The sequence below is a fragment of the Sphingobacterium sp. CZ-2 genome (assembly GCF_004526235.1).
Lineage (GTDB): Bacteria > Bacteroidota > Bacteroidia > Sphingobacteriales > Sphingobacteriaceae > Sphingobacterium > Sphingobacterium tenebrionis.
The window spans coordinates 2,191,519-2,422,204 of sequence record NZ_CP038159.1; the positions used below are offsets into that span (position 1 = coordinate 2,191,519).

The 230,686-nt window shown below is 40.7% G+C and carries 206 protein-coding genes, 2 tRNA genes and 2 pseudogenes (2 of these 210 running past the window's edge); 114 read left to right on the forward strand and 96 right to left on the reverse strand.

Annotation, left to right across the window (positions count from 1 at the left end):
* The 3 genes from atpA to E3D81_RS09710 form a co-directional block, all read left to right on the forward strand.
* Positions 1-490: the final stretch of a F0F1 ATP synthase subunit alpha gene (gene atpA / locus E3D81_RS09700; protein ID WP_099367596.1), read on the forward strand. The gene continues 1,085 nt to the left of window position 1, outside the view; only the last 490 of its 1,575 coding nucleotides appear in the window; its start codon lies beyond the left edge, outside the window; the stop codon is at positions 488-490.
* 117 nt (positions 491-607) lie between these two features.
* Positions 608-1,486, forward strand: a complete 879-nt coding sequence (gene atpG / locus E3D81_RS09705) for an ATP synthase F1 subunit gamma (RefSeq protein ID WP_099367597.1) — start codon at positions 608-610, stop codon at positions 1,484-1,486.
* 258 nt (positions 1,487-1,744) lie between these two features.
* On the forward strand, positions 1,745-2,377 hold the full coding sequence (locus tag E3D81_RS09710; RefSeq protein WP_245153187.1) for a sterol desaturase family protein: 633 nt from the start codon (positions 1,745-1,747) through the stop codon (positions 2,375-2,377).
* Positions 2,378-2,572: 195 nt separating this feature from the next.
* On the opposite strand, the gene E3D81_RS09715 is transcribed toward E3D81_RS09710, so the two are convergent.
* Complete coding sequence (locus E3D81_RS09715; RefSeq protein ID WP_099367598.1) at positions 2,573-3,619, reverse strand: 3-oxoacyl-ACP synthase III family protein; 1,047 nt, start codon at positions 3,617-3,619, stop codon at positions 2,573-2,575.
* 68 nt (positions 3,620-3,687) lie between these two features.
* Between E3D81_RS09715 and E3D81_RS09720 the strand changes: the two genes are divergently transcribed.
* The 4 genes from E3D81_RS09720 (at position 3,688) to E3D81_RS09735 (ending at position 8,552) form a co-directional block, all read left to right on the forward strand.
* On the forward strand, positions 3,688-3,969 hold the full coding sequence (locus E3D81_RS09720) for an ATP-dependent Clp protease adaptor ClpS (RefSeq protein WP_099367599.1): 282 nt from the start codon (positions 3,688-3,690) through the stop codon (positions 3,967-3,969).
* 109 nt (positions 3,970-4,078) lie between these two features.
* Entirely contained in the window at positions 4,079-6,568 is a 2,490-nt protein-coding gene (locus E3D81_RS09725) for an outer membrane beta-barrel family protein (RefSeq protein ID WP_099367600.1), read from the forward strand.
* Between the two features lie 59 nt (positions 6,569-6,627).
* Positions 6,628-7,443, forward strand: coding sequence for a DUF1080 domain-containing protein (locus tag E3D81_RS09730; RefSeq protein ID WP_099367601.1), 816 nt, complete (start codon positions 6,628-6,630; stop codon positions 7,441-7,443).
* A 65-nt stretch (positions 7,444-7,508) separates the two neighbouring features.
* The gene (locus E3D81_RS09735) at positions 7,509-8,552 is read left to right on the forward strand and encodes an SGNH/GDSL hydrolase family protein (RefSeq protein WP_167554270.1); all 1,044 of its coding nucleotides are present in this window, start codon (positions 7,509-7,511) and stop codon (positions 8,550-8,552) included.
* Positions 8,553-8,831: 279 nt separating this feature from the next.
* On the opposite strand, the gene E3D81_RS09740 is transcribed toward E3D81_RS09735, so the two are convergent.
* Complete coding sequence (locus tag E3D81_RS09740) at positions 8,832-9,533, reverse strand: YjjG family noncanonical pyrimidine nucleotidase (protein ID WP_134777284.1); 702 nt, start codon at positions 9,531-9,533, stop codon at positions 8,832-8,834.
* Between the two features lie 119 nt (positions 9,534-9,652).
* Here E3D81_RS09740 and E3D81_RS09745 point away from each other — a divergent pair, with 119 nt between their 5' ends.
* From E3D81_RS09745 to E3D81_RS09770, 6 genes are all read left to right on the forward strand, one after another.
* Positions 9,653-10,528 (forward strand): sensor histidine kinase, encoded by an 876-nt coding sequence (locus E3D81_RS09745; protein WP_134777285.1) that lies wholly within the window; start codon positions 9,653-9,655, stop codon positions 10,526-10,528.
* A complete protein-coding gene (locus tag E3D81_RS09750) occupies positions 10,518-11,225 on the forward strand; it encodes a response regulator transcription factor (protein ID WP_099366312.1) in 708 nt (235 codons plus the stop codon). The genes E3D81_RS09745 and E3D81_RS09750 overlap by 11 nt, the downstream gene beginning before the upstream one ends.
* 8 nt (positions 11,226-11,233) lie before the next feature.
* Positions 11,234-11,749 (forward strand): hypothetical protein, encoded by a 516-nt coding sequence (locus tag E3D81_RS09755; RefSeq protein ID WP_099366313.1) that lies wholly within the window; start codon positions 11,234-11,236, stop codon positions 11,747-11,749.
* Positions 11,749-12,786, forward strand: a complete 1,038-nt coding sequence (gene hemE, locus E3D81_RS09760; RefSeq protein ID WP_134777286.1) for a uroporphyrinogen decarboxylase — start codon at positions 11,749-11,751, stop codon at positions 12,784-12,786. Before E3D81_RS09755 ends, hemE begins: the two co-directional genes overlap by 1 nt.
* A 362-nt stretch (positions 12,787-13,148) precedes the next feature.
* Complete coding sequence (hemJ, locus tag E3D81_RS09765) at positions 13,149-13,700, forward strand: protoporphyrinogen oxidase HemJ (RefSeq protein WP_134777287.1); 552 nt, start codon at positions 13,149-13,151, stop codon at positions 13,698-13,700.
* Between the two features lie 70 nt (positions 13,701-13,770).
* Positions 13,771-14,280 (forward strand): hypothetical protein, encoded by a 510-nt coding sequence (locus tag E3D81_RS09770; RefSeq protein ID WP_134777288.1) that lies wholly within the window; start codon positions 13,771-13,773, stop codon positions 14,278-14,280.
* A gap of 82 nt (positions 14,281-14,362) precedes the next feature.
* Here the strand turns inward: E3D81_RS09770 and E3D81_RS09775 are convergent, their stop codons facing one another.
* The 3 genes from E3D81_RS09775 to E3D81_RS09785 form a co-directional block, all read right to left on the reverse strand.
* Positions 14,363-15,793 carry an NAD-dependent succinate-semialdehyde dehydrogenase gene (locus tag E3D81_RS09775; protein ID WP_134777289.1) on the reverse strand — a complete coding sequence of 477 codons (1,431 nt, stop codon included), beginning with the start codon at positions 15,791-15,793 and terminating at the stop codon, positions 14,363-14,365.
* A gap of 490 nt (positions 15,794-16,283) precedes the next feature.
* Positions 16,284-17,495: a bifunctional 3,4-dihydroxy-2-butanone-4-phosphate synthase/GTP cyclohydrolase II gene (locus E3D81_RS09780; RefSeq protein ID WP_099366320.1), complete on the reverse strand. Its 1,212-nt coding sequence runs from the start codon at positions 17,493-17,495 to the stop codon at positions 16,284-16,286.
* Between the two features lie 34 nt (positions 17,496-17,529).
* Positions 17,530-17,871 carry a helix-turn-helix transcriptional regulator gene (locus E3D81_RS09785; protein WP_167554271.1) on the reverse strand — a complete coding sequence of 114 codons (342 nt, stop codon included), beginning with the start codon at positions 17,869-17,871 and terminating at the stop codon, positions 17,530-17,532.
* A gap of 271 nt (positions 17,872-18,142) precedes the next feature.
* On the opposite strand from E3D81_RS09785, the gene E3D81_RS09790 reads away from it, so the two are divergent.
* Positions 18,143-20,479 carry an outer membrane beta-barrel family protein gene (locus E3D81_RS09790; RefSeq protein WP_262708806.1) on the forward strand — a complete coding sequence of 779 codons (2,337 nt, stop codon included), beginning with the start codon at positions 18,143-18,145 and terminating at the stop codon, positions 20,477-20,479.
* Positions 20,480-20,508: 29 nt separating this feature from the next.
* Here E3D81_RS09790 and E3D81_RS09795 read toward each other — a convergent pair whose 3' ends face one another.
* Positions 20,509-21,972 (reverse strand): LptF/LptG family permease, encoded by a 1,464-nt coding sequence (locus E3D81_RS09795; protein WP_134777291.1) that lies wholly within the window; start codon positions 21,970-21,972, stop codon positions 20,509-20,511.
* A 168-nt stretch (positions 21,973-22,140) separates the two neighbouring features.
* The gene (locus tag E3D81_RS09800) at positions 22,141-22,518 is read right to left on the reverse strand and encodes an START-like domain-containing protein (protein WP_099366324.1); all 378 of its coding nucleotides are present in this window, start codon (positions 22,516-22,518) and stop codon (positions 22,141-22,143) included.
* A 332-nt stretch (positions 22,519-22,850) separates the two neighbouring features.
* Here E3D81_RS09800 and E3D81_RS09805 point away from each other — a divergent pair.
* Positions 22,851-22,924, forward strand: a tRNA-Met gene (locus tag E3D81_RS09805).
* Between the two features lie 61 nt (positions 22,925-22,985).
* Here E3D81_RS09805 and E3D81_RS09810 read toward each other — a convergent pair.
* Both E3D81_RS09810 and E3D81_RS09815 read right to left on the reverse strand, forming a co-directional pair.
* The gene (locus tag E3D81_RS09810; protein WP_134777292.1) at positions 22,986-24,098 is read right to left on the reverse strand and encodes a Fic family protein; all 1,113 of its coding nucleotides are present in this window, start codon (positions 24,096-24,098) and stop codon (positions 22,986-22,988) included.
* 166 nt (positions 24,099-24,264) lie between these two features.
* Complete coding sequence (locus E3D81_RS09815) at positions 24,265-25,029, reverse strand: DUF3667 domain-containing protein (protein WP_134777293.1); 765 nt, start codon at positions 25,027-25,029, stop codon at positions 24,265-24,267.
* Positions 25,030-25,320: 291 nt separating this feature from the next.
* Between E3D81_RS09815 and E3D81_RS09820 the strand changes: the two genes are divergently transcribed.
* Together E3D81_RS09820 and E3D81_RS09825 are read left to right on the forward strand one after the other, a co-directional pair.
* The gene (locus tag E3D81_RS09820; RefSeq protein ID WP_134777294.1) at positions 25,321-25,671 is read left to right on the forward strand and encodes a helix-turn-helix domain-containing protein; all 351 of its coding nucleotides are present in this window, start codon (positions 25,321-25,323) and stop codon (positions 25,669-25,671) included.
* Positions 25,672-25,754: 83 nt separating this feature from the next.
* A complete protein-coding gene (locus E3D81_RS09825) occupies positions 25,755-26,045 on the forward strand; it encodes a GNAT family N-acetyltransferase (protein ID WP_134777295.1) in 291 nt (96 codons plus the stop codon).
* A 20-nt stretch (positions 26,046-26,065) separates the two neighbouring features.
* Here the strand turns inward: E3D81_RS09825 and E3D81_RS09830 are convergent, their stop codons facing one another.
* The 9 genes from E3D81_RS09830 to rplM all read right to left on the reverse strand — a co-directional run bounded on the left by E3D81_RS09830 (position 26,066) and on the right by rplM (position 34,991).
* Positions 26,066-27,691 (reverse strand): ABC-F family ATP-binding cassette domain-containing protein, encoded by a 1,626-nt coding sequence (locus tag E3D81_RS09830; protein ID WP_134777296.1) that lies wholly within the window; start codon positions 27,689-27,691, stop codon positions 26,066-26,068.
* Between the two features lie 1,041 nt (positions 27,692-28,732).
* A complete protein-coding gene (locus E3D81_RS09835; protein WP_134777297.1) occupies positions 28,733-29,335 on the reverse strand; it encodes an alpha-ketoglutarate-dependent dioxygenase AlkB family protein in 603 nt (200 codons plus the stop codon).
* A gap of 3 nt (positions 29,336-29,338) precedes the next feature.
* A complete protein-coding gene (locus tag E3D81_RS09840) occupies positions 29,339-30,202 on the reverse strand; it encodes a methylated-DNA--[protein]-cysteine S-methyltransferase (protein ID WP_134777298.1) in 864 nt (287 codons plus the stop codon).
* A gap of 65 nt (positions 30,203-30,267) precedes the next feature.
* A complete protein-coding gene (locus tag E3D81_RS09845; RefSeq protein ID WP_099366333.1) occupies positions 30,268-31,011 on the reverse strand; it encodes an SDR family NAD(P)-dependent oxidoreductase in 744 nt (247 codons plus the stop codon).
* Positions 31,012-31,127: 116 nt separating this feature from the next.
* Positions 31,128-32,207: an AI-2E family transporter gene (locus E3D81_RS09850; RefSeq protein WP_134777299.1), complete on the reverse strand. Its 1,080-nt coding sequence runs from the start codon at positions 32,205-32,207 to the stop codon at positions 31,128-31,130.
* 119 nt (positions 32,208-32,326) lie between these two features.
* The gene (tsf, locus tag E3D81_RS09855) at positions 32,327-33,163 is read right to left on the reverse strand and encodes a translation elongation factor Ts (RefSeq protein ID WP_099366335.1); all 837 of its coding nucleotides are present in this window, start codon (positions 33,161-33,163) and stop codon (positions 32,327-32,329) included.
* Between the two features lie 161 nt (positions 33,164-33,324).
* On the reverse strand, positions 33,325-34,131 hold the full coding sequence (gene rpsB / locus E3D81_RS09860; RefSeq protein WP_099366336.1) for a 30S ribosomal protein S2: 807 nt from the start codon (positions 34,129-34,131) through the stop codon (positions 33,325-33,327).
* Between the two features lie 18 nt (positions 34,132-34,149).
* Complete coding sequence (gene rpsI / locus E3D81_RS09865) at positions 34,150-34,536, reverse strand: 30S ribosomal protein S9 (RefSeq protein WP_099366337.1); 387 nt, start codon at positions 34,534-34,536, stop codon at positions 34,150-34,152.
* Positions 34,537-34,547: 11 nt separating this feature from the next.
* Positions 34,548-34,991 (reverse strand): 50S ribosomal protein L13, encoded by a 444-nt coding sequence (rplM, locus tag E3D81_RS09870; protein WP_094255220.1) that lies wholly within the window; start codon positions 34,989-34,991, stop codon positions 34,548-34,550.
* A gap of 162 nt (positions 34,992-35,153) precedes the next feature.
* Between rplM and E3D81_RS09875 the strand changes: the two genes are divergently transcribed.
* The 5 genes from E3D81_RS09875 (at position 35,154) to E3D81_RS09895 (ending at position 40,709) form a co-directional block, all read left to right on the forward strand.
* Complete coding sequence (locus E3D81_RS09875; RefSeq protein ID WP_134777300.1) at positions 35,154-36,860, forward strand: tetratricopeptide repeat protein; 1,707 nt, start codon at positions 35,154-35,156, stop codon at positions 36,858-36,860.
* Positions 36,838-37,623 (forward strand): DUF4292 domain-containing protein, encoded by a 786-nt coding sequence (locus E3D81_RS09880; protein WP_245153189.1) that lies wholly within the window; start codon positions 36,838-36,840, stop codon positions 37,621-37,623. The genes E3D81_RS09875 and E3D81_RS09880 overlap by 23 nt, the downstream gene beginning before the upstream one ends.
* 108 nt (positions 37,624-37,731) lie before the next feature.
* Entirely contained in the window at positions 37,732-39,009 is a 1,278-nt protein-coding gene (locus E3D81_RS09885; RefSeq protein WP_134777301.1) for a murein hydrolase activator EnvC family protein, read from the forward strand.
* Between the two features lie 75 nt (positions 39,010-39,084).
* The gene (locus E3D81_RS09890; protein ID WP_099366340.1) at positions 39,085-39,294 is read left to right on the forward strand and encodes a twin-arginine translocase TatA/TatE family subunit; all 210 of its coding nucleotides are present in this window, start codon (positions 39,085-39,087) and stop codon (positions 39,292-39,294) included.
* 113 nt (positions 39,295-39,407) lie between these two features.
* Positions 39,408-40,709 carry a lytic transglycosylase domain-containing protein gene (locus tag E3D81_RS09895; RefSeq protein WP_134777302.1) on the forward strand — a complete coding sequence of 434 codons (1,302 nt, stop codon included), beginning with the start codon at positions 39,408-39,410 and terminating at the stop codon, positions 40,707-40,709.
* A 160-nt stretch (positions 40,710-40,869) separates the two neighbouring features.
* Here the strand turns inward: E3D81_RS09895 and E3D81_RS09900 are convergent, their stop codons facing one another.
* Together E3D81_RS09900 and E3D81_RS09905 are read right to left on the reverse strand one after the other, a co-directional pair.
* Positions 40,870-41,385, reverse strand: a complete 516-nt coding sequence (locus E3D81_RS09900) for a phosphoribosyltransferase family protein (RefSeq protein WP_099366342.1) — start codon at positions 41,383-41,385, stop codon at positions 40,870-40,872.
* Between the two features lie 475 nt (positions 41,386-41,860).
* Positions 41,861-42,433 (reverse strand): C40 family peptidase, encoded by a 573-nt coding sequence (locus E3D81_RS09905; RefSeq protein ID WP_099366343.1) that lies wholly within the window; start codon positions 42,431-42,433, stop codon positions 41,861-41,863.
* A gap of 478 nt (positions 42,434-42,911) precedes the next feature.
* On the opposite strand from E3D81_RS09905, the gene thrA reads away from it, so the two are divergent.
* The 3 genes from thrA to thrC are packed head-to-tail and all read left to right on the forward strand — an operon-like array spanning position 42,912 to position 47,686.
* Positions 42,912-45,359, forward strand: coding sequence for a bifunctional aspartate kinase/homoserine dehydrogenase I (gene thrA / locus E3D81_RS09910; RefSeq protein WP_134777303.1), 2,448 nt, complete (start codon positions 42,912-42,914; stop codon positions 45,357-45,359).
* Between the two features lie 24 nt (positions 45,360-45,383).
* Positions 45,384-46,340: a homoserine kinase gene (locus E3D81_RS09915; protein WP_134777304.1), complete on the forward strand. Its 957-nt coding sequence runs from the start codon at positions 45,384-45,386 to the stop codon at positions 46,338-46,340.
* Between the two features lie 11 nt (positions 46,341-46,351).
* A complete protein-coding gene (thrC, locus tag E3D81_RS09920; RefSeq protein WP_134777305.1) occupies positions 46,352-47,686 on the forward strand; it encodes a threonine synthase in 1,335 nt (444 codons plus the stop codon).
* Between the two features lie 222 nt (positions 47,687-47,908).
* On the opposite strand, the gene E3D81_RS09925 is transcribed toward thrC, so the two are convergent.
* Both E3D81_RS09925 and E3D81_RS09930 read right to left on the reverse strand, forming a co-directional pair.
* Positions 47,909-48,496, reverse strand: coding sequence for a TlpA family protein disulfide reductase (locus E3D81_RS09925; RefSeq protein WP_134777306.1), 588 nt, complete (start codon positions 48,494-48,496; stop codon positions 47,909-47,911).
* Positions 48,497-48,537: 41 nt separating this feature from the next.
* Complete coding sequence (locus tag E3D81_RS09930) at positions 48,538-50,046, reverse strand: TlpA family protein disulfide reductase (RefSeq protein WP_167554272.1); 1,509 nt, start codon at positions 50,044-50,046, stop codon at positions 48,538-48,540.
* A 172-nt stretch (positions 50,047-50,218) separates the two neighbouring features.
* On the opposite strand from E3D81_RS09930, the gene E3D81_RS09935 reads away from it, so the two are divergent.
* Positions 50,219-51,403 (forward strand): class I SAM-dependent rRNA methyltransferase, encoded by a 1,185-nt coding sequence (locus tag E3D81_RS09935; RefSeq protein ID WP_134777308.1) that lies wholly within the window; start codon positions 50,219-50,221, stop codon positions 51,401-51,403.
* A gap of 7 nt (positions 51,404-51,410) precedes the next feature.
* On the opposite strand, the gene E3D81_RS09940 is transcribed toward E3D81_RS09935, so the two are convergent.
* The 11 genes from E3D81_RS09940 to E3D81_RS09990 form a co-directional block, all read right to left on the reverse strand.
* Positions 51,411-52,163, reverse strand: a complete 753-nt coding sequence (locus E3D81_RS09940) for an SGNH/GDSL hydrolase family protein (RefSeq protein WP_134777309.1) — start codon at positions 52,161-52,163, stop codon at positions 51,411-51,413.
* A gap of 43 nt (positions 52,164-52,206) precedes the next feature.
* The gene (locus tag E3D81_RS09945; protein ID WP_209023050.1) at positions 52,207-53,394 is read right to left on the reverse strand and encodes an aspartate aminotransferase family protein; all 1,188 of its coding nucleotides are present in this window, start codon (positions 53,392-53,394) and stop codon (positions 52,207-52,209) included.
* A 45-nt stretch (positions 53,395-53,439) separates the two neighbouring features.
* Complete coding sequence (locus E3D81_RS09950; protein ID WP_245153190.1) at positions 53,440-53,883, reverse strand: hypothetical protein; 444 nt, start codon at positions 53,881-53,883, stop codon at positions 53,440-53,442.
* The gene (locus tag E3D81_RS09955; RefSeq protein ID WP_134777311.1) at positions 53,883-54,812 is read right to left on the reverse strand and encodes a hypothetical protein; all 930 of its coding nucleotides are present in this window, start codon (positions 54,810-54,812) and stop codon (positions 53,883-53,885) included. Before E3D81_RS09955 ends, E3D81_RS09950 begins: the two co-directional genes overlap by 1 nt.
* Positions 54,813-54,846: 34 nt before the next feature.
* On the reverse strand, positions 54,847-55,392 hold the full coding sequence (locus tag E3D81_RS09960; RefSeq protein ID WP_099367206.1) for an RNA polymerase sigma factor: 546 nt from the start codon (positions 55,390-55,392) through the stop codon (positions 54,847-54,849).
* 6 nt (positions 55,393-55,398) lie between these two features.
* Entirely contained in the window at positions 55,399-56,352 is a 954-nt protein-coding gene (locus E3D81_RS09965; protein WP_099367207.1) for a transketolase family protein, read from the reverse strand.
* A 19-nt stretch (positions 56,353-56,371) separates the two neighbouring features.
* Positions 56,372-57,220 carry a transketolase gene (locus tag E3D81_RS09970; protein ID WP_134777312.1) on the reverse strand — a complete coding sequence of 283 codons (849 nt, stop codon included), beginning with the start codon at positions 57,218-57,220 and terminating at the stop codon, positions 56,372-56,374.
* A gap of 146 nt (positions 57,221-57,366) precedes the next feature.
* On the reverse strand, positions 57,367-57,597 hold the full coding sequence (locus tag E3D81_RS09975) for a hypothetical protein (RefSeq protein ID WP_134777313.1): 231 nt from the start codon (positions 57,595-57,597) through the stop codon (positions 57,367-57,369).
* A gap of 135 nt (positions 57,598-57,732) precedes the next feature.
* Positions 57,733-58,287, reverse strand: a complete 555-nt coding sequence (locus tag E3D81_RS09980; protein WP_099367210.1) for a NifU family protein — start codon at positions 58,285-58,287, stop codon at positions 57,733-57,735.
* Between the two features lie 72 nt (positions 58,288-58,359).
* Positions 58,360-59,709 carry an adenylosuccinate lyase gene (gene purB / locus E3D81_RS09985; protein ID WP_134777314.1) on the reverse strand — a complete coding sequence of 450 codons (1,350 nt, stop codon included), beginning with the start codon at positions 59,707-59,709 and terminating at the stop codon, positions 58,360-58,362.
* A 97-nt stretch (positions 59,710-59,806) separates the two neighbouring features.
* Entirely contained in the window at positions 59,807-60,037 is a 231-nt protein-coding gene (locus tag E3D81_RS09990; protein ID WP_134777315.1) for a hypothetical protein, read from the reverse strand.
* Positions 60,038-60,273: 236 nt separating this feature from the next.
* Here E3D81_RS09990 and E3D81_RS09995 point away from each other — a divergent pair, with 236 nt between their 5' ends.
* Entirely contained in the window at positions 60,274-61,623 is a 1,350-nt protein-coding gene (locus tag E3D81_RS09995) for an acyl-CoA dehydrogenase family protein (protein ID WP_134777316.1), read from the forward strand.
* Between the two features lie 103 nt (positions 61,624-61,726).
* The gene (locus tag E3D81_RS10000) at positions 61,727-62,215 is read left to right on the forward strand and encodes a hypothetical protein (RefSeq protein ID WP_134777317.1); all 489 of its coding nucleotides are present in this window, start codon (positions 61,727-61,729) and stop codon (positions 62,213-62,215) included.
* A gap of 68 nt (positions 62,216-62,283) precedes the next feature.
* Here the strand turns inward: E3D81_RS10000 and yidC are convergent, their stop codons facing one another.
* Positions 62,284-64,110, reverse strand: coding sequence for a membrane protein insertase YidC (yidC, locus tag E3D81_RS10005; RefSeq protein ID WP_134777318.1), 1,827 nt, complete (start codon positions 64,108-64,110; stop codon positions 62,284-62,286).
* Between the two features lie 36 nt (positions 64,111-64,146).
* On the reverse strand, positions 64,147-65,757 hold the full coding sequence (locus E3D81_RS10010) for a CTP synthase (RefSeq protein WP_134777319.1): 1,611 nt from the start codon (positions 65,755-65,757) through the stop codon (positions 64,147-64,149).
* Between the two features lie 135 nt (positions 65,758-65,892).
* Here E3D81_RS10010 and E3D81_RS10015 point away from each other — a divergent pair, with 135 nt between their 5' ends.
* The gene (locus E3D81_RS10015; RefSeq protein WP_134777320.1) at positions 65,893-66,882 is read left to right on the forward strand and encodes a potassium channel beta subunit family protein; all 990 of its coding nucleotides are present in this window, start codon (positions 65,893-65,895) and stop codon (positions 66,880-66,882) included.
* A 97-nt stretch (positions 66,883-66,979) separates the two neighbouring features.
* Here E3D81_RS10015 and rplS read toward each other — a convergent pair whose 3' ends face one another.
* On the reverse strand, positions 66,980-67,324 hold the full coding sequence (rplS, locus tag E3D81_RS10020) for a 50S ribosomal protein L19 (protein ID WP_099367218.1): 345 nt from the start codon (positions 67,322-67,324) through the stop codon (positions 66,980-66,982).
* A 305-nt stretch (positions 67,325-67,629) separates the two neighbouring features.
* Here rplS and E3D81_RS10025 point away from each other — a divergent pair.
* A tRNA-Pro gene (locus E3D81_RS10025) sits at positions 67,630-67,703 on the forward strand.
* Positions 67,704-67,835: 132 nt separating this feature from the next.
* Here the strand turns inward: E3D81_RS10025 and E3D81_RS10030 are convergent.
* Positions 67,836-68,675 carry a tyrosine-type recombinase/integrase gene (locus E3D81_RS10030; protein ID WP_134777321.1) on the reverse strand — a complete coding sequence of 280 codons (840 nt, stop codon included), beginning with the start codon at positions 68,673-68,675 and terminating at the stop codon, positions 67,836-67,838.
* A 225-nt stretch (positions 68,676-68,900) separates the two neighbouring features.
* Here E3D81_RS10030 and E3D81_RS10035 point away from each other — a divergent pair, with 225 nt between their 5' ends.
* Entirely contained in the window at positions 68,901-69,590 is a 690-nt protein-coding gene (locus tag E3D81_RS10035) for a TlpA family protein disulfide reductase (protein ID WP_167554273.1), read from the forward strand.
* A gap of 249 nt (positions 69,591-69,839) precedes the next feature.
* On the opposite strand, the gene E3D81_RS10040 is transcribed toward E3D81_RS10035, so the two are convergent.
* Both E3D81_RS10040 and E3D81_RS10045 read right to left on the reverse strand, forming a co-directional pair.
* Positions 69,840-70,937: an IS91 family transposase gene (locus E3D81_RS10040; RefSeq protein WP_134777323.1), complete on the reverse strand. Its 1,098-nt coding sequence runs from the start codon at positions 70,935-70,937 to the stop codon at positions 69,840-69,842.
* Positions 70,916-71,776, reverse strand: a complete 861-nt coding sequence (locus E3D81_RS10045; protein WP_207895682.1) for a tyrosine-type recombinase/integrase — start codon at positions 71,774-71,776, stop codon at positions 70,916-70,918. Before E3D81_RS10045 ends, E3D81_RS10040 begins: the two co-directional genes overlap by 22 nt.
* A gap of 375 nt (positions 71,777-72,151) precedes the next feature.
* Here E3D81_RS10045 and E3D81_RS10050 point away from each other — a divergent pair, with 375 nt between their 5' ends.
* The 4 genes from E3D81_RS10050 (at position 72,152) to E3D81_RS10060 (ending at position 76,597) form a co-directional block, all read left to right on the forward strand.
* A complete protein-coding gene (locus tag E3D81_RS10050; protein ID WP_134777324.1) occupies positions 72,152-73,807 on the forward strand; it encodes an ATP-dependent nuclease in 1,656 nt (551 codons plus the stop codon).
* 266 nt (positions 73,808-74,073) lie between these two features.
* A complete protein-coding gene (locus tag E3D81_RS17385; RefSeq protein WP_185218669.1) occupies positions 74,074-74,340 on the forward strand; it encodes a transposase in 267 nt (88 codons plus the stop codon).
* A 20-nt stretch (positions 74,341-74,360) separates the two neighbouring features.
* Entirely contained in the window at positions 74,361-75,164 is an 804-nt protein-coding gene (locus E3D81_RS10055) for an IS3 family transposase (RefSeq protein ID WP_209023051.1), read from the forward strand.
* Positions 75,165-75,211: 47 nt separating this feature from the next.
* Positions 75,212-76,597, forward strand: a complete 1,386-nt coding sequence (locus E3D81_RS10060) for a hypothetical protein (RefSeq protein WP_245153191.1) — start codon at positions 75,212-75,214, stop codon at positions 76,595-76,597.
* A gap of 59 nt (positions 76,598-76,656) precedes the next feature.
* Here E3D81_RS10060 and E3D81_RS10065 read toward each other — a convergent pair whose 3' ends face one another.
* The 13 genes from E3D81_RS10065 to E3D81_RS10125 all read right to left on the reverse strand — a co-directional run bounded on the left by E3D81_RS10065 (position 76,657) and on the right by E3D81_RS10125 (position 86,551).
* On the reverse strand, positions 76,657-76,938 hold the full coding sequence (locus tag E3D81_RS10065; protein ID WP_099372366.1) for a molybdenum ABC transporter permease: 282 nt from the start codon (positions 76,936-76,938) through the stop codon (positions 76,657-76,659).
* 121 nt (positions 76,939-77,059) lie between these two features.
* Positions 77,060-77,509 carry a DUF3872 domain-containing protein gene (locus E3D81_RS10070; protein WP_002993167.1) on the reverse strand — a complete coding sequence of 150 codons (450 nt, stop codon included), beginning with the start codon at positions 77,507-77,509 and terminating at the stop codon, positions 77,060-77,062.
* Between the two features lie 11 nt (positions 77,510-77,520).
* Positions 77,521-78,081, reverse strand: coding sequence for a conjugal transfer protein TraO (locus E3D81_RS10075; RefSeq protein WP_002993168.1), 561 nt, complete (start codon positions 78,079-78,081; stop codon positions 77,521-77,523).
* A gap of 27 nt (positions 78,082-78,108) precedes the next feature.
* Complete coding sequence (gene traN, locus E3D81_RS10080) at positions 78,109-79,002, reverse strand: conjugative transposon protein TraN (protein WP_002993169.1); 894 nt, start codon at positions 79,000-79,002, stop codon at positions 78,109-78,111.
* A gap of 24 nt (positions 79,003-79,026) precedes the next feature.
* Positions 79,027-80,373: a conjugative transposon protein TraM gene (traM, locus tag E3D81_RS10085; RefSeq protein WP_002993170.1), complete on the reverse strand. Its 1,347-nt coding sequence runs from the start codon at positions 80,371-80,373 to the stop codon at positions 79,027-79,029.
* Entirely contained in the window at positions 80,360-80,644 is a 285-nt protein-coding gene (locus tag E3D81_RS10090) for a hypothetical protein (RefSeq protein WP_002993171.1), read from the reverse strand. Before E3D81_RS10090 ends, traM begins: the two co-directional genes overlap by 14 nt.
* A gap of 17 nt (positions 80,645-80,661) precedes the next feature.
* Positions 80,662-81,090, reverse strand: a complete 429-nt coding sequence (locus E3D81_RS10095) for a hypothetical protein (RefSeq protein ID WP_094280382.1) — start codon at positions 81,088-81,090, stop codon at positions 80,662-80,664.
* Between the two features lie 10 nt (positions 81,091-81,100).
* Entirely contained in the window at positions 81,101-81,724 is a 624-nt protein-coding gene (gene traK / locus E3D81_RS10100) for a conjugative transposon protein TraK (RefSeq protein WP_002993173.1), read from the reverse strand.
* A 20-nt stretch (positions 81,725-81,744) separates the two neighbouring features.
* The gene (traJ, locus tag E3D81_RS10105) at positions 81,745-82,740 is read right to left on the reverse strand and encodes a conjugative transposon protein TraJ (RefSeq protein WP_002993175.1); all 996 of its coding nucleotides are present in this window, start codon (positions 82,738-82,740) and stop codon (positions 81,745-81,747) included.
* Between the two features lie 3 nt (positions 82,741-82,743).
* Complete coding sequence (locus tag E3D81_RS10110) at positions 82,744-83,376, reverse strand: DUF4141 domain-containing protein (protein ID WP_002993177.1); 633 nt, start codon at positions 83,374-83,376, stop codon at positions 82,744-82,746.
* A gap of 27 nt (positions 83,377-83,403) precedes the next feature.
* The gene (locus E3D81_RS10115; protein ID WP_002993178.1) at positions 83,404-85,905 is read right to left on the reverse strand and encodes a TraG family conjugative transposon ATPase; all 2,502 of its coding nucleotides are present in this window, start codon (positions 85,903-85,905) and stop codon (positions 83,404-83,406) included.
* Complete coding sequence (locus E3D81_RS10120; protein ID WP_002993179.1) at positions 85,902-86,234, reverse strand: DUF4133 domain-containing protein; 333 nt, start codon at positions 86,232-86,234, stop codon at positions 85,902-85,904. The genes E3D81_RS10115 and E3D81_RS10120 overlap by 4 nt, the downstream gene beginning before the upstream one ends.
* 11 nt (positions 86,235-86,245) lie before the next feature.
* Complete coding sequence (locus tag E3D81_RS10125; protein ID WP_002993181.1) at positions 86,246-86,551, reverse strand: DUF4134 domain-containing protein; 306 nt, start codon at positions 86,549-86,551, stop codon at positions 86,246-86,248.
* A 587-nt stretch (positions 86,552-87,138) separates the two neighbouring features.
* Here E3D81_RS10125 and E3D81_RS10135 point away from each other — a divergent pair.
* A complete protein-coding gene (locus tag E3D81_RS10135) occupies positions 87,139-89,310 on the forward strand; it encodes a TonB-dependent receptor plug domain-containing protein (RefSeq protein ID WP_134777325.1) in 2,172 nt (723 codons plus the stop codon).
* Positions 89,311-89,315: 5 nt separating this feature from the next.
* Entirely contained in the window at positions 89,316-90,110 is a 795-nt protein-coding gene (locus E3D81_RS10140; protein WP_094280386.1) for a cation transporter, read from the forward strand.
* A 60-nt stretch (positions 90,111-90,170) separates the two neighbouring features.
* On the opposite strand, the gene E3D81_RS10145 is transcribed toward E3D81_RS10140, so the two are convergent.
* Genes E3D81_RS10145 through E3D81_RS10155 form a run of 3 tightly spaced genes read right to left on the reverse strand, consistent with a single transcriptional unit; the run spans position 90,171 to position 91,986 of the window.
* Positions 90,171-90,806, reverse strand: a complete 636-nt coding sequence (locus E3D81_RS10145; RefSeq protein WP_002993186.1) for a hypothetical protein — start codon at positions 90,804-90,806, stop codon at positions 90,171-90,173.
* A 2-nt stretch (positions 90,807-90,808) separates the two neighbouring features.
* Positions 90,809-91,207 carry a DUF3408 domain-containing protein gene (locus E3D81_RS10150; protein WP_002993187.1) on the reverse strand — a complete coding sequence of 133 codons (399 nt, stop codon included), beginning with the start codon at positions 91,205-91,207 and terminating at the stop codon, positions 90,809-90,811.
* A gap of 11 nt (positions 91,208-91,218) precedes the next feature.
* Positions 91,219-91,986 carry a ParA family protein gene (locus E3D81_RS10155; protein ID WP_002993188.1) on the reverse strand — a complete coding sequence of 256 codons (768 nt, stop codon included), beginning with the start codon at positions 91,984-91,986 and terminating at the stop codon, positions 91,219-91,221.
* A gap of 688 nt (positions 91,987-92,674) precedes the next feature.
* Between E3D81_RS10155 and mobA the strand changes: the two genes are divergently transcribed.
* From mobA to E3D81_RS10270, 22 genes and pseudogenes are all read left to right on the forward strand, one after another.
* On the forward strand, positions 92,675-93,106 hold the full coding sequence (gene mobA, locus E3D81_RS10160; RefSeq protein ID WP_002993194.1) for a conjugal transfer protein MobA: 432 nt from the start codon (positions 92,675-92,677) through the stop codon (positions 93,104-93,106).
* Between the two features lie 8 nt (positions 93,107-93,114).
* Complete coding sequence (gene mobB / locus E3D81_RS10165) at positions 93,115-94,395, forward strand: conjugal transfer protein MobB (protein WP_134777326.1); 1,281 nt, start codon at positions 93,115-93,117, stop codon at positions 94,393-94,395.
* A 96-nt stretch (positions 94,396-94,491) separates the two neighbouring features.
* A complete protein-coding gene (locus tag E3D81_RS10170) occupies positions 94,492-94,866 on the forward strand; it encodes an ArsR/SmtB family transcription factor (protein ID WP_002993197.1) in 375 nt (124 codons plus the stop codon).
* Positions 94,863-95,456 carry a mercuric transport protein MerTP gene (merTP, locus tag E3D81_RS10175; RefSeq protein ID WP_002993200.1) on the forward strand — a complete coding sequence of 198 codons (594 nt, stop codon included), beginning with the start codon at positions 94,863-94,865 and terminating at the stop codon, positions 95,454-95,456. The genes E3D81_RS10170 and merTP overlap by 4 nt, the downstream gene beginning before the upstream one ends.
* Before the next feature lie 7 nt (positions 95,457-95,463).
* The gene (locus E3D81_RS17605; protein ID WP_002993202.1) at positions 95,464-95,670 is read left to right on the forward strand and encodes a GDCCVxC domain-containing (seleno)protein; all 207 of its coding nucleotides are present in this window, start codon (positions 95,464-95,466) and stop codon (positions 95,668-95,670) included.
* A gap of 197 nt (positions 95,671-95,867) precedes the next feature.
* On the forward strand, positions 95,868-97,871 hold the full coding sequence (gene mobC, locus E3D81_RS10185) for a conjugal transfer protein MobC (protein WP_209023135.1): 2,004 nt from the start codon (positions 95,868-95,870) through the stop codon (positions 97,869-97,871).
* A gap of 205 nt (positions 97,872-98,076) precedes the next feature.
* Complete coding sequence (locus tag E3D81_RS10190) at positions 98,077-98,412, forward strand: DUF6660 family protein (RefSeq protein WP_209023052.1); 336 nt, start codon at positions 98,077-98,079, stop codon at positions 98,410-98,412.
* Positions 98,413-98,595: 183 nt separating this feature from the next.
* Complete coding sequence (locus E3D81_RS10195) at positions 98,596-102,900, forward strand: CusA/CzcA family heavy metal efflux RND transporter (protein ID WP_237235625.1); 4,305 nt, start codon at positions 98,596-98,598, stop codon at positions 102,898-102,900.
* Positions 102,901-102,908: 8 nt separating this feature from the next.
* Positions 102,909-104,168 (forward strand): efflux RND transporter periplasmic adaptor subunit, encoded by a 1,260-nt coding sequence (locus E3D81_RS10200; protein ID WP_094258247.1) that lies wholly within the window; start codon positions 102,909-102,911, stop codon positions 104,166-104,168.
* An 11-nt stretch (positions 104,169-104,179) separates the two neighbouring features.
* Positions 104,180-104,602: a Fur family transcriptional regulator gene (locus E3D81_RS10205; protein ID WP_094258248.1), complete on the forward strand. Its 423-nt coding sequence runs from the start codon at positions 104,180-104,182 to the stop codon at positions 104,600-104,602.
* 47 nt (positions 104,603-104,649) lie between these two features.
* The gene (locus tag E3D81_RS10210) at positions 104,650-105,369 is read left to right on the forward strand and encodes a transglutaminase-like domain-containing protein (RefSeq protein WP_094258315.1); all 720 of its coding nucleotides are present in this window, start codon (positions 104,650-104,652) and stop codon (positions 105,367-105,369) included.
* Positions 105,370-105,374: 5 nt separating this feature from the next.
* The gene (locus E3D81_RS10215; protein ID WP_094258249.1) at positions 105,375-107,408 is read left to right on the forward strand and encodes a heavy metal translocating P-type ATPase; all 2,034 of its coding nucleotides are present in this window, start codon (positions 105,375-105,377) and stop codon (positions 107,406-107,408) included.
* Between the two features lie 925 nt (positions 107,409-108,333).
* The gene (locus tag E3D81_RS10225) at positions 108,334-108,900 is read left to right on the forward strand and encodes a DUF3347 domain-containing protein (protein ID WP_232046363.1); all 567 of its coding nucleotides are present in this window, start codon (positions 108,334-108,336) and stop codon (positions 108,898-108,900) included.
* A gap of 87 nt (positions 108,901-108,987) precedes the next feature.
* Positions 108,988-109,335, forward strand: coding sequence for a hypothetical protein (locus tag E3D81_RS10230; RefSeq protein ID WP_245153192.1), 348 nt, complete (start codon positions 108,988-108,990; stop codon positions 109,333-109,335).
* Positions 109,336-109,359: 24 nt separating this feature from the next.
* Positions 109,360-109,932, forward strand: a complete 573-nt coding sequence (locus tag E3D81_RS10235; RefSeq protein ID WP_227694340.1) for a DUF3347 domain-containing protein — start codon at positions 109,360-109,362, stop codon at positions 109,930-109,932.
* Between the two features lie 153 nt (positions 109,933-110,085).
* Positions 110,086-113,877 (forward strand): efflux RND transporter permease subunit, encoded by a 3,792-nt coding sequence (locus tag E3D81_RS10240; protein WP_245153193.1) that lies wholly within the window; start codon positions 110,086-110,088, stop codon positions 113,875-113,877.
* Positions 113,864-115,330 carry a TolC family protein gene (locus tag E3D81_RS10245; protein ID WP_002993217.1) on the forward strand — a complete coding sequence of 489 codons (1,467 nt, stop codon included), beginning with the start codon at positions 113,864-113,866 and terminating at the stop codon, positions 115,328-115,330. The genes E3D81_RS10240 and E3D81_RS10245 overlap by 14 nt, the downstream gene beginning before the upstream one ends.
* Before the next feature lie 25 nt (positions 115,331-115,355).
* Entirely contained in the window at positions 115,356-116,939 is a 1,584-nt protein-coding gene (locus tag E3D81_RS10250; RefSeq protein ID WP_002993218.1) for an efflux RND transporter periplasmic adaptor subunit, read from the forward strand.
* Positions 116,940-116,962: 23 nt separating this feature from the next.
* Positions 116,963-117,451: a heme-binding domain-containing protein gene (locus tag E3D81_RS10255; RefSeq protein WP_134777327.1), complete on the forward strand. Its 489-nt coding sequence runs from the start codon at positions 116,963-116,965 to the stop codon at positions 117,449-117,451.
* 126 nt (positions 117,452-117,577) lie between these two features.
* Positions 117,578-118,447, forward strand: a complete 870-nt coding sequence (locus E3D81_RS10260; RefSeq protein WP_134777328.1) for a thymidine phosphorylase — start codon at positions 117,578-117,580, stop codon at positions 118,445-118,447.
* Positions 118,448-118,598: 151 nt separating this feature from the next.
* Positions 118,599-119,426, forward strand: coding sequence for an RteC domain-containing protein (locus E3D81_RS10265; protein ID WP_134777329.1), 828 nt, complete (start codon positions 118,599-118,601; stop codon positions 119,424-119,426).
* Between the two features lie 124 nt (positions 119,427-119,550).
* Positions 119,551-120,631, forward strand: a pseudogene (locus E3D81_RS10270) (IS256 family transposase).
* Between the two features lie 204 nt (positions 120,632-120,835).
* Here E3D81_RS10270 and E3D81_RS17610 read toward each other — a convergent pair.
* The 4 genes from E3D81_RS17610 to E3D81_RS10290 form a co-directional block, all read right to left on the reverse strand.
* A complete protein-coding gene (locus E3D81_RS17610) occupies positions 120,836-121,171 on the reverse strand; it encodes a four-helix bundle copper-binding protein (protein ID WP_002993225.1) in 336 nt (111 codons plus the stop codon).
* 28 nt (positions 121,172-121,199) lie between these two features.
* The gene (locus tag E3D81_RS10280; protein ID WP_002993226.1) at positions 121,200-121,820 is read right to left on the reverse strand and encodes a DUF305 domain-containing protein; all 621 of its coding nucleotides are present in this window, start codon (positions 121,818-121,820) and stop codon (positions 121,200-121,202) included.
* Positions 121,821-122,104: 284 nt separating this feature from the next.
* The gene (locus tag E3D81_RS10285; RefSeq protein ID WP_094280390.1) at positions 122,105-127,537 is read right to left on the reverse strand and encodes an N-6 DNA methylase; all 5,433 of its coding nucleotides are present in this window, start codon (positions 127,535-127,537) and stop codon (positions 122,105-122,107) included.
* The gene (locus E3D81_RS10290) at positions 127,524-127,961 is read right to left on the reverse strand and encodes a DUF1896 domain-containing protein (protein ID WP_002993229.1); all 438 of its coding nucleotides are present in this window, start codon (positions 127,959-127,961) and stop codon (positions 127,524-127,526) included. Before E3D81_RS10290 ends, E3D81_RS10285 begins: the two co-directional genes overlap by 14 nt.
* 612 nt (positions 127,962-128,573) lie before the next feature.
* On the opposite strand from E3D81_RS10290, the gene E3D81_RS10300 reads away from it, so the two are divergent.
* From E3D81_RS10300 to arsB, 4 genes are all read left to right on the forward strand, one after another.
* Entirely contained in the window at positions 128,574-128,903 is a 330-nt protein-coding gene (locus tag E3D81_RS10300; RefSeq protein WP_002993233.1) for an ArsR/SmtB family transcription factor, read from the forward strand.
* Between the two features lie 75 nt (positions 128,904-128,978).
* Positions 128,979-129,443 (forward strand): DUF6428 family protein, encoded by a 465-nt coding sequence (locus E3D81_RS10305; RefSeq protein ID WP_002993236.1) that lies wholly within the window; start codon positions 128,979-128,981, stop codon positions 129,441-129,443.
* Between the two features lie 19 nt (positions 129,444-129,462).
* On the forward strand, positions 129,463-130,077 hold the full coding sequence (locus tag E3D81_RS10310; RefSeq protein ID WP_002993237.1) for a hypothetical protein: 615 nt from the start codon (positions 129,463-129,465) through the stop codon (positions 130,075-130,077).
* A gap of 3 nt (positions 130,078-130,080) precedes the next feature.
* A complete protein-coding gene (gene arsB / locus E3D81_RS10315; RefSeq protein ID WP_002993239.1) occupies positions 130,081-131,109 on the forward strand; it encodes an ACR3 family arsenite efflux transporter in 1,029 nt (342 codons plus the stop codon).
* Between the two features lie 73 nt (positions 131,110-131,182).
* On the opposite strand, the pseudogene E3D81_RS10320 reads toward arsB, so the two are convergent.
* Positions 131,183-131,467: pseudogene (locus tag E3D81_RS10320) on the reverse strand (ORF6N domain-containing protein); the annotation flags it as partial.
* Between the two features lie 19 nt (positions 131,468-131,486).
* Between E3D81_RS10320 and E3D81_RS10325 the strand changes: the two are divergent.
* The 17 genes from E3D81_RS10325 to E3D81_RS10410 all read left to right on the forward strand — a co-directional run bounded on the left by E3D81_RS10325 (position 131,487) and on the right by E3D81_RS10410 (position 148,688).
* Positions 131,487-132,065: an efflux RND transporter permease subunit gene (locus tag E3D81_RS10325; protein WP_002993243.1), complete on the forward strand. Its 579-nt coding sequence runs from the start codon at positions 131,487-131,489 to the stop codon at positions 132,063-132,065.
* Positions 132,062-133,246 (forward strand): TolC family protein, encoded by a 1,185-nt coding sequence (locus E3D81_RS10330; protein WP_002993245.1) that lies wholly within the window; start codon positions 132,062-132,064, stop codon positions 133,244-133,246. Before E3D81_RS10325 ends, E3D81_RS10330 begins: the two co-directional genes overlap by 4 nt.
* A gap of 262 nt (positions 133,247-133,508) precedes the next feature.
* Positions 133,509-134,072, forward strand: a complete 564-nt coding sequence (locus E3D81_RS10335; RefSeq protein ID WP_002993247.1) for a helix-turn-helix domain-containing protein — start codon at positions 133,509-133,511, stop codon at positions 134,070-134,072.
* Positions 134,073-134,447: 375 nt separating this feature from the next.
* Positions 134,448-135,545, forward strand: coding sequence for a TonB-dependent receptor (locus tag E3D81_RS10345; protein ID WP_094258254.1), 1,098 nt, complete (start codon positions 134,448-134,450; stop codon positions 135,543-135,545).
* A 35-nt stretch (positions 135,546-135,580) separates the two neighbouring features.
* Positions 135,581-136,144 carry a hypothetical protein gene (locus E3D81_RS10350; protein WP_002993254.1) on the forward strand — a complete coding sequence of 188 codons (564 nt, stop codon included), beginning with the start codon at positions 135,581-135,583 and terminating at the stop codon, positions 136,142-136,144.
* A 264-nt stretch (positions 136,145-136,408) separates the two neighbouring features.
* Positions 136,409-138,820 (forward strand): heavy metal translocating P-type ATPase, encoded by a 2,412-nt coding sequence (locus E3D81_RS10355; protein ID WP_002993255.1) that lies wholly within the window; start codon positions 136,409-136,411, stop codon positions 138,818-138,820.
* Between the two features lie 99 nt (positions 138,821-138,919).
* Positions 138,920-139,141 carry a heavy-metal-associated domain-containing protein gene (locus E3D81_RS10360; RefSeq protein ID WP_002993257.1) on the forward strand — a complete coding sequence of 74 codons (222 nt, stop codon included), beginning with the start codon at positions 138,920-138,922 and terminating at the stop codon, positions 139,139-139,141.
* A 261-nt stretch (positions 139,142-139,402) separates the two neighbouring features.
* Positions 139,403-139,582, forward strand: coding sequence for a hypothetical protein (locus tag E3D81_RS10365; protein ID WP_002993259.1), 180 nt, complete (start codon positions 139,403-139,405; stop codon positions 139,580-139,582).
* 384 nt (positions 139,583-139,966) lie between these two features.
* Positions 139,967-140,731, forward strand: a complete 765-nt coding sequence (locus E3D81_RS10370) for a DUF3347 domain-containing protein (RefSeq protein WP_245153195.1) — start codon at positions 139,967-139,969, stop codon at positions 140,729-140,731.
* Positions 140,732-140,745: 14 nt separating this feature from the next.
* The gene (locus E3D81_RS10375; RefSeq protein ID WP_002993263.1) at positions 140,746-141,051 is read left to right on the forward strand and encodes a hypothetical protein; all 306 of its coding nucleotides are present in this window, start codon (positions 140,746-140,748) and stop codon (positions 141,049-141,051) included.
* Between the two features lie 18 nt (positions 141,052-141,069).
* Positions 141,070-143,190: a heavy metal translocating P-type ATPase gene (locus E3D81_RS10380; RefSeq protein WP_002993264.1), complete on the forward strand. Its 2,121-nt coding sequence runs from the start codon at positions 141,070-141,072 to the stop codon at positions 143,188-143,190.
* A 6-nt stretch (positions 143,191-143,196) separates the two neighbouring features.
* Positions 143,197-143,862, forward strand: coding sequence for a DUF3347 domain-containing protein (locus E3D81_RS10385; protein WP_002993266.1), 666 nt, complete (start codon positions 143,197-143,199; stop codon positions 143,860-143,862).
* Between the two features lie 11 nt (positions 143,863-143,873).
* Positions 143,874-144,398, forward strand: coding sequence for a DUF305 domain-containing protein (locus E3D81_RS10390; RefSeq protein ID WP_002993268.1), 525 nt, complete (start codon positions 143,874-143,876; stop codon positions 144,396-144,398).
* A 26-nt stretch (positions 144,399-144,424) separates the two neighbouring features.
* The gene (locus E3D81_RS10395; protein WP_002993270.1) at positions 144,425-144,844 is read left to right on the forward strand and encodes a hypothetical protein; all 420 of its coding nucleotides are present in this window, start codon (positions 144,425-144,427) and stop codon (positions 144,842-144,844) included.
* Between the two features lie 32 nt (positions 144,845-144,876).
* Positions 144,877-145,332 carry a heme-binding domain-containing protein gene (locus tag E3D81_RS10400; protein WP_002993272.1) on the forward strand — a complete coding sequence of 152 codons (456 nt, stop codon included), beginning with the start codon at positions 144,877-144,879 and terminating at the stop codon, positions 145,330-145,332.
* A 61-nt stretch (positions 145,333-145,393) separates the two neighbouring features.
* A complete protein-coding gene (locus E3D81_RS10405) occupies positions 145,394-147,619 on the forward strand; it encodes a multicopper oxidase family protein (RefSeq protein ID WP_245153196.1) in 2,226 nt (741 codons plus the stop codon).
* A gap of 235 nt (positions 147,620-147,854) precedes the next feature.
* Complete coding sequence (locus E3D81_RS10410) at positions 147,855-148,688, forward strand: RteC domain-containing protein (protein ID WP_037459503.1); 834 nt, start codon at positions 147,855-147,857, stop codon at positions 148,686-148,688.
* A 118-nt stretch (positions 148,689-148,806) separates the two neighbouring features.
* Here the strand turns inward: E3D81_RS10410 and E3D81_RS10415 are convergent, their stop codons facing one another.
* On the reverse strand, positions 148,807-149,223 hold the full coding sequence (locus E3D81_RS10415; RefSeq protein ID WP_002993276.1) for a helix-turn-helix domain-containing protein: 417 nt from the start codon (positions 149,221-149,223) through the stop codon (positions 148,807-148,809).
* A 7-nt stretch (positions 149,224-149,230) separates the two neighbouring features.
* Complete coding sequence (locus E3D81_RS10420) at positions 149,231-149,641, reverse strand: helix-turn-helix domain-containing protein (protein ID WP_002993277.1); 411 nt, start codon at positions 149,639-149,641, stop codon at positions 149,231-149,233.
* A 308-nt stretch (positions 149,642-149,949) separates the two neighbouring features.
* Between E3D81_RS10420 and E3D81_RS10425 the strand changes: the two genes are divergently transcribed.
* From E3D81_RS10425 to E3D81_RS10435, 3 genes are read left to right on the forward strand one after another with little or no spacing between them, the layout of a single operon-like run.
* A complete protein-coding gene (locus tag E3D81_RS10425; RefSeq protein ID WP_094280393.1) occupies positions 149,950-151,278 on the forward strand; it encodes a TlpA family protein disulfide reductase in 1,329 nt (442 codons plus the stop codon).
* A gap of 13 nt (positions 151,279-151,291) precedes the next feature.
* Positions 151,292-154,486 carry a SusC/RagA family TonB-linked outer membrane protein gene (locus tag E3D81_RS10430; protein WP_245153197.1) on the forward strand — a complete coding sequence of 1,065 codons (3,195 nt, stop codon included), beginning with the start codon at positions 151,292-151,294 and terminating at the stop codon, positions 154,484-154,486.
* Positions 154,487-154,498: 12 nt separating this feature from the next.
* Positions 154,499-155,848, forward strand: coding sequence for a RagB/SusD family nutrient uptake outer membrane protein (locus E3D81_RS10435; protein WP_094280395.1), 1,350 nt, complete (start codon positions 154,499-154,501; stop codon positions 155,846-155,848).
* 30 nt (positions 155,849-155,878) lie between these two features.
* Here the strand turns inward: E3D81_RS10435 and E3D81_RS10440 are convergent, their stop codons facing one another.
* The 10 genes from E3D81_RS10440 to E3D81_RS10485 form a co-directional block, all read right to left on the reverse strand.
* Positions 155,879-156,193, reverse strand: a complete 315-nt coding sequence (locus E3D81_RS10440; protein ID WP_002993282.1) for a hypothetical protein — start codon at positions 156,191-156,193, stop codon at positions 155,879-155,881.
* Positions 156,194-156,327: 134 nt separating this feature from the next.
* Complete coding sequence (locus E3D81_RS10445) at positions 156,328-156,642, reverse strand: hypothetical protein (RefSeq protein ID WP_003010122.1); 315 nt, start codon at positions 156,640-156,642, stop codon at positions 156,328-156,330.
* A 4-nt stretch (positions 156,643-156,646) separates the two neighbouring features.
* Entirely contained in the window at positions 156,647-157,174 is a 528-nt protein-coding gene (locus E3D81_RS10450) for a MauE/DoxX family redox-associated membrane protein (protein ID WP_002993285.1), read from the reverse strand.
* 144 nt (positions 157,175-157,318) lie between these two features.
* Positions 157,319-158,263 carry an AraC family transcriptional regulator gene (locus tag E3D81_RS10455; protein WP_099372376.1) on the reverse strand — a complete coding sequence of 315 codons (945 nt, stop codon included), beginning with the start codon at positions 158,261-158,263 and terminating at the stop codon, positions 157,319-157,321.
* A gap of 335 nt (positions 158,264-158,598) precedes the next feature.
* A complete protein-coding gene (locus E3D81_RS10460) occupies positions 158,599-159,492 on the reverse strand; it encodes an ORF6N domain-containing protein (protein WP_002993291.1) in 894 nt (297 codons plus the stop codon).
* A complete protein-coding gene (locus E3D81_RS10465) occupies positions 159,489-161,573 on the reverse strand; it encodes a type IA DNA topoisomerase (protein ID WP_134777331.1) in 2,085 nt (694 codons plus the stop codon). The genes E3D81_RS10460 and E3D81_RS10465 overlap by 4 nt, the downstream gene beginning before the upstream one ends.
* Positions 161,574-161,575: 2 nt before the next feature.
* Entirely contained in the window at positions 161,576-163,042 is a 1,467-nt protein-coding gene (locus tag E3D81_RS10470) for a DUF3945 domain-containing protein (protein WP_099372377.1), read from the reverse strand.
* A 100-nt stretch (positions 163,043-163,142) separates the two neighbouring features.
* On the reverse strand, positions 163,143-163,424 hold the full coding sequence (locus E3D81_RS10475; protein ID WP_002993296.1) for a helix-turn-helix domain-containing protein: 282 nt from the start codon (positions 163,422-163,424) through the stop codon (positions 163,143-163,145).
* A gap of 262 nt (positions 163,425-163,686) precedes the next feature.
* Positions 163,687-164,532 (reverse strand): RteC domain-containing protein, encoded by an 846-nt coding sequence (locus E3D81_RS10480; protein WP_002993297.1) that lies wholly within the window; start codon positions 164,530-164,532, stop codon positions 163,687-163,689.
* A 626-nt stretch (positions 164,533-165,158) separates the two neighbouring features.
* Positions 165,159-165,998: a tyrosine-type recombinase/integrase gene (locus E3D81_RS10485; RefSeq protein WP_134777332.1), complete on the reverse strand. Its 840-nt coding sequence runs from the start codon at positions 165,996-165,998 to the stop codon at positions 165,159-165,161.
* Between the two features lie 202 nt (positions 165,999-166,200).
* Between E3D81_RS10485 and E3D81_RS10490 the strand changes: the two genes are divergently transcribed.
* The 5 genes from E3D81_RS10490 to E3D81_RS10500 all read left to right on the forward strand — a co-directional run bounded on the left by E3D81_RS10490 (position 166,201) and on the right by E3D81_RS10500 (position 168,618).
* Positions 166,201-166,527 carry a toll/interleukin-1 receptor domain-containing protein gene (locus tag E3D81_RS10490; protein ID WP_134777333.1) on the forward strand — a complete coding sequence of 109 codons (327 nt, stop codon included), beginning with the start codon at positions 166,201-166,203 and terminating at the stop codon, positions 166,525-166,527.
* 57 nt (positions 166,528-166,584) lie between these two features.
* Positions 166,585-166,851 (forward strand): transposase, encoded by a 267-nt coding sequence (locus E3D81_RS17390; RefSeq protein WP_185218669.1) that lies wholly within the window; start codon positions 166,585-166,587, stop codon positions 166,849-166,851.
* 20 nt (positions 166,852-166,871) lie between these two features.
* On the forward strand, positions 166,872-167,675 hold the full coding sequence (locus tag E3D81_RS10495; RefSeq protein ID WP_209023051.1) for an IS3 family transposase: 804 nt from the start codon (positions 166,872-166,874) through the stop codon (positions 167,673-167,675).
* A 47-nt stretch (positions 167,676-167,722) separates the two neighbouring features.
* Positions 167,723-167,944, forward strand: coding sequence for a hypothetical protein (locus E3D81_RS17225; RefSeq protein ID WP_167554274.1), 222 nt, complete (start codon positions 167,723-167,725; stop codon positions 167,942-167,944).
* 170 nt (positions 167,945-168,114) lie between these two features.
* Positions 168,115-168,618, forward strand: coding sequence for a DUF3298 and DUF4163 domain-containing protein (locus tag E3D81_RS10500; RefSeq protein ID WP_134778430.1), 504 nt, complete (start codon positions 168,115-168,117; stop codon positions 168,616-168,618).
* Positions 168,619-168,851: 233 nt separating this feature from the next.
* On the opposite strand, the gene E3D81_RS10505 is transcribed toward E3D81_RS10500, so the two are convergent.
* Positions 168,852-169,949 carry an IS91 family transposase gene (locus E3D81_RS10505; RefSeq protein WP_134777323.1) on the reverse strand — a complete coding sequence of 366 codons (1,098 nt, stop codon included), beginning with the start codon at positions 169,947-169,949 and terminating at the stop codon, positions 168,852-168,854.
* The gene (locus tag E3D81_RS10510; RefSeq protein ID WP_207895682.1) at positions 169,928-170,788 is read right to left on the reverse strand and encodes a tyrosine-type recombinase/integrase; all 861 of its coding nucleotides are present in this window, start codon (positions 170,786-170,788) and stop codon (positions 169,928-169,930) included. The genes E3D81_RS10505 and E3D81_RS10510 overlap by 22 nt, the downstream gene beginning before the upstream one ends.
* 367 nt (positions 170,789-171,155) lie before the next feature.
* Here E3D81_RS10510 and E3D81_RS10515 point away from each other — a divergent pair, with 367 nt between their 5' ends.
* Complete coding sequence (locus tag E3D81_RS10515) at positions 171,156-173,069, forward strand: hypothetical protein (protein ID WP_134777334.1); 1,914 nt, start codon at positions 171,156-171,158, stop codon at positions 173,067-173,069.
* A gap of 207 nt (positions 173,070-173,276) precedes the next feature.
* On the opposite strand, the gene E3D81_RS10520 is transcribed toward E3D81_RS10515, so the two are convergent.
* Complete coding sequence (locus E3D81_RS10520; RefSeq protein ID WP_245153198.1) at positions 173,277-173,699, reverse strand: hypothetical protein; 423 nt, start codon at positions 173,697-173,699, stop codon at positions 173,277-173,279.
* Positions 173,700-174,363: 664 nt separating this feature from the next.
* On the opposite strand from E3D81_RS10520, the gene E3D81_RS10525 reads away from it, so the two are divergent.
* From E3D81_RS10525 to E3D81_RS10545, 5 genes are all read left to right on the forward strand, one after another.
* The gene (locus E3D81_RS10525) at positions 174,364-176,088 is read left to right on the forward strand and encodes a S41 family peptidase (RefSeq protein ID WP_134777335.1); all 1,725 of its coding nucleotides are present in this window, start codon (positions 174,364-174,366) and stop codon (positions 176,086-176,088) included.
* A gap of 92 nt (positions 176,089-176,180) precedes the next feature.
* On the forward strand, positions 176,181-176,738 hold the full coding sequence (locus tag E3D81_RS10530) for a dihydrofolate reductase family protein (protein WP_134777336.1): 558 nt from the start codon (positions 176,181-176,183) through the stop codon (positions 176,736-176,738).
* Positions 176,739-176,760: 22 nt separating this feature from the next.
* Complete coding sequence (locus tag E3D81_RS10535) at positions 176,761-177,102, forward strand: PadR family transcriptional regulator (RefSeq protein WP_134777337.1); 342 nt, start codon at positions 176,761-176,763, stop codon at positions 177,100-177,102.
* Positions 177,078-178,145: a permease prefix domain 1-containing protein gene (locus tag E3D81_RS10540; RefSeq protein WP_134777338.1), complete on the forward strand. Its 1,068-nt coding sequence runs from the start codon at positions 177,078-177,080 to the stop codon at positions 178,143-178,145. Before E3D81_RS10535 ends, E3D81_RS10540 begins: the two co-directional genes overlap by 25 nt.
* Positions 178,146-178,170: 25 nt before the next feature.
* The gene (locus tag E3D81_RS10545; protein ID WP_134777339.1) at positions 178,171-178,875 is read left to right on the forward strand and encodes an SMUG2 DNA glycosylase family protein; all 705 of its coding nucleotides are present in this window, start codon (positions 178,171-178,173) and stop codon (positions 178,873-178,875) included.
* 9 nt (positions 178,876-178,884) lie between these two features.
* Here E3D81_RS10545 and E3D81_RS10550 read toward each other — a convergent pair whose 3' ends face one another.
* On the reverse strand, positions 178,885-179,493 hold the full coding sequence (locus E3D81_RS10550) for an outer membrane beta-barrel protein (protein WP_134777340.1): 609 nt from the start codon (positions 179,491-179,493) through the stop codon (positions 178,885-178,887).
* A gap of 232 nt (positions 179,494-179,725) precedes the next feature.
* A complete protein-coding gene (locus tag E3D81_RS17395) occupies positions 179,726-181,144 on the reverse strand; it encodes a hypothetical protein (protein WP_209023053.1) in 1,419 nt (472 codons plus the stop codon).
* Positions 181,145-181,327: 183 nt separating this feature from the next.
* Here E3D81_RS17395 and E3D81_RS10560 point away from each other — a divergent pair, with 183 nt between their 5' ends.
* Positions 181,328-184,039, forward strand: coding sequence for a GH116 family glycosyl hydrolase (locus tag E3D81_RS10560; protein WP_134777341.1), 2,712 nt, complete (start codon positions 181,328-181,330; stop codon positions 184,037-184,039).
* A 9-nt stretch (positions 184,040-184,048) separates the two neighbouring features.
* Here E3D81_RS10560 and E3D81_RS10565 read toward each other — a convergent pair whose 3' ends face one another.
* The 3 genes from E3D81_RS10565 to E3D81_RS10575 form a co-directional block, all read right to left on the reverse strand.
* On the reverse strand, positions 184,049-185,566 hold the full coding sequence (locus tag E3D81_RS10565; RefSeq protein ID WP_134777342.1) for a sulfatase family protein: 1,518 nt from the start codon (positions 185,564-185,566) through the stop codon (positions 184,049-184,051).
* 54 nt (positions 185,567-185,620) lie between these two features.
* Entirely contained in the window at positions 185,621-185,848 is a 228-nt protein-coding gene (locus E3D81_RS10570; protein ID WP_134777343.1) for a DUF2892 domain-containing protein, read from the reverse strand.
* An 83-nt stretch (positions 185,849-185,931) separates the two neighbouring features.
* Positions 185,932-186,549, reverse strand: a complete 618-nt coding sequence (locus E3D81_RS10575; RefSeq protein ID WP_134777344.1) for a Crp/Fnr family transcriptional regulator — start codon at positions 186,547-186,549, stop codon at positions 185,932-185,934.
* Between the two features lie 344 nt (positions 186,550-186,893).
* Between E3D81_RS10575 and E3D81_RS10580 the strand changes: the two genes are divergently transcribed.
* From E3D81_RS10580 to E3D81_RS10595, 4 genes are read left to right on the forward strand one after another with little or no spacing between them, the layout of a single operon-like run.
* The gene (locus E3D81_RS10580; protein ID WP_134777345.1) at positions 186,894-187,586 is read left to right on the forward strand and encodes an ATP-binding cassette domain-containing protein; all 693 of its coding nucleotides are present in this window, start codon (positions 186,894-186,896) and stop codon (positions 187,584-187,586) included.
* A 51-nt stretch (positions 187,587-187,637) separates the two neighbouring features.
* Positions 187,638-188,972, forward strand: a complete 1,335-nt coding sequence (locus tag E3D81_RS10585) for a dihydroorotase (RefSeq protein ID WP_134777346.1) — start codon at positions 187,638-187,640, stop codon at positions 188,970-188,972.
* A 2-nt stretch (positions 188,973-188,974) separates the two neighbouring features.
* A complete protein-coding gene (locus tag E3D81_RS10590) occupies positions 188,975-190,021 on the forward strand; it encodes an LD-carboxypeptidase (protein ID WP_134777347.1) in 1,047 nt (348 codons plus the stop codon).
* Position 190,022: 1 nt separating this feature from the next.
* Positions 190,023-191,528 (forward strand): M14 family zinc carboxypeptidase, encoded by a 1,506-nt coding sequence (locus tag E3D81_RS10595; RefSeq protein WP_134777348.1) that lies wholly within the window; start codon positions 190,023-190,025, stop codon positions 191,526-191,528.
* An 18-nt stretch (positions 191,529-191,546) separates the two neighbouring features.
* On the opposite strand, the gene msrA is transcribed toward E3D81_RS10595, so the two are convergent.
* Positions 191,547-192,062 (reverse strand): peptide-methionine (S)-S-oxide reductase MsrA, encoded by a 516-nt coding sequence (gene msrA, locus E3D81_RS10600; RefSeq protein WP_134777349.1) that lies wholly within the window; start codon positions 192,060-192,062, stop codon positions 191,547-191,549.
* Positions 192,063-192,102: 40 nt separating this feature from the next.
* On the reverse strand, positions 192,103-193,146 hold the full coding sequence (locus tag E3D81_RS10605) for a N(4)-(beta-N-acetylglucosaminyl)-L-asparaginase (protein ID WP_134777350.1): 1,044 nt from the start codon (positions 193,144-193,146) through the stop codon (positions 192,103-192,105).
* A gap of 63 nt (positions 193,147-193,209) precedes the next feature.
* Between E3D81_RS10605 and E3D81_RS10610 the strand changes: the two genes are divergently transcribed.
* The 4 genes from E3D81_RS10610 (at position 193,210) to E3D81_RS10625 (ending at position 200,387) form a co-directional block, all read left to right on the forward strand.
* The gene (locus E3D81_RS10610; protein WP_134777351.1) at positions 193,210-194,424 is read left to right on the forward strand and encodes a C40 family peptidase; all 1,215 of its coding nucleotides are present in this window, start codon (positions 193,210-193,212) and stop codon (positions 194,422-194,424) included.
* A gap of 5 nt (positions 194,425-194,429) precedes the next feature.
* Entirely contained in the window at positions 194,430-195,482 is a 1,053-nt protein-coding gene (locus tag E3D81_RS10615) for a dipeptide epimerase (protein WP_134777352.1), read from the forward strand.
* A gap of 241 nt (positions 195,483-195,723) precedes the next feature.
* Positions 195,724-198,942, forward strand: a complete 3,219-nt coding sequence (locus E3D81_RS10620) for a SusC/RagA family TonB-linked outer membrane protein (RefSeq protein ID WP_134777353.1) — start codon at positions 195,724-195,726, stop codon at positions 198,940-198,942.
* Positions 198,943-198,953: 11 nt separating this feature from the next.
* Positions 198,954-200,387, forward strand: coding sequence for a SusD/RagB family nutrient-binding outer membrane lipoprotein (locus E3D81_RS10625; RefSeq protein ID WP_134777354.1), 1,434 nt, complete (start codon positions 198,954-198,956; stop codon positions 200,385-200,387).
* A 182-nt stretch (positions 200,388-200,569) separates the two neighbouring features.
* Here the strand turns inward: E3D81_RS10625 and E3D81_RS10630 are convergent, their stop codons facing one another.
* The gene (locus E3D81_RS10630) at positions 200,570-203,422 is read right to left on the reverse strand and encodes a DNA gyrase/topoisomerase IV subunit A (RefSeq protein WP_134777355.1); all 2,853 of its coding nucleotides are present in this window, start codon (positions 203,420-203,422) and stop codon (positions 200,570-200,572) included.
* Between the two features lie 110 nt (positions 203,423-203,532).
* Here E3D81_RS10630 and E3D81_RS10635 point away from each other — a divergent pair, with 110 nt between their 5' ends.
* On the forward strand, positions 203,533-204,336 hold the full coding sequence (locus E3D81_RS10635; RefSeq protein WP_134777356.1) for an alpha/beta hydrolase: 804 nt from the start codon (positions 203,533-203,535) through the stop codon (positions 204,334-204,336).
* An 87-nt stretch (positions 204,337-204,423) separates the two neighbouring features.
* Positions 204,424-205,617 (forward strand): DNA polymerase IV, encoded by a 1,194-nt coding sequence (gene dinB, locus E3D81_RS10640; protein WP_099366187.1) that lies wholly within the window; start codon positions 204,424-204,426, stop codon positions 205,615-205,617.
* Here dinB and E3D81_RS10645 read toward each other — a convergent pair.
* Genes E3D81_RS10645 through E3D81_RS10655 form a run of 3 tightly spaced genes read right to left on the reverse strand, consistent with a single transcriptional unit; the run spans position 205,571 to position 208,981 of the window.
* Positions 205,571-206,779, reverse strand: coding sequence for a glycosyltransferase family 4 protein (locus tag E3D81_RS10645; protein ID WP_134777357.1), 1,209 nt, complete (start codon positions 206,777-206,779; stop codon positions 205,571-205,573). The two genes, dinB and E3D81_RS10645, sit on opposite strands and share 47 nt — an antisense overlap.
* Complete coding sequence (locus E3D81_RS10650; protein WP_134777358.1) at positions 206,757-207,773, reverse strand: lysylphosphatidylglycerol synthase transmembrane domain-containing protein; 1,017 nt, start codon at positions 207,771-207,773, stop codon at positions 206,757-206,759. Before E3D81_RS10650 ends, E3D81_RS10645 begins: the two co-directional genes overlap by 23 nt.
* A 32-nt stretch (positions 207,774-207,805) precedes the next feature.
* Positions 207,806-208,981 carry a glycosyltransferase family 4 protein gene (locus E3D81_RS10655; protein WP_099366184.1) on the reverse strand — a complete coding sequence of 392 codons (1,176 nt, stop codon included), beginning with the start codon at positions 208,979-208,981 and terminating at the stop codon, positions 207,806-207,808.
* 207 nt (positions 208,982-209,188) lie between these two features.
* On the opposite strand from E3D81_RS10655, the gene E3D81_RS10660 reads away from it, so the two are divergent.
* Complete coding sequence (locus E3D81_RS10660) at positions 209,189-210,157, forward strand: endonuclease/exonuclease/phosphatase family protein (RefSeq protein WP_245153199.1); 969 nt, start codon at positions 209,189-209,191, stop codon at positions 210,155-210,157.
* Here the strand turns inward: E3D81_RS10660 and E3D81_RS10665 are convergent.
* The 5 genes from E3D81_RS10665 to E3D81_RS10685 all read right to left on the reverse strand — a co-directional run bounded on the left by E3D81_RS10665 (position 210,154) and on the right by E3D81_RS10685 (position 217,483).
* Positions 210,154-213,078 (reverse strand): DNA polymerase III subunit alpha, encoded by a 2,925-nt coding sequence (locus E3D81_RS10665; RefSeq protein WP_134777359.1) that lies wholly within the window; start codon positions 213,076-213,078, stop codon positions 210,154-210,156. The genes E3D81_RS10660 and E3D81_RS10665 overlap by 4 nt on opposite strands.
* Positions 213,079-213,188: 110 nt before the next feature.
* The gene (locus E3D81_RS10670; protein WP_134777360.1) at positions 213,189-214,127 is read right to left on the reverse strand and encodes an endonuclease/exonuclease/phosphatase family protein; all 939 of its coding nucleotides are present in this window, start codon (positions 214,125-214,127) and stop codon (positions 213,189-213,191) included.
* A 96-nt stretch (positions 214,128-214,223) separates the two neighbouring features.
* Complete coding sequence (locus E3D81_RS10675) at positions 214,224-215,525, reverse strand: AI-2E family transporter (protein ID WP_099366192.1); 1,302 nt, start codon at positions 215,523-215,525, stop codon at positions 214,224-214,226.
* A 7-nt stretch (positions 215,526-215,532) separates the two neighbouring features.
* On the reverse strand, positions 215,533-216,732 hold the full coding sequence (locus E3D81_RS10680; RefSeq protein WP_245153200.1) for an MFS transporter: 1,200 nt from the start codon (positions 216,730-216,732) through the stop codon (positions 215,533-215,535).
* Position 216,733: 1 nt separating this feature from the next.
* Positions 216,734-217,483, reverse strand: coding sequence for a TrmH family RNA methyltransferase (locus E3D81_RS10685; RefSeq protein WP_134777361.1), 750 nt, complete (start codon positions 217,481-217,483; stop codon positions 216,734-216,736).
* Between the two features lie 7 nt (positions 217,484-217,490).
* On the opposite strand from E3D81_RS10685, the gene E3D81_RS10690 reads away from it, so the two are divergent.
* Complete coding sequence (locus tag E3D81_RS10690) at positions 217,491-219,839, forward strand: BamA/TamA family outer membrane protein (RefSeq protein ID WP_134777362.1); 2,349 nt, start codon at positions 217,491-217,493, stop codon at positions 219,837-219,839.
* Between the two features lie 26 nt (positions 219,840-219,865).
* Here E3D81_RS10690 and E3D81_RS10695 read toward each other — a convergent pair whose 3' ends face one another.
* The gene (locus E3D81_RS10695) at positions 219,866-220,408 is read right to left on the reverse strand and encodes a hypothetical protein (protein ID WP_134777363.1); all 543 of its coding nucleotides are present in this window, start codon (positions 220,406-220,408) and stop codon (positions 219,866-219,868) included.
* 70 nt (positions 220,409-220,478) lie between these two features.
* Between E3D81_RS10695 and serS the strand changes: the two genes are divergently transcribed.
* Complete coding sequence (gene serS / locus E3D81_RS10700; RefSeq protein ID WP_134777364.1) at positions 220,479-221,750, forward strand: serine--tRNA ligase; 1,272 nt, start codon at positions 220,479-220,481, stop codon at positions 221,748-221,750.
* A gap of 172 nt (positions 221,751-221,922) precedes the next feature.
* Here serS and E3D81_RS10705 read toward each other — a convergent pair whose 3' ends face one another.
* The 3 genes from E3D81_RS10705 to E3D81_RS10715 form a co-directional block, all read right to left on the reverse strand.
* Complete coding sequence (locus E3D81_RS10705) at positions 221,923-222,648, reverse strand: class I SAM-dependent methyltransferase (protein ID WP_134777365.1); 726 nt, start codon at positions 222,646-222,648, stop codon at positions 221,923-221,925.
* Positions 222,641-223,819, reverse strand: coding sequence for a nicotinate phosphoribosyltransferase (gene pncB / locus E3D81_RS10710; RefSeq protein ID WP_134777366.1), 1,179 nt, complete (start codon positions 223,817-223,819; stop codon positions 222,641-222,643). The genes E3D81_RS10705 and pncB overlap by 8 nt, the downstream gene beginning before the upstream one ends.
* Positions 223,820-224,144: 325 nt before the next feature.
* A complete protein-coding gene (locus E3D81_RS10715) occupies positions 224,145-225,563 on the reverse strand; it encodes a DUF6600 domain-containing protein (protein WP_134777367.1) in 1,419 nt (472 codons plus the stop codon).
* A gap of 216 nt (positions 225,564-225,779) precedes the next feature.
* Here E3D81_RS10715 and E3D81_RS10720 point away from each other — a divergent pair, with 216 nt between their 5' ends.
* From E3D81_RS10720 to E3D81_RS10740, 5 genes are all read left to right on the forward strand, one after another.
* The gene (locus E3D81_RS10720; RefSeq protein WP_099366174.1) at positions 225,780-226,538 is read left to right on the forward strand and encodes an MlaE family ABC transporter permease; all 759 of its coding nucleotides are present in this window, start codon (positions 225,780-225,782) and stop codon (positions 226,536-226,538) included.
* A gap of 1 nt (position 226,539) precedes the next feature.
* Positions 226,540-227,316 (forward strand): ABC transporter ATP-binding protein, encoded by a 777-nt coding sequence (locus E3D81_RS10725; RefSeq protein WP_099366173.1) that lies wholly within the window; start codon positions 226,540-226,542, stop codon positions 227,314-227,316.
* An 8-nt stretch (positions 227,317-227,324) separates the two neighbouring features.
* Complete coding sequence (locus tag E3D81_RS10730) at positions 227,325-228,320, forward strand: MlaD family protein (protein WP_134777368.1); 996 nt, start codon at positions 227,325-227,327, stop codon at positions 228,318-228,320.
* A 6-nt stretch (positions 228,321-228,326) separates the two neighbouring features.
* Positions 228,327-229,025: an RluA family pseudouridine synthase gene (locus E3D81_RS10735; protein WP_134777369.1), complete on the forward strand. Its 699-nt coding sequence runs from the start codon at positions 228,327-228,329 to the stop codon at positions 229,023-229,025.
* Between the two features lie 79 nt (positions 229,026-229,104).
* Complete coding sequence (locus tag E3D81_RS10740; RefSeq protein ID WP_209023054.1) at positions 229,105-229,392, forward strand: hypothetical protein; 288 nt, start codon at positions 229,105-229,107, stop codon at positions 229,390-229,392.
* 174 nt (positions 229,393-229,566) lie between these two features.
* Here E3D81_RS10740 and E3D81_RS10745 read toward each other — a convergent pair whose 3' ends face one another.
* Positions 229,567-229,860 (reverse strand): DUF4286 family protein, encoded by a 294-nt coding sequence (locus tag E3D81_RS10745; RefSeq protein WP_134777370.1) that lies wholly within the window; start codon positions 229,858-229,860, stop codon positions 229,567-229,569.
* A 136-nt stretch (positions 229,861-229,996) separates the two neighbouring features.
* Here E3D81_RS10745 and E3D81_RS10750 point away from each other — a divergent pair, with 136 nt between their 5' ends.
* Positions 229,997-230,686, forward strand: partial view of an alpha/beta hydrolase family protein gene (locus E3D81_RS10750; RefSeq protein WP_245153201.1) — the start only. Its footprint extends 1,155 nt past the window's final position; 690 of the gene's 1,845 nt are visible here — the first part of the coding sequence; the start codon lies at positions 229,997-229,999; its stop codon lies off the right edge, out of view.

Consider the following 230,686-nt stretch of genomic DNA (forward strand, 5'->3'; position numbering starts at 1 on the left):
TACTGACGGTCAGATCTTCTTGGAATCGAACTTGTTCAACGCAGGTATCCGTCCAGCGATCAACGTAGGTATCTCGGTATCCCGTGTAGGTGGTAACGCGCAGATCAAATCAATGAAGAAAGTTGCTGGTACCTTGAAATTAGATCAAGCACAGTTCCGTGAATTGGAAGCTTTTGCTAAATTCGGTTCTGACCTAGATGCGGCTACAAAAGCAGTATTAGATAAAGGTATCCGTAACGTGGAGATCCTTAAACAAGGTCAATATTCACCAGTATCTGTAGAGAAGCAAGTAGCGATCATCTACGCAGGTACAAAAGGTTTACTACGTAATGTTCCAGTTGCTAAAGTAAGAGAATTCGAAAACGAATACTTGACGCAATTAGAGCAACGTCATCCAGAAGTATTGTCAGCGTTGAAAGCTGGTAAGTTCTCTGATGAGTTAACTGACGTATTAGAAAAAGTAGCTAAGGAATTAGCATCTAAATATTAATTAGTCCTTAAGTGGGATTTAGATAATAGATGATAGATAATAGATGTTAGATTATAGATAAGAGACCTTACATCTAATATCTACCGTCTAATATCTAACATCTACTATAAAACATATATGGCAAATTTAAAAGAAGTTAGAAACCGGATTACCTCCGTATCCTCTACGCAACAGATTACCAAAGCGATGAAAATGGTATCTGCAGCGAAGTTGAAACGTGCGACGAATGCAATCGTTCAATTGCGTCCTTATGCGACTAAATTGAGAGAGATTTTAGCGCAAGTTTCAGCATCTGTAGAGGGCAATAACTCGCCTTTTACCCAAGATCGTATCCCTACGAAGGTGTTGATCATCGTGGTGACTTCCAATAGGGGTTTGGCGGGGGCTTTTAATGCGAATGCTATCAAAACGGCAAACAACTTGATCGCGAATAAATATGCAGATCAATTTGCCAGAGGCGATGTGAGCATTATTGCTATCGGTAAAAGAGGTCATGATTTCTTCACTAGACGTAGCTTCAATGTTATTGGTAACCATAATGAACTTTTCAATAATCTAGATTTTGAAAATGTTTCTAAGGTTACTGAATATGCCATGGAGCAGTTCAAAGAAGGAAATATTGACCGTGTTGAGGTGGTTTATAACCAATTCCGTAATGCTGCTGTTCAGATTTTGACTTCCGAGCAAATCTTACCTCTATTGCCAGAAGAGAAAAATGAAGATGTAGCTGAATTGGATTATATCATCGAGCCATCGAAAGAAAAGATCATTGAAGAGCTTATTCCAAAAGCGATCAAGATCCAGTTGTACAAAGCAGTATTGGATTCGAATGCTTCGGAACATGGTGCGCGTATGACTGCAATGGATAAAGCGACAGAGAATGCGGGTGATTTATTGCGTCAATTGAAATTGTCGTACAACCAAGCACGTCAGGCTGCTATTACAACCGAGTTAACAGAGATTGTTTCCGGTGCTGCAGCGCTATCCAACGGATAATAAAACAATTAAATTCTATAAGGAAAAGCCATGATTTATTCATGGCTTTTTTTATTTCAGAGAAGCATCAAATGCATTTCCGATATTCTCTCCCCTTCTCAATTTCTGACCATTATCCTTCTTTTGTCAAAAAAATAGTTTTTTCTTTTATTTCTAGGCATATTGGCTATTTTTGTTTTTAACTCAAAAGCAAACGAATTCTTTTTTAGTTGGTTCAATGTGATAGACCAGCTTTTTTTAGATTTATTTATTGTTGTTATGGCCAAGAAATTATATGTATCCAATTCTACAGAGTCCAGTCGGATGTTTAAAAATGACTTTCTGGAGTCGCTAACCAAGGTGCATTGGTCGGTTCCTTTGATCTTTTGGATCCCGGTTATTGTGTTCTTTGTTTGGAGGGCTTTGGTACCTGGAGATCTTTCTGTGGGAACTGTAATCGGGTATTACCTGTTTGGATTAGCCTTTTGGACCTTGGCGGAATATGTACTGCACAGGTGGGTTTTTCATTATGAACCGAGTTCTAAATGGGGACAACGGATACATTTTATCTTTCATGGTGTGCATCACGATTTTCCGAAGGATAGGTTGAGGTTGGTAATGCCATTGTCGGCAAGTATTCCAATGGCTGCAATTATTTATTTTCTTTTCAGTTTATTTTTTGGAGAGTATACTTTGGGAGCATTTTTTGGTGGTTTTTTGATGGGGTATTTGATTTATGATGAGTGCCATTATGCCATGCACCATGCGAATTTTAAATCGGGGTTGTTTAAGAAGATTAAAGATCATCATATGTTGCATCATTATGCAGAACCGGATAGGGGATTTGGTGTGAGTTCGATGATTTGGGATGTGATTTTTGGCTCTGGGTTTAAGAGGGGGAGAGGGAAGTAGGGGAACTTTACCCGTCATTGCGAGGAACTTTATCCGTCATTGCGAGGAACGAAGCAATCTTTACACATATCGGAAGGTTGCTTCGTTCCTCGCAATGACGAAGAAAATTTTGCTTCGTTGTGCCTCCTCGCATTAACGATGAAAAGATTGCTTCCTCGTGCCTCCTCGCAATGACGATGGTTCGTCGAGAAACCCTTACCAGCGAATCAACGCCGATCCCCACGTAAAGCCAGCGCCAAAGGCTGCTAAACAAACCAAATCCCCATCCTTTATCTTTCCTTGTTCCCAGGCTTCACATAATGCAATCGGCACAGATGCAGCCGTCGTATTCCCATATTTTTGAATATTATTAAAAACCTGATCATCTCCCAATCCTAACGTCTTCTGTACAAATTGCGAGATCCGCAAATTCGCCTGATGCGGGATCAACATATCAATATCCGTAGATTTCAAATTATTCTTTGCCAAAGCCTCGCCAATCACCTCCGGAAACTTCACTACCGCCTTTTTGAAAACCGCCTGACCATCCATATAAGGAAATGCAGATCCATCCTCCAACATCTCTTTGGTCATCAACATCTCTCCCAATTCCACATCCGGCCATTTCGGCATCTCCTCTAAATAATAACCTGCGGATGCTCCTGGAAAGTACATCGCCAATTTCTCGGCATCAGCACCATCCGAATGCAGGTGGGTACTCAAAATTCCTTTCCCTTCCTCCGTTGTTGGCTGTAGCACCACAGCACCGGCACCATCACCAAAGATGACCGAAACGGCTCTTCCTCGTGTCGAGAAATCCAACGCAAAGGAATGTTTCTCCGATCCCACTACCAGGATGTTCTTATACATTCCGGTTTTAATGAACTGATCGGCGATAGAAAGAGCATAGACAAAACCCGAACATTGATTCCTAACATCCAAAGCGCCAATTTCTTTCATCCCCATTTCCCGTTGCAACAACACCCCACATCCCGGAAAGTAATAATCCGGCGATAAGGTCGCAAAAATCACGAAATCGATCTCTTCTGCTGTAGTATTCGCACGTTCAATGGCAATCTTGGAGGCTTCCACAGCCATGCTGGTTGTTGTTTCACCAATACGATCCGCATAACGGCGTTCCTTTATCCCGGTACGCTCTTGGATCCACTCATCACTAGTTTCCATAAATCTAGTGAGATCATTATTTGTATATACGTTTTTTGGGACGTAGTATCCCAAACCAGCAATCTTTGACTGAAACATAGGGTTATTTTAAGTAAACAATTCAGCTAAAATAAAGAATTATTTGAAAAATAAGCTATTTTTGCCTTATGAGCGTAGAGGTTGAACAGGAAACATTTACTCTAGAAGAGATATTGGCCGGAACCAAGGAATCCAATAAACTGATCCTTTGGAACGATGACATCAATACTTTTGATCATGTCATTTATTGTCTGATGCATTATTTGCAGTACTCTGAAGAGGAAAGTGCCCGGATTGCCTGGACCGTTCATACCAAAGGAAAATGTGCCATTCTGGAAGGTTCCTACACCGAGATGGAAGTTTACCGAAAAGTCCTTAAATCTGAAGGATTGACTGTGTCGATTGAATAGAAAACAGCGTAATCTTGTATAGAAAGCAGCGTAATAATGCAGTTACGATAGGCTTGGTTCATATTATAATATGCATTTTTGCGGATGTAAATCACAACGTTACATCTATATGCTATTTAGAAAACTTTCTATTTCGATCCTTTTTTTATTTCCCGTAATCTTATTCGCACAACAAGTTACCATCCAGGGTTCTGTAGTCAAACAGGATAGTGTAAGTCCGGCGGTTGGGGCAAGCGTAAGCTTATTATCCACCGTAAATCGTGCTTATATCCGTGGACAACAAGCTGGCGAAAACGGTAGATTCAGTATCCAACAGGTCGATCCAGGGACCTATCATCTCCAGATTACCTTTCAAGGGTACCAAACTTATACCCGTGAGAACTTCGTGGTAAAAGCCAATGAAGATATCAACTTGGGTAAGATATCCCTACAAGAACAAGGTGAATTGATCTCCGAAGTCGTTGTACAGGGAAGGACACCCGATCTACAGATCGGAATCGATAAAAAAGTATTTGATGTTTCCCAGAGTATGGTCAGTGTAGGAGGTTCTGCACAAGATCTATTGGGCAATGTGCCTACTTTACAGGTGCAATCCGATGGATCCATCAGTTTAAGAGGCTCATCCAATGTTCGTATCCTGGTGGATGGTAAGGAATCTGCCATGGCCGGTTCTGATATCAATGCCTTCTTGCAATCTTTACCTGCAGATGCGATCTCCAAGGTAGAGATCATGACGAACCCATCTGCGAAACACGATGCGGAAGGGCAATCCGGAATTGTAAACATCATCCTAAAGAAAAATATCCGCACAGGTTTGAACGGTTCGGTTAATGCTTCCATTGGATCCTACGAGAATGCCAATGCGGGTCTTACCCTGAATTACAGACCTGGAAAAGTAAATTATTTCGGAAGCTATAATTTTAGCCGTAGAAACATGGTCGGTGGAGGATATACCGATAACACCGATTATATCAACGGACAGATCACAGATGCAAGTCCGAGGACCTATTCAACGGATGAAAGTAAACGATTGGGCTATAATCATACCGTACGTTTAGGAACAGATTATTATGCGTCGGATAAAACAACCTTAAGTTTAGCAGGAAACCTGAGTTTCCGTGATAATGATAGGACACAAGATATTAATTATACCTACTGGAATATTCCAGACTATGGTTCCAGCAGTTTCCGTAAATCTGCACAGGCAGAAAAGGATTTTGGTGTAGACCTGATGTTTGATTTTAAACAGGAATTCAAACGTGAGGGCGAGGAATTGTTGGCAAATATATCCTTTGGTAATGATGAGGAGGATGGTACGAACGATTTCCATCAGACATATGCCAGCAATAGAAAAGACCTGGTCCGCCAGAATACCACCTCCGAAAGAGGACAGAACTGGAACTTCCAATTGGATTATACATTGCCATTTGCTGAAGACCATAAACTGGAAGCTGGTTACCGCTCGATTATCCGTACCTCTCAAGACCACCAGTATTCGGAGTTGATGGATACCCTGAGCAATAGCTTCCTGCCGGACTATAACGTAAGCAATGATTTTGACATGAACAGTACCGTTCATGCCTTATACGCCAATTATCAAAAGAAATTAACCTCCAAATTTGGTGCACAGATCGGTTTAAGGGCAGAACAAGCCTATTTAAACTCTACCTATTATTCTTTGGATCCATCTATTCCAGAAAATCAACGAGCTACTGATGGGAAGCTGGATTACTTCCGTCTTTACCCAAGCTTGTTCTTGAGTTATGATGTGGGTGAAGGAAACAGCGATAAAGTACAATTGAGCTATACACGTAGGGTAGAGCGTCCTCGTGGCTGGCAAGTGAATCCTTTTCTGGATATCTCTGATGAGCAGAACTATCGCCAAGGTAACCCGAATCTAATGCCACAGGATATCCATGCGGTAGAATTGAGTTTCTCAAAATTCTATGATAACTGGAACTTTGTTTCATCGGCCTATTACCGTCGAGTAAACGATATGTTCCAACCTTTCATCTATCCAGATTCCTTGATCCAGGACATTGTTGGTGATCGTAGTAACATCACCTATTCAAAATGGGAAAATGTAGCGAACAATAATTCCATGGGATTCGAGTTGATCTCCAAGATCAATGTATTCAAATGGTGGGATCTTACGGCCAATGCCAACTTATTCTACATGAATATAGAGCCGAAATCAGGATTTGATGTTCGTTCGTCCTCTAGTTTCAACTACCATGGTAACCTGACGACCAATGTGAAATTCACACCGACATTCTCGGCTCAGGTGCGTGGAGATTATCGTAGTGGAATGAAAACCCTTCAGGGAGAAATGAAGCCAATGACCGGCGTTGATGTGGCATTACGCAAGGATTTATTCAACAACAAAGCGAATATCATGTTCAATGTAAGGGACGTGTTCAACAGCCGTCGTTTTGAAATGGAGAACTACCTTCCGGATAAAAAAATCAACTTTTCACACCGTTGGATGCGTAGAATGTTCACCCTATCTTTCTCCTACCGTTTCGGAATTCAGGACATGAGCAAAAAGAAGCGTGAAGAAAATGGGGATATGGATGATATGGGCGGACAACAATTTTAATTCTTGTTTTTACGATTTGTTTAATTAAATTTAGTCCTTCAAATAAATCAACTATAACTATGAAGAGAAACTTTGTGTTCATTTTGATAGGCGCGATTGGGCTTACCTTTGCTGCCTGTGCAAGCAAAAGTTCAACAGTAACAAACCAAACAGGACCAGCGTATGAATTAGAGAATCTTCCAAAAGTAAACATCAAGGATTTCAAAAAGAACTCCGCAGGTGCTTATGTTTTGTTTGATGGATCTTCTTTAAATGGCTGGAGAGGTTACAACAAGAATCATGTCCCTAATAAATGGGGTATTGAGGATGGTACCTTAAAATTCTCGAAAACTCCAAAAGGGGTTGATAAGGCTGAAGGTGGAGATATTATCTTTGCCCACGACTTTAAAAACTTCGAATTGGAATTTGAATGGAAAATTTCTCATGCTGGAAACTCGGGCGTATTTTTCCTAGCAAAAGAAGTGAAAGGACAACCAATCTATGTATCGAGTCCGGAATACCAATTGTTGGATAACCAAAACCATCCTGATGCGAAGCAGGGGGTTGATGGCAACCGTAAATCGGCTTCCTTATACGATATGATCCCTGCAAAACCTCAGAATTCATTCCCTGCGGGCGAATGGAACCGAGCGAAAATTGTAGTGAACAAAGGAAAAGTAACACATTTTCAAAATGACGAGAAGGTCGTTGAATATACGTTATGGACTCCAGAATGGACAGCATTGTTGCAAGCGAGTAAGTTTTCGCAGGCAAAATGGCCATTGGCGTTCGAATTGTTAAATAATGTAGGTGGCAAAACGAAATCAGGTGTGATCGGATTCCAAGATCATGGCGATGATATCTGGTTGAAAAATGTTACCGTAAAAGTATTGTAATGTTGAAGAAATTCAAGTTTATGAAAGAGAGCCTATTAAGCTCTCTTTTTTGTATAGGAATTTTTATGCTTCAGGCGCAAGAGCTGACCTGGCGAAATCCATTGACAGAAAAGGTGATCCAGGGGAGATCGAAAGAAGTGTTGGAATCGGATGGTTTTGCACGTCTGCCTTTGGCTTTGAAGGAGTCGGTAAGAGAACCAGTCTGGAATTTGGGTAATCAATCTGCAGGGGTTTATATTGATTTTAAAACTGCCGCGGAAGAGATTACGGTGAAGTATCAGGTTAAGGGAGCATTGAACATGCCGCATATGCCGAGTACGGGGGTGAGTGGATTGGATTTGTATGCGAAGGATCCTCAGGATAATTCCTGGAAATGGGCGCATGGGGGCTATAGTTTTAAGGATACGATTACTTATACTTTTAAGAACTTAGGTTCGCATCCTAGTTATGAGTATCGATTGTACCTGCCTATGTACAATAAGGTGGAATGGATGGAAATAGGAACTTCAAGTGCAGAGCCGATTTCTTTTTTGAAATCGGAGGGTAAGCCTATTGTGGTTTATGGGACCAGTATTGCACAAGGTGCTTGTGCGACCAGGCCAGGATTGGGCTGGACGAATATATTGGGAAGGAATTTTGAGCAGGAAGTGATCAATCTGGCTTTTTCAGGAAATGGAAGGTTGGAGCAACCTATTCTTGATCTGATCAATAAGGTGGATGCATCCGTTTATATTTTGGATTGTATTCCGAATTTGGGATTGACGAAGGATAGGGATGCGGCGAAGTTAAAGGCTTTGATTGAGCATGCCGTGGAGTTTTTGCGGAAAGATCATCCCACTACGCCGATCATTATGGCGGAGCATAGTTCGAGCGAGGTGCCGGGGATCTTGAACGGGAAGCCCAATGATAATTTTAAGGAGAGCTCGAGGATTGGTAGAGAGACGATAGATGGTTTGAAGAAAAAAGGGGTGAAGAATTTGTATTGGTTGAGTAGTGAGGATATTGGGCTGGATATTGATAATACGGTTGATTATGCGCATCCGAATGATATTGGGATGGAGAAGATCGCTAAGGCTTATAAGGAGTTGTTGAGGAAGGTTTTGAGATAATGGTTTTGAATTAATGTGACAGGTATTAGTCCGCCCTGCGTCATTGCGAGGATTTTTACGTCATTGGGCCGCCTTGCGTCATTGGGCGGCCCTTCGTCATTGCGAGGAGGCACGACGAAGCAATCTTTAGCTTGTCATCCTGAGCGTAGTCGAAGGATCTGTACGCATATATCCGAACAGATGCTTCGACTACGCTCAGCATGACATTTGGAAAGATTGCTTCGTTCCTCGCAATGACGGGCAACCTCGCAATGACGCCCCCGCGCTATGCTGCCACCCCTAAAAAATATCCTGCAATTCCTTCAGATCCACAATCATATACTCCACATCCTCCGGCTTATCCTTATCCCCTGGATTAAAAAATATCGCTTCCAAACCAGCGTTCTTCGCTCCGCGAACATCCGCATCCAAATTATCCCCGATCATTACCGCATGTTCCTTCTCCGCTTTCCCATTATCCAAAGCATGCTTAAAAATCCTAGGATCCGGCTTATTAATCCCAACAATCTCCGAAATCACGATCGTCTCAAAATAAGGGTACAACTTACTATGCTCCAATTTCTTTTCACAGGCCTCTTTAAAACCATTTGAAATCAGATGCAACCGATACTTTCCCTGCAAATAAGCAAGAGTTTCATGCGCATGGGGAAATAAATTCGTCTTGGTCGGGCAAATCGCCAAATACTCCTCCTCAAAAGCCACAGGAAACAACCCAGGATCCACACCCAACTGACTAAACGTATCAGCAAACCTCAATTTTCTTAAGGTCGCCTTATCGATCTTGCCATGATGGTACAGGTCCCATAACCGATGGTTATTCACGGTATACGTCTCAATAAATTCATCCGAATTCTGTCGCTGAAAAAGATCGTGGAAATTAAATTTATAATAGAGATCATGTAAGGTCTCTTCGGCGTTTCTATCAAAATCCCAGATAGTATGATCCAGGTCGAAAAACAGATGCTTTTTATCTTTGAACATGTACAAATATACAGGCTTTCCAAAGGGCAGTCAAACCTGTTTCTAAGCCTACTGTCATATTCTTTTGCGCGTTTTCGATTACATCCGTATTTAAGTACCTTTGCGGTTGGAATTTCATTATGAGGAAGGCATTATTTCTTTTTTATTTCTTGTTTTTTTATGCGATCACGCAATTGCTTTGGTGGGGATTCATCTTGATCAAATTTGAACCAGACCGGAAGGGTATGATCATTGGTGAAGGCTTGATCTTCTTTTTGATCTTTATCTGGGGTGCTTTTCGCCTCAAAAAACATGTTAGAAGAGAACATGAAAATAACCAACAGCAGCAGAACTTCCTTTTGGCCATTACCCATGAGCTGAAATCGCCTTTGGCATCTGTAAAACTCTACATCCAAACCATTCTAAAACGCGATCTGGACAGGGAACAGCAAAAGGTTTTCCTCTCTAACTCTTTAAAAGATATCGAACGTTTGGACGACTTAGTGGAGAATGTGTTACTTACCACCAAGTTGGAGAATAGGGCTTACCAATTGCCAAAAGAAGTGTTCAACATGACGGAGTTGGTCGAGCAGGTGATCGATCGATTGCAGAAGAATGCCTGTAAATCCCAGGTCATCAAAGCAGAATTGGATGAGGATATTGAAATCAAAGCGGATAAATTTGCGATTACGAACGTAATCACCAACCTGGTGGAGAACGCGGTGAAATATTCACCACCCTGCGCCACGGTCTCCGTCAATCTGAATAAACAAGGACAAAACCTGTTATTTTCTGTTGCCGATCATGGGGAAGGAATTCCCGATGACGAAAAAAAACTTATATTTAATAAGTTTTATCGCGTCGGCAGCGAAGCTACCCGCAAAACCAAAGGAACCGGTTTGGGGTTATATATCGTAAAAACAGTATTACAAAAACACAATGCTTCCATTCGGGTAAAGGACAATAAACCCTCAGGAAGTATTTTTGAAGTAACATTTGAAAACTATGCAAGCTAAACAACGTATACTTCTGGTTGAAGACGAAGAACATTTATTGGAAGCTATCAAATTGAACCTGGAGCTGGAAGGCTATCGGGTGACTACAGCTACGGACGGTAAAAAGGCCTTGAAACTATTTAAGGAAGAACGCTTCAATTTGATCATATTGGATGTGATGATTCCAGAGATCGATGGATTTCAGGTTGCTGAAACCATTCGTCTGCAAAACTCTGAAGTTCCAATCATGTTCTTGACCGCCAAGAACAGTTCCGAAGATCGGATCACCGGTTTGAAAAAAGGAGCTGATGATTATTTGGTGAAGCCTTTCAACCTGGAAGAACTTATTCTACGTGTTTCCAACCTGATCCGTCGTGGAATGAAAGGGGATGACCTGAAAGAACTTAATTCCTACACCATTGGTGATAAGACCATCTATTTCAATTCCTTCGAATTGCACCATGCAGATGGCAGCATCTCTTCCTTGACCAAAAAGGAAACGATGTTGTTGAAATTATTGATCGAACGCAGGAATGAGGCTGTTTCACGTGAACAGATCCTGGAAACTGTCTGGAACTATGATGTTTATCCATCTACACGTACCATCGACAATTTCATCCTGACTTTCCGTAAATATTTTGAACCTGATCAGAAACATCCTATTTATTTCCATTCCATCCGTGGTGTGGGCTATAAATTCACGGACAACCAGAATTAAATTAGCAGATGACCAATAATGCACGTAAAATAGTAATCGCTATTGCGGTTGCTTTTCTATTGTATGCCATATATGCCAAGCATTATAATATTGCGGTTTACATATTTGGTGGGATCGCCTACCTGACCTGGAGTTATTTTAAGGAAGGTACGGTCTATTTAGCTACTCAAGCATTCCATAAACAGGATTACGAACGAACCAAAGCTTTATTGGCGGAGATCAAGAATCCCGATCAATTGCGCAAAGGTCGTCGTAATTTCTATGAATTCATGATGGGAAACATCGCTTTGAAAGAGGAGCGGGTAGATGAGGCGGAATACCACTTCCAAATGGCATCCCGTTTGCCATGGCGAAAAGATAATGAAAAGGGCATGGTATTGATCAATCTGGCAAATATCAACCTGAGAAAAAAAGAATACGAACGGGTGACTACCTATTTGGACCTGGCCGAAAAGCTTAAGCTAACGGCGCGCCAGGTTTCCATCATAGAAAAAATCAGAAACGAAGTAAATAAACATATATAGTGAACAACAATTTAAAGAATGATCTATTGATCCGTACTGCCTTATCGCAGCCTACGGAACGACCTCCTGTATGGATGATGCGTCAAGCAGGACGGTTCATGAAGGAATATTGGGAAATTAAGAACAAATATTCTTTCTTGGAGATGTGCAAAACTCCAGAGATTGCGGCGGATGTAACGATGTTGCCGATCGATCTATTGGGGGTTGATGCTGCCATTTTGTTTTCGGATATTTTGGTTACGCCAGAGGCTATGGGAGGTGACCTTTCCTTCGAGCAGGGTGTAGGGCCGCGTTTCTCAAACCCGGTTAGAAACCTTCAAGATGCAGAAAACCTGAATGTAGATTGTTTGGACAAATTGCAATATGTGGCTGATGCGATCAAGGTGATCCAACAACGTTTGGATGGAAAAGTGCCTTTGATCGGATTTGCAGGTGCACCTTTTACGATCTTGAGTTATTTGGTAGAGGGCGCTTCGTCCAAGGATTTTAAACGTACGAAGACTTTACTGAATAATGAGCCGGAATTGGCGCATTATATCCTTCAAAAAATTGCTGATGTGACGATAGGTTATTTGAACATGCAGGTGGAGGCGGGTGTAAATGCCCTTCAATTGTTCGATAGCTGGGCATTGGCGCTTTCTTGGAACGATTACCAAGAGTTTGGCCATAAATACAATAAATATATTTTGGATAATATTAATCGTAAGGATATTCCAGTGATCTCTTTCTGTAAAGGAAGTTCGGTATTTGCGCCTATTATGGCAGAAGCAAAGCCGGACGTGGTTTCGGTGGATTGGAATGCGGATCTGTTGAATATCAAGAAATCTTTACCTGCTGGAATGGCGGTACAAGGAAACTTGGATCCTTTTGTATTGTATGCGGATAAACCGGTGATCAAGAAGAAGATCTTGGATCTTTTTGAAAGGATGAGAGGGGAAGATGGTTTTATTTTTAACCTCGGGCATGGTATTATGCCGGATATCCCTTTTGATAACGTGAAATACGCGGTAGAGGTTATCAAGGATTTTAGGTATTAGGCTTTCTCCTCGGGAGATTAATTGACATTGCGAGGAGGTTTACTCCGTCATTGCGAGTAGGTTTTCCCGTCATTGCGAGGAAGCTTTCCCGTCATTGCGAGGAGGTACGACGAAGCAATCTTTAGCCATGTATGTCGTCCTGAGCGTAGTCGAAGGATCTGTACGGTAGTATACGAACAGATGGTTCGACTACGCTCACCATGACATGGTTAAAGATTGCTTCGTTCCTCGCAATGACGTGTGAGGTTGCTCGCAATGACGTGTGAGGTTCCTCGCAATGACGTTGTGTTCCTCACAATGACGGATAACGTCCCTCATTATGAAGTTTTTTCTTTTCGTACCTTTGTAATAAATACTTAAAAATGCTTTATCTATACGCCAAGTCTATTCATATCATTTTTGTAGTTTGCTGGATGGCGGGCCTGTTCTACATGCCACGCCTTTTTGTTTACCACACCGAAGCAAAACAAAAATCAGATATCGAATACCAAGTGCTTCATAAGCAATTTAACATCATGGAAAGCCGGTTATGGTGGGTAATTACAACTCCCTCCATGTACTTAGTAATCGCCTCGGCCCTCGTCATGTTATATGTCAACCCCGGATTATTATCCATGGGTTGGATGCATATGAAACTGGCCTTTGTACTCGGATTAGTAATCTACCATTTTATTTCTCAAAGGATCATGTTTAAGCTGAGGGATGGGAATTCAACCTGGACATCAACCCAGTTGCGTCTTTGGAATGAAGTTTCTACCATTATCTTATTTGCGATTGTATTTTTGGTGGTATTGAAATCAACGATAGGTTGGGTATTTGGAGTAACAGGAATTATCGGATTAGGTGTTTTGTTGATGGTGCTGGTAAAGCTTTATAAGCGCTATCGAAAATCTAAAGGAGAAAACGTAGATTAGGACTATAAAACGTAGGCTAGAACTCTGCACCAAAGACTAAAATTATACAAAAGAGACTAAAATTATAATTATGAAAAAGCTATTGACCATATTATTTTGTGGGGTATTATTTATTGGAAGCAGTCAGGCACAGGAGCATAAATGGGCTTTTGGATTTTATGGCGATGTGCAGATGGAAAGTCCAACTTATGATGGGAGTTTTGGTGTGCAAGGAAAGTATGATCTGACAAATTATCAAGCTTTACAGGCCCAGGTTTATGGTAGAGGTGGATATATTGCCGTAGGTGCAGATTATTTGGTGAATGTGTTTAACAAGGAAAAATCTAATTTCAATATTTTTTTAGGTCCGGGGATTAGTCAGGATTTTTATACCTATGATTTTACGATCGATGGGGATGTGGAAGGACCTATTAGAAGAAAAGAGAATTATACGAATGCGATTGGACAAGTGGGTGTGAGTTATTATTTTCCCTCAGTTGATTTATCGATTTATACAGGGTATAAGTTGAAGTATCAATTTGCTTCGGAAGCGATAGATCCCAATTATGTGATGATAGGGGTGAGGTATCATATTTGGTAACGTCATTGCGAGGAGGTACGACGAAGCAATCTTTACACTAACCGAAAGATTGCTTCGTTCCTCGCAATGACGGGGAAAGTTCCTACTCTCCGAAACACAAATACTTAATTTCCATATACTCCTCCAACCCATATTTCGAGCCTTCCCTTCCCAATCCACTCTGTTTCACCCCGCCAAAAGGAGCCGAAGCATTCGAAATCAAGCCTGCATTAATTCCTACCATCCCAGCTTCCAATTGCTCCGCAACCCTAAAACATTGCTTCACATTTTCACTGTAAAAATAAGATGCCAAACCAAAAGGCGTATCATTTGCCATTTTTACCCCCTCATCTTCCGTTTTAAATTTAAATAGCGCACATACAGGACCAAAGGTTTCCTCACTTGCAATCAAGCTTTCCGGACTTACATTAGAAAGCACGGTAGGTTCATAAAACAAATCCTTGATCACTTTTCCACCGGTTTCAATCTTCGCCCCTTTGGCCAACGCATCCGCCACATGATGCTCCACTTTTTCCAACCCAGACTTATTGATCAATGGACCAACCTGCGTCGTTTTCTTCAATCCATTTCCAACCACCAAATTCTTAACCGCGGCTGTCAACTTCTTGCAAAATTCTCCATAAACATCCTCCTGCACATAAAACCTATTTATGGAAACACAGGTCTGCCCCGTATTACGAAACTTCCCAGCTATAGCTCCCTTAACCGCCAGATCAATATCCGCATCATTAAAAACCAAGAATGGCGCATTCCCTCCCAATTCCAAAGAGATTCTTTTGATGGTGCTCGCAGCCTGCTCCATCAAAGTCCGACCAACCTCCGTAGATCCCGTAAAAGATATTTTTCTTACCAATTCACTAGTCGCCAATTCTTTTCCAATCCCTTTACTATCCTTCGAAGTGATCACATTGAGCACACCTTTTGGAAATCCTGCCATATCCGCCAGCTTAGCCAAAGCAATGGCCGAAAAAGGGGTTTGAGATGCCGGTTTAAGAACCACAGTACATCCTGCCACCAATGCCGGAGCCACTTTCCTCGTAATCATAGCAAGCGGAAAGTTCCAAGGCGTAATGGCGGCCACCACACCAATACCCTGTTTGATCGTCTGAAGCCTGGTATTACCAGCTAGGGAAGGAATAGTTTCCCCGTAAGCACGTTTCCCTTCCTCAGCAAACCATTCCATAAAAGAATTGGCATAATCCACTTCTGTTTGAGATTCATTGATGGGCTTTCCACTTTCCAAGGTCATGATTTCCGCTATCTCATCCCGATGTTCATTGATCAATTCAAAAAGCCTTCTAACCAACTTTGATCTTTCGCCTACAGGCGTTGATTTCCAGCTTTTCCAAGCCTTGTCTGCTGTTTTAATGAATTTCTGACAGTCTTTTACCGTAAGATCCGGCAACGAGCCGATGGGTTTTAAAGTTGCTGGATTGATTACTTCAAATGTCTTTTCGGAAGATAAAAAGGAACCGTTATGATAAGCTTTTTCGATAAAAAGTGAATTCTTCATGATGCTTTGTTTTATGAATTCTTGCTGAAAATTATAAATAACCCTATAATTTCTGGATTCTTGGTATGATTTATGGAACAGTGAAGGTAAAGTTTTGTTTCGACCTACATGTTGCAAAAAAGTAATATTATAGATCAATTACAAACGATGTGAAGGAAACTTTTTATTATAGTTCGCTTCGGAGTTAAACCATACTGAAAGTATACCTAAAGTATGTAAAATGTATGCTTTACCTACTTTCCGCCTACTTTAACCCTGCTTTAAACCTACTTAAACTACGATTCTTACCCAAATTCAAACATATTTTGAAGTCATAGGTTAGAAACAACCTCGAGAAAATGGATAATAAACGTAAAAAAGGAGGGCGTATAAATTTGTTAATCAACAAATTATACGCCCTCCTTAGACATTAGATAATAGATTATAGATAATAGACAACTGTAAGGCGCCCAAGGTCTAACATCTATTATCTAACATCTATCATCTAAAATTACAGATTACTCAACGTATGACCCATACGGTCTCTTTTTGTTTTCAGGTATTCCGTATTATAAGGATTCGGTTCGATTTCGATCGGCACATTATCCACAATCTCCAAACCATAGCCAATCAATCCGGCACGTTTGGTAGGATTATTAGACATTAAACGCATTTTGGTTACTCCCATATAACGCAATATCTGTGCACCAACTCCATAATCCCTAAGATCAGCTTTAAAACCTAACTGCAGGTTTGCATCCACCGTATCCACGCCTTCTTCTTGAAGTTTATAGGCGTGCAGCTTATTGATCAGGCCGATTCCTCTACCTTCCTGGTTCATATAAACAATAATTCCCTTACCTTCTTTTTGGATCATCTCCATGGATTTGTGAAGTTGTGGTCCACAATCGCAACGGCAAGAACCGAAGATATCCCCAGTAACACAAGAGCTATGAACACGAACCAAGATCGGTTCATCTTCTGCCCATTCGCCTTTATAAAGAGCTAAGTGCTGCTCACCAGTATTCTTCTGAGTAAAGGCCTTCATTTTGAAATCCCCCCATTCGGTTGGCATCTCAACAGAAACCTCTTCCTGGATTAACGTATCATGTTTTAAACGATATTCGATCAGATCCTCAATCGAGATGATCTTCAGGTCAAAACGCTCCGCTACTTTGATCAAATCAGGTAGCCTTGCCATTTCGCCATCATCCTTTAGGATTTCAACCAATACCCCTGCAGGTTCAAAACCAGCTAAACGCGCTAAATCCACGGAAGCTTCGGTATGACCAGTTCTACGCAATACACCGCCATCCTTCGCGATCAGCGGGAAGATATGGCCTGGACGACCTAATTCTTCCGGACGAATATTAGGATCGATCAATGCTTTTATGGTTTTCGAACGGTCGGATGCAGAGATACCTGTCGTACAGCCGTAACCTTGAAGATCCACAGAAACCGTAAAGTTGGTTTCATAAACGGCAGTATTTTGGTTAACCATTAAACCCAGATTAAGCTCACGACAACGTTCTTCGGTTAAAGGTGCACATACCAATCCTCTACCATGGGTAGCCATAAAATTGATCACTTCAGGGGTAGCATTGCGTGCAGCAGTAACAAAATCGCCTTCATTCTCACGGTCTTCATCGTCTACTACGATAATGACTTTTCCAGCTCTGATATCCTCGATTGCTTCTTCAATCGTGTTTAATTTAATATCCATTAGTTTTAAATAAGTGTACAAAGGTAACGGTTAATTAGGACTTATTTATAAGTAAGTTGTCATAAATATGCCCTCGGGCGTCTTTCGGGAGTACATGGAAATGGGCCTGATAAACCTTACTGAAATGATGGGCATATTTGAAACCTATGAGGAAAGCGATTTCCTTGATCTCCAAATCCGTATTCACCAACATATCCTGCGCACGATCCATCCGGCATTTGCGTAAATAGCGCATCACGGTTATGCCATAAACCTGTTTGAAAATCGTTTTAAGTTTGAATTCATTGATCCCAAATTGACGAACAAGAGTAACAATATGTATATCTTCATGGCTATTTTCCTCTAAGTATGTTTTTATTTCTTTGATTATTTTCAAATCGATGTTTGAACATTTCAAATTCCTGGTATCCTTACTTGCCTCCATCCGTATTATTATCCCTTTTTTGTTATTGATGGGTAAACAAATCTAATACTTTTGTGGTGTTATTTATAATTATTCTAAATAATTTTCTGAAAATTACATCACCTTGGGGAATAGAAATTTTATTATGCTAATACGTATCAATATGTAATTAAATTTAAAATTAACAAGCTTTCTGATTTTCTTCACGCTGTTCTCGAATGCTCAGACTGGTATCAAAGGTGTAATTTCTGATAAGGAAGGACAACCCTTAAGCCAAGTGAGCATCTTGTTCAAAAATGCTTTGCAACAGCTAGAAAAGGAAAGTTACAGTACAGAAAACGGAAGTTTTTCACAAACCATCGGTCCTGGAAAATACCATTTACAGATAAGCCATCAGGGGTATGAAACTTTATATATTGACCAAGTGCTAGTTGAGAAAGGCTTTGTAGACCTTGATACCTTATTTCTATTTTCCGCATCCCAGAAAATAGAAGCCATCACCTTAAAGGCTAGCCCCAGATTTATAGAACAACGTGCTGATCGAATGGTAATGAACATCGAGAACTCCGTACTATCTGATGGAATGACGGCCTTGGAAATATTGGAAAGAGCTCCTGGAGTAAAAGTGAGTGATGATGGGGAGATCCAGATGCGGGGTAAGAAAGATGTCGCGGTGATGATCAATGGAAAGTTATCCTATTTATCCCAAAAGGAATTGACTAGCCTATTGAGAGGAACTTCCTCTTCTTCCGTTAAAAGCATAGAGTTGATCACCAATCCTTCGGCAAAATTTGATGCGCAAGGAATGGGCGGATTGATCAATATCGTTATGAAAAATCAACGTAAGAAAGGGTTCAATGCTACGATCAATGCCTTTGCTGGTGCTGGAAGAAAATTAAGGAATGGCAGTGGGATTAACCTGAATGTTCAACGGGATAAATGGAACCTGTATTCGGCCTATGATTATGCCTTTCGTGGGGAGGAAGAGTATAGGCAATTTGACCGGTTCTTTGAGAAGCTTCCTGCTGAGATTCAAGCAAGGGTATCCAAGCAATATTCCGTGACGGAAGAACCGCTGAATACCCACAACGCTAAGTTTGGGGTGGATTATATTCCTTCATCTAGCCAACTCATCAGTTTGAACTGGACTGGAAATTTTGGAACTTATAAGAACCTGAACCAGGGATATAACAACATTTTATTTGAAAATGGGGAATTGATTTCTAATTCTTTGACGGATAATTCAAACATCAGTACCTGGAACAATCATAATGTGAGTTTGGGTTATGTACATCGGATAGGAGAAAGGGGACATGAAATAACGGCTGATCTTGATTTTCTCCATGCAGCCTATGATGCCGATCAATTATTGATTTCTGATTTTCAACGGACCACATTTCAACAACCCTTTATCTCCAAACGGAAAAACCAAACGCCTTCTGTTACCAAGCTTGCTGTAGCCAAGGTCGATTATCTTCACCAATTAACCGTAAACCAGAAGGTAGAGATAGGATGGAAGAGTAGCGTGATGGAAGCAGACAATAATGCGATCAATGATACATTAAAAGGAGCATCTTGGATCAGGGATCTGGGTACCAGTAATCATTTCCTGTACAAGGAACAGATCCATGCCGGATATCTGAACTACCAGTGGAAGAAGGAGGGATGGAGTTTGCAGGCCGGTCTTCGAGCTGAAAAAACCTTGGCTGATGGCTTGTTATTAACTACTTCTGTGCAACATAAGCGGTCTTACCTGAACTGGTTTCCAAGCGCGACATTAGCAAGGCAATGGAGTGCCCTACATCAAACCCAACTATCGTATAGCAGAAGGATCAATAGGCCCGATTATTATGACCTCAATCCATTTCGATATTATGTAGATGCTTTTGTTTTTTATGAAGGAAATCCATTGTTGCAACCCGAAAAAGCACATGCATTTGAACTGAATTATGGCTATGGTCGTAATCTAAATATTTCCTTTTTTTATACCGATGTAGCAGAGGTGATGACTTCGGTGCTGACACAAATCCCTGAAAAGAATATGACCATCCGTTCGGTTGCTAATATTGAAGGCTTCCGTAATATAGGCACGAATATCAATCATAGTTATCAACCATTGAACTTCTGGACCAGCATCAATAATGTGCTGATCTATCAAAACCATTATTTTGGAGCGTTCAATAAGGAAGTTATCGATAATAAAGGCTGGTCTTTAAATTATCAATCCAACAATTCCTTTAAATTGCCGAAAGCTTGGCAATTAGAGATCAATGGGCAATATTTATCGCCCGAATCGGACGGAGTTTATAGAAGAAAGTCGATGGGATCCGTATCCATAGGCGTTCAGAAGAAGTTGTTGCGCGAAAATCTGACCTTAAAATTGAGCGGAAATGACGTTTTCAAAACGATGCGGTACAGGACAACTTCAGAGGTTGGGGCTGTTCGCATGAATCAGCACTTTAATCTGGATTCCAGGACTTTTATTCTTTCCGCAACATTTAAGATCGGAAAAGATTTTACAAAGGAACGAAGATCAGGGTCGGAAACCGGTGAGATGAAAAGGGTAATAGGGGGAAGTTAAGGTGTTTTTATTTTACAAAAGCGACCTTCCTAAGAGGAAAGGGTCGCTTTGTCTTTCTTTTTATTAAAGAGGCCTACAACTTTTTTCCAGATGGCCTCCGCTTTGTTCTTATATTGTTCCGCATCGAACAAGGCCGAATCGGAGGTGGATTTATACGTTAGGAATATAGCCAATGGCGTAAGGACGATGATGGCCATCCACATGCCCCACATTGGGGTCAGGCTGGCATCTTTCGCTGCTTTCTCTGATATGGTTGCAATAACGTGATAGATCAGGAAGAAAATAATCGCCATGACTACAGGCAATCCAAGACCACCTTTTCGGATGATGGCACCCAATGGTGCTCCAATACCAAATAACAGTAAACAGGACACGGCCAAAGTGAATTTTCGGTGCCATTCGATATCGTATCGGATATCCTTCTCGGCAAAGAACTGGTAGTCATTCATCCTTAGATCAGCATTCTCTTTGATCTGTCTCGCTTGCGACAGGGCATTGCTGATGGCCGAACGACGCATGTTCTCCTGTTCAATATCTGCTAATTTTATCTTGGTATTGATCGTTTTCGGTTTATTTTCCTGATAGTAATTGGCAAAGAAGTTAATGTACCGTTTGCTTTCCACGGAGTTAATCTTCGCCACACTATCCAAGGATACCCTGTTGGAATCCGAATAATGCCTCAATTGTCTGAGGTTAAGCATCTGATGATGATCCTTGAAGAGTTCTTTATCCGTATTCCCCATCTGGAAACTTTCCATATCGAATTTTTGGGTCGTTTCCTTGAATCTGAATCGGGTAAATTGCTGACGGGGGTCGTATCGTTTCGCGTCTTTTACATTGCTGTCTTCATAACGAACACCATCTTTCAATTCCAATAACATGTATTTATTGTCGGCAGAATTCTGTATATAGCCTTCTTTCGCGAAGATCACATTATTGGCCGAACCACCTGTGGCGTGTTCATAGATCATGAGGTCGTAAAGGACGGTACCTTCCTCATTTTTACTTTTTGCGCGAATGGAATAACCAGGGATCGTATTGTTGAATACGCCCGGTTTGATCAGGAAATCGGCTTTTTTCTTACGGACATCGTACAGTAGGGAACCCATTTTTAGGTTGACCACGGGAAGGATGTAATCGGAGAAGATAAAAGAGCCGGCGCTGAAAAGTCCTACTACAATGAATAGTGGGGTCATGGCTTTGCGGAGAGAAACCCCAGCAGCTTTGATAGCCACCAATTCGTAACTTTCGCCCAGATTTCCAAAGGTCATGATCGAGGATAACAACATGGAAAGTGGGAGTGCCATGGTTAACTGCACGGCCGCCTGATAACTTAATAGTTCAAGGATTACATACCATTGGAAACCTTTTCCGATCAGGTCATCGATGTACTTAAAAAGAAACAGCATCAATAGTACAAACATCACAATGAAGAAAGTAACCATAAATGGTTTGATGAATGCTTGTAATATGAGGGAGTGAATCTTCTTCATGTTGCTAATAATCCTTGATATGGGGCATCTTTGCTAAGTCTGACCCATGGATTTCTGCAAAGATACATTTTTTATGAACGTATTTTTGTTAGGAAAAAGTTAATAGGGATAAGATATGAAAAAGCCTGAAAGGAATAGGTTTTCATTTCAGGCTTTGTTTGGATATAGTTATGCGCCGATGACGCTTTGTAGATAACCAATGGAATTGTTCCAGATTTGTTTTCTGTCTTCCATATTGTCTTCTTTTACGTAGTCCGTAACTGCGATAGCTACATCATTGGTCAATTCGTCCTGTATGATTTCGATTTCGAAGAAATAAGGTTCGTCATCCAACCATTTAAATTTTACGCTTTTGTTTTCTTTGACGGATACCAGTTTCGCACGGTGGGATTCATTATCCCAAACGAACTCGTAAATTCCATCGTGGTAGTTTACATCATCAGCAAACCATTGTGCCAGTTCATTCGGCTCCTGTAGATATGGGAATAGAATTCTAGGTGATGAATTCAACACATATTCAAGGTGTAGTTTAGTTTTTTCTGACATAATTTGTTCTCAGTAGTTCGTTTTATAAATGTTGTTAGTAAAAAAAGTAGGCCCCCAATGCTATCCTACTTTTTGTAAGTATAATCAATTAATCGCTTATTAAAAAAATAGTGCACATCTTTTTTTTAACAGTAAGTGGCTTTTCAACAATTATGCCTAAAGTAATAAGGGGGTAATGTGGGTTTAAGAGTAGGGGAGGTGGATTTTTGCTATCTTTTTGATTATAAAGAGGTTTAGAGTTTTAGGGGGTTGAAAGTTTATTTTTAGGGATAATTTTATTGAAATTTTCTTTGAAAGTTGTTGCTTATTACTATCTTTGCATACCGAAAAACGGCGGGGTAGCTCAGATGGTTAGAGCGCAGGATTCATAACCCTGAGGTCGGCAGTTCGATCCTGCTCCCCGCTACAAGATAAAGGAAAGTCCAAAAGGCTTTCCTTTTTTTGTTGGGGTGCTTTTCGGCAGGTCATTATTGACCTTCTAAAATATGTATCAAATCATTATTGATATAAAAAACTTCTCGTCCTTCTTTTGACGGAGTGAGTATTCTCGCTCCAACAAGTTCATTGACATATTTTGTCAAAGTTGTTCTGGAGGATACCTGGAGTATGTCGCCGATCAACTTTGGTTTGATATATGGTTGACTAAACAGCAGTTCATTTACTTCTTTATTATACCATTTGATATTCGATTTGCCGTATTCCAATGTAGTTTCCATCTGATCCAGTATACCGTTGATGAGTTGATTGGTTAAAAGTGCAGTTTTTTCTACAGCATCCAGCATAAAGAGTACCCATGGTTTCCAGCTCCCACGCTGAGTTACGGCACCTAAATTATAATAATAATCATCTTTATGGACAATAATGTACTTAGAAAGATACAGTACAGGTTGCTCCAATAAACCTTTATTGACCAAGTAAAGTAAATTTAAAATCCGGCCAGTACGACCGTTTCCGGCTGGAAATGGGTGTATGGCTTCAAATTGATAGTGTGCAATACACATTTTAAGTAATGGATCCGTGTCGGACAGCTTTTCATCATTCAGGTAGTCCAATAGATTTCCCATTAGTTGTTCTACAAGGCCGACACCTCTTGGAGGAGTGTATATAATCTCTCCTGATCTAAATTCGCTTTGTCCACGTTGAATGACCGTTAGGGAATGTGCTGGGCGTATGCTGCCAGATGTATTTTTGATTTGTTGGAAAATAGCAATTATACTTTCAAGATCGATATTGTTTTTTTTCTTTACACGTTGATATCCCTCCCAAAGCGCTTCCCTATACCTCAAAACTTCTTTTGTAGCAGGGTTCGCATTTTTTTCCTGGACGGTATCCGATACTGCTTTATAAAGTTCGTCTTCTGTTGTAAAGATATTTTCTATAGCAGATGATGCTTTGGCCTCTTGGAGGGCAATCGTATTGACCAGCATATAGGGATTGGGCAGCCGTTGTACATTACTATTTACGCTTGCCAATGCTCGAGATGCCGTGACCAGTTTTTTCAGAATATCTACGTCATCAGCAATGTTCTGCGGAGGCAGGAGCGGAAGATCATTGAAAGGTTTTGTTCTATCGTATGCCATATATGTTCAATTTTAGACTGATACTGGACACATGTACAAAATAAAGAAATAAAATGGACATATTATTATGATATGTCCATTTTTAATAAAAAAATGGACGCATTTTAATTAAGTGTTCATTTGGATGATTGTAAAACATCGTCAGCTATTAGCAAAAGTAGTTGACTTATAGATTGATGATATCAAAATAATTCATGAGGGAGATATACAGGGATGCCAGCACAAAATTCATCCCAATAATCTTGGCGATTACAATCCACAATCTGGACCGTTTCTCATGCATCATTAGAAAACCGAAGATGCTGCCAAATAAAAATAAAAAGGGGATCATAAAAAATGTAAGAAACAGATTGACCCCATCCTTAGAAAAGTTAATTTGGAAAACCACCATGAATAGGTTCAATACATTTATCAACAAGAGGATAATATTGAGTTGCGCAGCGATATAGGTGTTGGCAAGGAAATGTTCCCAATAATTGTATTTATGTTTATAAAAAGTAATCCAGGTTATCAGACTGGTAATGGGAATCATAAGAAAAATGAGAACACTAAAATATTTCCCTAGGAATCCGTGTCCGATGAGTTGATCAGCATGCGCAGCAGGTTGAATTTTATCGATCCATAAGTGTATACCTTTAATGATCAAGGAACAAATGGTCGTCATGATCAAGACAAATGCGAATGGCCGAAAATAGGGTACACGTTTTCCATCAAGGTAATCCTTAATCATTACGCCCGGCTTTGTGAAAAGGCACTTTAAAGTATAGAAAAAGCCTTTATCCACATGGAAAACGGAATGCGGGATATCATGTAGGAAATAATGCGCATCGATTCGGTGTTCATGTGCGGATTGTCCACAATGGGGGCAATAATTTCCTTTGAAATTAAATTGGCAATTTAGGCATACGGCATTTTCCTCTCGATATGGCATAAGGTTTATTTAGTTAGTTAACTAAATATAAAAAAATCAAGTAAGAAAGAAGTTTTTTCCTTTCGGAAAAAATAGATAAAATTCATTTCTCTTAAATCGAACATCTCTTAGACCTGGCATTAGTTAATTATTAAGGATTTCGTGTTCAGAACTATGACTGCTGAATTTTTTACAGCATATCGATATAATCATTTAATAAATTAATAAACAATATATTATAATTCTTTTAAAGATAAATTAATTCAAAATAAGTAATATTGGGTAATTAAATACGGACTTAATATTTGAATTGTGAAATATCTGGAATTAAACGAGCAGATTATAGCCCACTTGATACAAGAGAAACCATACTTAGATATGGATTTTACATTGACAAAATTAGCAGATAGCCTGGATACCTCCCTTTATCATTTAGAAAAGGCCTTGAAACTACATTTTCAAGGTTCGATTTATGAATATATTAACCAGCTTCGGATAGAATACTTTATTTCTCAAATTGACCGGATAAATGCAGGTGAATTAAATATTATGGCTTTAGCTTACGAATCTGGATTTAGATCAAAATCCTCATTTCGTAATAATTTTAGACAAATACAGGGAATCTCACCCACAGCCTATATTCTCAAGCATATAAAAATTTAATATGCTAGTGCATTTTAAAATTTAACAACCAATTTACTGTTGAGTTGTTAAATTTTTGGTAATATTATTAAAAACCAAATGCTATGGAAATAATAAACAATGAAACTAACCTACAATTCGAATATAGGGAAGGTGGTGAGATCGCACGATTGGAATATCGCTTTTATAAAAAAGATATTGCTTTGATGCATACGGTAGTTCCGGATAGCATGAAGGGAAAAGGAGTAGCTTCTGCCTTGGCAGAGCAAGCATTTGCATTTGCCAAGGCGAGGGGTAAAAAAGTCATGGTGTATTGTCCCTTTGTTGCGAAGTATGTCCAAAAGCATCCAGAACTAAAAGATCAAATTGATAGAGATTACCATCCGAATCTATAAGGTCAATCTATTAGCTCATTTTATAAGATCAATTCCCTTTCAATTCCTATCTCTTGCAAAAACACCTCATCATGTGAAACCAGTAGTAAAGTTCCCTGAAATTGCTTAATGGCTTCTGTAAGGATAAGGATATTCTGAAGATCTATGTTGTTGGTTGGTTCATCCAAGACCATGATATCTGGTGCTTGATTGGAAATATTCAGACAGCACAATAACAATCGCATCCTTTCGCCTCCACTTAAGGACAGGCAGGATTTCTCCCAAGTTTCCTTATCAAAAAGAAAACGATTCAACCTAATTTTCACCTCATGTTCCTGAAGGCCAGCATGATTAAATCGTTGTGCCATTTCGTAGATGGATTGATTGGCCCTGATAAGAGAATATTCCTGGTCTACATAGACGTATCTTTTACTATTGGAAAGGAGCTTTCCCTTGGATGGTTCCAAAATACCTAACAAAATCTTGATCAAGGTAGTTTTACCGGAGCCATTTAATCCTTTAATAGCAATTCTTTCACCATGCCGGATCTGAAAAGAAAGATCTTCCTTCCAAAGAAATCTTCCGCTGTTACTGGCTTCAGAATCATTTATTGCATCAATTGAAGGAATCTTATAATTAATTTCCTGGGCTTCTAAAAGTAATTTACCACGATAACTATCAGAGTTTTCAAACCCGAATTGCATTTGATCTATTTCAGGGAGAATACTTCTTAAACTGGTTAATTGGCTTTGGATACCCGATATTTTTTCTTCATGTACCGATTTCAGTTTCGAGGAACTGCCTTCAGCTTTATTGCGAAGGGTATTCATCATGATCTTTGGCATTCCAGCACCTTCCTGTTTCTTTTTGCCCCGTGCATTCAATTTATTCTGCCTTTCTATCGCTTCTTTTTCTTTTTCCTTAGCCTTGCGGAGTTCCTTTTGTTGTGATTGTACCTGATGGTTCAGCGCATCCAATGCAATTCCCTTTTGCTCGGCAAAAAAACTGTAATTGCCGCCGTATAAGCGGATTCCATCACGGCTTAACTCTGCTATTTGTGGGATCAATTCCAATAATTGCCTATCATGGCTGACGATCAAAAGGGTTTTGTTGGTTTTTTCGACAAAATCATAGAGTAATTTGCGGCCATCTTGATCTAAATGATTACTTGGCTCATCCATCAGAATAAATTCCGGCTCCTGGATTTCTATACCCGCCAAAAAAACCTTGGTCTTTTGGCCTCCGCTCAGACTGGCTAATTTTCGCTCAAGATCCAGTCCAGATAACCCCCATTTTTCTAAAGCTTGTTCACAGCGATCTTCCAAAGTCCAATCATCTTGAAGAAGTTCCATGTTTTCCGCTGTCGCCTCTCCCTGCAGGATAGCATGTAAAGCGCGCAATTTACCAGAAATACCCAATGCCTCAGCAATACTTAGTTCATGGTATTCATCATGGGTCTGCGGAATGTAGTACGGTTTTGAAGAACAGCTTATCATTCCTGAGGACAAGGGAAGTTTACCAGCAATAATCTTTAGGATACTGGATTTTCCTGCACCATTGTTCCCGATAAGGGCAATCTTATCATTTTTATTGATAATGAAATTGATGTTCTCGAACAGAACATCTTTATTTGGATGTATATAAGTTGCTTGTTGTAATATAAACATAAATCTTTTCGCTAAGGGGTGAAATAATGAAATGAGAGCTCGCTAAAGAGCTAACGGAATCAAATGCGGAAAGATTTATTTATTACATATGGAATTATTTCGTGTGCTACAAAGGTAGCTATTTAATTTAAAATCTGAAAACCCTCAGATTTAGGCGTTATCAATCATCCCGAAGGTCCAAGCATTCTCTATCGTTCGGAAAGTCAAGTTTATCCGAGGAACATGCTGGGCAAATGAAAACCCAACTACAGAAAAAGCACGATACCAAGAATAGAAACTGCGACGAGGTTATAGAAGAAAGTCCAAAATTAATAGTCGTAGTATATTAGGATGAGAACTAATAAAATGTAATATAAAAATATATGGATGTTTTTTATACTTAAATATTAATAAATTTATAACCAATAAATTATGAGAAGATATAAAATTACTCTAACATCATTATTAGTAGTCTAAAATATTGAGGGATGCTGTTATTTCAGGGATAATATTTGTTTAGTGCATGAAATAGTTTGTGTATGTTGCGATTATTGGTATTGCTTATGGGGTTGTAAAAAGGAGGATTTTTGCAATAAATAATAAAAACTAAGTATCTATTAATAATGAAAAAAATATCTCCATTTATTGTTTCTTATGTTGCAATTCTGCTTAACGTATGCTACTTAGGCTTATGGATTTATGCGTTTAATAAATATGATTTATATGAGGATTAAGTTAGTTTTTTTAAAAAATTTATTCCTTTTTCTTATTTCGAATTGGTTTTGATAGCCTTATCTGTATTTTCAATAATTGTTTTTGCAAGAAGTAAGGTGCCAATAAACAATGTTTTGTTAATTGTGCAAATAGGATTAACAATTTTATTTATATGGCAATTTCTTTAAAATGTTGAGTCCCTATATTTAATAGAAAACACTTTGACATTGTATATTTTTGACTAATGGACTATTTTTATTTACATACATGTTAAGGAATCTGTAAGAGCGACTGGTAAAAGCGGAATCAGTAACCTTCAGAATATCAGTTTTCCATCGTCCTGAATGTCTATAAGTTCTCTATCGTTCGGAAAGTCAAGTTTATCCGAGGACCATGCGGAACTTTGGTAGGAGGGAGCCGATGTAACCAATGAGTCTGCGTCTGGTCTTTCATGATCAATAAACTGCCATTTTCAAGGTTGATATCAATTTTTTCCTTGCTTTCTTTATGCTTGAAGCAGAACTTCCTTTCCGCCCCAAAAGTAAGGGAAGCAATAGCACCATTTTTTTTGAGATCTTTTTCGCCATCACTATGCCAAGCCATACCTTCCGATCCATCGTGATAGAGATTCAAAAGACAAGAATTAAAAGTCTCTCCTGATGCTTTTTCAACCAGCTGCTTAAGGTCCAATAAAACATCATTCCAAGGCAGGGCAACTTTTTGAATGCCTGAATAGGTATATTCAAAGCGCCGATCTCCATACCAGGCAACCTTTCTTTTCGTTTCGATATGCTTTCCAAAAATCACCGCCTGATCAGGCTTCCAAGCAATTTCATGCCATAACGCATCATAAAAATAGCGCTGTTTATCTGTAATAACGCCATAATAATGCACCGTACCTTCATAGGGCAACAAATTCTTCTCAGGATCTGCGAAATTGAATAACATCATATCTTAAACCGAAGGTTGATTTTCTGGATATAATTGCGCTTGTTCCCATCCAATGATGGCAGATTTCCGGATCGGTTCCCATCGATATCCACCCAACTTACCAGAACCTTGGATCACCCGATGACAGGGGATCAGAAATGCTATCGGATTTTGTCCAATGGCTGTTCCTACTGCTCTCGATGCTTTTGGATGGTTGATCTTATCGGCAATAGACTGATAGGTCCTTAACTCCCCAGAAGGGATCTCCAATAACGCTTGCCAAACCTTTAATTGGAAAGGAGTGCCTTTCAGATGCAATTTGATGTTGGAAAGCGAAGCTTCCTCACCATTGAAAATCTGCATCGCATCGCTGTGGAAGGATGTTTCCATTTCCTTGAAATCCGCCTGCTTAAATCTCGATTTAAGCTCTAGCAAACCATCTTCACCTTCCGATACAAAGGCCATATAGCAAAGCCCTTTTTCGGTTGAACCCAACAGGCACATCCCAAATGGACTAGGCTGGTAGCTGTACTTGATCAGCAATCCTTGGCCATCGTTCTTGAAAGTAGCCGGACTCATACCTTCAATCTGTACAAAAAGATCGTGTAACCGACTGGTACTGCTTACACCGGTTAGGATATGGGTGTCAAAAAGATTGTGTTCTTTTCCTCGCAATAATTTTTTAGCATAATCCAATTGTAAGTATTGAAGGAATTTTTTCGGACTTGTGCCTGCCCATTCACTAAAAAGCCGCTGAAAATGATAGGGACTTAAATGTACATGTTCGGCCAGATCCTCCAAACTGGGTTTCTGTTGGAAATTATCTTGTAAATATTGGATAGCTTTTGCAATCCGATTATAATTAATCTCTTGTTGTGTTCTTTCCATACTCAAATTTCCAACCTTTCCCACAATTATAAAATCCGATTCTTGCTAAATGTTTAGCTAAAAACTTATTTAGCCAAGTATCCACCATCCACTGGGTAGTAAGATGCTGTAACAAAGGATGATTTTTCTGATGCCAACCATAAGGTCAACTCGGCTACTTCCTCTGGTTTACCTAAGCGTTGGAAGGCATGTTGGGTTTCTAAAAATTTCAAACTAGCCTCATCCATCGCATTATCAACCAATGGGGTAGAAATAAATCCAGGGCCTATGGCATTGATACGAACCCCTTTGGTGGCATATTCCCATCCTGCGGCCTTGGTCAATCCAACAACACCATGCTTTGCAGCTACATAGGCCGAAGAGTTGGCAAAGCCAACAGATCCTAAAATGGATGCCATATTGATAATGCTACCACCTACTTTTTCAATTTCAGGAATCTGATAATGCATACCGTAGAATACACCATTCAGGTTGATGTCGATAACTTTTTTCCAACCTTCAATCGATAGGTCAGCAACTGCTGCGGCATCTCCACCGATTCCTGCATTGTTCACTGCGATATGTAATGCGCCAAAATTTTCGATGGCAGCTTCCACAATTTTCTTATTGTCTTCCGGAGAGGCAGAATCTGCTTTGATGAAGATCACATTTCCTTCTCCTAAATTGTTGATCAGTTCATTGCCCAATTTATCATTGAGATCCGATATCACCACTTTGGCACCTTCTTTAACAAATAATTCTACAATGGCTTTTCCAATACCTGAGGCTCCCCCAGTTACGATGGCTACTTTGTTTTCAAGTTGTTTCATAAGTATTGCTTTCTTTATATTCCTAATTTAAGCAACTAATATTTAGGAAACTGTGATCAAAATCACTACGAAGAATGATTATGACTTTCCAAGGAAGAATACCAAACAAGCTTACATTAATTTGATAAATCCTTTCGCGGAAAATCTGTTGAACCGTCATCCAGAATAATAGCCGACCCTCTTCCATATTCATTGCTATAAACCTTGATCAAAACACCTACCGAAGAAAGGATCAAAGGACCAAAAATCAAACCCAACATGCCGAACATTTTTAATCCCAATAACACCCCAAATACAGTTATCAATGGAGGAACATTGCCTAAGGTCTTCAGGATGGTAAATCGGAGGATATTATCGATACTTCCAATTAGGATTAGACCATAAAGTAATATACCAATGCCATTTCCAGTCTGTCCAGAAGCCAGAGTAATGATGCCTAAAGGAATATAGATGGTCATGGTACCTAATACCGGTACAATGGATGCTACTCCTGTTAAGATGCCCATCAAAATGAAATTATCCACATCAAAGATCCAATACCCCAGCATAGCAACTACCCCTTGACATGCCCCTAGGATTGGAATACCGATCGCATTCGATCTCACCATGGAATCTACCTCATGCCAGATCTCATCCTTACTCCTTGGAGAAAAGGGAATAGCTTTAATGATATATTCTTCCATCTTGCGACCATGGACCTGCATAAAATACAGTACAAAGAAGGTCACCAATATATTAACACCAACCTCAGCCACGGAATTCAATATGCTGGGCACATATTTCGTAAACCGTTGCAACATGGCCAATAAAGCCTCATCAGACATGTCTATATCCTTTAGAAAAGGCTTGTCTGCCATGTATTCTTTCAACAGGTTGAATTGAGAAACGATCTGGTCCGTATTCCCTAAAAAAGACGTGATCTGAGGAATCAGGTAATCTACGATCGCCCATATCGGCAAAACAATAAAAACAATGGATAAGAGAATGAACATAATGCTGGTCAGCGTTTTGTTGCCTCTCCGAACTTCCGTTAGGTAAAAAAAGTTCTTTCTAAATAAAATATATAAGGTGATGGCACCAAGAAATCCTGGCAAGTAGTAAAAAAGGTTCTTGAAAATAATGATACCGATCAGGATAATAATCAATATTAACATGATCTGGTTGATGGAATTGTTGTTGATTTGCTTGATTCTCATATTGCGCGATTTCCTAAGCAATTTAAGCAAATCTTAAGGAATTCTTGCCAAGAAGAATCTTTTGTATAAAAAAAGAGCTCCATCTCAAAAAGATGGAGCTCTTCTGTATAAGATTAAGCTTATGCGCCTAATTGAACGCGTTTGAAAGCTGTAACTGTTAATCCTTTAGCTACGGTATCTAAGAATTGAGCAATATTTTTAGAAGAATCTTTTACGAACTCTTGGTTCAATAAAGTAGAATCTTTGTAGAATTTGTTCAATTTACCTGCAGCGATTTTCTCAACCATTTCTTCTGGTTTACCTTCCGCACGGATTTGATCTTTAGCGATCTCTAATTCACGCTCGATAGTTTTTGAATCAACACCATCTTTATCGATAGCAACTGGGTTCATAGCAGCGATTTGCATAGCTACGTCTTTTCCAGCCTCTTCAACACCATCAGCATCAGCAGAAAGTCCTACCAATACACCTAAACGGTAGTTACCGTGGATATAAGCAACAACTTTCTCAGCATTTACAGCTTCGTATTTAGATACTTCGATTTTCTCTCCGATTTTACCAGTTTGGTCGATCAATAAATCAGCGATTTTAGTTCCACCGATTTCTAATGCTTTTAGGTCTTCCAATGAAGCAGGTGCGTTGTTTAATGCAACATCAGCAATTGATTCAGCGAAAGCGATGAAGTCAGCATTTTTAGCTACGAAGTCAGTCTCACAGTTTACTTCAACAACGATACCTGATTTACCATCAGCTGCTGCTTTAGCAATGATTACTCCTTCGTTAGAGTCACGGTCTTGACGGCTAGCTGCAACTTTAGCACCTTTTTTACGAAGGTAATCTACTGCTGCTTCGAAGTCTCCATTTGCTTCGATCAAAGCTTTTTTACAATCCATCATACCAGCGCCAGTTTGTTGACGCAATTTGTTTACATCTGATGCAGAAATTTGTACTGACATAGTATATTTTTTTTTAAAATTACGATTGAAGTGTTAACATTCCGTTCTTGAAAGAATAACAGTATGTTAATTTAAAAAAAACCGGACAGACAGGGGAGGTAAAAGGAAGCTCATCTTCCAGAAACCAACACTTGTCTATCCGGCTTATCTAATAGAATATATTATTCTACGTCTTTTGCTTTACGAGTGCGTTTTCCTGGAGTAGCTTCTGTAGCTTCACCATTGTCAACTGCTGCTTTTGATGCTGCAGCTTCTTTTTCCGCGTCCTCTTCTTTATCGCGCTTGCGCTCTTCTAAACCTTCTGTGATTGCTTTTCCGATTACACTAGCGATTAAGCTGATGGATTTTGTCGCATCATCATTCGCAGGAATTGGGAAGTCAATGTTGGTAGGGTCAGAGTTTGTATCAACCATTGCAAAAGTAGGGATGTTCAATTTCATCGCTTCAGCAACAGCAATATGCTCTTTCTTAACGTCGATGATGAACAAAGCTGCTGGCAAACGGTTCAAGTCTGCGATACCTCCTAAAAGGTTCTCTAACTTGATACGCTCACGTTGAATCATCAATTTCTCTTTTTTAGACAATACATCGTAAGTGCCATCTTTTTGCATCTTATCAATGTTTGACATTTTCTTGATTGATTTACGTACTGTCGCGAAGTTTGTAAGCATACCACCTAACCAACGTTCTGTTACGAAAGGCATGTTAACTGCTTTTGCTTGCTCAGCGATAATTTCTTTTGCTTGTTTCTTTGTTGCTACAAATAATACTTTACGACCTGATTTTACGATTTGTTTGATAGCTGAAGCAGCCTCATCCAATTTCGTAAGAGTTTTGTTCAAGTCAATAATGTGGATACCGTTGCGTTCCATGAAAATGTACTTAGCCATTTTCGGATCCCACTTACGAGTAAGGTGACCAAAGTGAACACCTGCATCCAATAATTCTTGATATGTTGTTCTTGCCATTTTTTGATCCTCCTGATATTAACGTTTACTGAATTGGAATCTTCTACGTGCTTTACGACGTCCTGGTTTCTTACGCTCAACCATACGGTCATCACGTGTCATCAAACCTTTAGCGCGTAATGCAGGTTTTACTTCTGGGTTAAGCTCTACTAACGCTTTAGCAATTGCTAAACGTACAGCTTCTGCTTGACCTTTAACTCCACCACCTTGAACATTAACGTTGATGTCAAAATTTGCAAGAGACTCTGCTACCAATAAAGATTGGGTAACAATGTACTGCAATGGTAATGTTGGGAAATATACTTTGTAATCTTTACCGTTTACAGTGATATTCCCGTTGCCAGCTGTTAAGTAGATGCGGGCAACAGCAGTTTTTCTTCTTCCTGAAGTGTTAGTTGTTGACATAGTCGTTCTCCTTAAAATTTAACTGGTTTTGGATTCTGTGCCTCATGCTTGTGCTCAGTTCCAGCATAAACATAAAGATTCTTGAATAATTGACGTCCTAAACGATTCTTAGGTAACATCCCGCGTACCGCTTTCTCGATGATGCGCTCAGGGTGTTTTGCCATTAACTCTTTTGGAGAAACGAAACGTTGACCACCTGGGTAGCCTGTGTAGCGAACATATACTTTGTCGCCCAACTTGTTTCCAGTCAATCTAATTTTGTCTGCATTGATAACAATCACGTTATCTCCACAGTCTACGTGTGGGGTGAATGAAGGCTTGTGTTTTCCACGGATCACTTTCGCGATCTCGCTTGCCAAGCGCCCCAAAATCTCGCCTTCAGCGTCAACAACGATCCACTCTTTGTTAACGGTGTTCTTGTTAGCAGAGACAGTTTTGTAACTTAACGTATTCACTTGCTTTTATTTAATTAATTAATATTTTTCTAATCCTTCTGTAATCACTACAATAAGGTCTGCAAAGGTAAGATATTTGTTTTCAATTTCCAAAATAAATTCCTACCTTGTTTTTGGTAGTTTTGTCTTTTATAAGCTGAAACCCTTAATGGAATATAACTAATGGAGAAAATATTTTTGCGCAGGCTTTGGATGGTGGGTATCATGTTGTTGCTGGGGACATTCGTGTTTGCTCAAGATTTGAAAGATAATAAAGAATACAAAGAAAAGCTTCAAGCCATTGAAGCTAAATTAAAGAGTGGTGATATCCCCGCAGCTTTGGCCGGAATTGAAGAGGTTCTTCAGAAATACCCTAAAGGTGCGGAGATGTTCTATGCCAAATCATTATTGTATGCCCAGGCTAGGAATTTTGATGTGGCCATTCCTGCTGCTCAACAGGCCGTGAACAACGATCCAGAAAATCTCATTTATAGAAATCACCTGTTAGAACTGTACAAAAGTAGTGGGGATCTGGATTCCGCTGTTGGATTGATAGACGAAGTTCTTGAAAATAACGATAAGTCCTCTGCCATTTACAGGGAAAAAGTGATGCTATTGCATGCCGCAAAACGATCAGATGAAGCCTTGGAGGTTATTGAACTGAGCAATGCTAAATTCGGAGAATCGGATACCCTGGATGTATTAAAAGCGGAGATTCTGATGGATATGGATAAAGATGGGGAAGCAGCAACGCTCTTGGGAAAATGGAGGCAGAAGAAATCCCCCATTAGACAAGTTTATAGTGCATTAAGTTTTCTGAACCTAGAAAATAATAAACCAAATGAATCTGTTAAGATCCTGATGGAAGGCTTGGAAAATACAAAGGATGATCTGCTTTACTTTGATCTTGCCGACGCCTATGTAGATCTAAAAAAGGAAAAACTTGCCTATGACGCCCTCAAAACAGGTTTTCAATCAAGTTCCATCGGTTATTTTGATAAACATCGGGTGATGTACAATGTCATGTCCATCAACCAAAACCTCAATCTGGATCAAAAGCAAGAATTGGCCAATATCCTGGTGCTAAAGCATCCACGCGTAGCAGATACCCACATGTTCAAAGGGGATGTGTTATGGCAAAAGGGAGAGCTGGACCAGGCGAAATCCCTATACCTTACCGCAGTCTCCATGCAACCGCAGTTAATAGACGCATGGCGAAAGTTGGTGGAATTGAATATTTCTTCGGGAGATACGGATCAAGCCATCCGAGATGGACAAGAAGGTCTTAAATTAAATCCAGGAAATGTCATGCTGACCTACTATATTGGTGTCGCTAATCTGGTGAAGAAGGATTTTGAGAATGCAAGAAAATATTTAGAAACGGCTTTGAACCAGAGCGAAAATGAAAACGCCTTTATACAGTCTACCATCTACACATCCCTAGGTGATCTTTACCACGAATTGAAAATGACCTCAGCCTCGGATGTCGCTTATGAGGAAGCAATCAAATTGGATTCTACCAACGTAGGAGCTATGAATAACTATGCTTATTACTTAGCACTCCGTAAATCCAACTTGGATGTTGCGGCTAAACATGCTGCCAAAGCCAATGACCTCAACCAAAAATCAGGCACTTTCCAGGATACCTATGCATGGGTGTTGTTCCAGCAGGAAAAATTCAAGGAAGCCTTGTACTGGATAGAGCAGGCGGTTAAGAATTCCGAAGGATCTGCCGTTCTGTTCGAACACTATGGGGATATCCTCATGAAACTAGGCCGTAATAAGGAAGCAATAAAACAATGGGAAAAAGCGTTGACCATGAGCGACAATAGTTCCGTAGATAAAGAAAAAATAAAACAGAAGATTAGTGAGAAGAAATATATTGAATAAAATCAGCCTCCTTTTGGTATTGGCGGTGCTGATGAATGCCTGTGGAAGCAAGAAACAAACGGTAAAAACAGACCCTACCTTGCCAAAGGCAAGCAATAATGAAGAATTGCTCCGAAATTTTGAATTGAGTAATCTTGATTTCCACACCTTCAACGGTCGTGCAAAAGCAAAAGTCGTGATGGGCAAAGAAGATCAAAATGTGACCTTGAATATTCGGATCGATAGGGGTAAAGCCATATGGATTTCTGTTACGGCCTTATTAGGCATCGAGGCTGCCCGGGTGATGATCACACCAGATAGCGTTAAGATCATGAATAAATTGCAAGGGGAGTATATTAAGAAACCATTCTCCTATATCTATAAATACACCAACCCAGGGATCTCCTACAGGATGTTGGAAGATATACTCGTGGGTAATATATCGGTGGAGATGTTGAGGACCGATCAATTGCAGGTTGCAACTTCTACGGATGATATACAGATCATCGGTGTGAAAGAAGGATTGACTTTCCATTATGGGGTAAATGCGCAGAATCGACCATTTAATTTTAATTTAATGGAATTGGGGAAGACAAATAAACTGGAAGCCAATTATTCAGACTATGCCATGATCGGAGCCTACAATTTTCCGCAGCGTTTCACGTTAAATGTGGAGGGATCTGGTGCAAAGGTTTCAGCAGATATGGCTTATAATAGGGCTGAATTCAATATTGCGAACGAAATGCCCTTTAACGTACCATCAAAATATAAGGTTATCAATTAATTATAAACCTCATTTAATAAAGAAATTATAGTTTTTTTTGTTTTCGTATTGTGTATATCCTTATTTTTGGAAGTTTTAACAAAACGACAAGATAGAATTTAGCGGTTCATGGATTTTAAAAAGATTGTATTAAGCATATTTTCCCTGTTTTTTTTAATTAGCCTTTCCTACGGTCAAAGTAGTGTGGAGTTGAAGAAACAGCGGGAAAGAATAGACAGAGAGATTGCCCAACTTCAGAAAGTATTGACAGCCAAAACTGCCGAAAAGTTACTTTCACAACGTGAAGTTGCCGCGCTAAGTAAACAATTGGACCTTCGCGAAAATAAAATCGGAACCATCAATAGTGAACTTCGAATCATCAACAATAATATTGCATCCAATAATAAGATCGTTGATAAACTGAAAGAAGAGCTCGAGAAAATGAGGCAGGATTATGAAAAGATGATCTTGTTCGCTTTCAGAAATAAGAACGGATACAATAAGATGATGTTCATATTCGCATCAAAAGATTTTAACCAAGCTTTTAAACGTATTAAGTACCTTCAACAATTTACCGATGCCCGGAAGATTAAAGTGTCAGAAATCGAAGGACATAAAAAGGAGATTGAGTTAAAGTTGGCGCAACTTCAGCGTGATAAACAGACCCAACAGAACCTATTAAAGGAACAACAAAAGGAAAGAGATATTATCGCGAAGGATAGGGCAGCCCATTCTTCAGAGTTGAACAAATTGGCACGCGAAGAACGTGGTTTCCGCGGACAGCTGACCAAAAAGCAACAAGAAAGAAAACGTATTGATGCAGCCATGAAGGCAGCGATCGCCCGTGAGGTTGAAGCCGCTCGTAAATTGGAAGAGGAGCGTCGTAGAAGAGCCGCAGAAGCAGAAGCTAAGAAATCCGGTACAACGGTAGCAGAAGCCGAAAAGAAAATCGAAAAGAAAACAGGATCGTCAGTCTTGAACAATACGCCAGAAGCAGCTAAATTATCTGCTGGATTCTCTTCGAACAGAGGTAGACTTCCTTGGCCAGTTTCACAAGGTAATATTGTTCGTAATTATGGAAATGTAGTGGTAGAACGGAACGTTCATGACTTCTATGATTATATCCGTATCCGAACATCAGAAGGAGCTCCGGTTAAGGCCGTTTTTGAAGGAACCGTTATCCAGGTGTTGAATATGGGTGGAACCGCGGTTGTCATCCAACATGGTGAGTATTTTACCGCATACTCCAACCTAAAATCAGCATCTGTTCGTAAAGGACAGAAGGTTTCTACAGGTACGGTAATTGGTTCCGCGGATTCAGATCCAGACGAAGGTTATTCCTTCATGGATTTGAGTATTTACAAGGGACAAACCCCTGTAAATCCGTCACAATGGATAGCAAGATAGTTACAGGGATTTTGTGATTTTATCGCTATATTTGTTAGATTTACATTAAGGAAGAATTAGTTAATTATTAAAAATATGTACACATCAGGATTATTATTTTTAGGTACAAACGAGATTATCATCATCGTGGTCGTAGTGTTATTGTTATTTGGGGGGAAGAAAATTCCTGAGTTGATGCGTGGATTGGGTCGTGGCGTGAAAGAATTCAAAGATGGCCAAAAGGAAAATCCAAACGCTAAAGATGAAGAATCAACAGAAAATAATACCAACAAAACACAAGCTTAATTGTGCTAGTTGACCACATGTAATAAAGGTTCTATAAAACAGAAATTGTTTTATAGAACCTTTTTGTTTTTAAACGAAGAACTAAAATTAAGTTTAACAGTACTTTACTGCGTATGAACAAAAAGATTAGTTTCCTAGTCACTTTAGGCCTAGGTGTTTTTCTAAATCTAGGCCAAGCCCAAGAAATAACCACAGAAGGATCTGCATTTTCGGATAATATTCAACAGGCATTTATTGTCCAGGTTGAAAAGGGAAAAGAGGAAATCATGCAACAGCTGGATTCCATTAAATCCGTAAATGGACATGCCATCGAGTTCAGTAATGAGGATATACTCATCGCACAGCGCATTCAGCGCATCCAGAAAACAATTCCCTTGGAATACAATGAACGGGTGAAGGCTTATCTGGATAAATATATCTCCAGAAATTATAAGCCTTATATGGAGAAGCTATTGGGTTTAGGCCAATATTACTTCCCGATATATGATAAGATCTTTGAAGAGCAGGGGATACCTGAAGAGGTGAAGTATCTTTCCGTTGTGGAATCTTCCCTGAATCCACATACCGTTTCTACTTCTGGTGCAGTTGGTCCTTGGCAGTTTATCTATGGAACAGCCAAGATCTATAACTTAGCCATGGATGGTAGTTATGATGAACGAAAGGACGTTTATTCTTCGTCCTATGCTGTTACAACTTATCTAAAGGAAGCTTACGACGAATTTAATGATTGGTTGTTGGCATTAGCCTCCTATAATTGTGGTAGGGGCTGTGTAAGGCGTGCTATACAAAGGTCGGGACTCTCCAGTCCGAGCTATTGGGAATTATCTCCATTCTTACCTAAGGAGACCCAAAATTACATTCCTAAATATGTGGCCATGACTTATGTTTTGAACCATGCAGAATTATATGGTTTGCAGCCGCAGAAGACAAATCTGTTAGCGGATAATAAGGTGATGATGTTGAACAAATCCATCAGCTTGGATAAGCTTGCTGGGAGTTTGGGCTTGTCTTTGGAGGTGTTGAAGGAGTTTAATCCTGCTTATAAGAAAGGAACAGTGTATGCTTCTAATGAAAAACCAAGAAGATTGGTTTTACCTTATCAGGCAAACTTTTCTGATTCATTGATATATGCTGCATTGAATAACCAGATTGTAGTTCCGGAAATAAAACAAGAATATGCGGTTGATGCTAAATTCTCTAAAAATATTGCTGCAGCGAAGAAGTCGAATGTTAAGACAAAACCGAATACGGTATTAAGTTATGTTACTCATACGGTTAGGAAGGGGGATACGTTGTCGGATATCGCACAGAAGTATCGCGGGGCAACGGTAAGTAGATTGAAGTCGGATAATAACCTTAGAGGCTCTAATTTAAGGATTGGCCAGAAGCTGAAGGTTTATAAAGGAAATAGTTAAATTTAAGAGGATTTTTCGCGTCATTGCGACCCTTTAATCGTCATTGCGAGGAACGAAGCAATCTTTCGATTAGTTCAAAGATTGCTTCGTCGTACCTCCTCGCAATGACGAATGTACCTCCTCGCAATGACGAATATATCTCCTCGCAATAACCTAAGTATTACGACAAATAAGCCGCATCCTCCGTATTATCATATTCCTCCAATTGAACTTCCACATGCTCCTTAAGAATAGTAGAAAGTTTCAATCCATAATAATCACTAAAAACAGGGAACTGATGATGACTGCGGTCAATTAAAACAGCAGTACGCATTCTTTTCAACGGAACATTAATAAACACTCCCAAGCCATACGCCAAAGTCCTACCACTATTCAAAACATCATCAATAAGAATAACCACCTTATTTTTCGCAGTTTCCAAAGGAACATCCGTAGTCGACTCCAAAGAACGTTTGGTCTTCTGTATATTCACCTTGATCAACTCAATGGATTTATCCGGAGCAATCTCCAACAATAGCTTCTGAAGACGCTGAGCAAAAACATACCCACGATCTGCAATACCCACTAAAACAATGGCAGGTTCATCAAAGTTGTCTTCGATGATCTGATAAGCGATACGTTTAGACTTCTGAAGGATTTGATCTTTGTTTAAAATAAGTGTTTTCTTAGACGACATGCTACCTTTTTTGTTCAGCGGTAAATTTAATAAAACTTTATAGAAATCCCCATCATCTCTAATGTAATGTTGTTATTTTGGGATATTGAAACTTCTAGGTCGTATATTGGGGGACCAGAAATAAATTTGTAAAGGATGTTTTATGGTTGGCTTCGCAGTAAAACCATACTGAAAGGATACTGAAAGTATGTAAAATGTATGCTTTACATACTTTCTTGTTGGTTTAACCCTGCTTTAACCCTACTTAAACCACGATTCTAACCTTAAATAAAACATATTTTGAAGACCTAGCTTGGAAGCCGTTGCAAGAAAATGGATAATAAAGGTTAAGATTAAGGCGGGAAGATTGCTTCGTCGTGCCTCCTCGCAATGACGGAGAAAGAATGAAATTATCTATTAGCTATATAAAAAAATAAAGTCCGAAAGTAAACACCTTCGGACTTTATTTTTTAAATATTATATATTAAAAATGGAACTAATTCAAATTTCCTTTTTCGTTGTTATTAGCATCAGCAGTCATCATTCTAGCGTTATCCAATTTCGGACGACCACCGTTGTAATAATAGCGTTTCCAATAAGCTTCATTTAGATTACTCACCATTACGCCTTTCGAAGAAGAGGCATGCGCGAATTTATCGTCTCCTAAATAAACACCTACATGCGTTATATTTCTACTTCTGATCTTGAAGAATACCAAGTCTCCTGCCTGTAATTCATTCTTACGGATAGGCGTTACATTATCGTATTGATTACGGCTATTGTAGCCAATGGTCGTGTTGAATACATTTTCATACACCGCCAAAGAGAATTTAGAACAATCGATACCTCTTTTGGAATCACCTCCAAGACGGTAAGGAGTGCCTAACCACTCGTAAACAAATTGATAAAGTTTGGTATTTGTCGTCGCGTTTACCGCAACACCCATGATTTGGGAGAAGTATTCTTTTGCTAGATTATCCGGGTCTGAGGATCTTTGGTTAGTTTGAGCCTGCGAGAATAGACATAAGCCTATGAAGAGCATCACTGCCACTAGTTTCTTTGTTTTCATTAAATCGCTTTTATATACAACCTTTTAGCTCCTCGAATCGTCCAAAATTGTTGACATTTTTCAAACGAGCTGAAGCAAATGTAAGACATACTGTATAGAATTCAAAACATTTTTTGATTCTTTTAACAAAGTTTTAACATATTTAACACTTCCTCTTTGTGGATAACTTTTGACAAAATCAAATTTATTTAGGCAGGTTTGAATAAAATCATCTCTCAATTGTTTAAACCAGTATTTTAAAAATATTTTAACAAATCCTCTTGTATGTAATAATATTTATAATATATTTGAAAAAACAAACAATAAATTGATGTATAACAGCACTATTATTATTACAATTATTATTACCACCGGGAGAAATCTAGCGGAGGAATGATTCTATTGTATAGTAATTAGTACAGATATAAGAAGCCTTCCTCATCCAGGAAGGCTTTTTTGTTGTGTATCAATGCTAAACAGTAAAAATAAACCCAAAAGAATGAAAGTTTTAAAATTTGGCGGAACATCCGTAGGTTCCGTAGAAAGTATTCAAGCCGTACTTCAGATCGTAAAGAAATCTTATGATGCTGGCGAAAAGCCTTTAGTTGTATTATCGGCCATGTCAGGGATCACTAATCTATTGACCAAAATGGCTGAAGATGCGGCAGAAGGGAAACCTTTTCAAGACGATCTTAAACTAATGGAAGACCGTCATTTTGAAGTCGTCAAAAAATTGATCGCTGTAAAATACCAAAACCCGGTCCTCACCAAACTTAAGCTCTTGATCAATGAACTGGAAGATCTTCTCCAGGGTATTGCTGTATTAAAAGAGTTGAGTGATCAAAGTAAGGATCTCATTGTTTCCTTTGGCGAACGTTGCAGCAATTTTCTGGTGGCCAAGATCATGGAACAAGAAATACCGGTTTCCACGTATATCAATGCTTCCCATTACATAAAAACAGATGATAATTTTGGAAATGCACATTTGAATGAAGCATTGAGCCATCAGCTCATCCAAGCTTTAGCATTAACCCACGCTGATAAATTGTTGTTTGTAACTGGTTTTATCGGTTCCAACGACAAAGGTAGGATCACTACTTTAGGTCGAGGTGGTTCAGACTATACCGCTGCCATTTTCGGATCGGTGTTGAACGCTACGGCCATCGAAATCTGGACCGATGTAAATGGTATGCTAACAGCAGACCCAAGAATTGTAAAAAAGGCCTTCTCCTTACCGATTCTCTCTTATACAGAGGCTATGGAACTTTCTTATTTTGGGGCGAAGGTAATCTATCCACCTACCATGGTGCCTGCCTTTATGAAAAAGATACCCATCGTTATCCGCAATACTTTTCAACCGGAATTTCCAGGCACGGTCATTCAATTTGAAAGTGGAAAGTCCAATTTTCCTATAAAGGGAATTTCCTCTATTGCTGATGTATCCGTGATCAATCTAACCGGGAGTGGAATGGTAGGGAAATCCGGATTCAGTGGGCGTTTATTTACGCTGTTGGCAAGAGAACAGATCAATGTCATTCTGATTACCCAGTCTTCCAGCGAACACAGTATCACTTTTGCGGTCCATCCCAATGATGCAAGAAAGTCTGTTAACCTGATCAAAAACGAATTTGAACTGGAATTAATGGCGAATAAATTGAGTGTCCCGGTACTGGAAGATGGACTTTCCATCCTCGCTATTGTTGGAGAAAACATGAAACGTACGCCTGGCATGTCCGGCCGGCTTTTTCATGCTTTAGGTAGGAACGGGATCAATGTGCGGGCAATCGCCCAGGGTTCTTCCGAATTCAACATCTCGGTAATTATCAATAATGAAGACCTATCCAAGGCTTTAAATGCAGTACATGATGCTTTTTTTGCTGAATTGAAAAAGACCTTGCATGTGTTCAATATTGGAACGGGAAACATTGGTTCCACGCTCTTTAAACAGCTACATGAACAACATGATTTTTTATTGGATCAAAATGATATTGAAATCAAAGTGGTCGGCATTTCCAATTCCAGGAAAATGGGCTTTAATCCGGAAGGGTTTGATTTGGGGAATTGGCAGGAAGAATTGGAAAACCAGGGGGAGGTCGCTGACCTGGGCACATTTATCGGCCAAATGAAAGCCCTTAATTTACCGAACTGTGTTTTTATTGATAATACAGCCAGTAAATTGCCTTCCACTTATTATGAGGAGATCTTCAGATCAAATATTTCCGTTGTCACCTGTAATAAGATTGCAAATTCAGGCGATTATGCCCAATATAGACTATTACATGATACCGCGAGAAAACATGGTGTGGATTTCTTTTACGAAACCAATGTTGGCGCAGGATTGCCGATAGTGCGTGTATTGAAAGATCTTATGATGAGTGGCGACCGCATCATCAAGATTGAAGCGATCCTATCGGGCACCATCTCCTATATTTTCAATAATTTTAAAGGGGATGCTTCTTTTTATGAGGTGGTGAAAAAAGCACAGGAACTGGGCTATACCGAACCGGATCCAAGAGATGACCTGGGTGGAATAGATTTTATGCGGAAAATGCTCATCCTTGCAAGGGATGCAGGTCATGTGATAGAATCGGAATCCGTAAAACTAGGGAATATCCTGCCGGAAAGTTGCCTTCAGGCCAGTTCTGTAGATGAGTTTTATGCGGAGCTATTAAAGGCGGATGAATTTTTCAATAAAATGAAATCGGAAGCTGCCAAGCAGAATAAAGTGATTCGCTATATTGGAACATTGGAAAATGGTGAAGTAGCCATCAATCTGCAGATGTTGGATGATAAGCATCCATTTTATGCGCTTTCTGGATCTGATAATATTATTTCCTTCACTACAGAACGATATAAGGATAGACCTTTGGTCGTAAAAGGCCCTGGGGCAGGAGCAGAAGTAACAGCAGCAGGCGTTTTTGCTGATCTGGTGAATGTTGGTGCGTAATCATTGAAAATTAAAAAGAAAAAAATGTCTCAATTAATAAAAAAAGAAGTTCGTGTTTTTGCACCGGCAACAGTAGCCAATATGATCTGCGGTTATGATATCTTGGGTTTTGCGGTGGATAGTCCTGGAGATGAAGTATTCATGAAAAGAACGGAAAACCCAGGGGTGGTCATCCGATCAATTGAAGGAGATGATGGGCGATTGCCTTTAGATCCAGATAAGAATACGGTTTCGGCCTGCGTAAAAATGTATTTAGCACATCTTGATCTTGAGAAAGAAGTGGGTGTGGAGATCGACCTGATCAAGCATATGCCAATCGGGAGTGGCTTAGGTTCAAGCTCAGCAAGTACGGTGGCTGGATTATTTGCCATCAATACCTTAATGGGGAACCCATTGAGCAAAGAAGAATTGATGCCTTTCTGTATAGAAGGCGAGCGTTTGGCTTGTGGCCATGGGCATGCCGATAATGTAGCGCCAGCATTAATGGGGGGCATTACCCTTATACGCGGTGGGGAGGGATTGGATATCATCAAATTGCCTGTCCCGCAAGAATTGGTGGCGGGAATCGTATTTCCACAGGTCGATGTGCCCACTCGGGATGCCAGGCAACTGATCAAAGAAAAAGTGGCGTTGAAAGATGCCGTAATCCAATGGGGAAATATAGCAGGATTGGTTTCCGGTATTTTCATGTCAGATTATGACTTGATTGCCCGGTCCATGAAGGATGTACTGATCGAACCAACCCGGGCCATTCTGATTCCAGAATTCTATGAAATGAAACGCATCGCGGAGGAAGCAGGCGTTTTGAGTTTCGGTATCTCCGGTTCTGGACCTTCCGTTGTGGCAATTTCCAAAGGCCATGAGGCTGCCCAGAAGGCGGTGGATGCTATTCAGCAACATTTGAATGAACAAGGTATTGAGAGCCTTCAATTTGTTTCCAAAGTGAATGTGGAAGGCCCTAAAGTATTATCCCAATCCTAATTTTATTGAACATGAAATATTACAGTACAAACAATAGCGATTTAAGGGTATCTTTTCAGGATGCTGTTTTCCATTCCTTACCTCAGGATAAAGGCTTATATATGCCAGAGAGTATCCCGCAACTGGATCCCTATTTCATTCGAAATATCCAACAATATTCTTTTCAGGAGATCGCTTTTACGATTGCGAAATCCGTAATAGGTACAGATATTCCAGAGAACGACCTAAAGAGGATTGTTTTCGAGGCTATAAATTTTGATGCTCCTGTTAAATTCTTGAGCCCTGAAGCTGCGGTTTTGGAATTATTCCATGGACCATCCTTTGCTTTCAAGGATTTTGGCGCCAGGTTCATGAGTCGGATCATGGGCTATTTCTCCAAAGAGGGCGATCAATTATTGGATGTGTTGGTGGCAACTTCTGGTGATACGGGTGGCGCGGTTGCATTGGGGTTCTTGGGGGTGGAAGGTACGCGTGTTACTATCCTATATCCGAAAGGGAAGGTTTCTAAGGTGCAGGAAGATCAGTTGACCAAAAACGGAAACAATATTAGGGCATTGGAGGTGAATGGTAGCTTTGACGATTGCCAGGCCTTGGTAAAACAGGCTTTCAATGATCCTTTATTGAATAAGGAGCTGCGGTTGACATCTGCCAATTCCATAAACATTGCTCGATTGTTACCTCAGACCTTCTATTATTTTTGGGCTTATGCACAGTTGCGGGCACAGGGAATGAAGGAGGTGGTATTTGCGGTGCCAAGTGGCAATTTTGGGAATATTGGGGCTGGATTGTTGGCTTATAAGATGGGCTTGCCGGTTCATCATTTTGTAGCAGGAACGAATGTCAATGATACAGTTCCACGTTTTTTGGAGACGGGTGAGTATGATCCGAGATCTTCTAAACAGACCATTTCGAATGCCATGGATGTAGGGGATCCGAGCAATTGGGTTAGGATTTTGGATATGTTTGGGGAAGATAGGGAATCTTTGAAAGAATTGTTGAGTTCCTACGCTTTTGATGATGAGGAAACAAAAGCTGGCATGCAGGAATTGTATGATGAGTTTAAGTATGTGGCCTGTCCGCATACTGCAATTGCGTATCTAGCGGCTAAGGCTTATCGAAAAGAAAAGCCTGGAGAATATGCTTCGGTATTTCTTTCCACTGCGCATCCTTGTAAGTTTCCTGAAGCGATTGCGGAGGAGGTTTATCAGGCGGTGAGATTTCCTAAAGGTGCAGAGGATTGGGCTGGAAAGGAAAAACAGGTAACGGAATTGGATGTTAATTATGAGGATTTTCGGAGTTATTTGTTACACTTGCCCCGTCATTGCGAGGCACGAAGCAATCTTTAGTCATGCTATACCCTGTTCATGTCATACTATAACCTGTTCATGTCATGCTGTACTCTGTTCATGTCATGCTGAGCATCGTCGAAGCATCTGTTCGTGGTACCCATTTACAGATCCTTCGACTTCGCTCAGGATGACATGGGGAAGATTGCTTCCTCGTACCTCCTCGCAATGACGTGTAAAGTTTCTCGCAAGGTTAGGCAAAGTTCCTCGCAATAACGTTTCTTATTCCCCTACAAACTGTTTCAACTGCTCAAATAAAACTTCCTTAGAGCTTGGTCTTTTCGCATCCTTTACCACAATCTCCCCATTTTTAATAATCAAATACCTAGGAATCAACAGGCTTTTCCTTTCCCCCATATTCCTTCCAAACATCTCCACCAATTGCTTTTTCAGTGTATTATTAGGACGCATATGATATCCTTCCAGGTTATGGCTTTTGATCATCTCCTTCCAAGTTCCATCATCTTCCGGTTTATCAATGGATACATACAGTTTCTCAATATGATGCTTATCAGTAAACTCCTTCAACAAATCATTATATTTAAATTGTTGAACACAAGGTCCGCACCAAGTCGCCCAAAAATCTACATAAACCACCTTATCTTTGAAAAACTCCTGAATCTCTTTAATATCATTGATCTTTTCATAAGCAGGAATAAACTTTATTTTCTCTGAAACTTCATGTTTAGCTGAATCTTGTAAGGAAACAAGCGCAGCATAAGCCTCATTCTTTTTTACTGATGTTGATGCATTTCCACTCCACACCATTAACATCGGGAGCAAAATGCCTAGTGATAATACCTTTTTCATAGTTTGTGTATAGATTTTTTTATATCAATTCGAAAATATCCTTAATTCTTAGTTTTAAAACTTTGCAGCTGTTCATATAAACTTTCCTTATTACTCGGTCTTTTTGCATTCATTTGAACAATCTCCCCGTTTTTAATAATTAAATAATAAGGAATTCCAAAACCTCTTCTTCCCCCAAAATCTTGGGAAAACTTTTCCCGAAGTTGATCCGATAACGCTTTAGATGCCCGCATATGATACCCTTCCAAATTATAGTACTTGATCATTTCCTTCCATTTATTATCCGATTCATCAATATCCACAGATATGTACAGTTTTGTAATTCCATTCTTATCCGCAAATGCTTTTAGACCATCATTATAAGCAAACTCTCTTTTACATGGTCCACACCATGTTGCCCAAAGATCTACATAGACCAATTGGTCTTTGAAAAAGGATTCTACCTCACTAAAATTGCTTATCTTACCATAATTATCAACAAATTTTATTTTATCGGAAAAATCCTTTTTGATAGCACTTTGATAATGTTTAATCTTATCGATCTCTGGCTTCAAATAAGGTAAAATAGCACTATTTGGATATTTTGCCGCCAAGGTTTCATACTTTCCGATCAGAAAGGAATCATAATTTTCCTGTATGATGCCCAATTCAATGCCCTGAGCCATAGCATATTCCTCATTAGCAGGATCAGGAACTAAAAGCGCTAGATTGTACTCAATCTCCGCATAAGATCCTGTAATTTTTGGGATGGGTTGTTGTTTGTAGGTGTTTATATCAAAATAATATTTCTCAATGCTAGCCCGAGTCTGTAACAGATCAAAAAACGAATTTCGACTTTTGTTCAAAGGATTATTAAAGTCATAATCCTTTACTAAGTTTTTCCAATTGTCTAAGAAATATTTAACTGTTTGTTCTGCCAAAATCACGCTATCTTCGATGAGTTTCAACCTGTAAATCGAATCTTGTAGAACATAACTGTTTACAGAAAGATAGTAAGTATTTATTTCTGCAGTAATACCATCCTTAAATGCACGATCTATCGCTTTTATTTTAAATAAAGAATCCATTTGGTACAATTCTTTATCCCTCTTTCTGTCTACAGCCTCTTGCGCTGAGGCTATACTTTTGTATTTTTTGAGATAACCTTCTGCAACACTTTGAAAAAAAGGCCTTTTGTAGGTGTCGTAAAGGTTTTGACCGACTTCATTGGACCCCTTCAACATCACTTCTACTGTTGCATCGGGCTTCATCGTATAGGTCAGCCAAACTTCATCACCAGGTTTCAGGTAAAGTATTTTTCCATCGCCGGCATGACCAATGCTATAAAATCCAGGAAATTTCACCGTCTTCTTAAAATCCAGCACACCAGCCTTATTGATGCTCGTATCTATTTTTGCAAAGTGAAAATGTTGGCCATCGACTGGCGGATTGATATAGACTTCTGGGTCACCAAGAATTTCTGATTTTATATGAATGTTTACTTCCTGGGCGTTTCCCTTTAAAATCAAAAAGGAGAAAACACAGATTAATAGTGATAAATAGTTGTTCATGCTGCGGTTCATTAGTGGCCATTGGTTATAGTATACTAATATACAGTTTAATTTTTTAATTCATTATCTGCCATTAGTTTTGTCTTACTTAAATCGGTCTGTTAGTGAGGTGTAAGTGAAAAAACACAAAAAAGAACCCATCGTTCTATCCAATTGTTTTATTTTTGTAGCCATGAAAAAAATAATCCTGAACAAAGGGAAAGATAAGGCAGCTTGGCAGTTACATCCGTGGATATTCTCTGGAGCGATTGCAAGAGCACTTGGAAGTCCTCAAAATGGAGACATCGTTTCTGTTTTCAACCATGATGATGAATTCATTGCTTATGGGATGTATAATGGTAATTCAAGGGTAGCCGTTCGTTTGTTGGAATGGGATCCTCAACAGGAAATCAATGAGCAGTGGTGGAGGAATAGGGTAGCGCGCGCCGTGAAAAACCGTAAAGGATTATTACAGGAAGATAATAACACCCTAAGATTGATCTTCGCTGAAGCGGATTTTATTCCTGGTCTCATAGCAGATAAATATGGGGATTATATTTCCATTCAGGTGCATGCAGCCGGGACGGAAGTGGTGAAACATATAATTGTTGATGAGTTGGTGAATCAATTATCACCAAAAGGGGTGTATGAACGATCTGATCTAAAGGCGAGGGAACATGAAGGTTTGCTGGACCTAAATGGTCTTCTCTATGGTGAGGTTCCACCAACCTTCGTCGATATATTGGAGAATGGTATCCATTACCAGGTGAATATTGTGGAAGGTCAGAAATCAGGATTTTATTGCGATCAACGAGAGAATAGGGCAATTACAGCCCGATACGCTAAAGGCAAAAAGGTATTGGATTGTTTCTGTTATTCGGGAGGGTTTACCTTGAATGCTTTTCGTGAAGGCGCCGTTTCCGTAACATCGGTAGATAGTTCTGCTCTTGCGATAGAAACCTTGAAAAACAATGTCAGGAAGAATGGTTTTGATGAAAATAAGCATCATGCGGTGCAATCGGATGTCAATAAATATTTGAGGGAACTGGGTGAACAGGGGGAGAAATTCGATCTGATTATTTTAGATCCGCCAAAATATGCTCCATCTCGTTCAACGTTGGATAAAGCTTCCCGAGCGTATAAAGACTTAAATAGAAGGGGTTTGATGTTGTTGAACAGTGGCGGGTTATTGGCAACCTATTCCTGCTCCGGAGCCATGGACATCGACACCTTTAAACAGGTGATTGCCTGGGCTGCGCTGGATGCAGGAAAAGAGATCCAATTTATTTATCAATATTGCCAACCGGAAGACCATCCTGTGCGGGCATCCTTTCCTGAAGGAGAGTATTTGAAGGGATTGTTGGTTAGAGTAGTATAAGAAAGAACTACTTCAACAATCCCAACCAAGCTTCTGCCATTAGGTTTGCACCAGCCATCGTGGTGTGAACTCCGTCTGTAGTCCAGTATGCGCCATTATTAGCTTTCAGCCCTTTATCAAAAACCTGCTGAAAGGGTAAGAAAACCGCCTTATATTCCTGGGCTACTTCCCTACATGCCTGTTGGTATTTGGTGAAATCGGGGAACCAAGAGTCATTCACATGTTTCACATTATTTACCGCAAATGGTTCACAGATAATTAATTTTACCCCCGGAAGTTCTTTCATGGTCTTATCCAATAACTGTTTATATTGGGCTTTATATTGTTCTGGGGTATTAGATGCTCCGCTATCCTTTGTACGCCAATAATCATTTACCCCGATCATTATACTCAAGATAGTTGGTTTAAGCGCAATAGCGTCTTGGTCCCAACGTCCGATCAGATCAGGAACCCTATTACCGGATATTCCACGATTATAGATTTTAAGATTTTTTGCAGCATGCTTGCTTAATAAGGTGCTGGCCGCCAACATGGCGTAACCATTTCCGAAAGCATTTCCTTCATTGGCATTGCCGTTGTTCCGATTGCGGCCGGCATCGGTAATGGAATCTCCCTGGAATAAAATAATATCATTTGGGGAAACTCGAATTTTACCTGCTTTAGCTGAAGAAAAATCCTCCGCTTTGACCAAAGAAGACCCTACTGCTGTTGCAGCAATGCCTAACAAACCTTTTCTTAAAAAGTCTCTTCTGTTATTCATGATGTTTGTGATAGGTTGATATTGTTACAGCAATTTAAGCAAACTAACAGAATTTGACAATGGCTTCCCGGATTATTTTACAGGCTTCCTGAATTTCATCCATAGAAATGGTCAAAGGAGGTGCGATACGTAAGGCCGTTTCACAATGTAAATACCAATCGATAATTATCCCTTTTTCGACACAATAGTTACTTACTGCATATACCTGATCGAAGTTTTCCAATTGAAGGCACATCATGAGTCCCAAGCCTCGGATTTCCTTGATCTGTGGTATATCCAATTCAGTACGAAATAGATTGGCCTTTTCTTTTACATGATCTAAAAGGTTTTCCTCTTGAATGACTTTTAGAGAGGCTTTAGCTGCCGCACAACTCACCGGATGTCCACCAAAGGTGGTGATATGACCCAACATGGGATTATCCTTGATCACATCCATCACTTCTTTTGGAGCGATAAAGGCTCCTAAAGGCATTCCTCCACCGATACCTTTCGCCAGCATCAGGATATCAGGAACGATATCAAAATGCTCAAATGCAAACAATTTACCGGTTCTTCCAAAACCCGTTTGAATCTCATCAAAAATCAAAAGAGCGCCCGTTTCATCACATCTTTTTCGCAAGGCTTGCATGTATTCTTTTGATGGTACCCGCACGCCCGCTTCGCCTTGAATGGCTTCCACGATGACCGCTGCGGTACTTTCGCTGATCTTTTCAAGATCGGAAAGATCATTATAATCTATAAAGGAAACCTCCGGAAGTAGGGGAGCATAAGCTGTGCGATAATCCTCATTGCCAATCAAACTTAAAGCGCCTTGGGTGCTACCATGATACGCTTTTTTTGCGGCAATGATTTCTCTTCTGCCTGAATATTTTTTGGCTACTTTCATGGAACCTTCCACCGCCTCCGCTCCAGAATTGGTGAAATAGACCGAACCATATGCTGCTGGTAACACGTCCAATAGGGCTGTTGCCAATTCCACCTGTGGTGCTTGTACAAATTCACCGTAGACCGTTACATGCATGAATTTTTCCAATTGTTGATGGATGGCGGCCAAAACTTTTGGATGTCTATGTCCGATATTGCTTACGTTGAATCCAGAAACCAGATCCATATACCGCTGTCCATCCGGACCATACAGATATATGCCTTCTGCGCGTTCTATTTCTATTAATCGTGGGGAATTGGATGTTTGGGCAGTATTTTTTAAGAATAACTCTCTATTACTAATCATGGGGATAAATATACTAAAAAGTAAAAGCTCCTATGGGGAGGAGCTTTAATCATTTTTATTACGGCTATCAAGTTCTTTGTAGAGTAGCTTGATAAACTCTTGTTCGATGGCAAAAAACCGCGAGGCCCTGGTCTGATCGAGCACCTCTGCAAATTTACCTCGATATTTCTTTTTTATTTCAACTTCTTTGGCGTCATACTCGATGATATCCTGGCCTCCCCTAAAATTATTTGATCTTGGAGAATTTCCAGCATCTGCTGCACGCTTATTTTTCTGCGATTTAACATCCATGATCTCCTTGGTATATTGATTGTACAAAGGGAAGAAGCGCTGTGCTTCTGCTGGAGTTAATTTCAGTTGTTTGGTGATATAGGCTGATTTTTGTTTCTCGATCGCTTCAAAACGTTCCTGACGAGACTGTCCCTGAGCCACAAAGCAAGCAAACCAAATCAGACAAATCGTTGTAATAACCTGTTTTAAACGAACCATTATAATGTATAATTTAAGTATTCTTTCAAATCTTCAGCATCAATTCCACTTCCAACGGTTGTGGATTCATCCTGAGGCTCATAAATATACTCAGCGAATTCACTAATGTCGGATGCATCACTGTAGCTGGAAAGGTAGTTTAAGATTTCCTCTTCCGGGATCTCATTCAAAGCTAAGGAATTCTCCTTGCTTTCGTTATTAGGATCCGCATTAAAGGTATTAACAGCTACAAAAATACTGACACAAGCTGCAGCAACTGCACTTATCCAAGCATATTTTCTAAAACCACCACCTTGGTTCGCATCTTTTTTGGCGGCAGGCATTTGAATGACTTTCGGTTCATTTACCTGATCCAAGATTGCGTTTTCCAATGTATTGAAGTATCCTGCAGGAACTCCAAAGCCATCATCACCAACGGTAGCTTTCAGTTTTTCTACGGCAATGCTGGCCATAATACTGTCTTCTGATTCGGCAAAATAGCCTTCAGGAACAGCAAAGCCATCTTCTTGTTTCGCAATAGGTAATTCCACTTGGTCTACTTTGGCCATAATTCTATCAGCCAAATTTTCAAAATAACCTTGTGGAACTTCGGTCAATCCATCCTGGAGCTGATCGATTTTCACTTGAGCCATCACCTGATCATCTAGCTTATCAAAGTACCCCTGGGGCACTTGGAAGCCTTCACCCTCCCTTAATCCGTCGATTTTAATGTTGCTGATCAGTTGCGATTCCAATGTATCGAAATAACCTTCAGGTGTGCTGAATCCGGCTGTGTCCTTTCCTTTTATTTCTTCCAGTTTTACTTGGAAAAGGATGCGAGATGGAAATTCATTGAAGTAGTTATCAGGTACAATGAAAGGGTTGACACGCAACGAATTAGGTAAGTTGTTGCTTCCCGTGTTTTCGTGATATGTGTTGTTTTCTTTCATGGTACACTAATAGATGGTTTAGAGGCCAAAAGGTTTAATCGTGAGCGGCAAAAAAGTTCTCTATCTTTTTAACTGCAAGATGGTAGGAGGCTTTTAAAGCCCCAACACTGGTTCCCAATACTTCAGATATCTCTTCATACTTCATATCTTCAAAGTATTTCATGTTAAAAACCAGCCTTTGTTTGTCTGGCAAAGTTAAAATGGCTTGTTGTAATTTCAATTGGGCTTTATCGCCATTGAAATAGGATCCATCGGCCAAAGAGTCGGATAAGTAAGCAGAGCTTTCATCATCCAATGAAACACTCTGCTTTTGTTTTTTCTTATTCAGAAAAGTAATACATTCATTGGTCGCAATACGATATAACCAAGTATATAATTGCGAGTCTTCCCTGAACTTCTCCAAGTTGCGCCATACCTTAATAAAAATATCCTGTACAACATCGTCAGCGTCGTCATGGTCAATCACCATCCGTCGAACATGCCAATATATTTTTTGCTGATATTTTTTTAGCAATAATCGGAAAGCCTCTTCACGAGTACTTTCGTCAGCGAACTTTGCTATTATCAGAGAATCTTCCATAGAGTATTATTTTCTGCTGATGACCTTACGCACGGCATTTACGATATGCGCTGCGTCTAATCCATATTTTTCCATTAATTGTGCTGGAGTACCTGATTCGCCGAAGCTATCATTTACAGCAACGTATTCTTGTGGAGTTGGAAGGCGCTGAGCCAATAACTGCGCAACACTATCTCCTAATCCACCTAAACGGTTATGTTCTTCGGCTGTTACCACACATCCAGTTTTTGTTACTGATTTTAGGATAGCATCGTCATCCAATGGTTTAATGGTGTGGATATTGATGATTTCAGCACTGATGCCTAATTTCTCCAACTCTTCACCCGCTTGGATAGCTTCCCAAACCAGATGTCCTGTAGCGATGATGGTCACATCCGTTCCTTCATTCAACATCACTGCTTTACCAATCTCGAAAGTTTGATCGGCAGGAGTGAAATTAGGAACCACAGGACGGCCAAAACGTAAATACGCTGGGCCTTCGTGGTTAACTAACGCTAAAGTAGCTGCTTTTGTTTGGTTAAAATCACAAGGATTGATCACGGTCATTCCTGGCAACATCTTCATCAAACCAATGTCCTCTAGAATTTGGTGGGTTGCACCATCTTCACCTAAGGTCAATCCGGCATGTGAAGCACAGATTTTTACATTTTTACCAGAATAAGCAATAGATTGACGGATCTGGTCATAAACACGTCCGGTAGAGAAATTGGCAAAGGTACCGGTGAAAGGGATTTTACCACCAATAGTTAATCCCGCTGCAATACCCATCATATTTGCTTCAGCGATTCCGATTTGAAAGAAACGCTCTGGGTATGCTTTGATAAAATCGTTCATTTTCAATGAACCGATAAGGTCAGCACAAAGTGCCACTACATTTTCGTTCTGTTTTCCGGCTTCCAGTAATCCGGCGCCAAATCCTGAACGAGTATCTTTAGATTCTGTATAAGTATATTTTTTCATGTTAAGCTACTTCTAACAATTAATAATCACCAATTGTTCTAGGAATTTGGTTCAATGCCGTCTCCAATTGTTCATCATTTGGAGCTACACCGTGCCATTTGTGTGATCCCATCATGAAATCTACACCTTTACCCATTTCAGTATGTAATAAAATGATCACTGGTTTTCCTTTTCCGGTACGAGATTTTGCTTCGTCCAATCCAGCGATTACCTGTGCCATATCATTACCTTGAGCAACTTCTAACACGTCCCATCCGAAAGCTTCCCATTTAGCGCGTAAATTACCTAAGGAAAGTACATCTTCGGTGGAACCATCGATTTGTGCATTGTTATAATCAACTGCAGCGATAATATTATCCATTTTGTTATGAGGAGCATACATCGCAGCTTCCCAAACTTGACCTTCCTGCAATTCTCCATCACCCATTAATACATAAACAAGGCTATTGTCTTTGTTTAATTTCTTGGCTTGAGCTGCACCGATGGCTACAGAAAGCCCTTGACCCAAAGAACCTGACGCTACACGGATACCTGGAAGGTGCTCGTGCGTAGTTGGGTGTCCTTGTAAACGGGAGTTGATTTTTCTGAAAGTAGCCAATTCGCTTATTGGAAAGTATCCAGCTCTTGCTAATGTACTGTAGAAAACTGGAGAAATGTGGCCATTTGATAAGAAGAATAAATCTTCGCCTACACCATCCATGTTAAAAGAAGGGTCATGCTTCATAGCATGGAAGTACAATGCCACAAAATAATCAGTACAACCCAAGGAACCTCCTGGATGACCTGATTGACATGCATGTACCATACGAACGATGTCTCTTCTTACTTGTGAAGCAACTTGTTCAAGTTTGTTTATGTCTGCACTCATCTTAATTATAATATTTCGATAATTTGCGGATAAAGTTAATGATTTTTAATGTAGTGCTCCTTATAAACCTGAATTATTATAAGGTAAATGCAAGAGAAAATAATGATTTTTTTGTTTAGGTCTTCTTTCTAGGCTAAAGTTTAATTTTATTTCAGTTCTTCGATTTCTTTTAAGGTCAAACCCGTTGCTTCGGAAATAACTTCAGGAGTTACTTCCAATTTTTTAAGTTTTTTGGCGATGGTAGTTTTTGTTTCTTTACTTCCTTCTTTACGGCCTTCCTTAAGGCCTTCATTACTTCCTTCCTTACGACCTTCTAGTCGTTCATATTCTTTAACTATATTGGTATCCCAGATGTTTTTAAGTTTTGTATTGAACATTTCTTTTTCCTCCTTAAGAAATAAATATCCTAATTAATATAATAATTCATAAAAATCAATTGGTAATCAAATTGTTAACAAAAAAAAGGATTGCCTTTCGACAATCCTTTTAAGTATTTTTATGATTAAAAAGGTTTACATCGCATTCGCTACTACCTCATTAACTTCAGGAACCATGCGTTTTAATAAACCTTCGATTCCTGCTTTTAAGGTAATGGTTGATGAAGGACATCCAGAACAAGAACCGCGAAGTTCAACCGTTACGATACCATCATCAAATGATTTATATGCAATTGCTCCTCCATCCTGTTCAACCGCTGGGCGAACATAGTCATGAAGGACCTGTTGGATTTTCACTTCCACTTCCGAACCTTCGAAAACCACCTCTTCAGAATGCTCGATCGGTTTTACCGCTAATTCTGATTCCACCGCACCTTTAACAAATTCTTTCAACAAAGCTTCGATATCAGACCATTCCGCATCATCTGTCTTTGTTATGGTTACGAAATTGCTAGCGAAGAAAACACCATTTACAAAATTGAATTTGAACAATTCTTTTGCAAAAGCAGATTCCTGTGCCTTTTCTCTATCAGGATAATCCAAACTTCCATTGATCAACAATTTGTTGACCAAGAATTTCATGGTCGCTGGATTTGGAGTACTTTCTGTATATACGTTTATTGTTGCCATTATTTCTCTTTCTAAAATATTTAACAAAGATATATTTTTCCACCTCAGTGGTGGTCATGTATTCGTCAAAGCTTATAATTGAACTCCTGTATAATTGCTAGGGGAGATGGCTTTGATTTCCGCTTTAACTTCCTCCGAAACCTGTAAACCTTCCACAAATTCAGCAATTGTTTCTTGGGTTACATGAGTATTTGTTCTGGTCAAGTCTTTCAACGCTTCATAAGGTTTTGGATACCCTTCTCGGCGTAAAATGGTTTGGATAGCCTCGGCTACAACTGCCCAGTTATTTTCCAGGTCCTCTTGAAAAGCAGTCTCATTTAAGATCAGTTTTCGCAAACCGCGCAAAGTAGATTTGATGGCGATCATCGTATGCGCAATTGGTACACCTACATTCCGTAAAACTGTAGAATCCGTTAAGTCGCGTTGTAACCTAGAGATCGGTAATTTTGCGGCTAAGTGTTCAAATACAGCATTTGCCAAGCCAAGATTACCTTCTGCGTTTTCAAAATCAATAGGATTGACTTTATGTGGCATAGCAGAAGAACCGATCTGTCCTGCAGTAATCTTCTGTTTGAAATAATCCATGGAAATATAGGTCCAGATATCTCGGCAAAGGTCGATCAAAATAGTATTGATCCGTTTTAAACCATCACAGCTTGCCGCGAAATTATCATAATGCTCAATCTGTGTCGTAGTCTGCGAGCGATCCAATCCCAAAACTTCATTTACGAATTGATTTCCAAAGGTAACCCAGTCCTGATTAGGATAGGCAACATGATGGGCATTGAAATTTCCTGTAGCTCCACCAAATTTGGCTGAAAAAGGAACTTGCTTCAACAATTGGATCTGCTTTTCCAAACGCTCAATGAAAACCTTGATTTCTTTTCCCAAACGAGTAGGGGATGCTGGTTGTCCATGTGTACGGGCAAGCATAGGCACTTTTTCCCAGCTTGATGATAAGCCTTTTAGTTCGGTCAATAATTCCTGGATTGCGGGTTGGTAAACCTCTTCTAATGCTGCTTTCCAAGAATAAGGGATAGCCGTATTATTGATGTCCTGAGAAGTTAATCCAAAATGGATAAATTCCAGGGAATCGTTCAATCCAAGTTTCTCAAATTCATTTTTTAAGAAATATTCTACAGCTTTCACATCATGGTTGGTCACCTTTTCGGTGTCCTTGATCCATTGTGCATTCTCCAGATTAAAATTACGGTAAATGTCACGCAGCTTTTCATTGAGGCTTCCGTCAAAATGACTTAACTGAGGGATACCGGAATTGCATAGGGCAATAAAATATTCAACCTCCACCAATACCCGGTATTTGATCAGCGCAAATTCTGAAAAGTAATTCGAAAGATCTTTTGTGTTATTATGGTACCTGCCATCAATAGGCGTAACTGCGGTTAGAGGGGATAATGTCATGAGATAAATTTATTTTGACGCAAAAATAGGGAATTAGGGCCAAAACAACAAAAGCCCGTTAAAAACGGGCTTTTGAAGTATTTTTGTGTTGTTCGGATTATTGAACGTTTTTAACTGAATCAACAGCTTGGTTAGCAGCTGAATCGATAGCGTTAACAGCTGAATCAGCAGTGTTAGTGATAGAATCAGCAACAGCGTTAGCAGTTGAATCGATAGCGTTAGCAGCTGAATCAGCAGCAGCTTCAGTTTTAGTTTCAGCGTTGTTACAAGAAGCAACAGCTACAGTTAAAGCTAAACCTAAGAATCCGAATTTTAATACATTTTTCATTTTTAATTTTTTATTTAGTTGAAACAAATTTGTTTATTTTATCCTTAATACCAGTAACCTTTAAAAGGTAACCCAAAAAAAATATTTATTTTAAAAGTTTTTCAAATCTGCTGATATACAAGCCATTAATTTGAAGTCTTTTGCTTTGGGCAGCGCAAATATACTACTGTTTTACTGATTTGCAACAATTAATTATAAATTTTGTTAAAATTTTGTTATTTTTTTAAAAACGATATATGTTCAATAAGATAAAAAACGCGATAAAGCTCTTTAAATCAGTGGATTTGGAGCAATTAGAAAAGATTTCTAAAAAGATAGATTTAGCAGAAGTTTTGGGCTCTGTATCAAAAATGGACGAGAATCAGCTCAAAATGGCGATGAAAATGTTGACCGGAAGCAAGAAAAAAAGAGAAGCGCCGCCCATCAATGCCGATTTTTATGATGTATCTGCAAAGTTATCGGAAGAAGATAGGGCGTTGCAGATGAAAGTTCGCCAGTTTTTGGAAACTGAAATCAAACCTATTGTAAACAGATATTGGTTACATGATGAATTTCCATTCGAAGTTATTCCGAAGTTGGCAGAACTTAATGTCTGTGGATATGTCTATGAAGGTTATGGCTGTGCTGGCGGTACTTCGCTCATGGATGGCATCATTGCAAGTGAATTTGGTCGGGTGGATCCATCCATTGCTACATTTTTAGGTGTACAAAGTGGTTTGGCGATGGGATCAATTTATATGTGCGGATCGGAAGAGCAAAAGAATGAATGGCTTCCAGCCATGCAACAATTGAAGAAAATTGGTGCATTTGGATTGACAGAACCGTTGGTAGGGTCTGCTACAGCCGGAGGTTTGACAACCACCTGTAGAAGAGAAGGGGATACCTGGATACTGAACGGACAGAAGAAATGGATCGGAAATTCTACTTTTTCCGATATCACCATCATATGGGCTAGGGATCTCGATGACCAACAAGTAAAGGGATTTATTGTGCGGAAGGAAAACCCTGGCTTCTCGGTCGAGAAAATTCGGGATAAGATGGCTTTGCGTATCGTTCAGAATGGATTGATCACCTTAACCGATTGTCGTGTTCCAGAATCAGACCGGATGCCGTTTGCCAATTCCTTTAAGGATACGGCAAAAGTGCTCCAAATGACTCGCGCAGGTGTGGCTTGGATGGCGGTAGGTTGTGCAAGAGGAGCATACGAGAACGCTTTGGATTATACGATCAAAAGAGAACAGTTTGGAAAGCCAATTGCCTCATTTCAATTGATCCAGAATCATTTGGTGGAAATGTTATCCAATTTAACGGCCATGCAAACATTGGTTTTCCGATTATCGGAATTACAGGATGACGAAAAACTAAGGGATGAACATGCGTCCTTGGCAAAAGTGTTCTGTACGATGCGGATGCGTGATATCGTTTCAAGGGCAAGGGAAGTAATGGGTGGAAATGGTATCTTATTGGAGTATAATGTGGCCAGATTCCTGGCTGATGCCGAGGCGATTTATTCTTATGAAGGAACAAAAGAGATCAATTCCTTAATAGTGGGAAGATCAATCACAGGGTTTAGTGCTTTCGTTTAATTCGTAAATGTTGCGATATCTGTTTTTCGATTTATTTAAAATTATTTTTATTAAATTGGTTTGTTTTCGTGCTCTTTAATTCATCCTATAAACAAACTAAATTATGAAAAGAGAATTAATAATGATATTGTCAATGATTTTATGCATTGCCAATCAGGCACTAAGTCAAAAGATTAATGCAGAAAAGGTTTTATCAGATATGCTTAATTCAAAAATTAAATACGAGGAATCCCTGATTTATGAATTAAATTCAAAAAAGAATGAAAATTTTAAGCGAAAATTTACTGTTAAATACCCTAATGGAATTGTTGAAATAAAAAGCGCCTATATGGAGAATGTTAAATTCATACAAAACAATAGGGAGCATTTTGTTCATTTTTTTCAAGAGAAAAAATGGAAGGATGACGGATCGCGAATGGCCTACAATTATATTGATCCAGTTCTTTCCAATACGGAGAAATTTCTAACAACAAAAACTGAATATTATAAAATTGTTGAAGATTATCTTTTAAAAAACAGTAATGAATTTCTTCCAGCATTTCTGTATAAGATTAAACCTACTGAAAAAATAAATTTCAAAAGCGAAGACTGAAAATTAAAAGTGATAAAAAAAGGCGTTCCAAAGGGAACGCCTTATCTATATAATACCAATAAGTATCCTTATTTCTTGTTTTTATTTTGTTGAGCTGCTTGTTGAGCACGCATCATTTCTTCCATTTTAGTTTGGAAAGATGATTTCTTATCAGAAGCTGGTTTCTTTTTCTTCTCTTCGATTTTAGCTAAGATCTTATCATCATTCACAAATTGACGAATCAATACTTGTGTTAAGAAGGTAAGCACTGCGGATAAGAAATAGTAGTAGTTCAAACCTGCAGGGAAGCTGTTCAATACAAAGAAGAAAATCAACGGCATGAAATATCCAATATATTTCATTTGGTTATTTGCTCCAGCGGTAGTTGCATTATTGTACCAAGTCGTTAATAAGGTAGTGATCGTCATCAATACACACATTAAAGAGATATGGTCGATAAATCCGAACAAAGAAGGGAAGGTGATCGGCGCATCATAAGTAGAAAGGTCTTTCACCCATAGGAAGCTTTCCCCACGCAATTCAAATAAGTTCGGGAAGAAGAAAAAGAAGGCCAAGGTAAATGGCATCTGTAATAACAACGGTAAACATCCACCTAATGGATTAACACCTGCTTGTTTATACAGCTTCATTTGCTCCTGTTGTAATAACATCGGGTTGTCATCACCAACTTTTGCCTTGATCTCGTCCAATTGTGGTTTCAACACACGCATTTTACCCATCGATTGGTAAGATTTGTAGGTCAATGGGAACATGATCAATTTCAAGAATAAGGTCAAGATCAGGATCACGATACCATAGTTCATGTTGAATCCATCCAAGAAATCAAAGATCGGAACGGTAATGAACTTATTGATCCAGCTCATTGGTCCCCATCCCATATTGATGATCTTGTCGAATCCGTTTCCTTCAGCTTTTAAGGTTTTGTATTTGTTCGGTCCGAAGAAGAAACTGAAACCATATTGGGAATCAGCAGCAGTTGCTAATGGTAATTCCGCAGTAGCTTGGTAAGTCTTCACATAGCCATCTTCCGTCATAAAAGTAGATTTCAGATTGGCATTGTTCAAGCCTTCTTTGCTGGTCAATACGGAAGAAAAGAAATGCTGTTTAAAGGCAATCCAGTTCAAGCTTTTTTCCATCTTCTCATCATCATCACTTGTTTCTGACAGATGGTCAACATCACCTTCTACATCCCTATAGTATAACGCTGATTTTTCTCTTTCCGATTTTACGTCCCGTTCTTTCTGTAAAAGTGTGGTCTGCCAGTTCAGCAACATGCTCTGTGATTTCACGTCCATCACATCTTTCATGCCTACCGCTTTTACATCCAATTTCAGGTTGTAATCATTGCCGGCCAAGGTATAGATATAATCAATATACTTGTCGGCAGCATAGTTCAAACGAAGGGTTACCGATTTGGCATCAGAGCCAGCGACTGTAAAGCCTTGCCCTTGCGGTTGGAAATATAAATCGTTTGTTTTTACCGCTTTCCCTGGAACATTGAATTCCAAACCAAAACGGTTGTTGTCTCCATCAAATAAAACCAATTTAGATCCGTCAAAGTTGGTTTCGCCCTTAAGCTCGACCTTCTTTACGCGACCACCTTTTGAACTCAACTGTACGATCAAACGTTCGTTTTCCAAAACGATGTTTTGTTCTGTACCTACAGAGGAAGCTCCGAAAGGTTGGGTTAATAATACAGAATCAGGAACAGTTGGGATAGCTTGAGCGATCTTCAACGAATCGGCAAGTGGTTGTTGACCATTCTTTGCACGACTGATGGAATCCTGAAGCTGTTGCTCCTTTTTGATCTCATCCTGGGAGGGCTTCAGAAAATAGAAGGACCCGGCAAGGATGGCAAAAATTAAGATAAATCCTAGAATGTTATTTCTATCCATTGTTTATTGTTTACTATTCACACTTGGCATCCTGCACTAACTGTTTTTCTTGTGCGCCAAAGCAGCGGCTACAAAGCTAACAAAAAGTGGGTGAGGATTTACAACTGTTGACTTTAATTCTGGGTGAAATTGTCCAGCAACGAAAAAAGGATGGTCTTTCAACTCCACGATTTCCACCAATCCAGACTCTGGATTGAACCCTGAAGCGATCATGCCTGCCTTTTCGTAATCTTTTAGGTATTCGTTGTTGAACTCGTAACGATGACGGTGTCTCTCGGAAATTTTGGTCTTTCCATAGATGCCATACGCTTTTGTTCCTTTTTTGATCTCACAATCATAAGCACCCAAACGCATGGTTCCGCCCATGTTGGTGATGTTTTTCTGCTCTTCCATCAAGTTGATCACCGGATGAGGAGTGCTTTCGTCCATTTCGTAACTGTTCGCCCCCTTCAATCCCAATACGTTTCTTCCAAACTCGATTACGGAACATTGCATTCCCAAACAGATACCAAAGAAAGGGATCTTGTTTTCACGAACGTAACGGATGGTTTCCAATTTTCCTTCCAGCCCGCGTTCGCCGAATCCAGGAGCTACCAAAACACCATCAAGACCTTTCAGTTTTTCGGCTACATTTTCTTGGTTCACGCTTTCTGCAGCGATATATTTTACTTTTACTTTCGTTTCATTGGTTGCGCCAGCGTGGATGAATGCTTCCGCGATGGATTTATAGGCATCAGGTAATTCCACATATTTACCCACCAATCCGATGTTTACCTCGTCGGTTGGGTTTTTAAGTCTTCCTAAAAATGCTTTCCAGTTCTCTAAATCCGGTTCATTTTTGGTCGAAAGTTTCAATTTGGCCAATACCGTTTTGTCCAATTGCTCTTTCAGCATATTCAATGGAACATCGTAAATGGTAGGTGCATCGATGGATTCGATCACCGCATTGATGTTCACATTGCAGAATAAGGCTAATTTCTTGCGGATATCATTATTCAGTTTGTGTTCGGTACGACAAACCAGGATATCCGGTTGAACACCATATTCCAATAAGGTCTTTACAGAATGTTGTGTAGGCTTGGTTTTCAACTCACCAGCTGCTGCCAGATAAGGAACCAAAGTAAGGTGGATTACCAGTGAGTCGTTATTGCCCAACTCCCAACGTAATTGTCTTACCGCTTCGATAAATGGTAATGACTCAATATCACCCACAGTACCTCCAAGTTCGGTGATCACGATATCGTATTCACCAGTTTCACCAAGAAGTAACATCCGACGTTTGATTTCGTCGGTGATGTGTGGAACGACCTGCACGGTTTTACCAAGGTAAGCACCGGCACGTTCTTGCTCGATCACGTGGCTGTAGATACGGCCAGTAGTAACGTTGTTCGCCTGGGAGGTTGGAACGTTCAGGAACCGCTCATAGTGACCTAAGTCAAGGTCAGTCTCAGCCCCATCCTCCGTCACATAGCATTCGCCATGTTCGTATGGATTTAATGTTCCTGGATCGATGTTGATGTACGGGTCAAATTTCTGGATGGTTGCTTTTAAACCACGCGCTTGGAGAAGCTTGGCTAGGGAAGCTGCAATAATACCTTTCCCCAACGACGAAGTTACGCCGCCCGTAACAAAGATGTATTTAGTCATAGCAAAAATGGATTTCTAAAGATTTTCTGACCCTTTTTACGTCGGGTCATCTGCTCTATGTACGGGATACAAAGGTACGAATTTTTTATTATTTTTCACGAGATTTCATTTAACTTTATTTCTCAAATTGTATTTATGGAATATAGAAGAATGGGAAAATCAGGATTGCAATTAAGTGTGCTTTCCTTTGGATCCTGGGTAACTTTTGCCCGACAAACAGATGATGATATCAATGAGCGACTTATGGCGCAAGCTTATGAGGCAGGCGTCAATTTCTTTGATAATGCAGAAGTGTATGCTGCAGGGCAGTCGGAGGAGATGATGGGCAGGGTATTGAAGAAATTGAATTGGGATCGCAGTTCTTATGTGTTGTCCAGTAAAGCTTTTTTTGGATGGAAAGGGGAGGGCAAGAAACCTAACCAACATGGTTTGAGTCGCAAGCACCTGATGGAAGCCTGTGATGAGGCTTTGCAAAGGTTGCAGACGGAATACTTGGACCTTTATTATTGCCACCGTGCAGATCCTACTGTACCTATTGAGGAGGTAGTGCGTACGATGAACACCTTGATCCAGCAGGGAAAGATTTTCTATTGGGGGACCAGTGAATGGACAGCTGCAGAAATTATGGAAGCACATATGGTGGCCAAGGATCTGGGGCTTGAAGGTCCTGCTGTAGAACAACCGGAGTATAATCTATTCAATAGACGAAAAATCGAGGTGGATTATGCGCCTATATTCCGGAATGTGGGAATGGGAACCACCATCTGGAGTCCTTTGGCTTCGGGCATCCTGACCGGTAAATACAATAACGGTATTCCGGAAGGCTCAAGGATGTCACTAAATGATTATGAATGGCTGAAGGATCGGGCGCTGGTCGAAGAGAAAATCGCTAGGGTTCGGGATTTGGAAAAGTTCGCGCAGGAACTGGGTGTTTCCTTGCCAACCCTTTCCATTGCTTGGTGTATTTCTAATCCAAATGTTACCACCGCCATATTGGGAGCAACGAAAGTTGATCAATTGATCGAGAATCTGAAAGCTTTGGAGGTGTTGCCTCTAATGACAGCGGAAGTGAAAGAAAAGATCGATGAGATTATGGGGACCAAACCCATCGTGATCAGGAATTAATCCTGATCAGAAGTTAAACGATCATGCTCAGAAATAAAAAATTAGGGCTTCGCAAATGCCAAGCCCTAAAATATCTTTTTTGAAGAAATTTTCTCGATTATCTTTTTGATTTGATACGAGCAGCTTTTCCAGTCAATCCACGAAGATAGAATAACTTCGCACGACGAACTTTACCAATGCTGTTTACTTCAATTTTTTCAATGTTAGGAGAGTTAACAGGGAAAATACGCTCAACACCCACACCGTTTGAGATTTTACGCACGGTAAATGTTGAATTAACACCTTCACTGTTTAACTGAATTACCACACCTTGGTAAACCTGAACACGCTCTTTATTTCCTTCGCGAATTTTATAATGAACGCTGATGGTATCTCCTGCTTTGAAAGCGGGATTTTCATTTTTTACTACCGCTTGTTCTTCTACAAATTTTACTAAATCCATGATTCTGAGTAATTAATAACGATATTTAACCTGTAAAAATCGGAATGCAATATTACAGCTTTATTTTTATATATGGAAATACTTTTTTAAAATATTTTCCTTTTTATTCAATGGATGCAAAAGTAAGGATTTTTATGGCAATTTTTATAGGTAATTTAAAATAATTGGATGGAGAATTGGAAATTGATCTCCGTTAAAATTAAAAATCAATAAATGAGCTTGTTATAAAAATTTTATAAAAAAGCCTTGACAAGAATAAAAATCCCCGTATATTTGTGCCACACAAAACAAAGGTGATACCTTTTCGGGGTGTAGCGTAGCCCGGTATCGCGCCACATTTGGGATGTGGAGGTCGTAGGTTCGAATCCTGCCACCCCGACAAAAGCCACTGATAATCAGTGGCTTTTGCTATTTTCGGACTTATTTCGGACAGAATATATTTGTTTCTCAGCTCAATATTAAGACAGAATAGGTTGTATAAAATCATGCGTGTCAAGCTTTTTTGGAGAATTTATAAAAAATCAAGTGGACTAGGGGTGCGCTTTTTATCAATATCGGTAATGTGTGTATAGATCATGGTTGTTTTTATGTTTTCATGACCGAGCAGTTCCTGAACAATTCGGACATCAATACCAGATTGAATTAAATGTGTAGCGTACGAATGACGTAATGTATGTACTGTGCCTTCGGTTTTTATTTTCGCGTTAGCTAATGATTTTTTCAATACAAGTTGCACGCTACGTTCACTGTATCGATTTCCTTTTTCTCCTTCAAAAAGGTAGTTTGTAGGCTTATAAACCAAATAATAATCTCTTAAAATATCCAGTAATTTATCTGGTAAGGATACAATCCGGTCTTTGTTGCCTTTGCTTTGGTTGATTCGGATAATCTTTTCAGAAGATCGTATATCTTCTATCTTGAGGTTCAGCAATTCGCTTAGGCGTAAGCCACAGCTATAAATGGTCATTAATATCGCTCTATGCTTAATATTGTTGGTACTATCTATTAATTGTCGAATTTCTTCTTTGGAAAAGAATTTGGGCAGTTTAGAAAACGATCTTTTGGGATATAAGTAATCGAGCTGAACCTTTTGGTTAAGTGTCAATTCGTATAGCTTCTTAATAGCCCCAACTAAACCTTTCTGATAGGAAACACTGATCTGCTCTTTTTGAACTTTTTCATTGATGAAAGATTCTATAGCTCTCACAGGCACATCTTTTAAGGATGGATATTCATTGAGATGCTTCAAAAATAGGCTAGCATAGTCCATATATGACTTAATAGTATTCTTGGCATATCTCTGTGTATTCAATTTTGTTTGAAATGTTTTCAATATAACTTCGCTTTCCATATTTACAATAACTATGAAATAATAAGATTTGTTTCGCTATTTATGATTTTTAAATTAATTAAACGGTTAAATAATAGCGTATTGTATTATATTTAATGCTTGTGACACGCAATTCGTCTATAGAGATGGATTAGCGAATATTTTTGTATATTAGTTTCGTGAAAAAGAAATGTTACCTGCAATCGTATCCAAAAAAACCGCAAAAACAATTATAAATTGATGAATATGAATTATTTAAAATTTTTATTAACTACATTATTAGTTTTGATTTATTCAAAAAATTTTGCTCAAACAAATTATTACAAAATGAAAAATGGCAAAATTTTGACAGAAGAACAATATTCTACTGTAAAACAAAATGCTTCAAAAAATGGAAAGGTTGAGGAAATTATTTTAAAACGCGAAATAAAAAACGACTCCATAATTAACACCACAAGAATAACGATATTAATGCGTGATGATAAAAACAATTATTTTGACCCTTATTCAGAACCAAAGAAATTAATTGGAAAGCATTTCCCAATTGAAAACTTCAAAAATTCCAAACAAAAACAATTTTCTAAAAATTACCTAAAAGGAAAGCCAACATTCATTAATTTTTGGTTCACAAGGTGTTTACCTTGTATTGAAGAAATACCAATGATGAATAACTTAAAAGAAAAGTATGGAGATAAAGTTAACTTTATAGCAATAACATATGAAAATAAAAAATCAGTAGATGATTTTTTGAAGAAAAAAAATATCAATTTCCAACATATAACAAATTCAAAGAAAGAAATTGACAATCTGAAATACTCTTCATACCCAACAAATCTAATTCTAGATAAAAATGGAAATCTAAAATATGTTTACGGAGAAATATCAGATTTTCAAGATGATATAGAATTAATTTTAGATAATTTACTTGAAATATAAATTAACAATAAAAAAACGACTGCAGGTAATAACTAAGCTTTCGTCTTGCCCGTAGGGCTCGAGATGAAAGCCCGTTGAACGGAACCGGTTACTGGATACCTATCTTTATGGAGTTTTCATTTTTAGGTTAGAAGATATTTAAGCAGGTGGAGGCCTGCTTTTTTGTTTTTTATGGTTTTAACTATTAGTAATCAGTTCATTATACTGATTACCATCACTTCTGAACACAAGTTCCCTTACCCATAAAAGCTAATTTACAGGGACAAGTTTATGGTCAAGAAGGTAATCTTTTGGTGGACCTCTCTTTCCAAAAATCAATATCGTAACCAAGTTTCCTTCATGACAACAGCGACATTTAAGATTTTGCATTTTGGCTGCTTTTTCGGGTCTAGTAATTTTTAACGTATCTTGTAATTGCTGAAGCTTACCTCGTTTCCAGCGGCTACTTAAAATACCGTAATGACGAATACGAACAAATCTGCGCGGCAAAATGTGCAAGCTAAATCGTCGGGCAAATTCTTCATGTTTCAACTTCAGTTCCTTGGTTTTACTTCCATCTTTATAGTCTTTGTAGTTAATCGTAACTTCTTGATGGCTTACGCTTTTTATCCGATGATTACTGATAGCTACCTTATGTGTATACCGTCCTAAGTATTCTATCACTTGCTTGGGGCCACCAAATGGTCGTTTAGCATACACTACCCAATTCTTTTCAAACAAACTCTGGTTAATAGCAGAGTTGGTGAGTTTCTCTTTACGCAATAACGCCACATATTTAGCCCGAAAGACTTTACTCAATGCTAGCACTGAAAACATATATTTATCAGCTTTAATTTTACCTCTCCACTTCCCATTTTCATCGATACCTCCACCTGGAACAATACAGTGCAAATGCGGATGTAAACTCAGATTTTGTCCCCAAGTGTGCAGAATGGAAATCATACCCGATTGTAATCCTTTGGTTTTACCAAACTGTGATAAGGTAGACCAAGTGGTTTCAAACAACAGGCGGTAAATGATATGCGGATGTGAGATGGCCAAACCATTAAGCGTATCGGGCAAAGTGAAAACCAAATGATAGTACGAACAAGGCAATAAATCTTGCTCTCGAGCTTGAATCCATTCTTCACGTTTATGACCTTGACATTTCGGACAATGACGATTTCGACAACTGTTGTAACTAATACTTATGTTCCCACAAGAATCACATGCATCAACATGACCTCCCAAAGCGGCTGTTCTACATAATGTTAAAGCTCTTAGTGTTTTCTCTTGGTGAACCGTAAAGTTTTGATGGGATAAATCTACTTTTCCTAGCACATCGGCTACTTCCCAGTGCGGCTGCATAAAGAAAAAACGATATCAAGAGGACTATGGACTTTTTGTTGGGCTAACTGACAAACATGAAGGTATTCCATCGTACTCTCCACCCGTTCATGCCCCAGAAGCTTTTGAACTTGTAGAATATTCACACCATCTTCTAACAAATGCGTAGCATAGCTGTGCCGTAGCGTATGGGTATGTACCTCCTTGAGGATGCCGGCCTTTTTACAAACGGTTTTGACAACCCATTGAACGCCACGCTGGCTATAACGCGAATCAAAACCTTTGCCTTCTTTGCTATTGCCTGTGAATAAAAAGGTAGTAGGATGTTCTGCTGAAATATAACTTTTTAACCCTCTAATAAGGTGCTCAGAAAGTGGAACATAGCGGTCTTTTTTGCCTTTACTTTGAACAATATGAAGGAGCTTACGATCAAAATCAAGATGTTTTAAGGCTAGATTACGTACTTCCATACAACGCAGACCACAGCCATAAATTAATCCAATCAATAAACGATGTTTAAGTAAATCCGCTTGTTGAAGCATACGCCAAATCTCTTCCCGACTCAAGATAACAGGAAGCTTTTTCTCTTTGGAAATAGACGGGAGATGAAGATGGTCGTACGGAAGATTTTCGGTTTTTAATAGAAATCGAAGACCATAGACAGTGTGCTTAAAATACGTTTGAGATGGACTTTTGCTTCTTTGCTGCAAGTGATAAAGGTAGTCTTGAACTTGTTCAGCATCTATCTCAGTGGGAAGACATCCAAAATGTAATGCCATCGCAGCCACATGACGGCTATAGCATTCGAAGGTACGTTTACTACGGCCTAAGACTGAAATATTACGCTCAAATCGTTGCAACAGTGATTCGAATCCTGTAACTTCACGACAGGCGCGATGGAGAAATTTATTGTACCGTAAATCCTCCGGTTCTTTTTTTTGTTACCATAATAGTATATTTAATTCACCTATAAAGCTATGATTTATAGACGATAGAAAGGCTACCGGAGGTTTAGTTCAACATGGGTTTTGCAAGATGCGGGGTTGAATATAATCTCAGAAAATTTGTAGGCAGTACCCGCAAAAAACCATTTCATTTTTTTTTGTAAATTTGAAAAAATGAAAATGGTTTTTGCTAGCATTCGGTCACCTCTTGAAATCTCGGTTGCAGTAGCCCGCACCTCGCAAAGCCCCTTTCCGTTATGTGCAAGCATTTCCCAAAAAACTCATTAACCAATGAAAATAAGTCGAATTAAAATTGAAAACTTTCGTTCAATTAAAGAAACTGAATTCACAACAACAGATTTCAATATTTTTGTAGGACAAAACAATTGTGGTAAAACAAATTTTTTTGAAGCAATAGAATTCTTCTTTAATGGCTTAGGAAGAGGTTCAAACATTAACGAACTTAAGTATAAAAGAAATTCTCACAATGAAATTCTTGTTGAAATAGAATTTATAGAAGCACAAAACGGCGCTTCATTAATGCAAAATCAAGCAAATAAGACAAAAATTGAAAATGCACTAAATGGCTCAGATGTTGTAGTTTTTCAAAGAACAAGCAATATTCCTAATAAAAGAAAGATGTTTGTTAATGGCAATGAGGTACAACCTGGGACAGGATTCGATGCTGCATTAAACGATTTTCTTCCAAAATTTGAGTATATAAGCACCAAACAATATTATGATGCTGTAGCAAAATATTCAAAGACTACACCTATAGGCATTATGCTTTCTGGAGTTTTAAATACTATTCTACAAGGAAATCTACAATATCAAGCATTTCAGGCTAAATTTGCTGAACTATTTGAAGATGATGATTCTGCAATTAAACAAGAATTCGTAAATATCGGTAATAGTGTAAAAATTCATTTAGAAAAGCAATTTCCTGATACAACAAAAGTTAAGTTTGAAGTTACTCCACCTCAATTTGATGATTTACTTAAAAGTTTTTCAACATCAATTGACGATGGTGTAGAAACATCTGCAGAAGAAAAAGGAGATGGAATGCAACGAGCTTTAATGCTTGCTATTATACAAGCTTATGCAGACTATAGAAAACAAAACGAAGATGTTGGAAAGTCATTCCTATTTTTTATAGATGAGGCAGAGTTACATCTTCATCCAACTGCACAAAGAAAACTTAAAAATGTGCTCCACGCTCTTTCACAAGAAACAGACCAAGTTTTTATAAATACACATTCATCTGTTTTTGTAGCGGATAATTATCCAAATCAGTCAATTATGAAAGTTGAGAAAAATAGTGGTGAAACTGAAATTGAAGTCGTAAACGAGTTTGAAAAACCCTATATTATTTTTGAACTGTTAGGAGGAAGTCCATCTGATTTACTTCTACCCAAAAATTTCCTAATTGTTGAAGGATTAACTGAATTTGAATTGTTAACGAGAGTAATTAGAAGATTTTATGCTGATCAACCTGCTATTCAAATTATAAAAGCAAACGGTGACATTGACCAAGCTGAAAGAACAATAAATGCAATTGAAAAATTATTTATTCCATTAGGTTCAAGCATATATCAAAATCGTGTAGTGTTATTATTAGATTGTCCCTCTGCACAAACAGAAGGTGGCGTAAACCATTTTAAACAAACTTATAGACATTTAGTCGAGAATACTCAACTTCATATATTATCACATAGGGATATTGAACAAATTTATCCTGACCAAGTTTGTCCTACATATACAAATTGGAGAAAAACTCAAGCTGATTTAGACGCTACTAATGCAAATGGAGATAAAATAATTACAGGAAAGAAGAAAAAGCAATTAGCGAAACACGTTGGAGAAAACATCACGCAAGAACAATTTGAAACAGATTTACATCTATGTCATCAAGCTTTAATTAGATGTTGGGACTTAGCTCTACAATAATGCAAGCACATAACATGGGTTTGGCGCAATGGCGGGTTAAAGCTAAAATTATAGTTTCGGCATTTTATTCCGCAAAAAGCCAATTATATTGACTTTTTTCTTAAATTTATTCAATTAATTGGCTTTTGCTTACAGTGTCGCTAAATTGAAACTTTTCGGTTCAATTTCCGCCACTGACGCCAAGCCCCGAAACCTTGTGCGTCATGTAACCCTCCCGAAAATTCGGACTGTCTGAAACGCGAAAATTCGTAACTTAGAACAGTACAATGAAAAAGACAAGAATCAGCGAGAGCCAGATTGTTTCTGCGATCAAGCAACATGAATCGGGTAAAAGCACTTCGGACATCTGCAGGGAGTTGGGTGTCCACCAAGCAACCTTTTACACTTGGAAGAAGAAGTATTCCGGGATGGACAGCCAAGAGCTGCGCCGTATGAAGGAACTGGAGGAAGAGAACCGCCGTCTCAAGCAGATGTATGCGGACCTCGCCCTGGACCACAAGATCCTCAAGGACGTACTATCAAAAAAGTTCTAAGGCCCTGCCAGCGCAAGGATATGGCTGCTTATGTTATTTCTATGCACCAGATCAGCATCAGCAGGGCCTGCAAGGTTGTCAACCTGCCGAAGTCGATGTATTATTACAGGAACAGGAAGGACGACAGCGAAACGATAGCGAAGCTCCGAGAGCTGGCCGATCGGTATCCAACCGAAGGACAGGACCTTTACTATTCACGTATTCGACATGAGGGACTGAAGTGGAACTACAAACGAATCCGCAGGGTGTATCAACTCTTGGGGATGAACCGTCGCAGAAAGACCAGGAGACGACTTCCAGCCCGGGTAAAGCAACCGTTATCGATTCCAGAAAGGCCGCTTAAAACATGGTCTCTGGACTTTATGAGCGACGTACTGACCAATAAGCGCAAGTTCAGGACCCTGAACATCATTGATGACTTTAACAGGCGGGCCATCGCTATTGAAGTTGCGCACAGTATGCCAGCAAACAACGTAACCTATCTATTGGATCGCATCATAAAAGAGCAGGGAAAACCTTCACGTTTCCGTACGGATAACGGCCCTGAATTTATCAGTAGGGAATTTCGAGATTGGTGTGCTGGCAAAGAAATAGAGATACAGTACATTCAACCAGGCAGGCCGATGCAAAACGGTTACATTGAACGTTTCAACCGCACATTTCGGGAAAGTATCCTGGATGCCTACCTCTTTGAAGATACACAGCAAGTACAGATACTTGCAGAAGAATGGATTCAGGATTACAACTACAAAAGACCACATGAGTCATTGGGAGGAAAGACACCAATGGAATACGATGCCCTGCCGGCGGCATGTTATCAATAGGTCAACTTTAAAAAAGATTGACCTATTGATAACAACTATTTTTAAATTTGAAAACTCGCCTGGATGCCAGTCCGAAAATAGGGAGGGTTACAGTTCAATTGGCTAATATGGAGGATGAATTTGTATCAAACAAACTTTTGGTGTCTGATTATTTTCATCTTGCCAAAACCCATCCAAATCCTAAAACTGAAGACATAGAAAGGATTTACAGCGAAATCCAAAATGGAGAACTAAGCAAAGTTCTCGACTTGTTGCATTATGCGATAATTGATGAAACGGAAAACGAAGAAAGTGCAAGTATTCTGAATAGCCGTAAAACTACAGATGCAAAAAGAGACGGAAACAACGAGCCCGAAAAGCTGTATGACCTTTCTTCTTACAAACCAATTGAGCATTCTGCGTATGAGAAAAGTCTTTTGCTTTCTTCTCTTTCGCTTCGGGTTTTAGATGTTTTAAAATTCATTCACTCAAAATCTCTGTCCATAAACAGACAGATTGATATTAGCATTGATGAACAGGAAGAAAATTTAGGTAACATTGATGGCAATGAGAAAAACGAAGTAAAAATAGTTCGTAATCTTTCTTTTGCGTTGCTAAAGTCTGAAAAAAGAAAATTGACAAGCTATTTTGATAATCTGTATTATAATCAGCAAGAACTTCTTTATGGTAACAATAGACCCCAAAACTATAAACCCACATTAACAGACTTAACCAAATATTTGATAACGCTTGAGCTGATACTTGAATATGGAGGCAAAACAGAAAAATACGACGAGCAAGAAAAGCAACATTTCTTTAGCTATCTTCCGTTTAGCAACAATTATGACAACAATAATGTGAAAGGTTGTTGTTTAAACTTAATAGGCGACTTTTTAATGTTGGCAAGAACAGGCTTTAAAGAATACGAATTTGATTATACAAAAAAGAAAGTTGAGGAATTAAAAGCCGATGCACTTGTAAACACGATTGTTTGCCTGATAAACAATTATTGGAAAGATGGCGAGATGCATTACTTTTTTTCAATGCTTCTAAACACGCTTCATTATTTAGGGTGGAAAAATATTGATGATTTTGAAAATAATTTTGATGATTTGCAAATTAAAATCAATCTTAGAATTTCTGACCTAAAACAGCGAACCAAAGGACTTGAACAGAATCTGATGGTGTTTTATTACAAAGTTTGTCCAGCATTTAAAAAAGTTATGAAGCAACTTGCAGAAAAAAACTTCGATACACTGGCAGTTCAAGGTCAAATTATTTACAAATCTCCGTGGGGTTACAGCTATGTTCAATCAGTAAATAAAATAAATGACTTTACGCTAGTTAGACCAGGCTTTATGTGGGATGATGTTAAAGAAGATTATATAAAACATAGCCCAGATGAAATATATTTGCCGTTAAGGCTCTCTTCTTTTATTTGTACGGATTTGTAGTCATAAAAAATCGGATAACCTTTTGGGCTATCCGATTTGCTTTTAAAATTCTGTAATAATTATCTGCGTTGGGCAGGTTGTTCGGTTGTTACGTCAGGCTGCTGTTTTTCCTTTTTTTCAAGGGAATAAACCCATAACGACAACAGCCCAAATATAATCAACGCATAAGCTATCCATTTGCCAACCTTTTCAATCAATTTAATGAAAATCGAACTTTCATAAGATGAGAACCCCTCAGTTCCCATAGAGCTGCGCCTGTAAAACTTTCTACGGTTAATCCAGTAACGAAGTACCAAGCCTGCAACCAAAAATATGATACCTATAACGAGTGATGCAACCATAGTTTATTTCCACTATTTGAATTTACAAAAAAATATTTGTTTAGCCCCTGAACGATGCGTATTCAATACAAAAACGGCTTACCAATCCAATAAGCCGTTTTTTATGAATTGACATGCTGTATTAATCACTACTGTTAAACTGAAAAGTTATCTGCTTTTCGTTCCCGAAGTTATCCGAAATCCAAACCTCAAAGGATTGAGATACTGCAGATGCCGAAGTATAGTACAAACGGAACTGCTCGGTTGGTAACTCATACAGATCATTAGGTAGGTACGGCGGCTCATCGTAATACCTAAGTGTGCCCTTTCCGTCAAACTGGAAGTAGCGAAGGAAATATTGCGTGCTGCTATAATTTCCAGTTCGCTGTATTGTAATGCGGATCTCTACCGTCTGGCCGTTGGCAACATATTTAGGCACTGGCATCACTTTGACCTCAAAAGGAAAGTCCTTTTGTATTTCGAGTTCATCATCTTTGCTACAAGATACCAACGTAACCGAAGCTGTGAGGATTGCCAGGAATACATATATCGGCAGTAATCCTATTCTGAAATTATTGAATATTGCTATCATTGTTTTCTGTTTTAAAAGTTAAACCTTAATCCCATACCTACGGACGGTCGGAACTGTTCTAAGTCTTTACCCCAAAGGACTTTTGTACGCCCTTGCAGGACTAATACAAATCGGTCGGACAGGTACGTTTCAAATGTGAGCCGTCCACCAGCTCCGTAGATAAAATTGTCCTCGCTCAGTATCTTCGATCCGTCATACAACATAGCTTCGCCCCGGTTAATGCTTTCATAACCGACTACGCCTGTTATTCCTAAATTCAGCGTGATGTTTTTTCGGGCATCGCCCAACAAGTAGAAACTGTAACCGCCTTCGGCACTATAACTTTCCTGCGGTATGCGCAGGTCTTTATAGTCGTGGTATTGGTGTGTATATTCCAATGCCCAAAGCTGGTAATTGCCGTTTTTACCATTTACAGTCATCGCTACACTGATGTAATAATCATTGCCAATCTTATCATTGGATAATACGCCTGTGCTTATTTCCAAGCCTTTCTGTTTAGGCAGCATTCGTTGTGCCTGTGCCATTGTGATGCCCATTAAAACAAGCATCACGGTATAGATATACTTTTTCATTTTATTGCTATCTTATTTAAAGGGTTATTAAAATTTCAGGTGCATATCGTTAATCAAACGAGCCTTGATTAAATCAGAGTTTTCTATCTGAAGTGTTTGATGCCTGCCACCGTTTTTCTCGAAAATCTCAATCAGTAATACCTTGTCATCAGCAATGGTAAATTGGTCTAACATGAACACGTTTTGCTCGATGGTTTTTCCACCGATCTCGTCCAATGGTTTGTAAGTGCGTAGCGGTATCATCGGACGTTCCTGTACTACGGTACGTTTGGCTACCTTTTTATCCACTACCTTGAAATTCACAAAATCAATCTGAAATGGCACATTGGTACGGTTTCTCAATTCCGTATGCAAATAGTATTTGCCGTTGTGGATGTAAATGCCTTTGAGCATAAACTGAATGCCGAAGCTCTTAGCTCCAATATGCTTTACAATGCGTTTGTCTTTCTTGTAAATGGTTTCCAGTAGCAAGCCTGCCAGCGAGGGCGAATTGTTGCCCAATTCTTCAAAAAGCACATCGTTACCATTGGCTTTATCTACCGCTTTCTGCATCGTGAGCAGGTCATAGCTCATTGCCGCCGGGTAGGAACTGTAATACACGTTGAAGTTGTAAAAACGACCGTCATTCGTGATAACGGAAAAATTGGTTTCAGGCTCAAAGTCCCTTACAGATGCTTTCACACGCAACACGTTTTCTGCATCTTCGGCTTTTCCTGCTATCAGGTATTCGCTGCCCAAGTCCACATAACGAATGGCGGTCGGGAAAATCAAGTGCGAAGTTTTATCGTAAGTTACTTCCATACGGTACGGTTCTATCTTGCCCAGGGCAAGCGGCGTTCTGATGGTGTCCTGTGCGTAAGAGTTTACGGCAAAGCCGAGTATCAGGGCAAAAGCCCAAAAGGTTTTTAAATGATTTTTCATTGTTTTATTTATTTGAGTTCAACATTATTTTTTAGATACAAGAAAGACCTGATAGCCCGCTTTCAGTGTAACCTTTGGCGTTCTTACTTTCTTGGCGAAATAGCCTGAGATACCCTGTACCACGCCACGGCTTAAATCAGCCGCTACCTGCTGTCCGGCATTCTGCGTGAGCATTACGCTTGTTCCCCCTGTCTGGCTCATATTGGCCGCCATTTCGGTAAGTGCATTCATTTCCGGCGAATACGGAACGTACAAGCCTTGCTGCCCGTCCAAATCGTAAATGATTATATCTACCGGAATGATGTTGCCCTCCAGTTCTACGGAGGTAACTTTTAATTGTAGCCTGCCATTCTGAAATTTTGCATTAGCCGTTACAATTGTTCCTTTGGGAATGGTACGTTGCGGGGTTTTAGCAGGCTCTAATAGTCGTAAGCGCACACCCGTTTCGCCAACTACTGTCTGGGCTTCGTTTACACAGGCTTTGATGCTGTTTTTAGGCTGTACTACCTCTTCAGTAGAACCTGCGGTATAGAACCCGCGGCTTTTTGTTTGGCTCCAATCGGCTGCAAAGGCACTGTCCGACGGTTCACGGTACAAGGCTGATACAATGTTCTTTCTTGTTGGTGTGAACGATACAAATTGCTCTTTTTGGTTAGCACCCGCAGCCCCAGTAGTTGCACCGTTGGCAGGAGCAGCATTTCCGGTGTTAGCATTTTGCGGAAGATACTTTGCAGCCATTTCATAGGATTTCTCCATTAATTTGAGTTGGTCGTCAACGGTGGCCACAGGTGGCACATCTTTCTCGGCCAGCTTTTCTTTCATTTCGTCCAGTTGCCTGCGGAGTTCCATTGTTTCAGAATTATTATCCTGATAGAATGAACCCAATGTGCTTTGCATATTTCTGTAGCTGTTCAATCCATGATTACCGTTTCTTCCCGAATTTCTGCCGCCACCGCCAAAGCCGTTGCTTTCTTCATCTTGTTCAGGTAAACCTTCTTCATTGTCAGCAGATGCACTGTCTTCAGTATTCCAATAATCAGAAAGCGTGGTCAGTGCATTGCGCTTTTCCTGCTCTTTGCGTTCGAGCATTTCCTGTTCATACGCCTTGCCTTTATCGGCAGGCATTCCTGCCCCGGTAGCCTGTGGTACGGCATCGTTTAATCCGATGTTCTCCACCGCCTTTTTGTCTTTCGACGGTTTAAATATCAGGTACATACAGCCGAGAAATACCACTCCCATTAAAAGGAATATAAGTGGCTTTTTGAGTTTGTCGGCTTTGTTCTGTGCGCCGTCTTGCAACACATCAGCAGTTTCATTCGGGTTCCCCTCCGTTACCCGAACAACCGATTTTTTGTTCTCATTTTCTTTCATAAATCTGATTTTTTAAAATTGTTGATACACTATCCGGCAACCTTGCAGGATTTCCATTTTTAAGGACAGGGTTCTCAATATGTTTAATGACCATATTGTTACCTGACTTTGAGGTGTCGTACATCACTTTGCCAATGACCACTACGGTGAGCAGTAGGTAAACCACAAAGAAGTACAGCGTATATTGGCGCTGTTTGCGCAAAGGCAACGCCCGCCAACGTTCATCGAGCCGGTCAAAGTACCTGTCCATATTTGCTCTTAATTTTTTCATAGCCTTACTATTTGTTGTTACAGCTTGAAACGCTTAGGACTTTTACCCGCCTGTTGCTTTGGCTCATCGTTGACCAGTGCGACCGCTTCCGTTAATTTGGGTGCAGATATGACGGACAGGTTTGCCAGTTCTGATTTTTTAAGCAACTGCCCGAAGCCGTCTTTCTTGGCTATTTCCATACGGCTAAGCGAAAATTTGCCATTCAGGTATTTTACCCACATACTGCATTCTACACGGGGCTTGTCATCACCCGACCATTGTAGGTAGCCTGTCAGAAATAAATCCTGTTTAGGTAAATTGTCTGCACCTTTTTGGCAGCTTTTGAGGAATTCGCTGATACTGTCTTTCAGCTTTCTGGCATACGCACCCTGCGTATGGAAATAGCCGTTATATCCTTTGTCTGTAAGGATTTTTGCGAACGTTTTTAAATCTGATAATGCTTCCATAAGATTGTTTTTAGCGTTCGATGACTTCGATATCCCTGTTTTCCACGACTGCAAATTTTTCAATATTGAAACCTTGCGGGTTGTTGTCAGAGCGAACGGAGTTAACGAGATAGCAGGAAGTAATCAGGTTACGTCTGGTTACATTGCTTGACCGGATGATGAACTGTTTGGCATAGGTGCGCACTGCATACGGGTAGTTGTCGAAGTTGCACACGACACTATCTACCTCTATGCGTTGTTGCACGTTCCCCGAAATAATCCTGCTGTAATAGCCCTTTTCCGATAAGTCTTTGTAGTAATCAAAAGCACTTTTATCGGCAAGGTTGAATGCCCTGCTCATATTGCTTTCAATAGCATTCTTGTCGGGGGCAAGCGTAAAGAACAGTTCGTGGAAACGTCTGACGTGTTCCCTTGCTTCAACCGGGCGGTTGATGCTTGCATCCTGCGACAAGGCAAGCATCAGGGATTTACCATTATCCAGTACATAGATTTTTTGGCGTTGTTCTTCTGCAAAGCGGTAGGAACGCCATACGGCGTATCCTACCACACTGGTGCAGAGAACCGCAAACACAATGGCATATAACCTTATCTGCCTAAAGCTGTTTTCGATATTTCTTAGCGTTTTAAATTCCATTTTTTAGAATGATTAATTGTTTATTTATTCATCAGTTTACCGCCGATGTTTCCAACTGTCGAACCTGCGCCTGCTCCGGCGATATTTCCGGCTTTCATTGCCGTGGAGTTTACATTGCGGGTAAAGTTCCCTGCGCCTCCGGCTTGGATTACCCAACCTGTTACTGTCGGTATAGTGAAGTACCCGATGATGCCGATAATCATAAAAATGATGTACACGGTATTGCTCGTATCAGGAATGTAGGTGGGGTCGGCAAGCATTGCTATATCCCGTTCTAAAATGAGGGATTGTATTCTTGCCAACATTGAGCTGAACAAATCCGAAACGGGAAGCCACAGGTAAACGCTTACATACCTCGTGAGCCATTGCGTGAGCGTGGACTGAAAGCCGTCCCATACGGAAATAGCAAAGGCTATTGGTCCGAGTATGGAGAGGACTATCAGGAAAAACGTTCGTATGGTATCAATGACCAAAGCCGCCGCCTGAAAGAGTATTTCCAATAGATTGCGAAACCAGTCCTTTATCGCCTTTTCAATCTTGTAGGCTTGCCTGTCCATATACATACCCGCCATTGTACCAATGTCGGACGGCGACCAACCCAGTTCGTCCAGTTTCTTATCAAACTCTTCGTCTGATACCATATAGGCAGTTTCAGGATTTCTGACCATTGCCTCATATTCCAACTGGTCTTTCTGCTGTTGCAGCTTGTTCAGGTCAATCACCTGGTCTTCGAGTATTTGGTGGGTTCCTACAACCACCGGGCTTAACACTGCATTGATGGTTCCCAGTACGATAGTCGGGAAGAACATAATGCACAGCCCCAAAGCGAACGGGCGCAGCAGAGGGAACATATCAATAGGTTCGGCACGGCTTAAAGCCTGCCAAACCTTTAATGCTACATAGAACAATGCTCCCAATCCCGCCAAACCCTTAGCTACTGCCGCCATATCGCCTGCAAGCGGCATCATATCGTCATAAAGCGATCGCAGGAGTTCGTGAAGATTATCCCATTCCATAGTTTACCAGTATTTTTGGTTAGCAGTTCCGTAGAGTTCAAGCACTCTTTGGGCATCGTTTTTCTTTTTCGCTCTTAGGTAGCTCACAGAAATGTTCTTAGTGGTGTAGTAGCGTACAAGGCTGTGGTAATCCTTTACCTCTTTGTACACACGGTCAATAATGTCCATACGCTCTTTGTCATTCAGCGAAAGGCTTGAAGAGGTTACAATCTGCTTTAGTTCTTTCAGCAGTTCGGTACTTTCATTGAGCAGTGCCGAATAACCGTTGCCAATAGCGACCAATTCCTGTGGCGAAAAATTGGGGTCGTTCATCATCTTGCCGAAGTTCTGCACGTACATTTCGGACACATCGCCCACCAAGAGTACGGTTTGCTGCACCTTACGGGCATCTTTTACAAGGTTGTTGATAGCTTTCAGCTTGTCGTAATACTCCTTGCCCTGGTCGTACACTTTCTTTACTTCGTTGAAGTTCTTTATCACATTACTCACGGTGGAAGAAGTCTGTATGATTTCATTCGCACTGTTGATAATCCCTGAAGCCAAATTAGCGGGGTCGGTTACAACCCATTGGGCTTTTGCTGACGGTGCTACGGCGAGCATCAGTGCCGTACACACCAGATACATTACTTTTTTCATTGTTCTGATTTTTTAAATTGTTAATGACTATTGATTTGAATTGTCCCGCCGTTGCATTGCGATATGCTTAATAGCGAGTTCTACGTTACCATCGAGTTCCGCAGCAAGCTGCATCACTTCCATCTTTTCGGTTTCCTCTGTGGTGTAGGCGAGGTATTCCTCCAAACTAACTTCGGTGGCATAGACTGCCGAGTGCGTACCACCTAAACCAATCCAAACCTCTTTGTACAAGCGGCTTGCATCGTTGTTCATATTGATGGAAAGTACCTGACCTTTTTCTTTGTCGGTAAGCCCCAACATTGCCTGTATATCATCAAACTTGTTCATATACTTGCGTTGGTCTAAAAGGATTTTACAGTCGGAGTTATTGATGATACTTTCTTTCACAATGGGCGACTGGATGATATCATCGACCTCCTGTGTTACGACAATGGCTTCTCCGAAAAACTTACGCACGGTTTTGAACAAATACTTGATGTATTCTGCCATTCCCTCTTTTGCAATCGCTTTCCAAGCCTCTTCAATCAGGATAAGTTTGCGAATACCTTTCAGTCGGCGCATTTTGTTAATGAACACCTCCATAATGATAATCGTGACTATGGGAAAGAGGATTTTGTGGTCTTTTATCGCATCAATTTCAAACACGATAAAGCGTTTGGAAAGAAGGTCTAACTGCTTATCGGAGTTGAGCAAATAATCGTATTCTCCTCCTTTGTAATAGGGTTCGAGAACATTCAGGAAATTGGCAATGTCAAAATCTTTTTCCCTGACTTGTTTCTCCTCCAATACTTTGCGGTAGTCGTCTTTTACATACTCATAGAAGCCGTTAAATGACGGATAAGTATCATCTTGTTTGATACGTTCGATGTAACCGGAAACAGCATTGGACAATGCTACTTCTTCCGACCTTGTCGGCGGTTCATCGTCCCGTTTCCAAAGAGTGAGTATCAGAGTTTTGATACTTTCCCGCTTTTCGATGTCGAACACGCCGTCATCGGTATAAAAGGGATTGAACGCAATCGGGTTATCTTCGGTGTACGTGAAGTAAACACCGTCTTCGCCTTTGGTTTTTCCTTTGATGAGTTCGCATAATCCCTGATAACTGTTACCCGTATCTACGAGTAGAACGTGAGCACCCTGTTCGTGATATTGGCGTACCATATGGTTAGTGAAGAAAGATTTTCCCGAACCTGACGGACCAAGTATGAACTTGTTTCTGTTCGTGATAATCCCACGTTTCATCGGCAAATCGGAAATATCCAAATGGATTGGTTTTCCTGTAAGCCTGTCCGCCATTTTGATACCGAACGGAGAGGGCGAATTGTGGTAATTCGTTTCTTCTGCAAAGAAGCACAAGGCAGGTTCTATAAACGTATAGAAACTTTCCTCACTCGGAAAATCGCCAGCATTGCCTGGCATTGCAGCCCAATACAATGTGGCAACGTCTGTCGTGTTGTGGCGGGGCTTACACTCCATTAGTGCCAACGCACTACCGCAATCGTTCTTTAGCTGTTTGAGTTCCGCAGGGTCTTCCGACCAAGCCATAATATTGAAGTGTGCTCTTACAGAAGATAGCCCGAAGCTGTGTGCTTCGTTCAGATACTTCTCAATCCACTCCTTATTGATTTGGTTCGCCCGACTATAACGGGCTAAAGAGTGCATATTACGGGCAGATTTCTCAAACTTTTGCAGGTTGTCCTCGCTGTTATCCAAGAATAGGTACTGATTGTAAATGTGGTTACAGCTCAATAACAACCCTACGGGTGCAGCAAACGACAAACGGCAGTCGCTCCGGTCGGTAGATAGCTTTTCAAAGCGGGTATCAGCCGAAACAGTTGCAGGCAGGTCGTCCGTATCGGACAAGGTGTGCAAAGACAGCCTTTTGTTGCCGATACGCACTTCTTCCGCTCCTAATGCGATGTCCTGCATTGGTGTTCCGGCTTCTCTCGAAAGTGTAAGGTATTGTTCCAGCAATCCCTGTTTTTCGTCTGTTCCGATGATGTCGTCTTCGGTCAAACGTCGCAGGTTTACAAAACCGCTATCATTCACGATACGTTCAAACTGTGCGACCGCTTCCATAAATTGATGTATCGTTTCCTTATTGATTTCCTTTGGAATAAGCGTACCCTTGCAAAGCGAACTGAAATTGCTTTGCATACGCATTCTGTTCTTGGTCGTTTTTGTCAGGAACAGGTAGCAATAATGGTTCAGGAATGGTCGTTCGTTGAAATGCCGTTGATAGCTTTTGGAAAGAAAACTCTGGTCTTCCTGTGCCAAATCGGGAGTGTAGCTTTCTTTGATATACCAATCTTGCTTGTGAATGACTGTAAAATCGGGTAATGTCTTAATCGCCTTATGCCAGGCGGAGTGAATAGCTTCGTATTCAGCCGATGCTACCGTAAACAGCTCAGGCAATCGTACTTCAAAACAGGCGGTTATGTCCGCATCTTTGGACAGGATACAGTTGTTTTCTACTGCCAAGAGTGGAAACTTATGTTCCAATGTGGTTGTTTTGGCTACATTTCTCATACGGCTTTCGGTTTAGGAGTGAATTTTAAATACCTGCGTACAGGCTTACGACAAATAATGTAGCGAGGGTGTCGTTTTCTCGCACCTACTTTCATTAGTCCGTGTTCTCTGTACTTTCGGTTCAGCGAAAAGGTCTGCCATACAATGAGCGAAGCACCGCCAGCTCCGAGAAACAGGCAGACGTAATTACTTACGCCAGCCATATACAATATCATCACGAAGATGAGCGTACCGAGCAGACCACCAGCGAATATGAACAGGTATTGGGCTTTCAGCCCTTTAAATTCCACTGTCCTGCCAATGCCTTTGTTAATGTTATAACTGTTCATAAGGCAGAGGTTTACAGGAAGAATGAACGCAGGATAGTAGCCGCAACAATCAGGAAGATACACGCACCGAACCACGAAGCCGCCGTCTTCGATGTGTCGGGGTCGCCCGAGCTGAATTTGTTGTACACCTTAACACCTCCGATTAAGCCGACAACCGCCCCAATCGCATAAATGAGTTGGGTGGCAGGGTCGAAATAAGACGTTACCATTTGGGTAGCCTCGTTGATACCTGCCGACCCGTTTCCCTGTGCGAACGCACCCATTCCTGACAGCATTGCTACGGCTGCCAGCAAAACTTTTTTACTTTGTTTTTTCATAATTGAAACACATTAATTTGTTACTGTTATCCCGCACCTTGCGGACTTTCGGGACAAAGGTGTTTTAGAAATCAAGGCGTGATAACAAAGTGGCAGTGAGAGGAATTGTTTGGCTGTGGGTGGCTGAATTGCTAAAGAAAATAGAGAGGTGTTGACAGGAAGAGAGAGGTTTTTACTATCTTCGTAAAATGAAATCCTTGTCGTACATATTAGCATTAATGGTTTTGGTCTTATCGACCTTGCCAAGCTTTATGGAAGATAAATGTTTTGACCTAGTGAATCAAACAACAAATAGTCAAGAACAAGATAGCGACGATTGCGGTATGGAATGTTGCTCGCCTTTTTCTAAATGCAATACCTGTACTGGATTTGTAATTACTTCCTTTTATGCTTTAACATCCAATTATGTCCAACAACCTAAAAAGAAATTAGGTGTAATAACAGCGTCAGCTGTTTCAGACTTCCTCTCTTCCATTTGGCAACCCCCTAAGATTAATTAATGTTTTTAGTGTCTTCGGCACAATAACAGATTACGGTGCTACAAACCGTCAATTCTCATTTTTCAAACATTAATGTTTTTTTATACAATGAAAAAAATAGTCTTTGTGTCATTTTTTATGACACTAAATCTCTGTGTATTTGCACAAAACATTTTAAATGCTGTTATTAGAAACAGTGAAAACAAAAATCTTTTGATTGGAGTGACAGCATCTATAAAAGGAACCTCGCTTGCCGCTACATCAAACGAAAACGGTCTCATCATAATAGAAAATATTCCTGATGGGATACAGGAAATACATTTTAGCTATATCGGTTTTAACGACTATATAGATACATTGGAATTTCCATTAGCTGACAACAGTCCTATTGAAATCTTACTCAAAGAAAGTTCAGAGGAGTTAGAGGAAGTTGTCATTTCATCCACAAGAAGCACAAGGAGTATACAAAATATCCCTACCCGTATTGAATTTATTGGAAGTGAAGAACTGGGCGAAAAAGGGAACATGAAACCGGGAGATATTCGTATGCTTTTAGCGGAAAGCACAGGTATTCACGTACAAACCACTTCGCCTACCAGTGCCAATGCAAGTATTCGTATTCAGGGACTTGATGGAAGATATACACAAATCCTGAAAGACGGTTTCCCCATTTATTCAGGTGCTTCAAGTGGATTGGGTTTGTTACAGATACCACCACTTGACCTCAAACAAGTAGAAGTCATCAAAGGCTCTACATCTACACTATATGGAGGCGGATCAATAGCTGGACTGGTCAATCTGATTTCCAAAACGCCGACCTATGAGAGAGATTTAGGTTTTCACCTCAATGGAACATCCGGCAGGGGTTTGGATATAAACGGCTTTTATGGACAAAGGTTTAATAAAATTGGAACAACTATATTTGCTTCCCATAACCGTAACGCAGCTTATGATCCTGCTAAGAACGGACTATCCGCTATTCCACAATTCGAACGCTATGTACTGAATCCGAAGCTCTTCGTTTATTTCAATGAAAAGACGAAACTGAACTTCGGTATCAACACAACGATCGAGAGCCGTTTGGGAGGTGATATGCTTTACATCAAAGGAAATGGAGATAATACAAACCAATATTTTGAGGAAAATAAAACACAACGCTATTCCACACAATTTATTTTCGACCATATCATCAATGAAAACAGTACTGTTCAAGTCAAAAATAGTGTAAGTTATTTTAACCGAAATACTACCATTCCAAACTATAAGTTTGAGGGAACACAAACAGCAAGTTTTACCGAAGCCAACTACACCAACAGTACTGAAAAATCGGAATGGGTCACAGGTATTAATATTTGGACGGATAATTTCAAAGAAAAGCAGATTATGGCATCTCCGTTGAGAGATTATAATCAGACTACATTCGGTGCTTTTGTACAAAATTCTTTTAATGCTACGGATTGGTTTCAATTGGAAACAGGTTTTAGAACGGATTATGTTGTGGATTATGGGGTGGTATTCTTACCGAGAGTTTCGGCTCTATTCCACATTGCCGAGGGCTTAACTTCACGAGTTGGTGGTGGATTTGGCTATAAAACACCTACCATTTTTACGGAAGAAAGCGAACGCCTACAATATCAAAATGTAATGCCCATTGACGACAAGACCAATAAATTGGAAAAAAGTTATGGAGCAAATGCAGACATCAATTACCGCACCTACATTGGGGAAGATTGGTCATTTAGCATAAATCAATTGTTCTTTTACACCTATTTGGATAATCCCTTGTTACTTGAAAACTCCTCGGCAAATCTGTATCAGTTTGTTAATTCTCCTGGCTACATCCATACCAAAGGAACAGAAACCAATATTAAAATTGGTTATGATGACCTGAAATTGTTTTTGGGTTATACCTATACAGATGCCCGATTACACCATAATGGAACGACTGTAGAAAGCCCTTTAACACCAAAACACCGCATTAATTCCATCCTGATGTATGAAATAGAAGACAAATGGAAAATTGGTCTGGAAGCCTATTATTTCAGTCGCCAAAAACTGAATAATGGAACTACGGGCAAAGATTACTTTATTACTGGATTTATGGCTGAAAAGATTTGGGAAAGATTTTCTCTGTACATCAACTTTGAAAACTTCCTCGACACCCGACAAACACGCTTTGACAGCATTTATACAGGAACAATAACCAATCCAGTTTTTAAAGACAATTATGCACCTTTGGACGGATTTGTGATTAACGGAGGAATAAAATTTAAGCTTTAAAATAAATGGAAAAAACCATATTCAATATAACTAAAATGGATTGCCCAAGCGAGGAGCAATTAATCCGTATGAAACTGCAAGACTTTGATACGGTAAAAGGATTGGAATTCGATATAGCCAATAGAAAATTAGACGTTTATCACGATGGAAACCCAGAGCCAATTTTTTTGGCTCTGGGAACACTGAATCTAAATACGACATTGGTTTCAACCGAAAAAAGTAATTTCGTTGTTGAAACAGATACAAGCAACAAGCAACGGAAATTACTTTGGATCGTATTGATTATCAACTTCCTGTTCTTTGGATTGGAAATGTTATTCGGTGTTTTTTCAGGCTCAATGGGGTTGGTAGCCGATAGTTTGGATATGCTTGCCGACAGTGTCGTTTACGCATTGGCATTAATCGCCGTGGGTGGAACAATCGCTTTAAAAAACAACATCGCCAGATTTGCAGGATACTTCCAAGTCTTACTGGCTATTATAGGTTTCGTTGAAGTAATCAGACGTTGTATGGGAATTGAAGCTATGCCCGATTTCAAGACAATGATTGTCGTTTCAGTTTTAGCATTGATTGCAAACGTATTTTGCCTTTATCTTTTACAAAAGAACAAAAGTAAAGAAGCGCATATGCAGGCTTCGATGATATTCACATCAAATGATGTCATTATCAATTCGGGAGTTATTGTTGCTGGTCTTTTAGTTAATTGGCTCAATTCAAGTTATCCAGATTTGATTATTGGAGCTATTGTATTTGTAATTGTAGCAAGAGGGGCTTACAGAATATTGAAGTTGGCAAAGTAAATGTAAAAATAAGTTGAGCCTGAAATTTAGTTTTTCAGGCTCAATTAAAATAATTCCGTTTCAGACAAACTCCCCAATATCAAAATCATCTAAATCATTGTTCCGCAAAGTGGAAGAACTGATTTCCGTTTCAGATGAGAGTGAGCTATCCAATAGCTTGGCAATTTTACTGGATGCACCCGCTATAGAATTTTCCAGCAGACTAAATAATTCGGTTCCCTGTATTTTCTGAACGATTGCTATCGCTGTTTCCTTTTGAGATGACTCCAGTTTTTCTTGCTGAAGCAACATCCCCACGGAGCTTAGTTCTTCAAAGGTAACCCCTTGGGCAAAACCATTATCGCCACCAGATATTCCGTACCTGTTCCATTCTTCTTCCTCTTCTTCAAAATCAGGTTGATTGCTAAAAACTTCATCCAGCTCTTCCTGCGGAATCTGAATACTCCTGTTTTCATTTTCGTCGTATTCAATGTCTAAATTATCGGGATTTACCTCTGGTTCCTCAATCTGGCGTTCATTGGCAGTGTTTGGCACTGAAAGGCGTTCTACGGGTTTGGGCTGTCCCATAATATCGGGCAGATCCGGATTGACTTTCTTTTGCGGAGGTTTTTGTTTTGACCTTTTCTTAATGATAATCTTATCCTGCAAAAGCAGGACAATGACGATCAGCAGGCATATTACTATTACAATTTCCATAACTATAAAATTGGTTTAAAACGTTCGTTGAAATAATCTGTAATATCGTCCCCGTACTCTCTAAAATGGTGTTCAAGAATGTTGTCGATATAAGAATAGAGTGTAGTCTTTTCTTCTCTTGTTAATTGTACTATACGTAACAACCTTTCGTGATATTCTGGACGAATGTAAACGACCTTTCCGTTTCGACCTGAAGGAAAACGATTGACCAGAAATGTCTCCTCATAATCCACCTTCTTTAGGGAGCTATTGCGGGCTTTTGGTTTTGTTTCCTTCTGTATTTTCTGTTGTTGAATAACTTCGGGTATAGTAACAGATTGATTACCACTCATGATATTCATGATTAATTCTTCATCAACATCGGGCTTATCAAAATCTTTTCTTCTCTTATCTGTTGACATACTTAACTATTTTAGAGATTAACAATTTTTAAAAATTCTTCAATAAATAAATCCAGTCTCGTTACTTTCATTAGTTGAGGTTCGGCAGGTAACAGACTTGACCGAAATACACTGTTCGGTGTATCGTCCGTCTCTTTTCTGAAACGTTTACTATCCATTATCCGAGAATTCATCACAGATAAATCGAGTTCGTTAATAACGCTTTGATAAGCCTCGTATATTCCTGTTTTCTCTCGACCATCTACCTGATTCCAAAACATCCACATTTTCTGATCTTCATTACTCTCCTCCGTTTCGGGCAAGCCAAGGAATGCTTTAGTAAAGCTCAGTGTACTTTCCATAACTAGACGGTCAGCACTAATTGGAGAAAAAATAAAATCCATTGTTCTTAAGGTCGTGAGCACACCTTTTGTATTAGCTGTTCCGGGAAGATCAAAAAAAGTTATATCAGGCTCTATTGCAGATTGATTTACGTATTCTAAAGCCTTTGACAAGGCATCCTCCGGTTTACAACTGATAATCGGATATGCTTTTTTATTGATACTTTGATACAACTTCATTGCAGCTCTTTTGTGGTAATCATTCTGCATAATAGTTTTCAAATCCCTTTCCCTCATATTGGCTAAGCTGTGTTGTGGGAAATCACAATCCATTACAAGGACATTAAAAGCTAAACGATAATGCAATACACTTGAAAGTAATGCGGTCATAGTAGATTTTCCAACACCGCCTTTAGGCGTTGAAAAACTAATTTTTAAAGTTTTCTTTTTTGTTTCCATTATTTAAAGATTTATTGTTACACATTTTATTTGTTTGGCAGGTTTGAATATTGGTTTATTTAAATAGTACCTATTTCCTATATGCCTGTATTCCCCTTTTGGAAATTTTCTTGATTGTTATTTGCTTTTATTACCGCTTGGTGGGTAATCATTTTTAGCAACTGGAAAACCTTACAACTTGTAAATTGCTTTACCGCTTTTATGCTTTTACAGTTTTATGTTTTTAAAATCCTATGCTTTTATTCCAAAATTTCTGTACTAAAACCCAATTTATTTTTTATCCTCATTACATTTTTTATTACCTGCACTAAAACTATACGGCAAATAAAGCGATTGAATCGGCTCGTTATTGATGGGTGGTAGTCTTTGGCACCCAAAGGCAGTGTTTGGCTATGTGTCTGATTGTGATGCTCTCATAAGTAGTGTCTTACTTTGTATATAGAATTTTATTAACAGATTTATGCAAAGGCATCTTGAGGAACTGGACAAAAGCAGAACGGCATCAAGCCGTTTATCCCTGCTACATTTAATCCGTCCCGAAGGGCGGATTTTTGTGTTCACCAGAACACGGCAAGTTGTGTTTTGAGCATCTCGAAAAGATTTCCGATGCTCAAAACAACTTGCCCTGCCGGGGGCAGAAAACGTCCTCCGAAGTCGGCGTTTTGTATGAATTAAAAATGGATTAGTGATGAATGAAAACAGCAGAAAGCAGTTAAAAAAGGGCGGGCGTCCTCTAAAAAACGATCCCGCTAAAATCCGGTACACGATTTCCTTTAATGAGGAAGAGCATGCCCGTTTTCTTGACTTATTTGAAAAGTCCGGTATGCAGGTTAAGGCACATTTTATAACCTCTTGCATCTTCGATAAGACGATAAAATCTGTTAAAATAGACAAAGGAACAATTGATTTTTATATGCGATTGACTTCGTTTCACAGTCAATTTCGATCTATTGGCGTGAATTATAATCAGGTCGTAAAGCTATTGTATAAGAACTTTTCGGAGAAAAAGGCAGCAGCATATCTCTATAAATTGGAAAAACATACGGCTGAAATGACCGCCTTGTTTAAAGAAATTGTCCAGATAACGGAAGAATTTGATGTAAAATATCTGAAAAAATAACAGCAGAAATGATTGCGAAAATTGGTAGAATCGCAAATTTATACGGAGCCTTGGCATATAATCAGCTCAAAGTGGAGAACGAAAATGGACAAATTTTGTTCGCCAATAAGATAATTGAAACTGCTAACGGACATTATTCCGTAGCACAATTAGCCCAATCTTTTGCTCCTTATCTCATCGCCAACCGCAATACCGAGAAACATACGTTGCATATTTCGCTCAATCCTGATCCCAAGGATAATGTAGATGATGATAAGTTTAGGGAAATGGCGGAAGAATATATGCGTGAAATGGGTTACGGCGAACAGCCTTTTGTGGTCTTCAAACATACCGATATTGACCGTAGTCATATCCATATCGTATCGGTCTGCGTGGACGAACAGGGCGTGAAAATTTCGGATAGTTTTGAGAAAATGCGGTCTATGAGTGTATGCCGTGAACTGGAAAGAAAACACGGTCTGATACCCGCAACGGACAAAGAACGTAATCACAATGATAAGGTTTTTCGTCCGGTGGATTATCGGGCAAGTGATATAAAAAGTCAGATTGCTTCGGTCATTCGCCACTTGCCGAACTATTATCAATACCAAACTTTGGGAGAATACAATGCTTTGCTTTCCCTGTTCAATATTACCACCGAGAAAGTGGAGGGAGAATTACACGGAAAGGCACAGCAGGGTTTATTGTACATTCCATTGAATGAGAAAGGCGAAAAAGCAGGACATCCGTTCAAGGCTTCGTTTTTCGGAAAGAACGCAGGGCTTCCGGCTTTGGAATTGCATTTTGCGAAATGCAAAACAACCCTGAAAGATACCGCAACCAAACAGACTTTAAAATCAGCCGTTACCATTGCCCTGCAATCAACGGTTGACGAATTGAGCTTTAAAAAACAGTTAGGCGAGCAAGGTATCAATGTAGTGATACGCAGAAACGATACCGGACGAATTTACGGTATGTCGTTCATTGACCACAACTCTAAAAGCGTTTGGAACGGTTCACGATTGGCAAAAGAACTTTCTGCCAATACCTTTAATGATTATTGGAACAATAATATCAAAGCGGAGATTAAAGAGCCAGTTGCACCCCTACCAAAATTGTCCAAACCGACTGATACGGAGGATTTACCTGCGGAAGAACCACATCATTTGTTCGACTTCTTAAATACTGAAAAACACGAAGACGGTTTGATAGAAGCCTTTGGAGGTTTGCTCATACCTGAAGCACAGGGGGAAGATTACGAGGAACAGGATTTTGCTAATAGGATGAAGAAAAAGAAAAGAAGACTATAGTAAGTCATCTTTTGGAATTAAAATCTGCTTTTAAAACGATTTGTTAAATTGTATTTTAGCATTTGCTTAAATAAACGAATTAACTATATTTGCACTATGGGTAATAATTCTTGTATACGTCAACAAGCAGACATTGAACAAATAAACCGCTGTAAAGACCGGGTTTTAGAGCTTAACGATTCGTTTGATTATTTATCGAATGGGCTTGAATTGGCAGGAAATACCGTAAGACTTAAAATTCTCTTCCTACTTTACGAAGAAAAACGACTTTGTGTTTGCGATATAAGCGACGTTCTTGGAATGACAATCTCGGCAGTTTCACAACATTTACGAAAACTTAAAGACCGTAATCTAGTAGAAACAGACAGGGAGGCCCAAACTATTTTTTATTCATTGACCAAGGAATATGAAAAATTGCTAAAACCGTTTTTTAAAATACTTGATGAAAACAAAGTCATAGAAGCAATATGAAAACAAACAACAAACTTATCGGCGCAGGACTTTTGACTGCAATTGCAGCTTCACTTTGTTGCGTTACACCAGTTTTGGCTCTCATTGCAGGAACAAGCGGACTTGCCTCCACTTTTTCTTGGCTTGAATCTTTCAGACCGTATTTTATCGGTTTGACAATTTTGGTTCTTGGTTTTGCTTGGTATCAAAAGTTAAAGCCTAAAAAGCAAATTGATTGCAATTGTGAAACAGCAGAAAAACCAAAATTCATTCAGTCGAAAACGTTTTTAGGAATTGTAACATCATTTGCAATAGTAATGCTTGCTTTTCCATATTATTCAAGTGTTTTCTACCCAAAGACAGAAAAGCAAATCATAATAGTGGACAAATCCAATATTGAAAAAGTAGAATTTACGATTAGCGGAATGACTTGTGCAAGTTGTGAAGAACACATAAATCACGAAGTGAATAAATTGATAGGGATTGTCAATCTAAAAGCTTCTTATGAAAATGGAAATACAATCGTAGAGTTTGACAACTCGAAAACAAATATTTCTGAAATTGAAAAAGCAATAAACTCAACAGGGTATTCTGTAACCGCGAAAAATTAAAATTAAAATGGAAATCAAATTGCAATCAATAATCACTTGCCCCAACTGCGGACACAAGAAAGAAGAAACAATGCCGACAGATGCTTGCCAATATTTTTACGAATGTGAAAAGTGCAAACATGTTCTTAAACCAAAGCAAGGCGACTGTTGTGTTTATTGTAGTTATGGAAATGTTCCTTGTCCACCTATTCAGCAAAACAAAAAATGTTGCTAACGGGTATAAAACAAAAGAAGGTCGATATAACTAAAGTATTTTTATTTTACTACCTATAAATATTACTATATAAAAGGGGTATAGAAGCTATACCTCTTAGACCCAGCCGAACCCTGCCACTCACCGCCATCCACTACCACTTTTCCAAAGCCAATCTTTATAGTCTTTAAATTCACGCCCGAACATTAAAATTAAAAATAATGCAAGGAGAAGACGATTTAAGAGGTTTAGCCAAAATAATGGCTTTTATGAGAGCAGTTAGTATTCTATTAGTACTGATGCATCTTTATTGGTTTTGTTATGGTTTCTTTATGGAACGTGGCTGGACACTAGAAGTAATCAATAAAATATTAGGGAATTTTGACCGAACAGCCGGTTTGTTTTCGCATACTTTATATACCAAAGTATTTGCAATCGTGTTATTGGCTTTAAGCTGTTTGGGAACCAAAGGCGTGAAGAACGAGAAGATAACCTGGTCAAAGATTTACGTGGCTTTGGGAATTGGTTTTTTGCTGTTCTTTCTGAATACACCACTGTTAAAGTTGTCGCCCATCATTGGCACATTCTTTTATATACTGACTATCGGACTAGGTTATATTGCTTTGCTGATGGCTGGGGTTTGGATAAGCAGGTTATTGAAAAACAACCTGATGGATGATGTTTTCAATATGGAGAACGAAAGTTTTATGCAGGAAACCAAATTGATGGAAAATGAATATTCCGTAAACCTGCCTACTAAATTTTGGTACAATAAAAAGGAACACAAGGGCTGGATCAATATCGTAAATCCTTTCAGAGCAACGATTGTTTTGGGGACTCCGGGTTCTGGTAAATCGTATGCCGTCGTTAACAATTATATCAAGCAACAAATTGAAAAAGGTTTTTCGATGTATATCTACGATTTCAAGTTTGACGACCTTTCTACTATTGCTTATAATCATTTATTGAAACATCAGGATAAGTACGAAATAAAACCAAAGTTCTACGTCATCAACTTTGACGATCCACGCAAGAGCCATCGTTGCAATCCGCTCAATCCAGATTTTATGACTGACATATCCGATGCTTACGAAGCCGCTTACACGATTATGTTGAACCTCAACAGAAGCTGGATACAAAAACAAGGAGATTTCTTTGTCGAATCTCCAATTATTCTTTTAGCGGCTATCATCTGGTTTTTAAAAATTTACGAGAATGGTAAGTATTGCACCTTTCCACACGCCATTGAATTGCTGAATAAAAAGTATTCGGATGTATTTACCATTTTAACTTCGTATCCTGATTTGGAAAACTATCTTTCACCATTTATGGATGCTTGGCAAGGCGGAGCACAAGACCAGTTGCAGGGACAAATTGCATCGGCTAAAATCCCTTTGTCACGAATGATATCACCGCAGTTGTATTGGGTTATGACAGGCGATGATTTTTCATTGGACATCAACAACCCGAACGAGCCGAAGATTTTGTGCGTGGGTAACAATCCCGACCGTCAAAATATCTACTCCGCAGCTTTGGGCTTGTACAACTCCCGAATTGTCAAGCTCATCAATAAGAAAGGACAATTAAAGAGTTCGGTTATTATAGATGAGTTGCCCACGATTTATTTTAGAGGGTTGGACAATCTTATCGCAACGGCGAGAAGTAATAAGGTGGCTGTGTGCTTGGGCTTTCAGGACTTTTCGCAGTTGATACGTGATTACGGCGATAAAGAAGCTAAAGTTATTCAAAACACCGTAGGTAATGTATTCAGTGGACAGGTTGTAGGAGAAACGGCAAAAAGCCTTTCGGAACGTTTTGGAAAAGTATTACAGAAACGTCAAAGTATGACGATAAACCGTAATGATAAATCAACTTCTATTTCTACACAATTAGACAGCCTTATTCCGGCTTCCAAAATTTCAACCTTAACGCAGGGTATGTTTGTCGGTTCTGTATCGGATAATTTTGACGATCGTATCGAACAAAAGATATTTCACGCAGAAATCGTGGTCGATAATGAAAAGGTAGCCGCCGAAACAAAAGCCTATCAAAAGATACCGCAAATCCTATCCTTTGTAGATGAGCAAGGCGAGGATAAAATGAAGCAGGAAATTGAAAGCAATTACCGTCAGATAAAATCAGATATTCTGCATATCGTCGAAAGTGAAATGGAACGGATTAAGAATGACCCGAACTTACAGCATTTGATACAGCAAGAGTAATAAAGGTACAAGTGGAAATTTTTAGTATAGACTAAAAAATATTGGCGATACTTCTTCTTAAATTTAGTATGGAGTGTCGCCAATATTGTTTTGAACAGTATGTAAAACAAATATTCAGAATGAAAAAGGATATTATATAAAATAGTAATTATTCAAAACAATGCAATGCCATTGCATTACTTTTTTACTAACTTTGCAAAAGAATATGAAAGTCTTTTTTTCCATATTGGCAATTTATATGATGGCGGTATTTTTAATGCCTTGTACCGATATGTATGAAAAGGAGAGTTTTCAAAACCATAACCATTCAGAAGAATTAGCCCATAAAGCAAGCCACGACCATCAGGAAAAACCTGATATGTGCAGTCCGTTTTGTTTATGCGGTTGTTGTGGAATGGTGTCGGGCATAGTGCTTCAATGGAATGTATATAACTTAGTTAAGAAGACCTTTGACTTGTCTAAGGCCAAAGTTTACTATAAATCTATCTTTATATCCCTCTATCTGGGAGAAATTTGGCAACCGCCAAAGATTAATGCATAATTTTTAATGTTTAAATGATTACAGCTTAATGCTAACAGCGTTAGCTTGGTTTTTAGGGTATTTATATTCCCTAAAAACATAATCATTATGATTTTATCATTATTTATCCATCATTAATCATCACAAAAAGTGTTAAATAACATTATAAAATTCTCTATAAAGAATAAGTTCATTATAGGATTAATGACCTTATTACTCATCATTTGGGGGGTATGGAGTGCCACGAAAATCCCCATTGATGCCCAACCTGACATTACAAACAATCAGGTTCAGATTATTACCCTGTCACCAACATTAGCAGGACAGGAGGTGGAGCAACTGGTTACATTTCCTGTAGAGCAAAGTATCGTCAATCTTCCCAAAGTAGAAGAAATAAGAAGTGTTTCGAGGTTTGGACTATCTGTTGTAACCGTAGTGTTTCAAGACAATGTCGATATTTATTTTGCAAGACAGTTGGTAAGCCAACAGCTGAAAGAAGCACAAGACCAGATACCTGATGGAGTTGGAACGCCTGAACTTGCTCCTGTCAGTACAGGTCTTGGCGAAGTGTACCAATACATTCTCCATCCCAAACAAGGAAGCGAAGATAAATATTCTGCAATGGATTTACGGACAATGCAGGATTGGATTGTCGCCAGACAACTTTACGGTACTCCGGGAATTGCAGAAGTTAATAGTTTCGGCGGTCTGCTCAAACAATACGAGGTATCCGTTGACCCTAACCGCATCAAAGCGATGGACGTCAGTATCTCCGATATTTTTACTGCACTCGAAAACAACAACCAAAATACCGGAGGCGCTTATATTGATAAGAAACCCAATGCATACTTCATTCGGGGAATTGGTTTAGTCACTTCACTGGAAGATGTAGGTAATATTGTTGTTAAAAATACGGAAAGTGTTCCGGTATTCATCAAAGATGTAGCAAAAGTACAATTTGGTCACGCTACCCGATACGGAGCAATGACCTATAACGGCGAAGTAGATGCTGTGGGAGGTATTGTAATGATGCTCAAGGGAGAAAACACTGCTACGGTCGTAAAAAACATCAAAGAAAAAATACCGGTTATCCAACAATCTCTACCCGATGATGTGGTCATAGAACCTTATTTGGATAGAATGAACCTGGTAGATAGAGCGATAAGTACTGTCGAAAAAAACCTAATTGAAGGTGCATTAATCGTAATATTTGTATTGATTATCTTCTTAGGGAATTTCAGGGCAGGTTTAATCGTCGCATCAGCTATACCGTTATCAATGCTTTTTGCATTGGGAATGATGAGGTTATTTGGCGTAAGTGCCAACCTGATGAGTTTGGGAGCTATTGATTTCGGATTGATAGTGGACGGTTCGCTGATCGTTGTTGAAGCCACAATGCACCATTTGGGCTTACGGAAATCCACTCAAAAACTTACGCAGGCAGAAATGGACGAGGAGGTGTATGAATCTGCAAGAAAAATCCGTACGAGTGCAGCATTTGGAGAAATCATTATCCTCATTGTTTATATTCCTATCCTTACTTTGGTCGGCATAGAAGGAAAAATGTTTACGCCAATGGCGCAGACCGTAAGTTTCGCCATTTTGGGAGCTTTGATTTTGTCCTTTACCTATATCCCGATGATGAGTGCCTTGTGTCTGTCTAAAAAACCGATTACCAAAAGGAATTTTTCAGACAAAATGATGGACTATCTTCAAGGGGTTTATAAGCCTTTGTTAGAAAAAGCCATTCGGATAAAATATGTGATTATTGCGGTTGCCGTCGGACTTTTTACCATTAGTATATTCCTTTTTTCACGGATGGGCGGAGAGTTCCTGCCAACATTGGGCGAGGGCGATTTTGCTTTCCATTGTATTTTGCCGCAAGGAACATCCTTAAGCCAAAGTCTGGAAACCTCTATGCAGGCATCTAAGATAATCAAGGAGTTTGACGAAGTAAAAATGGTTGTAGGAAAAACGGGGGCTGCCGAAGTACCGACAGACCCGATGCCGCCCGAAGCGACCGACCTGATGATTATTCTTAAACCACAGGACGAATGGAAAACAAAGAAATCGTATGACGAACTTTCCAATGAAATGATGGAGAAACTCGAAGTTATTCCCGGTGTATTCTTTGAAGCCAACCAGCCGATACAGATGAGGTTTAATGAACTGATGACGGGTATCAGGCAAGATGTAGCTGTGAAAATATTCGGAGAGAACCTCGACAGTTTGTTGATTTATGCCAATAAAGCCAATGCCATTATTCAAACGGTAGAGGGTGCAACCGCTCCGCAGGTAGAACGGATAGCAGGTCTTCCACAGATTAATATCGAATACGACCGTACCCGAATAGCCAACTATGGCTTGAATGTACAGGAGATAAACGATATTGTCAGTACTGCGTTTGCAGGTAAATCAGCAGGCGTGGTTTATGAAAATGAGCGTAGATTTGATTTGGTGGTACGGCTTGATGAAGAACACCGCAGTTCTATTGAGGATGTGAGCAATCTGTTTATTCCACTTCCAAACGGAGAGCAGGTTCCACTTTCGCAGGTTGCCAACATTGACTATAAATTAGGTCCTGCACAAATCAGCCGTGAAGGAGGAAAACGAAGGATATATGTCGGATTTAATGTACAAGGGCGGGATGTAGCAAGTGTTGTAGAAGAAATTCAGGATAAGTTGGCTGAACAGGTTAAGCTACCGACAGGATATTATTTTACCTATGGCGGTCAGTTTGAGAACCTCCAAAAAGCTACTGACAGATTACTGATTGCAGTACCTATCGCCCTGCTTTTGATTTTTATCTTATTGTACTTCACGTTTCATTCGTTCAAGGAAGCCGTTTTGGTCTATACAGCTATCCCGATGAGTGCTATTGGAGGTGTGTTTGCCCTATTGTTGAGGGATATGCCATTCAGCATATCAGCAGGTGTAGGGTTTATCGCTTTGTTTGGTGTTGCTGTTCTGAACGGGATTGTACTGATTTCCACATTCAACAGATTGGAAAAAGAGGGTTGGAACGAGATTATCCCGAGAATTATCGAGGGGGCTAAAACAAGACTAAGACCCGTATTAATGACAGCGTCGGTAGCAAGTTTAGGTTTCTTACCGATGGCATTGAGTACAAGTGCGGGTGCAGAAGTACAAAAACCGTTGGCAACGGTCGTTATCGGCGGATTGATGTCAGCAACGGCATTGACGTTATTCGTACTGCCTTTACTATACCTCGTATTTATGAGAAATCATAAGCCTACAAAAAATAATAAAATGAAAGCCATAACACCTATATTGTTACTGTTTACGTTCTTAGGCTTTTCTCAAACCAGTAATGCACAAAATCCTGTAAACGTAGATAGAGCTATCGAAATAGCTATGGAAAATAACCCTCAGCTCCGTTCCAAAAAATTGGAGATTCAATCTACCCAAAGTTTGAGTAAGACAGCATATGAGCTACCGAAAACCGATTTAAATTTCCAATATGGGAATACAGATGGATTTGAGTACAATGACGGTTTCCAAATTTCGCAGACTATACCCTTTCCAACACTTTTTGGGGTAAAGAAAAACCTTGTCAAAGAGCAAGTCAAAGGGCAGGAATGGTCAAAGGCTCTGACAGAAAATGAGCTAAGAAAGCAGGTAAGAACATATTATTATCAGTTAGCGTATCTGGAACATAATGCTTCGGTATTGAAGTATTTGGATAGTATTTATGCAGACTTTATCCGTGTGGCGGAGCTGCGTTATAAAACAGGAGATATAGGGCGGATAGAAGTCAGTACGGCTGTTACCAAAAAGGGGGAAATCAATATATTGCTCCAGCAAAATGAGGTCTTCAGGCAAAATGCCTATCAGAATCTTAAAAACCTGATGCAGACAAAGGAAGATTTTGCCATTGAACCCAAATCAGACTATGAACCATTACTTTTGACTTCTTTCATAGACAGTTCAGCTATTGAAAACCACCCAAGCATCCAGCTATTGTATCAGGAGGCTAAAATCGCTGAACAGAACAAGAAGTTGGAACGGGCAAACAGCCTGCCTGATTTTACGTTCGGTTATAATAATATATCGCTGATAGGAATGCACAGTAGAAACGGCGTGGAACAATTTTACGGCAGAGGACAGCGGTTCAGTTTTGTTGATGTAGGCATAACCATTCCACTCTTTACTACGACCAGAGCGAAAATCCGTTCCCTTGATTATCAAAAACAATCATTGGAACTGAATGCCCAATGGCAACAACAGCAGCTAAAAACGGAGTTGGCAAATGCCCTGAAACAATATGAACAGAATGTTTCACAGTTTACCTATTTCAAGGAGCAGGCACTTCCGAATGCTGATGAAATCATCAATGCGGCAAAGTTAGGGTACAGTACCGGAGATATTTCTTATGTGGAGTACCTCTTTGCCTTGCAGACAACAACCGATATTCAGCTTAATTATCTAAAGAGCATACAGCAAATCAATGAGGCTGTAACGCTTATTCATTCATTAATCAGCAAATAATACAAAATATGAAACGTATCATCAATAATATAGTTTTCAGCGTTTTTGTCCTCGTAGCAATCTTTGCTTTGAACGCCTGTACAAATAAACATACGGAGGACGACGGACATAATCACGGTAGCGAAGCAGCAGCAACAACGGACGAACACGAAGAAGAAAACGTTGCGGTACTGACCGATGAACAGATAAAAGCTGTAGGTATCGAAATCGGGATGATTGAACAGAAACAATTGTCCGCAACATTGAAAGCCAACGGTGGATTGAGAGTACCCAACAGCAACAAGGCAAATGCAACTTCAATGTTTGGCGGCGTTATCAAATCCCTCAATGTGGAGATAGGCGATTTCGTAAAAAAAGGTCAGGTCATCGCCACTATTTCCAATCCGGAATTCATACAATTACAGGAAGAATACCTAAGCATCAATAGCAGGATAGAATTTGCAGAGCAGGAAGTTGCAAGACAAAGAGAGCTGAACGAGGGAAATGCAGGTGCAAAGAAAAACCTGCAAAGTGCCACATCTGAATTGAACACGTTGAGAACACGAAAAGCATCGTTACAACAACAAATCCAAATGATGGGCATTAATCCGGCTTCCCTGTCAAATTCCAGCCTTAAATCCTCGTTGGTCGTTACAAGTCCGATAGGCGGTACGGTAAGTAACGTTTTTGCCAAAATCGGAAGCTATGTAGATGTGTCTTCGCCTATTGCCGAAATAATAGAGAACACAGCATTGCACTTGGACTTACAGGTTTATGAAAAAGATATTCCCCTAATCAAAATAGGTCAGAAAATAGATTTTGTCGTAACCAACAACCCCAATAAGACCCATTCTGCCGAAGTTTATAGTATAGGTTCATCTTTTAGCGGAGAGAGCAAAACCATTGCCGTTCACAGCAGAATTACCGGAGATAAAACAGGATTGATTGACGGAATGAGCATAACCGGAAATGTAAGTTTAGATGATGTATTAAGTACGGCTGTACCCAACGAAGCGGTTGTCAATGCAGACGGGAAATATTACATCTTTTTGGTCAAGGAGCAGGAAGAAGAACCGCACGACCATAAAGAAGATGAGGCTCACGACCACGGTTCGGAAAATGGAACTCAATTTACAAGAATGGAGGTCGTTAAAGGTGCTTCTCAATTGGGTTACACGGCGATAACGCCTGTAAATGAAATTCCACACGGTACACATATCGTGATAAAAGGTGCGTTTTTTGTGAATGCAAAAATGAATGATACCGGAGAACACGGTCACGCTCACTAAAATGGTATATAATGAAAAAAAGCATTGAACAAAAGCTGTTGTCAAAGAACACCAATCCGACCAGTATGCGGATATTGGTATATGATTTCTTGGAGCAACAGCAGACAGCGATGTCCTTATCTGAAATCGAAAGTCATTTCTATAAAGCAGACAGGGTTACGATTTACAGGACTTTGAAAACTTTCGAGGAAAAAGGCATTGTACACAGTATTCAGGAGAACACTACCGTTAAGTATATTTTGTGTCACGATGGGTGTGATGAAGAAACACACAAAGATTGGCACTTACATTTCTATTGTAAAATCTGTAAACAGACAACCTGTAAGGAGGATTTTATAATACCGCAGAATGGAAACCAAAATTACCGTATTGACGAAATAAAACTATTTGGTAAAGGTATTTGCGAGAACTGTTTAAAGGAGAGTTTGCAATAGCATTGCAGGCTCTTCCTGTGTATCTTTGTCATAAATATAAATGTGTTATGGATAACTATCTTAAAGAAACAAAAATCCTTGACTACTCAAACGTTTCTATACAAGAGCTATTGGAACAAAGAGGGTGGAAAGATTTGGGCAATGTTTCAAGAGTTAAAGCCATTTACAATTTTGTCAGGGATGAAATAAAATTTGGCTACAATGTTTCGGACGATATACCTGCATCAGAAATATTGCAGGATGGCTATGGACAGTGCAATACCAAAGCGACTTTGCTAATGACGTTATTAAGAGCAACGGGAATACCTAACCGCATTCACGGTTTTACCATTGACAAAGCCTTGCAAAAAGGAGCTATTACGGGTATTTGGTACAAACTTTCGCCTCAAAACATCTTACATAGCTGGGTAGAAGTATGGGTAAATGAACAGTGGTATTTTTTAGAAGGTGTGATTTTGGATAAACCCTATCTCACCAAATTGCAGGAGCAGAACAGCGATTGCAAAACCACATTTTGTGGTTTCGGGGTTTATACCGATAATTTTGAGAACCCACCGATTGAATGGAACCTCAACAATACGTTTATTCAGGATAAGGGCATCAATCAGGACTTTGGCGTTTTTGATACACCCGATGAATTTTATTCTAAGCATCAGCAAAAGCTAAATGCGTTAAAGCGATTTGTTTTTCAGTATATCGTGAGGTATATAATGAATAATAACGTAGAAATAATAAGAAATAAAAGTGTAACGAACCTAAAAAATTAAAGGCTATGACAAATACAGACAAAAATCATAAGCATACGTATGATGCACAAGGCAAAATGACTTGTTGCACGCTGGAAGAAAAAATTTACACCGAAGCAGGTGCAAAAGAGCTGGTAAATGAAAAGCATCAACACGACCACGGCGATGATGAAGGACACGACCACAGTCATAGTGAGAGTAGTCCAATTAAAATGTTTTTGCCGAGTATAATATCATTGGTATTGTTGCTTGCTGCCATAGCATTTGATCATTGGCTTCCACAGCAATGGTTTACGGGTTGGGTAAGGATTATTTGGTATGTGGTTGCGTATGCTCCCGTTGGGTTTCCTGTATTGACAGATGCCGTGAAAAGCATCAGAAAAGGGGAAATCTTTTCAGAGTTCTTTTTAATGGGCATTGCCACCATCGGGGCATTTGCCATTGGCGAATATCCCGAGGGCGTTGCCGTGATGTTGTTTTATGCTGTTGGAGAAGTTTTTCAGACAATGGCGGTTTCCAGAGCCAAAGCAAATATCAAATCATTGCTCGACCAAAGACCTGATGAGGTAACGGTTTTAAGAAACGACCAACCCCTAACTGTAAAGGCGGAAACCGTGAATATCGGCGAAATAATACAATTGAAACCGGGAGAAAAATTAGGTTTGGACGGAGAATTATTGTCTGAAACGGCATCGTTCAACACCTCAGCACTCACAGGCGAAAGCAAACCCGACACCAAAGCCAAAGGCGAAACGGTTTTGGCAGGTATGATAAACCTTAATACCGTTGCACAAGTGCAGGTCACAACCGCATATATGGATAGTAAGTTGAGTAAAATTTTGGAATTGGTACAAAATGCTACTTCACAAAAAGCACCAACGGAATTATTTATCCGCAAGTTTGCGAAAATATATACCCCTATAGTGGTACTGTTAGCGGTCGCTATCTGTGTGCTGCCTTACTTTTTCGTAGCTGATTATGAGTTTAGGGATTGGTTGTACAGGGCTTTGGTATTCTTAGTTATTTCTTGTCCTTGTGCCTTAGTAATCAGTATTCCATTGGGTTATTTCGGTGGCATTGGAGCAGCGAGCAAAAACGGAATACTGTTCAAAGGAAGTAACTTTTTAGATAGCCTTTCCAATATCCAAAATGTGGTAATGGATAAAACGGGTACAATGACAGAGGGTGTTTTCAAGGTTCAAGAAGTGGTATTTGACAAAGCGTTCAATCAAGATGAAATTTTGCAATTGGTCAATGTATTGGAAAGCCACAGTACGCACCCCGTAGCGACAGCTATTCACGAATACGTGGGGGAACTGGATAATACAATCCGCTTAGAAAATACAGAGGAAATTGCTGGACACGGGCTGAAATCAACCGTAAATGGTAAAGACTTGTTGGTTGGAAATTTCAAGCTGATGAACAAGTTTGGAATACAATACGACTTAGATCCGAACAGCATCGTTTATACGACCATTGCCGTTGCTTACGATAACAAATTTGTCGGTTACATTACGATTGCCGACAGTATCAAAGAAGATGCAGAGAAAACCATCCGTTTATTGCATAAACTCAATGTGAAAGCAACTATGCTTAGCGGAGATAAAAGTACAGTGGTAAAGTATGTAGCGGAGCAGTTGGGGATAGATAATGCTTTTGGGGATTTATTGCCCGAAGATAAAGTAAACAGGGTTAAAGAAATTAAAGCCAAAGGCGAAAGCGTTGCTTTCGTCGGCGACGGCGTGAACGATGCTCCCGTTGTGGCGTTGAGCGACGTAGGTATCGCAATGGGCGGTTTGGGAAGCGATGCCACTATTGAAACGGCAGATGTGGTCATACAAGACGATAAGCCGAGCAAAATCCCAATGGCAATCAATATTGGAAAAAAGACAAAGAAAATCGTTTGGCAAAATATCACATTGGCATTTGTGGTAAAAGGAATTGTATTGGTGCTTGGTGCAGGTGGATTGGCTACAATGTGGGAAGCCGTTTTTGCTGATGTGGGCGTGGCGTTATTGGCTATTCTTAATGCGGTACGAATACAGCGGATGAAATTTTAAAGGACGTCAATTTATAAGTATTGAAAAGAAAACAGAAAATACGCAAAAAGAAATATATAAAGGTATTCAACCGAAGCGACTTAATGTCTTTGGACATCAGTGACGACAACCTTGTTGATGTAAGAACCATTTAAGTAGGTTGAAGTATGCTTCTGAAAACCCCGTAACCGGGCGTATGGGTGTATTCAATATGGGACGAAATATCAGTGTTAAATTAATAATGAATTTCTGATTCGATATTATTGAGTGAAAGATTTAAAAGAACGCTAGCAGGAAATGTAACTGACACTATAATGCTCATGGAATAAAAATAAATGGCGGATAAGAGAAACTTATCTGCCATTTATTTCAAAAAAAACGAACCGGTTTGAAAAATACCATTATCTTTGCAATAGTTTTTTTGTTTTTTACATGTTAAAAAGGATAAACATATTAATGATTATATGCTTATTGGGCTTTTTTATAATCCCAATGCAATCCTATGCGTGTAAATCGCATTCCAAAGAAATTGTTATCAAGGAGAAGTCATGTTGCAGTGCCAACAAGCAGCATCATTCAGAAGATCAATGTGAGAAAGACTGCTGTAAGTCTAAGGATGACACGAGCAATGAATGCTCTGGAAATTGTGGACCTACGTCCTGCCACAGCTCTTCTAATAGTTTTTCTGCAACACCCCCATTTTTTAGGAACGCTCAAAATCCTGTTTTTTCTAAAAGTAAAAAATCATACCCTTTATACAAAGAACCCTTTTATTCTACAGGGGAATCTTCCATTTGGCAACCGCCTAAAATAAGTTAAATTAGTACTGTATATCCATAGGTGTGCGAAATCGGTTGATTTTGCACCTATCCGCAATACATGTTTTATTAAAAGCCAGATCTGGCTTTTGATTATTTACCATTTTTAATACTTAATAAGGTTCCAAATGAAATCAATATCAAAAATATTGATGGTAATCACCGTATTACTATCCGCAGCAAACAGCTTTGCGCAAAACCAGAACGAGCAACATCACAACCATGGTGGAACAGCTCAAGCAAAGAATATTCCATCACAAAATTTATCACAATTACATGCCGTATTTGACAAGTATTTTTCCATAAAAGATGCTTTGGTAAACGCAGATGTAAATATAGCATCTTCAAATGCTACTGAATTAGCCACAGTTATTAAAACAGTGGATATGGGTGAACTTTCTCCCAAAGAGCATACCGTATGGATGAAGGTCATGAAGGAACTGTCTTTAAACACAGAAAACATCTCGAAATCGAAAGACGTCGTAAAGCAACGGAGGGCATTTGCCCTACTTTCTAAGAATGTCTATGAATTGGCAAACGCATCAAAGCAAAAAACAACTATGTACTACCAAAACTGCCCGATGTACAACGATGGCAAAGGTGCAACTTGGTTAAGTAAAAGTACGGATATCAAAAACCCGTATTACGGTTCAAAAATGCTGACCTGCGGTAGTACTATTGAAAAATTAAATTAGTCAGCCATTATGAGATGTCTATTGATTGGGATCGTTACTTCTATTGTAGTCATATTTAGTTCATGCAACAATAACCCTACACTAAAGGTGCAAGACAATACATATACTTCAAAAAGCTCAAATACAAATACCCGTGACCACAATGCCTTTGAAATGGGCGATGTAGTTCCGTCGGAAGAGGTATGCATGGTCAACAATGAATACATGGGCAAAAAACAATTTGAGGTAAATTTTGAAGGAAAAATATATTACGGATGTTGCCAGATGTGTAAAGAACGTATTCCAAAAGATCCTTCTACACGCGTTGCCATAGATCCATTTTCCAAAAAGCAGATAGATAAAGCGACTGCTATAATAGCAATTACCGGCAACAACGGGGAAGTATCATATTTTGAAAATAATACTACATATACAAATTACATAAATCAATTTTAATTATTAAAAACAGAAATCATGACAATGAAACATTTATTTGTAGGCTTACTAGCCTCATCCGTATTGACCTTGGCAGCATGCAATGGCGCTTCTGAAAAAAAATCAGAAAGCGACGTCCATACTGAAACAACGGTATCCAACGAAAGCAACGCTGCAAGCGACCAGGGAACTTTTTCGGAACTTTTTTCCCATTACCAGCACCTGACTTTTGCTTTGTCTTCCGATAATGATAAAGAAGCCGCAAATGCAGCTAAAGGCATGCTGGAAGCACTCCCCAAGATTAATACCGAGGGCTTTAGTGCAGAACAGAAAAGCACCTTCGATGACATCGCTGCTGATATTCAGGAACATTCGGAGCACATAGGTGATAACATAGGCAATATCGCTCATCAAAGAGAACATTTAGTGATCTTGAGCAAGGATTTTTATGATATAACAAAAGAATTCGGCACCGAAAAGCCCATGTACAAGATTTTTTGCTCGATGTACGATGACAACAAAGGAGCATATTGGTTAAGCGATAGCAAAGAGGTCAAAAACCCTTACTATGGTGAAGATATGCTAACATGTGGTGAAGTTCAGGAAGAACTGAAGTAAAAACGCTGATTAAGATTTGAAATTCAAATATCAGGTACCGGTCGATTTCTGTAGGCTGGTATCTGATATTAAAATGTAAACAATGTATATGTTATGCTTAAAAAAATTATCAAATATTTTTTGGAGAACCGAGTAATAACACTGTTATTACTTGTGGTTGTCCTTATATGGGGGCTGATTACAGCGCCCTTTAATTGGCATCAAAATGCGTTGCCGAGCGATCCTGTGCCGGTCGATGCGATTCCGAACATTGGGGAGAACCAGCAAATTGTTGCGACCGAATGGATGGGGAGGTCTCCCAAAGATATACAGGAGCAGATTACCTATCCACTCACGACCTCCTTACTGGGCATCCCCGGCGTAAAAACAATCCGGAGCAGTTCGATGTTCGGCATGTCCTTCCTCTATGTCATTTTTGAAGAGGATGTTGAGTTTTATTGGAGCCGTTCCCGTATTCTGGAAAAACTGAATTCATTGCCTGCCGGCACATTACCATCCGATGTAACGCCCACGCTCGGGCCGGATGCCACTGCTTTGGGGCAGGTCTTTTGGTATACACTGGAGGGACGCAATCCCGAAACCGGAAAACCTACAGGAGGCTGGGACCCCGATGAGCTGCGCACGATTCAGGATTTCTATGCCAAATATAATTTGGCAGCATCGGAAGGGGTTTCCGAAGTGGCTTCCATCGGAGGTTTCGTAAAAGAATACCAAGTCGATATCAATCCAGATGCGATGCGCGCATACAATGTATCCGTAATGGATATCATGTCGGCTATCCAAAACAGCAACCTGGATATCGGTGCAGAGACGATCGAAATAAACAAAGCGGAATATCTGGTGCGTGGATTGGGCTACCTTAAAAGTGTCCAGGATCTTGAAGATGCCGTAGTGGCTGTGCGCAATAATGTTCCCGTAAAGATAAAAGACGTTGGGTTTGTCAATTTGGGACCCTCCACACGACGCGGTGGATTGGATAAGGAAGGCGTGGAAGCAGTTGGCGGTGTAGTAGTTGCCCGGCATGGAACCAACCCCATGGAAGTCATCAATAATGTCAAGGCGAAGATCAAAGAAATGGAGGCAGGTTTCCCTCAAAAAACATTAGAGGATGGGACTATTTCAAAAGTCACCGTCGTTCCGTTTTATGACCGCTCGGGTTTAATCCAGGAAACCATCGGGACGCTGGAAAATGCTTTAGCACACGAAATCCTGATCTGTATTATCGTTGTGATCGTGCTGGTGATCAACCTGCGAGCATCGATTCTTATATCCAGTATCTTGCCCATTGGCGTACTGGCGACCTTCATAATCATGAAACAAATGGGGGTCGAGGCGAATATCGTTGCCCTTTCGGGAATCGCCATTGCCATTGGGGTCATGGTGGATGTGGGGATTGTCTTTATCGAAAGCATACTACGCCATATGGATGAAGAAAAAGCCAAGGGTGTTGAGAGTCGGGGGAAAGCCTTTGTAAACTTGATTTCCACCGCTGTTGCGGAAGTGTCGGGTGCTTTGTCAACGGCGATGCTCACCACGATCATCAGCTTTTTACCTGTTTTTATGATGGAAGCACAAGAAGGTAAGTTGTTCGGTCCCTTGGCATACACCAAAACCTTTGCTTTGGTTTCAGCCTTTGTGTTAGGCATTATTATCTTGCCAACACTGGCTTATTATATATTTTCAATCCGTATCAATGGGAGTAAAGTTCGCCGGATAGCCAACTACGTTTTGGTAGTTGCCGGTATCGCTCTTTGGATCTATACAGGTGTTTTTGTCGCGTTCGCATTGACTTTGATCGGAGTCAACAACCTGTTTACACCAAGATGGAAAGGAGAAAAAATTGCCAACTACGTTAATGTTGCTATCACACTTTTTGTAGCGATGTATTACCTGACGGTTGAGTGGCTGCCACTCGGCACGCAGGCAAGCACCACACTTAACTTTGTGTTCGTATTCTTTGCCATTGGTTCCATCCTGGGAATGTTATGGGCATTGGTGATCTATTATGAACAGATTCTTCGATGGTCACTTTCCAACCGGTGGAAATTCATGGCCATCCCTATCATTACTTTATTATTCGGAATGTTAGCATGGATGGGCGTAGAGAAGAGTTTTGGTTTTGTTGCAAATGGCTTCGAAAAGACAGGTTGGAAATCATTTCGGGAGACTGCCTTCTGGCAAAAATCCACCGAAACATTTCCCGGTATCGGGGAGGAATTTATGCCAAGCCTCAATGAAGGTTCTTTCCTTTTGATGCCCACCAGTATGCCGCATACTGGGATTGAACAAAACCTGCAATTGATCAGAACACTTGATAAACGTATTCAAAACATACCGGAAGTCGAACTTATCGTAGGAAAATGGGGCCGTGTGAATTCTGCACTTGATCCGGCTCCTACACAGATGTTTGAAAATACGATCAATTATATCCCGGAATTTTATCTGGATGAAGACGGGCATCGTGAAAGGTTCAAGGTAAACAGTTCCGGAGAATTCGTGTTGAAAGGTGACAAGACCTATGCTGTTTCCGATGGTTTCCGTTCCATACCACGGGACAGTCTGATTGAAGATAAAAGCGGAAAATTTTTCCGCAGATGGCGTCCTGAAATTAAAAAGGCCGACGATATATGGCAAGAGATCGTCAATGTTTCCCATCTGCCCGGATTGACTTCCGCTCCTAAGTTGCAACCGATAGAAGCGAGAATGGTAATGCTTTCTACGGGAATGAGGGCTCCGATGGGGCTAAAGGTTTCGGGTCCGGATCTGGAGTCGATTGAAATCGGTGGCAAGGCCTTGGAAGCAGCCTTAAAGGATGTTCCATCTGTTATGCCATCGACCGTTTTCTACGACAGGGCTGTTGGCGCACCCTATATCGAAATCCATCTGAACCGGGATAGAATGGCCAGATACGGTATTACCGTTGCCGAGCTTCAGGAAGTAATCAGTGCGGCAGTCGGCGGTATGACGTTGACCACTACAGTCGAAGGCCGGGAACGGTTTCCCGTTCGCCTGCGCTACCCACGAGAATTACGGGATGACCCGGATGCGTTGCGAAAAATAATCATTCCGACAGCTACAGGAGCTCAGATTCCATTGGGGGATGTGGTGGATGTTGAATATGCCAAGGGCGCTCAGATGATCCAAAGTGAAAATACCTTTTTGTTGGGTTATGTAATCTTTGATAAAAAAAGTGGCATAGCGGAAGTCGACGTAGTATACGAAGCGGATCAACTCCTAAAGGAAAAAATAGCGTCTGGAGAACTGGATTTACCCAACGGGGTGACGTATAAGTTTGCCGGAAATTATGAACAGCAAGAACGTGCCGCAAAAAGGCTAATGCTTATTATACCACTGAGTTTGTTAGCCATTTTAGTAATTCTCTACTTTCAGTTCCGAACGGTTACAGCATCGTTAATTCATTTTTCCGGTGTTTTTGTAGCTCTTGCAGGAGGTTTTATTTTGTTGTGGCTTTACGGACAGCCTTGGTTTATGGATTTCTCTGTCGGAGGGACAAATATGAGGGATCTGTTCCAGATGCACAGCATCAATCTCAGCATTGCCGTTTGGGTAGGATTTATCGCCCTGTTCGGACTGGCGACGAGTGATGGTGTATTAATGGGAACATACATCCACGATACATTTGAAGCACGGAACCCCAGAACAAAAGATGAAATACGGGAAGCAGTCATATACGCAGGCTTAAAGCGTGTCAGACCGGCAGCGATGACCACTGCTACAGCACTGATCGCCTTACTGCCTGTCCTGACCTCTACCGGTAAAGGTGCGGAAATCATGGTACCAATGGCCATCCCGACTTTCGGCGGCATGCTGATCCAATCCATGACCATGTTTGTGGTTCCAGTATTCCAGTGCTGGTGGAGGGAATCTGCCACTAAAAAAGAAAATAGAAAAAATAATAAAAATATAGCGAATGAAAACGAATAAGATAAATCGGTATATAACCGTGGCTGTATTAACAAGCTTAAGCATTTTTTCGCAAGCTTTAGCCCAAGACTACCCCACCGATTCGCTGTCCTATTATATACAAGTCGCAATCGAAAATAATCCGGGTGTAAAATCACAAAAGTATGCGCATGAGGCATACCTTGAAAAAATTCCGCAAGCCGGAGCATACCAAGACCCCGAATTGTCCATGGAAGCATATACGATGCCTATGGAAATTATAGGAGGGCGTTCTATTGGAAATGTGAGCTTGATGCAAATGTTTCCATGGTTCGGCACGAGAAAAGCAGCTCGCACAGAGGCTACACATATGGCCAATATGCAAGATCAACAGTATCGGGAAGCCATAAATAATCTGATCCTTCAGGTCAGCACACAGTGGTACACGATGCAAAAATTGAACGAGCAACTCAAGAATAATCAGGAAAACCAAGTGTTTCTAAAACAATTGGAACAATTGGCAATACGGAAATTCTCTGCGCCCTCAAGCACCTCACAATCAAGTGTAGCACCCGTCGTAAGCAGTAATACGCCTTCCTCACCAACCAGATCTAGTGCTTCATCGGGTATGGGAGGGATGAGTATGGGAGGAGGCAATTCAGCTCCTGCTACTAATCAGAATATGAGTATGCCGTCCGGTGGTGGCATGGGAGCAATGGAAGGTGGCTCCGGATCGGGTATGTCAGAGGTGCTTCGTATCCAATTGGAAATTGTCGAAATTGAAAATAACATTGAAAGTTTACATGCTCAGATTAAAGCCGAAAAAGCAAAATTCAATGCATTGTTGAATCGGGAAGCAACTGAAAAGGTCATGCTGGGACAAGAGATCCACAAGCTGAATTTTTTATATAGCGAGGAAGAGGCACTAAGGGTTATTGAGGCAAACAACCCCATGCTTGAAATGATTGCCGAAGAAGGCTTGGCATTTAAGGCAAAAGCGGAAATGGATCGGAAAATGAGTTATCCCATGATTGGTATCGGTGTGGAATACATGGTTGTGGGAAGGACGAATAATTCAATGCTGGCCATGGACGGGATGAACGGTAAGGATATGGTCATGCCTATGGTTTCAGTGAGCCTGCCACTCTTCCGTAAAAAATACAATGCCCAGCAAAACGAAAGCAGGCTATGGCGAAAATCAAGCGAAGAGAACTTTAAAAACACCTTCAACACTTTGAAAAGCGAGTTTTACAGTCTCAAAAGCCAACTGGATGATGCTCAGCGTGCCATCGAGCTGTACGAAAAACAAACTACGCTCGCCCAAACGACATATAACCTGATCGTAAAAGAGTTCGTTACAGGCAAAAGTGACTTGACCAACGTTATTCAGGTGCAGCGGCAATTATTGGATTATCAGCTTAGGAAAGCTGAGGCCCTTGCCAACTATAATACGATGGTTGTGTCAATAAAAAAATTATTAGCAGACCATAAATAATGCAATTATTTTGAAATTCTTAGCAATGAATAAACTGAAAAATATTTTTAGAAATAAGGCGGTAACTTACGGGGTTATATTATTGTCCGGACTACTGCTTGGCTGGGCGATATTTGGCGGGAATTCGTCCCATGATCACAGCCATGACCTTGAAATGGAAGTGACCGAGGACGGGGAAACAGTATGGACTTGCTCCATGCACCCCCAGATCAGAATGGATAAACCGGGGAAATGCCCGATATGTGCAATGGATCTAATTCCCTTGAAATCATCCGGGGGAGGTGATGATGTAATTGACGATGACGCCATCCAGATGTCAGAAGAAGCCATAGCATTGGCGAATATCCAGACTTCGATTGTCGGCCACCAAGACGCTGTTAAAGATGTCCAACTGTATGGGACTATTCAGGTGGACGAACGTTTACAACAATCCCAAACATCGCATGTCAATGGCCGTATTGAAAATCTTTACGTAACCTTTACTGGCGAGTCGGTAAGAGAAGGACAACTGATAGCCAAAATCTATTCGCCTGATTTATTGACGGCGCAGCAAGAATTGCTCGAAGCTGCAAAATTGCAGGATATGCAGCCCCTCCTATTGGATGCCGCGAAAGAGAAGCTGAGTTTATGGAAGGTGTCAGAGGATCAGATAAGCAAAATATTGACATCCAACGAAGTTTCACCCTACGTCAATATATATGCGAATACAAGTGGTGTTGTCATAGCAAAAAATGTAAACCCGGGCGATTATATCGGCCAAGGGAGCGTCTTGTACACCATTTCAAACCTTTCCAAGTTATGGGCGGTTTTTGATGCGTATGAAACAGATCTGCCATTTCTAAAGGTGGGAGATCAGCTGGAATATACATTACGGAGTTTGCCCGGAAAAGTCTATAATGGGCGGATTGCCTTTATTAACCCTATCCTTGATGCCAATTCAAGAACGGCAAAAATCAGGGTCGAAGCCGATAACCGGGATCGCAATCTCAAACCTGAAATGTATGCAACAGCAAGGATCACTGCTCCTTTAAAGGGCTACAACGATGAGTTGGTCATTCCCAAGTCGGCGGTTTTATGGACAGGGAAGCGCTCCATAGTTTACGTAAAACAGCCAAATACATCCACGCCTGCTTTTAAACTTCGGGAGATCGTCTTGGGCCCCTCATTGGGCGACCAATATGTTGTTATGTCGGGGCTGGAAAATGGCGAGGAAATCGTGACCAAGGGAGCTTTCACCGTTGATGCAAGTGCCCAGCTGGAAGGTAAAATCAGTATGATGAATAACGATGGCGCAGCATCGGCTGCCGGACATCAGCATGGCGATGCTCAAACCAATGTCAATAAGACCCATGATATGTTGAAAGTATCAGGAAATTGTGAAATGTGCAAAAGCCGGATTGAGAAAGCGGCCAAAAGTGTCAAGGGGGTGATTTCCGCAAACTGGGATGTTAATGCCAAAGTTATCCATTTGGATTTCGATTCAAAAGTAACCTCAAAAAGTGCCATAAGCAAAGCTATTGCTAATGTTGGTCACGATACAGAGCTGGACAAGGCTCCCAAGGCGGTTTATGACGACTTACCGAGTTGCTGTCTCTATGACCGGGGATAATGGTACTTGATTAATATTAGATCATGAAAAAAAACGGAAAACGAACGAAAGCATACAAAGTAATTTTAACAGTTCTGTTAAGTGTGTTTGTGTTAATGCAATTTATAACCCCCCAAAGGAACCTATCCCCGGTTCCTGCGGGCCAGGTTTTTGTTGATTCATTTAAGGTCGATGCAAAAGTTAATGCAATCCTGTCGGTATCATGCTATGACTGCCATAGCAATAATACCCAATACCCTTGGTACACTAATGTTCAGCCTTTGGGTTGGTTCATGGCAGATCATATAACCGAAGGAAAAGAGAAATTGAACTTTGATGATTTGCCAAATTACAGCCCGAGAAGGATAAACTCAAAGTTTAGCCAGATTATTGAGCAAATCGAGAAAGGTAAAATGCCGTTGAGTTCATATACGTGGATGCATGGGGGTGCTCGTCTAAGCATGGAAGATAAGAAGCTGTTAGTTGAATACTTTAACTCGTTGATGGATAATGAAATAAGTTTAGAGTGTTAATAGTACAGACGGTTCCTTCGGAAATAGACTCAAAACGTAAATTTTAATAACAGGAAAAGTGGAAAACCAATCTAATAAAAATACAAACATCTCGGAATCTACACTCAAAACGAGAATGTAGTATATATGCATGAAAACTGCCACGTTTGTGCTTCAGAAGGCTTTGAGGCACTTACCCGAATTAGAATATCCACTGCAACGGACTCAATCGTAGCAAGTCTTAATGTAATTTCATCCAATCTTCTATTGACTGATGAAATTGGGTTATCGGACGCCGCAGCAAAAAAACTGAATGTTTCCCCAAATGAAACTTTGTATGTTTCACATTTGGAACCTATTAAATCTTTAAGCCACGTACGGGCAAAAATCTACAATCAGAAACTGGATTACTTGGCGTACAATGAAATCATTACGGATATAGTTCAGGGCAATTATTCCAATATCGACCTCACAGCATTTATCACCGCCTGTGCCGGAAATAGAATGGATCTTGATGAAATCACCTATCTTACAAAAGCCATGATTGCTTCTGGTATGCAATTGCACTGGAACAAGGAGATTGTTGTTGATAAGCATTGCATCGGAGGGTTACCAGGCAATAGAACAACACCGTTGGTAGTTGCCATTGTTACTGCCTTTGGCCTTACAATGCCCAAAACGTCTTCCCGTGCCATTACCTCGCCTGCCGGTACTGCAGATACCATGGAAGTATTTACCAATGTAACGCTTTCCCCTGAAAAAATAAAAGAAGTGGTTCATAAGGAAGGGGGGTGTATCGTTTGGGGTGGAACAGCCCAGTTAAGCCCGGCAGATGATCTGCTGATAAAAATCGAAAAAGCCCTCGATATAGATAGCGAGGGACAGCTAATTGCTTCGGTACTCTCAAAAAAAGCAGCGGCGGGTTCCACGCACGTTGTTATAGATATTCCTGTAGGTGAAACTGCAAAAATGAGAAGTACAAAAATGGCACAGACAAAGAGTATATGGGTGGTCTAAAATACATTTTGACCAGAAACATTGCCGCTACTACCCATTATGACAGCGATATGGGCTGGGGGTTCGGATTGAATTTGTCCTATTAAGTTTGACTTTCTATGAGGTCGGATTTAGAATCCGACCTCTTTTGATGAATTAAAAATGTTACTTAATGAGCAATTATTACGAGGAAATAATAAAGAAACTAGAAGATGAAATAAAAGAGGTGTCTCTTGAACTGGATGGTTCCATAGCTTTGTATGATGTTATTATCGAGTTGATATTATCGAGACTTTCCGAAATAAAGGAATATACACTAAAAAATGGCTTTGATAGTATAAATGAAGAGATCCACTTTTTCAAATATCAAAAACCAGTCATTGTTTCAAAACTCATTTACTATAACGCTATCTATAAAATAGAGACAAAAAAACCTAATGATATAAAAGCTATTAGGAAATACATTAATGGTGAGCTAAGGAAACTCAAACGGTATTTTGAGAGTAACCTTGAATTCTATAAATATTACCGAACAGGCAGTTCATTTGTAGATGAAAAGTTATTTGTTCGGGGCAAACACGATATAAAGTTAAGTTTGGACACGGTTTATTTTGAAACCGACCACCGGTTTTCTACATCCCACGATTATAAGGCGGCAAAAATAATTGCCAATGACCTGATTCAAGTTTATCTTGAAGACCAACTTCACAACATAATCTATAAAGATAAATCAATAGACCTACCAACATTAAGTTGGACGGGAAGCAAAGCGGCTTTAACGGAATTGATTTACGGACTGCATTCTCAAGCCGTCTTCAATAATGGGAATACAGATATTATAACCATAGTCAGATTTTTTGAAAACAGTTTTAATGTTGATTTGGGCGATTTTTACCATACATTTTTGGAACTCAAAGCAAGAAAGCTGAACCGAACGAAATTCCTTGACAGCTTACGTGATGCTTTGATTAAAAAAATGGAAGAACAGGACGAAATATAAAATCAAAAGACGATTTTGTCGATCAGAGACTGTAAAATAAACTGTGTCAAGGATAATAAACAGAAGTATTATTTTTGACATAGTAATTATGAGTATTAAGGAAAGCGATTTTGATTTTGAGTCCATGAAGGACCTGGCCCTAGAACAGTTACGTAGTGGTGAATCACTTTATGGCAAGAACGGAGCTTTTGCTCCTTTAATGAAAAAGTTTTTAGAAGCAGCGCTAGAAGCTGAGATTGAGAGCCATCTGGATGAAGCTGAACGCTCTTGTGGTAATCGTCGTAACGGCAAGTCCAGCAAGCAGATTCGCACCTCAGATGGCACTATCGAGATCGATACTCCGCGTGACCGTCGGTCTAACTTCGAACCCCAGCTTATTAAGAAACGTGAGACGATTTTAGCTTTCTTCGATTACCGATAAGATCATTCCCCAGGTCAAGGAGTGGCAATCAAGAAGTCTAGACTCGCTTTATACGATTGTTTGGATGGACGCCATGCACTACAAAGTAAAAGAAGACCATCGGTTTGTTTCGCGGGCAGTATACAATATTCTTGGCATTGATCGAAATGGACATAAGCATCTGATAGGGATGTATGTTTCGGAGAATGAGGGAGCTAACTTTTGGTTGAGCGTATTGACTGATTTACAAAATCGAGGCGTAGAGGATATCTTAATTGCTTGTATCGATAATTTAAAAGGGTTTTCCGAAGCGATACAGAGTGTTTTTCCCGACACCGAAGTACAGACCTGTGTAGTACATCAAATCCGAAACAGCCTAAAGTATGTAGCCAGTAAGGATCAAAAGGAGTTCATGAACGATCTAAAACCCGTATATAGGGCCGATACGTTGGATCTAGCCGAGCTTCGGATGGATGAACTTCAGGATAAATGGGGTGAAAAGTATCCTGTGGTCATTGAATCCTGGCGACGCAACTGGGATCGTCTGGCCACCTATTTCCGATACGATAAATCCATCCGAAAGTTGATATACACGACTAACACGATCGAAGGATTTCATCGCCAAGTGCGTAAGGTCACCAAAACTAAAGGTGCATTCACCTCCGATATAGCGTTATTGAAATTGATTTATTTAGCACATAACAACATTAAGAAGAAATGGACGATGCCACTAGCCAATTGGGGAACAACAGCACAGAAATTAGCAATTTGGTTTCCGGGAAGAATGGTGTTAGATTTGCAATAAGAAAAATGGTTGAATTACCGCCCCGCGGGGCGGTAATTCAACCATTGACACAGTTTATTTTACACTCCCGTCGATCATTATTCGGCGAAGGAGCCAGTCCATTTTCCTCTTTCCCTAACTATCGTTTACAAATGGAAACGGTCCTGAAATTCTTTACCCAGTTTGAATTCATTGGAGGTTTTTAGACTTCTACCAATAATGAGATTATACCGCCGTTGCCATTTGCTCACAAGCTTCTGCGCATTTGTAGCAAGCATCCGCACACTCTTTGCAATGTTGCATATCATGCTTAGCACATTCATCTCCACACGCTCTACAAATCTCCGCACATAGCTTGCAAAGGTGACGGCTATATTGGCTTCCCAAACTCATGAGTTCGGCTGCGGCTCTACATATGGCTGCACATTCCAGATCAAGCTGGATACATCGAGCCATCATTTTTACATTGTCCTCTTGCAAGCAAGAAGCTGCACAATGGTTACAAGCTACAGCACAGGCGTAGCATTCGTCAATACATTTTTGAAATTGTTGATGTGACATAATTTTATTGTTTAAAGTGAGAAATTATTTATCTATTCTTATTAGCTAATAACCAGGTTTGAATCTCCGAGATTTCCTGATCCTGTTTTTCAATAATATTTTTTGCCATTGTCTGCATAGCACTTTCGTGTCCGTAAATAAGTTCCAATTTTGCGTTTCCAATTGCATTTTGATGATGCTGAATCATCAACATGGCAAAATCGTGATCCGTGTCTCCATTAATGATTTGGAGATCTGTCACTCTGCCTGAGCGTTCCATATTTTTCATCTGCTCTGTAACAAATTCGGGAACATTTAGATGCGGTACGTGACCATTGAGAAATGTGGTTAATTCTTGAATCTCAGCCTTCTGGTCTTTAATTATTTTCTGGGCCATCTCCCTCATTTGCGCATCATCGCCGGATTGCAGTTCCTTATTTGCCATGTCGATCGCTCCCTGATGATGCATTCGCATCATCAGAGCAAAAGCATTATCAGGGTCGGGGGGCATTTGCATGGCCATCATCTCATCCATCATGTTGTGCATGATAGTCATCATTTCATTGTCATCGTGATTCTGGATTTTGATTTTGTTGATATCGTCCTTATCGCACGCTTGGATAAATAACAGTATTCCTGCTATTGCCATTATTTTTATCGCTAATTTCATAGATGTATATTATTATTATCAATTTCCTTTTCTCTTTTAATAATGAAATGTTAAAGACTTTTTTTGATAGAACACATAGACAGAACAACATACAATTCAATTTGTTTGATTTTTTGGATTCAAAACGAGCTACAGATAAGATATGTGGGTGTAAGATTATTTCTGTAATGTAGTGGTTTATGCTACTATTTATTCATCAATTTTGAAATGAATCACAGTCCAGAAATAAATTGAACGAACCTGAGATGTTGTGATTAGGAAAATGTATGAATGGGTAAATGTTTTTACAATACTCCCCGTGACATATAAATACTTTTTGTCGGTACTACGCTTTCCATAGCCTTTGGATTTTCTTGCTGCTTTTCGACTTGTTCTGTAGAATTTTCTATTGGTTCCGGAGTGTTAGATAACTGTATTTTCCGCTCAATTGCCGCCAACTCCGTTTTGAGTTCGCTAAGTCGGTTTTCTTTTGTCCACGTACCATTGATTACTTCCTTAAGTATTGGAATGTTTTTTTGGAAATCTGCCATATTCTCCTGTTCTTTTCTGATATAGGTGGGCAGCTTTTCCAATGCTTTAATAAAATTTAGTGAAGCTGTTTCGGGATCTTTTGCCATTACACCATTGTTGAATGTATATTTGATAGTACCCTCACCTTGAATAAAAAAACGGTTTACACGAATATCCACCCCCTCTTTTTGTGACATTTCCGTTTTTACCAAAAGTTGAAAGCCATACAGATTACCGATTTCTTCATAATCCCCACCCGTTCGGGATTTGTCGGCAAGCTGATTGAGCTTTGCACCGATTTGTTTTATATCCGCATTGGGCGACAAAACGTCTAATTTAATAAGGTTGGCAACGGAACCGTCAGTGTTTTTTTGGATACGTCCCTGCAAATTATTCCAATCAAGGCTCATACGGTCATAGCGGGATTGGGCTTTTCCAAGTTCTGCCTCATAATCTTCCAGTTTGTACTTGGCACTTGATTTTGAACGATTGAACGATTGCCTTTCGCTTTCCAATCCGGCAATCTGTTTCTCTATTTTAGCTTTGTCCAAAAGGTCGGTATTGCCCATAAGGATAGCTACATATTCCGAGAAATTCATACCCGACTTTTCATCCATACCACCTTCGTCAATCGTCCGTTTACCAAGATTGTTGGATTTTAATTGGTCAATAAATAGCTGTTTGTTGTGCAGCAGGTTGAACTTATAACTATCCAGCGATTTTTCAACGGCATAGATGATTACATCCACTTTATTGTCGTTAAAATGCTTGGCAATCTCATTGCCTTTGCGGATAGCCCTACCGTCCCTTTGCGCAAGGTCGGACGGTCGCCACGGCGTATCTAAATGGTGTACGGCAACGGCTCTTTTCTGTGCGTTCACACCTGTACCGAGCATACTCGTAGAACCGAAAAGGACACGGATTTTGCCCTCGTTCATTCCTTTGATTAGCTCTTTTCGTTGCTTGTCATTCTTCGCTTCCTGTATAAAGCGGATTTCGTGTGCAGGTATGTCGTGGTCTTCCACGAGCTTACGTTTGATTTCGGAGTAGATATTCCACTGATTTGGCTTGTATGTTCCCAAATCCGAGAAGATGAACTGCGTGCCTTTCTGTGCATTGAATTTATTGTAATATTTAGCAATATTATCTGCACAATGGGAAGCTTTGTTATCGGCGTGGTCTTGGTAATGGGGGCTTACCATTCGCATATCCAAAGACATCTTTCGAGCGTAGTCCGTAGCGATAAGCATTTTTGCTTTTTCTTCTTTTTTAGATAGCGGTTTTCTGCCAAGTAATTCCCCTTTGCCTGATTTGGCAAACTCCATCAGCTTTTCAATAAACTTCTCCTGGTCTGGAGTTGGAGGTATGTTGTAAAATATCTCGTTCTTTTCGGGACGGTCTATTCCAATCATTTCGGCGGTACGGTAATCCGTGATTTCGGAGTAGAATTGAGCGAGTTCCGGCACTTTGATAAAGTAGCGGAAACGCTCTTTTGCCACGATATTATTGGCGACCGAAAACTCATAATCGGTTGTTTTCTTTGCGTAGATTGCCGCCCACGCATCAAACGAGTTAATGCCCTGTTTTGCCAAAGCCCTTGGTCGCAGGTATTTGAACAACAGGTACAATTCGGTCAGTGAATTGCTGATAGTCGTACCCGAAAGGAAAGTTGCCCCCATATCCGCATCGGTACGTTCCTGTATAGTCCGTATAGCAAACAAAAGATTCAGTGCCTTTAGGCTTCCCTGTTGATTGCCCAATCCTGCAACCCTTGAATGCCTTGTGTTGAAAATCAGGTTTTTGAATTGGTGGCTTTCGTCTACAAATAAATGGTCGATACCCATCATCTTGAAGTCCACAATATCATCTTTGCGGTTTTCAATGTCGTGTTGCAGGGTTTTCAGCTTGACTTCGAGGTTTTCTTTCTGTTTCTCTGCTCCGGCGAGCATACCCCGGGTTACTTCATCGCCCTGACTTCGCAAAACGTCAAGATTTTCCTCCACACTGTCCAGTTCGGATTGCAGGATTTCCTTTTGTATTTCGGGCGATTGGGGTATCATTCCGAACTGGTCGTGGGTCAATATCACACAATCCCACTCGTTGTTCTTAATATCTCCGAAAATCCGCAGTCGTTTTTGGGGCGTAAAATCATCAATGCCCGGATAGAGTATTTTAGCGTGCGGATAGGCGGTGCGGTAGGCTTCGGCAATTTCAGGTATATTCGCTTTCAACCCGATAATCATCGGTTTGTGAGCCAGTCCCAAACGCTTCATTTCCTGTGCACCCGTGCACATTATCAACGTCTTTCCGGCACCTACTTCATGGTCGCAGATAGCACCGTTATTGAGCTTTATTATCCAGACAGCATCCTTTTGGCTTGAATACAGGTCTTCAATACCCAATGCTTTTCGGTCCAATTCCGGAAACACCTGATGGGAACCGTCGTAGTGCGGTCGGACAAAACAGTTAAAGGTGTCGTTGTATTGGTCAGTCATCCTTATCTTGAACTCATCGTTTTGGGCGTGGAGCCAATCGTTAAAGGAGGTTCGGATTTCGTCAATCTTGGTATTCGCCATTTGTATGGCTTCCATATCCCGTACCTTGACATTCTTTCCGTCAACCTGTACCGTTTTGGAAATATCGGGTGTGGTATTGACAAGGGCGTGCTTGAGCAGGGCAATCCCGTCATACGTCCGGCTTTGGGCTTTGACCGCATATTTATCCCATATATGGACATTTTTCTGTTTGCAGGTGACGGAAAAATCATCGGCACTGTCCGAATAGTGGATTTTCACATCTGCGTCGAACAGATGCGATGCAAATCGGGCGTAGATGCCAGTGGGTATCCAGCGTTCGCCCAGATTAAAATCGAGTTCCTCAAATTCGATACGTCTTGGTCGGGCTTCTTCCAAAACGGTAAGGCTTTCTTTAGCTTGGGTATCATCGGGATTGCTTTCGAGGTAATCTCTTATTTCGTTGGCTTTCTCCACTACATTGCCCGCAACCCAGCGTTCGAATATTTCATATTCCTTTTGCAATGGATTGTAGTAGATGAGACCGTGTAAGGCTTCTTTCAAAGCATCAGCAGGCATACCGCTGATTTCGGACATAAAGTCCAAATCCACGCTTCCGTATTTGTTCAGCGAAGCCGATAACGCTTCTTCGGGATTGTCCGTTGCAATGGTTGCGGTAGAAAAACTTACAGGACGGCTGAATATATCTGCCTTATGGATTACACCACCAACGACACGCTCCAGATAGGGCATTTCTTTGCCTACACTGTCTGTTTTGATGAGCTTGATATTGTCCGCACTGTTGAGATTTCCGTACCTTTTGACAAAAGCATCGTATAAGCGGTTAAGGTTTTCCCTTTCTTCCTTGTGTTCTGAATGTTTCTCGGCTTCTTTTTGGTAGAGGTCGATATAGGTATCACGAACTTGGATATATGCTTCGGCTCTTGCTTTTTGCAAAGACGGTAACTGCAACGGGTGGAATATTGCCCTTGCATCACTTTTATCCACTTCCTGCAAATAGCCGACCCAACCGTTATCTACGACAAGGCAATCGTTACGGTGAAACTGTTGGAGTTCGTCACTGTACGGAGCAGGTTCGGGAACAGTAGCAGGTACGGTACCGGCTGACTTATCGGCTTGGCCATTACTGTTTGCCTGTGAAAATAAATCGCCGATTGTTTTCTGTTTTGTGCCATTGGTTTGTAAGGTTTTATTGACCGTGCCGTTTGATGCTGGAGATGTATAGGACTGTTGCATCGCTCCGCTAAAGAGGTCGGTTTGCCGACCTCTTGGGGTACGTTTTCTTTTTGTCGTTTGTCTTTTGGCTTGGGTGGTTTTCTTTGGCGGGGTAATAACCGCTACGGTTTCATTTACATTTTCAAACAGGTCGAAAATGCTTAGCTGTTTTAATTCCTGCTGGCTTTCCTGTACAATGGCTGGTGCAGTAAAACGCGGTCGTTCGGGTTGTATGATTTCGGGTTCAGTAGCCGGAGGTGCCGGCGTTGGCGTAATCGGAATTTGTACGATAGGTTCATCGTTGCTTTCGCCTTTGTACAAATCAAAATTCAGGTGCTTTCCAAAATCTTCGGAAAGCATTTGCTTCAAATCTTTGGCAATCCCCGCAACACCGTCTTTATGCGTATAGATAATTGCAGGTTTTCCGTATGGGTCGGTATCTATCTTACGGTCGGTATGTATGACCCTCGTACCGTCACGGAAAAAAGCATTGCTTGAAGTATCGTATTTGGTCTGCCTGCTTTGGCAAAACAGCTCTTCCAATTCGCTCAGAGGTTGTTTTGCCGTATTCTTTTGCAGGATAATCAGGTCGCTTCCGACTTCTGTACCTGCATATTCCGTGAACAGGTTGTTTGGCAATCGGACAACCGACACCAGATGGTTGCTTTTCATTAACGCCCTACGTATCGGCTCATTGTTGGGGCTGTTTAAAATTCCTTGCGAAGTAATAAATACCTGCAAACCACCCTCACGGAGCATATCGTTTCCTTTCAAAAAGAAATAATTGTGTATGCTACGGGCAGCCTGTATTTTTGCGGGGTCTTTGCTTCGGGAAAACGTAAGATCGAACACGGAAGTATCGCCAAACGGAATGTTGCTTGCAACAACATCATAGCTATTTTGTTCCTTTTCGGGGATTTCCTCAAAACCGCTCACACGGATATTGCTTTCGGGATAGAGGTGTTTTAGGATTTTGCCTGTCAGCAAATCTTTTTCATAGGCAGTTACTTTGGTTTGTTGGTTTTCGGAAAAGGATTGTATAAACGAGCCGATACCTGCGGAGGGTTCAAGGAATTTCTGAATATTTACATCGCTTTCCCGCAGGGTTTCGGAAATTGCATCAATTACCTGTGGAGGTGTATAAAAAGCCGTCAGCACGGAGCTTTTCATACTGTCCACGTATCGGCGGTATTGCTTATCGTCTTCGGACTTTTCTTTGAGCAGTTTGTGGAGTTCCAGCGTAATGGGGAATAAATCGTGTTCGGTTTTCCTCCAATGGTTGATATCTATTTCATTTGCTATGGGGTTCAATACGAATTTAAGACCGCCAAATCCGCTGTATTGTTTCATTGACAGTCTTTCACCCACGGTAGCGTTTCGTTGCTCTTTTTCCAATGTAAAGGCAATCCGCAGGGCTTCGATATTGTCCAAGAGATGCTGCCGTTTACTGAAGCCCATTTTCCTCAATCCATATTGCGATGGTTCCGGTTATCTCGGTATAGAGCAGGTCAAACTCATAACCGTAGGCAAAATCATCGGCTAGTTCATATTGGGCGAAAACATTCTCGCAAACAGGGAACATTTTCAGAGCGAACCGCCGCAGTTCCTCGTCTGCCATTAGGGTATCGAACTCATTGCATACTACCTGAAAAACCATATCAAACTTGGAGAAGTGCAAACCCTCAAAGAGTATGTAATTCGCTATCTCATTACATTGCTCAATGGCATTGCCGGAACGGAACGCATCCTCATAGGCATTGGCAGCCCACGAGGAACGCTGGTCAATAAATTTTTGGTTGCTGGCTTTTTCAGGGAAACTACTGTTCAGGAGTTCCTGTAGTCGTAAACGGAAATACGACAGGTCTTTTTGCTGTGTACTCATAATTAAATTTTGTTTAGAATTTTGCGTAAAACCTAAAATTAGAGCAGGGAGCAAGAGCCTTTGAAGAAGTGGCAGGGTTTGGCTTCGGGAGGCAGGATTTGGCAGAACAGTGTTTATTCAGATATCGTTATAGAGTTGTCCACTTCATTGACATATACGTCCGACCCATCAAAATCATCATCATCGTTTTGGGAACTTTGTCTTGTAAAAAGCTCCAGTCTGTCAACTTGCCCAAAAAGCCGAACAATACGCTTTCTGATTTTGTCAGGTTTTTCGGATTGTCTTCCACGGGGAGATATAAGCACCTGTGGAACATCTCTTGCATGTCTTTCAAGAGGTTTTCCCTTTGTGAACAGTAGGACGATTTCTGCATTTGCCCGTGTAATATATCCCATTCCAATAAAAACCCAATCATTGTTCCTGTTCGTTTTTTTTTCTTGCAACGGCTAAGGTATCAGCGAGAAGAAAAGGTCGACTGAAAGTGGCAGAGTTTGGCTTTGAGAGGTAGGGTTTTACCACACATAAGATTATTAAAAGAATTGATTGTTTTTTTACAAACCATATTATATCTAAATTTATTATCGTAATATTGCGATATATAAAAAACAAAGCATGGGACTTACTAAATCAGAAATATTCACGGACGAGCAAAACAGATTAGCTTCTCTATTTAAGGTTCTGGCACACCCTGCAAGGGTTGCCATACTTCAATATATCATTAACCAGAAAGCCTGTATCTGTAATGATCTGGTCGAGGAATTGGGATTGGCACAGGCTACGATTTCTCAGCATTTAAAGGAGTTAAAGAGTATCGGCATCATTCAAGGCACAATCGAGGTTAAATCTGTTTGTTATTGCATCGATAAAAATGTTTGGAAAAAAATCCAAGCAGATTTTAATTCATTCTTTGATCAGGAAGTAAAGGTAAACAAGTGCTGTTAGCCGTGTTTTTTTAATATTTAACATCGCTATATTACGATACAATATTTTAATAAATCATTTCAAAATTCAAAAACAATGAAACTATCAAACATCAAAGAAATCTTACCAACATTGGACAATGTTGAATTTCAATTAGCGGACGGAACATTTGTCCCCAAACATTTCCACGTTACGGAGGTAGGTATTGTTACAAAACATTTTATTGATTGTGGCGGAACGATCAGAAATGAAAAGGTCGTCAACTTCCAGTTGTGGAACGCCAACGATTTTGAACACAGGCTAAAGCCGACCAAACTATTGAACATCATCAAACTGTCCGAAGAAAAATTGGATATTCAAGATGCCGAAATAGAAGTGGAATACCAAAGCGAAACCATTGGCAAATACAATCTGGATTTTAACGGAAACCATTTTGTACTGAAAAACAAACAAACCGCTTGTTTGGCAAGTGATGCCTGCGGTATTCCTGCCGAAAAACAAAAAGTAGAATTATCAGAGCTGAACAGTGCTTGCTGTTCGCCTAATTCGGACTGTTGTTAAACCCTATAAACCAATCGTAATGTACAAGAATTTAGCTGAAACCATAAAGGGAATATCTGATGTTCAGACCGTAAGCGAAGAACGTAAAACCATATTGCAACCCTTGATAGACTTCGTACAACAAAAAGTAAGCAACGGACAGGTAATAAATCTCAATTTCATCTGTACACACAATTCACGAAGAAGCCATTTATCGCAGGTTTGGGCACAGGTGGCAAGTGTATATTACCATATCCCGAATGTATATTGCTATTCGGGCGGTACGGAAGAAACGGCATTATTTCCGAAAGTAGTGGAAACATTGAATGAACAGGGTTTTTCTGCTTTCAAAATTTCGGAAGCGGACAATCCTGTTTATGCTATTAAGTACAGTGAAAATGCTTTGCCGATTATCGGTTTTTCAAAAAAGTACGATAGCCCTTTCAATCCTGTATCGGCATTCACTGCCATTATGACCTGTTCACAGGCAGACGATGGCTGTCCTTTTATTGCAGGTGCAGAAAAGAGAATACCTATCACATTTGAAGACCCGAAGATTTCAGACGGCACAACAGAGCAGACAAAGATATATGCGGAAAGGAGTTTGGAGATAGCAACTGAAATGTTCTATGTTTTTTCAATGATTAAAAAATAACCAATGCAACCAAAACTAAAATTTCTTGACCGTTACCTTACCCTATGGATATTCCTTGCTATGGCATTTGGCGTAGGATTAGGATATTTCTTTCCCAACATTTCTAACGTAACAGACAGCTTGTCCGTAGGAACCATTAATATCCCGCTGGCAATAGGTTTGATACTGATGATGTACCCGCCATTGGCAAAGGTGGATTATACAGTATTGCCCAAAGCGTTTAAGGATAAAAAAGTAATTGGAATATCTTTATTCCTCAATTGGGTAATCGGTACGGTAATGATGTTCGGGTTAGCCGTTCTGTTTTTAAGGAATGAACCCGATTATATGACGGGATTGATTTTGATAGGATTGGCAAGATGTATCGCAATGGTAATTGTATGGAGCGACCTGGCAAAAGCCAACAGGGAATATACGGCACTATTGGTAGCGTTGAACAGTGTCTTTCAGATATTGAGTTACAGTTTTTTGGTTTGGCTTTTTATCAACGTATTGCCGAGTAAATTAGGATTAGCCAATTTCAATGTAAATGTATCAATGAAAGACGTTACCGAAAGCGTGTTGATATACTTGGGTATTCCTTTTTTTACAGGTTTCGTGAGCCGATATGTTCTTATAAAATCAAAAGGCATTGAATGGTACAATAGAAAATACATACCGGCAGTATCACCTATTACACTTTACGCATTATTGTTTACCATTGTACTGATGTTCAGTTTGAAAGGCGACAAGATATTGGAGTTGCCAGTGGACGTGATTAAGATAGCCATACCGCTAATCATCTATTTTGTATTGATGTTTTTCGTGAGCTTTTTTATAAGCAAATCCCTGAATGTTCCTTATGACAGGAACGCGTCCATAGCATTTACAGCCACCGGGAACAATTTTGAATTGGCCATAGCCGTAGCCATTGCGGTTTTTGGTATTCATTCTCCACAGGCATTTGTTGGCGTTATCGGACCATTGGTCGAAGTGCCTGTACTGATACTATTGGTAAGGGCAAGTTTATGGTTGAAGAAGAAACTATACTAAGTTGATGTAAATAACTTAGCGGGATTTTAGAATTGTCAAGAAACTAAAATTAAACCCTCTGAATCCGGAGCGTTTATTGTTTGTTCAAGATGTGAAGCATCCTGCCCACCTCAATATCCATTCGGGAAAATGCAAACCATTTTTTGCCCAGGTCTTTGAGCGAAGCCCCTATATGGTAAAGCTCCGCTTGGTCTATTATCAAAAATCGGTCGTGGGTATCGGAGAAAACCTTAATTTCAATCGGGAGGTATTGGCTGTTGTACCGTTTTATGTCCAATTGTAGCTGATTGCTGATTGCTTTGGTGTAGATTGTTGCGGTTACATTTTGTTTTCGCTTAACCAATATCGTTAGTGCCGTTGAGGAAATCCAACAGATAGTGGGCGAAAAAATAAAGCTGCCCGAAGATTACCACATTGAATACGGTGGGCAATTTGAAGCGGAGGCAGAAGCATCGCAGACCTTGATTGCGACCTCCCTGCTTTCCATTCTGATTATTTTCCTGATACTGTTCCGGGAGTTCAAAACGGTAAAGTTAGCCGCCATCATTTTAATCAACCTGTCTTTGGCATTGATTGGCGGTGTGTTCAGCATCTATTTTACCAGTGGCATTTTGAGCATTCCTGCCATTATCGGTTTTATCACCTTGTTTGGTGTGGCTACCCGTAACGGCATCCTGCTCGTATCGCATTACAATACATTGTGTGATGAGGGGTTGGATTTGTACGATACGGTTATACAAGGCTCAAAGAACAGGTTAAGCCCCATCCTGATGACGGCACTTACCGCAGGGCTGGCATTGATACCGCTTGCTATTGCGGGCGATTTGCCCGGCAACGAGATACAAAGTCCTATGGCAAAAGTGATATTGGGCGGCTTGCTTACTTCTACATTGCTCAACATTTTTATTGTTCCGGCGGTGTACTATTTATCTAACAAAAAAGCAGCTAAAGCATGAACATAAAATTTTTAACGGCAATCTGTATGTGCGTTTTTACCATACAATTGCAGGCACAGTCAGGATTGGAAACCGTCTTGTCTGATGTTGCCAAGAACAATAAAACGCTGCAAACCCAAAGCAAATATTGGGATGCGCAGAAGTTATTGTACCATACGGGCAATACGCTGTACGACCCTGTGGTCAGCTACGATTTTATGCGTGGCTCACCCTATGCCATTGCGGGCAACCAAACGGACATTAACGTCTTGCAGCGTTTCGACTTTCCCACGGTTTACAGTAAAAAGAAAGCATTGGCTGGCGAGCAGAGTAAGCAGGCAGATTTTTCGCTAACAGCCAACAGGCAGGAAATATTATTGGGAGCGAAAAAGATTTGCATTGAACTGATATACCGCAATAAACTTCAGGAAAGAATTATAGAACGGAAAACAAAAACCGAAAAGTTCCTGACCGACTTTCAGACCAAACTGGATAAGGGCGAAGGTAATGTGCTGGACGTGAATAAGGCTAAACTTCAATTGATTGAGATTAATAAAGATTATCAGTTGAACATTTCCGCTATCAACCAACTTCATCAAAAACTGACGGAACTTAACGGCGGTATAGAGATAGTCTTTAACGATACCATATACCCTGAATATAAGCCCGTTCCTGCATTTGAAGAATTGGAAGAAACAATTGAATACAAAGACCCGGTAAGAAAATATTTGACACAACAGACCGTAGTAGCCCAAAAGGATATTGAAGTTACTAAGGCATTGACCCTGCCAAAATTTGAAGTGGGTTTTCATTATCAGGGTATTTTAGGGCAGCAGTTTTACGGTGCAAAAGTAGGCGTGAGCATTCCTTTGTGTGAAAACAAAAATCGGGTGAAGCAAAAGCAGGCTGAATTATCGGTGGCAGAAGTACAGGTAGCACGGCACAAGAACGAACATTATTATCATTTGAAGCAACTGTATGAAAAGTATATCAACCTGCAAAAGACGGTAGCAGAATATGAGAAAGTATTAAGCAGTATCAACAGTATTAAACTATTGGATAAAGCGTTATCATTCGGAGAGATAACCACTATCCAATATTTTTTGGAGGCAAGTTACTTTTATACCGCTACCAATAATTATTTGCAGGCGGAGAAAGAGTACAACGATGCAATAGCCGAACTGTACCAGTATTTGCTATAATTTAATATTGTAGGGTGAATGCAGACCATTAGCAAAGGCAGATGTATCACTGTTTTAAAACCTTGCGGAATACAACTTTCGCAAGGTTTCAATTAACTAAATTAGAAGCCTGGGCCGAGGCTTCAGGTTAACAAAAACCCAAATTAAAAGCGCCTATGCAGACAATGCAATCAGATAACTTGATTTAGACAGGAAGCAACGAGCGTAGTTCGACTTAAATCGTAAATTTGTTTATTGTGCTTAATATAGCAGTTAGTAAGATATGAATACACTCTTTATTAAAAATATGGTATGCGACCGCTGTATTATGGTGGTGCAAAACGAATTGGATAAACTTGGTTTAGATGCTAAAAATGTAAAGCTGGGCGAAGTTACCCTTACCAAAGAAATTACACCTACGGAGAAAGAGGCTTTGGTCAAGACTTTAGAGCCATTGGGGTTTGAAGTAATTGATGATAAAAAAGGCAGGATAATAGAAAAGATAAAGAACATTATCATTGACCTGGTACATCATCAGGATAGTGATGTAAAAACCAACCTTTCCGATGTATTGAGCGATAAACTGCACCACGATTACAATTACTTGTCCAATCTGTTTTCAGAAGTAGAGGGTACAACTATTGAAAAATACTTTATCGCCCAAAAGGTGGAAAAGGTAAAAGAACTGCTGGTGTATGATGAACTGTCGTTAAGTGAGATTGCCATGCGCCTCAACTATTCAAGCGTAGCCTATTTGAGCAACCAGTTCAAGAAAGTAACGGGGCTTACCCCGAGCTATTTCAAACAAGTCCGGGAAGATAAGAGAAAGCCGTTGGATAAAGTATAGGAACGGCTACGCTATTCAGGAACACTGCGGGCAAAGCCCTGACACCGTAAAATTGACTTCACTTATTTTATATCCTTTAGGCAACTTAAATAACGGTTGCACATCCTCTATACAAGTTACCGATTTACATTTTTGACAACTGAAATGCAAGTGGTTATGATTGTGGACTACTTCACAGTTATGGCAACTTGCATATCCTACACCCCCGTCAACGTTTACCACTTTGTGGACTAAATCTTCTTCCATTAACCTATCCAGTACCCGGAGATATTTGCCGGAGAGAAAGCCGGGTAACTGAACATACAGATTGCCGCACAATTCAACAACAGGGAAGAATTTGATATAGTCAGGAACAGCGAAATTACAACGCCTCAAATGACTTTGAATGTCAGCACGATTTCCGAAGAAATTTCTTGGGAGCATCCCACATTCAAAAACTTTAACGGAAGTATCGGCATATCCGCTATGCAGCAGGACAATACCTACAAAGGTCGGTATCTCATCCCTGCCTACAATTCCCAAACATACGGTGCATACTGGATTGAAAAATGGAAGAAGAACAAATGGGAGCTTCAGGGCGGTATCAGGTATGATTTTAAGCAAATCAGTACGGTACGATACCCTTACAATAACCAGCCTGTGGAGCATGACTTTGATTTTTCAACAATCGGGGCATCATTCAATACCATCTACCATCTTTCAGACCATATCAGGATAAACGGAATGGTCAGCCTTGCCAATAGGGCTCCCCACGTTAACGAACTGCTCATTGACGGCATACATCAAGGTACTGCCACCTATGAACTTGGGGACGTAAACCTGAAAATAGAGCAGGCTGTAAACACGGTCTTGGGGCTTTCATATAGCAATGAAGAAAAATCAGTAAATATAGACTGGTCTGTATTCTACAATTCCATCAACAACTTTATCTATTTACAGCCCCGCCCGGGAGAGCCTGTATTGACCATTGCAGGTGCATTTCCCAAATTCGTCTATCAACAGGCTGATGCCTATCTCACGGGAACGGATTTATTAATCAATTACAAGCCTGTACAGAAACTGGACATCATAGGAAAGGCATCTTTGCTAAGGGCGTACAATAAAACGATAAACGACTGGCTGATTTCCATGCCATCGGACAGGTTTTCATTGGGGTTCAATTACGAACTGCCCGATATAAGGTCTTTCCAAAAATCCTATATCGGGATGGAAATTCCGCTGGTCTTAAAACAGACAAGAGTACCTGATGAAAACATACACGGCCAGCAGGATTATAAGCTGCCCCCTGATGGTTATCTCCTGACAAATATATCCGCTGGTACAGTGGTCAGTGTCTTGGGCAGGTCACTGAACATCAATCTTGCAGTGAGCAACCTGTTCAATACCCGGTACAGAAACTACCTGAACAGCTTCAGGTATTTTACGGACGAAATGGGCAGAAACATCTCCGTTAGATTAAAGTACGTTTTCTGACAAACACGTTTTTCAACAATTAAATTTATATAACAATGACACAAAAATTCAAACATTTTTCTTCGATTGCCGTAGCGGCAATCGTACTATTCGCAACCTCATGCAGCAAAGACGATGACCCTATCCCCGAAGAAAACGACAACGAGGTAATCACTACGGTACAGCTACGTTTTAAGGAACAGGGAACCACGAACGAACTTCTTTATGCTTGGAAAGGTGCTGACGGAGCCGGAGGAAACGCCCCGGTCATAGACCAGATTGCACTGCAACCGGGTAAGTCCTATGATGTCAGCGTATCCTTTCTTGACGAGGTAAATGGTGAAGACATTACCGAAGAAGTAAGTGAGGAAAATATAGACCACCGTATTTATTACGTGCCATCTTCCACATCAAATATACAAATCACAAATTTGGATAAGGATGACAACAACGTTACGTTAGGGCTGGAAAGCGTTTGGACAACCACGACCGCTTCCACTGGTACGGTCAGGGTTGTGCTGCGCCATTATCCACAGGGAGGAAAGATTGAAACGGACTTGATTAATGACCCTAAGTCATCAACTGACGTAGATATTCAATTTAATTCTAAAGTTGAATAAACCCCGCACCAAGAAGAAGACCGGGCATCCGTCAGTATTTTAAGACCACAGCTTTTTAAGCAAACAATAAAGCATTGCGATTATCTTTCGCAATGCTTTGTGGTTTTAAAGACCATCTAAAACTGGCTTTATGGCGATAACCATCTGATGAAGTGGCTCACCTATACAGGATTTCAATAAATCTTACAAATCAAATCCAAAATTTCACAACAGTACCCATAATTATAATAGCCAATTTTGCATTGTAAATTAAAGCAGGCAAATATGGCGACAAACAGAGAAAATATATACATACCGTTGGAGGATGTAGAAAGCGAACACTGTGCATTAATCGTTGAAAAGGGATTGGCACAGGTAAAAGGCGTAGAAACCCATAAAGTAGAGCTGAACAACCGCAGGGCAGCGATTACAGTAGATAGCAATGAAACCGTAGGCGAAGCTGTTAAGGCAATTAAAGATTTAGGTTACGGAGTTCCTACGGTTAAAAGTGCTTTTCCGGTATTGGGCATGACCTGTGCATCCTGTGCGGGCAGTGCCGAAAGCATTGTTAAATACCAACCGGGAGTAGTTAATGCTTCCGTGAACTTTGCAACGGGCAATCTTACCGTGGAATATCTGCCCAATATGACCGATGCCTCCACCCTGCAAAAAGCGGTTCAGGGAGTAGGTTACGACCTATTGATTGAAGACAAAACCAAGCAGCAGGAAACGCTCGAAGCCATCCACGAAAAGAAATTCCGAACCTTGAAAAACAAGACCATTTGGGCAATTATCCTTTCCCTGCCCGTGGTAATCATAGGAATGTTCTTTATGGATATGCCCTATGCAGACCCGATAATGTGGCTCTTTTCCACGCCCGTTGTAATATGGTTGGGCAGGGATTTTTTTGTAAACGCTTGGAAGCAGGCAAAGCACCGTTCCGCCAATATGGATACGCTGGTGGCATTGAGTACAGGTATTGCCTACCTGTTCAGTGTTTTCAATATGCTGTTTGCCGACTTTTGGCATCAACGGGGACTGCATGCTCACGTATATTTTGAAGCGGCTGCCGTTATTATCGCATTCATCCTCTTGGGAAAACTGCTGGAAGAAAGAGCCAAAGGCAACACCTCTTCAGCCATTAAGAAGCTGATGGGCTTGCAGCCAAAAACGGTCATCGTGGTACATGCGGACGGAACGGAAAAGCAGACCGCTATCGAAGACGTAAGCGCAGGCGATGTGATACTCGTAAAGCCCGGTGAAAAGATTGCGGTAGACGGCATGGTCATATCGGGCAATTCGTATGTGGACGAAAGCATGTTAAGCGGTGAGCCTGTACCTGTATTGAAAAAAGAAAAAGAAAAAGTATTTGCAGGAACGATTAACCAAAAAGGCAGCTTCCGGTTCAGGGCGGTAAAAGTGGGCAAAGAAACCATGCTTGCCCACATCATCAAAATGGTGCAGGATGCACAGGGAAGCAAAGCACCCGTACAGAAACTGGTCGATAGGATTGCGGGCATCTTTGTTCCCACAGTGATAGGTATTGCCATCCTGACATTTACGCTATGGTTGATTTTGGGAGGCGAAAACGGGGTTGTTCAAGGTCTGTTGGCAGCCGTTACGGTATTGGTCATTGCCTGCCCCTGTGCTTTAGGCTTAGCGACACCCACCGCTATTATGGTAGGCGTTGGTAAAGGTGCTGAAAATGGCATTTTGATAAAGGATGCCGAAAGTTTGGAACTGGCCAAAAAAGTAAATGCCATCGTTTTGGACAAAACCGGAACCATCACCGAGGGAAGACCACAGGTAACGGGCATTAAATGGCTGAACAATGAGGACACTGCAAAAGAAATCCTTTTGAGCATCGAAAAGCAATCCGAGCATCCATTGGCAGAAGCCGTAGTGAAGCATCTTGGCGATGTAGCGACCACCTCTTTATCCATGTTCGACAGCATTACGGGCAAAGGCGCAAAAGCAGACCATGACAACGAAACCTATTATGTAGGCAACAAAAAGCTATTGGCAGAAAACAACATTGCCATTGCCGGCGAATTACAAGACCAGGCCGAAGAATGGGGCAAACAGTCTAAAACCGTTATCTGGTTTGCAAACAGCAAAAAGGCTCTTGCTGTAATCGCTATCGCCGATAAGATTAAGGAAACATCGGTGCGGGCTATCCGGGAAATGCAGGAAATGGGCATTGACCTGTATATGCTGACCGGAGATAATGAAGCTACTGCAAAAGCCATTGCGGAGCAGACAGGCATCAAGCATTACAAAGCCGAAGTTTTGCCACAGCACAAAGCCGACTTTGTGAAAGAACTGCAAAGTAAAGGAAAGGTAGTGGCAATGGTGGGCGATGGTATCAACGACAGCACCGCATTGGCAACAGCCGATGTAAGTATCGCAATGGGCAAAGGCAGCGACATCGCAATGGACGTAGCCAAGATGACCATCATTTCGTCCGACCTGACCAAGATACCGCAGGCAATACGCTTGTCCAAACAGACCGTAGCCACCATCAAGCAAAACCTGTTCTGGGCGTTTATCTACAACGTAATCGGCATTCCGGTAGCGGCAGGCATCCTTTACCCTGTTAACGGCTTCCTGCTCAACCCGATGATTGCGGGTGCGGCAATGGCATTGAGCAGCGTGAGCGTGGTCAGTAACAGCCTGCGGTTGAAGTGGAAGAAATAAAACAGTAAATCTCACAAATCAAACAAGAAATTACACAACAATAACTAACTGAATAGTACGGAAATTTGCATTATCAGATAACTCTAAAATTTGTAAACAATGGAAAATAAACAATTTCAATTCAAGACGAACATCAATTGCGGCGGCTGTATCGCATCTGTAAAGCCGCACTTGGACAAGGCAGAGGGCATCTGCCATTGGGAAGTGGACACGGCCAACAAGGACAAAGTACTTACCGTGAAGTCCGAGGGCATTACCGAGCATGAAGTAATATCGACCGTGCAAAAGGCAGGCTTCAAAATAGAACCTTTGGATGCCTAAGCCAGCAACTTTTTGAAATGCCCTTTTTCCGACCGAATTTCCATGAGGTTGGGTTGATGAAAAAGGGCATTTTATCAATTCTGAAAAAAGGCGATAGGTTATTGCGTATATGGCATTATTTTTCCATATAGCAAAAAAAACGTAAAACGATATAAAAAACCAATCTAATTTGTAACTTTGTTGCGTTGAAAAATTATAGAATACATATAGGCATTTTGACATTGTTCTGTTTGGTTTTCTTTATGATACCAAGTCAGAGCTATGCCTGTTCCAAAAATTCAACAAAGACCGAGCAGTCTTCCTGCTCAAAGGAGAAATCCAAAAAATCAGAACATACAAAAGGTTGCAAGAGCAAATCCTGTAAAAAATGCAAAAGTGACAAATGCGGGGGCGGTTGTTCCCACAGCTCTTGCAGGTGCGGTGCTTCAACCACTTCCCTAAATGTCCCAACCGTAATCGAATTAAAGGCAAAAGATCACTTAGCAGCAGCTAAAAAGCAAAAATTCGCTTTCAAAGAAGCCTATTATTCTTCGGGCTTTTTTTCCATTTGGCTACCGCCTAAAATAAGCTAAATTTATGGCCTGCCAGCCATAGGTATGTCCTGTCAGAAGCCGCTTCGGCTTTTTGCAAATCCCTTATTTGTATCATTTATTTAAAGTTTAAAACAGAAATGGGCTTTCAATACTTCATTTCTAAAAAGTAATTATTATGAAATCATTATCAAAAATAGTGATGGTAATCGCCGTATTACTATCCTCAATGAATGGTTTCGCACAAATCAAAAATGCGAAAACAGAAACCGTAAAGATTTACGGCAATTGTGGTATGTGTAAAACCACCATCGAAAAAGCAGGTAACATAAAAAAGGTAGCCAACGTGGACTGGAACAAAGATACCAAGATGGCTACGCTCACGTATGACAGCGAGAAAACAAATCAGGATGAAATCCTGAAACGTATCGCTTTGGCGGGTTATGATAGTGAGAAGTTCCGTGCGCCGGATGACGTATATGCGAAACTGGCTGAATGCTGCCAGTACGATAGACCTTTGAAGACAATTGCCCAAAACAAAGGGGCGGCAATGGACATGAAAGTCGGACATGGCAATCACAACCACGGTGAAATGGCAGCACCCGCTAACAAGGATGCAGCTCAAAATCAATCACAGCTAAAAGCTGTGTTTGACAACTACTTTTCAGTGAAAGATGCTTTGATAAAAACCGATGAGGCAACTGCATCTGCCAAAGCCGCTGAATTGGCTGCATCCCTTAAAGCAGTCGATATGAACAAGCTTTCGGCAGAGGAACATACGGCTTGGATGAAAGTAATGCAGGACTTGACAGCTAATGCGGAAAGCATTTCAAAATCAAAAGACGTTGCAAAACAAAGAAGTGCTTTTGCGGCACTTTCGGGAAGCATCTACATACTGGCTAAAGTGTCTAAACAGGATACACCAGTTTATTACCAGCACTGTCCTATGTACAATGGAGGTAAGGGGGCCAATTGGCTAAGTAAAGAGAATGCCATTAAAAACCCATATTACGGCTCACAGATGCTTACCTGCGGCAGTACGGTCGAAACCATTAAATAACAGGTCGGAAAGCTATGGAACAGTATAGTGATATGGTGCAGGCTCTTAAAGACCTAAGACAACGTGGGTACAGTATTGATTTTAGTCTGTTGCCGGACTGCCTTTACTGTGCGTCAAAGAGCCTGAAACTAAAACCGGAGGATTTTACGGTTACGGAAACTCATAGGTTTGAAAGCCTCGACAGCAGTCCTGATAACAATGCCGTGATTTATGCCATATCGTCCAATGACGGTAAGAGCAAAGGGGTACTTGTTGATGCCTATGGTACTTATGCTGAAGAAATGACCCATGAGATGGTAAAAAAATTAAATGCAACATAACTTTTAAAATCCCTTGTTATGAAAAAATACACGTGTCCCATGCACCCGCAGGTGCTAAAAGACGAACCGGGCAAATGCCCTCTTTGTGGCATGGCATTGGTTCCCGGTGGCGGTACGTCAGCTTCTCATGAACACACGCCAGAACATGAGCATTCCGGGCATTCTCAACATGGCCATGATGACGAAAACTTTGATAAACATGAGGGGCATAATACAGGCGATTTCCTCACACGTTTTTGGATAAGCCTTGTCATTACAATCCCTATCCTGCTCCTGTCGCACATGATACAGCAATGGTTGGGTTTCTCCCTTGCTTTCAATGGCGATAAATATGTGCTGTTGGCATTGGGTACGGTGATTTATTGCTATGGAGGCTTACCGTTCCTAAAGGGAATGATTGGCGAGGTGAAAGCCAAAGCCATAGGGATGATGACACTTGTTGCCATTGCCATATCCGTAGCCTATGTTTATTCCGTAGCCGTTGTATTTGGCTTGCAGGGTATGGACTTCTTTTGGGAACTGGCAACCCTAATTGACATCATGCTGTTAGGGCATTGGCTGGAAATGCGTTCCCAAATGGCTGCTTCACGGGCATTACAGTCATTGGTGGCTTTGCTGCCCAACGATGTTACCGTGGAACGTGGCGGAGAAGCTGTAAAGATAAAGCTCGAAGACCTGCAAAGCGGTGAAACGGCTATCATAAAACCGGGAGAAAAAATTCCAGCCGATGGATTGGTACTGGAGGGGCTTTCGTATATCAACGAGAGTATGCTTACCGGGGAAAGTGTTCCCGTAAAAAAGGAAAAGGACGGAAAGGTCATCGCAGGCTCTATCAATGGCGATGGTGCGCTGAAAGTTAAGGTAACAGCCGTGGGAAAAGACAGCTACCTGAACAGGGTTATCAATCTTGTGCAGGAAGCGCAGGCTACTAAGTCTAATACACAGAACCTTGCGGACAAAGTTGCCAAATGGCTCACCTTTATTGCCATTGCCGTGGGCATAGGCACATTTGCCTATTGGTATGCAAGCAGTGGAGATATTGCCTTTGCGCTTGAAAGAATGGTGACGGTAATGGTAACGGCCTGCCCGCACGCATTGGGCGTGGCTATCCCGTTGGTGGTCGCCATTTCCACAACGCTTTCGGCGACCAATGGCCTGCTCATCCGCAACCGTACGGCATTTGAAACCACCCGAAAACTTTCCACCGTCATTTTTGATAAGACCGGAACGCTCACCAAAGGTTCCCATGCCGTAGAAAAGGTTATACCGTTAACAGACGAATATAATGCCGATGAGGTTATCCAGTATGCTGCCGCAGTACAGCAAAATTCGGAACACCATATCGCCAAAGGCATTATGGCTACATTGAAAGAAAAGAGCCTTGCCTTATGGAAGTCTGAAAACTTCAGCTATATGCAGGGCATAGGTGTTAAAGGTGTTGTGAACGGGAAAAATGTCGTAGCTGGCGGCCCGAATTATTTCACCGAAAACCACCTTTCCCTGCCGGAAATACCAAGCGAAATCAATCAGGAAGCCGAAACGGTCAACTTTGTCCTCATTGATGACCGGGTAATCGGCATCATTACTTTGGCAGACAGCATCCGTGAGGGGTCGGCACAGGCGATTGAGGAACTCAAAAAAATGGGCATCAAGTCCTTTCTGCTCACCGGGGACAACGACAGGATTGCTGCTGCCGTAGCCGGAAAATTGGGTATGGACGGGTATTTGGCTAATGTGCTTCCGCACAACAAGCAGGAGAAAGTAAAGGAGTTTCAGGCAAAAGGCGAAATCGTAGCAATGACTGGTGATGGTGTAAATGATGCACCTGCACTGGCACAGGCAGATGTGGGCATTGCCGTGGGTTCCGGTACGGACGTGGCTGCCGAAACAGCGGATATCATATTGGTAGACAGCGACCCGAGGGATGTGGTCAAACTGATTGACTTCGGCAAACTTACCTACAAAAAGATGGTACAGAACCTGATATGGGCGGTTGGCTACAACGTGGTGGCAATACCCCTTGCGGCAGGCGTACTCTATCCGAATTTTGTTTTAAGTCCCGCTATGGGTGCTGTGCTGATGAGTGTAAGCACCATTGTAGTGGCTATTAACGCAAGTTTTTTAAAAATCAAAAAATAAATAAAAATGAAAAATCTAACATTATCAATCATTGCTGTTATCATGGCATTTGTAACAGTATCATGCAATCAGGCATCCAACAAAAACGAGCAGTCTTCAAGTGATACTGCTGTTGTATCACAAGAACAGTCAGCTTCCCAACCAAAAGAGGATGATACGGTAGCTGCGCCCGTTGTGAGTGAAACTCCGAGCGGTCAGGAAGCAAAAGCAACAGGAAAAGAAGAAGCAAAAAACTTTTCTATTGCGCCCATAGTTACCGATTATCTGTCCTTAAAGAACGCCCTTGTTTCGGACGATGACAAAGCTGCCGCCAGTTCAGGGAAAAAGCTGTTAGCTACCCTGAATAAAGTGGACATGAAAGCCGTTCCTGCCGATAAGCACAAAAAGTACATGGACATAGCGGACGATGCTAAAGAACACGCAGAACATATCGGGGAAAATGTCGGCAACATCCACCACCAGCGGGAACATTTGGCCTCGCTTGGCGAAGATTTGAAAGACCTGATTGATTTGTTCGGTACATCGCAAACATTGTATCAGGACCATTGCCCGATGTTCAATGACGGTAAGGGTGCTGTTTGGTTCAGCGAAAACAAGGAAATCAAAAACCCTTACTACGGTTCTAAAATGCTGACCTGCGGTAAGGTGGAAAAAACAATTAACAGCAAATAAAATTCAGGGTTATGGAAAATATGCAAAACAGTCACCATGCGGGTCATTCCTCGGAGCATGGCACGCACAATACAAAACATGCTTCGGCCATGTACAAACGCTTTGCGGTGATGGCTGTAGCCATGTTCGCAGTGATGTATTTTATCATGTACGCCATGATTGACGGGTGGCAGAACCTGATACCCAATATCAACAATTTGTACATGACCCTGCTGATGACCTCGGCAATGCTGCTTATCGAATTAGCGATAATGAAAGTAATGTACCCCAACAGGAAGATGAATTGGGCGATAGCCATCATCTCGGTTGCTGTTGGCATCTTTTCATGGTTTGGTATCAGGGAACAAATCAATGTCGGGGACAAGCAGTTTGCAAAGGGTATGATACCCCATCACGCAGCAGCCATATTGATGTCCGAAAAGGCACACCTGACCGACCCGGAACTGATAGAGCTGCAAAAAAATATACTTAAAACCCAAGCGGAAGAAATTGAACTAATGAAGCGCAAGCTAAAAGAGTTTGAAGAAAGTAAATAATAAAATTTAAAAAAACAAGTTTGGACATGAACAAAATAATAATTGGCTTTATTTCCTTATTAACCCTGCTATTCACCGCTTGCGGTCAGGCGGGGTCAAATAAGGATGAAGCGGAACAGCAGCATTCGCAGGCAACTCCGGAAAGCAACGGACATACTACCCAAATAGGTGAATTGGTTCCATCGGATGAAGTCTGCATGGTCAACGATGCCTATATGGGCAAAAGGCAGTTTGACGTAAAATTTGATGGTAAAACCTATTACGGATGTTGCGAAATGTGTAAGGAACGTATTCCAAAAGATGCGACCGTGCGGATGGCGATAGACCCCTATTCCCATAAGCAGGTAGACAAAGCTAATGCGGTGATTGCTGTGACAGGAAATAACGGTGAAGTTTCTTATTTTGAAAACAAGGAGAATTATGCCAAGTATGTGAAAAAACAGTAGACACAAAAAGATGAAGCCACAATAAAATAATTATGACCATAAAGAAGAAAATCATATTGGGGCTGGCTGTCGTCCTGATTGCCATACAGTTCTTTCAGCCCTTACGGAACCAGGCGGTTGAAGTGCCAGCCACCCATATCGAAAGGGTGTACACCGTACCCCAAAATGTAAAGGCTATCCTTGTTCAGTCCTGTTATGACTGCCATAGCAACAATACCCATTATCCGTGGTACAGCCGTATCCAGCCCGGCGCATGGTACATGGCAGAGCATATAAAAAAGGGGAAAGAGGAACTCAACTTTAGCGAATTTGGCGACTATTCTGTCCGCAGGCAGCGAAACAAGTTCAGGGCTATGGCCGGGCAGGTTAAGGACGGGGAAATGCCATTGTCGTCATATACGCTAATTCATCGTAATGCAGTATTGTCACCGGAGGATAAGCAGGTTTTGATAGCGTGGTTTGGCACAATGGAAGACAGCATTAAATAAAATTTTTCAACGAATGAACAGATATAAAAAAATACCCATAAGAATATTGCAAACAGTGCTGATGCTGCTTTGCACGCAAACGCTGTTTGCACAGAGAGTAGTGCATTACGAGCTGTATGTAAAAGATACACTTGTCAACTATGCAGGTAAGCAAAAAAGGGCGATTGCCGTAAACGGGCAAATCCCCATGCCCACCCTTACCTTTACCGAGGGCGACACTGCCGAAATAGTGGTACACAACCAATTGAAAGAAAGCACATCACTGCACTGGCATGGTGTGTTCCTGCCCAATAAAGAAGACGGTGTGCCCTGGCTTACGCAAAAGCCCATCGCACCGGGTACAACCTACACCTACCGTTTTCCGATTATCCAGCATGGCACGCACTGGTATCATTCGCACTCAGGCTTGCAGGAGCAGATAGGCATGTACGGTAGTTTTATCATGAAAAAAAGAGGCGACGATAAAACCTTTAGAAAAGGAATTGACGATTTGCCGACCGTCCCGATTATATTAAGTGAGTGGACAAATCTTAACCCGGATAACATCAACCGTATGCTACACAATGCAAATGATTGGGCGGCCATTAAGAAAGGTGCTACGCAATCGTACGTTGAAGCTATTAAGGAGGGAAAATTAGGCGTAAAGGTAAAAAATGAGTGGAAACGGATGCTGGCGATGGATGTCAGTGATGTTTACTATGATAAAATCCTAATAAATGGTAGCCATAGCACCGATTTGAAAACAATTGGTGGTAAAAAGCTAAAAGCAGGTGACAAAGTCAGATTACGCGTTTCCAATGGCGGGGCGTCTTCGTATTTCTGGCTAAGATATGCTGGAGGGAAAATTACAGTAGTAGCGAATGATGGAAATGATGTTGAGCCTGTAGAAGTGGATAGATTAATCATTGCAGTTTCTGAAACTTACGATATTGTAGTGACTATCCCTCAAGATGGGTTAGCATATGAGTTTTTAGCAACAACCGAGGACAGAACACAATCAGCAAGCTACTTTATAGGTGATGGGGTCAAACAGCTTATTTCCCCGCTCCCACGATTGAAGTATTTCGAGGGGATGAAGATGATGAACGATATGATGAAAATGAATGGCGATTTGGACGATATGGGCATGAAGATGAGCCTGAACCAAATGGACATGAATGTAGTGATGTATCCCGAAATTACCGGAGATGCAGCAAAGAAATCAGACCACAGCAAGCATGAAGGTATGAACATGGATGACGACCCTAACCGTTACAACGCTAATGCCTTGGGAGACATCAAAACATTAAATTATGCTATGTTGCAATCGCCTTACAACACCTCCCTTCCAAAAGATGCGCCTGTAAAAGAGTTGAAGTTCACACTTACTGGCAACATGAACCGCTATGTATGGAGCATGGATAATAAAATACTTTCGGAAACGGACAAAATACCTGTAAAAAAAGGAGAAATCCTACGGATTACCATTTATAATAATTCGATGATGCGGCATCCAATGCATCTTCACGGATTTGATTTTAGGGTGATAAACGGAAAAGGCGAAAAATCGCCGCTTAAAAATGTGTTGGATATCATGCCTATGGAAACGGATACCATTGAGTTTTTAGCAAATGAGGAAGGTGATTGGTTCTTTCATTGCCATATATTATATCACATGATGGCGGGAATGAACAGGGTGTTTGAAGTTGGAGACTACAATAACCCCTATTTACCTGACAAGGCAAAAGCCTATAAAGAATTGCAAAGAGAAAGTAATATGCCCCATTTTATGGCACAAAACGATTTTGCAACCAATGGTAATGATGGAGAAGCTATGCTAATGAATGCACGCTATCAATTAGGAACAGAATGGCGCTTAGGCTATAATAGTATGCACGGGTATGAAGTAGAAACTCACTTAGGTAGATACATTGGAAAGATGCAATGGTTCATGCCCTTTGTAGGTTTTGATTTTCGTTACCGGAAAATGGGAGAAGATGAGCACGAAAAGAACATATTTGGACAAACCAACAAGAAAGACACCCGCAAGGCGTTCAGTTTAGGGTTTATGTATACGTTACCTATGCTGGTCAATTTCCAGGCAGAAGTATATCACGATGGAATTGTAAGATTGCAGTTAATGCGCGAAGATATTCCAATTTCAAAAAGATTAAGAGGTGGCTTCATGGTAAATACCGACTTAGAATATATGGGGGAGCTTAGGTATATCATCAATAAAAATATAGGTATACGTACCCACTATGATAGTGATATGGGATTTGGTGTAGGGCTTGCATTGACATATTAAAATAAAATACCGGATGGTTGTAAACTGCAAACCGTAAAATTACGGCAAAATACAGTGGGTGATGCGGGGTATAATTCGTTTGGATTAACCTGCATCATACTACAACCCATCAGACAATACAACAGTTCCACCACCAGCATCATACTGGTTGTTCTTTCATGTAGTTGCATGGGCTAATACGAGCAGTATTAGCATTTCTATATTAATCAGTATCATATTTATCAAAATGAAACGAATGGATAAATTTTACAATGAAACATATCTTAAATTGGAAACAGAAATCCAAGAACTGGAGATTGAAAACGATAACCCGGTACAACGGACAGAAGCCATTATATACCGGATTGTGGAATGTCTGTCCGAAATTAAAGATTATGTTTTGAAACGAGGATTTACAAATGTTGATGAAGAAATCCGATTTTTTAAATATCAAAAGCCAGTCATTGTTTCAAAATTGATTTATTATAATGCCATTTACAAAATCGAGACGAGGAAGCCCTACGGGGCTAAGCGCATTAGAAAATATCTTAAAAAAGAATTGAAGAAGCTAAAAAGGTTTTTCGACAATAACATTGATTTTTATAAATATTACCGAAGCAACAACTCGTTTCTTGACGAGAAAATGTTTGTTCGGGGCAAGCACGATATAAAACTGTGGCTGGATACCTATTATTTTCAGTCCGACCAATCTTTTTCTACTTCCCACGATTATAAGGTAGCCAAGATAATGGCGAATGATTTGATACAGGTGTATCTCGAAGACCAGCTTTACTGCACCTACAAGCGTTTGTTTATAAAACGAACTGCTATTTCGGGGCTGAACTGGACAGGTAGTAAAGCTGCTTTGACAGAACTCATTTACTCCCTATACTACCAAAGCGTTCTCGATAATGGCAATACGGATATTAGGTTGATAGCGGAATATTTTGAAAATGCCTTTAATATTGATTTGGGAAACTTTTACCATACCTATCTCGAAATACGCAACCGGAAACGAAACCGTACCAAATTCCTTGATGCACTGCGGGATAACCTTATTAAGAAAATGGATGAGCAGGAGGAAAAATAATGACAGCGATAGAAAGAGAAACGGCGGACTTGCAGATCCGCCGTTTCTTTTAAAATTCTTCGCTTCTTGGTTACGAGGGAAGCCTGAATCTATCGTTATGCTTTAAAAGATACTTTAGTTATTTCTTATCTTTTGCTTTCTGAAAATGTTCCCGTTCCATTCTCAATAATTCTTCAAACAGCTTGGTTGCCTGCTCAATTGAAAACTGATGATTATTTTCAATTCTTACTGTACCAACCATAGCACCATTTGTCGGTTCAACCTTTTCGTAAAAATTATTAGTATGGTAAAGAACCTGCCCCACATCAAATTTCTTCAAACCCTCTACGCTTACGCCAAGCGCAATAGCTACTTTTTCCAATCGTTCGTCATCCACGTTCTCGGTTTGTTCCAATTTAGATACAGCTTGCTTGGTCACACCCATACGCTCTGCCAAATCCTTTTGCGTAATACCTACCAATCGCCTTGCACTGCCAATTTTTATACCCATGTGGTTTTTCCCCTCCAAATACACGGTTTCTTTTTCTTTTTCCATTGTTATTTTACGAATGATTTTTTTGGTTTATAAATAATTCCAGTTTCTCCCGCTCACTTTGCAACAACCGTTCGTATAACTCGACTACTTTATCTAACGGATTAATATTCTGCGTACTATTCTCACCATGTTGAACAGTACTATCTTTATAACTGTTGATATTATAAATAGCTCGTTCCACATCAAATTTCTTAATGAGGTCAGGGGTTACGCCTAATGCAAAAGCAAATCGTTCCAACATTTCCGGCTCTAAAACAGCTTCCCGTTCTATGGCAGAAATTTGTGGCTGGCTCATACCCAATTCATTAGCAAGCACTTCTTGCTTAATGCCCAAGTAAATACGGATACGCTGCGCATTTCTGCCCTGATGGTTTTCTTCCAGCGTTTCCAAAACGTGTACTTTGTCTTCCTCTTGCATATTTCATTGTCATTTGATAGCGTAAATATAATAAAAGACAACCAAAAAAGCATAATAGACAACCAAAATTACTTCAAAAAAATCTCCATTTCAACGTTATTTGGAACAAATAACTAATAGTGAGAAGATTGACAAACAATTATAAACAATATTACTTCCTTTCCCCAACGGGAGGGATAAAAAGCGATGTTTTGTTCTTCTCAAAGAAATTCAGCCTCCGCTGCATCATCAAAAGCCCGGATTAGCACGTCTTGCAACCATACTCGGAGCAATTAATCATTTCCCAATAACCATAATTTATAAACCCAATGGCGAATAAACTTATTCGTAATAGGATAACGATTTTTATAGCCTGCCATAACCCGGAACTGGTAACGGGCGGCAGGCACTTCCTAATTCTAATTTGTTTCATGTTGTTTGGTGTCGGCATAGCCCGTCCGCAGTCCCGAGAAGTCGGGACTGCAAACAACCAAAACATCACCGCTTTAAACATCGGCGACCAAATCCCTGATGCTCTTTGGAACACACCTTTGCAGGTGGTGAACCACCCGCAGGACAAAAAAAACATCACCCTTGCCGATTACAAAGGCAAGCTGATAATATTGGATTTTTGGAGTACGTGGTGCGGTACTTGTGTAGCTGCATTGCCAAGACTTCACGAACTGGAAAAGGAGTTTAAAGACGATGTTATCATTTTACCGATGACAGACCAGAAAGCCAACGAAATAAAAGCATTCTTAAAGAAGAATCGAGTACTTTCCCGATTAAACTTGTTTTCAGTTACCGATGACAATACATATAAATTCCATTTCCCTTACACCATGTTGCCGCATGAGGTATGGATTAGCAAATCCGGCGAAGTACAAGCTATTACACACTCATCTGATGTAACAAAGGAAAATATTACTTCGGCATTGAAAGGCAATGCAAATAGCATTGCACAGAAAAAGGACAACCTTACCTATGATGACACACGTCCATTACTGCTTAATAATAATGGTGCTGACGGGGATTTTTTTGTTAGCAGAAGTATTATTACGTTAGCCATAGAAGGCATTCCTCGTTCAAATGCTCTACCAAAAGTGAACGAAAAAGAGAGCACCTTTCGGGTACTATCTACCAATGCTGACATCCGCCGTATGTACGAACTTGCATTTAGAGAATTGCTAACAATGCCACCTAACCGGACAAAGCTGGAGTTGAAGGAACCATTTTCTGTTTCGGAGAAAAGGTTTTTACAGGATAAGTATTGCTACGAATGGATTGCCCCATTGTCAGTATTGAAGCACTTTCCCCAAAAAGTACAGGCTGACCTCAATTATCACTTTGGCATAAATGGGCGTATGGAAAAACGTAATACAAAATGCTATACCATTAAGATTATAGGGAAAACGACAATAATCCCCAATAAACCCGAAGACGGCTTACAATACCTTTCGGCTTGGGTAAACAAGACCAATAAAGATATACAGCATATTCCTGTTGTAAATGATTTTACTGACCAAAAAATAGCCATCCCAAAAATAGCACATGCTATTGAGGATGTGGAAGCTGTTAACAGGCAACTTAAACCATTCGGTATTGCCATCGTGGAAGATGAAAGAGTGCTGGATTTTTTTGTCATTTCTGAACTATAAACCAAACTACTCAATGAAACGAACAATTACTTTTTTACTCATACTTTTTTCAGTTACCAATACCATTGCCCAAAACATATCCAACATTCGGGGTAAGGTAGTCAATAATGAAAATGGTCAGCCCGTAGCAGGTGCTACGGTCAAATTGTTGAACCGCAGTCAGAATAACACCGTACAAACTGATGAAGACGGAAATTTTGAATTTACAAATAAAGCATTCCCTTTAGCAGTTAGTGTTAGTTACATTGGATTAGCAGATACGACATTTGTCCTTTCTGCTGCTCCACAAAACCCATTGACGGTGCACCTAAATCCGGCAAGCAATACTTTAAGCGAAGTAGTGGTATCCACGGGTATTCAAAAAATACCCAAAGAAAGAGCCACAGGGTCATTTGACCATATCGACAACGAATTGTTTAATCGTCAAATCTCTACCGATGTATTGAGCAGGTTGGACGGTATTGCCAGTTCAGCAATGTTTGATAACAGACCCGGTGTAGGCAGTAACAATTTGAGCATACGAGGTCTAAGCACTATTTTTTCCAATACGAAACCATTAATCATACTGAATAATTTTCCCTACGAGGGCAATATAAATGATATTAACCCGAACGATGTGGAAGATATTACCATTCTAAAGGATGCAACCGCAGCCTCTATATGGGGCGTAAGAGCCGGAAACGGTGTAATCGTTATAACGACCAAGAAAGCCAAACGGAACCAGCCGCCTGCCATATCGTTTAACAGCAATATGACTCTTATTCAAAAGCCGGATATGATGCAACTGCCTTATATGTCTTCTGCGGATTATATAGGTGTCGAAAAAATGCTTTTTGACAATAACTTTTACGATGCCAATGAGCAGTTAGGCTACGTGCCATTATCCCCCGCAGTGGAATTAATGTATAAAAATAAACACGGGTTACTAACCGATGCCGCATTGCAACAAGGGCTGAACGAATTAGCGCAATACGATATACGTCGGGAATTGAATAAATACGTTTACAGGAAAGGGCTAAACCAGCAATATTCCCTAAACGTGAGTGGGCAGAGCGAAAATGTAAGCTATTATCTTTCTGGTGGCTATGATGACAATACCAGCACCACCGATGGAGGTTATAAACGGTATAATCTACGTTCTGACAATACGTTTCGACTTTCCAAAAAATTGAGTTGGGATGCCGCCTTGTTTTTTACCCATACCTTCACAAACGCAGGAAGACCTACCAATTTTTCTTCGTTACCTTATGCCCGTATTGCGGACGAAAATGGAAACGCTTTACCAATAGACCGATATTATCGGTCAAACTATATTCAGGAAACAAAACAAAATGGATTATTAGATTGGACGTATCGTCCATTGGACGAAATAAACCTCATCAACAATAAGCAGAAAACAAACAGCCTGATATTGAATACAGGGCTGAATTATGACATTGGCAAAGGGCTGATTGTAGAAATCAAATACCAATATGAAAACGCACAGGGAGCAGGAAAAGATATACGGAGCATGGCATCCTATTATACCCGTGATAGGATAAATACCTATACACAGGTTGGTACGGATGGAGCGTTATTCCGCCCAATACCTTTGGGCGATATCTTAAATGAATCAACAAACAGCTTCACGTCGCAATCTCTCCGTTTACAACTGAATTACTCCAAAACTTGGGATAAACACCAGCTAACAGGTCTTGCTGGAGCAGAGGCTCGTCAGGCAAACACCACTCTAACACAGTCTACACAATATGGTTATAATCCCCATATTTTGACGACTATCGCAGTTAATTACGATACTGATTATACTTTGTACAGTCCCACAGGTGGAATTGCAAAAATTCCAAATCCATATTTTACATCCGAAACTAACGATAGGTTTATATCCTTTTTTACCAATTGGGCTTATACGTTTGATAACCGCTATAATCTTAACATTAGTGCAAGACAAGATGGCTCAAATCTGTTTGGAGTAAGGAGCAATCAACGGTTTACCCCACTTTGGTCGGTTGGTGGTAGCTGGCATCTGACGAATGAACGGTTTATCAATATTACATGGCTTGACCTGTTGAAGCTAAGGACGACTTTCGGTTATAGCGGTAACCTCAATCGCAATGTTTCGGCTCTGCCCACAATGCGTTATTACAATGGTGGAAATTTAATAAATACGCCTTATGGTGTATTAGTTAATCCACCGAACGAAAATCTTCGTTGGGAAAAGAACGGGCAGTTCAATGTAGGGTTTGACTTTGCTGTTTTAAAACAACGTTTAAGCGGTACATTTGAATACTATCACAAGAAAAATACCGACCTTATTGGTTATATGCCTATCGACCAAACCACAGGTGCAATAGGTTCCTTAAGTAGCCGAGGGTTCACTTATCTTGGAAATTCGGCTTCCATGACCGGAAACGGAATAGATATACAATTGCATAGTGTCAATATCCGTAAAGCATTTGAATGGCGGACAGACTTGCTGTACAGTACCGTAAAAACTAAAATAACGGAATATCTTGCCGAGACAAGAGACCTCAATAATTATCTTAATAGCGGATTGGTTATTTCGCCCATCATTGGAAAACCCGCCTATTCTATTTTTGCATTTCGATGGGCTGGTCTTGACCCCGAAACAGGCGACCCTATGGGCTACCTTCATGGCGAAGTAAGCAAAGATTATGCAGCCATCCGCAACGAAACCACACCAGAAGAACTGATTTATTATGGCTCCGCCACTCCTACACATTTCGGTGCTTTAAGAAATACGTTCTCATGGAAAGGGTTAAGTCTTTCATTCAATATCAGCTATAAATTAGGGTTCTATTTCAGGAGAAACAGCGTGTTCTATAACGCAATATTCAATGGCACAGGTTCGCATTCGGATTTTAGTCTAAGATGGCAAAAGCCGGGTGATGAAGTCACCACACAGATTCCGTCAATGGTCTATCCGAATAATAACAATCGGGATGGCTATTTTTATCCACGTGCCGAAGTGCTGATTTCAAAGGGAGACAATATACGCTTACAGGACATCAACCTTAGTTACCAAATTAAATCATTGGAAAACAAATGGAAACTGAAAAGATTGGAGGTATTGATGTACGCTACCAATTTAGGGACGATATGGAAAGCGGATAAACATAACGTCGACCCGGAATTTGGAGATTTATCACCACTAAGAACTTTTTCATTTGGTTTAAGAGCAGGCTTTTAAAATTTAGAAACTATGACACGATATATAATAATATTACTGATTACAATAATCACATTTTCAGGATGTGAAAAATATTTGGACGTTAAACCGGATAAATCGCTTGTCGTACCGACCACGGTTGCAGACCTTAGAGCATTATTGTATAACACATCGAGAATGAATAGCTGGTATCCCTCAATTCAGGATGGTGCTACGGATAATCAATTTGTACAAACAGAAAATTTGAATAGATTCACTTCATTAACAGCAAAAAACATCTATACATGGAATGATGATGTATTTAACGATGATGAAACCAACGAATGGTCGATGATGTATGCAGCAATCTACTCATGCAATTTGATTTTGGAGCAGTTGGAGAAAATTGAACCTGTTCCGGTAGAAAAAAACCAAATTGAGGGAGAGGCTTTGTTTTTCCGCTCCTTTGCATTTTACAATGTTGCCCAGCTTTGGGCAAAACCTTATGAGAAAAATACGGCACAAACAGACTTAGGTATTCCACTAAGGTTAAAATCTGATATTGGTGAGAAATCTATAAGGTCATCGGTTGAAGAAACTTATACTAAAATTACCAATGACTTGAACAGGGCTGTTATACTTTTATCCGTCAATAGCCCATATAAAACAACACCAACGAAGCAGGCTGTCTATGGACTGTTAGCCCGCATATACTTATCAATGGAAGACTATGATAAAGCACTATCTTACGCAGACACTTGTTTAAGCTATTCAGATGCTTTACTTGATTACAATACATTAACAATGGGGTCGGCAACCTCATTCCCGATACCTCGCTATAATGAAGAAATAATTTTTCATGCTAACGATTTTGGGCGTATGGTGATGAGCATTACCTATGGAAGAATTGATAGCAACCTATATAAGTCTTATGAATCGAACGATATTAGAAAAACAGCTTTCTTTAGAAACAGAGCGGGCTATTATTCCTTTAGGGGAAATTACGATGGCAATTCAGGAATGTGGTTTGCCGGAATTTCTACCAACGAAATCTATCTGATAAAAGCTGAATGTGAAGCAAGAGCAGGAAATATTACCACGGCTTTACAGACCGTAAACGAACTATTAAAAAATCGCTATAACAGCACATTTATTCCATTCAGTTCGGACAATGATGAAACTGTATTAAGGTTTATCTTGGATGAGCGAAGAAAGGAATTAATATGGCGGGGATTACGGTGGTCGGATTTAAGACGATTGAACAAGGACAGCCGTTTTTCAAAAACGATAACAAGAAATATTGATGGAAAGATTTATACATTAGAGCCAAACAGTCCAAAGTATGTCTTTCCCATACCCAATAGTGTGATACTTAACAACGGTATGCAACAAAACGAGCGGTAACAAGGTTCAGCATAATACCGCTAATAATTATTATTCTATCCTTGTATATATAGACGAAATAACTGTATTCATATCAGGGTGTTCAGTATCTCCAATGAGTGGTTTTGCCTTAATAGCACACAATATATCATTTCCCGTTATACACGGAGGTGCTGTACTACCATTTTCATTAACAAGTGCGAAATTTTCTGGGTTGGAGATGTTACCATCTCCCGTTTCATCTGTATAGGCAAACCATTTTTCTCCAGCAAGACTGGCGTTTTTCATTACCGAAAAGGACATTGTTACAGATGCAATGGTTACCGCTGCCAGTGCAAATAGGTTATTTTTTATTTTTTTCATCATTTTAAAATTTTGAGGTTGAAGAAATGGTCTTTTCCTTTGGATGATTAAATCTAATTAACGAAAGTATTCTCTAAATAGAGTGTGAACATGGGATAATCCTTGTTCACACTCTTTCAAATTATTTACTGAAAAAGCTATTGCAGCTTTCTTTCTCTGTCGTCAATAACAGTACCTAAATTGGGATGTTCTTCACCACCAATCATCACAGGTTGAGCCTTAACCGCACAGATTTCGTCACTTCCTTCAGGACACGTAGGCGGATTAGCGCCATCACTTGGCGTGAGTATATAATTTTCAGGATTGTTGGGATTTCCATCTCCGGTTTCATCAGTGTACTCAAACCATTTTTCTCCTGCAAAACTGGCGTTTTTCATCACGGTAAACGACATGGTTACAGCTGCAATGGCTATTGCTACTACAGCAAATAGGTTCATTTTTAATTTTTTCATCGCTTTAAAATTTTGATGTTAAAAAATACTTTTTTATATGTCTTTTGGCAGACGCGCCCTCGGTAGCTTCGCCTCCGGCGTTGCTACCTCGTAATTTATGCCATAAGTAAAGCCCCAAAATGCTTAGGGAAAGGAAAAAGAGATTAAAGAAAAAATGCTGTGTCCAGTTCATACCACTTATCACCGAACCACACCCGCATGGTAATTTTTCCCATGCACCCATAAGAGCCACAGCGATATATGCTGTAAAAGCGGTCATTAATACGGTAGATAGTATTAGACCTGCTTTGCGATACTTTTCCATTACCAATGCCAGCACTGTTATTAACTCCAATGCCGGGAGCGAGTATATTAGGATATATCCTATGCTATCTGAAAAAGGTTGGCGGAGAATGCCTCCTTTAAACGCTGTAAAGTCTGTTATTTTATCGATGCCTACGGGTATCCAAAGAAGCAGCAAAAGAATAATAACGACATTGAGTGTTATCCGTTTTCTTTTGATTTGGTTTTGATATGTAGCTGCTGTTTCCATTGTCTTTGTATCTTAATGATGGTTATCACCATCCTTTGATACAAAGTTCATCAAAGCCGTAAGCGTGTGAAAGACAAAATCGGTAAATATTGAGCAACTTTGTGTAAGAAATTTTCCGATTTTATCAATTTCGGGGAAATTCCGTTACCTGCGTTTCAGGTATTGCTCTAAAGCAGTACGAAATGGACGTTCATTGGTGTAGCCAACTTCCATATATACGTCTTTTATAGCTTTCCCTTGTTTTTCGATGAGGAACAAGGCGTGAGAAATGCGCAATTCGGTAATAAAATCCTGTACGCTTATGTGGTACTGGCGTTTGAAGATATTGAGCAAAGTACGTTCCGTAACGAAAAAGTATTCTGAAAGGAATTTTATGGTAAGCGCATTATCACAATAATGTTCCTGGATATAGGCTTTGATTTTATAAGCAAGGTCGGCTTTTTGGTCTTCTAACATTGTGTCGTAATGCTCCAGAAGGTAGCTGATATACTTGCGGAGATTGCCATCCAATGCCCCGATATTGGTCTGTGAATAACTGTATATTTTATACAGCCATCGGTGTATCTTCCTGTCCATCCTGCATTGGTACATGGTGTCGTAGGTGCGGTTATCGTGATTAAAACGATGCAGGACGTTTTGGATATTAGGGTAGTTATGGTACATGCTTTCTATCCATTCAGGCAAAATACTTACCACGAGACAGATATGCATGCCTTTTTGGGCATAGGCGAAATACCTGCCCGAATCGTAATAGGACATGAGGAAGCTGTTAGGCTGCGTTTTTATAATCGGCTTACGGCTTTCAGTCATATACAACAATGTGCCTTTGAGCATAAAATAAAGGTACAGTTGCCGCTCTTGAATGTCGAAAGGAATATAAACAGGGTTGCTTACATTAAGCTGCACTAAATCTATAAAAAAAGGACTGTTTTTAATTTGCTGGCTCAATAGTTCATAATACGGCAGCGTAAAGCCCTGCCTTTGGACAGCGAAAGGTAATGGGTATTTGCTCCACTCCGGGAGGTCGTTGGGATTGGCTATCCACCTTTTAAATTCGCTTTCTATTTTTAGGATATAAGGTATTTCCATAGGCGGTAATTTATTCTCCTATCGGATGCCTTAATAAATTCCGCCCTCTTACTTCAATTCCACTTTTACGGTAAGGGGTTCCTGTAATCAAACGGATGGAATTTGATATAGGCTATACAAATCTGAACCATTCAAATGAATAAAAAACCCAAGTTGGGTAGAACTTGGGTAAAATTTTTTTTCAAACAATTGAAGCAAGTGGGAAAGAAAGTGTACCGGGGCGTGCCACCGTCTGCATTTAACCACCGCACAGAGGACGACCCAAAAATGCAACCGGGTCGGGCTATCCGCTATATCTTTTGCGGATCTTAAAGGACCACAAAAGGATGTCGCTGCTATCCCTCACGCAATATGCCATTTAGTAAACTAATCATCTTACTTGCCTCTGCGCTCATTTTGGAAAAGGCAAACCATTTCCTACCCAAATCCTTTAGTGATGCGCCGATGTGGTATAGTTCCGTACCGTCAATAATGAGGAAACGGTCATGGGCATGGGCAAATGCGTGTACATTGATAGCCGGATATTGACTGTTGTAGCGTTGTAAATCGAGTTGTAATTGATTACTGATATTTTTGGTGTAAATAGTGGCAGATACGGATTGCCCACGCTTTCCGAGTAGCGTTAGCACCGTATCATCCACATAGTTGTCTATAAGGATAATTGACCTTTGTGCGCTCCGTATAATATCGGCGACAAAGGTATAGGCATCAAATATCTGCCCGTCATAGAAAATACCTTTATCACTGTGCAGCTTCCCGCTTTCCAAAGCCTTAAAGATTTCCTCAAATTTGCCGTCCGCTTCAATCTGTTTGAGTTCGATTTTATCCATCCGGGAGAACAATGCGGCATTTCCGATTAACAATCTGCGCATTTCCACAAAGGCATTCATAATCTCGATGCTGACCTTTACAGCTATCTCGCTGCGCAAAACGGCGGACAGCATGGCGACCCCTTGCTCGCCAAAAACATAGGGCAGGTAACGCCTGCCGCCGTAATTTAAACTTGAGGTTCCAATTTGGAACCTCAAGTTTTCAGCTTCTTCTTCTGTTAATTGAAAGCAGAATGATTGGGGAAACCGCTCTATGTTTCTTTTTACGGCTTTGTTAAGGTTTTTTGTTTCGACCTGGTACAACTTGGCAAGGTCGCTGTCCAACATAACCTGTTTGCCCCGTATTGTGTAGATAAGGTTTTCTATTTCCTTTCGGCTTATGATTGCGTTGCTGTTCATCTCTTTTTATATGTGCTGTTGTCAAATTCAAACGATGTTTCATAGGTATCTTTCAGTACGATACGGGCATCAAACTTTTTGCCTGCTTTGCTTTTCATCCCTTTGATAAGGCTGGTCGTTCCTTTGTTTACGAGGTTCTCCACTTCGTTAAGGCTCAACCGTACCCCGCAGATATTGCGGAACAAAAGCCAGTTGCACGCTTCATCGGGACATTTGACCACCTTATCCCTGATGAGCAGTTTATGGGCTTTGCACTTTTGGCAGGTCAGTTCGTGCTGCTTTTCGCCCGCAATGCTGATGCTCAACAGTTCCTGCGTAACGGCCGAGGCGTAGGCTTCCATGGATTGGTGAAAATCCATAGCATCTGCCTCGTTGTTTTCAATCTTCTGCAAAGCCATTTCCCATTCGGCGGTCATAGCTACATCGGCAATTCTTTTGTCCTTTACAGCATCATAAACCTGCAATCCTTTTTCGGTAGGAACAAGGGATTTCTTTTCACGCTTGATATAATCCCGCTTAAAAAGCGTTTCGATTATTGCCGCTCTTGTAGCGGGTGTTCCAATGCCAATGCCTTGCAAGGCTTTACGCTCATCTTCAATCGCTATTTCCTTTCCGGCATTTTCCATTGCCGACAATAGTCCGGCTTCGGTAAACAGCACAGGTGGTTTTGTTTTCTTTTCCAAACAGGAGGCTTCTTTGATTTTCAATTCACCGCCTTTTTTCAGTTCGGGCAAATCCTGTATCGGTTCGGTATCTTCGTCCGAAAATGTTCCTTTGATCGAACGCCAGCCCGCTTCCAAAACTTTACAGCCTTTTAGCATAAAATCGTAGTGTGATACTTCCAATGCTATATCCGTTATTTCTTTAATGCAAGGCTGAGAGATAGCTTCGAGCAGTCGAAAGGCAATCATATCATAAACCTTTGTTTCGTCGGCATTGAGTGCAGACGGCACTTTGTCCGTGATGAGTATTCCGTGGTGGTCTGTTACACGCAGGTCATTCACGACACGTTTATTGAAGCGACCCCATTTTAATTTAGAAATAGCTTGCTTAAAGTTATCATTGTCCTGTAACGCTCTTACAAGATTAGGTATCTCACTCCACATATCTTCGGGTATATATTTGCTTCCGGTACGTGGATAGGTAATAAATTTCTTTTCATAAAGGTTCTGGGCAATATTGAGTGTTTGCTCTGCCGACAGGTTCAGCTTTTTATTGGCTTCTTTTTGCAAGCCTGTGAGATCAAAAAGCAAGGGGGGTTGCTCCGTGGTGTTTTTGTTTTCCACAGATATGACCGTTGCGGTTCCGTGTCTTTGGACCAGTCGTAATGTATCTTCCGCAAGCTTTTGTTCGTTCCATTTGGTTTTTGAGATACTCTTAAAATCAATATCCTCTTTGCGGTGCAATAGCTGAATTTGCCAATACTTTTTAATAGCGAAATTTTTATTTTCCAGATAGCGTTTACAAATCAAAGCCAATGTAGGTGTTTGCACCCTGCCCAGCGAATAAATGCCGTTGCCAGCGGCTATACTCAATGCCTGTGTCGCATTGATGCCGATCAGCCAATCGGCACGGCTTCTGCCTTGTGCAGCCTGAAATAAGCCGTCAAATTCTTTACCGTCTTTCAGGCTGTCAAACCCTTGCTTGATTGCTTTTTCAGTAAGCGAGCTTATCCAAAGCCGCTGAAAGGGCTTACGGCATTTCAGATATTCATAAATGTACCGAAAGATAAGTTCACCCTCACGACCTGCATCGGTAGCTACGATAATACTGTTGCTTTTATGGAATAGCTCCTTGATGACTTTCAGTTGCTTTAATGCTCCAGTATCGACTGTATAACCTTTGTCTTTTTTGACCTTACGAACAGTCAAAATAAACGGATTCGGGAGTATCGGCAAGGAAGCCTTGTCAAATCCCGAAATCCCATAATCTTCGGGCATTCCCAAACCGATAAGGTGTCCGAATGCCCACGTAACGAAATAGCCATTGCCCGTTAGATAACCGTCCTTTTTTTCGGAAACACCCAACAAGCTGGCTATTTCCCTTGCTACGCTTGGTTTTTCTGCGATAATTGTTTTCATACCTAACTCACTTTCCTACCCTTTGATTTTGCAGGTGCTTTGGGTTTGTTCTGTTGCTCCTGTTGCTTTTCGTTTTTCGGTCTTTGCTGCCCTTTCTGTAGAGGCTCTTTGATATTCTTGGTCGCTTCGTTGGTCTTGCCCTCGGAATTGACGGCAATCTGCGTTTTATGGGCTTCTGTAGGTTTTATCCGTTCCTTGTATTGGTTGGGAAACTCAAAGTTGGTTTTTCCTGTTTCCTTGTTGAATGTGATATAGCCGTTATAAGTTTGCCCTTTCTTATCGACCAAATTCGGAATGTAAACTGTTTGACCGTCTTTGAACTTGTTGTATTGGTCATCCTCCAGTTCCTTTCCCCTAAAGGTTTTCGGGGCTTCCTGCGACCTGCTTTGCTGATTGTCCTGTTGGCTGTTTTGGGTTTGCCTGTTATTGTTGCTTCGGTCAAACAGAAATTCCACATACCGTTTATCCGCATTGAACTGTACGTTTGCATCAAAGGGAGTACCTTTTGTAGAAATCATTCCCTCAATGAACAGGGGTTTGCCCTCCACTAAGGTTTGTTTTTGTTCGTCATTTAGTTTTATACCTTTAACCTCATCGGGGATTTTGATGAAATCTGTTTTCAAAGCAATCAGCTCATTGGTAAGCCGGTCCACACTAATGATGGACGGCATCAATTCGCCTGTTTTGGAGTTTATCAGATCGACCACACGCCCCATATTGCCTGTTTGACGTAAGTTCTGTTTGTCCTCGTCTGAGAACTTGTGTCCGAAAAACTCAAAGTTTAAGTTGGGTTCACGCCTGATACCGTGTACCGCTGCCACAACGTCCCCCTCCGGGGTGGACTGTAAAGACAAGCGGGCATCTGTACGGACGACCGCACCGCCAAGATTAACGCTTATAGGTACAAGCTCATTGGTCTTGTAACCCCTCAATAGTGGGTCAAGGAGGTTCTTTTTCTCAAGGTATTCCTTGCTTAATCCGAGATTGTTCATTGTTTCCCAATCAATCTGTTCCGGCTGGAAGCGGTACTCGCTTGTTTCCGGGGTTGTCTCTGTTTTTGTCATATCATTTTTATTTTCTTGTTTTTGCTCTTGTTCGGGTTCATTTTTCACTTCATGCTTTTCCATTTTCTTTTTGCCTTCGGCAGTTGGATTGTTTATCTGATTCTGAAATTCTTTTGCTTTCTCTACGGCTTCGTCAGCCGAAACTTTGAAAAGAGCAAATTTGGTAGGGTCTTTTAACTGCCTCCAAAAATTGGAAAGGAAATTGGTCACGAAATCACCGTGTTTATCCACCCGCATGAACTCGCTTTGGTTCTTCTTCGTAGGGTCAACCGTTTCCATTTTTCCGCTTTTGTCAATACTTTTTACAGCTTGGATTTTCATTTTTTCTTTATCCAGCACTAAAAGTATATCCGATAACTGTTCGGAAGCAACCTGTTGGTTTTCTGTTTCTTTTTCTTCACTCATAATCTGAAAAGTTTAAAGTTTTATTGCCGAAAGTAAATGAAGCAGTTACTGCATCGCCCGAAGTGGCAGTCAAAGGCAGTATTTGGCACGCATTGGCGTTTTACTTGTTAAAACTCTCCCTGATAAACTGGTGCACATCGGATAGCTTGTAATACAGTTTTCCGCTAATGGTATAGTAAGGTAGTTTACCTATGGAGCGGTAGCGTTGCAGGGAACGGTTACTGATTTTCAACATTTGCAGCAGGTCCTGGTTATCGAGCAGTTCTTCTCCGTCTATGCTATTGCGTTTCTTTTTTAAATCGTCAATATTGTCGCCCAACATATCAAACCTGTCCATGATGCGTTCCATCCACGCTATAAATTCCATTCTGTCAATATTCATAGTCGATAAGTTTTAATGTTCACCATGCAAAATTGGGAAGCGTGGCAGTGTTTATCAGCCAAGCCCTGCCAATTGGTTTGGCTGTTTTTTGAAAATTTTTGCAATTGGGAGAAACCCTTGTTTGGTAGGGCTTAAAAAGAATTTCGAGTATTTAGGAGATGGTTTATACCATCATTTGCCAATTGACATACATTGGCTTATGGTATAAACAAAAAAGCAGTACACAACAATGCACTGCCCTGAACAAAAGACCTGCATTGGGTTAAAGGTCTTTATCCATATATTCTTCCAATGAAGTTTTAAGCTGGTCCAAGAATGCCGTTCGGGAACCGCTTCGGGTTTTCATTCTGTGGAATGCGTGGTGCAGGTCACCGAGCGTAATGCCAAAAAGTATCTGGAACATCAAACTGATTTTTCGGACACCGGTTTTACCGTGCGAAACTGCTGCCGAAGCATACAGGGCATATATCAATTCGACAAGTGCGTTTTTGCTTTCTGTCCAAAAAATATCTTTGGCGTTTTCCGGCTTTTGTAAAATAGCATCGGGATTTTCATCTGGATTGATTTTCGTCAGCAGATAGGTATAAAGCAATTCGTTGGCGATAATCCTTGCGGTCTTGTAATCGTAGAAAGTAGAAAATTCGGGATCAATTTCAAAGACGATACTGTTCAGACCGTCGTGGTAATTTATGTTGCCTCTTTTGAAATAGGTGTCGTCACGGTCCGTACGCCCCGAACGATAGTACCTATAAAAATCTGAATTGCAGATATGCTCAATGTACTCTCTTTTAAGATTGGCTAATTGAGTCGAAAAGTAACTGTAATACATTTTGCCGTTGCTGACCGGACAGGTCGTTTCAATCCGGTAAATTTTATTGTAGTAGATGAGTTTTCCAAGTATTTGGGGTTTGATGGTTCGGAAGAATTTTATTTCTTCCCCATCATTTTGAAAGCCCTTTTTAGCAATATATTTCTTGACCTCAAATAACAGGTCTTGTAGATACAAGGTCATTTCATAAGCCTCATCAATCAACCTTTTGCTCTGTGATAAAATCTTATCTTCCTTATTATGTATCTCTAAAATAATGGTGTGTAAAGAATGCTGCATAGCCCATAATTTTTGTGATCAATAGCGAATTTCAAAATTCAGTTTATCCCTAATTAATACACAAACATCATTATATTAAGTGATACCTTTACCCAAGTTCACCCCACCTGTGGGAAGATTTTTGTCATAAATCTCACCCAACTGTGGAGATTATTTTATAAATATTCAGTATGAAATGACTTTGAAAAGCCCCTTTAGTAAACGCAAATTTAACGGATATAAAGAGACTTTAAGTCTGATTGCTTTATTATATAACTTTGAACCTTGTTAATCTTTTTATTTGAAAAAATGAGCCAGAAAAATCGCTTTAGTGATTTTGAGGTTTAAATCAAAAATCACCAAATTGTATTGCTCAATCAAATTAAATGATTAAATTTGCAACATTGAATCACAAATTATATGTGAGTTAAACGGTGAGTAGTTCTTTTTAAAGAAAGTCAACATATTGACATATAGATATTTGAGTGTGCGCAGATTCGTCCTGCCACCCCGACAAAAGCCACTGATATTCAGTGGCTTTTTCTATTTTCGGACATATTTCGGACAAAAATCACTTATTTTTCAACTTAATATTAAGATAGGTAAGTCTAGATTAGGGTAGTCTCATATAGTGTTTATCTTAGAAATTATAAAAAATCTAGTGGGCTTGGGGTCTTTTTCTTATCAATATCTGTGATATGTGTGTAGATCATGGTAGTCTTGATATTCTCATGACCTAGTAATTCCTGAACAATTCGAATATCAATACCGGACTGAATTAAATGTGTAGCATACGAATGTCGTAAAGTATGGACTGTACCTTCGGTTTTGATTTTAGCCATTGATAATGATTTTTTTAAAATAAGCTGAACACTTCTTTCACTATATCGATTTCCTCTTTCTCCTTCAAAAAGATAGTCGCTAGGTTTATAAATTAGATAATATTCGCGTAAAATATCTAGCAACTTATCAGGTAATGAAACAATTCGGTCTTTGTTTCCTTTGCTTTGGTTGATACGTATCATCTTATCAGATGATCGGATATCTTTTATTTTGAGGTTTAGTAACTCACTAAGGCGTAGTCCGCAGCTATATATAGTTGTTAATATGGCCTTATGTTTAATGTTTTCCGTATTATCTAATAGTATTCTGATCTCTTCTTTGGAAAAGAATTTTGGCAGTTTGTTTAAATGTCTTTTAGGGTATAAGTAATCAAGTTTAATTTTTTCATTCAGTATCAATTCATAAATTTTCTTAATAGCTCCAACTAAACCTTTTTGATAGGAAATACTGATTTTTTCTTTTTGAACTTTTTCATTTATAAAGGATTCTATAATAGTAATTGGTATAGATTCTAAAGAGGGATAATTATCAACATATTTGAGAAATAAACGGGCATAATCTTTATATGCTTTAACTGTATTGTTAGCATATCTTTGCGTAGTCAGCTTTTTTTCAAATGTTTTCAGTATAGTTTCGTTATCCATATAGAGATAACGATTTATTCATATCAATTGTTTCGCTTTACGGTATTTAATGTTGTGTCAATGTGTTAAAATATAGTCTGTTATATCGTCTTTGGGTCTGTAAGGCGAAGTGCGTCTATAGAGGCGGATTGGCGAAATTTTTGTATATTAGCTTCGCTAAAGAATATGTTAACTGCAATATTAAAAAAACTTACGGATAAAAATGTTTGATAAAGTATTTATAAGCTATGCTAAAGAAGATTATGTATTTGCTGAAAAATTATATGATTTTTTAGCAGAGAATAATTTTAAACCTTGGCTAGATAAAAAAAATTTACTTCCTGGTCAAGAATGGGATTTTGAAATTAAAAAAGGTTTACGAGATGCCAATTACGTAATTTTATTATTATCAGACAACTCTGTACAAAAAAGAGGTTATGTACAAAGAGAGTTTAAAATTGCATTAAAGTATTATGAAGAAAAATTGGAAGATGATATTTATTTAATACCAATTAAAATAAACAAATGTGATGTTCCTGACCTATTGTAACCCTCCCGAAAATTCGGACTGTCTGAAACGCGAAAATTCGTAACTTAGAACAGTACAATGAAAAAGACAAGAATCAGCGAGAGCCAGATTGTTTCTGCGATCAAGCAACATGAATCGGGTAAAAGCACTTCGGACATCTGCAGGGAGTTGGGTGTCCACCAAGCAACCTTTTACACTTGGAAGAAGAAGTATTCCGGGATGGACAGCCAAGAGCTGCGCCGTATGAAGGAACTGGAGGAAGAGAACCGCCGTCTCAAGCAGATGTATGCGGACCTCGCCCTGGACCACAAGATCCTCAAGGACGTACTATCAAAAAAGTTCTAAGGCCCTGCCAGCGCAAGGATATGGCTGCTTATGTTATTTCTATGCACCAGATCAGCATCAGCAGGGCCTGCAAGGTTGTCAACCTGCCGAAGTCGATGTATTATTACAGGAACAGGAAGGACGACAGCGAAACGATAGCGAAGCTCCGAGAGCTGGCCGATCGGTATCCAACCGAAGGACAGGACCTTTACTATTCACGTATTCGACATGAGGGACTGAAGTGGAACTACAAACGAATCCGCAGGGTGTATCAACTCTTGGGGATGAACCGTCGCAGAAAGACCAGGAGACGACTTCCAGCCCGGGTAAAGCAACCGTTATCGATTCCAGAAAGGCCGCTTAAAACATGGTCTCTGGACTTTATGAGCGACGTACTGACCAATAAGCGCAAGTTCAGGACCCTGAACATCATTGATGACTTTAACAGGCGGGCCATCGCTATTGAAGTTGCGCACAGTATGCCAGCAAACAACGTAACCTATCTATTGGATCGCATCATAAAAGAGCAGGGAAAACCTTCACGTTTCCGTACGGATAACGGCCCTGAATTTATCAGTAGGGAATTTCGAGATTGGTGTGCTGGCAAAGAAATAGAGATACAGTACATTCAACCAGGCAGGCCGATGCAAAACGGTTACATTGAACGTTTCAACCGCACATTTCGGGAAAGTATCCTGGATGCCTACCTCTTTGAAGATACACAGCAAGTACAGATACTTGCAGAAGAATGGATTCAGGATTACAACTACAAAAGACCACATGAGTCATTGGGAGGAAAGACACCAATGGAATACGATGCCCTGCCGGCGGCATGTTATCAATAGGTCAACTTTAAAAAAGATTGACCTATTGATAACAACTATTTTTAAATTTGAAAACTCGCCTGGATGCCAGTCCGAAAATAGGGAGGGTTACACTATTATCTAGTTTCCAATGGATTGAATTTGAAAACAATTCTTTTGATTCTATTCTTCAAGCACTTACTATTCAACAAAATAAGTATTTAGATTACCAACAAAAACAAGTTAATAAACATCGTACGTTCGAAACGAAAGAGGTTTCAGATGAATTTTTATATAAAAAAAAAGTCTAAGTATAAATATTGAGAGTAGTTACTTTCAATTTGTTGATAATGAAAACCAATCACTTAGTGAAATAAATAAATTAGTTGCAGGCAAAGCTTCAGAAGGAATCTTACTTGGTCGTTCCTTTATTTTTGATAATGATATTAGCCATTTTTTAGAAAGTGACGAAGGCGGTGAAATGTATAATTGGTATTATTCTAATCATTTTTCAATTCATTTTCTAAATACATCAATATTAAGTTTTATTGAAAATGTATATTCATATACTGGTGGAGCACACGGTAATGCAGGTGTAATTGGTCATAATTATTTTTTATCACCTTCATATCAACTAAACATTGAAAACTTGTTTGAATTTGATGATACCGAAATTGTATTGCAATTTATATCAGATTTTTGTTATGAAGAATTGAGAAAAATTTACAATGAAGGTTTAGAAATTTCCGAAGAAGAAATTAAACTGCAAGATAAATCTATATTTTGGGAAGGTAGTTTAGACTTAAAATGGGAAAATTTTAATAATGTTATTATGTCGCGCGATAGCTTAAGTATTATATTCAATCAATATCAAGTATCTTCTTACGCATTTGGTATTCAAATAATAGATATTCCTTTAAATAACCTTTTAAAGTTGAAAATTAATACCTCAAAATTGGAACGATTAATTGAAATAATGAAATAAATACTGCAGTTAATAACTAAGCTTTCGTCTTGCCCGTAGGGCTCGAGATGAAAGCCCGTTGAACGGAACCGGTTACTGGATACCTATCTTTATGGAGTTTTCATTTTTAGGTTAGAAGATATTTAAGCAGGTGGAGGCCTGCTTTTTTGTTTTTTATGGTTTTAACTATTAGTAATCAGTTCATTATACTGATTACCATCACTTCTGAACACAAGTTCCCTTACCCATAAAAGCTAATTTACAGGGACAAGTTTATGGTCAAGAAGGTAATCTTTTGGTGGACCTCTCTTTCCAAAAATCAATATCGTAACCAAGTTTCCTTCATGACAACAGCGACATTTAAGATTTTGCATTTTGGCTGCTTTTTCGGGTCTAGTAATTTTTAACGTATCTTGTAATTGCTGAAGCTTACCTCGTTTCCAGCGGCTACTTAAAATACCGTAATGACGAATACGAACAAATCTGCGCGGCAAAATGTGCAAGCTAAATCGTCGGGCAAATTCTTCATGTTTCAACTTCAGTTCCTTGGTTTTACTTCCATCTTTATAGTCTTTGTAGTTAATCGTAACTTCTTGATGGCTTACGCTTTTTATCCGATGATTACTGATAGCTACCTTATGTGTATACCGTCCTAAGTATTCTATCACTTGCTTGGGGCCACCAAATGGTCGTTTAGCATACACTACCCAATTCTTTTCAAACAAACTCTGGTTAATAGCAGAGTTGGTGAGTTTCTCTTTACGCAATAACGCCACATATTTAGCCCGAAAGACTTTACTCAATGCTAGCACTGAAAACATATATTTATCAGCTTTAATTTTACCTCTCCACTTCCCATTTTCATCGATACCTCCACCTGGAACAATACAGTGCAAATGCGGATGTAAACTCAGATTTTGTCCCCAAGTGTGCAGAATGGAAATCATACCCGATTGTAATCCTTTGGTTTTACCAAACTGTGATAAGGTAGACCAAGTGGTTTCAAACAACAGGCGGTAAATGATATGCGGATGTGAGATGGCCAAACCATTAAGCGTATCGGGCAAAGTGAAAACCAAATGATAGTACGAACAAGGCAATAAATCTTGCTCTCGAGCTTGAATCCATTCTTCACGTTTATGACCTTGACATTTCGGACAATGACGATTTCGACAACTGTTGTAACTAATACTTATGTTCCCACAAGAATCACATGCATCAACATGACCTCCCAAAGCGGCTGTTCTACATAATGTTAAAGCTCTTAGTGTTTTCTCTTGGTGAACCGTAAAGTTTTGATGGGATAAATCTACTTTTCCTAGCACATCGGCTACTTCCCAGTGCGGCTGCATAAAGAAAAAACGATATCAAGAGGACTATGGACTTTTTGTTGGGCTAACTGACAAACATGAAGGTATTCCATCGTACTCTCCACCCGTTCATGCCCCAGAAGCTTTTGAACTTGTAGAATATTCACACCATCTTCTAACAAATGCGTAGCATAGCTGTGCCGTAGCGTATGGGTATGTACCTCCTTGAGGATGCCGGCCTTTTTACAAACGGTTTTGACAACCCATTGAACGCCACGCTGGCTATAACGCGAATCAAAACCTTTGCCTTCTTTGCTATTGCCTGTGAATAAAAAGGTAGTAGGATGTTCTGCTGAAATATAACTTTTTAACCCTCTAATAAGGTGCTCAGAAAGTGGAACATAGCGGTCTTTTTTGCCTTTACTTTGAACAATATGAAGGAGCTTACGATCAAAATCAAGATGTTTTAAGGCTAGATTACGTACTTCCATACAACGCAGACCACAGCCATAAATTAATCCAATCAATAAACGATGTTTAAGTAAATCCGCTTGTTGAAGCATACGCCAAATCTCTTCCCGACTCAAGATAACAGGAAGCTTTTTCTCTTTGGAAATAGACGGGAGATGAAGATGGTCGTACGGAAGATTTTCGGTTTTTAATAGAAATCGAAGACCATAGACAGTGTGCTTAAAATACGTTTGAGATGGACTTTTGCTTCTTTGCTGCAAGTGATAAAGGTAGTCTTGAACTTGTTCAGCATCTATCTCAGTGGGAAGACATCCAAAATGTAATGCCATCGCAGCCACATGACGGCTATAGCATTCGAAGGTACGTTTACTACGGCCTAAGACTGAAATATTACGCTCAAATCGTTGCAACAGTGATTCGAATCCTGTAACTTCACGACAGGCGCGATGGAGAAATTTATTGTACCGTAAATCCTCCGGTTCTTTTTTTTGTTACCATAATAGTATATTTAATTCACCTATAAAGCTATGATTTATAGACGATAGAAAGGCTACCGGAGGTTTAGTTCAACATCGGCTTGGCAAAATGCGGGATTAAGTGCAAAATTGAACTTCTCGCCTTTTCATCCGCCAAAAGCTGTTTGCTTTTGTTTTTTTATTAAATTTACCAAAAGGCTCACAGCTTTGGCTACGTATTGGTCCGAATTGAACTTTCGCTCAATTCAAGCCCGCACTTCGCCAAGCCGCGGCTCGTTATAGGGCATTTTAAAGGACGACAATGCATACAATCAACATTCCAGACGACATAAAAGAACAATACAGATATGCTATTGAAAAAGCAAGAGAAGACAGACCTCGCTATTTCGATTGGATAAAGAATGAAATCGAAACAGCCATCAACCTTATTAACCAATTCGACAAAATATGTGTAATAGGCGGACTTGGGGCAAGACTTATCAAATCAACTCCTACCTTTTACAATCAATTCTTAGCTACTTATAATGGTCCTGACAAGCACGAAATCCAAGAAGATGAACTTATTAATGAAGATGACGAAATAGAAATTCTTTTGGAGTATGTTATGAACCTTGCCACAGCAACACCGAATTCAAATAAAGGAGTTATCCCAACGCAAGATGACATAGAAGAAATTTATCAACAGCTTTCTAAAATTAAATCCAATATCAATTTTTGGGAACTATCTGCTGAAAATCCAGTTGGTGGGAACGAATTTGACCATTGGCTCAGAACCAATATAATGCAGGACACTATAAACGTCCGTGGAGATGGTTATCATATTCATATTCAAGAACTTTATCAGGAAATATTTCAGCCATTTGACGGTTTTCTTCAACAGTATTATGGATTTGATTCTAAAGACATTTACAACACAATATTAAAACTAGACACCTTAGTTTATTCAAAAGTTGGCAATCCATTTGGAGCGACACAATCGCACAAGCGATTGACAGAATGGATGGAAGAAGTTGGAGAAGAATTAATAATGGAAACAATGATGAAAACAGGTAAGCATTTCATCAGACAATTCACAGAAGCGAATCCAGATTTATACGATGATCAAGCACCCGACAGTGTTGTATCCCATCATCTTAACAGAGTAGAAAGTTATGAAAAAGTTTTTTGGGTCATTCCCCAAACCGCAAAAGAACAACTGATTTTCAATAAACTATCTATTCAGTTTGGTGATAATGACGTTTTCTTTCAACCTCCAAAATTTAAAGGTTTTCCACTAAACGATACGCTAATAAATCTTAAACCGCTATTAAAGGAGAATGATAAATATTATCATTTTTCTATGAATTTAGCGTTTAGAAATATTTTCAAAATAACAGAAGAATTAATTAAATCAGCTGATGCTGTCTTTTACGACAATTCTTTTAAAGGGAATAGTAACTCTAACTCACGTGATAATTATATTGAGCAAAAAACTAAGAAACAGTTTGAGAAACTCTTGCCAACAGCTCAATTCTTTCATTCATTAGAATATCATGTTGTTGAAAATGGTCAAAACAAAAAAACAGAATTAGATATTCTCGGAGTTTCTAATGACACGGTTTATATTATTGAAGTTAAAGCAGGAGAATTAAATACAAAACACAGACGTGGAGCTATTAAAGGTCTTAAAGATAGACTTGAAGAAACAATCAATGAAGGTTCTTACCAATGCCACAGAGCATTAAAATATATTCAGGATAATCCTAATCCGACCTTTGAATATGTTGAAGGTGGAACAAGAAAAACAATGTCAATAGACAAAAGCAAAATCAAATCATATTTTAAAATCTCTGTAACTTTTGAGCACTTTTCCTCAATCTCTGCAAATCTGAAATATTTAATCAATTCAGGAGTATTAAGTCCTGATTTTAAATGGACTTGGATTGTATCGCTCTACGACCTTATGATTTTTGCAGACTTAATACAAAGTGAAGATGAATTTAAAGAATATCTCACTCACAGGATAGCATTGTATGATAGAAATGACATTGAGTTTATGGACGAGATTGATATTCTTGGTTTTTATTTTGAAAACAGGTTTCCCTTAGGACAAGAAAAAGAGGATGAATTAATCCACATTGTAAACTATAAAGACGAAATCGAGACATACTATACAAGAACAGGAGTCGGAATTCCAGGATCTATAAAACCAACGAAAAAACCTTTAACCAAATGAAATGTGAAAGAAAAACGCCCTATAACATCGGTTTGGCGAAATGCGGGCAGAAGTGCAAAACTGAACATCTGTGCTTTTTAGCCGCCAATGCTGTGAGCATTGACTTTTTTTCTTAATTTAGCCAACGGCTCACAGCATTGGCTCACGTCCGTGCTAAATTGAACCTTCCGTCCAATTTATCCCGCACTATCGTCAAGCCGCGGACCGTTATTCAGAATTGTTTAAGTTCTTAATCTCCCGACGTTTTCGGTCTATGCTGTTTAATAATTTATTTTCCTCTTCTCTTTTAATTACTAGATCATGGAATTTATTGGGATCAAGTGTGTATGTGGAGTCAAAATGCGATGTAATATTTGGTAACTCCAATTCCATCATACGGTAGCGCATTTCGTATGACTTTCTATCATCCAGTTGTCTACTTTTTTCGTATAGTGTGCCTATGCCCAATGAAATAATGACCGACAATACTATCATGACAATAATGACAGGCGTGGATTTCAGGTCAATCCCATAATGATGTTTTACATTGACCCGATTAGGAATTTCAGCGAGCTTTAAAACAATTTCTTTTTCCTTATCAACCAATTTATGGATCATACCGATAGTTTGGGGGTGTTTATTAGGGATCATATTAAAGCCCAAAAAATATCAATCAAGATGTGAGCAATTTCGTAAGCGGAATTTCGTGACAGTAGTCAAAAACGAGGTGGCTTTTAGGCCCATTTTTCCATATATTCACCAAATCATATTGGATGCAAGATATTGAGCTTAGGGAACTTCATGTCCCTTAACACATGATTCCCAACGATAAAATGGTTCGGTAAAGACAACGTTGGTTGCAGAGCACAATAAATCCAAAACCACATTTGCCGCACTCGACAAAAATGGTCGGCTTCTATTCATCTTTAACATTTATTATCCATTTTCTCTAAACAGTATCTAACCTTTCCATTCAAAATATGTTTGTTTTAGGGCTGTAATCGTGCCTTAAGTATGTTTAAAGCAGGATCAAAGTATAAAGTAAGTATGTAAAGCATACATTTTACATACTTTTAGTATACTTTCAGTATGCTTTTACTCCGAAGCGAACTATACCCAAAAGAGTCCTAATAGAGGGACTTTCCAAACCCCGTTTTTTCTCTATACATTATTTCCATCTCTAGTACATTTCGAATTCAATTTATAAAATTCAAGGAACTATTTAGACCTAACTATTATATTAAAACACTTTAAATTGTTCCCTAATAATTTATCACGTATTTTTAGGTTACTTTCAAGCACTAGCCAATAAACAATGAGAAAAATCTTCCTAATTATATGCCTATTCTTCCTTCAACAATTACACGCGAAAGAAAATCCGATTTTTGATTTTATAAAAGTTTGGAATTTCCTTAAATATTATCATCCTGATTTGGCAAGTGGTAAGCTGGATGCTGACAGCCTTTTCTTAAACCATATTGAAAGCAAAAATTTAAATATCAACCAGACTATTTCTTTGCTAACAAAAGGATTGAATAATAATGTTAATTCTACAAAAAAGAGTAATTCACCATCGGATGTAATTGATGATAATCATAATTTTGATTGGTTTGAAAAGAATTCTAACATCACTACTAAGAATAAAAAAATCCTTCAAAATATTCATAGAAAAAGATTTAACGGAGAACAACATTACTATGTTCCGAAAGATGGTTTTACCCTTGAAATCCCTCATGAAAAGGCTTATAATTTTTCTAAAGAGGAGAATCTTCCCTTGAAATTCAGACTACTGGCGTTAGCTAAGATAATTGGAGCAATAGATTATCTATATCCACATAAATATTTAATGGATGAGCATTCTACTGAAACATTGAAGAGTTTAATTGATGAATCCCTAATTGCAGATTCTAGAAAAGCATTTGAAACTGTCCTTGCTAAAGCGGTAGCACTTTTGGAAGATACCCATTCCTATAAATTCTATAACCAGCTTCATCATAAAAAGGAAATCTACCACACTTCATATTTTGCACCCTTTGATTATCAAATCCTAGATGATTATGTTTTGGTCACCCACATTATCATCTCTGAAATCTGTGCAAAAGCAAATATTGCTGTTGGGGACAGAATAAAGGCAATAAATGGCCAGTCAATCCCTGAAATCATCCTGGAAAAGAGCAAATTACTTTCTACATCCAATAGGGCAGGTTTGTTATTCCGTTTATCGGATTATCAGCAAAATCTGCTGTGGATGGATGATGATACCATTAAAAACCTCACAGTTCAAAAGGCAGGGCATTCAGAGATCATTCAGACTCAATTGGCTCTTGTAAATCCAGCTAATAAGGCAGAATTGGAGGTTATTCTTTCCTATCTAAGGGGGAAAATACAATTAAAAAACAATCGGAAATTAAATCATCCTGATATTTCCTATTTCAGAATTGACCAGACCTTTTCCTTTATTGAAGATGTCGAGGATAATAAAATCGATTCAACGATGGACAGCCTTTTCACGAATGCAGCATCAAAAAAAGCCATTGTTTTTGATATGCGAGCCTATCCTGATTGGGGAGGATTTGTATATACCTATGTATACAAGTATTTCGGTCAAAAAAGCAATTATTTTGGGAAATACTACCAACAGAATTTGGGCAATATTGGCACTTTTTCCTATGTTCAAAACCCCGACACCTATTTCCCTGCCAATCAAAAACTCAAATCGCACCAATATAAAGGAAAAATATTCATCTTGGTCAATGAAGAAACATTAAGTGCCAGCGAATGGAACACGATGAATCTACAGCATATTTTTCCTCAATCGATTACGATAGGTCAACAAACAGCGGGAGCAGATGGTGATATCAAAAGGTTGATGCTTCCTGGAGGATATCAATTGGAATTTACAGGAAATGCCATTTTTTATCCCAACAATGATCAAACCCAGAAAAAGGGGCTGAGGATAGATCAGCATATCCCATGCACGGATGCTGATTTCCTTATACCCGAGGATCGAATTTTTGAAATAATTAAGAATCAGCTTTAATGTAACCGATCAGCTTATTTCGCAGGAATATTTCTTGCCATATGGCAATCCGAATTCCTTAATACATACCTACATTAGAAATAAAAAAGAATATGGGAAAAATCATTGCTGCATTCAATATGACCATTGATGGAAATTGTGATCATAGAATCCCTAATCCGGATCAAGAAGTACACGAGCATTATGCTGATCTATTAAAGCGTGCAGATGTAATCCTTTATGGCAGAAAGACATTTGAACTTATGAAATATTGGCAAAATTTGATTGATGAGCCTTCAGATGTTAAATCTAGAAATGATTTTGCTGAATCCATCGATAAAATTCCAAAAATAGTTTTTTCCAATACCATGTTGTCAACTGGCTGGGATTCCGCGAAATTAGCAAATACTACATTGTACGATCAAGTTATCAATCTAAAAGAACAAGGTAGCGAGGTTATTTTGGTCGGTAGCCGAAGTTTGATCATACAATTGCTCAACTTAAATTTAATTGACGAATTCCAACTCTGCATTTTTCCCATCATTGCAGGATCCGGCTTACAATTATTTGAGAATATTAATAGTAGGACGGATTTTACTCTTCAACATATAAAAAGATTTAATTCTGGGGCGGTTATTCATTATTATTCCAAAATTATTTTGAATACTTAGAACTTCTAAGTATAATTGTTCTGTGAAAGAACTTAGTAAAGAATTAATGGCAAGTGCCTTGGCACCACTCGTCCTGCTGATTTTGAAAAGACAAGAAAGCTATGGATATCAAATCATCCAACTTTTGAAGGAAAAAACAGGATCAGAACTTTCTGTGGCTGAAGGCACGTTATACCCTGTGTTAAAAAAAATGGAGTCAAAGGAATGGATCCTTGGCGAATGGAAGAATTTAGATTCCGGTCGACCAAGAAGATATTACCAATTGACCGAGAAGGGTAGAAAAGAACTAGACAATCAATATGAACAATGGAATTTTATCAATGATTTAATACATCAATTATGGGAAAAACCGATTTCAATTTAGATCAGGCAATTGCCAATCATATCCTGCTCATTCAGCAAAAGGGAAATACCACCGATTCAGATCTCGCTGAATTAAAGGCGCATTTGTATGATGCCTTCGAAGAATTGAAATCCAATGGATTAAATCCCGAAGAAGCATTTATGGTTGCCCGCCACCGCTTAGGCGATACGGAAATATTGACAAATGAATATAGTAAGGTAAATCCAAGTGTCCAAACCAATAAGCTATGGGCTTATTTGTTTTTGGGTGTAGCATTATTGGCAGTAGGATGGACTTTTCTACGACTATTAGGAGGAGGTTTTTACCTACTTGTTTTCAAAAATTATCATACATCGGCTGTTTCTTCTGTAATGGTTGTTCTATTCCATATTGCCTTAATAGTGTTGATTTTCTATCTTGTAAAGAAAAAGCATAACATCTCCCGCTTTTTGGAAAGACAAGTGGATATTAATCCGATTAAAACAGTGTTATTGGCTTTTATTCCATTGGCTATGACGATTTTCATTCCAAGGCAACTGAATTTTCAAATGATAGATGCTTTGAGATATCCAATCTATAAATTTGATAATGATTATGTCGAGTTTAGTCTCTATTTATTGGGAGTGAGTCTGGGTTTAGGAGCTCTCAGTATTATCTTTAGCCTAAAAAACGTAGGTCATATCAGTTTAAAATCGTTGTTGGCTAAACCGTCCATTTTATTGCTGTTGATCTTTGGTTTTGCAACGGAATTATTAGCGTCTTCTACCCGAATCTTTAATAATTTAGAAATCATTTCAAATGGTCTTATTTTTGGTTTTATATACCTTTTAGGATCTTTTTTAATCTCGTATTATAACGTAAAAGGTAACCTTATCAAAAATCTAATTACCTTCTCTATTATTGGATTTGTTTTGGAAACGTCAGTAGGGATCATGGCGGATATTGATAGAGGAATTAGCCTAACCGGCTATTTCGTGTCCAGCTTGGTCTTGGGTGTAATTATTGGGGCATTATTGGGAATAAAAATGAAACCAACCGAAATGGAACAATCGGTCATCAATTAATAATCAGCCATCAAATCCTGATTGAATGTCAACTACCTTAGCAGATAAAATCATCAGCTTTAACAAAAGCCTGCATTATCAAGGGAATTTACCCCCAAATTTCAGGGTAATGAATCCATTTCTTGATAATCCGGAAACATTGGAAATGATGGCACAATTCTACCATAAATACTATAACGACAACAATAAGCGAAAATTTATAATAGGCATTAACCCTAGTCGGCATGGTGCTGGGGTTACGGGCGTTCCATTTACCGATACTAAACGCTTGAAAACCGAGTGCGGAATTGAAATGCAATCTGCCCATACCCACGAAGTGTCATCCGTTTTTTTCTATGATATGGTTAGGGCGTTTGGAGGGCCCGAACGATTCTATTCCCAATTTTATGTCAATTCCCCCTTTCCTTTGGCGATCATCCGCCAGGGAAAGAACAGACAATGGACCAATGCCAATTATTATGATGATATGGCTTTATTTCAAGATGTGAAACCTTTTATGATTACCTCCTTGAAAAGACATATCGAACTTGGCCTGGATACTTCAGAAGTCTTTGTCCTTGGTAAGAAAAATTTAAAATTCCTGGAAATCATCAATAGGGAAGAACAGCTTTTCAAAAAAATGATGGCTCTTGAACATCCCCGATATGTCCAGCAATATAAATCCAAAGACAAAGACCTATATATCGATAAATATTTGATAACCTTAGCAGGATTGAAAAACAATTTTTAATCAGACTTTTTATCTCTTATTAAATTCATATCCAATACCTATAGAACTTGTTCTGTTAAAAAATTTTGATTGTGATTGATTTGACATATTTACAAATCCTGCCGCGGAGGCTAGGTGGAAGACCAATCCATTATTCAGTCTAAAGCCAGCCAGGGTTCCCAAACCAGCATCGAATGGCTTAATCTGGTTCTCTTGTTCTCCCATCTCTAAATCTACGGAAACTCCTCCAGAGGATAATTTTGCACTTATTCCGTATGCTAGATAAAATCCACCGCCAATAAAAAAGTCGCCTTTTCGGGTAGGGATTCTACCTAAAAAATTGACAGGTAATTGGAGGTAAAGAAATTTATCTGTGTATTTTCTGCCGCCATCTTCATAGGCTCCCCCTTTTCTTTCTAAGGATAATCCGGGCTGTATGGAAAATGTAGGTTTTATCTGGGCATCATAGTAGGCTGTTAAATGATAATGCGGTGCAATCTTAGTGATGGCGGTCATATCATCTGTCCTTGAAAATTCTTGGGCTAGGTTTAAACCTCCTCTTATTCCAAAGCCACTTTGGGCCTGTGCATAAGCTCCTATAGAAAGCAATAGGGCGATACTTAGAAAGATTCTTTTCATTGGTTGTGTTAATAATTTTGGTTTTCAACACTAAGATAGGGATAAGTTGAGATATTCGGTGATGGGTATTGAGAAATTTGATAAAGGCAGGACCATGTCATGCTGAGCACCATGTCATGCTGAGCATCGTCGAAGCATCTGTTCGTAAGCAACCGTACAGATCCTTCGACTACGCTCAGGATGACATTAAGTTTGCTCAGGATGACATTAAGTTTGCTCAGGATGACACCCTTTATGGCTTACTATAAGCTTCTGAAACATCAAACTCTTCAAAATTCCTAATCTCCGATAACCTTGTTAATTCCTCCACACTTATATCCTCCCAGGTATCTTCAAAAACCTCCTCACCACCATCATCCTCCAATTGGTTAATATTCTTCCTTGTCAGTTTCTTTTTGGTCAGAAAGTTTATACTTGTTTCGCTTAAAACAACAGGCCCATGATTCGAACTCTCATCGTATCCAATCATTTCAAAATCCCGATTCCTATAAGTAAACGTATAGGCCCAATGCCCATATCTACCATGTGCATAATGAATCTTCAGATTTCCTCGCTCCACCATAATTCCTAAGTCAGGTGGAAAATATACACCGCCTTCCTCATTTTCAGAGGTAAAACAGGTGTAATTTTTCAATCCCAACTCATAATGATCCTTTTTATTGAACAGAATAATGATCCCCCTTCTATTTCTGTCCACCATTTTCCCATGCGTATTCTTAACCACCATACTCGTATCAGTTCCCTTGATCAGCATGATCACATCTTCCAATCCATCCTTATTCAAATCCCCTTTGATCAGCCCATCTTCCTGTCCCTCCGCCGGATATTCGTCCTTAAATAGTTTATATCCCTCTGGAATAAAATCAAACGGATTTTTAGATCTCCAAACAGCCTCTTTCACCGGCTCAAAATTGGTATTGATAAGGGTTATTTTATAATATTTGGTTACATGTTTATTTTCCTCCCAATACATGACTTCCTTCATGTAAAGTACCTCTTCGTCTTGCCAGAAGGCTTCGGGGATATGGCATAAGAAAGTCTTTTCCCTTTTTTCAAAAACTTCCGATAAGGGAATGATATTTTCAAACCTTCCTTTAATCTTTTTTTGGATATAATACGTGTCACATTCCTGTCCAGGATAATAACCATTTAATCGAACGGTTTTCTGAGGTGAATTATACATCAAATCGGGATTACCTGCAATTTCCGTTTCTCTACCGTCCTTAAGATCAAAACTTACATCCGAAGAATGACCACCCTCAAACAGAATAATATCTTCCGAAGGATAATAGGCCACAAAACCCTCTTCATCGTATGGGCTATTATAGATACCTCCGTTTCGGAATAAAATCCGCCTTAAGCCTTTATATTCCTGATGTTCACGGAATTCCACAACCCCTGCCAACATCTTTTTTGCCGTGGCAAAATCCGTGATCTTTTGGATGGAATCTGCAGGTTTTGTCTTGGATTTCTCCACATAAAATTGAATGGAATCAATAAATTCAATGTCTAAGGAATAATTCTTTTCCCGTACTTCCCAGATCTCATTTTTACTTTTTTGAACTTGGTTTTGGGATTTTGAAGTTTGATTACAGCTCGCAAAGAAAAGCAATGGAAGCAGAAAAAGCAGTAACGCGGTACGTGTTTTCATAAGTTAATTTCATGGTCGCCATTAATCATCCTAATCCTAACAATAAACGTTCCGTATTGTAACAAATTGTTCATACTGATTCATTTATAGCTTAATTATCGCTAAATTAAGTAAGATTGTAAAATCAACTATAAACAGATCCCTAAGGTATAAGCAAATACGCAAGGGAATTCCAATTTAAACATGAATAGACGCCATTTTTTAAAAAATTCCAGCCTCCTGGGCTTTGCAACCTTACTAACTCAATTTCCGGTATGGGGAAAGAGTGTGTTTGCTTGGGAAAACCCAATCCATAACATTCCAGAAAACAAAGGGATTAATCCAGCATGGATAAAATCCTTGTACCTAAAAGGCGATAAGATTGCTTATCGAAAATCGAAGGATGAACTGAAATACATAGGCATGCCCATTGGCGGTTTGCATACAGGTACCGTATATATTGGGGGCGATGGGAAACTATGGCTATGGCAAGTATTCAATGATTCTTACGATGGTATGAATGAAGGGGTGGAGAACAAAGTCATTCAATGGCACAATGGGAAAGAAATGGTTAAGGTAAGGCCAAGGGATGGGGCAGCCTATGTTGAACCGCCAATTGCCAAAGATCTTCAGAAGTTTACACAAGGTTTCCAAATACAGGTATTGGATGGGAAGAAAATACAGCTTAAAGATTTGGATGCAGCATTGTGGGATGAAGTAATTTTTGAACCTACCTATCCATCCTGTAAGATTACCTATACGAGTCAGGATTTTCCGGTGGATATTACCCTCATTGCATTTACGCCATACATTCCATTAGATGCAGAAAATTCCTCTCTGCCCTTATCCTGTTTTCATATCGATGTTGTGAATAAGACCAATAAATGCCTTGATATCCAAGTGATTGGTTATTTGGAAAATGGGGTACATCATGGGAGAACCGATTTTGGACAGGTAAAGAAGGTAGCTCAACTCCATGAAACGAAAGATGGAGGTAAGTTAATCCAATTTTCATGCAAGGATGTGCCTGAAGAATTCCAGCTTGCGGGTGACCATGGGACTATGGGGATCACCTGTGAAGATGCTAATGCCATATACCATGTGAATTATAAGCTGAAGGATTTATTCAATAGGAAGGCGAATGATGAAAATATTAAAGCCGTGGATTTCCAAGAATCACAGATCGGTGCGATTCAAATCTCCAAGAAGTTGGCTCCTAAGAAATCGATTGCTGCTCGTTTCGCAATTGCTTGGCATTTTAACCATCCACATCCAAAATTAAAGGCAAAAATTAAGGATGCAAAGGATGGCTATTGGTATGGAACAAAATTTATGGATGCTGCCGCAGTATTAGCTTATTACCTGGAAAATAAAACCAAGCTTACTACCGAGACGCTGGATTGGGTAGATACCTGGAACGACAGCAGCTTGCCATACTGGTTTTTGGACAGGACATTCCTCAACATAGGAACCTTGGCAACCGCAAATACCATGCGTTTTGCTACAGGACGGTTCTGGGGCTGGGAAGGTATCGGAGCTTGTGCCGGAACTTGCACCCATGTTTGGCAATATGGCCAATCTATGGGTCGGATATTTCCTGAACTGGAGCGGAATCTCCGGGAAACAACAGATTTAGGTGTCGGTTTTAAACCCGATACCGGAGCTATCATCTTTCGGGCAGAATATGAATCCCGACCGGCAATCGACGGACAGGCAGGCGTTATTTTAAGGTTTTATAGGGATCATCAGATGAGTAAGGATGATGCTTTTTTAAAACGGAACTGGAGTAATTTGAAAAAGGCCATCCAATTTGTTTTGGATCAGGATAAAAATGGGGATGGGATGACCGACACGCCCATGGAAAATACATTGGATGCTGTATGGGAAGGAGAGATTGCCTGGATAGTAGGTTTATGTTTGGCAGCCGTACAGGCAGGAGCAAAAATGGCGGAAGAAGTTGCTGATACTGAATTCCAAAAAACCTGTGAAACCTATGTTCTAAAAGGTTCCAAGCATATGGATGAAGAATTGTTCAATGGAGAATATTATATTCATAGACCTAACAAGGACTTTGGCCGGAAGAAATTGGGATCTTATAATACCTGCCATATCGATCAGGTTTACGGACAGGCATGGACGCATCAATTGAACCTGCCACGCATCAATGATAAAAAGAAAACCTTATCTGCCCTACAAGCTTTATGGAAATATAATTTTACCAATGATGTTGGTCCCTATATCAAAACGCATTTAAATGGGAGGCCATACGCGTTGGCAGGAGATGGGGGCATGGTCATGAATACCAATCCTAAAAATGAGGATAAGCCATATGGCGAAAATGTGACCTGGCAACTTGGTTATTTCCATGAGTGCATGAGTGGCTTTGAACATCAAGTAGCCGCTCATATGATAGCCGAAGGGATGCTGGATGAAGGGTTGATCCTGACCAGAAAAATCCACGATCGATATCATGGTTCAAAGCGAAATCCTTTCAATGAAATCGAATGTAGTGACCATTATGCCCGCGCGATGGCGAGCTATGGCAGTTTCATCAATGCCTGCGGATTTACGTATCATGGTCCACAAAAAAGCTTAGGATTTGATCCAAAAATTAACCCGGAAGAATTTAGGGCAGCATTTACTGCGGCAGAAGGTTGGGGAACATTTTCCCAACGACTAAACCTGAAAGAGGGGCCAATGGCCGATATATTCATGCGTTATGGAACTTTAACCCTTAAAAGGTTGAGTTTGGGGGATGGCTTTGCATCCCACCAAAATAGATCCTTAACGGTCTCATTGAATGGACACCCATTGGAGACATCCAAACAAGGGGGCTCCGACAATAAGAAAACAATGGAGTTTGCCGAAGAAATAATCCTTAGAAAAGGAGATAGATTGATCATTAGCTATTCCTGAAGGGAATAGCTATTTGTTCTTTTCTTTTTCCAATAAGTCCTGAAGTTCTTTTACTTTCTCCGGATATTTTTCTGCAAGGTTAACCCTTTCCCCTTGATCCTCAGCCAAATTATACAATTGGGAAACTTGCGAATTCCCTAATTCGGTATTCGTTTGTTTATTGATGGCCCGGCCATTATTAGGCACTATATATTTCCAATTATCCTTTACGATCGCCAATGATTGCGCATGCTGAACATAGATAGAACGGCCATTTTTATCCTTTCCCTGTAAAGTAGAAAAAAGCATCTCACTATCTTTTGCATCCTGTGGTTTGTCCTGACCCAACATTTCTGCAAACGAGGCAATCAGATCGATCTGACTGTACAAGGCGTCGGATACATGATTCTTTTTGATGCCTTTTCCCGCCACAATAAACGGAACTCGTGTTCCACCTTCAAAGTTGCTGTATTTTCCGCCTCGGAAAGGTCCGGCAGCTTGATGCCCATGACTCTTCTCTACAGATTCATCTTCATATCCATCGTCGATTACCGGGCCGTTGTCGCTAGAAAACACAATTATGGTATTATCCCTCAGGCCCAGCAGTTCCAATTGTTCCATGATCTGGCCAACTGTCCAATCCAATTGCAAAATGGCATCTCCACGGTATCCAAGTTCACTTTTCCCTTTAAAGAAAGTGGCTGGCATCCGAGGTACATGCGGTTCCGTAAGGGAAAAGAACAAGAAGAAAGGTTGTTGCTTATTCTTTTTGATGAAATCCTGTGCGACCTGGAGAAAGGTGGTCGAGACTTCTTCATCCACCCAACGGGCTTTTGTTCCGCCTTCCATAAAACCGATCCTTCCAATGCCGTTTACAATGGTGTTATTATGCCCATGGTTGGGAGATGCCTTCATCTTTAACAACTCGGGATTTTCTTTACCTGTTGGTTCGTTTCCAATTTTTTCCTGGTAATTGACGCGGATGGGATCTTTAGGGTCCAATCCAACCACCCGATGGTTTTCCATGAAGACCGTAGGCACGCGATCCGCGGTCGCGGGGAAGATAAAGGAATAATCAAATCCGACCTCATTAGGTCCAGGTTTGATATCCTCATTCCAGTTCTTTTCCACTTGATTGCCTAAACCTAAATGCCATTTTCCAACCACCGCCGTTTGGTATCCAGCTTGTTTAAAGACCTTTGGCAAACTTGCCTTGTCCGTCGGAACGATCAGTTTGGCATCTCCGGGCAAAACACCGGTTCCTTTTTGGCGCCATGGATAATTACCGGTCATGAGGGCAAAACGGGATGGGGTACAGGTAGCTGAAGTACTGTGGGCATTGGTAAACCGTGTTCCAGATTTTGCCAAGGCATCCAAATTAGGCGTTTGAATTTTAGTGGCACCATAGGCGCTCACATCCCCATATCCAAGATCATCCGCATAAATCAGGATGACATTGGGTTTTGCTTTATTCTTTTGCGCATGAACCGTATGGAAACAGATGATGGTACAAATCATCATGGAAATCTTAGCGATAAATGAATTCATTTCTTTGGTAATAGGTTAGCTCTAAGATAGCATTAATTACCTTATTAAAGAAAATTAGAATTCCTGGCTTCCCTTGATTTCTTTGTTTTTCCTCGTTGAAATGCCGAATAAACTGTAGATCGGGCATACGCCTACTGCGCTGGTCAGGATAAAAATCCCCGCAATAAGTAGTAATATGATAGCTAGTGTTCCTGAAATGATGTCCAGATAATATAATATGGCAATAATGAATGCGATTGATATGCGGATGATTTTATCCGCGGTTCCCATGTTCTTTTTCATAGCACTGTATTTTTGTGTGATACTACAAAGTTGCAACACAAATTCGGCTAAGTAAGTGACATTTATCACAGAGCTGGTTAAAATTACAGGATGTCAATCTTATTGCGGGAAAGTCTGATTAAGCCGCGTTGTTCAAAAGCCTTTAACAGCCTGGAGACCACTTCCCTTGAAGTGGATAATTCCATCGCGATTTCTTGATGAGTCAAAATCAAGGTGGTCGTTTGCATAATCTCCGCCTTGGATTTCAAATGTTCGAGCAGTCTTTCTTCAATCTTCTTGAAGGCTACATTATCCAACGCATTGATGATTTCATCATAACGGTGGTCCATCGTCTTTAAAACGAACATTCGCCAACTGGCATATTTTTCAAACCATTCTCTGGATAATGAGGATGTAACAGCAATTAATTCCACATCTTCTTCTACAATAGCCTTGATGTTGGACAATTTATCCATCAGTGTGGTAGAAAGGGAAACGGCACAGGATTCTCCGGCTTGTATATAATAGATGAACAGCTCATTGCCATTCTCTGTTTGTCTGATCACCTTGACTGTTCCTTTGATTACCAGGGGAATGACCTTGATATACTTGTTGGGCTCTACCACTATTTTACCAACTGGCATCTTCAGATGAACCCCTTTCTCTTCCAATTCTTCCCGAAGCCCAGCTTCCGTCAGAAAATCGAATACGTCTGCTATCATGTTTCTTATGTAGTGTGATCTATAAATTGTGTTTTACTAAATATAACCATAATTATTCGTAGCTTTAGTTATGCCAATTATGAACAAATATATCTGGCGTTTTTTTAGGCCGATTTTAATATTCAACTTACTTGCATCTTTGTTTTATATCAAACTTGGTCCAGGCTTTTATCTGGCGGCCTTTTCTTTGCTGACTTTTATACCCATTTGTGCTTTTGTGCTCTTCTTTGATAAATCAGGAAACCTCGTCTATTATAACCTCGGTTACTCCAGAAGAAGATTACTTATGCTATCCTTCCTCTGGAACTTTATAACAGGCTTGTTCATTGCTTTAATCTTGTACTATGTCCGGAAATGAAAAAGAACTTCATGTAGATTCGGTGGAATTCAGTTATTCCAGCATGCGTACGCTGTTGACCGGTGGTTATCTAAGGTTGAAGGTAGGCGATATTATCGGATTGCTTGGCAGAAATGGAACAGGGAAATCAACCCTGATGAAAATTGTATTTGGTATTGTCCGCGCCCATTACGCCTATATACGAATCAATGGGAAGAAAGTGAATCGGGCTTTTGAAACGAAAGAGGTATGCTACCTGCCACAGGATAGCTTTCTGCCTACATCTTCCTTGGTGAAGCATATGATCGACTTTATGATAAGCGATGAAACTTTTCGAGAGGGATTATATGAGAACGAAGTGTTAAAACCTATCCTTAAAAATAAAATTGCTGAGATTTCGGGAGGCGAGTTGAGGTATTTAGAGATCCTGCTCTTACTCCATCAACCGGCCACTTTTATACTACTCGATGAGCCCTTTACAGGTCTTTCTCCTTTCCTGAAGGAAAAGATTCAGGAACACATCGTGGATTCCAGCCGTCGAAAAGGAATCCTGATCTCGGATCACGATTATATGAATGTGTTGGACATCAGCAATCAATTGATGTTGTTGGAAAATGGGGGATGCCGTAGGATCGAAAAGAAAGAGGATTTAGAGATGTTCTATGTGCCTGACGGAACATTTGACGGGAAATCTGAATAAAGCCTATGTAAAGGAGGCATATTTTCTATATTTGTTATAAAAAAAAATTACATGTCTACTATATTAATCAAACATGCTTTGGTGGTAAATGAAGGGGAGCAACGCGCGCTGGATATTTATATCAAAGATGGAAGGATTGCGAAAATCGGGAGTACCTTGGATCTGAAAGCAGATCAGGAAATCAATGCGGAAGGATTACATCTTTTTCCTGGGCTGATCGATGATCAGGTTCACTTTCGTGAACCTGGGCTGACCCATAAAGCCAATATCTACAGCGAAAGCAGGGCTGCGGTAGCCGGAGGTACCACTTCATTTATGGAAATGCCCAATACGGTGCCTAATACCTTGACGCAGAAACTGCTCCAAGATAAATACGATATTGCCCAAGATAGCTCCTTAGCCAATTATTCCTTTTTCATGGGGGCAGCAAATGATAACCTGGATGAGGTTTTAAAAACCAACCCGAGGGACGTTTGTGGTATCAAGATTTTTATGGGTTCATCAACCGGTAATATGTTGGTAGATAATGAAAGATCATTAGAAGCTATTTTTAGCCAAGCACCCACCTTGATCGCTACCCATTGCGAGGATGAAGCAACTATTCAGGCCAATCTGGCTACCTATAAGGAAAAATATGGCGAGCAGGTAAGCATAGAGATGCATCCCTTGATCCGATCGGCGGAGGCTTGCTACCTATCTTCTTCCAAAGCGGTGGAACTTGCCAAAAGGAACAATACCCGTTTACATATTCTGCATATTTCAACGGCCAGGGAAACAGCCTTGTTCCAAAATGATATTCCTTTGGAACAGAAAAGGATTACGGCTGAAGCCTGTATCCACCATCTTTGGTTTTCGGATGAAGATTACAAGACCAAAGGAAATTACATCAAATGGAACCCAGCCGTAAAAACAGCCAACGATAGAGATGCTATCCTGAAAGCTGTTCTGGATGGCCATATTGATGTGATTGCAACCGACCATGCGCCACATACCATCGAAGAAAAGGAACAACCTTATCTTCAAGCACCATCTGGTGGACCTTTGGTGCAACATGCGCTACAGGCACTTTTGGACTTGGTAAAACAAGGAAAAATGACCTTGGAACAATTGGTTCAAAAGACTGCGCATAATACGGCTACGCTTTTTCAGATTGAACAACGCGGGTTTATTCGTGAAGGCTATTGGGCGGATCTGGTATTGGTCGATCTGAACAAACCTTATACGGTGAACAAAAACAATATTTTATCGAAGTGTGGTTGGTCACCTTTTGAAAACCACACGTTCTCTTCTACCATTGAGCATACCCTGGTGTCAGGAAATCTTGCCTATACGGCAGGGAAGATTGTAGAAGTAGGTTCTGGACATCGCTTACTCTTTAATCGTTAATTATGGATAAACGTTCATTTATAAAAGCCATTGGACTTGGTTTGGCAAGTGTGCCATTTTTCGGGAATTCGGAAGCCATGGCCACAGCCGCACAATTGAAGAATTTATTAAAAGGAAAGGTGCTTAAAGCCGGTGATACCATTGGCCTGATAACCCCTGCCTCTGCATTGCCGGATGAAGAGTCCATTACCATCTGTAAGGATGTTATGGCTTATTTTGGTTTCAAGGTGAAGGAAGGAAAATATATCCGCGAACGTTATGGTAATCTGGCCGGAACAGATGCGCAGCGGTTGGAAGATTTGCATGCGATGTTTCGTGATAAAGAGGTAGCAGGTATTCTTTGTATCCGTGGAGGTGCTGGAGCATCCAGGCTGCTGCATAAGATCGATTACGATATGATTGCCAAAAACCCGAAGGCATTGATCGGTTATAGTGATATCACGGCCTTGATCATGGCTTTTCAAGCAAAAATTGGTTTGGTTACTTTCCATGGCCCGGTAGGAACCAGTACATGGAGTAATTATGTAGCTAAGGGCTTTACTGAACAGTTAATGGAAAACAAACTGGTAACCTATAGTAATCCGGATAAAAAAGGAGATAATGTGGTCCAGTATAAAGATAGGATTACAACCATTAATCCAGGTGTTGTAGAAGGGAAGTTCTTGGGCGGAAACCTCACCTTGATTTCGGGTCTTTGTGGTTCTCCTTATCTTCCGGATTTTAAGGATAGTATCCTCTTTTTGGAAGAGATCAACGAATCTCCAGAAAAAGTGGATAGGATGTTCTGCCAACTGATGAATGCAGGGATATTATCCCAGATCAAAGGTTTTGTTTTTGGGAAATGTACTGATTGTAGCCCATCTGCTGGTTATGGATCGTTGAACCTAGATCAGATCTTACGGGACTATATCAAACCTTTGAACATTCCTTCCTATTCCGGAGCAGTGATTGGTCATGTTTCTGATCAGTTCTTATTGCCGGTAGGGGTGAAAGCAAGGATCGATGCCAGTAAAGGCACAATAGAGTTTCTTGAAAAAGCGTTAGTATAGTATGAAGTTATTTCTTGTTTCCATCGGTTTACTCGCTGCAACGACATGCGGCAATCCATTTTCTTCGAATTCCTCTTCAGGAAAGGGGCTTCAGATCGACAGCAGTCAATGGAATGAGATGCATGCTAAATATAAGGAAAAAGCGCTTTTCCATCGACGTTTCAAACATCAGGATATTGATTCTTTGGTTAAAGTTCATCAAGGAAATTCACTGTTTGCAGTTTCTCAAATTGGGAAATCTGTGGAAGGACGAGCGATTTATGAGCTAAGCTATGGTAAAGGCGATAAAAAGGTGATGCTATGGTCACAAATGCATGGTGATGAGCCTACTGCTACGATGGCCTTGTTTGATATCTTTAATTTTCTTTCCGGAAAGAACGATGGTTTTGATTCCATCAGAAATATACTCCAATCCAATTTGGAGCTTCATTTTATTCCGATGCTCAATCCGGATGGAGCAGAACGTTTTATGCGTAGGAATGCGCAGAGCATAGACCTTAATCGGGATGCCCGAGCAGGTCAAACGGTAGAAGGAGCTTTATTAAAAGCGCGTGCCAAGGCGGTTAATCCGAGGTACGGTTTCAACCTTCATGATCAGAATATTTATTACAATGTGCCCGATACAAAGAATCCAGTGACCATTTCTTTATTGGCACCGGCATTTAATCAGGAAAGGGATATCAACGATATCCGAAAGGGAGCCATGCAGATCATTGTCGGGATGAATACCATTTTGCAACAGTACATTCCTGATGCGGTGGCGAAATACGATGATACCTATACACCACGTGGATTTGGGGATAATTTCCAATCTTGGGATGCCAGCACGGTATTGATCGAATCGGGTGGATTAAAAGGAGACCCGGAAAAACAACAGATCCGTAAATTGAATTTTATCATTATCCTGAACGCTCTATTGGAAATTGCCGAAGGTAGTTATGGCCAATATGATGCTAAAGGGTATGAGGATATTCCATTCAATGCCAGCCAGATGCACGATGTGATGATTCGAGGATTGGAATTTGGATCAGATTCTATTTCTTTGGTGAGCGATATTGCCATCCGTCGTGGTGAAACTACGGTTGGAAGAGATTATTTTATCCGAGGTAGGGTAGAGGATATCGGTGATCTTCCAGAGTCTTATGGATATGATGAAGTAGAGGCTAAAGGAATGAAATTGGTGGTTGGTAAATTAGCAGCAACACCGGTGGATTCCTTGAAGAACATCAGCAAAGAAATGGCTTATGATCTGTTGAAAAAGGGTTATATGGGGATCCAAGTTAAGGGGCTGACACCTTCTCAAGTGGGAAGTCTGCATAATTTGCCTATACATATCTATAATAAGCCTAATTTTGCGACAACTAGCTTTATAGATTTAGGGGGAACAGCCAATTTCTACATCGGTGATTCAGCTGGAAACCTTAAATATGCGATATTGAACGGTTATTTGATAGATCTATCAAAACCTTTGGCAGAATTGCCAGCATTAAAAAACAGAGTCCAATAGGACTCTGTTTTTTTATCGTTATTGCTGATATAACTTTAGGAATTTCTGTAGTTTGGGAGTAATGACTACTTGACAGAATTGGTTTTGGGGATTCTGGTTGAAGTAATCATGGTGATAATCTTCGGCTTCCCAAAAGGTTACTGCTGGTTCTACTGCTGTTACGATTGGACTATCATAAACCTTAGCCTCTTCCAATGCTTGGATAAACGCTTCTGCTTCCTGCTTCTGTTTGTCGTCATGGTAGAATACCACCGATCGATATTGGGTTCCCACATCCGCTCCTTGCCTATTTAAAGTAGTAGGATCGTGGGTTTTAAAGAAAACTTCCAATAGATCCTGAAAGGAAACTTGGCTTTCATCAAAATCGATCTGAATGACCTCTACATGCCCCGTAGCGCCTGAACATACCTGTTCGTAGGTTGGGTTCTCACGTTGTCCGCCCATATAACCTGGAAGGACTTCCTTTACACCTTTTGTATGTTGGAAGATGACCTCTGTACACCAGAAGCAACCTCCACCGAATGTTGCAATCATATCTTGTTGTTTGTTTATACAAATTTACGAAGAATTCTTTTTAGCTTTTCTTCGGATTGTAATGGTACTTTCCTTTTTCGATGAGGTCTTGTTTCTCATTATCGCATACGGCAAAGGTGAATCCATCCTGCAAAGCATAAGAACCGTATTCTCCGTTTTTATTTAAAGCAAGGAACCCAACTTGGATATCCTTGGCGATATCGGGTTTCTTTTTCACGATCCGCATCACGGCTTCTTTGCAGGCATCTTCGGGAGAATAGCCTTGACGCATTAATTCTACCACCAGAAAACTTCCCACTGTACGGATGACTTCCTCTCCAACACCGGTTGAAGTTGCACCCCCGATTTCATTGTCTACATATAATCCTGCGCCAATGATGGGGCTGTCGCCAACTCTTCCATGCATTTTGAAGGCCATGCCGCTGGTGGTACAGGCACCGGATAGATTCCCATTCGCATCTAAGGCCAACATACCGATGGTATCGTGGTTGTATTTATTTCCAGGTAGTTTTTCAGTCGCAAAAGCTTTGTTCTCAATATTCATTACCGGCTTATAGTTCTTTTCCTTCAACCATTCTTTCCATGCCTTTTCAGAAGCTTCGGTCAACAGGTTTTCTTCTTGAAATCCATTTTCCAAAGCAAATTGTTTAGCGCCTTGGCCAACGAGCATCACATGTGGTGTTCTTTCCATCACCAAGCGGGCAACGGAAATAGGATGGGCAATGTTTTCCAAAGCTGCCACAGAACCACAATTGCCTAGTTCATCCATGATGCAGGCATCCAAGGTCACATGGCCATCCCGATCAGGGAATCCGCCTTTACCTACGGTTTGATTTTCCAGGTCTGCTTCGGCTACTTTAACCCCTTGCTCCACGGCATCCAATGCACGACCATTATTTCCTAATACCTCCCAAGCTGCTTTATTGGCTGCAACGCCGAAATCCCACGTAGAAATAACAATCGGTTTTTTTCCTTGGCCTTTGGCTGCATTGCTATTATTATCGCAAGAGATGGCGGTAGCTACTGCCGAAAGGCTCGCCGCCCCGACAATACTTTGTTTGATAAATTTTCTTCGTGAATGCATAGTATTTGCAATATTAGTAATAGAATTGCATATTTACCTATTTAGGACTCATAAACAGTGAACATGAACTTTAAATTTACCGCATTATTTTGTTTTATTCTCGGAATAAATCAATTAGCCCATGCCCAGACAGATTCCACGCTGTATAAAAAAGTGGAGGGGCTGGTCTTGGAAGCTAAGCAAAAATATGCGCCAGATAAACGTACTAAAATTGTTGCATTGGTACAAGCGGATGCAAAGAAGAATACCTATGTGATCGAATCTACTGAGAAGGAAGCAAATACCTTCCTACAGTCCAAGATAAAAGGATTACCAGGTAAAATATCCATCAAATCCCTGCCGGATACTTCTATTGGGGAGAAAATATATGGGGTGATCAACCTTTCTGTTGCCAATTTAAGGACCCAACCGGGCAATGCCTCTGAAATGGCAACCCAAGCATTGTTGGGTACCCAGGTGGATATTCTACAGAAGGACCGAGGGGAATTCCGTGTCAGAACTCCGGAAGGCTATATTTCCTATATCCCTGCTTCTTCGTTGGTGCCGATGAATGCCAAGGAAATCGCAGAATGGAAAAACAGTAAAAAAGTAATCTATACGCAGGAATTTGGAAAATCCTATTCGAAAGCTGATCCGGCGAGTATTCGCGTATCGGATTTAGTATATGGAGATATTCTTGCCCTAACAGCAGAATCTGGTGATTTTTATCAAGTGCGTTATCCCGATAAACGGATTGCTTTTATCCCTAAAAGCGAAGCCTTAAGTTTTGACCAATGGCTAGCCACCCGCCAATTGACTTCGGAGAATGTGCTGTCTAGTGCAAAGACCATGATGGGATTACCCTACCTATGGGGTGGTACTTCGGTAAAAGGGGTAGACTGTTCGGGTTTCACCAAAACAGCCTATTACATGAATGGTTATGTGATTCCGAGGGATGCTTCCCAACAGGTATTGGCCGGCGATAAAATTGATATATTGGATAAAGACGGGCATTTTGATGCGGAAAAGGCTTTAAAGAACCTGAAACCTGCAGATCTATTGTTCTTTGCTTCCGGCAAAAACAGTAACCCGAATGCTCGGGTAACCCATGTGGCATTGTATATCGGAAATGGTGAATTTATTCATGCTGCTGGTACCGTGCGAATCAATTCCATGTTGAAGAACGCTAGTAATTATGATGATTTCCAGACCAGGACCGTTGTAGCAGCGCGCAGGTATATCGGGGCGGAGGATGCCCAAATCCAAAAAGTTCAGAACAACGCATATTATAAACCATAATAGAGATGGATCAACAAGAATGGGTAAGTAAAAAAATGGGGAAATTTACCCTGAGGTTCAAACCATATACCCTAACCTTAAGACATGTTTTTACCGTTGCCTCTTTCAGCCGTTCGACCACACCTGTGGTATTAACGGAGCTGGAGTATGAAGGGGTAGTAGGATATGGCGAAGCAAGTATGCCTCCTTATTTGGGCGAATCGCAGGAAAGTGTGATGGCATTTTTAAGCAAGATCGATCTTTCCTCTTTCGATTCCCCTTTCCAAACGGAGGAAATCCTGCATACGGTAGATGCCTTAGAAGCGAAAAACACTGCTGCAAAAGCGGCGCTGGATATCGCCTTGCATGATCTTTTAGGGAAATTGATGAACCAGCCTTTTTATAAGATCTGGGGTCTGAATCCGGAACTGATCCCTGCAACTTCCTATACCATCGGTATCGACACGGAAGACATGATCAGAAAGAAAGTGCAGGAAGCGGAACAGTTCAAGATCCTAAAAGTGAAATTAGGATTGGATACCGATAAAATGATTATAGAAACCATTCGTTCCGTGACGGATGTGCCTTTATGTGCAGATGTGAATCAGGGATGGAAAAATAAGGAAGAAGCTTTGGAAATGGCCCATTGGTTAAAGGAACGCAATGTGGTCTTTCTGGAACAGCCGATGCCAAAGGAAATGATTGATGAGAATGCTTGGCTCACTGAGCATTCACCAATACCCACTATTGCAGATGAAGGTTGCCAACGCCTGGTTGATGTACCAGGATTGCAAGGTGTCTATACAGGTATCAACATCAAATTGATGAAGTGTACCGGTATGCGAGAGGCCAAACAAATGACCGAATTGGCCAGGGCATTAAACATGAAAGTGATGTTAGGCTGTATGACGGAGACTTCCTGTGCCATTTCTGCGGCCGCTCAATTAGCGCCTTTAGTGGATTGGGCGGATTTGGACGGAGCACTTTTGATTGATAATGATCTTTATGATGGCATGCGTGTGGAGAATGGGAAATGTATTTTACCGGATCGCCCCGGAATTGGTATAAAATTGAAATAATATTGCTATTAATTTCTTAGCAGAGCTATTAAAAAAACAATCAACCTAAAAAATTGATTGTTTTTTTATTTTATGAGCAATAAAATTGCAATTTTATGCAACATTATTTGGCTATTTTTCTTTTTTATTTCCCAAATACTAACAAATAATCAATCTAAATTGCATTTTTTTGCAAATTTCCTATCAGATTTGACATCATTCAGCTATCTTAGTTTTGTCTTAATAACCAATCAAGCTAAAGATGAAACTACCTTCAATTATTTCACTTGCGGTAGCATCCGTTTGCTCTATGCAAATGTTGGCCGCACAACAACAATCTATAGCTGGAAAGATTACAAATACGAAAGGAGAGCCCATAGAAGGAGCCTCGGTATTTATAAAAGGTACCCAACAGGGTACTGCCAGCAATGAAAGCGGATTATTTTCGATCAATGCTCCTAATAATGCTGTTCTTCGGATCACGGCGGTAGGATATGCACCCAAGGAAGTCGCCGTAAATGGCCGGACGAGCATCCAAGTTCAATTGGATCAGGAGGAGGGAGCGATCGATGAGGTCGTAGTAACCGCCCTAGGCATCCAAAGAAGCGAAAAATCACTTGGATATTCGACCCAGAAGATCGATGGGGATGATTTGACTTTTACAAAAGAAACCAATGTCCTTGGATCTTTGGCAGGAAAAGTAGCTGGGGCACAAGTGACCGGTTCTTCGGGAGCGAGTTTAGGTGGTACCCAAAAGATCAAGATCAGGGGTATCAACTCCGTAACTGGTGGTGGCCAACCCTTAATGGTAATCGATGGAACACCTATTTCCAATGCCAATTTCAGTAGCAGTACCGGTAATGGTGTAGATCTTGGAAACGTGGGACAGGATATCAATCCTGAGGATATTGAATCCATCAACGTGCTGAAAGGCCCTACAGCCTCAGCCTTATACGGTTTGAGAGGTCAGTATGGGGTCATTATGATCACCACTAAAAAAGGTAAAAAGGGTCCGAAATCCATATCTGTCGATGTTAACTCCGCTACATCTTTTGAACAGGTCGGGAATTTTATGCCATTGCAGAATATTTATGGGGTGGGTAATAACCAGACCTTCCTGAAATTGGCCTCCGGCGAATTTTATGTGAACGGAAATGATGAATCCTGGGGTCCAAAGATGGATGGTACGCCTGTAAGGATGTATTATAGTTTCTATAAACAGGATGAAGATTATGGAAAGGCAACACCTTTCTCCCCACAACCAAATAATATCAAGGATTTCTTCCAGACAGGAATGAATACCAATAATGGTATTACGATCGCTGGAGGTGCAGAGAATTCCGCGGTTCGTTTCTCGTACAACAATACCTACATCAAAGGAACTTACCCGAATACCTGGTTGAAGCGTAATAACTTTGCTTTGAACGGTTCTTTGGATCTAACCGATAACCTGACGGCTTCTGCGAACATCAATTATGCAAACAACAATGGTCAACGTCCGGTAATGGGTTACCAAGGTTCTTTTACAGGTGCAACACAATGGTTCCAACGTAATATCGATATTAATAGATTGAGAAACTATCGCTATGCCGATGGTACGATCATGAACTGGAACGTGAATCCGAATACCACGCAGGAATTGATGATCAATAATACGCCATCGGATTGGAACAACCCTTTCTTTGATGCTTATGAAAACCTGAACAATGATAACCGTGATCGTGTTTTTGGTGATGCGGGATTAACCTATAAGGTATTGCCGGAATTGAAACTATCGGCTTTCGTGCGCAAGGATTTATTTACCCAAAACACCAGTCGTAAACTATCGATCGGTGGACGTTCGGAATCCGGAGCAGGATCTTTCTTATCCAATACAGGATATTCGGTAGGGAAATTCCAAAATGATGAAACGAACTATGAGTTCTTGGCAACCTATGATAAGGTATGGGATGATTTTTCATTGAATGCCAATATGGGTGGTAATATCTATCAACGGAATTATGACTACCTAACCCAAAAAACACAGGGTGGATTGAGTTCTCCAGCCTTCTTTAATATCGAGGGTTCGATTGATAGACCATTGAATGAATCTTATAAATTGAAAAAACAGATACGTTCTTTCTATACCATGGCTTCTATTGGTTACAAGGACACCTATTTCTTGGATGCCTCCATCCGTCGGGATATTTCATCCACCTTGCCTAAAGACAATAATTCCTATTGGTACCCTTCGGTATCTGGTGCCTTTGTGTTCAGTAACCTGATCGGACCTTCTGCTTTGAGTTTTGGTAAGTTGAGAGCTTCTTATGCGGTAGCAGGTGCGGATGTGGATCCATTCGATATCTTGACCAATTACAATATCGGAAGTGTGTATGCGACTTCAAATTCTACCATTAATACACTTTCTATTCCTGATATCTTGAACAATCCAAACCTGAAGCCTTCTTTCGCACATTCTTATGAAATTGGTGCCGATTTGAAGTTCTTCCAGAACCGCTTAGGATTGGATGTGACTTATTACCAACAACGTAATAAGGATCAGGTGATCAGTCTTTCCACTTCTTCAGGAACTGGTTTCTCTCGTGCAACAGTCAATGCCGGAGATATCGAAAATAACGGTATTGAGGTGTCGATTAATGCAACGCCTGTTCAAACGGAGAATTTCACGTGGACAACCACCTTGAACGGTGCTAAAAACAACAGCAAAATCCATGAACTGATCCCTGGAATTGATTCCTACGAGTTGGGTTCCAATACCTATTCGAGCCAAACGGTGTATTTGTATGCCAATAAAGGAATGGCATTCGGATCTTTGGTAGGACCGGGCTATAAAACGGATGAAGCAACCGGAAAAATTCTATTGGACAATAGCAATATGCCTATTCAGCAGATGAACAAGGACTTCGGATCCGTTCTGCCTGATTTTACAGGAGGATTCATCAATTCCTTCCGGTATAAGAATGTGGACCTTAATGCCATGATTGATTTCCAAGCAGGAGGTCAATTCTTCAGCTGGTCGAAAATGTTGGCCGTTAAATCTGGTCAGGCGGAGGAAACTGCTGCGATGAACAGCAATGGCAAGAATGTTCGTGATCCATTGGCAGATGGTGGAGGTTATGAAATAAATGGTATTTCAGAAGCTACTGGTCAAGAAGTGAATGCATTTGTAGATGCAAGAACTTATTTTAGAAACAACATTGGTACCCGTATCTACGAAGAATGGTTGTACGATGCTTCGTACATCAAACTGAGAGAGGTAAGTTTAGGCTATACCTTTAACCAGAATCAATTAGGAAGCTCTCCATTCAAATCTATCCGAGTAGCCGTTATTGCAAGGAATCCTTGGATGATTTGGCAAAAAGCACCAAAAGGACTTGATCCTTCAGAATTATCTGCTGGAAGTGCTTCGATCAGCTGGATCGAAAAGGGAGAATTGCAGACCGTTCGTTCCTATGGATTTAATTTAAGTGTTAAATTTTAACCATTAACATCATGAAAAAGCATTTATTAAAATATATATTATTTGCCCTTACGCCTATTGCGGTTGCTTCCTGTACTAATTTCGATGATTCGTACTATGAGAACCCCAATAAGCCAAGTAAGGCCTCAGGAACGCAATTGATTGCGAATGCACAGTTTTTCCTGCCAAATTTAAGCTCTAGCGCGTATGGTGTGCATTATCCGCAATACCTGAGTTTAACAACCTATACAGATAATACCCGTTTTATTGCGCAGAACTTTGATTTTGAGACCTGGTATGTGGGTCCGTTGATGAACTTGGAGGATGTGCTGAGCAAGCAGGAAGCATTGGATGCTAATGAAGGGCCGGTTGCCAATCAGGTTGCCGTAGCCAAGATCTTAAAAGCATTCTTTATGTGGAATGTGACGGATAGATGGGGGGATGTGCCGTATACGGAAGCTTTCCGGGGAACTGCTCTTCCAAATCCTAAATACGATAAGCAGGAGGATATCTATAAAGCTTTATTTACTTTATTGGATGAAGCGAATGCCGCTATTGTATTGACGAACGGAACGATCAAGAACGATATTATTTATAAGGGGGATATGTCCAAGTGGAAGAAGTTAGGGAATTCCATCCATATGTTGATGGCCTTACGCTTATCCAAAGTGAATCCTACCTTAGGGAAGGCGGAGTTTGAAAAGGCCATGCAGGCTGGGGATATGACCGCAAATGCGGATAATTTATCCTATCCTCATTTGGCGCAGGCTGCCCATCAGAACTTCTGGTACAATTCCTTTACGGTATTGAAAAGAAACTGGTATGCTTTGTCGGAGGCTTTGGTAAACCTGATGTTGCCGCAGGAGGATCCTCGATTGGCGATTTATGGCGATAAGAATGCAGCAGGTGGATACGCTGGATTGGCTTTTGGAAAAGCGGTTCCGAATCCGGATGTGGATATCCCTAAGGTTTCCTTGTTAGGAGCTGGGATCAGGAATCAAGATTCACCGGTGCCATTGGTTACTTATGCTCAATTGCAGTTTGCAAAAGCGGAAGCCGCGAAGTTGGGATGGATTGCTGGTGGAGATGCGCAGGCGAAAACGTATTATGAAACGGGGATAAAAGAATCGATCAAGCAATGGACCGGTTCGGATGCTTCAGCAGCTGGATATTTGGCAAAACCGGCTATTGTTTATTCGCCAGCGAAGGCCTTGGAGCAGATTGCTACGCAACGGTATATTCATGTGTTTCCGTATGGGTATGAAGGTTGGGCAGAATGGAGAAGGACAGGTTATCCTGTGCTGACACTGGCTTCGGATATTAATGGTGGTAAGATGCCTAGGAGAGATGGTTATCCGCTAAGTGAGGCCGCAAATAATAAAGCGAATTATGAAGCTGCGGTTTCTGCGCTTCCATATGGTGGCGAGGATAATTTGAATAGTAGGGTGTGGTGGGATAAGCCGTAAGATTCTTTCCTCGTGGGGAGGTTTTACCGTCCTTGCGAGGAGACTATTTCGTCATAGCGAGGAGTTCATACCGTCATTGCGAGGAGGTACGACGAAGCAATCTTTGGATTAGTTTAAAGATTGCTTCGTTCCTCGCAATGACGTGATTCCTCACGATGACGTGTTACCTCGCAATGACGGTTTTAGTCTTTATCAGTACCTCCGAAAAGGCCTAATTGACCGTTATCATCAATCTGAATATCATCTGGATTGGTAATTTCAAATGAAATCTCATCTGCTTTCGGAACCACCTCTTCATTCTTCTCAACATCCAGTTTTTTCTGAACGTCTTCCTTCTTCGGAACATTAACTGCTTTCTGAACGTCCTCTTCCTTCTTAACATCCTCCACATTCCCCATCTTTGGATTTTCCGCTTTAAAATCTACTTCTTCCATTCCTCCGTTATCACCTTCCAAACCAACACCATTACCATCCAAACTACCACCAACTTCCAAACCACCAACTTCCACTACCTCTGCCAAATCCTTCTCCTCCGTCAACAACTTGATTTTTTTCACGGTATGGAAAGATAACCTATTCCCTTGCGCCTTCATACCCTTCACATCCACGATTTCTGTTAAATCCTGATCCAAATTCTCTTCCGTCTGCGATTTCCCTTTTAACAAATCAAGATGAACAACAGGTTGATCATTATTGGTCAACAAGATCAATTTGCTATCCTCGCCAATAAATTTCACACGCTTTCCAACCGGATTATCATCAAAATTAAACCTCTTCACAAAATAAGTTCCTTTACTATCCTGGTGAATCGCTGTATAAACCTGCTCCGGAATAAATTTTTCCAATCTGATCATCTTCTCATCAAAATGGTTATTCAGATCAAAGGTGCTCAGTTCATAAGAACCATCGCCCAAAGCCATTAATATCTTATCATCACCATCAAATTCACCCAAGAACTTCCCACGATCATCAGCATTCAAACGCTTCAAGATATCATCATACCAGATCTTCCTGCCCGCAAGAGTGGATATCCCCGCACTTTTGAAAATGATTTTCTTAACCGGATACTTACTCACGATATTTCCCTGAGAACCCCGGCCTTTAATGGCCACTTCTGCAAAATCCATATCAAAATTCAGTTTCCGAAGCTTCGTATGTGGCTTCAATTGCACGTTGACAATCTCTGCCTCCCCATTCGAATTCGCAGTAAAATACAATATTTTGGTACCCTTGCTTCCTTTCCCGATATCATAATCCTTATCACGCGTCACCCCGGTTACCGCAAAACGTTTAATATAACTCGTTCCAGTCGCTCCATCCTTATAAATCGCATTGTAAATCGTCCGCTCATCACCTTTCTTGAATACCGCCACATGGATGATATCCTTGCCCACAAACACCTTATCCTGAATTTTTACAATGGAATATTTACCATCCGCACGGAACACAATGATATCATCGATATCCGAGCAATCGCCCACCAGTTCATCCTTACGCATGTTGGTCCCGATGAATCCCTCTTCACGATTGACATATAATTTTGCATTGGCAAGGGCAACCTGCGTCGCCTCCACCTTGTCAAATACGCGAAGCTCTGTTTTGCGTTCGCGGCCTTTGCTGTACTTTCCGCGCAGGTATTCGAACCATTTGATGGTGAATTCCGTCAGGTTCCGAAGGTTCTTCTTCACCTCCTTGATTTCATCCTCCAAAGCCTTCATCATCTCATCCGCCTTTTTCACATCAAATCGCGTGATGCTACTCATCGGTTTATCGATCAAGCGTTTATAATCCTCCGGAAGGATAGGGCGGTAGAACTGCTCGAAGAAAGGTTCAAACAAGCGGTTCAATACCTCGACCACCGTTTCAAAATCTCCAGAATTTTCATAGTCAGGATGTTTGTACATCCCTTCTTGGATAAAGATCTTCAAAAGATTACTGAAGAAGATCTTCTCCATCAATTCATTCAAGCGGATCTCCAACTCCTGTTTCAGGAGGCTTTTGGTCTGCTTGGTATTCTCGATTAGAATATCATTCACACTCATGAAATGAGGTTTGTTATTCTTGATCACACAGGTATTTGGCGAAATGGATGTTTCGCAACCTGTAAAAGCATATAAGGCATCGATCGTTACATGAGGGGAGATCCCAGGTGCCAAATGCACCAAAATCTCCACGAATTCTGCTGTATTATCCTCGATTTTCTTGATTTTTATTTTACCCTTTTCATTGGCAGTAACGATACTATCGATCAAACTGCCCGTCGTAGTGCCAAAAGGGATTTCCGTGATCGCCAAGGTCTTTTTATCGCGTTCCTCGATCTTCGCTCGTACGCGTATTTTTCCACCACGCTGCCCTTCGTTATAACCCGTAACATCGGCCATACCGCCTGTCGGGAAATCGGGATAGATACTTGGTCTTTCCCCTTGAAGGACCTGGATGGATCCATCGATCAGCTCGATGAAGTTATGGGGCATGATCTTGGTCGCCAAACCTACAGCAATACCTTCCGCACCTTGTGTCAACAACAAAGGGAATTTTACCGGTAGGGTGATCGGTTCTTTCTTTCGACCATCATAACTCAACTGCCACTCGGTGGTATCCGGATTGAAGACCACTTCCAGCGCAAATTTCGACAAACGACCTTCGATATAACGTGCCGCAGCGGCAGAATCGCCAGTGATCGGATCTCCCCAGTTTCCCTGACAATCGATCAACAGGTTCTTTTGTCCCAATTGGACCATCGCATCCCCAATAGAGGCATCTCCATGCGGGTGGAACTGCATGGTATTTCCGATGACATTGGCTGCTTTGTTGTATCTTCCATCATCCATCTCTTTCAACGAGTGCAGGATGCGTCGCTGAACCGGTTTGAAACCATCGTTGATATGTGGAACAGCACGGTCTAGAATAACGTAGGATGCATAATCTAGAAACCAGTTCTCATACAGTCCCGAAAGGGGAATCGTATTGCTTTGTTGGTCTTGTGATGGGCTTTGTTCGTTGTTTTCGTCGATGTTGTTAATTTCGTCGCTCATTTACTGTTTGTAAGTTTTTCGGGTTTGGCAGATTCGAATACTGCAAACCTTGTAAAAATACAAAATTCATTTTATTTTTAGGTTTATATCCGCATACCTCATCACGCATTATGAAGAATTTTCTGTTAAGTGTTTTATTCAGTTGTTTATTGTTAGTTGCCCAGGCCCAACAGGCTGCCTACCAGTTGAAAGAAAATATTTCTTATGCTGGAAAAGAGGCCGATGCCTATAGCCAAGAGCGCTGTGTATTAGATCTTTATTTCCCTACGGGCAAAAAAGATTTTGTGACCGTTTTATGGTTTCATGGCGGTGGACTAACCGGAGGAAATAAGGAAATCCCGGCCTTTCTAAAAGACAAGGGAATTGCCGTCATCGGCGTCGGTTATCGCCTTTCGCCAAAGGCTAAGGTCGAAGATATCATACAAGATGCTGCCAAAGCCGTACAATGGGCATATCAACACCTGGAAACTTATGGGGGCAATAAAAACAAACTGGTACTTTCCGGGCATTCTGCCGGGGGATACCTTAACCTGATGTTGGCCTTAAATCCGAGGTACCTGAAAGAAGTTGCTGTTCCTGAACAGGCGATTCTGGGCATCGTACCTTTCAGCCCCCAATGTATTACCCATTTTACTGCACGAGCGGAGCAGAAAGTCGATATCAACCAGCCGGTGATTGATGCGTTGGCACCTTTATTCTGGGTACGGAAGGAAGCTTCCCCGATCACCTTGATCACGGGCGATCGCGAACTCGAGATGGTGGGCCGTTACGAAGAGAATGCCTACCTCGCCCGGATGTTGAAAATTGTGGGCCACCAACAGGTAAAACTGATCGAACTTGATGGCTATGACCATAATATGGTTTATCCGGGTTTGCCTCTTTTGTGGAAAGAGATCCAAAACTGGTCAAAATAGGATTACCTTATCCCGATAAAATTTCTAAAAGCGCTATTGTTTGCTAATATTTTTAGTATTTTTGAAATACTATTTTAATATTTAGCTATGGAACTGTTTGATAGTAAGCGTTTTGTTGCGCATTTGGATTTGGATACCTTTTTTGTAAGTGTAGAAAGGCTCAAGAACAGTCAGTTCATTGGCAAGCCTTTGATCGTGGGGGGTATGAGTGATCGTGCGGTGGTATCTGCCTGTAGTTATGAAACCCGAAAATTTGGTGTACACAGTGCCATGCCGATGAAATTGGCTTTGCGATTATGCCCGCATGCGATCGTGGTGCGTGGTGATATGGACAGTTACAGTTATTATTCCCGGGTGGTGACGGATGTGGTGCGGGAGACCGTTCCGGTGATGGAAAAGGCGAGCGTGGATGAGTTCTATGTGGACCTGACGGGTGTGGATCGATTTTTTGGATGCAGCCAATTCATGAGCGAGCTGAAGGATAAGATCCGGAAGGAGAGTGGCTTGCCGATCAGCTATGCCCTGGCATCGAACAAACTGGTGAGCAAGGTGGCTACGGATGATGCAAAACCCGATGGCAAAAAAGAGATCCTCCATGGTCTGGAAAAGGATTACCTGGCTCCGTTGAAGATCGAGCGGATGCCCGGTATAGGACAGAAAACAGGGACCTTACTGCAACAGATGGGCGTACGGACCATCAAGATATTGAGCGAGATCCCTCTGCCGATGATGCAGAATCTCCTGGGGAAGAACGGCATCGACCTTTCCCGAAAGGCCAATGGCATCGATCCATCACCCATTATTCCCTATTCGGAACAGAAGAGCATGGGAACGGAAGAAACCTTCCATCAGGATACCATCGATATGAATTTCCTGAACGCTGAATTGATCCGGATGACGGAGAAACTGACTTTTCAGCTCCGAAAACAAGAACGGCTCACCGGCTGTGTGACGGTAAAACTGCGTTATGCCAATTTCGATACGGTAAGCAAGCAAATGGTTATTTCCTATACGGCTTCCGATGCGGTATTGCTCAAGAAAGTGAAGGAACTCTTCGGTAAGTTGTTTGACCGGCGGATGCTGGTACGCCTGATCGGGGTTCGCTTCAGCCATTTGGTGCAGGGTTCCCAACAGATCAACCTGTTTGAAGATACCGAAGAGGCCGTTCGTTTATACCAAGCCATGGACGCTATGCGCGCGCGATTTGGAGATGAAGCGATCAAAAGGGCTATTTCTACACCTCCAAAACCGGCTCAGAAACGAGACGCCTTTCGAGCATAAGCTCCACATATTTCCTGCACATCTTATCCCATCCATAATTATTTCTGGAATATTCCTGATAGCGCAGGGCAGCCATCCCAAAATGGTCCTCATTGAAAAAAAGCTCCTGTAATTGTGCCACCCAGGCCTTTGCATCGTTGGATGGCAGAAGAATCCCGTTTTTATTTTGTTTGATGGCGTCGGTGATCCCGTCGATCTCCGAGGCGATCACCAAGGTTCCGGCCAGGGAAGCCTCTAAGCAGACCAATCCGAAACCTTCCATATCCCCATCTACCCGGATGTTGGGCATGAGAAATGCAGAAGCATTGGCCAATAAAAGCTTCAGGTCGGAAAAGGGTACTTTTCCAAAATGTATCACCCGATCTTTGATCTCCCTTTTTTTCAGGAGCCTGCGGATGGCTGCTTGGTCGCTGGGATAGCCTAGAAAAAGAAAAAGCAGCGACCTGAACTTCTTGGGCAAAGCATACAACAAACGTTCGGTAAGCCCCGTTTTTTTCTGAAAAGGACCGACCATAAAGAGCTTAACATCCGCGGGAAGCTGCGGAACCACCTCTTCCAATAGCCAGGAGAAACCCTTGCGCTGCACGGATCTGCCCAGGGTAATGAGATACTTTTGCTCCGGAGAAATAGCGGGAAAACGACGCTGGAGATCCGACCTTTCCAGGTTCCCGCGATCCATCCCTTCCGTATCCACCCCATTGGGAATAACATAAACTTTTTCACGAGGAATACCTCTACGGATAGCCGCATCGGCTGTTGCTTGGCTCACCGTGATGATCTTATCATAATGAGCGGCCAATTTAGGGATGATCCTTTTCTGAAAGAATGCCCAAGGGAATACAATATCCAATCCATGCAGGGTAACCATTTTCCGGAGATGGCCATAACCTTTATGCGATAGGGCGAAGGAGGCAATCAACCCATCATTGAAATGGATCACCTGGATCTGGGGATGCGTTTTCAACAGGGACAGTATCCGATGGTTGAGCAGGAAAAAGAAGGTCAAAAGGCTTTCCTTATCCTTTCGGAACACCAGTTTGTGAATTTTGGCATACCGGGCAGAACCTTGGATCAGTTCGTAGGACTGCTTTTCCATGCCTCCGGTTGCTGGAGGATATTTATGGCTAACAAATAATATTTCAGGAAGTGGCTGTTGCGACATGATTGATTTCTTTTTTGATGAAAAGGTAAAGGATGAACCCGATGACGATCCAGCTGAGCTGTCTTGCCCTACGCAGGATGGATACCGTGATCCAAACGGATGCACCGGTAATACCAATGGCGGCCAACATCAGTTTATTCCCCAGTTCTTCTACCCCCAACTGCCCAGGAACAAAAGCGCCCAAGCTTTTGAATACAATGACGCTCATGTCCAGCAATAGGCCGTGCATGGGCAGCACATCGAATCCAAGAAAAAGGAGGATGAAATAGAATTCCAAGCTACCTACGATCCAGTGGAGCGTAGCTAAGGCATAGGAAAACCAGAAAGTACGGGTGTTTTCCTGATAAAAGCTGCGAATATCGTTTAAGAGGTTCAGGATGTTATAGTATATTTTTTCCAAGAAATTCCGGGGCTTTTTTAGCGAGGAAGTATGCTTCTTACCGCTCTTCGATAACCAGATGAACAAACCTATTTTGGCAACAAGCAACACAACAAAAATCAGGTAAAACACCCAACCGAAACGTTGTATGGCCTGCATACCAGCCGGATTGCTGATCAACCAAACACAGGCCCCCAAAAAAAGTAATATTTGGGATAATACGGCAGTCACACGGGAGCTGGCTACCGAATTGATGGCCACCGATTTGGAGATGCCATAAGGTTTCAACAGTTCGGCCTTCAGCATATCACCACCAATAATGCTGGTGGGATTATAGAGCCCAACTGTTTCCCCGACCTGACGCAAAGAGAATAATCGAAAAACAGAAATCTTCGATCTTTCCTTCCCCAAACAAACATGCCAAGACCAGGTGCCGATCAGATAAGCCAAATAGGTGATCCCCAGCAGGTACAGAAAACGGAATCCAATGCCGCTAAGTTCTTTCCAGACCGACTGGAAATCCGTATTCCAAAGGAAAATCCCGATGAATACGACAATACTGATCAGCAATAATTGCTTGACCCGCTTTTTAGTTATTTTAATCGACCTGCCCATTGACTGCTATTCCAAAAGATCCACCTGCCCAATTATTGTCCGGCCAAGGCAAAAGCCCTTTGCGGTTCACGCGCCAGTTCCTGTACATCATCAAAATAGGTATCGGTCAATTTTGCCCAATCCAATTGTTTGATGTACTGCAGTCCGGCATGGCGTAAATCTTCCTTGAGCTTCTCATTCTGAAGGATCTTATGAAGGAAAAAAAGATATTCTTTCGGGTTGTTCGGCGAGCATTTATAGCCTGTTTGGCCATGTTCCACCAAACTGGCACTGCCACCCGCATTCGCAATGACACTCGGTAAACCCGATGCCATCGCCTCGATCACCACGTTTCCGTAGGTTTCCGAAAGGGAAGTGAACACGAAGGCATCCGCCGAAGCGTATAGCCTGGAAAGCTCCAGATGATCCAATTTTCCCAAAAAGACCGCCTTGGGCATCAACTGCATGGCCTCCTCCTTGGCGGTTCCATCCCCCGCAATGATCAGGTTGTAAGGCATGCCTTCCTGTTCCAATTGCTGATAAATACCGATCAGGGTCTGTATATTCTTCTCCCAGACCAATCGGCTCGCAAACAGGATATTGGGCTTGTCGTTTTTGCTGATTGCTCGGATGTAGGCCTCGCAACGTTTGTTCGGGTTGAACAGCTTCACATCAATCCCACGTTGCCATAGGGTCAACCGTTCGCCCTGTATCCCGATCTCCTCCAACTCTCGGATGATGCTATGCGCCGGAACATACACCTTTTCGCAGTTGTTGTAAAAACTGCGCATCCGCCTGCGGATCCAGTTTTCCACCGGTCGGATCAAGCTGCTGAAGTTGCGGAAATAATAGGCGATATAGGAAATGAAATGCGTATGGTAGATACTGATGACCGGAATGCCCTTTCTCTTAGCGTATCCCAAGGCGTAGAAACCCAATAGCGATGGCGTGGCGATGTGGATGACATCCGGTTGGAAGGCATCCAAGGTTTCCTCCAAACGCCATTTGGCCAATTGCGGCACCGCAAAGGAATAATCATCGTTCATGGGAATTCGGAAGGTAGGAACCTGGTAGCTTTGACCGCCTTCAATCTCACTGGGCCCACGGCCATATACAAATAAATAGGAAAAGGAATTCGGGTCTATCCGATTGATAATCTGATACATTGTTCTGGATGCCCCGTCAAAATCCTCGATCAGGATCTCCGAAAAAAATGCAACTTTCTTCATGTAGAAATAAAATTGTCTGTATTAATAAAAATACTTCCGGAGTTTGTAGTTAATGATAACTGATTATTAATTAATTATGAACAATAAAGGTCATAATTCCCAATTTTAATATGGAGTAAATAGTTTGAAAACAAACATTTAATAATCTCTAAAAACTGGGGTTATATTGCTGAATTAGTTTTGTTTCAGATCAAGGAATTTGCCGCTATGCTCATTCAGCTTACCTATCCTAAAAGACGAAAATCAAAACATCTCGGTTTGATCAGTCTACTTTCTCTACTGCTTATCACAGGTTTTCAATTAAGTTTCAAACGAGGAAATACAGCCAAAGAGATCTCCGAGACCGTTTTCCCGGTGATGGAGGATGCCAGGTCGGGTGAGCTTTCGTTGTTGACCTATAATGTGGCGGGATTGCCGCAGATCATTTCCAGTGCGGAAACAGACCGAGCGATCAGCATCCAGGAGATCGGTCGGCAGATGAATAAATTCGATCTGGTGAATGCCCAAGAAGATTTCAATTATAACCGACAGCTCTATGCGAAGAACACGCATCCCTACCGTACGGAAAACATGGGCGGGGTTCCGTTCGGAGATGGCTTGAGTACGCTGTCCAAGTATCCTATCTTGGAGACCGAACGCATTGCCTGGGAGGATTGCAGTGGTTCGGATTGCTTAACCCCGAAGGGCTTCAGCTATCACCGGGTACAATTGGCCAAAGAGGTGTTTATTGATGTTTATAATGTCCATGCTACTGCGCAGGATAACCCTTCGGCAGTCCTGGCAAGAAGAAAGAACCTCCTGCAATTGGCCGAATACATCAAGGAGAAATCTGCTGGAGAAGCGATCTTGATCATGGGGGATTTTAATGCCCATTACGCCTTTTCAGAAGATAATTTACACGATTTCCAGAAAGAAACTGCGGTTCAGGACAGTTGGGTCATGGTTCAGAACAAAGGAATACACCCAGCCTTGGTGCCTGATTTTAAGGCGATCCATGCACTTCAGGTTACCGAAGTATGTGAAAGTATTGATAAGATCTATTTTAGGGATAGTGAGAAGTTGCGCTTTAGCCCGAGTTCCTACAAGATCGAACATGAGTTGTTCAGCAATGAGGAAGGAAAACCGCTTTCCGATCATTGTGCCATCTCCTTGAAAATGGCCTGGTCCCTGAATTAGAGTTTATAACCTAATTTCCGCATACCTAGGATTTCCAGGCTATATACTTCGAATTCTTCCATCACGCGGCCGTGCAATTCATAGAATCCACTTCCCAGAAAAGGGTATTGCTTGAGCACGGGCGGGAAGTGAACCGTATCCAACCAATTCCCATCCACATCCAGAAAAGTGCCAAAGCACATCCTTTCTCCTTTGATGGTTCGGGTTTCTTTGATGGTCACTAACCTGCCGATCACCTTGATCTGTTGGCCCAGGTAATCCTGCAGCCGTTCCGCACATACCGTTCCTTGTAGATGCATAGGGTCAAGAAGCTCGTAGAAATCCCCCACTACAAAACCCAAGAGATCCAGTTCGTCCTTGAGGTCTTCCATGCGGTCTTCATCAAATTTGGGCAGGGTAAATTGCAGTTCCTCGCTTTCGAAGAGGTTGACCAGCACTTCCTTTTCCACCCTTTTGCTCCGAAAATTGGCCTCCCAGAGCAAGGTCTTCTTGTCCAGACCGGTAAACCGTAGTGCTCCGATCCGGATCAGGATGTTCAATTGCTCCGGAGCAGGTTGTAGGCGCTGTAGGATATCATGCAGGTCTAGGTAGGGGCCATTAGCGACCCTTTCTTCGACGATGCGATGACCCAGTTCCTGTTCCAGCCCCTGTAGGTGGATGAAACCCACATACACCTGTTGTCCACGGATATTGGTGAGGTAATCACTCTGGTTCAAGCAGGGGAGTTCGATGATCCCGCCATTTCTTCGGAGTTCATGGAAATAGAATTCCGTACGGTAGAACCCTCCAAAGTTATTGATCACCGCCACATAGAATTCGCAGGGATAATACGTCTTGAGGAAGAGACTCTGATAGCTTTCCACGGCAAAGGATGCCGAGTGGCCTTTGGCAAAGGAGTAGCCACCAAAACTTTCCATCTGTCGCCATATTTCCGCACTGACGGCCTCATCGTGCCCCTGCGCTTTACAGTTCACAAAGAACTTCTCACGCATCAGCTCAAACTTGTTCTCCGAGCGGTATTTTCCGCTCATCGCGCGACGAAGGATATCCGCTTCTTCCAGGGAAATCCCTCCAAAATGATGGGCCACCTTGATCACATCCTCCTGATACACCATCACACCGAAAGTTTCCTCCAGCAGTTCCTTCATTTTAGGATGCAGGTACTCCACCTTGTCGCGATCGTGGTATCGTTCAATATATTGCTTCATCATCCCCGATTGGGCGACCCCCGGGCGGATGATGGAGCTTGCCGCCACCAAGGTGATGTAATCGGAACATTTTAGCTTACCCAACAATTGGCGCATCGCCGGACTCTCGATATAGAAACAACCAATGGTATCCGCGTTCCGGATCATGTGGGCCAATTTAGGATCCTTGAAAAAACGGTCCACATCATGGATGTCGATATGCTTGCCCTTGTTCTGCTGCACCAGTTCCAGCGCATCCTTGATATGCCCCAGTCCCCGTTGGCTCAAGATGTCAAACTTGAACAGCCCGATTCGGTCCGCTTCGAACATATCCATGTGCAAGGTCTTAAAACCCTTGGGCGGAAGCTCCAGCACCCCGTAATTGGCAAGGGGCTCCTCACTGATGAGCACGCCCGCCGCATGCACACTCACATTGCTGGGGAAATTGACCAATAGCGCACCGTATTTCTGGATCCAACGCTGTATCTTATCCTCTGGGCTCCATTCTCTTTTGTGCACCAGCTCATCGATCTCTTCCTTCGGCAAACCAAATACCTTTCCCAATTCCCGAACGATCGCCCTACGCTGAAAAGTGGTATACATCCCTAACAGGGATACATGCTGTTTTCCATAGCGTAAAAAGAGGTATTCAAAAATAGAATCCCGGTCCTTCCAACTAAAATCGATATCAAAATCCGGTGGGGAGGTACGGCTGGGGTTCAGAAAACGTTCGAAATATAGGTTCAACTGTATAGGGTCCACATCGGTGATGCGTAGGCAATAGGCGACCACCGAATTGGCACCACTACCACGCCCCACATGGTAGAATTTCTGCTCGTTGGCATAACGGAGCATATCCCAAACAATCAGGAAATAAGAGCAGAAATTGGATTTGTAGATGATGCTGAGTTCTTTTTCCACCCGCGCCATGGCCTGCCGATTCTTGATCCCATAACGGGTCTTGCAACCCTCTACCGCCAATTTCCGCAACAATTCCTGGTCCCCTTCCTCCGAGGCCGTGAAATACTTTTTGTTCTTATCCACATGGAATTCCATGCTGATGTTGCAGCTCTTGATCACCTGCATGGTCTTACTGATCACACTTGGAAAGCGGGCAAAGGCAGCGACCAGCACCTCTTCCTCCACGAGGGTTTCATTCGGGCCGGCATAATCCGCTGGGGTCAATTTGGAGAGTAGGGTATTCTTAGCGATCGCCCTTAAGATCCGATGCACATTGTAATGGGCTTTGTCCTGATAGGTGACCGGATGAAGGACTACCCAGCAATCTGCGGCTAGCGCTTCCTGCCAATTCAGTTTATGGAGATCTTCCATCCCCAGACCGATCAGTTCCTGGGGATGGAGCTCTTCGATTTCCGGATGACGTTCAAATGGATAGATTACCCATATGTCTTGCAGATCAAAAGTCGGTCGATCGGGAAAATCCAGTTTTTTCACTTTATGATGGGAAAGAAAATGATGGATCTGCGTAAGCCCTTGGTTGTTCTTCGCCAATAGGATATAACAAAGCTGATTATCATTTCTGACCTCTGTACCGACGATGGGCTTAATGCCCTTTTCTTGGCATTTTAGGACAAAATCCCAGCAATCGGCGGTAGAATTGATATTGGTAAGCGCCATGGCAGTGATGCCCATACCTGAAGCTTGCTCCAGTAGATCTTTGGGCGAAAATGTTCCATAATGGAAGCTGAACCAGGTCTTACAATTCAAATACATGTTACAAGATTACGAAATATAGCTTTATTTTGCTAAAAATATTAGTAAAATAAAGTATAACAAATTGATAGATAACCTTATAAATAAATTGTAATTATTCAGACTAACTATTAAGCAGGAAGTTCTTTCCACTCCCAATCGAAGGACATGGAAACCGCCAAATGGTCGGATAGGGCAGCCCCGGCCTGATTGGTAAAATGGGAAATCTCCACCTCATAGGTCTTAGGGATCAAAGTCAGCTTATCCCCATTTCTAAAAAAGATCTTGTCCAGACTTTCGGTGTCATTTGTCAGGGAGAGCATGTGCTGGGCAATGAATTTCGGGATGATCTCCGGAAATGTACCGTTGCGGAGATGGGTCACCCATCCATCCGACAATCCGGTATTCACTAAAAATTCATGGAGATTATCGCGTTTATAAGCATAATGGGCGTTGAAATCCCCCATTACGATCAAGGGTTTTCCGACAGAATGTTCTTGGATATAGGCCGCTAATTGACGGATGTTTTCTCTTCTTGCTTTTGCCGCACGCGCTACATCACTGGAATTGGCATGCACATTATAAACATCGATAAACACATGCTGATCCAATTGGATTTTGGCAAAAGTGAATCCCTTCACGGTCCAACAATCCGGACCACTACAATGCCGCCAAGGAATACGACGGTATTCTACAATCGGATATTTGGATAGGGTATTCAAGCCATCACCCAAAGGGATTTTTCCTTTATGCACCGTGCGGTAGGGATGTTTGTTCAGGGAATAGAAGGCCGAATTGTAATTGAAGTCTTCCTGTACATTCACGATGTCAAATTCCTCCACCTTTTCACCAATCTCCGTGATACTGACTCTTCTAGGGGTTTTTGCGGCTGAGATGCCTTGGGGTAATCCGGCAATATTATAGGTCAGCACCTTAATATTGCCTTTTGAAAGTTGGCCGTCTTTGTCTTCATCTGGCGTTAATTCTACCAGGGTTAATTTTCGTCTTAGTTTTTTGAAAATCAATAAGACTACAATAATCAGAACAACCAGTATATATACTATAATCATCAACAAACTATTATGGGAATAAAGATAACCTGATTGGATTACCTAAATCTTTATTTTATGTTAAGTTATCCTTATTCCTTTGATGACGTTAAAATCTTATTCTTGATCAGGCTTATCCTTATTAGGTTTTTCCTTTTTCTCTTCGTTGATATTCTTCAAATCTTCATACGGGTTTTCCTCCGCCTCATGGACCTCTTTGTAAACAACTTCTTCCTTCGTTTGATTGCCTTGCTCATCGGTAGTTACCTTCACATCCATTTCAATTTTCTTTTTGTTCTTAGGCGTTCTGACAATTCCCCATTTCATCAACAACTCCTGGGTGGAGTTCTTTTTGAGGTGCAGTTTTTCAGGTTCACCGATCAAGAAACCAATCGCCTGCATACCAGGAGAGGCATCGAAAATAACCTTCAAGGTAGCAATCAACGGTAGGGCAAGGATCAATCCGGCCAATCCGAATAGCATACCACCCAATAAAATACCTATAATGGCCATCAACGGATTGATGCTTACTTTACTGCCTACTATATTAGGGGTGATGATGTTTCCTTCCAAAAATTGCACCACCTGGAACCAAGCGACCACACCTAATGCATACCAAGCACTATCCTTGGTAGCCAAGGCAAATAAGGCGGGCAGGATGGACCCAATGGCAATACCAATATAAGGCAATAGCATTAACAAGGATGCCAAGGACCCAAAGAACCAAGCATAGTCAATGCCCATGGCCATTAAACCTACGGTATTCAGCACCGCTACGATCCCCATTACGGTGATCAGACCGACCAGGTAACTCTGTACAACCTCATATATTTTGTTCAATACCTCATTCACCTTGTGTTGAGGTGTAGATTTGAAGGCCTTGAAGAAAAATTCCCGAAAGAAATCACGGTAGTACAATAAGAAGAAACTGAATAACGGAACCAAGATGGCACTACCCAGTAGGTTACCGATGGAGCCAAAAGTGGAGGTTAATGTCCCGGCCATATTCTCCATGGATTTATTTCCCTGCTCGCGGAGTTTTTCCATCACCTCTGTCTTCTCAACACCAAACTGACTACTGATCCATTCCTGGCCGCGCTCCAGAACCGATAGCACTTTGTCCGTTATCGCCGAAGCATCTTTTCCGATGATGATACTTTCATGCACAATAAACCAAAAAAGCCCAGAAATGACCGCGATAGCGACCAGAACTGCTAGAATGGACGAAAATGCTTTCCCTAGATGCAGGCGGTCGAAGAACCTTGCCAAGGGATAGAGAGAAATGGAGATAAGGATGGAGAATAATAGTGGTAATAAAACACTTTGCGTAAAATACATCAAAGCTATGATTAATACCATCGCCAATAAGCTTGCAGAAAGCTCCATGGCATAGGGTCTTTTGGTCTGATTTTTTTCCATATGGTCTTTATAACGTGTTAGGCAATTTTTTGTTTTTCCTTTCCCAATATAAAACATATAAAAATGCAAAGAAAATAACGATGGCATTTCCATACATGATTCCTGGGATTCGCGATATCTGATCGTGATAAATATATCCTGCAAATACTGCGCCACCACCGATACCGGCCTCTAAGGCAATATACATGGTTGCCATGGCCTTACCGCGGTATTGCGGAAGGGAAAGATCGATGGTCCAGGCATTCACGGCAGGCGAAAATATCCCCGTACCTATCCCATAGATACAGGCACCAATGATCAGGTGCAGAATACTGTCGCTAAAACCGATGTATAGGACGGAGATTGTAACAATCAATAAACCTACTTTCATCACGGAAATCCGACCATAACGGTCTGCCACTTTCCCGGATACCATCCGTATGGCGACGGACGCAACGGTATAGGCCGTGAAGAAGAGGCCTTTGTTCTGTATCCCCAAATGTTCACTCCAATCGGGAATAAGGGTCAGGATAACGCCATAAGCGGTATAAGAGAACAGAGTCACTATCCCCGCCGGGATGACCCGAAGTTCGATGATGTCCCTCCGCGAGATCTTCAGCATTCGCCGATGGAATTTTTGCTTATCCTTTAAGGTCTCCTTCATGTTCATGACGATGATGATGGACAGGAAGGCGAAAGCAGAAGAGCTGTAGAACATGGTGTTCAGGTCGGCAACCATGGCAATATAACTTCCGATGGCAGGTCCAACCGCGCCCCCAATACTAAAGCATAGCCCATGCATGCCCAATGCTTCGCCCCAACGTGTAGAAGGAATAATATCGGCTATATAGGCAGAAGTTGCCGTAGGTTTGAAACCGGTGGAGAATCCATGCACCAATCGGAGAAGAAAGAATCCGGCCACACTGGTCAAGATAGGGTAGAGGAATCCACAGAGCACACATACGATGGATCCGATCGCCATCACGGGAACACGACCCCATTTATCGGTCAAACGACCACTGAAAGGTCTGGAAATTCCGGCTGTCAAAGTGAATAATCCAATGATCAGGCCTTTATGTTCCGCTCCGCCCAAGGAACTTAAATAGTTGGGCAGTTCGGGGATGATCATGTTGAAGCTTGCTGAAAAAAGCAAGGAACTCAGGCAAAGTAACCCAAATTGTAAGGTATATAAGGGCCTTTGATCTTCCTCCGCAGCATTCTCCATCATATTATCTTAGTTTTTGTCTTGTTAATTCTGAACAGAATATGGTAGTCGCCACAGCAACATTCAATGATTCGGCAGCACCGACCCGTGGAATGGTCACCTTTTTCTGGATTTTCGGGATCAGATTCTTCCGAATGCCATTCCCTTCATTGCCCATGATGATCAAGCCTTGCTTACCAAAATCAGTATCATAGATGGAATCGCCATCCAATAAGGCACCGAAGGTGGGCAACTGGTTTTCTTCCAAAAAGGATTCGATATCCAGGTAATGGATCTTGATCCTGGAAAGGGAACCCATGGTTGCCTGTACTACCTTGGGATTGTAGGCATCCACCGTTCCTTGGGAGCAGATCAGGTGCTCGATGCCGAACCATTCTGCGGTGCGGATGATTGTACCTAAGTTGCCTGGATCTTGCACATCATCCAAGATCAAGCTGTGTTTGTTTGCAAGGATAGCAGGGTCTAGATCGTCCTCCGCAGGGATTTCCACCGTCGCCAATGCCCCTTGTGGATTCTTAAGGCTACTGATTTTTCCAAATTCCGCTACAGTGACTTCTTCCAGTTTTATATTTTGAGGGATTTTCCCCAATTTTGCAGCGGCATCTGCCGTCGCCCATATTTTTTGTATCTTGTAGGATGAGCCAACAAATTCCATTACGGACTTAATTCCTTCCACTACAAATAATTGATGCTGGGTACGAAATTTTTTATGCTGCAATGACGTAATTAAACTGATTTGTGCTTTTGACAACATGGGACGAATGACTAAAAAAAGAAGTTTGTTTATTTTTGCAAGTATAACGTTTTTGTTGCTATTTTTTGCAGCATGTCGTTCAGCGAAGTACTTGGAAGAAGACCAAGCCTTGGTGACGGATGTAGATATCAACGGTGTCAATCAACAATTGAAGGAAAGTGCCGGTCAATACGTGGCCAATGATATTCGCCCTAATTCCCCCTTATATTTAACCATTTACAATATTTTCAATACCCGTGATGGAGCCTATAAAACGGATGGAATTAAAAACGTAGGTGAAGCCCCACGGATTTTGGATTCTGCCCTGGTGGAACTTTCCGCCAACCAGATCCAACGTTTCCTGCAGACCAAGGGATATTTCAATGCCCAGGTGAAACCCCAGGTTTTGATCAAAAACAAAAAAGCGAGAATTGAATTCAATACGGAACCTGGCCAAGGTTACCTGGTCAATGCTATCAACCGGGAGGTGCAGGATCCAGAAGTGGATCGGATCTATCAAGAGGAGGTCGTTCCTGGCAGCCTCGTGAAAGTTGGCAAGCGATATGATGCTGCCGATCTTTATCTGGAAAGGGAAAAATTATATACCAGTATGCGTGAGCGTGGGTACTATGATTACCTACGGCAGTATATGCGTGTTGGTGTGGATACCATAGGTCTTCAACATAAAACCGATCTTTCCATTCAGGTTTCCAACCCAAGTGATTCTTCAGCACATCAGATCTACCACATCGATTCGGTGTATTTCCGAGTGGAAGCTGCCGATCCATCCCTGCGGAAAAATGAAGAAGCTTACCTAGATACCCTTCGTAAGATCGTTTATCTAGATGAGACCGGTAAGTTTCGCTTATCGCCTTTATCCCGCTATGCGTTCTTACGTAGAGGACAGAAATACAATAGCGAAAACGAGGAACTGTCTTACGATAGGCTCTATGAGATGAATGGTTTCCGGTCGGTCAAGATCAACTACCAAAAAAAGGATTCCGCGTTGTTGGATGTTTATTATAACCTCATTCCTCGTGCGGCCATGAGCAATCAGATGGAAGGAGAATTTACTTTCAGTTCGGGGATGAGCGGTTTCAACGTGGGAAATACCTTTGCCCACCGAAATGTGTTCGGTGGTTCGGAAACCATCGAGGTGCGCATGCGCTACGGGGTACTTTTTGATTCCAGACTACCGGGAAGTTTGTCGGACAAGATCTTCAACAATGATTTCCAGATCGGGGTCAACCTGTCCTTTCCACGCATATTGGCGCCTTTCCGCGTTCGCAGTGTTGGACGTTTTGGACTTCCAAGAACCACGATATCCTCCAGTCTGCAGTTGTTTTTCCAGGATCAGACTTATGCCAACCGTTATTTTATCAACAGCTTGAACTACCAATGGTACGAAGCGACCAACAAGATGCATAGTTTCACGCCTGTAGTGATAGAATACCGTGATGGCCGATTGAACGAATCCTTTATGAATAACCTGATCGAACAGGGTTACGAGCTGTATGTGCGTAGTAACAATCGTCGATATTTTGGATTGGGTTCACAATATGCCTACACCTATAATGCGCCAAAATTGACTTCCAAAGAAAGCTTCAGCTATTTCCGTGGCGCAGCGGATATCAGTGGTAACCTTTTGGGGCTATTGTCCAATACCCTCAACCTGCGGACCAATGATAAGGGCGAGAAGTTATTGTTCGGCGTTCCTTATCTGCAATATGTGAAGGGCGAAGTCGATTACCGTTGGTATAAATTCCTGGGCGGTAATAAACAATTTGTATTTCGCTTTAATTCGGGGGTGATTGTGCCTTATGGTAACAATTCTACCTTGATCATCTTTGAAAAGAGTTTCTTTTCAGGCGGTATGAACGGTATCCGTGCTTGGCAGGCCAGAACATTGGGGCCAGGGGGGTATAACCGCTCCACCAAACCGGAGAATATCCGATTGAACCTCCGCAACCTGGATCAGCTGGGGGAGGTAAAGATCGAAACCAATGCGGAATATCGCTTCCGGATGTTGAATAACTTCTTCGGCGCCAAACTTAATGGAGCTACTTTTATCGATGCCGGAAATATTTGGCGATTGCGTAAGGACGATTTCAATATCGATGGGGAATTTGTCGGAAGTAAGTTCCTATCCCAAATGGCCATAGGTACCGGTTTTGGATTGCGTGTGGATATGGATTATTTTACCATCCGCTTAGATGCGGGTTTGAAGGTCAAAGATCCGCAGTTCCGTGGTAAAGAACAATGGGTCATCAGGCATCTGTTTGATTCCAAGGATTTCAAAAACCAATATGCACTGAGCAACCGCCCAGACCGCTATAATTTTATCCAATATAATTTTGGTGTTGGAATGCCTTTTTAAACGATGGTAAGCCTTGCGAAGATCGTTTAAATCAGATCTTTCAAACCAAGTATGGTACTTTCGATCAGCTGTTTTACATCTAATCCTTTGCTATAATTCAAATAGAAGTACACCAAGGCAATAATCAAAAGGGTGATCAGGAATCGCTTTAATTTATATGCGATGAATAAGACCAGCAATGGAACGACGATCAGCAGAAAACCAGAGATCTTGTAAGGGCTTATCCCTTTTTCGGTTACCCGAAGAAAAAATAATTTCCCGATTTCCTTACTTCCCGATTTATGCTTGAAAAAAACAAATGTCGAGGATTCGATGGGGTTGCTTGTAACAGCCACTCCATCTGTAAAACGCAGATCTTGCTGGAAACCATTGATCGTGAACTTGTAATCACCGTTCACCTGATTATTGGTTTTTTCAAGTGAATCCGTGGCAATAATAGCGAGTTTTCCATTCTGAGAAAGATTTTCTTTCACCATGAAATCATTAATACTTGCTTGTTGAGCCGTACCAGTGAACGGAAAAATCATAGCCATTGCTAGTATCAAGCAGATTATCCAGCTGTTTTTCATGATGCAATGATACAAAATAGATAGGAATCTTCTTATCTTTGCAGACATTATTAAATAAAAGCAAAATTATATGTTGCAGTTAAATTACATCCGTGAGAACAGGAATGAAGTAGTTGAAAGACTTGCTGTAAAGAATTTCAACGATGCAGAATTGGTAGATCAGATCATTGCCTTAGACGAGCAACGTCGTAAGGTTCAAAATGAATCGGACTCCATCGCAGCTGAAGCCAACTCCTCTGCAAAGCAAATTGGAGATTTGATGCGCCAAGGTAAGAAAGAAGAAGCCGAAGCTATCAAATCGCGTTCCGCAGCATATAAAGAACAGATTAAAAACTTACAGGATACCTTGGAGCAGGTAGAGCAGGATTTGCAGTCTAAACTCGTGCAATTACCTAATTTACCATACCATATGGTACCAAAAGGATTGACCCCGGAAGATAATGAAGTGGTATTGACCAATGGAGAAATTCCAGCATTGGGTACTGATGCACTTCCACACTGGGAGTTGGCCGCGAAATACGATATCATTGATTTTGAGTTAGGAACCAAGATTACAGGAGCCGGCTTTCCGGTGTATAAAGGAAAAGGTGCTAGATTGCAAAGAGGATTGATCAATTTCTTTTTGGATGAAGCGACCAAGATGGGCTATGGTGAGGTGCAGGTTCCGATCGTTGTGAATGAAGCTTCGGCCTATGCAACGGGACAATTGCCGGATAAAGAAGGGCAGATGTACCATGTAACGCAAGATGAGCTATACATGATCCCAACGGCTGAGGTGCCGATCACCAATATTTACCGTGATGTTATTGTTAAAGCGGAAGATTTTCCGATCAGACATTGTGGATATACGCCTTGTTTCCGTCGTGAGGCAGGATCTTATGGCGCGCATGTGCGTGGTTTGAATAGGTTGCACCAGTTTGATAAGGTGGAATTGGTTCAGATTGTTCACCCAGAGAAATCTTATGAGACCTTGGAGGAAATGAGTACGTATGTACAGTCTTTATTGCAGAAGTTGGGATTGCCTTATCGTGTGTTGAGGTTGTGTGGTGGAGATATGAGTTTTGCCTCTGCGATGACCTATGATATGGAGACTTATTCTGCTGCGCAGCAACGTTGGTTGGAGGTTTCTTCTGTTTCTAATTTTGAGACTTATCAATCGAATAGGTTGAAGGTAAGATTTAAGAATGAAGACGGGAAAACTACTTTAGCGCATACATTGAATGGTTCTGCATTGGCTTTACCAAGAATTGTAGCGACGCTATTGGAGAATAACCAAACTGATAAAGGGATTAAGATTCCGGATGTATTGGTGCCTTATGTAGGCTTTGAGTATATTGATTAAGGGATTTTACCCGTCATTGCGTGGCTCTGCGTCATTGCGAGGCTTTGCGTCATTGCAAGGAACTTTACCCGTCATTGCGAGGAACGAAGCAATCTTTACACTAATCCAAAGATTGCTTCGTCATACCTCCTCGCAATGACGTACCTCCTCGCAATGACGGAAAGTCTATCATCTAATATCTCTCATCTATTATCTCTTTAAAAGGCTCCATCCTCACCAAATACTGATCATTCTCATCCTCAAAAAGGATCTGAACCACCCATCCCTCTTCCCGCGCTATTTTGATCAAAGTCTGCTGATCAATATACAACCACTTAAACAGATCCCCCTTCTGTTCCTTATACTCATATTGAAAATTGATCTCCCCAAAATAATGCTCCGGCCTTTTGATCTTATATTCTTCATATAAATAAGAAATATCCGAGCTATCAAACAGCAACTGCCCTCTATCCGACATCAATGTTTTGGCATGTTGAAGCACCTTCCGAAATCCCTCCAAAGTCCCAGCAATCCCGATTCCGTTCATCAAGAATAACAAAGTATCATACTTTTCTTCACCCCCATATTGGAAAAAATCCCCATGCACCACTTTCCCAACACCTCTTTCCCGCATGATATTACAAGCGATCTCTGAAATCTCCAATGCCGTCACATCAAATCCTTTTTCCTGAAGGTATAAAGCATGAACACCTGTTCCTGCCCCCACATCCAACACCTTACCATCACATAACGACAAGGCGATAAATTCCAATTCCGGGATATCCTCATCTTGCCTGTAAAAAACCTCCACAGGCATTTCCTCGATATCGCCATAACTGCTATGCAACAATAGGGGATGGCTCAGTTCACCCTTTTCCTTATAATCAAATAAGGCATCGCCATATACATCTCTACTCATGTTCCTGGATATTTAAGAATCGCTTCGCCATTTTTATTTCTTCTGGATCACCGGTGTGTTTATTCGGCTCGTCAGAAAGTTTGATAACCGGTGTCCATTCCCCTTCATCAGGATAGGCTTCCGTCATTTTCAGCACGATATTCATCCGCGGTAGTCCCACATCATTGGTGAAATCTGTTCCGATACCAAAGGAATGGCCGATTTTATCCTGGCTGAATTTCACGATCTTCACCACCTTTTCATAATCCAATCCATCGGAAAAGATTATGGTCTTGGTCAAAGGGTTGATCCCTCTGCTTTTATAATGATCGATGGTCTTTTGTGCAAACTCAATAGGGTCACCACTATCATGCCTTACCCCATCAAATAATTTGGACAGTTTTTTATCAAACTGTTTGAAGAATACTTCGGTGGTATAGGTATCAGATAAGGCGATCCCCAAATCCCCTCGATACACGTTGGACCAGTTCTCCAGCCCAAGCAGGTTCGCCATTTTATAACCATATTTCGCAGCATGGAACATAAACCATTCATGGGCATGCGTGCCGATCGGTTTTGTTTCATATTTCATGGCAAAATGAACATTGCTGGTACCGATGAAGGTATTGGATTTATGGGATTTCAATGCTTTGATCACCAAATCATGCACGGCGGAAGAATGTCTACGTCGTGTTCCAAAATCGGCAATGGTGATGTTCAGCTTATCGTATTTGTCCATCTTATCATTTACGATCTTCATGACCTCTTCATCGTCCACCCTTTGCATGCCGGTCATTTCATAATACAATTCGCAGATCAGGGCCATCAAAGGCACCTCCCAAAGAATGGTCCTGTACCAATATCCCTCGATCTTGACGATCAGATCATCTCCCTTTTGGGTAATCTTCACCTCATCCGGGTCGTACTGGTAACCTTGGAGAAAATCAAAATAGGTAGGATCGATGTAGGGACATGTTTTTGAAAAAAAGGTTTTCTCGGCTTTGGTTAATTTCAAATCGGCCATCTTATCCACTGCCTCTCTGAATTTCGCTGCAAATCCTTCCGGAAATTTATGTTTACCACGATTGATGAACTGGTATCTCGCTTTTGCTTTTGGAAACAACTTAACGACAGCGTATTGCATCGTGAATTTATAGAAATCGTTGTCTAAAATGGATTTTAGTTTTGCCATTAGGTGTGATTTATGCTTTTCTGTTCCTTACAATTTAGTAAAAATAGAAGAATTTCGGGTTTTTAGCAGCATATTTCCGAATTATGAAATCGAGTTACCCTCGAGGCTTAAGCAGGTTGTAAGTAATTTGCAAGTGAGGTGTAAGTGTATAAAGTCACTTCCAAGTCACTTACACCTCACTTAGATCTCACTTGCAGCGCGATTCCAAATGGTGAAAAATTCGGTTGAATTTACCAAGATCCTTATCTCTCCAACCATACAAAAAAAGGCCGTATACTGATGTGTATACGACCTCTTTAAAATTTATTTCGACTAAATGTATGTATTATCTTCTTCCTGAATTTCCTCGTTCCGAACGGCCAGAATTACCACCGCCATTAGATCTTGCGGCAGGTTGGCTAGAACGGCTTGAGCTTCTTTCCACAGTTGGTCTACTTTGAGAACCTCTTGACTGAGATTGATTACTCGTTTGGAAAACACGGTTCTGCGTTTGTGGTCTGCTTGAACGTTCCATTTGTTGAGAACGCTGCGGACGACTTTCCTGACGTGGAGCTGCTTGCCTTGGAGATGATTGTCTTGGAGCAGACTGCCTTGCAGTTTCTTGTCTCGGTGCTGATTGTCTAGCAGTTTCTTGTCTCGGAGCAGTCTGTCTTTGTTGACTTCTGCTCATCGATTCGCTTCTTCTTGACTGTTCAGTGGGACGAGTCGTTGTACTTCTTGTGTTTCCTTGAGAACGCTCGGTTCTATTTCCTTGAGAACGTTCAGTTCTATTATTAGCGTTGTTAGAGTTGCCAATACGCATCACACGTTGACCGTTTTCATCCTTAGTAATATTATAGTTTCCACTTCTTGAAGATGAACGAGAACTTGAACCTCTATTACCTTCTGAACGAGAGATAGTACCTCTATTACTTTCTGAGCGAGAACTTGAGCTTCTATTACCTTCTGATCTAGAGATGGTACCTCTATTGTTTGAAGGGCTACCTATTCTTGCTGAACGGTTAGCTCTAGCAGAGTTTCTATCCGGACGGTACATATCTACCGAGTTTCTTCCAACACGAGTTATAGAACGGTCGCGGCTAAAATTCACATTTCTTACATCTACACGTCTACCAAGTCCACGTTCGATATCACGACGTGATGGTCCACCATAGTAATGGTTGTTATTAACGATATAGGTGTTGTTGATAATCGTAGTTCTGTTATAGATATTACGGTTTCCGTAAGACCAGTAACGAGACATGTGGTTATCATAGATACGACCGGTAGGTAGGAATAACCAAAGATTAATCGGTAAACCAATATTAACGGTTACAGAAATACCAGGCGACATTGGAGCCCAACCGTAGTATCCACCACCATTACGCCAATTTACCCAAGCCGGTCCCCATTCATATCCAGGGATCCAGGCCCAGCCACGATGGTTACGGTGAATCCAACGACCATAGTGGAATGGAGCCCATCCCCAGTCGTAATTAGAAACCCATGTGTTACCATATTCGGTCATGGTCCAATAGCCATTGGTTCCATAAGGACGAAAATCGCGTCCTTCATTAGGATACCAAACATCACCATATTCTGGGTCTCTATCCCAGTCGCCATAGGGGCTTAATTCATGATAGAAGTCATCAAATTCCAAATCATCCTCATAATAACCTTGGGCGGCTGCATTTTTTGCAGAAAAAACAGCAAATAGCATGAATAAAATTCCTGCAAAAATTGGCGAAGTGTTTAAATTTTTCATATGCCAACCAAATTAAGTTTTCGCTTATTTTGTAAGTATGACCTTAAACGAGAAGGAAAGGTTTAATAGTATAATTTTTTTGTCAAACTTTTTTGGCTCAATTGCTGTATTAAGGAATAATGGCTTTGAGAAATTTTGGGAAAAAATAAATTTGTACATTTGCCAACGAATATTACCAATGCTGGAAAACAGGAAGAGTAACATAATCATTCATTAATGGCAAAAAAGATAGAGACCTTACTCCTTGAATTTGCGAAGATCCATCGATTCTTGATGCGCTTCTTCCGCGAAGTGGTAAGTCCCCCATTTGAGTTTAAGGAAATTATCCGTCAGTGTTATGAAATCGGATGGAAGTCATTTCCCTTGATTAGTTTAACCGGATTTATTGTGGGCTTTGTATTTACAAAACAATCCCGACCTTCTTTGGAGGATTTTGGGGCCACATCCTGGCTTCCGAACCTGATCTCCATTGCCATCGTGAGGGCATTGGCACCTTTGGTAACCGCCTTGATCGCATCGGGTAAGGTGGGGTCGCAGATCGGTGCCGAATTAAGTTCCATGAACGTAACGGAGCAGATCGATGCGATGGAAGTTTCTGGTACCAATCCTTTCAAATTTTTGATTGCCAGCAGGATCCTTGCTACCACCTTGATGATTCCTGTTTTGTGTTTTTATGTGGCAGGTATTGGTTTAGCAGGTGGTTATTTAAGTATCATCTCTAAGGATCAGTTAAGTATATTGAGTTTTATTACACAAGTCTTTGAATCCATCACCGCGAAAGATGTATTTGCGATGGTGTTCAGAGCAGTGGTATTTGGTTTTACGATTGGATTTGTAAGTACATATGTAGGTTATTATTCTACAAAAGGTACTGAAGGTGTGGGTAAAGCGGCCAATGCGGCGGTTGTTGCCTCCATGTTCATTGTATTTATTGAAGAATTGCTGATCGTACAGATTCTAGCCTTAATAGGATAACATGGAACAGAAAAAGAACGTAGAGATCGATTATAATGATGCCGTGATTCATGTAGACCATGTGAGCAAATCATTTGGAGACCTGCATGTACTGCGTGATGTCGACCTGAAATTGTACAACCGCGAGAACCTGGTTGTTCTTGGGCGTTCTGGTACCGGTAAATCCGTATTGATCAAATTGATCTCCGGATTGTTGAAACCAGATGCTGGAGATATCCATGTTTTGGGCGAGGTGGTCAATCATCTAAAAGAAAAAGAATTAAGGGAACTTCGATTGCGGATTGGATTCTCCTTTCAGAATAGTGCCTTGTATGATAGTATGACGGTTAGGGAGAACCTAGAGTTTCCTTTGGTGAGAAACAAAAGAAACCTAACCAGGGCAGAGATCAACAAAGAAGTGGAAGATGTATTAGATGGCGTTGGGCTATTGCGCACGATCAACCAAATGCCATCCGAACTGTCCGGTGGACAACGAAAAAGGATCGGTATTGCGCGTACCTTGATTTTAAGACCCGATATCATGATGTATGATGAACCAACGGCGGGACTTGACCCGATTACCTGTTTGGATATCAATTCCCTGATCAATGAGGTTCAGGAACGGTATAAAACATCATCCATTATCATTACCCATGACTTGGCCTGTGCAAAAATGGTCGGTGACCGAGTGGCCATGTTATTGGACGGACGTTTTGAACGAGTAGGTAAATTTTCGGAAATATTTGATACAGAAGATGAAAGGGTGAAACCTTTCTATGATTATAATTTTATTGTATAACAGAGTTTATGGCAACAACAGATAGAAAACGATCCATAATCGTTGGTTTGTTCACCTTTATTGGATTAATCATTTTAGTGGCTGGTATCTTGGTTTTGGGTACTCAACAGAATAAATTCAGTAAGAATTTAACAGTTACGACCTATTTCAAGGATGTTAAAGGACTGAAAGTTGGAAACAATGTTTGGTTTTCCGGTGTAAAGGTTGGGATTATCAAGGAGATCAGTTTTGAGAGTGTAGAGAATGTGAAGGTGGTTCTGAATGTAGAGGAAAAATCGAGTCAATTTATCCGCAAGGATGTTATTGCGACCTTAAGTTCAGATGGTTTGATCGGTAATGCGATCATCAGTTTGGTGGGTGGTTCCGAAGCTTTCCCACAGATTGAGGACAATGATGTCATCAAATCCGGAGTTTCTGGTGGTATGGATGCCATGTTGGCAACCCTACAGGTTAACAATGAAAACCTATTGGAAATCACCAAGAACTTTGCCTTGTTATCTAAACAGATTTTGGATGGAAAAGGAACAGTAGGTGCGCTGATGACGGATGATGAGATTGCCAATAACCTGAAGAAAACCGTTGTTTCCTTGAATGGAACCATGACTACAGCTAATGCAGCGGTAAATAATTTATTGACCTTATCTCAGAAATTGAACAACAACGAAGGATTGATTCATGATTTAACCACCGATAAAGAGGTTTTTGCGAGTTTGAGACAATCTGCAGCACAATTGCAGGGAGTAACTCAAACGGCATCTGCTTTGATGGCCAACCTGAATGAAACAACCGCTCGATTGAACGATAAGGATAATGCGATCGGTGTGTTGACCAACGATCCAGAGGCTGCCAATGAGATCAAGCAGATCCTACGGAACCTGAACATGGGTTCGGCGAAGTTGGATGAAAATATGGAAGCTCTTCAGAGTAACTTCTTATTGCGTGGATTCTTCAAGAAAAAGGCGAAAGAAGAAGCTGAAGCAGGCGTAGATAGCTTAAAAAATTAAGCTTAGATGATTACAGAAAATGATATCCTTTTTGAGGATAACCATCTTATTGCCATTAATAAACAAGGTGGTGATATTGTTCAGGTAGATAATTCAGGTGATCCTTCGATGGAGGATATGCTGAAGGTTTTCCTGGCGAAAAAATATAATAAGCCCAATGATGCATTTGTTGGGGTGATCCACCGCTTGGATCGTCCGGTAAGTGGGATGATTTTATTTGCCAAGACCAGCAAGGGTTTGGATCGAATGAATCGGCTGTTCCATGATCGTAAGGTCAGTAAAACTTATTTAGCTGTTGTTCGCGAAAAGCCTAAGTCGATGAAAGGGACTTTGAAAAACTGGTTGTTGCGGGACAGGAAGAAGATGGTGACCAAAGCCTATGATCGGGAAGTGAAGAACGGGAGTTATGCGGAGTTGGATTATGAGGTAGTGGGAGCTTTGGATGGGTTTTATCTGTTGAAGATCAATCCGTTGACTGGAAGGACACATCAGATCCGGAGCCAGCTTTCTTTTATGGGCTGTCCGATCGTGGGGGATAATAAGTATGGGTATCCTCGCGGAAGCCAGTTAAGGACTATTTGTTTGCATTCGAGGTCTTTGGCGTTCAAGCATCCGGTGAAGGAGGAGGAAATGATCGTGAAGGCACCATTGCCGAAGGATGGTTTCTGGGAGAAATTCAATGTTTTGTTGAAGGAGGATATCTGATTGTTGGTCTGCTAAGATCTGATCGTTGGTCTCCTGTGGATGTTTGATATTAGTTAAGATTTATACGTAACTTTATACCATGAAATATTTAAGAGCCCTGAAGTTGAGTCTAATTGCTTTGATGCTTTGTTTGTCTTTTGTTTCTGTGCCTACGGTTAGTTCGGCGCAATGTGCGATGTGTTCATTAAATGCAGAGAACAGTACAAAGGATGGCAATACGCAAGGGAAGGGATTGAATGCGGGGATATTGTTCCTATTGGCGATGCCATTTCTTTTTGCCGCTGGTATGGGAATTCTTTGGTACAAGAAATACAGAACACCTTCGGAGAAGTCTGGGTTTAAGATGACGGAAGGGTTGGAGAAGTAACTTTGTTAGGGGGGGCGCGTCATGGGCCGCCCCCCGTCATTGCGAGGAACGAAGCAATCTTTTGATTAATTTAAAGATTGCTTCGTCGTACCTCCTCGCAATGACGGAATGATTCCTCGCAATGACGCAGAGCCTCGCAATGACAGGGAAACTTACCTACTCCTAATTTTAATCCTACTCATGATTAATATACTGCATCGTACTATCAAAAATAAACGCCTTATCCGGAAACTGCGCACCAATAACAGCTTGAATTTCCTGCAAAACCTCCTCTTGAAACTCCACAATCTCTTTTTCGCTATTCAACGTCACCTGCATACAATAAGTCTGGCCTTCATGCGGCGAATTCAACATCTTCAAAAATTTGATGTTCTTGCCTTCATGCGCCTTCAATTGAGTCCTGATCCAAACCAGCAGATCATGATGAACGCTGTCCTCCATAATGATGGAAATGTTATATAGAAACATAAAATATGATTTTGATATCTGCTGTAAAATTAAGGTTGCAAAAGTAACTTTTCCGTATTTTTTTTTAATATTTGAGAAAGGGATAAAATAGTATATGAAAGGGAATGCTTTGATTTTTGTAATAATCTTGCTTGGGATGTTTATTTCTTGTAAGCAATCGGACAGAAATCAACCGATTATCCCCGTGGAAGATTTCTTTGTAAAACCCGATAAGGGATCTTTCAAATTATCACCTGATGGCAGCAAAATTGGCTATCTGGATGTACATGACCATTGTAAGAATATTTTTATCCTGGATCTACAAAACCCCGATTCATCCAAGCAACTGACCTATCAGGCCGACCTGAATGTGCAGAGCTTCTTTTGGCTGGATAACAAACAGATTGTCTTTTCCAATACCCAATCAGCGGCAGATAGCCTCCGATTGTTCTATATTGATGTGAAGACCGAAAAACGGTCCCCATTATTATCGCCCCAGAAGTCAAGGTTAAGATGGATCAATCCCATCAAAGTGAATAATGGTGCTGTTACTGTGGCGATGAACAAACGGGATTCTTCTCTTTTCGATCTCTATAAAATCTATTTTGATGGTCGTAAAGAGGAATTGGTCTACAAAAATCCGGGCAATATTGTTTCTTGGATCGGCTCGCCGGATGGGGTGGTGAGATTGGCAATGACCAGTGACAGCGTACAGGAATCCGTGCTATACCGTGCCTCCGAAAGCGCAGCTTTTAAGGAGGTCATGCAGAACAATTTTGAAACGATCTTCATTCCATTGGGTTTCAAGAAAGGCGCTATGGAAACCGTATATGCCCTATCCAATCAG

Bases quoted from the DNA above. Each gene is read 5' to 3' on its own strand.
- E3D81_RS17385 (WP_185218669.1), top strand. From the start codon at position 74,074: ATGAAAAAGACAAGAATCAGCGAGAGCCAGATTGTTTCTGCGATCAAG.
- E3D81_RS10035 (WP_167554273.1), top strand. From the start codon at position 68,901: ATGAATTATTTAAAATTTTTATTAACTACATTATTAGTTTTGATTTAT.
- E3D81_RS10310 (WP_002993237.1), top strand. From the start codon at position 129,463: ATGTACAAGAATTTAGCTGAAACCATAAAGGGAATATCTGATGTTCAG.
- serS (WP_134777364.1), top strand. From the start codon at position 220,479: ATGTTGCAGTTAAATTACATCCGTGAGAACAGGAATGAAGTAGTTGAA.
- E3D81_RS10625 (WP_134777354.1), top strand. From the start codon at position 198,954: ATGAAAAAGCATTTATTAAAATATATATTATTTGCCCTTACGCCTATT.
- E3D81_RS10645 (WP_134777357.1), bottom strand. From the start codon at position 206,779: ATGTCGCAACAGCCACTTCCTGAAATATTATTTGTTAGCCATAAATAT.
- E3D81_RS10570 (WP_134777343.1), bottom strand. From the start codon at position 185,848: ATGAAAAAGAACATGGGAACCGCGGATAAAATCATCCGCATATCAATC.
- E3D81_RS09750 (WP_099366312.1), top strand. From the start codon at position 10,518: ATGCAAGCTAAACAACGTATACTTCTGGTTGAAGACGAAGAACATTTA.
- E3D81_RS10440 (WP_002993282.1), bottom strand. From the start codon at position 156,193: ATGATGAAAAAAATAAAAAATAACCTATTTGCACTGGCAGCGGTAACC.
- E3D81_RS10685 (WP_134777361.1), bottom strand. From the start codon at position 217,483: ATGTTGTCAAAAGCACAAATCAGTTTAATTACGTCATTGCAGCATAAA.
- atpG (WP_099367597.1), top strand. From the start codon at position 608: ATGGCAAATTTAAAAGAAGTTAGAAACCGGATTACCTCCGTATCCTCT.
- E3D81_RS10650 (WP_134777358.1), bottom strand. From the start codon at position 207,773: ATGGGCAGGTCGATTAAAATAACTAAAAAGCGGGTCAAGCAATTATTG.
- E3D81_RS10395 (WP_002993270.1), top strand. From the start codon at position 144,425: ATGAACAAAATAATAATTGGCTTTATTTCCTTATTAACCCTGCTATTC.
- E3D81_RS10590 (WP_134777347.1), top strand. From the start codon at position 188,975: ATGGATAAACGTTCATTTATAAAAGCCATTGGACTTGGTTTGGCAAGT.
- E3D81_RS10670 (WP_134777360.1), bottom strand. From the start codon at position 214,127: ATGATTATAGTATATATACTGGTTGTTCTGATTATTGTAGTCTTATTG.
- E3D81_RS10695 (WP_134777363.1), bottom strand. From the start codon at position 220,408: ATGAAAAACAGCTGGATAATCTGCTTGATACTAGCAATGGCTATGATT.
- E3D81_RS10460 (WP_002993291.1), bottom strand. From the start codon at position 159,492: ATGAACAGCAACGCAATCATAAGCCGAAAGGAAATAGAAAACCTTATC.
- E3D81_RS10290 (WP_002993229.1), bottom strand. From the start codon at position 127,961: ATGAGTACACAGCAAAAAGACCTGTCGTATTTCCGTTTACGACTACAG.
- E3D81_RS10190 (WP_209023052.1), top strand. From the start codon at position 98,077: ATGAAAGTCTTTTTTTCCATATTGGCAATTTATATGATGGCGGTATTT.
- E3D81_RS10675 (WP_099366192.1), bottom strand. From the start codon at position 215,525: ATGGAAAAAAATCAGACCAAAAGACCCTATGCCATGGAGCTTTCTGCA.
- E3D81_RS10575 (WP_134777344.1), bottom strand. From the start codon at position 186,549: ATGATAGCAGACGTATTCGATTTTCTGACGGAAGCTGGGCTTCGGGAA.
- E3D81_RS17395 (WP_209023053.1), bottom strand. From the start codon at position 181,144: ATGAAAACACGTACCGCGTTACTGCTTTTTCTGCTTCCATTGCTTTTC.
- E3D81_RS10285 (WP_094280390.1), bottom strand. From the start codon at position 127,537: ATGGGCTTCAGTAAACGGCAGCATCTCTTGGACAATATCGAAGCCCTG.
- E3D81_RS10455 (WP_099372376.1), bottom strand. From the start codon at position 158,263: ATGGAAATACCTTATATCCTAAAAATAGAAAGCGAATTTAAAAGGTGG.
- E3D81_RS10725 (WP_099366173.1), top strand. From the start codon at position 226,540: ATGGAACAGAAAAAGAACGTAGAGATCGATTATAATGATGCCGTGATT.
- E3D81_RS10740 (WP_209023054.1), top strand. From the start codon at position 229,105: ATGAAATATTTAAGAGCCCTGAAGTTGAGTCTAATTGCTTTGATGCTT.
- mobB (WP_134777326.1), top strand. From the start codon at position 93,115: ATGATTGCGAAAATTGGTAGAATCGCAAATTTATACGGAGCCTTGGCA.
- E3D81_RS17605 (WP_002993202.1), top strand. From the start codon at position 95,464: ATGGAAATCAAATTGCAATCAATAATCACTTGCCCCAACTGCGGACAC.
- E3D81_RS10280 (WP_002993226.1), bottom strand. From the start codon at position 121,820: ATGAAATTAGCGATAAAAATAATGGCAATAGCAGGAATACTGTTATTT.
- mobA (WP_002993194.1), top strand. From the start codon at position 92,675: ATGAATGAAAACAGCAGAAAGCAGTTAAAAAAGGGCGGGCGTCCTCTA.
- E3D81_RS10715 (WP_134777367.1), bottom strand. From the start codon at position 225,563: ATGAAAAATTTAAACACTTCGCCAATTTTTGCAGGAATTTTATTCATG.
- arsB (WP_002993239.1), top strand. From the start codon at position 130,081: ATGCAACCAAAACTAAAATTTCTTGACCGTTACCTTACCCTATGGATA.
- E3D81_RS09720 (WP_099367599.1), top strand. From the start codon at position 3,688: ATGAGCGTAGAGGTTGAACAGGAAACATTTACTCTAGAAGAGATATTG.
- E3D81_RS09890 (WP_099366340.1), top strand. From the start codon at position 39,085: ATGTACACATCAGGATTATTATTTTTAGGTACAAACGAGATTATCATC.
- E3D81_RS09945 (WP_209023050.1), bottom strand. From the start codon at position 53,394: ATGATTAGTAATAGAGAGTTATTCTTAAAAAATACTGCCCAAACATCC.
- rpsI (WP_099366337.1), bottom strand. From the start codon at position 34,536: ATGTCAACAACTAACACTTCAGGAAGAAGAAAAACTGCTGTTGCCCGC.
- E3D81_RS09795 (WP_134777291.1), bottom strand. From the start codon at position 21,972: ATGAAGAAGATTCACTCCCTCATATTACAAGCATTCATCAAACCATTT.
- E3D81_RS09770 (WP_134777288.1), top strand. From the start codon at position 13,771: ATGAAAAAGCTATTGACCATATTATTTTGTGGGGTATTATTTATTGGA.
- E3D81_RS10330 (WP_002993245.1), top strand. From the start codon at position 132,062: ATGAACATAAAATTTTTAACGGCAATCTGTATGTGCGTTTTTACCATA.
- E3D81_RS10730 (WP_134777368.1), top strand. From the start codon at position 227,325: ATGGCAACAACAGATAGAAAACGATCCATAATCGTTGGTTTGTTCACC.
- E3D81_RS10560 (WP_134777341.1), top strand. From the start codon at position 181,328: ATGAATAGACGCCATTTTTTAAAAAATTCCAGCCTCCTGGGCTTTGCA.
- E3D81_RS10245 (WP_002993217.1), top strand. From the start codon at position 113,864: ATGAAAACGAATAAGATAAATCGGTATATAACCGTGGCTGTATTAACA.
- E3D81_RS10000 (WP_134777317.1), top strand. From the start codon at position 61,727: ATGAAAAGAGAATTAATAATGATATTGTCAATGATTTTATGCATTGCC.
- E3D81_RS10390 (WP_002993268.1), top strand. From the start codon at position 143,874: ATGGAAAATATGCAAAACAGTCACCATGCGGGTCATTCCTCGGAGCAT.
- E3D81_RS10055 (WP_209023051.1), top strand. From the start codon at position 74,361: ATGGCTGCTTATGTTATTTCTATGCACCAGATCAGCATCAGCAGGGCC.
- thrC (WP_134777305.1), top strand. From the start codon at position 46,352: ATGAAATATTACAGTACAAACAATAGCGATTTAAGGGTATCTTTTCAG.
- E3D81_RS10595 (WP_134777348.1), top strand. From the start codon at position 190,023: ATGAAGTTATTTCTTGTTTCCATCGGTTTACTCGCTGCAACGACATGC.
- E3D81_RS10015 (WP_134777320.1), top strand. From the start codon at position 65,893: ATGGAATATAGAAGAATGGGAAAATCAGGATTGCAATTAAGTGTGCTT.
- E3D81_RS09900 (WP_099366342.1), bottom strand. From the start codon at position 41,385: ATGTCGTCTAAGAAAACACTTATTTTAAACAAAGATCAAATCCTTCAG.
- E3D81_RS10140 (WP_094280386.1), top strand. From the start codon at position 89,316: ATGGAAAAAACCATATTCAATATAACTAAAATGGATTGCCCAAGCGAG.
- E3D81_RS10415 (WP_002993276.1), bottom strand. From the start codon at position 149,223: ATGGAAAAAGAAAAAGAAACCGTGTATTTGGAGGGGAAAAACCACATG.
- E3D81_RS10680 (WP_245153200.1), bottom strand. From the start codon at position 216,732: ATGATGGAGAATGCTGCGGAGGAAGATCAAAGGCCCTTATATACCTTA.
- E3D81_RS09925 (WP_134777306.1), bottom strand. From the start codon at position 48,496: ATGAAAAAGGTATTATCACTAGGCATTTTGCTCCCGATGTTAATGGTG.
- E3D81_RS10425 (WP_094280393.1), top strand. From the start codon at position 149,950: ATGGCGAATAAACTTATTCGTAATAGGATAACGATTTTTATAGCCTGC.
- E3D81_RS10410 (WP_037459503.1), top strand. From the start codon at position 147,855: ATGGATAAATTTTACAATGAAACATATCTTAAATTGGAAACAGAAATC.
- E3D81_RS10170 (WP_002993197.1), top strand. From the start codon at position 94,492: ATGGGTAATAATTCTTGTATACGTCAACAAGCAGACATTGAACAAATA.
- E3D81_RS10350 (WP_002993254.1), top strand. From the start codon at position 135,581: ATGACACAAAAATTCAAACATTTTTCTTCGATTGCCGTAGCGGCAATC.
- E3D81_RS09960 (WP_099367206.1), bottom strand. From the start codon at position 55,392: ATGGAAGATTCTCTGATAATAGCAAAGTTCGCTGACGAAAGTACTCGT.
- E3D81_RS10200 (WP_094258247.1), top strand. From the start codon at position 102,909: ATGAAACGTATCATCAATAATATAGTTTTCAGCGTTTTTGTCCTCGTA.
- traM (WP_002993170.1), bottom strand. From the start codon at position 80,373: ATGAAAGAAAATGAGAACAAAAAATCGGTTGTTCGGGTAACGGAGGGG.
- E3D81_RS10665 (WP_134777359.1), bottom strand. From the start codon at position 213,078: ATGTATTTGAATTGTAAGACCTGGTTCAGCTTCCATTATGGAACATTT.
- hemJ (WP_134777287.1), top strand. From the start codon at position 13,149: ATGCTTTATCTATACGCCAAGTCTATTCATATCATTTTTGTAGTTTGC.
- E3D81_RS10480 (WP_002993297.1), bottom strand. From the start codon at position 164,532: ATGCAGCATTCTTTACACACCATTATTTTAGAGATACATAATAAGGAA.
- E3D81_RS10465 (WP_134777331.1), bottom strand. From the start codon at position 161,573: ATGAAAACAATTATCGCAGAAAAACCAAGCGTAGCAAGGGAAATAGCC.
- E3D81_RS09915 (WP_134777304.1), top strand. From the start codon at position 45,384: ATGTCTCAATTAATAAAAAAAGAAGTTCGTGTTTTTGCACCGGCAACA.
- E3D81_RS10515 (WP_134777334.1), top strand. From the start codon at position 171,156: ATGCATACAATCAACATTCCAGACGACATAAAAGAACAATACAGATAT.
- E3D81_RS10375 (WP_002993263.1), top strand. From the start codon at position 140,746: ATGGAACAGTATAGTGATATGGTGCAGGCTCTTAAAGACCTAAGACAA.
- E3D81_RS10530 (WP_134777336.1), top strand. From the start codon at position 176,181: ATGGGAAAAATCATTGCTGCATTCAATATGACCATTGATGGAAATTGT.
- E3D81_RS09835 (WP_134777297.1), bottom strand. From the start codon at position 29,335: ATGATGTTATTCAATTTCGCAGATCCTGAGAAGAATTTGTTGCCCTAT.
- E3D81_RS10345 (WP_094258254.1), top strand. From the start codon at position 134,448: ATGACTTTGAATGTCAGCACGATTTCCGAAGAAATTTCTTGGGAGCAT.
- E3D81_RS10620 (WP_134777353.1), top strand. From the start codon at position 195,724: ATGAAACTACCTTCAATTATTTCACTTGCGGTAGCATCCGTTTGCTCT.
- E3D81_RS10255 (WP_134777327.1), top strand. From the start codon at position 116,963: ATGAAAAAAAACGGAAAACGAACGAAAGCATACAAAGTAATTTTAACA.
- E3D81_RS09730 (WP_099367601.1), top strand. From the start codon at position 6,628: ATGAAGAGAAACTTTGTGTTCATTTTGATAGGCGCGATTGGGCTTACC.
- rpsB (WP_099366336.1), bottom strand. From the start codon at position 34,131: ATGGCAAGAACAACATATCAAGAATTATTGGATGCAGGTGTTCACTTT.
- E3D81_RS10050 (WP_134777324.1), top strand. From the start codon at position 72,152: ATGAAAATAAGTCGAATTAAAATTGAAAACTTTCGTTCAATTAAAGAA.
- rplS (WP_099367218.1), bottom strand. From the start codon at position 67,324: ATGGATTTAGTAAAATTTGTAGAAGAACAAGCGGTAGTAAAAAATGAA.
- E3D81_RS09905 (WP_099366343.1), bottom strand. From the start codon at position 42,433: ATGAAAACAAAGAAACTAGTGGCAGTGATGCTCTTCATAGGCTTATGT.
- E3D81_RS10720 (WP_099366174.1), top strand. From the start codon at position 225,780: ATGGCAAAAAAGATAGAGACCTTACTCCTTGAATTTGCGAAGATCCAT.
- E3D81_RS10075 (WP_002993168.1), bottom strand. From the start codon at position 78,081: ATGAAAAAGTATATCTATACCGTGATGCTTGTTTTAATGGGCATCACA.
- E3D81_RS10405 (WP_245153196.1), top strand. From the start codon at position 145,394: ATGCTGCTTTGCACGCAAACGCTGTTTGCACAGAGAGTAGTGCATTAC.
- E3D81_RS10070 (WP_002993167.1), bottom strand. From the start codon at position 77,509: ATGATAGCAATATTCAATAATTTCAGAATAGGATTACTGCCGATATAT.
- traJ (WP_002993175.1), bottom strand. From the start codon at position 82,740: ATGGAATGGGATAATCTTCACGAACTCCTGCGATCGCTTTATGACGAT.
- E3D81_RS09815 (WP_134777293.1), bottom strand. From the start codon at position 25,029: ATGCCATATCGAGAGGAAAATGCCGTATGCCTAAATTGCCAATTTAAT.
- E3D81_RS10215 (WP_094258249.1), top strand. From the start codon at position 105,375: ATGACAAATACAGACAAAAATCATAAGCATACGTATGATGCACAAGGC.
- E3D81_RS09735 (WP_167554270.1), top strand. From the start codon at position 7,509: ATGCTTCAGGCGCAAGAGCTGACCTGGCGAAATCCATTGACAGAAAAG.
- E3D81_RS10500 (WP_134778430.1), top strand. From the start codon at position 168,115: ATGTATAATTGGTATTATTCTAATCATTTTTCAATTCATTTTCTAAAT.
- E3D81_RS09845 (WP_099366333.1), bottom strand. From the start codon at position 31,011: ATGAAACAACTTGAAAACAAAGTAGCCATCGTAACTGGGGGAGCCTCA.
- E3D81_RS09800 (WP_099366324.1), bottom strand. From the start codon at position 22,518: ATGTCAGAAAAAACTAAACTACACCTTGAATATGTGTTGAATTCATCA.
- purB (WP_134777314.1), bottom strand. From the start codon at position 59,709: ATGACATTATCCCCTCTAACCGCAGTTACGCCTATTGATGGCAGGTAC.
- msrA (WP_134777349.1), bottom strand. From the start codon at position 192,062: ATGATTGCAACATTCGGTGGAGGTTGCTTCTGGTGTACAGAGGTCATC.
- E3D81_RS10120 (WP_002993179.1), bottom strand. From the start codon at position 86,234: ATGAACAGTTATAACATTAACAAAGGCATTGGCAGGACAGTGGAATTT.
- E3D81_RS10385 (WP_002993266.1), top strand. From the start codon at position 143,197: ATGAAAAATCTAACATTATCAATCATTGCTGTTATCATGGCATTTGTA.
- E3D81_RS10610 (WP_134777351.1), top strand. From the start codon at position 193,210: ATGAACTTTAAATTTACCGCATTATTTTGTTTTATTCTCGGAATAAAT.
- E3D81_RS17610 (WP_002993225.1), bottom strand. From the start codon at position 121,171: ATGTCACATCAACAATTTCAAAAATGTATTGACGAATGCTACGCCTGT.
- E3D81_RS10540 (WP_134777338.1), top strand. From the start codon at position 177,078: ATGGGAAAAACCGATTTCAATTTAGATCAGGCAATTGCCAATCATATC.
- E3D81_RS09955 (WP_134777311.1), bottom strand. From the start codon at position 54,812: ATGAAAGAAAACAACACATATCACGAAAACACGGGAAGCAACAACTTA.
- E3D81_RS10370 (WP_245153195.1), top strand. From the start codon at position 139,967: ATGTGTAAAACCACCATCGAAAAAGCAGGTAACATAAAAAAGGTAGCC.
- E3D81_RS09940 (WP_134777309.1), bottom strand. From the start codon at position 52,163: ATGAATAACAGAAGAGACTTTTTAAGAAAAGGTTTGTTAGGCATTGCT.
- E3D81_RS10745 (WP_134777370.1), bottom strand. From the start codon at position 229,860: ATGTTTCTATATAACATTTCCATCATTATGGAGGACAGCGTTCATCAT.
- E3D81_RS10040 (WP_134777323.1), bottom strand. From the start codon at position 70,937: ATGCAGCCGCACTGGGAAGTAGCCGATGTGCTAGGAAAAGTAGATTTA.
- E3D81_RS10305 (WP_002993236.1), top strand. From the start codon at position 128,979: ATGAAACTATCAAACATCAAAGAAATCTTACCAACATTGGACAATGTT.
- E3D81_RS10660 (WP_245153199.1), top strand. From the start codon at position 209,189: ATGCTCATTCAGCTTACCTATCCTAAAAGACGAAAATCAAAACATCTC.
- E3D81_RS10195 (WP_237235625.1), top strand. From the start codon at position 98,596: ATGACCTTATTACTCATCATTTGGGGGGTATGGAGTGCCACGAAAATC.
- E3D81_RS09935 (WP_134777308.1), top strand. From the start codon at position 50,219: ATGAAAAAAATAATCCTGAACAAAGGGAAAGATAAGGCAGCTTGGCAG.
- E3D81_RS10520 (WP_245153198.1), bottom strand. From the start codon at position 173,699: ATGATCCCTAATAAACACCCCCAAACTATCGGTATGATCCATAAATTG.
- E3D81_RS09740 (WP_134777284.1), bottom strand. From the start codon at position 9,533: ATGTTCAAAGATAAAAAGCATCTGTTTTTCGACCTGGATCATACTATC.
- E3D81_RS10135 (WP_134777325.1), top strand. From the start codon at position 87,139: ATGAAAAAAATAGTCTTTGTGTCATTTTTTATGACACTAAATCTCTGT.
- E3D81_RS09930 (WP_167554272.1), bottom strand. From the start codon at position 50,046: ATGAACAACTATTTATCACTATTAATCTGTGTTTTCTCCTTTTTGATT.
- E3D81_RS10525 (WP_134777335.1), top strand. From the start codon at position 174,364: ATGAGAAAAATCTTCCTAATTATATGCCTATTCTTCCTTCAACAATTA.
- E3D81_RS10445 (WP_003010122.1), bottom strand. From the start codon at position 156,642: ATGAAAAAATTAAAAATGAACCTATTTGCTGTAGTAGCAATAGCCATT.
- E3D81_RS10635 (WP_134777356.1), top strand. From the start codon at position 203,533: ATGAAGAATTTTCTGTTAAGTGTTTTATTCAGTTGTTTATTGTTAGTT.
- E3D81_RS09780 (WP_099366320.1), bottom strand. From the start codon at position 17,495: ATGGATATTAAATTAAACACGATTGAAGAAGCAATCGAGGATATCAGA.
- E3D81_RS10150 (WP_002993187.1), bottom strand. From the start codon at position 91,207: ATGTCAACAGATAAGAGAAGAAAAGATTTTGATAAGCCCGATGTTGAT.
- E3D81_RS10550 (WP_134777340.1), bottom strand. From the start codon at position 179,493: ATGAAAAGAATCTTTCTAAGTATCGCCCTATTGCTTTCTATAGGAGCT.
- E3D81_RS09830 (WP_134777296.1), bottom strand. From the start codon at position 27,691: ATGTTTATATTACAACAAGCAACTTATATACATCCAAATAAAGATGTT.
- E3D81_RS10580 (WP_134777345.1), top strand. From the start codon at position 186,894: ATGTCCGGAAATGAAAAAGAACTTCATGTAGATTCGGTGGAATTCAGT.
- E3D81_RS09975 (WP_134777313.1), bottom strand. From the start codon at position 57,597: ATGTTCAATACAAAACTTAAAAACATCTGGGATACCAATATAGTTAAA.
- E3D81_RS09840 (WP_134777298.1), bottom strand. From the start codon at position 30,202: ATGGAAAGAACACAACAAGAGATTAATTATAATCGGATTGCAAAAGCT.
- E3D81_RS10505 (WP_134777323.1), bottom strand. From the start codon at position 169,949: ATGCAGCCGCACTGGGAAGTAGCCGATGTGCTAGGAAAAGTAGATTTA.
- E3D81_RS10235 (WP_227694340.1), top strand. From the start codon at position 109,360: ATGAAACATTTATTTGTAGGCTTACTAGCCTCATCCGTATTGACCTTG.
- E3D81_RS09810 (WP_134777292.1), bottom strand. From the start codon at position 24,098: ATGGCATACGATAGAACAAAACCTTTCAATGATCTTCCGCTCCTGCCT.
- E3D81_RS10250 (WP_002993218.1), top strand. From the start codon at position 115,356: ATGAATAAACTGAAAAATATTTTTAGAAATAAGGCGGTAACTTACGGG.
- E3D81_RS10495 (WP_209023051.1), top strand. From the start codon at position 166,872: ATGGCTGCTTATGTTATTTCTATGCACCAGATCAGCATCAGCAGGGCC.
- E3D81_RS10355 (WP_002993255.1), top strand. From the start codon at position 136,409: ATGGCGACAAACAGAGAAAATATATACATACCGTTGGAGGATGTAGAA.
- E3D81_RS09715 (WP_099367598.1), bottom strand. From the start codon at position 3,619: ATGTTTCAGTCAAAGATTGCTGGTTTGGGATACTACGTCCCAAAAAAC.
- E3D81_RS10090 (WP_002993171.1), bottom strand. From the start codon at position 80,644: ATGAAAAAATTAAGAGCAAATATGGACAGGTACTTTGACCGGCTCGAT.
- E3D81_RS09895 (WP_134777302.1), top strand. From the start codon at position 39,408: ATGAACAAAAAGATTAGTTTCCTAGTCACTTTAGGCCTAGGTGTTTTT.
- E3D81_RS10420 (WP_002993277.1), bottom strand. From the start codon at position 149,641: ATGCAAGAGGAAGACAAAGTACACGTTTTGGAAACGCTGGAAGAAAAC.
- E3D81_RS09755 (WP_099366313.1), top strand. From the start codon at position 11,234: ATGACCAATAATGCACGTAAAATAGTAATCGCTATTGCGGTTGCTTTT.
- E3D81_RS10545 (WP_134777339.1), top strand. From the start codon at position 178,171: ATGTCAACTACCTTAGCAGATAAAATCATCAGCTTTAACAAAAGCCTG.
- E3D81_RS10300 (WP_002993233.1), top strand. From the start codon at position 128,574: ATGGGACTTACTAAATCAGAAATATTCACGGACGAGCAAAACAGATTA.
- yidC (WP_134777318.1), bottom strand. From the start codon at position 64,110: ATGGATAGAAATAACATTCTAGGATTTATCTTAATTTTTGCCATCCTT.
- E3D81_RS10095 (WP_094280382.1), bottom strand. From the start codon at position 81,090: ATGGAAGCATTATCAGATTTAAAAACGTTCGCAAAAATCCTTACAGAC.
- E3D81_RS10605 (WP_134777350.1), bottom strand. From the start codon at position 193,146: ATGCATTCACGAAGAAAATTTATCAAACAAAGTATTGTCGGGGCGGCG.
- E3D81_RS09825 (WP_134777295.1), top strand. From the start codon at position 25,755: ATGGAAATAATAAACAATGAAACTAACCTACAATTCGAATATAGGGAA.
- E3D81_RS10335 (WP_002993247.1), top strand. From the start codon at position 133,509: ATGAATACACTCTTTATTAAAAATATGGTATGCGACCGCTGTATTATG.
- E3D81_RS10630 (WP_134777355.1), bottom strand. From the start codon at position 203,422: ATGAGCGACGAAATTAACAACATCGACGAAAACAACGAACAAAGCCCA.
- E3D81_RS10470 (WP_099372377.1), bottom strand. From the start codon at position 163,042: ATGAGTGAAGAAAAAGAAACAGAAAACCAACAGGTTGCTTCCGAACAG.
- E3D81_RS10615 (WP_134777352.1), top strand. From the start codon at position 194,430: ATGGATCAACAAGAATGGGTAAGTAAAAAAATGGGGAAATTTACCCTG.
- E3D81_RS09965 (WP_099367207.1), bottom strand. From the start codon at position 56,352: ATGAAAAAATATACTTATACAGAATCTAAAGATACTCGTTCAGGATTT.
- E3D81_RS10225 (WP_232046363.1), top strand. From the start codon at position 108,334: ATGAAATCAATATCAAAAATATTGATGGTAATCACCGTATTACTATCC.
- tsf (WP_099366335.1), bottom strand. From the start codon at position 33,163: ATGTCAGTACAAATTTCTGCATCAGATGTAAACAAATTGCGTCAACAA.
- E3D81_RS10430 (WP_245153197.1), top strand. From the start codon at position 151,292: ATGAAACGAACAATTACTTTTTTACTCATACTTTTTTCAGTTACCAAT.
- traN (WP_002993169.1), bottom strand. From the start codon at position 79,002: ATGAAAAATCATTTAAAAACCTTTTGGGCTTTTGCCCTGATACTCGGC.
- E3D81_RS10145 (WP_002993186.1), bottom strand. From the start codon at position 90,806: ATGGAAATTGTAATAGTAATATGCCTGCTGATCGTCATTGTCCTGCTT.
- E3D81_RS09775 (WP_134777289.1), bottom strand. From the start codon at position 15,793: ATGAAGAATTCACTTTTTATCGAAAAAGCTTATCATAACGGTTCCTTT.
- E3D81_RS10155 (WP_002993188.1), bottom strand. From the start codon at position 91,986: ATGGAAACAAAAAAGAAAACTTTAAAAATTAGTTTTTCAACGCCTAAA.
- E3D81_RS09710 (WP_245153187.1), top strand. From the start codon at position 1,745: ATGGCCAAGAAATTATATGTATCCAATTCTACAGAGTCCAGTCGGATG.
- E3D81_RS10125 (WP_002993181.1), bottom strand. From the start codon at position 86,551: ATGAAAAAACAAAGTAAAAAAGTTTTGCTGGCAGCCGTAGCAATGCTG.
- E3D81_RS10485 (WP_134777332.1), bottom strand. From the start codon at position 165,998: ATGGATAACGAAACTATACTGAAAACATTTGAAAAAAAGCTGACTACG.
- E3D81_RS10585 (WP_134777346.1), top strand. From the start codon at position 187,638: ATGTCTACTATATTAATCAAACATGCTTTGGTGGTAAATGAAGGGGAG.
- E3D81_RS10205 (WP_094258248.1), top strand. From the start codon at position 104,180: ATGAAAAAAAGCATTGAACAAAAGCTGTTGTCAAAGAACACCAATCCG.
- thrA (WP_134777303.1), top strand. From the start codon at position 42,912: ATGAAAGTTTTAAAATTTGGCGGAACATCCGTAGGTTCCGTAGAAAGT.
- E3D81_RS10705 (WP_134777365.1), bottom strand. From the start codon at position 222,648: ATGAGTAGAGATGTATATGGCGATGCCTTATTTGATTATAAGGAAAAG.
- E3D81_RS10265 (WP_134777329.1), top strand. From the start codon at position 118,599: ATGAGCAATTATTACGAGGAAATAATAAAGAAACTAGAAGATGAAATA.
- E3D81_RS09950 (WP_245153190.1), bottom strand. From the start codon at position 53,883: ATGGTTCGTTTAAAACAGGTTATTACAACGATTTGTCTGATTTGGTTT.
- E3D81_RS10115 (WP_002993178.1), bottom strand. From the start codon at position 85,905: ATGAGAAATGTAGCCAAAACAACCACATTGGAACATAAGTTTCCACTC.
- E3D81_RS10065 (WP_099372366.1), bottom strand. From the start codon at position 76,938: ATGGTTGCATCACTCGTTATAGGTATCATATTTTTGGTTGCAGGCTTG.
- E3D81_RS10450 (WP_002993285.1), bottom strand. From the start codon at position 157,174: ATGGAAACAGCAGCTACATATCAAAACCAAATCAAAAGAAAACGGATA.
- dinB (WP_099366187.1), top strand. From the start codon at position 204,424: ATGGAACTGTTTGATAGTAAGCGTTTTGTTGCGCATTTGGATTTGGAT.
- E3D81_RS10210 (WP_094258315.1), top strand. From the start codon at position 104,650: ATGGATAACTATCTTAAAGAAACAAAAATCCTTGACTACTCAAACGTT.
- E3D81_RS10360 (WP_002993257.1), top strand. From the start codon at position 138,920: ATGGAAAATAAACAATTTCAATTCAAGACGAACATCAATTGCGGCGGC.
- E3D81_RS10260 (WP_134777328.1), top strand. From the start codon at position 117,578: ATGCATGAAAACTGCCACGTTTGTGCTTCAGAAGGCTTTGAGGCACTT.
- E3D81_RS09970 (WP_134777312.1), bottom strand. From the start codon at position 57,220: ATGAGTGCAGACATAAACAAACTTGAACAAGTTGCTTCACAAGTAAGA.
- E3D81_RS09990 (WP_134777315.1), bottom strand. From the start codon at position 60,037: ATGAAAAATGTATTAAAATTCGGATTCTTAGGTTTAGCTTTAACTGTA.
- E3D81_RS09995 (WP_134777316.1), top strand. From the start codon at position 60,274: ATGTTCAATAAGATAAAAAACGCGATAAAGCTCTTTAAATCAGTGGAT.
- E3D81_RS09725 (WP_099367600.1), top strand. From the start codon at position 4,079: ATGCTATTTAGAAAACTTTCTATTTCGATCCTTTTTTTATTTCCCGTA.
- E3D81_RS10655 (WP_099366184.1), bottom strand. From the start codon at position 208,981: ATGAAGAAAGTTGCATTTTTTTCGGAGATCCTGATCGAGGATTTTGAC.
- E3D81_RS09885 (WP_134777301.1), top strand. From the start codon at position 37,732: ATGGATTTTAAAAAGATTGTATTAAGCATATTTTCCCTGTTTTTTTTA.
- E3D81_RS10565 (WP_134777342.1), bottom strand. From the start codon at position 185,566: ATGAATTCATTTATCGCTAAGATTTCCATGATGATTTGTACCATCATC.
- E3D81_RS10030 (WP_134777321.1), bottom strand. From the start codon at position 68,675: ATGGAAAGCGAAGTTATATTGAAAACATTTCAAACAAAATTGAATACA.
- E3D81_RS10365 (WP_002993259.1), top strand. From the start codon at position 139,403: ATGCCTGTTCCAAAAATTCAACAAAGACCGAGCAGTCTTCCTGCTCAA.
- E3D81_RS09850 (WP_134777299.1), bottom strand. From the start codon at position 32,207: ATGAGAATCAAGCAAATCAACAACAATTCCATCAACCAGATCATGTTA.
- merTP (WP_002993200.1), top strand. From the start codon at position 94,863: ATGAAAACAAACAACAAACTTATCGGCGCAGGACTTTTGACTGCAATT.
- E3D81_RS10400 (WP_002993272.1), top strand. From the start codon at position 144,877: ATGACCATAAAGAAGAAAATCATATTGGGGCTGGCTGTCGTCCTGATT.
- E3D81_RS10110 (WP_002993177.1), bottom strand. From the start codon at position 83,376: ATGAAAAAAGTAATGTATCTGGTGTGTACGGCACTGATGCTCGCCGTA.
- E3D81_RS10735 (WP_134777369.1), top strand. From the start codon at position 228,327: ATGATTACAGAAAATGATATCCTTTTTGAGGATAACCATCTTATTGCC.
- E3D81_RS09745 (WP_134777285.1), top strand. From the start codon at position 9,653: ATGAGGAAGGCATTATTTCTTTTTTATTTCTTGTTTTTTTATGCGATC.
- E3D81_RS10690 (WP_134777362.1), top strand. From the start codon at position 217,491: ATGACTAAAAAAAGAAGTTTGTTTATTTTTGCAAGTATAACGTTTTTG.
- E3D81_RS10475 (WP_002993296.1), bottom strand. From the start codon at position 163,424: ATGAATATTGACAGAATGGAATTTATAGCGTGGATGGAACGCATCATG.
- E3D81_RS09875 (WP_134777300.1), top strand. From the start codon at position 35,154: ATGGAGAAAATATTTTTGCGCAGGCTTTGGATGGTGGGTATCATGTTG.
- E3D81_RS10380 (WP_002993264.1), top strand. From the start codon at position 141,070: ATGAAAAAATACACGTGTCCCATGCACCCGCAGGTGCTAAAAGACGAA.
- pncB (WP_134777366.1), bottom strand. From the start codon at position 223,819: ATGGCAAAACTAAAATCCATTTTAGACAACGATTTCTATAAATTCACG.
- E3D81_RS09980 (WP_099367210.1), bottom strand. From the start codon at position 58,287: ATGGCAACAATAAACGTATATACAGAAAGTACTCCAAATCCAGCGACC.
- E3D81_RS17390 (WP_185218669.1), top strand. From the start codon at position 166,585: ATGAAAAAGACAAGAATCAGCGAGAGCCAGATTGTTTCTGCGATCAAG.
- E3D81_RS10010 (WP_134777319.1), bottom strand. From the start codon at position 65,757: ATGACTAAATACATCTTTGTTACGGGCGGCGTAACTTCGTCGTTGGGG.
- traK (WP_002993173.1), bottom strand. From the start codon at position 81,724: ATGGAATTTAAAACGCTAAGAAATATCGAAAACAGCTTTAGGCAGATA.
- E3D81_RS10490 (WP_134777333.1), top strand. From the start codon at position 166,201: ATGTTTGATAAAGTATTTATAAGCTATGCTAAAGAAGATTATGTATTT.
- E3D81_RS10435 (WP_094280395.1), top strand. From the start codon at position 154,499: ATGACACGATATATAATAATATTACTGATTACAATAATCACATTTTCA.